Raw genomic sequence first — 227,448 nt, forward strand, 5'->3', positions numbered from 1 at the left:
ACTTGACGCGAGTGGCACAAGCAGGCGAGAGAGGAAGCGACCGTTCAGGTCGACGACGGCAAGCACCGCCTGCGTTGGTCGCACATCGGCCACCAGCATAAGCAAGTCATCATTCAACAGCAGTTGGGTAGGGCGGCGTCCACGCGCGGTTCGAACCGTTGCGCTTTCTCTTATCCATCGCTCCTCTTTCAACTGCTCGACGATCGAAGAGACCGTACTTGGCTGAAGGCCTGATCGCCTGGCCAAATCAACGCGAGAGATGGGTTGGGCAGCCCGTATCTGCTCGAGTATCAAATCGCGATTGATGTCTCGGGTCAGTTCGCTGGACGCTACCTCGACGTACGCCAGTTCTCTGATCGCGCGCATCGGCGCCCGCTGATTTTTTTCGGGTCGTTCAGTCGGCGCTTTTCGTTGTTCTTTCGCTTTCACTGGCACCTTGCGTGCATCTTCGGATCAAACTTCCGTGAGTTCAAAGATATCGCACTTCTTGTTGAAGGATTCAGAAGGCAGATAGATGTTGGTTTTGCTGGACATGCATTCTTTTCCCCGAACTTTTATTTGTTTCGCAGACCAAACTTTATGTCTGCCAAACGGCAAGGCATGAGTATCTGCAGGAGTTTGCAAAAGGAATGGATATCAGGCCGAAACTCTAGAGGGAAAGCTAAGTACATATAAAATGAATATGTTAACAGCCTCAATCAGATGGTTGAGGCACCGTCTTGAAGGAAAGAAAGACCGTTGCCAATGCTCCTCGAATATATTTTTCGCTCACAAGAATAAGTATTGACAACAACCCTTCGCCGTATGTAAATACTTGTCCCGGTTACCTTCCTTGTTTTTCGTCGTTCTCTAATGGACTTTGCCTTGAGCCCATTCTGATCCGGAAATCGAGCGTTCGAACCCAGCACGCGTTATCCCGGCGAAGTCCTGGAAACGCCTGCTGACTCAAAGAGCGAAGAAATGATTCAGGAGATGGCATGCACACGAATCGACTCGACATTGCAATTGGCCAAGTGTTCCGCAAGACTTTATATACGCACCGTCAACCAGGTTTTCTAAGAGGAAGACTTTTCCGCCTTCCGGTACCTTTCCTTGCGCTCCTCGCGATGATTTTCTGTGTGGCGAGTATGCACGGCCAGACCACGGCCCAACTGTCCGGCACGGTGACCGATCCTTCCGGCGCGTTCGTTCCGGGAGCCAAGGTGGTACTTGTCAACGAAGCTACGCAGGATACACGTGTCGTAACAACGAATAGCGCGGGAGTCTATGCGTTTCCTGCGCTTTTGCCTTCGACATACACGCTTCAGGTTTCTGCGAAGGGCTTCGATCCGAAAAACCTGACCGGCATCGAACTCCACGCCGGCGATCAGCGGACCGTAACCGCGTTTACTCTCACTCTCGGCACCGATACTCAGGTTGTATCGGTCGAAGCATCCAGTGAGATGATTCCCGTCGACAACGGCCAGCGTGAAGCTGTTCTCAGCGCCAAGGATATCGAGAATCTGGCGCTTCAAGGCCGCGATACGACGGAGCTGCTAAAGGTTCTTCCCGGCGCCACGACGACGTCTGGCGGCCTGACCCAGAACAGCCCGTCGTTCAGTGATCTTAATGTTTCAGCGAATGAGAGTTCAATCGGTGGCGGTCTCAACATCAACGGCGTTCCGAACCGCGGTGGCACAGCTCTACTCTCAGACGGCGTGAGCGTGCTTGACCCGGGCGACATGGCTGGCTCTCTTGGAATCATCAGCCCGGAGATGACGCAGGAGGTCAGCGTCCAAACCTCCAACTTCGGAGCGTATCAGCAGAACGGTCCAGTCGTTGTAAGCGCGATCAGTAAGTCTGGAACCTCTCATCTCCACGGGGAAGGTTACTTCGATGCACGTAACGATGCCCTGAATGCAAACAACTGGTACAACAATCACCAGGGTATTGCCAAAGCCGGAGCGCACTACTATTACCCTGGCGGCAACGTAGGTGGCCCCGTGCCTTTCACCCACAACAAACTGTTCCTTTGGGGTGGTTATGAACGCTTCCTGCAGAACACTGGTAGCGGGAGCATTCTGCAATCCTTCATTCCTTCTCCCGAGATGCTGAGCGGCGACTTTACAAGTGACAACGCAGACAACCGCGCTCTCTGCCCCGGCGGATTTACATCTACGGCAACGAACTGGTGCAACAACCTGAATGGGACAATTCTGCCCGATGGAACGACTGTCACGAATGGCATCATTCCTTCTCAGTATCTTGATCCCGGTGCCAAGGCCCTCGCCGCTTTCTGGCCGAAGGCGAATACGAATCCGGCGTCCAACGGAAGCGGATACAACTACGTCCAGCCAATCAATAACACCAATAATGGCTGGATCTATCGCGCTCGGATGGATTACAACCTGAGCGATAACGATAAGTTTTACGTTGCTTACCAGCAGGCGTACAGTCAGGAGCTCGCCCAGGGCAATGGAGCGCATATCTATTGGACACCTGGCAACTCGATTCCGGCCCCAGGCGGCGGACTTGTCGGCAAGGTGTATACCAAGCAGATCTCCGGACACTTTGTTCACACCTTCAATGCTTCTACGACCAACGAATTCATCGCTGCGTGGGGCTTCGGCAGCTTTCCCTTCGGCCCTCCGAACCAAGCAGCTGCGGATAAGAGCACTCTTGGTTACACCTATGGTTCTGTGTTCAATGCGTCGCAGTTGATTCCGTCTTACAGCTCGGCCGGAAACCAGACTTTCCCTGATTTTTCGCAGGGAGACTGGTTCGAGCCGAATGGTTATTACCTTGTTCGTAAAGAAGTTCCAAGCTTCACGGATAACTTTACTAAGGTGTTCAGATCCCACACGATCAAGATCGGCGCCTACACGCAAAATACGGGCAATCTCCAAGGCAACGATGGTGTAAGTCCGAATGGCAGCATTTCAAGCTTCAGCGGCCAGCAGCCAAATATCATCACGGGTCGACAGGTGGGTTCACCGCAGAACCCTGTCGCTAACTTTGTCATCGGCGATGTCACCGGCTACTCAGAGAGCAATTCTGCTCCGGTAAGCGATATGGCCTACCAGAACACGGCGGTCTATATCGATGACTCATGGAAGGCGAGCCGACGGCTCAGCATTGAAGTTGGTGCGCGCTTCGAACATGTCGGTCATTGGTACGATCGGCAGGGGACAGGTATGGCTGTCTTTATCCCGAGCCGCGTCTTTTCCGATTACACCTCCGGCAAGATCGACCCAGGCTTCTACTGGCACGGAATCGATCCGTCAATTCCTCTAGGTGGTCAGCCGAACCGCTTCGCGTTCGTGTCGCCTCGTCTCGGCATGTCCTACGATGTGTCCGGAAATGGCAACACGGTCATTCATGGAGGATGGGGTGTGTACCGCTTTGCCGGTCAGTACAACGACTATGCTTCTGCGCTCACGACAGCGCAGGCGGTGAAGACCTACAATCTACCCGGCCAGCGCAGCGTTCTGCTGTCGCAGATCTCTCAGTTGGCGGTACCAACCTGCACCAAGGCACCCTGCGGGATTACAGGCACGCAGACCGGCCTGGACGCTAATGATTATGGCGTGCCGATAACGTATGCCTATAACCTGACAATCGATCACCGGTTCAAATGGAACACGTTGCTCGACGTCGCCTATGTTGGCAATACAAGTAGCCAGATTCTTGATGCCGGTGAAACGATTGAAGGCAGCAACTTCAACGCTTTAGCCGATAAGAATAAGACGCCCGTTGGCGCGTACTTCAAGCCCGATCCCATCACGGGTGTCATCTCTCTGAACCCAGAGAACCTTGGGACCAATCCAGATGGAACGAAGACGGGCAACGCTGCAGCCGACTATCGTCCCTACGGATATGCGTATGGAACCAACAGCGTCTATCAGCCACAAAGCACAGACTACTCGAACTACAACGGCCTGCAAGTGGCTTACCTAAAGACTTCAGGTAAGTTGACGTTCGATTTCAACTTCACGTGGTCGAAGACGCTGGGCACAGCTCTGCAGGCAGATCCTTTCGTGCTGCGCCATAATTACGGCGTAGAGGCGATCGATCGTCCTTTTGTCTTCAACTCTTCCTATACGTATCAGGTTGGTAAGTTCAACCACGGGAACGAACTGGTACGTGGAGCTCTCAGTGGATGGACTATCTCTGGTATTTCGACATGGCAGGCGGGTGGTAGTTTGCTTGCACTGCTAGGTAATGGCGTGCCGAACTACGGCCTTACCGAAACCTATCAGAACATTCCTGCGGCAGCTGCCGCTAATGGAGTGACCTCTGGAATCGGAACGGCAACGTACTTCGGAACCGATGCTCCAATCGCCATCCAACCAGTTCTTACTTGTAACCCGAACAAAGGACTTGCTTACTACCAGAGGCTTCAGCTCAAGTGCTTCTCGGCTCCAGCCGTGGGCACCAATGGCGGACAAGCTTACCCCTATATGAGCATGGCCTCGTTTTTTGACAATGATCTGGCTATCTACAAGTCTTTCCATGTAGTGAAGGCACAGAGCGTACAGGTTCGCTTTTCTGCCTTCAACTGGCTCAATCATCCATTACCGCAGTTCAGCTCCGCTAACCAGGTCACGCTCAAATACAACGTTGACTACAACTCCAAAGCGATCACGCTCAACCAATGTCCTGTTGGCAGCCCGAACTGCGGTGGTACCAGCCCTACCTTCGGATTCCTCGATTCGAAGACTCAAGGTCCGTACGAGCGCATCATCGAGCTGAACATCAAATACCTTTTCTAACGTTAGACTCCTCCCAGCCGGAGTGCGCATTCAGCGCGCTCCGGCTGTCTTTTGCCTATCACCTTTGTCTATCGACATCTACCGCTACGAACCTCTATGCTGCAGACGGATTGAAACATGATGAAGACTGGATCTAGAACTCGGGCTCATCTCTTCTATCGGTGCCTGATCCTCATTTTTATGACTGATATAGCAGGCGCTCAGCACACCCCAACGCCGAGTTCGACTGGCGAATCAATTCTGCAAAAACGCTATAGTGGCGCGCAGCGTTTTCAGGCTTCTGGAGATCTTTCCCACGCAGCCGAGCAGTACCGTATCTTCCTAGCCGACGCTCTGGGTGAGATTGCTTCTGGATGGGCACAAGCCGGCCAATATGCCGCAGCAAAGGATGATTTCGACGAAGCTCTTCGCTTAGTGCCCGACTTTCCGGTACTGCAATTGGAATACGCCCATGCTGCTTTGAGATCAGGAGACACCGATCATGCTGAGATGCTGGCGAACGAACTACTACAGAAATATGCTGGCCAGGTGAAAGTCGAGACTGAGGCACATCGAATCCTTGGCGAAGCGTTTCTGGCTGGAGATAGGAACGCAGAGGCTAAAGTTCAGTTTGAAGCCGCCGTGCTTTTAGACGCGAGCTTCGCTAATGGTTATGAACTGGCAGTAGCCGAACTTAATCTTGGCGATCTGGAAGCTGCAAGGAAGGTTTTCGCAGAGATGCTCTCGTCTTTCGGCGATACGGCTGCGCTGCACATGTACTTTGGTCAGGCGTATGGAAACTCTGACTTTCAGTCTGAAGCGGTCGCCGAGTTCCAAAAAGCACTTGAGAAGGAACCGCATCTACGCGGCGTCCATTATTCGCTTGCTGTCGCATACCTCGCTGCAGAAGGCGACTCAAAGCTGGCAGCGGCGGAATCGCAGTTGCGGGAAGAAATATCAATTTCGCCAAGTGATGCCCTGGCGTATTCTGCGCTTGGACATCTGCTTGCAACACATGGCGAGGGTGCAGCGGATCGAGCTCAAGCCGAATTCAATCTGAAGAAATCGACAGAGCTCGATTCGATGAATCCGGACAGCTTTCTCTATCTGGGGCAGTTCTATGCCGATCAAAAGCGGTTGCCCGAAGCAGAAGGGGCTCTGCGCAGATCCATCGCGCTCACCCCCGATGTTTCGCGGAATGCGTTTCAGGTTCAGAAAGCCCATTATCTTCTTGCACGTCTGTTGATGCAAACAGGAGATAAAGTCGAAGCCGAAAAAGAATTCGCTGTATCGCAAGCACTGCTGAAACAGAATCTCTCACGAGACCAAGGACGGCTCTCGGAGTATCTCGGTGAGAAAGGGAGATCCGGAGTTGCGGCTGAATTCAAACAGTCGATGCAGGCTCCTGGTCAGATCTCTGCAAATCATCTTCAATCGACAGGCGCTGTGGACGCCTTCGAGACTCGTCTGAAGCCTGCCATCGCGGACAGCTACAACAATCTAGGCGCCGTCGCGGCCAGCACAGAGGATTATGGTGTAGCACTCACTTACTTTCAGCGTGCACGCGTGTGGGACCCGTCGACTCCTGGCCTCGATTTTAACTGGGGACGAGCTGCCTTTGCAGCCGCTAAATACGATCAGGCAGTAGCTCCGCTCCGTCGCTATCTTCTTGCTCATCCACATGAGGATGGTGCGCGACGCGTTCTCGGCTTGAGCGAATTTATGATCAAAGACTACGGAGGCGCACGCGAAACTCTTGCGTCACTTGCGTTGAATCGCGAAGAGTCACCGAAAATTCAGTTCGCCTACGCGGACTCCCTGCTCCGGACTGGCGATGCCTCTGCCGCTATTCCTCTCTTGGAGTCATTGCGAAAGAACAGCCCGGAGGTGCCGGAGGTTTCGTCCGCGTTGGTTGAGGCATACGCGGCAGCTGGAAGGAAATCGGAACGGCCCCTAGGGAAGTAAGAATTATCGATTTGGTTGACCTGGTTTGATTCTTTCTGGAGAAGTGACGCCGGTGCCCTCTAAGAGCGAATAGATCCGATCGGCCTGAAGATTCTTGACCAGATCCTTCTTGCCAGAAGGCCAGGTAATCTCAATCAAGTCGACCTTTTCGTGGCTGCCCAATCCGAAGTGCAGGCGAAGGTCATTCTGTGACAGGTAGCCTCCTCCGCTCAACACCTCACCTACCTGTATAAGGTCTCCAGCCAAAACGCGTACGCGTGCGTTGAGTGCGAGGCGGTTACTCTTCGTACCCGCCAGCTCAAAACCTATCCAGTGGTTGTGCTCGGTATTCTCAGACCTCAAAATCATCGGTCCGCCTTCAATGTTCTCTACGACTAATTCAAGGTGTCCATCGTTGAAGAGATCTCCGACCGCCAATCCTCGGCTCACTTGAGCTACTTGAAGAGCAGGTCCGGCGGCTTTGCTTGCATCGCGAAATGTTCCATCGTGGTTATTGAGGAAGAGCAACTTTGGCTCGCGGTACTTTGTGCCAACCTCCTTCGAATCGACCTGCGGATAGACATGGCCATTCACCTGGAGAAGATCGACCCAACCATCATTGTCGGCATCGAAAAATGCATCACCCCATCCCACGTACGGAGCGGTTGCTCGAACGAGTCCAGCCTCGGAAGATACGTCACTGAAGCTCAGATTGCCATCATTTCGAAAGAGCGTCGTATACTCCTCGCTGAAATGCGAAAGCGCAAGAGAGAAGCGCCCGGTATGCAGGTCATCGCCAACGGCTACGCCCATATTGGCTTGCTCATATCCATCCTTATTGACTGCTAGACCTGATGAATAGGCGACGTCCGTAAAGCGTCCCCCACCGTCGTTGCGATACAAGTAATTTGGCTCTCCATCGTTTGCAACAAATAGATCGAGCTTGCCGTCGCCGTTGAAATCAGACCAAACGGCGGACAATCCAAAATATCTCTGAGGGTCGTCAACTCCAGCTTCCTTCGATACCTCTGCGAAGGTGCCGTCTCCATTGTTGTGATACAGGGAATCGGGCGAGCCTCTCAATCCGCGAGGTCCGCACTGCACCGCAATATCGTGATAGGTGCAGGTCTTCTTCGAGCCTAAAGTGGGCAGATCATTCAGGTCGAGGTCGACATAGTGAGGCACGAACAAATCGACATTTCCGTCGCCATCGTAGTCGCCAAAGACTGCGCCGGTTGCCCAGCCCTGGTCTCTGCTCAGTCCCGAGACCTTCGTCACATCCGTAAACGTGCCATCACCATTGTTGCGATACAAAACGACGCCGCCGAAACATGAAACGAGGAGATCGGGCCAGCCATCATTGTTGTAGTCGCCGACGGCTGCACCCATTGCCCAGCATGGATATCCAACGCCTGCCTTGTCGGTCACGTCGGTAAAGGTTCCATCCCGATTACTGCGATAAAGTGCGCTCCTGGCTTTTGTCCCAGCTAGAGACATGGCGACATCCGGCGCGTTGGTGAAGAAAATATCAGGCCACCCATCCCGATCGAAGTCGATCAGGGCTACACCGCCGCTCATGGATTCAACGATGTAGCGTTTATCTATTGAGGATAGGTGTGCGAAATGAACGCCCGTGCCGGCCGTTATGTCGTCCAAGATAACTGCCGCCCTCTTGCCGGGAGGCGATCCTTTCACCGGAGGGTGGTCTGGCGAAGGAGTTGTTTGAGTTTGTGCAACAACAGCGGGCATCAGAAAAGAAAAAACGATGCACTTTGCAAGCGCTAGAGTGCATGCGTGACCTGCCAAGGTAAAGCGTCGCAACCAATCGACAGGCCCACACTTGGGCCGCCTGTCTTCTTTCGGAACCGCGGTAGGGAACTGCTGGGGTCTCATCGGATTGGTGTCCCCTTGCAAGGCCGAATGGATTGCAAGGTAGCAGATACGATTATCATATTTCGAATACTCAGTGCTTGGATGTTAGCTGATTAAGCATATATTGCAGCCAACGAAAGATATGCTCAGAATTCGAATTCACCACGCAACACAAGATTATCTTTTCAGCACGGAACTTAATCTACGCAGGCCCCTTGCGTAAAGTCGCCTTGCTTGAATATATTTGGGCGGTCAAAATTATGCGCCCAATGCTGAGTGCCGTTCTACATAAGCGAACTCCCTTTTTCAGAGGGCTACTTGTTCTCGGCTTCTCCTATTTAGCCGCTGGAGCCTTGTCTCAGACACCTGACATTACAGCGGCCATCGACATTTCGAAAACAGGCGCAACTATCTCCAAGAACATGTATGGGCAATTTTTAGAACATGGCGGAGATATCGTCAATGAGGGCCTCTGGTCGGAGATGCTTGTCGATCGGAAATTCTTCTACCCGATAGAGACGACCGCGCCGACACCACCCCCTGCGATTGGCAATGCTGCCGGAAATCCGCGTTTCGCGAATATCCCGAAGCGCTGGTGGAGCCCTGTGGGCGGAGACAGCGTCGTTACGATGGACAATAAAGCTCCCTACACTGGCGACCAATCGCCGAAGGTGCGCCTTGGCGGGGCTGAGCCGCATGGTATCAAACAGTCGGGGCTCGTCATCCGGGCTAGGAAAGCGTACACCGGCCGCATTATTCTCGCTGGCACTCCGGGCACGGTTGTCAGGATCGCTCTGATCTGGAACGACGGCGCTCATGGTCGCCAAACCATTACCGTCCACTCTCTGAGCCGGGGCTATCGTACCTATGCCTTGCGTTACATCGCCGACGCCGACAGCGACAACGCCGTGCTCGAGATTACAGGCACTGGTCGCGGCCAGTTCCACGTCGGCGCGGTCTCGTTGATGCCGGCGGACAACGTTAGCGGGTTTCGCCCGGAAATCATCGCCGTGCTCAGGCAACTGCGCTTCGGCGTTCTTCGCTTCCCCGGTGGCAACTTTGTTTCTTCCTACGAGTGGCGAGATGGGGTGGGGAGCATCGACACGCGGCCGCCCATCTTTGATCCTGTGTGGCACGCTTTGCAGCCGAATGACGTTGGCACGGATGAGTTCCTGACATTATGCAGACTGGTAGGCGTTGACCCATATATCACGGTTAACGCCGGCTTTGGTGATGCTTGGTCAGCGCGCGAGTTGGTGGAGTATACGAACGGCGCTGCCACCACGCCCATGGGCAGGTGGCGCACGCAGAACGGTCATCCGGCACCCTACAACGTCAAGCTGTGGGGCATCGGCAACGAGCCCTGGGGTGACTATCAGATGGGTGCGATGGCGCTGCCGCAGTACGAACTGAAGCACAGTCTTTTCGCTAAAGAGATGAAGAAGATCGATCCTACCATCACACTGATTGCCGGTGGCGCCATGCCGGACGTGATGGAAGGCGCCGATCAGGCCCGCCGCATCAACGGGCAGTATGTGCCGGATTATCTTTCCTCAGCCGACTGGACCGGTCAACTGCTTTTGCACTGTTTGCCGAACATCGACATGGTGAGTGAGCATTACTATGCCTCTGGCAGCGTGCACACCGACATGAGATTGGGCAAAAAGGTGCCTATTGAGCCTCCACTCTCCTCGATCGAGTTGCAGCGTGCCGCCGCGGTACAAGTGCGCGCCAAGTACGAGCACTACGAGAGGTACTTGGAACTGATTCCAGCGCTCAGGGCCAAGCCGGTGCCCATCGCTATCGACGAGTGGGCCTACTTCCTGCCTGGCAAGCGCGACTCCTATTCGACCGTTCCTGCCTACGCCTGGGCCTTCCACGAGATGTTCCGCCACTCCGAAATCTTCCAGATGGCGAACCTCACTTTTGCTACCTCGACTTTCAGTTCCAACGGCGCCGAGGCTGTGCTCAATCCGACGGGACTGCTGTTCAAGATGTACCGCGACCACTTTGGTGTCATTCCAGTGGAGGTTAGCGGCAATTCGCCGCAGCCGAAGCCCCGCTTCCCTGCGGGCGGAGATCAGCCTGCGATCAACCCCGGCAGCCCGACGTATCCGCTGGACGTAAGCGCCGCTCTCAGTGTGGACCGTAAGACCCTCGCTATTGCAGTGCTCAACCCGTCTGATGTCGAACAGAGTCTTCATCTGGACATCCACGGTGCAGCTCTAGCCTCCGCGGGCAAACTGTGGCGTATGGCGCCCAACTCCATCGATGCCACGGTCAAGGCTGGTTCGCCTGCGGAGGTGAAGGTCGAAGAACAGTCACTCGGCACACTGCCAGCCGTGGTCACACTTCGCCCCTACAGCGTCAACATCTACTCCTACCCCGTTCAATAGAGGCCCGTCCAAAGCCATGCTCCAAGCTCGCAAGCTCTTCCACCGCGTCACCATTTTCATCGCTCTGGCAAGCGGCGCATCGCTCGGAGCGCAGGTGCAAACCATCGTCCCGCCTTTGATACCAGGCGCGAAGCCAGCTACGGTGGAACACATCAAGGTGCATAGCGCGGCCATCGAGGGCAACCTTGAAGGCGAGCCAGCCGATCGCGATGTGATCGTCTTTCTGCCGCCCAGCTATAAGCACGACACCGGACGCCACTATCCGGTGTTGTACGCACTGCATGGGTACTTCATCGGTGCCCAACAATGGAGTGGTGAGATCCACGTGCCGCAGACGATCGAGGGTGCTTTTGCGCAGGGCGCAAGGGAGATGATCGTTGTCCTGCCCGACTCTAAGACCGTCTATCTGGGATCGTTCTATTCCAGTTCGGTAACCACTGGCGACTTCGAGCGTTTTATCTCCCATGACCTGGTGGACTATATCGACGCGCACTACCGTACCCTGCCGACGCGTGAAAGCCGTGGCTTAGTAGGCCATTCTATGGGTGGATACGGCGCTTCTCGTATTGGGATGAAGCATCCCGATGTGTTTGGCGCTCTGTACATCATGAGTCCCTGCTGTCTATCACCCCTGATGGACGGCGGCCCGGCGCCGGTCGGCGATGCGAAGCAACGCGCAATCGATAGCGAGAAGAGAGCCATCACCGCGAGGTCGCCAGCAGAACTCGCTGCCGCATCGCCCGGTTTCGCTGCCTCGCCCTACGCCACCGCAGCCGCGTGGGCACCCAACCCAAAGAATCCGCCTCTTTATTTTGACCTCCCCACCAAAGATGGTATTCCGCAACCGGAGATCATCGCCAAGCTTGCAGCCAATGCACCTCTGGCCTTTGTGGACCAGTACATCGGCAGTCTTAAGCAGTACCGCGCCATCGCGATGGACGTGGGCGACCAGGACGGGTTGCGCTTGGACGCGGCGAAACTTCACGCGGTGCTTGACCGCTACGGCATCGTCAACGCTTTTACGATTTATCCCGGGACGCACACCAGCGCTGTGGCGGACCGCTTCCAGAACTTTGTCATGCCGTTTTTCAGCAAAAACCTCTGCTTTACGGACCCCTGTCACTAAGATCCAGCAACACTTTGGAGAATGTCATGACCCATCATCTGAAATGGACTCTCGCTGTCGCCGCCTTGTGCACGGCGCCGCTTATGCCGTCTTTCGCGCAGCAGGAGACAGCGCACATGCCGTTCATGAATCCGCAACTCGCCCCGGAGGAGCGCGCCACGGACCTGGTGCATCGCATGACGTTGGCGGAAAAAGCATCGGAGATGCAGAACAACTCCGCCGCCGTGCCGCGCCTCAATATCCCCGCCTATCAGTGGTGGAGCGAGGCTCTTCACGGCGTGATCAATGATGGCGTCACCGAGTACCCAGAACCGGTGGGACTGGCGGCGACCTTTGACCCCGCAGGCATACACGCCATGGCAGGACAGATAGGGGTCGAAGGCCGCATCAAGCATGTGCAGAACCTTCGCGAAGGCCACGTCGGCATCATGGGAGGACTCGATTTTTGGTCGCCCAACCTGAACATCTTTCGCGATCCACGCTGGGGCCGTGGACAGGAGACGTACGGTGAAGATCCATTTCTGACGGGGCGCATGGGAGTAGCCTATGTAACGGGACTGCAAGGCGACAACCCAAAGTACTACCTGGGTATCGCTACCCCGAAGCATTTCGCCGTTCACAGTGGCCCTGAGCCGACCCGCCACTTCGCCGATGTCGACGTGAGCAAGCATGACGAGGTCGATACTTACGAGCCGGCCTTTCGCGCGGCCATCGTCGAGGGTAAGGCAGCCTCAGTGATGTGCGCATACAACGCCATAAACGGTGAGCCAGCCTGTGCCAACCAGTATCTCCTGCAGGATCAGCTGAGGGGGAAGTGGGGCTTTCAAGGTTACGTCGTCTCCGACTGTGACGCGGTGCGCGACGTCGCAGCGAATCATCGCTATCGGCCCACGCAAGCACAGGGTGCGGCCATCTCGGTTATCCGAGGCATGGATAACGAGTGCGTAACCTTCTCCACTCGCTTTGGCGAGCCTGTCGAGAAGGCTTACATCGATGCCGTGCAGCAGGGCTACCTGCCAGAAAGCACGCTCGATACCGCGCTGGTCCGTTTGTTCACCGCACGCATCAAGCTTGGTATATTTGACCCGCCTTCGATGGTGCCCTACACGAGCATCGAGGAGAAAGAACTGGATAGCGCTGAGCACCGCTCCCACGCGCGCAAGTTGGCGGAAGAGTCGATGGTGCTGCTCAAGAACGATGGCCTGCTGCCTCTCAACCCGGAGATCCACAAGATTGCCGTGGTGGGACCACTGGCGGAGCAGACTGAGCCGCTCATCGGCAATTATGCGGGGCACCCAACTCATATCGTCTCCATTCTTGAAGGGCTGCGCGCGCAGTTCCCAGGTGTCACAATTACCTACGTGCCCGGCACACAGTTTCTGCATTTCGACGGAACCCCCGTCCCCAACAGTCTGCTGACCACTAGTGACGGTAAGCCTGGTCTACATGCCGAATACAACGAAGGCCGTCGAGGCTTCGACGATGTGCCCAAGAAGCTGGTGGAGCGAACAGAGCCAAACATCAATCTTTCCAAATCGACCATGCCGAAACAGGTCGAGAACCGCAAGCGCTTCGGCGTAGAGTGGACCGGCTCTCTCACGCCCACCGATACAGGGGAGTATCTGCTCGGTGTGCGCAGCCAGGGTTCCGTTCGCGTGAGCGTCGACGGTAAACAGGTGGCTTCATCTTATGGCGGTGGTCATGACCCTGTGCCCGTCATGGGCCGCGTGAAGCTTGAGAAAGGGCGCAAGGTGGCGCTTGAAGTCTCCGGAGGCACACAGGACGGCAACGCCTATGCTGAGCTGATCTGGAGCAAATACGATCCTGCAGTCGCACCTGAAGCCATCGCCGCTGCGCGCAATGCGGATGCGGTGATTGCCGTCGTGGGCATCACCAGTCAGCTTGAAGGAGAAGAAATGCCCGTGACCGAACCAGGCTTTCTAGGTGGCGACCGCACCAGCATCGATCTGCCGCAGCCTGAAGAGAACTTGGTGGAGGCAGTCGCAGCGACAGGCAAGCCCCTTGCTGTGGTGCTCGTGAACGGCAGCGCATTAGCCGTGAACTGGATCAACGACCACGCAAACGCGATTCTTGAGGCCTGGTATCCCGGTGAAGAAGGTGGCGCGGCCGTGGCCGAAACATTGAGCGGGAAGAGCAACCCCGCCGGTCGGCTGCCGGTCACCTTCTACAAAGGCGTGGAAGGACTACCAAACTTTGAAGACTATGGCATGGCGAACCGCACGTATCGCTATTTCACGGGCAAGCCGCTCTACCCCTTCGGCTACGGCCTCAGCTACACCACCTTCGGCTACAGCAACCTCTCGCTTTCCCAATCAACCATTGCCGCCGGGCAACCCGTAGACGTCGATGTCCTCGTGACCAACTCAGGAAAACTTGCGGGGGATGAGGTCGTGCAGCTTTACCTGAAGTTTCCTGACGTCAAGGGAGCTCCGAAGGTCGCTCTTCGCAGCTTCGAGCGCATCCACCTTGATCCCGGTGCGAGCCAGAAAGTACACTTTCACCTCACTCCGCGCGATCTCGGCATGGTCACAGAACTCGGCTCGCCAATCGTCTCCGAGGGGGACTACAGCGTGAGCGTGGGAGGCGGGCAGCCTGGAACTGGGAGTCCTGGCGCATCCGGCAAGTTCAGCGTGACCGGCACATATGCACTGCCTGAGTAGCCTTCTCTCTAGGGAGGCCATCCCTCTTTCTTGCGCTCTACTTTAGAGCGTAGGGATCTGCTGGTGCGTTAGCGGCGACGTGTTCCTTTGGCGCTTCAAGCGCCACTGCCCCAGTAAGTCCGTGGCCGTGCGTGTTATTGGTGCTCAGGAGCGGGCCTGTGAAGCCCGTGGCGGTGACGATGACTTGCCATGATCTGTCTGACAGGTAGATAATTCGTCCGACTTCATCGACAGGTCTTCACTCTCTATGAAGTTGCACGCGATCTGCAGTCTCCGGGAGTAATCTTTGCGTCCTTCGCGCCTTCTCCGCATCCTGCTGCTTGCCTCGGCCTATTGCTTCACATTCAAGTTTGCTGCTCAGCAGCCGGGCGGAACACCAATTTCCTCACCGCCCACGCCAGAGCCTGGGCTGCTCTTCTATCTATCCGGGGATCATGGCTTCCAAGCCGACTTTGCCGCCAGCGGGCTCGCCGATCCCAACTTCCTCAAGGACGTCAAGATCCTCCCCAATGGCTCTAAGGGTAGCTACCTCCAATGCGGAGATACGCAGCTCCTTAGCTATTGGGCTCCCGGCAACATTTACGCGCAGCGCGGAACGTTGGCTTTCGATTGGCGCGCACGCAGCTCGGTAGACGATACCGCTTTTCCAATTTTTCGTGTCGGTTACGGCGACCACTCGTCGTGGGACATGGTCTGGCTTCGCATCGACTACAACGGCCACGGCTTTGATGCCTTCGTCACAGATGTTAACCTCGGCCGCACCCGCGTCAGCTATACGCTCCTCGCGCCACTTGATCCCATGTCCTGGCAGCACATCGCGATCACGTGGGATGAGACCACCGGTATTAGCCTCTACCTGAATGGCAGGCTCATCGGCTCCGCTGCCGCAACCGGCATGTTCGATGCAGCACTCGACCAGTTTGGCCCTCATTCGCGTGTCATCGCCCCCGATGGTGTGGAGTCCAGTTACAACTACGATCGCGGCGGCGACCTTGATGAACTCCGCATCTACGACCGCGCCCTATCGGACACCAACATCACTCAACTCTCCAAGCACGAAACTCCAACCGAGATTCCATCTCTATCGCGCGATCTAGCCCACCGTAACTGGCAGTCTGAATGGCTCTTCGACAATGGCTGGAATCGTCCGGACGATATCCCCGCGCCTCTTCCCACCGCCGAAACTACTGTGCGCAAGGTACAGATCAACGACGCTTACGACCTCAAGCGCTGGTGGTATAAGGGCATAGACGGCATTCGCGAAACCACCTGGCCGGGCGTCTACAACCGGTCTCGACTGCCTAACCGCTATGACTATTTCCAGCTACCCGACTGGGATTGCTACGCGCTTTCTGGCAAGTCCATCGTCTTCCACATGCCGGATGAGAAGTGGAACCATCTTGAGATCGAAGGTGGCGCATGGGGCAGGGCTGCTCTCTTGACGCCGAGCAACGACCCTGGGTCCGCAGTCAATCCTGATCAGTACGACACCGAGCCTCTGCTAGCCAAGACACTCTTTGATCGGCCTCGCGGCCAACAGCATACCTCACACGACTTCGCTATACCTTTGACCGGCCAGCTTGTTCGCTTCACCAACGAGCAGATCGAGTGGCCCATTCAGGAGTTGTCGGCCTACTATGTCCACCCAGGCAAAGCTCCCGAAGGCTTTGCCACGCTGCGCTATACGCTCACGGCCTCTGGTGCCGTCGACAACCCCGCACTTATCTCTCTTGAGCACTTCATCAAAGGCCGTTATCCCTCTGACGAACGCGCGACGATCGTTGCTAGCCCCGGTTCTACCCCTGCGAGAGTTCGAAATACTCCAACCACTTCGTCTGATTGTCATCCAAAGCCAAACGAGGGACTCGTGCCAGCCGAAACCTGCACGCTTCAGCTTCCGCTCGTCCACATTCTTATCCCCTCAGACTTCCGTGATCTTCAGGCCGATGAAGGACACGGCACGGGTTATAGCTGGCGAAACCTGCACGCAGGCCTCGACGGCATCTCCTTGGATATCCCCGCGCTCAATCTCAAGCCAACCAACGGCCCATACATCCCGATGAGCATCCGGGTGAAAGACCCTCTCTGGCCTATGCGAGACATGCTCGACTTCAGCTTTTCGGTAAAGCCCGGAGAGGCGCATACTCTCTGGCTTGATCTCCGCGACCGCATTCTGCCTCCCGACGCAAGTCTTTATCTCACCATAGCGTCCGCTTCGCCGGAGTTCTCTCCAGCCTCGCTCGAAGGCGCGCAGCTACGCCTTGTATTCAAGCCCTATGCAGAAGCCCTTACAGAACATGTTGCCGACCGCCTCAACCAGGTACGCGACAACTTCGCGAATATGACCGAAGAATCGGTAAACTCGCGCAAGCTTAACCTCTATAACCGCTTCGAAGCAGACATCACCGATCTGCTCCGCGTCGATCCGACGAATAAGCTTGGCCTGGCGTACTGGCATGAAAAAAGCCCAGAACAGCCTGCCAGTGTATACGCACCGCCACCTGCGCCTGCAGGCGTTCCTTCCTGGGCGTGGCTCCAGACCCGCGACCTTGAGGAATACAGCAGACTCATCAATTGGTGGGTCGACAATCGTCAGATCTCTGATGGCGAAATGGGTGGAGGTCTCTCCGACGATTCGGACTTTTTTGAGTGGTGGCCCGGCCTCGCGCTTATGGGCGCGAACCCGGACAAACTGCGAGTCTCGCTCAATCGGGGTCTTGAAGCTATCTACAACAATGGGATGTTCACCAACGGTCTCGCCACCGCGCAGTACGACGAACTCCATGCCTATGAAGACGGAATCAATATGGTCGGCGAAGCCATGATGATCGACTATGGCAACCCCAAGGAGATTGAGCGCGCCATGCTGACCGCCAAGCGCGAAGCCGAGTGGCTTACCGGATATAACTCCGCTGGCCAGCGTCAGATCAAGTCTTCGTACTATAGCGGCACCAAGATGGCCGAAGGTGGGGTATGGGGTTGGGGCAAGGCACAGAGTTACTTTGTCTATCACCCTGCACTTCTCCTTGTGGACTATAACGGCAACCCCGAGGCAAAAAGGATGATTACCGAAACCGCCGATGGTTTCCTGGCGCATCGTCGCCCCGATGCAAACGGTAAGATGCAGATGCATTTCACCGTCAATTTCCATACCAATGAAGACAAGGTCACGCCAGGACTCGCACCGTGGTTCGTCCTTTGGGGGGCCTATCGCTTTACCGGAGATAAGAAATATTTAGCTCCTTTCAACGATGACCCAGCGACTGCCCTCCGCGTTATCAATGCTGACACTCTTGATGTACTGAACGTTCGGAATACTTGGGGGAATAGTGTGCTCGCCGCTTCAAGGAAGGGGAATGACGCCTCACGCCGCACGGATAATGGCACACCTTCCGAGACCAACAATCACTTCGCTTGGCAGCTCACGGGTGATACCGCCTATCTCGATAAGGTCTATACCGCGCAGCTCCACACTGCCTCCGATCGACAGTTCATCAACCGTGAAGGCAGTCTTTGGATCGATCGCATTTACTTCAACAACGGTGAGCTGCAACGTGCTCGGCTTGGTGGCGTCGCTCTGATGCGCAATCAGGACTTTCCAGGAAACGTTATCAGTTGGAGCTTCGAACCCACTGCTGATAATCCGACTCCCGAAACCTCCGTCGGTATCCTGGTTCCCATCGCCACTGACGATCACATCAAGGTCGTTGCCTACAACCTCAGTGACACTCCCATCAAAGCGAAAATGATTGGTGCGGAAATCAGCCCCGGGAAGTGGGAGATGAAATACACCAACTCAGGTGATGATGTCGCCAGCTCCTCGGCACCGAAGACGGTCGAATTCGAGCGAAGCTCGGCGCTTCCCATTACCTTCCCACCCCACGCCTACACTGAAGTGGAACTCAACCTAAAAGAAAAGGGTACGCCCTACTGGGAGCGCCCCGACCTTGGCATCAGCTCCGACGACGTCAGCCTGGAAGGCCACACCATGAAAGTCACCATCCATTCGCTCGGCGCCGTCGACGCTCCGGATTCGAAGCTTACCCTCCGCGACGCCGCAGGTAGGATACTCACTACCGCCCCCATCCCAGCGCTAAAGGCGCCCCTTGATCTGATTCCGAAGATCGCGGTCGTAACCCTGCACGTTGCTGATATTGCCAGCGTGGCCACGGACACCCTCACAATCGACAGTCCTGCCCTCGAAATCACACTCGTCAACAATCAAATCACTGTGGGCTCAACCAACCGCACTCGAAGCGCAGCTCAGGAGTTACTGCACAGTCGCCGATAAGGATGCAGTTGCGCATGTACCCAGAGCTGGTCTTGCCAAAGTCTTTGCGGAAGTACTCCTTGCCATAGAGAATCTGGCGGATGATGGATTCAGCCGATGGATCATTCACGTCGTTGTCTTCCATCGACGAACCTGCCGGGAACCATCGACCTGCGGCCACATATTGCTTTACCTTTTCGTAATCAGCCGGATAATACTCCTTCATCATGCGGTAACGGTTAGCGCCGCTGAAGTTGAAAAGATAGTGCGGATACTTCTCAAACAATGAGAAGTTGTCTGAGGTCCATGTAGGTTCGGCCGATCGTGTCGCGAATGGCCGCTTCGACCTGCGGCTCCCGATCGAACTTCCCGCTAATTTGTGTGGCCGCACGGTTCAGCGCAGTATGCACCGTCATATCGGGATCATGTTCTAACCTGCGGTCAAAACATTCGGCTCTGATGCGCCTCTTGTTGTCGCCTTACGATGCACCTTGTATCACTTGTCCGCGCCGTCTAGATGAACTACAGACCCATCGTGTAGACTACGGCAAAGTTGCAACCCCAGGTCGACTGGTTGGCGAACCTCTCTCAGAGAGCCCAAGCGAGGCTCTACATCTCTCCCAATCTACGGGCACTCGTGTGTTACGCGTGACCACGGAGCCCGCATATGTATAAGTCACGTCGAAGCGGCTACGCTCACGGATCACTTTGGCTGAACTTTCCGTCGTTGCCTGTCTTGCGTTTTCCACTCCTTCTGGCGATGGTTTTTTCACTTGCATCCCTTTCAGGATGCGGAGCAGGAAGATTTCTGCAGTGTGGTGCTTCGAGCACTTGTCCTTCTGGCATTACGCCAGTCGCCACATCGCAGACGATCCAGATGCAGAGTGCAACTTACAGCGTTGCAGAATCAGCCAATAGTGTTGTTCTTACTGTCACGCGCGTTGGAGGATCGGTCGGCGCAACGTCTGTGGCATACTCCACAAGCAACAGCACCGCAGTCAGTGGAACCGCTTTTACCGGGACTACAGGTACGCTTAGCTGGGCGGACGGCGACGGCGCTGCCAAAACGATAACGATCGCGATCACAGACCAGCAGCTTACCCAGGGTAGCCAGGCGTTCACTGTCACATTGAACAGTCCTGTGGGCATCGCGACGCTTGGCACCGTAAGCAGCGCCATCGTCACGATTCTCGATAACGACGCTTCTTCGGGCAACAGTTCTGGAAACCCCGCCGGTTTTGTTCAGTTCGCGTCATCTTCGTACAGTGCGAGCGCAACCGCTGCCAGCGTGGCTCTCACCGTCACGAGAACGAACGGCACCAGTGGCGCTATCTCTGTTCAGTATCGAACCGTGGACGGAACCGCTGCTGCCGGAAGCGTATATAGAGCCACAACCGGCAACCTGAACTGGGCTGACGGCGACGGCGCCAGCAAGACCATCACTGTCCCGCTGCTCGCACAGACCCCGTTTACCGGCACCGAAAACTTTGCCGTGATTCTCGGCGACACGACAGGTGGTGGGTCTCTCGGCAACCCCTCCACGAGTGTCGTCACGCTATCGAGCACGAACGGGCCGGTTTCCCTGACGATAGACAATCAGAGAGGCATACGAATCCGTGTCACGAACTCGTCCAAGTTCAGTGCGACCATCACCGGGGCTCCAAGTTCGAGCATCAACTGGACACTCAACGGCGTCTTGAACGGTAACGCACAGCTGGGCACCATCACACCGAACAGCGATGGCAGCATCACTTACACCGCACCAGCGGTTGTGCCGACTCCTAATAATGTTCTTATACTCACAGCGACCAGTGCGACAAGTCCCGTGGCAACCGATAGTCGCGAGATCGTTGTGTTGAATCCGATCCCTACCTTGACTGGGATCACGCCACAAACGACGAATCCTGGCAGCGTCACGGTGAACCTCACCGGACTGAACTTTCTTCCGACTGCTCTGTTCTATGTGAACGGGACAGCTACGCCCGTCACCTGGGTAAGCCCCACACAGTTGACTGCCAGTCTGAGCTTGAACACTCCCGGCAACTACCTGCTGCAGGTAGCCAATCCTGATCCTGGGTATTCGGCGACCGGGGAGGTGGACCTGATGGTCAATGGCACGCCGCCAGCAACTCCGCTTACGCCGCAGGCCGCCTCGCGCTTCCTCGATCAGGCTACATTTGGAACGACCTCAGGTGATATCCAGCATCTTTCGAACATCGGTTATCAAGCGTGGCTCAACGAGCAGTTCGCGTTGCCCAACGTTTCGCATGTGCCTTACATCGATCAAGAGTTGCAAGTCGATGTGCCGCCCATCTGTGCCGCTAACGATGTGAAGTGCAACACCGCGCTGTATCAGACAACGAATGATAACGATGGCATCGCGCAAAGCTTCTTTATCCAGGCGGTCACGGGTCAGGATCAACTCCGTCAGCGCGTTGCCTATTCGCTCAGTCAGTTCCTTGTAATTTCAAATAACAACGGAAGCGCTACGATGCAGCAGCCCCGCGGTTTCGGGACTTATCTCGACGTTCTGGAAAATGACTCCTTCGGCAACTTCCGCAAGCTTCTGGAGGACGTCACCCTTAACGCGCAGATGGGACAGTTTCTCTCGACGCTGGGTAACGAAGGACAGAATGCGGCCGCGCACGCCGATGAAAATTACGCTCGCGAGGTGATGCAGCTTTTCACCATCGGGCTATATCAGCTCAACGCCGACGGCACCAACAAGCTGGATGGAAGCGGCAATCTAATTCCTACCTTTGGAAATGCCGACGTCGAAGGTCTCGCCAGTGTCTTTACCGGCTTCAGCTACAACGTGCCCGCGGGCGCGCCAGATAATTACACTCCAAACGATAGCGTTGACTGGAGCAACGGTTCGAGCAACGTAGGCTCTATGGTCGGCTTTGAGTTGTTACCCATGAAGAGTTATGCCAGCCACCATGCGACGTCAGCCAAGAGCTTCCTTGGAGTCACCATACCGGCGTCCTCTTCCAGCGATCCGAATGGCGATCTCAAAATCGCATTGGACACGCTCTTTAATCATCCCAATCTGCCACCCTTCGTCTGCAAGCAGCTCATCCAGCACATGGTCACCAGCAACCCAAGTCCTGCTTACGTTGCGCGTGTCACAAAGGTCTTTCAGGACGACGGTACCGGGGTGCGTGGAAATATGCAGGCAGTTATCTCTGCGATACTCCTCGATCCCGAAGCCACGAACGCTGCCGCGGCCTACAGCAATCCGCAAGCTGGCAAAGTGCGGGAGAGTCTCATCCGGTATCTTGAATGGGCCAGGGCTTTCAGCGCGCAGTCCTACACGGGCGGATTCGAAATCGGCTCGCCCGAAGGTAGGCAGTATGGGCTGGGAGAGATGGCTCTGCGTTCTCCTTCAGTCTTCAACTGGTTCCAGCCTGGTTACGTCCCACCGAACACCTCAATCTCAGCGGCGGGCCTTGTCTCGCCTGAGCTGCAGATGACCGATGTCGTCTCGGTCGTCGGCTACATCAATTACATGGAAGACGCTGTAGGCGCCGATAGCTCGTCCTTCAACAACTACGGCCTTGACGTCTTCTCTACCTACTCTGCGGAGTTGCCGCTGGCAAGCGATCCGCAAAAGCTCCTCGACCATATCAATCTTCTCCTGCTGGCTGGCTCCATGAGCGCTGACCTGCAGCAGAGGATACTTACGGCAATCAACAGCGTCGTCATACCGAACAATGGAGTTCAGAACGATCTGAACTACGCTCTTATCACCCGCGTCAGACTCGCTGTCTTCCTCACCGTAAGCTCTCCAGAATTTGCTGCACAGATATAACCGACGCCGTCTTCGCACCCGTCGAAGCGTTACACCCTCACCAGGAGCGGTAGCATGAACAAGTTTGATCGATCACGAAGGGCCTTTCTCCGGTCGTTCTCCTATACTTCCCTGGCTGGCATGTCGGCCAGCCCTTTCCTGCTGCGTATGCAGGCACTCGCTGCGCAGACTCCTCAGCCGGCTTCGGGGTATCGTGCTCTTGTCTGCATCTTTCAGGGAGGAGGAAACGATGGGCACAACCTGCTCGTGGCTACGGATCAGACCTCCTTCAACGCCTACACGCAGGCCCGTGCCGCAGCGCCCGGACTTGCATTCTCCTCGGGCCAATTGCTTTCCGTTTCGCCAAAGACACCGCAATTCGGCCACACCTTTGGCCTCAATCCGTATCTGTCTGGCCTGCAGAGTCTGTTTGAAAACGGTAAGCTCGCTTTTATCGCGAATGCCGGAACGTTGATCGCGCCGACAACGAAGACCCAGTACAACGCCAACTCAGTTCCCCTGCCTCTCTCACTCTTCTCCCACGCGAATCAGTCAAACGAGTGGCAGTCCATCGCCGCGAATGGCAATCTCACCGACTACCGTGGATGGGGCGGATCGTTTGCCGATCAGTTGCAGGGCCAGAACAGCACCCCCGTCCTTACCTGCATCTCCACCGGAGGCAATGCGCTCTTCCTCGCAGGTGAGTCGACCACGCAGGTCAGCGTATCGCAGAACGGCCTTACACCGATCAGCGGCCTCTACAACGACATCTATGGACAGACCGGGGCAAGCAGCTCGCTTGCATCGGTCCTGGAGACCAGCGAAGCGAATCTCTTCGCGAAGGAATATGAAGCGGTCCTGCAAAGATCGGTAAAGGTTCAGACGCAGCTGGCCAGCGCCATACTGCCGGCCGGGCCAGGCGGTGTCGCAAATCCTCCCGCCTCGCTCGATTCCGTGGCTCCATTCAAAGCGATTGACACTACGCTCGCCACAAGTCTGCAGACAGTTGCCCGCATCATCGGTGCCCGTACAAGCCTCGGCATGACGCGCCAGATCTTCTTCGTCTTTCACAATGGATACGATACGCATGATGGAGAGGTAACCACCCACCGCGCGCGCATGAACGAGCTGAACCTTGCTCTCACCTACTTCGACCAAGTGCTCACGACCATGGGTCTCGAGAACGATGTGACCACTTTCACCAGTTCCGATTTTGGTCGCACTCTCACCTCAAACAGCGACGGCACGGATCACGGCTGGGGCAATCACCACATCGTGATGGGCGGCGCCGTGAAAGGCGGCGACATCTATGGCCAGTGGCCGATCATTGGGTCAGACCAGCAGAACGACGTCGGCTACGGTCGGCTGATCCCCGGCATCTCCGTTGAGCAATATGCTGGCACGCTCGGAAAGTGGTTGGGCCTGAGTCAGACGCAACTTAATTCTGCATTTCCGAATCTGGCGAACTTCGGCAGCAACCCGCTTCTTGGGTTCATGGGGTAACACTTTCGACGAAGAGCCAAATAAATGAATGCTCGGTGCCAGAGCGCACCCTTCCAACGCGAGGCCCCATTGGCACTATGCTTGGCGGCAACAGTTTCTGGATCCGCCAACGTCAGAACCCACTGGTTTTGTGACGAATAGGGGCCTGTGGTCCATCCCACAGACGTTTCGGGGCGTGTAAACCATCCGAAGATAACCTTGAAAAAGAATCGAGCCTGGGGTGCCCTGAAAGCTGGACATCCCCAAGCCCAATTTTGAACCCGTTCCGATGACTACGGACTACGGGTTGCTTGATCAAGTGACGACCTACTGAACGGTCAGGTTGACTGTGGACGTGTGGCTCGTTGTTCCTGATGTTGCGGTGACTGTGATAGCTGAAGTCCCTGCTGGAGTCGTCGTATTGGTGTATGAGCCGCAACCAGCAAGGGTTGCAGCACCCACCGCAGCGCCGACCAGCACAAGTAGAACCCTGGGGTTGATTCCAAGTTTCTTGCGACCAGCGAAGAGCAAGATGCCGGCAAAGGGCATAAACGCGAGGACCGTGTAGGAGCCTCCGCCGCCGGAGTGATGGAACGGGGTAGTCTCGTTGCTCGCCTTATAGCCGCCTGTAGAGATGGTAAGAGTCTCCGTTGCGCTCGCGTTCGGCGTGACGGTCAGCGTTGGCGAACTGAAGGTGCAAGTTGAGTTCGCAGGCAGTCCACTGCAGGCGAAAGTGACAGGGCCGCTGAAGCCATTGATGGGAGCGACCGCGAGAGTAAGCGAGGCACCGGCATTATTCGCAACCGTTGCGACGGAGCTTGAGGTGCTGAAGCCGAAGTTGGTGGTGCCTCCTGTCGCCGCGTTCTGGCTGATCGCGCCGAAGACACCGTGTGTCTCTGCATCAAGGCCAGCCGCGAAGTACAACGTGTTCGGATCGCCGGCGTTCGTCGTGGAGGGAGTGCCATTTACAACGCCGTTGCCGAAGACGATCTCCCAAAGGCCAACGTAACTGCTGGCCACACCTGCGCCAGGATACTTGGAGAGAATGGGAGCGCCGGTAGCATCGGTGATCTGGCCCAGGTAGGCATAGCTGTTGGGATCATATACGTTGATGACGCCGTCGCCGAGGTTGCCGACGAGCAGGTTGCCGCCGTAGATGCCGAAGCCGGCAGGAGCCAGTGCCATGCCCCAGGGGGCGTTCAGGTTGCCGCCGGTGACGGCGCGCTTGAGGAAGTTGCCGTTGACGTCAAAGACGCTGATGAAGCCCGTATTGGGGCCAAGGGTCTCGCTGTAGGTGCTGGTGGAGCGCAACATATAAGTGACGTACACCTGGTTGGAGATCACGTGGATGGCATATGTCGCGTATCCGGCAGGGACGTTGGGATCGGTGAACGAACCGGCTAGCGTGGTGGGCTTGAAGGTCTGGTCATAAGCCTCGACCTTGGCACCGGCACCGAAGTTCGCAGCCAGCAGTACAGTACCGCCAGCGCTCGGGTCGAGTGCGATGGCAGTGTAAACAGCCTTCGCTGCAGAGTTGTCAATGGCCTTCAGCGAGATGCTGCCGGTGGTGCCGAGCTTGCCGTTCCAGCCCCAGATGGAGCCGTCCAGTGACGCGAACATAAAGCTGGCCTTTGATCCGTTGGAGAGCAGAAAGCCGGTGGTGCTGTTAAAGACTGTGCCGGTGGGCTGACCAGTGCCAGTGCCGCTGGCCGCGGGAATGGAGGTCTTGAACTGGATCGCCCCATTGGCGAAGTTGACGTAGGAGTAGCCGGTAATGGCGGTATCAATCCAGAAGTCGGACGGCCCGGAGATGCCCCACGGGTCGACGAAGCCGGGGTCGGTGACGGTTGCGGGAACGTAGCCATCGGAGATGATATTCGTGAGGCTATAGCTGCCGGCTGTCTGGGCCATGCCAACGGAAGTTGCCAGAGTGAGGGTAAGAGCGGCTGCGCCTTTGACAAGGAGCGTGGCAAGGCTGCGGGACCTTGCCGGCATGCTTGGTTGGTTGGTCATTGAGAGTCCTCCTGGAGCGATTTCGCCAGGCGGGGCTGCGCTGGCTTTTGGCTCGACTCTCAACGTAAAACTGCCGCTGCGGGGAGTTGTCAGGAAGATGTCTCTATGTTGTCATTTGTTCCGCATTAGTAAGGCGAGCCTTCCGGATGCTGCGAATAGGGCTTGCCGAACTTGTCGGTGTGCGGCTGTGGCGTCTGTAGCATGATGTCCATCGCGCCCGCATCGGTATTCTCTGCACCCACTTGGATGCGGCGCGTTGCCTTTTCAAGACTCGCTTCTGTCGCGTCCTCTGCCCACACCTTCAGCAGATACGTGCCCGGTGGAACCTGGTGCAGTTGAGCGGAGCTTTGCGTCGCCACCGCGAAATAAGGTGTAGCTACCGAGACGATGACCGCCCCCATGTCGGGATGAATGTTGCAGAAGATGTAGGAGACGCCTTCACGGTTGAACGGAACCGAGTGCGATGTTCCTGTCTCGTAGAGGCCAAGATCGAACCGCCGGCCGTTGAAAAGCGAGAACACGTTGTGGAAGAACGGGTCGCGGTTCGGGAAGGCAACCAGACTCCCTGTGGGGACCACAAGCAGATGCGGTTGGAACATCTTGTCCTTCTGCACCATCTGGAAGCTTTTGCCGGTACCCGGTTTAACGGTGAGATCGGTTTGGCCGTCAGCACCAATGGGAGAGAGCCAGACGACGACCGGAGCGTTGGCTGAAGGGACGCGCGACTTGCCGTCAGCGGCTTTCACTGTCAGGTGGACGCTAACATCTGCATCCGTCTGAGCGGACGCACGATGCACAAGGCCGCAGCCCATCACGAGCACTGCGAACAGTACCTGTCCGCTTTGGCGATAGATGTTCGCTGTTCTGCAAATGTGTTCCATGGTTGGTCTGATCCAAGACTAAAACTGGTACCCAAACGTAAGCGTATAGATGTTGGCCGTGTTGACGCTGCCGAGAATAGGCCAGCTCTGCAAACGACGGTACTCGGGCGAAAGGATGATGGACGACCACGGACGGAAGACCAGGTTGCCTACGCTGCTGCGGTTCCGGGCGTAGAAGAAGACGGGGCTGGCACCCGACAACGGTACCGAGTTGCGCAGCTCGTTGCCCGAGGCGGAATCCTGACCGATGGAAGCATTTGCGTCCAGTGTAGCGGAGAGCTTGTAGCCCCACTGCAGCCAGCCGCCTTCTGCGTCCAGCGCACGCAGATAGGTCGCCGTGCTGTTCGGGAAGTTGTAAGTCACGGTGTTGCGATAGGCCCCGCCGCCGAGATCGCCAAGGCCTCGACCTCGGTAAAGTTCTCCTGCGATACGTAGCCGTGTACCCAAGGGGACCATCCAGTCCGCTGTAGTCACCCAGGTATCTACCCGCTGGTCACCTTTGTATTCCTGCCTACCGTACAGGCCTCCGATGCCTAATTCAAAGCGATGCTGATCCTTGCCAGAGCTGTAGGCGACACGTGTTTCGTAGCTGGGCTGGCCGGATGCCTCGCCAGCTCCGATAGACCGCTGGGTCAGGTTGCTTGCAGCATTGAGCGTCTGCGTATCGAGCAAGCCTAGCTGAAACGACAGCGCCCGGTCGGGGTTTTGGAGGGTGAAGGAATGCGTCCAGATGAACTGAGGCGCCCATGTCCACAGATTGCCCGACCATGCCAGCGAAGGCTGCGCGACCGTAGCAAACGAGTCTGGTGAACGAGGAGAGATCAGCGGCGTGTCATAGTTGGCTTCGAGCGAGTCATGCGTCCACGCGGCTGTGATCGCTGCTGTGCGCAGGCGGACCGTCCCCGCTGGTCCGCTGGTCGCCGAGCCCGTAACTCCCCCAAAGAAGTCCATGCTGACGCGGGCGCTCGTCTGGGCTCCACCCAGTACGGGCCCGGTTCCTTCCAGCCCCAGGATCGTCTGCCGCAGGCTTGCGCCCGTACTCGCGTTGCTGCTGGTCGAGCTGGGAAGCAGCGCGCTGCTTGGCAGGTCGATCTGATCGACCGTTCCTTGGTTGACGAAGGAGTTGAACAGTACCAACCCGGTCAACCGCACCGGAAATCTCGACGAGCTTTCGACCTTGCTCTGTTGCTGCTGGGCCGATGCGGACTTGAGAATGTCGATATCTTCCGATTTGTCTGAGCTGCGCTCAGAGGGCTCGGTTGCCGCCGCCGACGCAGTCGGAGTTGCCGTAGTCGCACCCGATTTCGGTAGCGCATCCTTGGCAGCCAGCAGCAAGCGCAGACGGTCAATCTCCGCTTGCATCTGCTGCATCTGCTTCTGGGACCGCTCCACCTGTTGTTGCGTTGCGCGCAATGCAGCAGCCAGCTTTTCCAACTGCTGCGATACCGAGGTATCGGCACTCCCCTCCGTCTGTGCCTTGGCAGGGAGTGCGGCCACGATACAGAGCAATGAAGCCAGGACGATTGGCGACACTTGGCGGAAATAGCGCCTTCTTGGGATGCGGATCAAGGCGTTACCCTCAAAGAAGCTTCGCTCTCAACGGCAGCGGGCATGGAGGGGTCAGAGGGAATGAGCAGGAAAAACTCTGTCTGCCAGCCAGCAGCGTCGTTTTCGACCCGCCGCATTCCGGCACTTCCTCCATGGGCTTCGACGATGCGTTTCACCAGCGCCAGCCCAAGGCCAATGCCACTCTCCTTACCTGCGCTGACGAACGGCTCAAAAAGACGAAGAGCTATCTCCTCGCGGACACCTTCGCCATTGTCGCGGATGCGGATGGCCGCGACCGCGTTGCCGTTCAAGTCGGTCTCCTGTTGAAGCAGGATGCTGATCGCCGCCGGCGACGGCGAACGCCTTGCTGCCTGACACGCGTTGAGAAGCAGGTTATAGACCGCACGCTGAAGTCCCTTCCCGTCGATGCGCCCAACCAACTCGACGAAACCGCCCGTCTTAATCACCACTCCACGCGCGTCCGGGTGCGGTTGAATCATCGCCAGCGCACGCTGTACAGCGGCCGTAACCGAATCCGGCGCAAGCTGCACAGCGATGCCCGTCTTGCTGAAGGTGAGAATGGCATCGAGCAACTCCGTCATGCCCCGGGACGCCTCGGTAATCTCGTTGAGCAGCTCAGTCCGCTCCTCACTGGATAACGCACTGGAAGCGAGAAACTCCGCATTCGCATAGATGGGTGAGAGATAGTGGCGCAGGTCATGTGAGATGGAACTGGCCAGGCGGCCGATGGTGGCTTGACGTTCTCCTTCAACGAGTTTGGCTTGGCTGGACAACACCTCGGCATGCATCTTCTCAAACGCCTCACTTAGCTCGCGCAACTCCTGTAGGCCCGTCGCAGGCACCGGAGCGATGACTTCTCCGCGCTCCATCTGCCGGGTACTTTGCAGCAGGGCGTCCAGCGGTCGAGTGACAGTCCCAGCAAGTGCGAATGCAACGACGCCGCCTATCAGCAGAAGCAACACACCGATGCCCAAAATCCCGCCATTGAGTTCCCTTAGCAGGGCGGTTTTCTCTTTGTCCGATTGCAAAAGGACAAGGTAGATCGAAGGTGTTGTCCCCGTTGCGCCCTGAAGCAAAACGGAGGACGCCATATAGGTTTCGTCCCCGAGCTTCAAAGCACGCGCGAACTCCCTTCCAGGCATCCCCGCTGTGATTGCAGGTATTAGCTTTCGCCTCTGGCTGGCGTCGAGCGTGGATGCGATAACCCTTTCGTGGGTTGCGAAGACCACCTGTCCTGCGGGGGAACGCCCCACCATGCTCGCCATTTGATCGTTCAACTCATACCCTGTACTGATATACCCCAGCACCCGGCGCTGCTCTCCAGCGGCGAAGGAGATAGGCTCGGTTGCCACCTCAAAGAGACGTCCTGAGATGACCATAAGTGTGGTCCGGTAGGGTGTATCGCGAGAGCGGGCCAGCGCCAGTGCACAATCGTTGACAGCTACTGAACGACCGTTGGAGTAGACCGCCAGCAGAGTTCCGTCCGTGCGCATCAGCGCAAAAATGTCGCTGCCACTTGTCTGCCAGAACGTCTTACCTGCGTCCATGATGGTCGGCTGATGGTTGGTGGTCATCAACGCCTTCAGGCTGGGAAGCTCGGACAGTAGGGCTGTCTGACGAAGCAGCAGGTCTTGCCGTTGCTGTTCCATTGCCTGAAAGGTATTGCGCGAACGCAGCATCTCGGCCAAGGACGTACGGCTGACCTGCCGGTTGACCGTAAAGCCGGCCAACAATAGGAACAACGATGTCATGGAGATGACGATAGCCAGCAGGACGAAGAACAGACTTTGCCTAATCCCGAGTCTTCCGCGTCTCATCTCGCTCCTGTTCGCATCGCCAATGGATCCCTTGGTCTAACCTTCGGGAACAAACTTGTAGCCAGCACCGTGGACCGTTCTTAGATAACGAGGCTCTGTCGGGTTTGGTTCCAGCTTCTGCCGCAACTTCAAGATTTGATTATCCACAGTTCTTGTCGTCGGGTAGACCTCATACCCCCAAACTTCTGTCAAAAGCTGTTGCCGCGAAAGGACCCGCATGGGATTCTCGAAGAAGTATCGCAGCAGCTTGAACTCCTGCGCGGTAAGGCTCATTGGCACTCCCCCCCGCACTACTTCCATCTGATCCAGATCGATGATGACATCTCCAAAACCCTTCGGCACCTTTACCTTCGCCCCCATGCGGTTGCTCCGGCGAATCGCGGCCTGGACTCTCGCCAGCAGCTCGCGCGGGCTAAACGGCTTAGTCATGTAGTCATCCGCTCCAAGTTCCAGCAGCAGCACCTTGTCCGCTACCTCGCTTACCGCGCTTAAAATGACGACAGGTAGATTCGGTTGCTGCTCTTTGAGGTTGCGGCACACCTCACGCCCCGAGATCTTCGGCAGCATCAGGTCGAGCACCACGGCCTCTACCCCTAGCGCGCTCGCTGCCTTCTTTGCATTCACTCCGTCATGGAGAATTTGAACTTCGTAGTTCTCCCCTTCAAACAAACGGCGCAGCGTCTTTTGAATGCGAATGTCGTCTTCGATCACCAGAATGATGCCCATAAGCAACCATTATCAGGCAAATCAGAATGAATCTACACCAAGCAGCCGCGAAGCGCTGACAGAAGTATATTGTCGGCAATCTCGATTGAGACAGCGCCGACAATGGTACCTAGATACCTTAGACATTCCGGTGCTGCAATTGTGAACCAGGCTTTATGGAACTAACGCCGTCCCTTTACCTTACTGTCCCACAACCGCACCCAACCAAACAGCGCCGTTTGTTATCTCTGATCCTGTTTTCAGCGGGCTGCGGTAACCACGCTCGGTGCGCTTTTCGGACAGTCTTGCGGGAGGCCTGGAATGGATCTACAAGTAGCTCGGTGGGTGCATCGGCGATATCGCGTCAATCCAGTCGGCACCGACGAGGGCGACCTCGACCGCAACCACATCAATTGGGTGTCGCCTCTGGGTCGCGCGTCGATGCAATCCACCGAGGGAGACAGCGTCGTTCTGGAAGCACCGGGCGGCAATGAGCTCTGAAGGTGCTGGAAGTGTGTTACGAGCAGATTGCTGCAGAGCCCTTCCGTGAACCTATCGGCTCTACGCTGCATAAGAGTGAGCCGCACAGTTACACTAGGCGCATCACGATTTTCTGGAGTCGCCCGTGCGAAAGATCTACCTGATGTTGATGGTGTTGTTCCTCAGCGGCGTGGCCGTGGCCGATGCTGGCGCGCCCGTCTACAAGTTCAAACTGAGCACCATAGATGGTGACCCCACCACGCTCGGTGCTTACAAGGGCAAGGTGCTGCTGGTGGTCAACGTCGCCAGCGCCTGCGGTTTTACGCCGCAATATACCGCGCTCGAGGCCGTTTATGAGAGGTACAAGGACAAGGGCCTCGTCATCGTCGGCGTACCTGCGAACAACTTCGGCAATCAGGAATCCGGCACCAACAAAGAGATACGGGAGTTCTGCAGCGGCAAGTTCCATGTGAAGTTCCCGATGATGGCGAAAGTCTCGGTAAAGGGCGACGATAAGACGCCGCTCTACCAATACCTTACGTCGGCACCCAACGTTGGTGGCGAGATTAGGTGGAACTTCACCAAGTTCCTTATCGCACGCAACGGACAGCCGATCGCTCGCTTTGAGTCTGCCGTGACGCCGGATTCGCCAGAGGTGATCTCGGCGATCGAGTCTGCGCTGAAGCCATAGTCGCTACGATGCGTCAAAGCCCGCTCTCCAAGAGCGGGCTTTTCTAGTCTCAGAAAACGCTGTTACCCGAAGGTAGCCGACACGAATATGCCCGCGTACTGCACTGTGGGGAAAGGCTGCATATGACTTTCAGGTAGATGCGCCGCGCCGACTGGGATGATTGAGACCGTAAAAAAGCGAAAAGAGGTTGTTCGTTTTCCCATCTCGAACATCATTCGAGATGTCATCAACTTTTAATGGTCGACTAACGAGGATCCTACGTCCACTCATACGCGACAGCAGATCCCTTCTGTGAGCAGACCGTAATCGCCGCGACGGGCCAGTGCGGGCCGGTTGCACAGATCTTACTGGGATGAGGCTGTTCCCAATTGAGCCTGGAGCACAGGGCGCGCGATCTATCCGATACCAATGGAGTGACGCTTAATCGCTAATGCGCTCGACGAGCAACGCGCGGAGTGGAAACGTGCATTGGCCTGTTCTCGCCAATCCACATCCAGATCTGGGGAGAATAAGCCGCTCACTGAGAACGACGTCTGCGAGACCGTAACCGATTCCGTGCGGTGTTTATTTGACGGACTATTTAGCCAGTTTGAACTGACACTCGAACTCATCAGACCCTTCGAGCAGTAAGTGGCTCTCTAACGCAAGATGCCGGCAAGTTCGATTGACGTCCCGCGGGATCTCGTCTAGCTGTTCCGCAAGGTCGGTGAAGTGTTGCCACTTCTGAGGGTAGCGCGAGAGGACTCGTTTACGAAGCTGAGCTTCTTCTTTGACAAAGAGGGTCGCGATCGTCATCCGACTCCATCGATTTTTGTGGCTCGTGTCATCGCTTTTTTGCAGATGCCAGTCTGTCAACCGGCCAGGGCGCAGACACGGCAGTTGTCCGATTTCAGCCGTATCCATTGGAAGAGAGCATGTGCTGGCGCACCATGAAGGATGAACGCCTGACGTGTGTTGCGTGCCATAACCCGCATCAGCCGTTGAATCGTGATCTGGTCACTTATGACAAGAAATGCCTTAGTTGCCATAGTTCTGGTGATCTGTCGATGACTCACCCCGCGATGGCATGTTCGAAAGCCACATCTAAGTGTGTTTCGTGCCATATGCAGAAGGTCACCATAGCGACCATACATGGAGACTTTACAAATCACTTCATCCGGATCGCTCGGGAAGGGGAGCCTCTACCGGGCTAACCGGAGAGAGAGAGTCGCTGCGCAAGCTCCCTCTGCGTATTGCGGTGCAAGAGATCCACAATACGTGGCACTCTGGTCGGATCGTCTTTCGCATAGCCCACGGCAAGCTCAGCTATGAGATCAGCTTCCTTCACTATGCTTAGATGGAAGTAGGAATCACTCAGAATGCAGAGCAACGGAGGCGAGACATTTCTCGACTTCACAAACTGGCTCGCTGCATCCTCCCAGCGCTGTTCGCGGTAACGGACCTCCCTAACTAAGCTACCGCCAACTGAGAGTCGGGCTGCACCGCCAACTCCTGCGTGAAGTCATGCTCGGCATGATCGAGGTCGCCTTCTGTGTTTGAACTACAAATGGGCTCAGCGCCGTCCGAGACCTGCGGAGTGGCGATGCCGCCACCCTCGGTTCGGATGCGGGCTTCCGGCTCTGCGGAAAGGTGAATAAATACCCGGGGTTGGCGGTGCGTTTCTGGCATTGCTATGGCTCGAAGGAGGGCGGGGCATCCTTCGTATCCGTTCCCCACTTTTTGTCTGGCGTTGCGCTTAGCTCAAAGGTGATTGTGCCGCCGTGTTCTACAAAGCTTTCCGGCAGCCAGGTCTTGCTTTCAGTTTTCCGATTGACTTCTAGGCCATGCACGTAGGGGGCGTCCGTCGCAGCGCCGTGTGCCACTACTGTGATGTCTCCGGCTGCGCGATGAATTTTGATGAGAGGGAAGAGCGGGCTGCCCAGCACCAGCTCGGCGCGGCCTGGAATCTCGGGATACATGCCGAGGGCTGACCACACATACCACGATGACATTTCGCCGAGATCGTCATTGCCGGGCATACCTTTGGGGGAGTTCGTCCAGATGGTATTGAGCACCTTACGGACGGCCTCTTGCGTCTTCCACGGCTGCCCGAGGAAGTCGAACAGCCACGGTGTCTCGATAGAAGGCTCATTGTTCAATTCAGCGTGCAGGCCACCCGACTGCGTAACCGCGAGGCTGCCATCCGGGTTGTAAAAGAAAGCGTTCAGGCGTTGACTGGCCTTCTCGGCACCGCCCAGCATTGTGAACAGGCCTTTTACGTTGAACGGGACCATCCAGAGATATTGCGCGGCACTCCCTTCCACGAAGCCGTCGTCCGAGGCAGGATCGAACTTGGGCCATGAGCCATCGGCGTTGCGGTTCTGGATGTATCCAGCTTGCGGTGTAGCCTGAGGGTTGAAGATGTTCTTCCAGTACTGGGCTCTCTCGAGGAACTGACGGGTCGTTACCTTGTCTCCCATACGACGTGCCAGTTCGGCGATTGCGAAGTCCGCTGTCGAGTCCTCGAGCGTGTCCGCAGCAGGACCCCAGGCGGGTGAACCGACGGGGATGTAATGCAGCTTGAGCCACTGATCCAACGCCGGTCTCTGGCCGATACACGAAACCTCGCATCCTGCGTTGCTGAGATCATGCGCCGAGGGAACGGTGGCTGCTACACGCAGGGATCGATAGGCGGCTTTCAAATCAAAATTCCTGCCACCGAAGGCGAGTATGTCAGCGATGGCAGGCGCGGCCGGATCGCCGTTCATCACATGCGTGATGCCAGAGTTGTGCGTCCAGCGATCCCACTCGCCTCCGTTCTGATTTGCCTGATTCAGAAGAGACTGTGCGAGGTCACTTGCGACTTGAGGCTCCAGCAAGGCGAGCAACTGCAGCTGCGAACGGTAGACATCCCAACCGGAAAATGTACCGTACTGAGCCTTTTGAGGCGCAGCGACGGCATGCACCTTGCTGTCCATGCCTACGTAGCGGCCATCGACATCACTGGCAAGATTTTCCCCCATCAGCGAGTGATAGAGAGCGGTGTAGAAGACCACCTGTTCATCGTGCGTGCCGCCGCCGATCTCGACCTGACTCAGGGCACGATTCCATTCGGCGTGTGCTCTCTCGTACACGGTTTCAAACGGTGTACCTTTGGGGTCTTCGGCGCGCAGGTTGGCTTCTGCATTTTGTTCGCTTACGTAGGAGATGCCGACGCGTACACCCACTGTCTTCGACTTCGACGTATCAAGCTGTAACCAGGCACCCGAGCCTTTACCTTGCGGCACAAAGCCTTTAGATCCATATGTAGTTCCACCGCTTGCCTCTGTTGTGCCGGGACGCACGGCTGCATCCTGCCAAGTCCCCGTAGCTGTGATCGAGGCGTCAAAATGAGCTACGAAGTAGAGGGTGTAGTAGCTTCGGCGGTCCTCGGTGCCGATATAGCCGCAGAAGTTTCCACTGGTGACGGAGCCGGAGACGGTACGGTTCTCGGCGTCGATTTTCACGCTGGCGTCGGTGCTGCCGGTTTCGGAGTTCGCCGACCGAATAAGCATGACGGCAGGCTTGTCCTCAGGATAGGTGAACTGTGCTGAGCCGGCGCGCAGCGTGGATGTCAGCTCTGCGATGACGCCATTGTCGAGCCTGACCCGATAGAAGCCGGCCTTCGCTGTTTCGTTTGAGTGGGAGAACGTACTGCCATAGACTTCCGCGCTTTGATCCTCTGCAGGCGATGAGGTGATTTCGCCTGTGTAGGGCATGAAAGGGATATCGCCGCTGGCTCCCGCGCAACCTGTCCCCATGAGATGAGTCAGGGAGAAACCGCTGATGCGGTTGGAGGAGTATTCATAGCCACCGGGCGCTGCGGGGCGTCCAGGTTGATCGCGCTTCGATCCCGGGATGCCTTCGACAGGTTTGCGCGGAAGATTCCGTGGCTCCTCAGGGCTCCATGCCAGCATTCCCAGTGGCAGCGTCGCGCCGGGATAATCATTGCCACCGTTGGTGGTGCCGATTAGAGGATTTACAAGCGCAGCAGGGTCTTTTACGAACACGGCATTCTGCTGTGGCTGAGCATCTCCGTAGCTGAACGGCAGCACGGATAGACATACAGCAACCGCCACACACCATAGGCTCCACTTGCGTTCAAGCATGATCTCTCCTTGAGGCTCTGCGTCTTCCTCAGGGTTCTGCAGACAGCAAGCTGCTGATAGCCCTGGTCGCCATTGTAGACCGCTGCCCTCAGCGACCCGGCCGTATGCCCCGACCTACAAATTCGGCTTGTATAAACTCAACTTATTCGATGATGCTTGCAGCTTTTGCCTTTTCGTCTGCGCAGGGGAAGAGGCGCAAGGCGACGGCCTACGTGAATCTTTTGATCGGCAGCCAGCGGAGCGCGATCGGGTATGGCGGCCACAACGTACATAGCAATGAGCCGAACCACCATCATCCCTATCTCTACGATTTTGCCGGCGAACCTTGGAAGACGCAGGCGAATGTGCGATTTCGGCGAAGGAGTACGGTTTTGATGACGGTGGTCTTGATGGCGATGATGATTGTGGGCAGATGTCCGCCTGGCTGCTATTTACAGCCTCCGGCCTTTATCCGGTAAACCCAGCGAGCGGTAACTACATGATTGGCAGTCCGCTCTATGCAAGGATGTCACTTCGATTGGCGAATGGAAATACGTTCATCGTGGATGCCGAGAATAACTCAGCGAAGAATATGTATATCTAAAGTGCAACGATCAATGGAAAGCCGCTGACTATTCCTGTGATCACGTGGGAGCAGATTCAGAAAGGTGAACCTGTTCGCTTTGTGATGGGTGCAAATCCCTCGAAGTGGGCCATAGACTGGCGGCCCAAAGCTGTTGAGGCGGGTCTTTCGGACAGCGAGAAGTAGCAGCCACTTTCGGAAGGTCCGGCCATAGGACTCGCTTCCGCCTAATCCCGTTGAAGCGCGCGCCAGTGCGAAGGATTTTCTGTTGGAGTCTCTTCGCCGCTGGATTCACCCGAAATTTACTTGTGCCAGCTAAACGGCGCGAGTAGATTTCTCGTGGCCGCCACTAGGGACGTTTATCCCGTTTGCGACGGGACGAGATTCACTCAGTTCGTTGCGTTCTCACTTAGCTCCCTTGAGCTACTGCGGAGCGAAGCCTTTCTGCGCTAACGCGGACGCATGTGGGGTAAGCGACCAAACAAGTACGCTCTAAATAGAGGCAATTCATGTGATTTATCGGCTCCTCCTGTTGAAGTGGATTCGCTTAGCCAGCAGATTTCCGTTACCGCTAAAGTGCTTGACAGGAGATTTTCGCGGGGCGTATAAGCTCACCCGCTCTGACAACACAGTTTTTTCTGACTTGGAAACAGCTTCATCTATTTCTGACTCACTTTTCAGGAGAGCCTCATGAAGAACGTCATATCTTTGAAGAACCTGCGCCTCCGGGCGGTCGTTTTCGCGCTCTTTCTCGTATGCGCTACCGGGTATTCACAGTCGGACGTAGGCAGCATCAGCGGATTCGTAAGAGACAAGTCTGGAGCTGTTGTGCCCAACGCAAGTGTGACCGTTCGTAATGAAGGAACGGATGAATCGCACACCGTGACATCGGATCCGGGAGGACATTACTCGGTGCCAAATCTGGCCCCAGCAACGTACAGCATCTCTGCTGTAGCGAATGGATTCAGCAAATTTGTGAGTGTGCACAATCCCCTTGGCGCGAGCACGGCATTGGCTGTCGATGCGACACTGGCGACGGGTTCGGTGAGCGAAACTGTCGAGGTGACAGCGACTGCGGTGGTATTGCAAACAGAGTCTGGTTCGCTGCAAAGCGAGATCAGCGGTAGGACGATCACGGATCAACAGCTCAACGGGCGCAACCCACTTTACATCGGTGCTCTCATTCCCGGTATGCGCGGCGGCGGTACGCTGGGTGATTTCAACTTTGCGATCGGCGGGGGTGTGCCGTTCAACGTGAACGGCGCGCGCACGCAGGACACCATGGTGACCTTCGATGGCGCTCCCGGTGTGCGCACTCGAGGCTCGTCTCAAATTATCGGCGTAGCGAATCCGGATGCCATCGAGGAGATGCAGATCCTGACCTCGGATTACCAGGCGGAGTATGGAAGCTCCGCTGGCGGTCAGATGCGTATCGTATCGAAGAGTGGCACGAAGGACTTCCATGCGTCCGCCTATGAGTATCTCCGTAACTCGGCGATGAACGCGAACACCTGGCAGCGCAACCAGAGCGCGACGACGAAGTTTCCGTCGCCGTTCCGTTACAACAACTTTGGCTTCACGTTCGGCGGACCGGTTTACATCCCTGGCGTGCATTGGACCGAGAAGTACCGGCAAAAGCTATTCTTCTTCGTAAGTGAGGACTGGATCCGTTATCGCTTCACCGATACGCAGACTCAGGCCGTGCCCACGAATCTGATGCGGCAGGGCAACTTCAGTGAATTGCTTCAGACGAACCCCTGGTACACAGCGCCGACGCTCGTCTATAACCCAGCAACGTGCCCGGTAAATAAAGCATCGACCTGCGTTCAATACACCAACAATACGATTCCGCTGACTGCTCAAAGCGCGAACGGCATGGCGATCATCAATGCTTATCCTGCGCCTACACCGGGATACTTGAACGGCACCCAAAACTGGATAGCTGGCGCGGCTCATCCGATCAACCAACGCAAGCAGTCCATCAGTTTTGACATCGTACCGAACGATCACCATCACATCTCGTTCCGTCGTCAGAACGTGACCTACAACGAGTATCTTCCGTTCGATCAAGGATCGGGGCTTACGGGGCGCTACTTCAACCGGCCAAATCAGACGAATGGGCTGACGTGGACATGGATCATCAATCAGAGCACGATCAACGAAGCCCGCGTGACCTATAGCCTCGACCAGGTATATATCCCTGTGAATCTTGCGCTCGCCGGCTTCAACCGCGGTACGTTGGGCATCAACTTCCCGTACATCATTCCGGGGCAGAAGGCGGCGGAGAATAAGATTCCAACGGTTAGCGGCCTTGGGAATTTCTACGGTCTGGCTGGAGGACCGTATCCGTCGCACTCCGGCGGCCCTATCTACACGTTTTCAGATAGCTTTACGAAGGTATTGGGAAACCACACGATGAAAGTGGGCTTCCAGTTTCAAAATTCGGGCGAAAATGACAACGACCAAATCAATGTGTCGACCGTTCCGGGCGGAGCGAACAATCAGAACGGTAACTTTGTCTTCAGCGATACCAGAACTAATCTTGGCGGTACGACCGGTGTCGGGTTGGCGAATCTGGCTTCGGGCATTTCGGATAGTTACACCGAGATCGGGCCAAAATCGTACACGGTCTGGCGTGGCCAAGTGTTTGAGGGGTTCGCACAGGACTCGTGGAAAGTGAACGCAAAGCTGCACCTTGATTACGGTCTGCGCTATACCGCTCTTACGCCCTACAAGGCTGCGTGGGGGAATGCTGCGTTCTTCGACCCGGCATCGTACACGACATCTGCGGCACCGCCGGTCAGCACCACCACAGGCAATGTGACGCTGGGAGTGGGAAATCCTTACGACGGTATGGTGATCCCGGGTATCTCGAAGTTTCCGTCTTCGGCTGTGGCACACGGCGTTGTTGGAGCGACGGCTACAACGGCCAACACCGCTTGCGACGGCGGCCCCTGCTCGGCTCTGTTCGCGCCAAACTTGAAGAACGGATATGTCAACACCTCACAAGTCTGGCAGCCACGTGTCGGTATTGCCTACGAACTGACTCCGAAGACGGTCGTCCGTGGAGGATTTGGATCCTTTGCAACTCGAATGGGTTTGCTCGACAACATCTTCCCCGGCGGCAACCCGCCGTTCCAGCCGTTCGTCACGGTGAATGCGATTGCTGGCGATTTGACCGACAAGCAAGTCGACAACCCCGGGTACTCGCTTACCAGCACGACTGCGCCGGCACTGACCGTAACGACGCTGAACAAAAATCTGCAGGCACCCATACGGTACAACTGGAACGGCGCAATCCAGCGCGAACTGCCTTGGTCGTCGATGTTTACGGCAGCGTATGTTGGTGGTCGCGGATTACACAACTGGCGCGTGTATGACATCAATCAGCCGACTGTAGGAGCACAGCAGGTTTCTGCTGCGGCGCACGGAGGCACAAGCTATAACATCAATGCTCTGCGTCCGTACCAGGGGTATGCCGCAATTCAGCAGGAACAGAGCAATGGCCGCGGGCGGTATAACTCTCTGCAGTTATCGTTTCAGCACACAAACGCTCGGAATCTTACGCTGGGTGTGGCGTATACGCTCTCCAAGAGCACGGACGACAGTTCGAACTATCGCGATATCGTTCCTGATACGTACGACGTCAGTAATCTGTATGGGCCTTCGGAGTTCGATGCACGGCATATGCTCGTCGTGAACTATGTATACGCGCTGCCGTTCTTCCGTGAGCAGCACACGCTGACCAGCAAGTTGCTCGGCGGTTGGAGGATCGCGGGTGTGGCCCAGTTCCAAACCGGTGCGCCCTGTGGAGTCGGCGCAACAAACGACTATGCAGGCGTAGGCGAGGTAGGCAGTTTCGGATGCGGATCACAGGGCGAGTTCTGGACAATGAATGGCAAGCCGAAGATTCTTCACCAATTTGCCGGGTACGGCGGCACTGGAAAGTACTTTTCAACGACAAACAGCGATGGCACTCCGATTTTTACAGCTCCTGCGCTTGGAACCTTCAATCATCAACAGGGCGTAAGAAATTCGATCTATCAGCCTGGCTTCCAGGATTGGAACCTTTCATTGAAGAAGAAGTTTGGCATCACAGACACTGCCAATGCAGAGTTCACGGCTGACGCGTACAACTTCATCAACCATCCGAACTGGTCGGGACCGAACCTGAATCCGACGTCAGGTCAGTTTGGCGAGGTTACGGGTAAGTCAACCAGCAATCCTCGCACGCTGCAGGTCGGACTTCATATCGTTTACTAGCCCTGCCGACTATCAGCCCGGCACGGAAAAGCTTCCGGCCGGGCTGCTTTCGTTTTCGGAAGCAGGCGATAAAGTTGTTCTGGCGCGCGGGCTGGTAATTACTGCCCTTCGGAGCTTGAGATCACGATCGCAAGATTCGTCGCAACAACTATAGTCGCAATTATGCTTCGATGGATCATAGGCTTCTTTGTGCTCGCCGGCATGGCTCAGGGGCATCTGGCCATTGCAACTCCTATCTCTGCGTCCGCAGTGGCGGGCAACAGCCGCGTCCGGATAAATTTCAATGCGGACTGGCGATTCAAACTGGGCGACGTCCCTGGTGCTCAGAGTCCTGAGTTTGACGACACGAAGTGGAATGCGATCGGGTTGCCGCACAGCTTTAGCCTTCCGTATTTCCGGGCACCCTCGTTCTACGTTGGATATGGCTGGTATAGAAAGACTCTATCGCTCGCAGCGGTCCCAGCTGGGCGCCGCTTTTCACTGGAGTTTGAAGGCGCGTTTCAGGAAGCCGAAGTCTTTGTGAACGGCTCCGCTGCAGGACATCATAGAGGCGGCTATACCGGCTTTCCCGTGGACATCACCAGCCGTTTGCACCCGGGCAAGAATGTGATCGCGGTTCGCGTGAATAACAAATGGGACGCGACGTTGGCTCCGCGCGCGGGCGAGCACGTCTTCAGCGGCGGCTTGTATCGCGATGTCTGGCTGACGGTTACAAATGGCGTGCATGTGGCGTGGACGGGGACGCATATCACCACGCCCGACCTATCTAACGCGTCCGGGCGCGCGGCAGTGGAAACAGAGGTGCGCAACGATAGTGCCCACCCCGCGGACGTGGTAGTCCATACACAGATTCTCGACGATCGTGGAGCGGTTGTAAGCACGCTGCCCGATGAAAATGTGACAGTTGCCGCCGGGGAAGCAACCATCGGAAAGCAGAAATCGAATCCTATTCCCAAGCCGCGTCTCTGGAGTCCCGAGACTCCCGTCCTCTACCGGGCTGTCACGAGCGTGTTGGTATCAGGAAGATTGGTCGATCGATTCGAAACGGAGTTTGGGTTTCGCTGGATCTTATGGACGGCAGACAAAGGTTTCTTTCTTAACGGCAAGCATCGCTACTTTCTGGGGGCAAACGCTCATCAGGACCAGGCGGGTTGGGGCGATGCGGTGACCAACAGAGCTATCGATCGCGATGTTCAACTCATGAAAGATGCGGGGTTCGATTTCATCCGCGGCTCCCATTACCCTCATGACCCTCATTTTGCTGAAGCGACCGACAAGATCGGAGTCATGTTTCTTTCCGAGGTGCCATTTTGGGGAACGGCCGGCTTCAAAAGTCCATGGGCGGCTTCGGCGTATCCCACTGATCCAGCGCAGGAACCAGCGTTCGAAGCGAACGTGAAGCAACAGCTTGCGGAGATGATTCGCATCAATCGCAATCATCCTTCAATTGTTGCCTGGGGCATGGACAACGAGGTTTTCTTCTCCGCCAAAGACACTATGTCTCAAGTTCGGAAGCTGCTTGCGGACGAGGTGGCGCTGAGCCATGAACTGGACCCTACCCGGCCGGCCTCCATTGATGGCGCGCAACGGGGCAACATCGACCACATTGGCGATATCGTCGGCTACAACGGAGACGGTGCGTTTCTATTCGCAAAGCCAGGGATTCCGAGCTTCGTTGCGGAGTATGGATCCACCATGGCCGACCGACCGGGCCAGTACGATCCGGGGTGGGGCACAGACCTTGCGCGGACTCCCGGCGCGGACAAGAACACCGGCGAGACTTATGCGTGGCGTCTACCGTGGCGCTCGGGCGAGGCGATCTGGGCGGGCTTCGATCACGGTTCGATTGCGGGGCGCAAGTTTGGGGGAATGGGGATGGTCGATTATTTCCGTTTGCCAAAGCGTCAGTGGTTTTGGTATCGGAACGCTTACAGGGGAATCGCACCACCGGAGTGGGCGAAGCCGGGGATCGCGGCTGCTCTTCGATTGAGCTCGAGTTCTCCCGTGATTGAGCGGGCAGACGGAACGGATGACGTCCAGCTGGTTGTCACCGTCGTCGATGCGCAGGGACGCGCGATTAGCAACACGCCGCCAGTGCGACTCGCGATCGAGTCGGGTCCCGGAGAACTACCCACGGGTCGTGCAATTACGTTCGCTCCCGACAGCGATATCGAGATCCTCGACGGGCAGGCGGCTATCGCGATGCGGAGCTGGCAGTCTGGAGTTACCCGTTTGCGGGCTACGTCTCCCGGGCTAAGAGACGGGGAGCTGCAGATCCGCACTATCGAAGGACCGGCTTTTGTGGCCGGTGTCACCCCCGTTGTTCGCGACCGTCCTTATTTACCCGCAGCAGAATCTACAACGGAGAAGGCCACCGCAGAAGAAAGCTTCGGGACAAGCAATCCGACTGCTGCAAGTTCAAGCGCAGCCGGTCATTCGTCGCCGCTCGTCAACGACGGCGATTCATCCACCTACTGGAGTCCTCAGCCGGGAGATGCCGATCCATGGGTGTTGGTCGATCCGGAGCGAGTGATCGAGTACCGACGCTTGCTGCTTACGTTTCCGCAAGCCGCCGGCTATGGGTTTGTTGCGGAGATCGAAAAGGCGGATGGTGCCTGGGAGGAGATTGCCAGCGAGGCAGTCAGGACGAATTCCCAACGGGTGCGCGTGATCACCACCCGGCATCTGCAGGGGCGGCGCGTACGGATCAGATTCCGCGCAGCAGATGGATTAACGCCCGGACTATCGGAGATCGTCATCGTCGGTGTGATGAAGACCCAGTAGATATAAGAAGCTCTGTGATCGCTACAAACGTGAGGGCTTACCCGAACGGAAGAGTTCACAGGGACCTTACAGATCGATTCTCAAGCGCATTCGCAGCCAATTCGCGCAGATGCGAATTGCGGATTTTGTTGAGGACATTCAAGGTTTGGAGAATTGGCTGAACGGACTCCACACGCTCCCTACCAAAATCGTCCAGGTCGGCCGGTCTCTCGCAGAACAAAGGGACATTTCAAGATACTGTGCCACAGAATCATTGAGTGTGCGATGCGCTGGGGACTGTTGGACGTTCAGCGAAATCCAATCGCACTGAGCAAGATCATGGGCTCAAACAAGCGGGTTCGCAAGCTGATTCTTGTTCCGATAGATCGTTATCACGCTCTGTTGGACCAACTCAGGGATGCTTTACATGTCCGCATGATGGTGCAAGTGGCCATGTGCTTGGGGCTTCGCGCCCGTGAATTGCTGGCGCTGAAGTGGATGGAGATCGACCTCGAAGGTCTGAGCGTCAACCTCACCCGATCAGTGGTAGGGAAGTATCAGAAAGAGGAGACCAAGACGGACGCCTCGAATGAAATCCCCCGCTGCATCCCGATCTTGCTGCAGAGCTAGCGGCTTGGAAGAAAGCCGTGACTCCGGTCAATGGCTGGGCGTTCGGATCGCCTAGCACCGGCAGACCCTATCACCGCGATTCGTTGTTGGCCGACTACCTTGGGCCTGCGGCGCGCAGATGCAGCAGAAGGAGTCGAGGCCCGCCAATGCAACGGTCGTTGAGATGCTCCGGAGGTCAGCATGTGAGGGCAAGAAAAAGGCTTCGGCTGTCACCGAAGCTGTTTGTTCTCACGTGTTGATTCGTTCCGGACCGTGTGCCTCTAAATTGTTGACTCAAGGGGTTTTATGGTGCGCCCGGAAGGAGTCGAACCTCCGACCTTTTGGTTCGTAGCCAAACGCTCTATCCAGCTGAGCTACGGGCGCACATTGCAGAACTGCAACTAAGACAGAATACCGGAGATTCGCTATCGAAGCAACCGACCTGCTGCGGAAAACTCAGGCTGCGGGCGCGGCCACTTCAGACTTGGGCTGCGGCGGCAGCAGCGAGACCAGACCCTGCACGTCGAGGCCGGTGCCACGCAGCAGCTTGTGAACTACGGGCTCGGTCAGGCGGGTCGCGTCATACTCCACGCGCACGGTTTTTTCGGCTTCGCTGAAGGTTAGGCGGCGTACGCCGTACACCTCGCGAATACGCCCAAGGGCCATCATCGTCGCCTCGCTGGGAGCCGCGCCGTACCGATACATCACGTCAAGCTGTGTCATATGTCTCCTATTTTATCAGCGACTGTTTCCCCGGCGAGGCAGCTACTGCGAAAGCCGCTTGAGGGAATCGACGATCTCTTTGCTCATGAAGTCCTGCGGACCAATGTACTTGCGCCGAATCATGCCGTTTTTGTCGATGATGTAGGTCTCGGGATAGCGATACGTTCCATACAGTGGATTCGACGTCTGCGCTGCGTCCTGGACGGTCAGCAGGTTCACGTGATGCTGCAGGAGGAAGTTCTTATAGGCAGTGGTGTCTTCGTCGGTAGAAACCGCCAGGACCGTCACCTGTGGCAGCGTGCGTTGCAGTGCCTCAAGGCTCGGCAACTCTTCCAGGCACGGTGCGCACCAGCTAGCCCAGAAATTGAGCACCACGACTTTGCCGCGCAATTTTGAGAGATCAACGGTGCGGTCGGAGTCTTTGACGACGAACTGGTGCGCGACCTTGCCAATCTGCTCTGGATGGTCGCCACGGTCGCAGCCAACCGCAAACAGGCTTGCGAGCAGGCATGCGGCCAGCAGTCGTCCCCCACCCGATTTTGTCTTACTACGCATAGAGCTTCATCCGTTTCATCACAGGATCGTCCACTCCCTATAATAGTGGCCTGTGTCTGACACTCCCAACTCGCCGAAAAAGTTCAGCCCTGTCCTGGGGCTCCCCATGGATGATGCCCCGGTCACGCTTCCTGCCGAGTTCGCTCGCCCCAACGCCACGCTGCAGTTGACGGTCATCGTGCCGGCCCGCAACGAAGAGCTGAATCTGCCTGCGTGTCTTGCGTCCTTGCTGTCGCAGTCGGACGAGTTCTTTTTGCTGGGGCGCGACTGGGAAGTGATCGTGGTCGACGACAACTCCACGGACAGTACGCGTGCCATCGCGACGGATTTAGCTGCAAAGCACGAGGGGTTGCGAGTCATTCACGCGCCGGAGCTGGAACTGCGCGACACGCAGCGCGCCTTCACCGGTAAGACGCAGGCCTGCTGGCTCGGAGCGCAGGAGGCGCAGGGCGCTTGGCTTCTTTTTACCGATGCAGATACACAGCACGAGCCCGGCGATCTGACTCGCGCTATGCACGAGGCTGTAAAGCACAACGCTGCGCTGCTCTCGTACTCGCCTCGGCAGATCGTGCATGGCATTGTGCAACAGGCGCTGATGCCGTTGATCTTCTCTGAGTTGGCGACGGTCTACCCTCCAGCCCAGGTAAACGATCCGGGTCGTCGTACCGCCGCGGCGAATGGACAGTTTTTGATGGTCGATCGCGATGTCTACTTCGCGCTGGGAGGGCATCGCGCTGTAGGGCGTTCGGTGCTGGAAGACGTGGACCTGGCATGGAACGTAAAGCGTGCGGCGCCGCGGCACAACGGACGTGGACTACGCTTCCGTTACGCGCCCGATGCGCTCAGCACCACCATGTATCGCGGCGTCAGCGACATGATGGAGGGCTGGACGAAGAACCTTGTGCTGCTGTTTCCCCACGCGCTCACCCTCGCAGCGTGGCGGTTGCTCGACATCGTTCTGCTGCTGCTGCCGCTGGCCTACTTCCTGTTTCCGCACCTCACCCAGATGCAGTACGGTCTGCTCGCCCTGGTGTGGCTGCGCACTATCTGGCGCTTTTACAGCCGCGTCTCACGCTCGAACTTCAGCTTTGTCGACTGTGCGATCTCGCCGTTGGCTCTTCCTCTATTCATCTACCTTTTGGTGCGAAGCTGGATGAACCACAAACTCTTTCATCAGGTCGCATGGAAGGGCAGGGAGTACCGCCCGGGCCGCTGAGTGCTCGCATCGGGCTCTAGACTCAAAGCATCTCTTAGCATTGAACGCGCAAACTACTCTATGATCCTTCTCACTCGCAAAGCCGACTTCTCCTCCGCTCACTTCTACTACAACCCTTCGCTCTCTCAGGCGGAGAATGAGCGCATCTTCGGCAAGTGCGCCAATCGAAACGGGCATGGGCATAACTACACGTTGGAGGTCACGGTTGCGGGCGAGATAGACCCGGTCTCCGGCTTTGTTGTCGACCTGAAACAGCTGAAGGATATTCTCGAGCGCGAGGTCGTCTCTGTGTACGATCATCGCCACCTGAACCACGAAGTGCCTGAGTTCGCCAATACCATTCCGACTACCGAGAATATTGCAGTCGCGATCTGGAAGCGGCTGGACGGTAAGGTGCCGAATGCAAAGGTGCTCCGTGTACGCGTCTACGAGATGCCGGACCTTTTTGCGGATTACTACGGTGAAAGCGCATGAGCACCCCCGTCGTGCACTTCTCGCGCCGCTATCACTTCTCTGCCTCGCATCGTCTCCACGTCGATGCGCTGAGCCCTGACCAAAATCGCGACACCTTCGGCAAGTGCAACAACCCTTTTGGCCATGGTCACAACTATGTCGTGCAAGTGACATTGTCGGGTCCCGTTGATGCGGCAACGGGCATGGTGACGAACCTCGCCGACCTCGATTCATTCGCACAGCGCAAGATGCTCGATCTCTTCGACCACGCAAATCTCAATACGTTGGACCTCTTTCGCGATCAGGTGTCGACAACTGAGAATCTATGTGTAGAGGTTTGGCGAATGTTCTGCGAGTATCCTCATGCGATCCTTCGGCGCGTGCACATTGAGGAGACCGGCAACAATTCCTTCGATTACTACGGAGACGGCGCGCCAATTTCGCATCTGGATTGAGACGCAGGCATCAAATGATTGTGTAAGTTCACGAAAGGCTTCACGAGGTTATGTCGACAAAGCCCGCAATTGAAACCGTTTCTGCTTCCACTAGCCTCGCCGATGCGAGCCTGGAGCAGATCTATACCGAAATTCTAGGACGCATAGGCGAAGACCCAACGCGCGACGGCCTGCTTTCCACGCCGAAGCGTGTCGCAAAGTCCTTCGACTTCCTAACGCGGGGCTATCATCAATCCATCGAAGATGTGCTTCACGAAGCGCTCTTCGATGTGGACTACGACGAGATGGTGATCGTGAAGGACATCGAGTTCTTCTCGATGTGTGAGCACCACATGATCCCGTTCTTTGGCAAGGCCCATGTAGCGTATGTGCCGAACGGCAAAGTCGTCGGTCTGAGTAAGATTCCGCGCATTGTCGATGTCTTCGCTCGTCGTTTGCAGGTGCAGGAGCGCCTGACGCAAGAGGTTGCCGAGGCAATCAATGAAGCCGTGCATCCCCAGGGTGTAGGGGTCGTGATCGAGGCACAGCACCTTTGCATGATGATGCGCGGCGTGGAGAAACAAGGTTCCAGCACCGTGACGAGCTCCATGCTGGGGGTCTTCAAATCGCAACTGCAGACGCGGAACGAGTTTCTTTCGCTTGTTCGACGCAGCTAGTTAGCCTCTCTGGAAAACCAGTGACAAACACAGACCGTTCATGTGCGAGACAATGATCTCTGCATGAACGGTCTTCTTATTCTCGATAAACCCTCCGGTCTCACCTCTCATGATGTCGTCTCCATCGTTCGCCGCGCCACGGGCGAACGCTCGATCGGACATCTCGGCACGCTCGATCCTATGGCTACGGGCGTGCTGCCGTTGCTGCTCGGCAAACACACGCGGCTGGCGCAGTTCTTCGGCAAAGCCGAGAAACGCTACACCGGCAGCATTCGTTTCGGCTTCGCGACGGACACCTTCGATGCAGAGGGCGAACCTGCGTCAGCGCCTGCTGCGCTGACGCAGTCGCTTGAAGACCTGCGTGCTCTTGCGACACGCTTCAGTGGGCAGATCGACCAGGTGCCTCCCGTGTATTCAGCCAAAAAAATCAACGGCGTGCCCGCGCACAAGCTGGCGCGTGCAGGCAAAGATGTCCCCGTAAAGCCTGCAAGAATCACCATTCACAACTTTGAGCTGACCTCGCTCGACGGCGATCTCGCCGAATTTGTGATGCACGTTTCAGCGGGCGGCTATGTGCGCTCCGTCGCGCATGAGCTAGGCGAAGCGGCTGGTTGCGGAGCGCACCTGGCGTCGCTGCGTCGCACTCAGGCTGGGGATTTCGACCTGGGGCATTCCATTACCGTTAAGGAGTTGAAGGCATTGACACCGGCGGAGATCGAGCAGCGCCTGCCGCATCCTCGCACGTTGCTGCCAGAGATGCCTTCGGTCATCGTCGATGAGCAGACGGCTGGGCGTATTCGTAATGGAATGCAGGTCAACGTGGCAGAGTTCTCCGACGCGCCTCTGCTGAAGGTCTTTAGCAGCCCACGCGAGCTGCTCGCTATTGCGCAACGCGTGGCAGGCACCCTGGTGCAGCCCATCGTTGTGATGGGCTGAGGGCCTACTTCTTCAGCATCGGCTGAATTAGCTTTTCTACCGTAGCGGCTACGCCGATGTTGCCCTTTGCCGTTGCGTGATGCCCGTCATCCTGCATATCGCCTGCGATGCCGTACACATCCTTTAGCAGGAAGGGCAACAGGCGTACATGGTACTTCTTCGCCAGTGCGGGATAGATCGCATTGATCTTCGCGATGTAGTCGGGGCCGTACTCGGGTGGCAACGTGATGCCCGCCAGCGCGACCTCGGCACCGCTCTTCTGCAGCTGCTCGATCATGGAGGCGAGGTTGCTCTGCGTCTGTTCCAGCGGCAGCCCCCGCAGGCCGTCATTGCCGCCAAACTCCAGCACCACGATCTTCGCGTGGCGAGCCGCGATGCGGTCCACGCGCTCAAGGCCATCCTTGGTTGTCTCGCCGCTGATGCCCGCATTGATCACGCGATAGTGATAGCCCTGCCCGTCAAGCCGCTTCTGCAGTGCGTCAGGATAACTTTGGCCGGGGTCGGTACCGTAGCCTGCCGTCAGGCTGTCGCCGAAGCAAACAATCAGCGGGCGATCATCCTCTGGAGCCACTGCGTCGACCGGCGCGGGCGCAGCTGGCTGGGTCGTCACAGCGACGGGCGGGTTCGAAGTTTCAACCGGTGGCGCGTCCGACTTGCAGCCAATCACTCCGGAAGTGGCTGCAATCCATAGGCAGCCCCATACAAATGTTCGCTTCCGCGCTAGAATCACAATATTCACAGAGCCCTTCGCGTCTTTCTAAAGAACGATCACGCAATCGTCTCTCATCTTACTGTAGCCAAAGGCCTCGACTCTTTTGATCTCACCAACTCCTACCGACGGAAACGGCATGATTGTCGTCTCCGGTATCCGCAAATCTCTTCGCACCGGTTCGACCACGGTTGAGATTCTCAAGGGCATCGACTTCACGATCGCCCGCGGCGAGTTCGCGGCGATCATGGGAGCCTCCGGCTCAGGCAAATCGACGCTGCTGGGGCTTCTGGCAGGACTCGATAACCCAACCTCTGGCACCGTAACGCTGAACGGCACCGCAATCAGCAACCTGGCTGAAGACAAGCTGGCCCAGCTTCGCGGCCGCACCATCGGCTTCGTCTTCCAGAGCTATCAACTGATCCCTACGCTGACAGCACTAGAGAATGTGATGCTGCCGTATGAACTCAACGGCTCCCCCAACGTAGCGGGTGAAGCGAACGGTATGGCCCGCGCCCGGCAACTGCTTAGCGCTGTGGGTCTCGACTCGCGCGTGGACCACTATCCCGTGCAGCTCTCCGGCGGCGAGCAGCAGCGTGTGGCTCTGGCTCGGGCCTTCATTCTCCGACCGCCCATCGTCCTGGCCGATGAGCCCACCGGCAATCTCGACACCGCCAATGGCAGCCATGTGCTCGACCTCCTACTCCATCTCAATCGAGTCGAAGGTACGACACTCGTCCTGGTGACGCACGATCCCGTGCTGGCCACCTATGCAGGCCGCCGCATCACCCTGCGCGATGGCCTGGTGATCAGCGACGAGACGCAGGTTCCCGCGCAGCACACCCCGGCAGGAGCGTAGCCGTTGCCCTCCCTCTCCTACCCCACCGCAGCTCGTATTGCCAGCAGGGAACTGCATTCGTCACGCGGCAAGTTCACCTTTGTCATCCTTTCCGTTGCAATCGGCGTCGCTGCACTAACGGGCGTTCGCGGCTTCTCGTCTGCCTTCCGTGCGACGCTGCTGCTGCGAGCTCGCAGCATCATGGCAGCGGACCTGTCGGCCCGGACGAACGTCCCGCTGACGCCGTATCAGCAGAGTGCGCTGAGCGACCTCACCAGCAGTGGCGCCTCGGAGACGACAGTGACGGAGTCGCTGTCGATGGCCTCCAGCGCGACCTCGCTTGATCCGTTGCTCGTCTCGCTCAAGGCGATCGACCCCGCGAAATATCCCTTCTATGGCGATGTCGTGCTTGACCCTGCGATGCCGCTCACGCAGGCACTCTCGGATCACACGGTGGCAGTCGGTGAAGACCTTTTGCTGCGCCTGCACCTCAAGGTGGGTGATTCGATCAAGCTCGGTACGCAGATCTTCCGCATCGCTGCTGCTGTGGTGGACGAACCGGATCGTCTCTCCGGCTCGTTCGCAGCCGGTCCCCGGGTATTGCTGACACAGACCGCGCTGGATTCCACGGGCCTCGTTTCTCCGGCTGCGCGGGTCTCGCGCCGCTACCTCTTCAAGCTGCCGCCCGCAAAGCCTGGGCAGGCGCTATCAGATGATGCCGTGGCGGCACTCAAGGCAAAGGTTGATTCGCTGCTACCCGAAGCCCAAGTCTCAGACTATCGCGAAGCCAATCCCGCCCTTACCCGCGCTCTGGATGGCGCAACCGGTCTTCTCTCGCTGATGTCGCTGGTCGCCCTCGTGCTCGGCGCGGTCGGAGTAGCGATGGCCATGCGCGCGCACCTGCAGCAGAGGCTCGATTCGATTGCCATCATGAAGTCGCTCGGCGCAGGCTCGTCGCAGATCATGAAGATCTACCTGCTGCAGACGGTCCTGCTCGGACTGGCCGGTGGCGTTCTGGGCGTGTTGCTGGGGCTGGGCGTGCAGCTGGCGTTTCCGCTGTTTCTCGCGAAGTTGCTGCACCTAACGCCGAGCTTTCAGATCAACAGCCACGCCATAGCAATGGGTCTTACCGCTGGCCTGCTGACCACACTGCTGTTCACCGTGCCGACACTGCTTTCGGTGCGAAACATTCGCCCCATCCTGATCCTCCGCCGCGCTGTCGATTCAGGGGATGGCACGTTCTTCGAGCGCCTTAGCCGCAACCTCTCGTCCTATCTGCTGCAGTTGCTCGCAGGCGTCGTCATTGTGGGAGCGCTGGTGGCGCTCGCCGCGCGTGTCTCCGATTCCAGCACCGTCGGCCTCGTCTTTGGTGGCGGTCTAATTGCGGCTCTGGTCCTGCTATATCTCGTCGCGCGGTTGCTGATGTACGCGCTGCGACTCTTCCTCTCGGCAACGCGCCTTCATCTGCCGTCCTCGCTGCGGCACGGTCTTGCGAATCTCTATCGCCCTGGCAATCCTTCTGCTGCCTTGCTGGCCGCGTTGGGGCTGGGCGTCATGCAGATCGCGGCGGTCTACATCGTGCAGCGCTCGATCGTGAGCGAGATGCACGTCGCAGTGTCGGAGAACCTGCCCAATATCTTTCTCGTCGACATGACGACCGATGAGGTCGGCGGCGTGCGTACCCTGCTGGCACAGCAACCTACGGTTCGCGGCACGCCAGAGCTGTTGCCCGTCGTAGCCGCGCGACTGGTGGCCATCAATAGAATTCCTGCGGCCCAGCTGGAGAAGAAACGCGGCTTCGGCCGCTCCCTGCAAGGACTCAGTCTGACCTGGTCGCCGACTGCAGACGCGCCCCCGCCAGGTGACAAAGTGAGCTCCGGCCAGTGGTGGACGGCGAAGCAGGCAATGGACTCCAAGCTGCACCCGCTGGTCGCCATCGACAAGAACCGCGCAGCTCGGCTGAATGTTCGGCCTGGCGACACGCTGACCTTCAGCGCGCAGGACGAGGCTTTCACCGCTACGGTCTCCGCGCTGTTCGAGGCGGACAGTCGTCATGCCTACTCCCGCGCCGACTTTGTCTTTCCGCAACCGGTGCTCGCAGGTTTGCCCGCCGTCTGGTACGGTGGCGTTCATTGCGATCCAGCGTCCACAGCTCAGCTACGGCGCGCTCTTTACGAACGCTTTCCCACTGTCACCGTGATCGATGTGGCGGCCACGCTCGAGACCGTGCGGCAGGTGCTTCTGCAGATCACCTACGTCATCCAGTTCCTGGCAGCGTTCAGCATCTTCGCCGGCATCGTCATCCTCGCCAGCGCGATAGCCGGTACGCGCTATCGTCGTATCCGCGAAGTGGTGGTGCTCAAAACACTCGGCGCGACTCGTGCGCGCATCGCCACCATCTTCTCGGTGGAGTTCGCCGTGCTGGGCCTGATTGCGGGCATCACCGGACTCATCTTCGCGAACATCATGGGCCGACTCCTTCTGCTGCGCCAGTTCCACTTCGATTACCACTTTCAGCCGTGGCTAAATATTTCTGCAGCGCTTTGCGTGGCGGCGTTGACGGTAGCTGCAGGATGGCTCGCAAGTCATCGCGTGCTGGGTCAGAAACCCCTTGAGGTGCTTCGCGAAGAGTAGGAGGTGGGCAGTCTTTGCACAGGCAAAAGGTTGACCGCCAACGCTTTCCTTCGTACACTTGAGAAGTCAGCTGATTGTGGCACCTCACCGAGCCTGCGGTTGACGCTTACAACCTGTATTGCCCTCTCGTTCAATGGTAGGACTAGCGACTCTGACTCGCTCGATCGGGGTTCGAATCCCTGGGGGGCAACCATTTCTTGCAAAATCAAGCTTCTTTGCACGTCCCCATACATCCTCGCGCGCGAGGATGTTGTTGTCTTAGAACGATCTGCGAGGAAATGGCGTCTGACAACGTCCGAGACCGTTCGTACGCAGCCGGCTTCGGCTGGGGATTAGTTTGGGGTACGATGAGCCAAAGTTTGGGGAATGGACGTTTCCTCTTCCGTACCCACCTCGCTACTCACCATCACCGAAATCGAGAATGCGAAACCGAAAGCTGAGAAGTACGAGATGCTCGACGGAGGAGGCCTCAGTCTTCTCGTCCTGCCGACGGGTACGAAGCTCTGACTTTGGCGCTATCGGTTCGATGGCGGCGAACAGAACACGACCTTCGACGAGTACCCTCTCGTCAACCCAGGGATGCACGGGAACTTCATTTCGCTACGGAGAAACTGCTTGCCGACGGCATCAATCCAATGGGCGAACGCAATGCAGAGGCCGAAGCAAAGCGAGAGGAAACCAGGACGCTTCAGCGTGAAGCTGAGAACAGCTTACAAAACGTGGCCACGCTCTGGTGAGAGTGGTGGTCCATTGGCAAGTCTCCCAGACGCGCAGATACTGTCATGCTACGGCTCAAAGCTGCGTGCTTCTTCCTTCTCGACATAACGAGCTCCTTGAGACAAAGTCTCTCGCATAGAATCTGGTTCAGAAAAATGCCGGGGACTCTATCAGCATGGAGATATTTGTGAATATTTTTCACATTGATCAGTGTCATCACGTGATCGAGTCGGCTTGAAACACAACGCCTCGCGAGCGCCCATATACAAACGTATAATTGCGGCCCACTCCGCATCCTCCTACGATAATGCCTATCGGAATTGGTGCATTCGCAGATACGAGTTTCGAGGTTCGGTCGACTGGACCATCAAATCGCTGTCCACAAATTCGCAGGGAGCAGTGGCTTGACCGATCCAAGAATCTAGCAGTGACAGACGCATTTCGAAGCAACGGGTAAGTGTGTTGCAAAGATCCCCTTTGTGCCTGATGAGGGACATTCCAGAATGGAGGAGAAGACAGCAATGAGTGAGGAGAGGGCTATACAGCAGGTGCTGGCAAAATATGTGCGCGGAACGGACAAGCGGGATGGTGCAGCGGTCGCTGCGTTGTTTACAGAGACGGGTCGTGTTGAAATCTCTTATAACAAACTGGGCAAGTTGGAGCCTGTTGGCGAGTTGGTGGGGAAGGACGCTATCACTGCGGCGGTATCGCAGATGATGAAGCCGCACCCGGCATACGGCTGGAGTCATCACACAACTCACGACCACATCATTGAAGTGGACGGCGAAATCGCCACGCTTGATGCTCAGTTTGTGGTCTTCGAGGTGCGTGGGAAAGAGCGGCCAGTCACGGGATGGCCAGAGGGCGCATTCGGAGCTCAGGGGACGGTTACTCCCATCGAGGCAGGGTATTATCGGCCTACCTTACGCCGGGTCGACGGGGTGTGGAAGATCGATACGCTGCGGATTGTTATGAATCTACCTTTGGCATTCCCGGGGCAATAAGGAGCTATCCGTGAAAGCGATTATCTATCGGAGGTATGGTGGGCCTGAGGTTCTTGAGTTTGCGGAAGTCTCGGAGCCGAAGGTCGCCCAGAACAGTGTACTGATTCGGGTGAAGGCGGCAGCACTTAACCCAGCGGATCATGTTTTACAGGCGGGTCTTGGAGACTCGATCATGGATGCGTGGTTTCCGGTAATCCCGGGTTGGGATGTTGCGGGCATCGTCGAGCGAGTGGGTGCTGGCGTGACGGAGTTTGCTGTCGGAGACGAAGTGATCGGCTTTGTGCGTGAGGAGATTCTTCATCATGGCACTTATGCTGAGATGGTTTCCGTCCCCGCGTCCACCCTTGTTCGCAAGCCAAACAACGCGACATGGGCGCAAGCAGCCGGTCTGCCGCTGGCTGGACTAACGGCATATCAAGCAATTGTTCACTCGCTACACGTGACGAAGGGTGAGACTGTTCTCATTCACGGAGCTTCGGGTGGGGTGGGCTCTCTCGCCGCACAGATTGCGATTGCGCAGGGTGCGCGTGTCATCGGCTCGGGATCAGTGCTCACTCACAGCTATCTGCGTTCCATTGCCGTGGAGCCCGTCTTGTATGGAGAAGGTTTGGTCGGCGAGGTGCGCTCGTTGGTGCCTAACGGAGTGGACGCGATTCTTCACTGCGGTGGGCGCGGAGCTCTTGCGCTGAATGCGCGTCTGGGTAGTACCGGTGTACGTGTTTGCTCGGTCGCAGACAGCGCACCTGGGGTGACAACAGTGTTTGCGCGTATGGACCAAGCGGACTTGCTTCAACTTGTTGAACTTGTCGAAGCAGGATTACTAATCGTCCCAGTTGCCGCCGTATATCCGCTTGAAGCGGCCGCACAGGCGCAGTTGACATTGATAAACGGTGGCAAGGGACCGGGAAAAATCGTGTTGGAAATGGATTGAGTTATTCGCAACGCCAAATGTATTCGGTGGAGAGAGAATTCGCAAAACAGTAAACGATGTAGGAAGGAGCGTCGCATATGTCTAATAACGAAAAATCTGAGTCAAAGGTTTGGCTAATCACTGGAAGTACCCGAGGACTTGGGCGGGCACTTGCGGAAGCTGTCCTCGCTTCCGGGTACAGACTTGTAGCAACCGGACGCAATCCTGCACAACTCGAGGATTTGGTTGAACGCTACGGAGATCAAGTTCGTGCCATAGCTCTTGACGTAACAAGCGAGCAGGCGGCGATCACTGGAGTAGCCGAAGCAATCAAGGCCTTCGGACGATTGGATGTTGTTGCGAACAACGCCGGCTATGGCGACGTTTGCCCGGTTGAAGACATGAGCATGGCCGAATTTCGAGCCCAACTAGAAACAAACCTTTTCGGAGTCATTCACGTCACGAAGGCGGCTCTCCCATTCATGCGAGAGCAGGGGAGCGGTCACTTTCTTCAATTCTCGTCGGTCGCGGGTCGCATTGGTCCAATTGGACGTTCTGCCTATGCTGCTGCAAAATGGGGCGTCGAAGGTTTCTCGGAAGTTCTGTCAAAAGAGGTGGCTCCCCTCGGTCTAAAAGTAACGATCATTGAGCCCGGTGGATTTCGCACTGACTTTGCAGGTTCGTCCACCGCTATCCGCGAGGGGCGCCCCGAATACGACGAGACTGTTGGCAAGATTGCGCGCTTTCAACGTGAGTTCAACGGGAAGCAGCCAGGAGATCCCGAAAGAGCAGCAGCCGCTTTCATCCAGATAACGACGGTCGACAACCCGCCTCTCAGGCTTATTCTTGGTAGCGATGCGTACCGGGCTATAGAACAGAGTGATCTTGTGAAAGCAAAGTCCGACCGAGACTGGAAGGAACTGAGTGTCTCAACGGACTTTATGCCAAGCTAAATATCATTGCGATTCATCAGCGACGACTGAAAAGGTCGAACGGGGTTGCGTGTTGTTAAGGATACTTCAGTGTCGAGCTTCAATGAAGGAATGACAGAGGTCGGCGACATGTCGTCCCCTGTTTTTTGCAGTTAACAAAGTCAGCTCCGGCGCAAATTGCTGGGGATGGCGCGTCGAACGAGTACACGAGGGGTAGAACACCCGAGCCCTAAGGCTGTTGGGCGTGAGTCGCAGCTTCTTCGATGACATTGGCGACGTCTTTAGGGTGGGAAACGTAAACACAGTGGCTCGCACCTGCAATCTCTGTGGTGTGGCTCTTTGCCCGCGCTGCATACCATCTTTCAAGATCCGGATTGATAGTCCTATCTTTGGCTGAGACGATCATCCAGCTAGGTTTCGTGCGCCATGCAGCAGTGGTGATAACAGCCTTGAAGTTGTCAGCGAAGTTGAAGACCTGCGACCGCGCCATGAGGTCAGCTTGTTGACTGGATAAATCCGCAGCAAAGTATTCACGAAACTGTGCGGGGTCAAGATAGGTGAAGCCGTCCGGAGTTCTCTTGATCGCCGTTGACTTGCTCAAGTCACTTGGGAAGCGTTTGCCATCGTCGGCCTCATCTTCGCCGGCATCCGGCATGTGCGCAGCGACATATACCAAGCCCGCAACGGAGGGTTCTGTACCTGCCTCTGTGATGACAGCGCCGCCATAGCTGTGGCCGACGAGAATAGTCGGCCCGTCCTGGAGTGCAAGCATGCGTCTGGTCGCTGCCACGTCATCTTTGAAGGACGTTTCTGGTTCCTGAACAATGCTTACCTTGTACCCATCCTTGGTAAGTATGTCGTATACGCCCTTCCACCCAGAACCATCGGCCCATGCACCATGGACCAGGACGATATTGTGAACACGATGCTCCGCGACCTGAGAGTTCAAATGCGGCGGAGCGCTTACGAGGACGACCATGAATGTGGTCGCGGGCGCAATGAATCTAAAGAAGTTTTTCATTCTAAAGCCTCTCTAATTTCGGGATTATGATCCGTGTCCTAGTGGGAAGAAGGGAAAATTGTGCTGTGTATTTCCCTTTAGGCTCGGCCCCCTAATGTATCGAGAGCGAGCTAGGATCCGCAGCGGCCGATAACCGTTCTGACAGTTCTCGGGTCGGCCACTACGCATGAAGACCGGGGCCTGCGCACCCGGCTAGATGCGGTAGCAACGCCCCCACAAAGGAAGACTTCCGTGGTTATTCAGACTGGTAAAAACGCTTCAAAACATCTGCCAGGGCTATCTGCCAGCGAAAATGGCTGGGTGCTCTTCTGACCACTTCTTGAAATCTCTGAGCAGTGAGCAAGTACGACAATCTCAAATCCAATCCCTACGGCTTGAGTGAAGCGGCAGCCCCCTCTATAAACGTGGTGACGTCGGTGGGATGGCTGAGCATGGACAGATGACCTGACTGCAGGGTGAGAGTTGTAGCGTTCATTCGTTTTGCCATTGTCGCTTCGAGCGCGGGAGAGATTGCTCTATCGTTGCTCGCAACGATGTACCAGGAAGGAACGTTATTCCACGCAACCTGCGTTACGGGCGCGCTGAAGGCGTTTGCTGCGGAGATGGGTCCCTGCGTCGCCGCAATCGTCGTTTGTTCCGCGGCCGGCAGGTCTTGTGCAAAGTCTGCAACGACACCAGCATTTGTAAGCGTGAGGAACCCAGAAGCGTCCGCTTGAAGATCCCCATCGATGGGAGTGGGTGAAACGGTATTGTTCAAGGACAATGCTGATTCACCCACTGCAGGCGCGTATGCGGATACATAGACCAGGCCGGCGACTTTTGGGTCGATGCCTGCCTGAGTGATTACCATACCTCCATATGAGTGACCCACAAGGATGACTTTACCGTTTTCCCGGGCCAGAGCTCGCTGAACGACTGCCACATCGTCGGCTAGAGAGGTGAGCGGGAGTTGCACAGCGGTTACGTTATACCCGTCGGCGACGAGGTTGGTAATAACCTGGTTCCAACAGGATCCATCGGCCCATGCTCCATGCACGAGCAAGACATTTTGGACGCCGGTTGGGCCTGCAGCATGCACAGTCTGAACCCCTTGCTGGGACGTGCAGCCTGTAAGGGCAATGGTGAGCGAGCTAATGATGAAAAATGATTTCTTGAGCCAAGAGGAAGTGAACATGCGAGTGATCCTTTCAGTTGGTGTTCTTTCATGAACATTGGCGATTAGTGAGAGAGCACGGTGGTCTCTCTCGTGGGATGAAGTGACACGAGCGAGGAGTCTCCCTATCCGAGCGTGACAATGACAGCAACGGCCAGAACGATTGCTATAACGTCTTCGAGCAGAGCTGCGGGCAAGTCGCGACCGAAGAGTTTTGCAGCAAAAGCTCTCGCCTTGGATCCACCAAGCGTTCCAACTACGCTACCGATGATTCCGGATAGTGCCCCGATGACGAAGTGTTGTTGCGAAAGACCGATCGCGGAACCTGTGAGCGCACCCATCACGACACGACCGGCGAATTGAGGCGGAACGAGGCGGCTGGGAGTCTTTGGTAGCTTATCGTTTACGATTTCCCCGACTGCGAACAAGCTCGTTATATAGGGGGTGAAGCGAAATCCAAGGAAAGCGAGCCATGTTCCCTCAAGCGGAACTTGCTGCCCCCTAGCCGCCCAACTTGCGGCGGCAAGACCAACCATGGAACGAAGTCCACATACAACACCCAACACAAAAGCTGCAATCAAGACGGACATATAATTCTCCTTATATTGGCGACTCGGTGAATCGCCGGGTTGAGGGCACAAGGCCATTTAGAAGAGCTGCTTGGTGCTTACAACAGGTCCGCATCGGCTTCTTCGACGGCTACGAATACCTGGAGTGGAAGATGATGTATGCCCCGCTATTTCGAATTGACCTTGGATGCCGCTCCGATGATCACGTCCGCTACCTCTTTCGGCTTGGAAAGCATGATCACGTGGCTGGATGGAACGGTGATCGTTGTAGCGCCTATTTTCTTTGCCAACGAAGCTTCGAGGACGGGTGAAATCGCCCGATCATTTGCGCCCACGATGTACCACGACGGCTTCGATTTCCAGGCGGGATTCGTCACTTCACCCTTCATCGCAGCGATATTGGCGGGCACCTGGGTTGCGGTCAAAACCGCTATCTCTTTAGCGGAGAGATCCTGCGCAAAGTCCTCGGAGATACCCTTTGGCGTCAGTTTGAGGAAGCCACTCTTGTCAGGGCGCAGCTCCGCGCCGATGGGCGTTGGCACACTCATGATGAGGCCGAGAGTGGACTCCCCTTTATCCGGAGCAACAGCTGACACATAAACCAGTCCAGTGACCTTCGGATCATTCCCGGCTTCGGTGATCACGGCTCCGCCGTACGAGTGTCCAACCAGTAAGAGTGGTCCGTTCTCGAGATCGACAGCGCGCTGCGTTGCGGCTACATCGTCCGCGAAGGACGTCAGAGGAATCTGCACCGAAACAACATGCAGGCCCTTCGCCTCCAACAATGGAATCACCTTCGCCCAGCTCGAGCCGTCAGCCCACGCACCATGAACGAGGAGCACTGTCTTGACCCCTGATGGAGACGGGGCTTGTGCCGTTGCCTTCACGGCACCGATAGTGACTGCGAGCAGGGCGGCACATGCCACAAAAGCCCTGCGAACGTACTTGAATGCCTGCATTGTCTTTCTCCTTGATGACGTGAAGATGTGCACAGGACGATGATGAATCGACCATGATCGGCCAGTGCTCTCTTGCTAACGAGAACCATAGAGATCGCTAAACGCGGGCGCAATTATCACTTTGTATAGATCATCGCGGACACTCGTTCTCATGGAGGGAGCTAGCTGTCGCCGGCGAAGGCTGTGTCCTCCGCGCCAACGAGCGCTGTCTCAAGAGCGGCTGCACCTCTAGGATTCTCTGTCACATCGACGAAACCGTTGAGGTCCCGGTCTTCGAAGCATCGAAGGCATTGAACCTCATCAGTGATTGCAATGAAGTCTCTGATACGCTCCACGATCTGCGTGGCCAACTCGAAGCACATAGCCAGCCGTCCGGCACGGATGTGGAACAGCACATCGCCTGGAGTCGCGACTGCATGGCGGTTGCCTGAATGGACTCCCGGAAGCGGTGCAGCTCGGCTGGTCGATTACTCCCGAAAAGTGGATTCCATGCATCCGAACCGAATTCTGCGACACAGATCAGCCCAGCATCCCTATCTCGGGCCTCTACCGCACCAATCAAACCGGCGAGGTCACCACAGAACGAACGCACAGTCTCATAGCTGTTGGTATTGGAATTGATCGTGACGAGGAGGAAAATGCAGCTCGTGCGAGCGGTTTTAGCACCGGCTATGGAATTGGTGGTTGGTCTAGCTCGTTCGTCATTGCAATCCGTCTAACCTGTTCTGGCTTTTAATACTCCACACACTCAAAGCATAGGTTCCATTGAGAAATGAACTCCTGGAACTCTTGACAAGCGACACGAATGCTTTAGCCACGTTGTCACAAACCCAAGTCGGTCAATCCTGGGTATTCATCGGGACGTCGTCCGAGCGGCCAATGAAGCTTTCGTTCAACCTCGGTAATCCGGAGCTCGTTGATGCTTGCGTGCCTTGTATGCATCAGCCCTTCCGCGTCAAACTCCCAATTCTCGTTGCCGTATGCGCGGAACCAATTGCCCGAGTCATCGTGATACTCGTAGGAAAATCGGACGGCAATCCTGTTGTCTAGAAACGCCCAGATCTCCTTCACGAGTCGGTAGTCCAATTCACGGTTCCACTTCCGCGTAAGCAACGCGACGATCTCTTGACGTCCATTCGCGAACTCGGCCCGATTGCGCCAACGTGAATTTACCGAGTAAGCAAGGGAGACCTTTTCCGGATCACGGCTATTCCAGCCGTCTTCTGCTAAGCGAACTTTCTCGACAGCGGTAGCGAGCGTGAAGGGTGGAAGAGGGGGACGATTGGCCATGACACTATCCTTTCGCGGTGAAGCGTAGAACCTGATTTGAAAACACATGGCCACGTCACTCTGAGAGGGGGAGGTGACGCCTGCTGCGGCAAAGGCTTGTTTGGAGTCTAGCCGGCAGATGTGCGGCCAAAAACCTCAGAAACTACAGAGAAAAACCTGCTGTTATCTATAGGTCTTCAGGTCACTTGCGGGTGTAAAGTGTGTATCCATACGGTCTGAATGTGCGGTGCACTTGCTTTGCGAAAGATGAAGGCCGAGTCCTTGGCTGACCTCGTTCGGATGTCAATGAAGCTTCGCTTGCCGTACTGGCGTGGTGGGCACTTCAGGGCAGCATAGGGCCATTTATACAAAGAGATAATTGTCTGCTCCCGATCCTCACGCTACCATCAGAGTCGTTCTCAGTGCCGCCTGCGCCAAGCGATGCAGGTCCGTGGAGTTGTGATCAAGATGCTATCTACACGCAAAGAAATGGTTCATATGCGTTTGTGCCATTCAACTGGTGCGAAGAACACGATAAAGATGTACCCCTCCAGAAATGTCCTGCAAATATCGGTAATTGTTGTGTTTGCTCTAGGGCTCGGTATCGCAAATTCATCGGCTCAAGTGGTTATGCCCCAAATGAGCAACCCCTTGCCCGAAGTGCCTACTGTGCGGATACCATTCGTATTGAGCGCCGTGAATGATGAAGTTTCAGGGCGCGGGGCCTTCTCCTTTGAAGGCCGTGAAGTCCCTCCAGTTATTCGCGTATCACCGGGTCAAAAACTTCAGATCACGTACCTGAACCGGATGAAGGTCTCATCAAGCGAAGTTTGCGTGGACGGTCCGTGCATGAACATGACCAATCTTCATTTTCATGGATTGCATGTATCTCCCGATTCTCCGCAAGATGACGTCATATCGATGATGGCGATGCCTGGCGAATCACTTCGTTATACAGTCGATATACCCCTGAATCAACCGTCTGGACTCTACTGGTATCACACTCACCCTCACGGCGAGAGCTACCAACAGGATCTAGATGGCATGTCAGGTGCCATCGTCGTCGAGGGGATAGAGCGTTATGTGCCCGAACTTCGCGGACTCACCGAACGCATCTTGGTCCTACGCGACGCGGAGGTCGACCAGGATGATGAGGCTTCGAGGCTCCTCAAAACGGCCGTAGCGATCTCGAAGTCTCCCTGTGGAGAAGCAGTCGGACGGGTGGGCAGAATATTCACTGTCAATGGAGTAGTGCGACCAAGGATCTCGATTGCGCCCAGGGAGAAGCAGTTTTGGCGCATCGTCAACGCATCTCCCGATCTATATGCGGATCTGACGATCGACTCAGAGAAAATGATCATGGTAGCGCTGGACGGAATGCCTCTTGCTTACCACAATCCGGGTCACGCCACTGAGTCTGTTCAGCATGTTCTGCTGGCGCCGGGAGGGCGATTGGAGGCGATCGTGATGGGTCCTGAGTTAGGCACACAGTCATCTCTACGTAGCCTTTGCGTCGATACTGGTGCAGACGGTGATCCAAACCCGGCGATGGTGATCGCGGACCTTGATCCCACTAGGCACCAGGAGATTCGGACGCGCAGACAGACGAGCGTTGCCGATTTTCAAGAAGCTATTTTTGAGCCTCTGCCTTCTCGCACAATTCAGAAATTGAAGAAGCGTGATGCGGCCTTTGTCGTCAACTTCACCGAGGATAAGAAGGGGTTTTACATCAATGGCAAGAAGTACAAGCCCACAGATGATCCGATGGTGACCGTGAAAACGGGTAGTTATGTACGCTGGCAGGTGGTGAACCGAACCCACGAAATTCACCCTTTCCACATCCACCAGGTGCACTTTCTTGTCTACGGAAAGGGTGGTGTTTCCATCCGTGACCCGAAGTGGATGGACACGGTTAATTTAGAACCGGGTCAGTCTCTAGACCTCATCATGGACTTTACTGACCCAATCATCCGCGGAATCTCGGTATTCCATTGCCACCTCCTTAAACATGAAGATAAGGGCATGATGGCGAAGATTCGATTCGAGTAAAGTGTGATGGTCCTCGGCACATCACATGTCTATAAATTGCTATTGAATACCGAGCTTCGTGGCCATCTTTACGAGATCGGCAAGAGATTCGGCGGCCATTTTCTTCATGATCTGGCCTCGCTGCACGCGAATGGTGATCTCACTCTTCCCGAGTTCGCCGGCCGTCTGCTTATTCAATAGCCCGGACACCACAAAAGGAAGAACTTCGCGTTCGCGAGGGGATAGAAGTTCATAACGCTTCTTCAACTCTTCCAGTTCGATGCGCTTGGCTCGGTCTGCACTATCAAACTTGAGAGCAGCTTCAACAGCTCGTAAGAGTTCAGCTTCATCGAACGGCTTTAGCAAAAACTCTGAAGCCCCAGCTTTCATAGCCTTTACTGACGATGGTACGTCTCCATGCCCGGTAAGAAAGATGATGGGCGGCGAGTTCGTGCCGGAGATCTCGCGCTGTAGTTCCAAGCCTGTCATCCCAGGCATGTCCATATCAAGGATGAGACAAGACATCACATTTGCCTTCTCATGGGCGAGGTATTTCTGGGCGCTTTCAAAGGTAACCGTCGTGTAACCGCTTGCGTGGAGCAGGTCTGAAAGAGCTTCACGAATTCGGTAGTCATCATCGAGGATGTAGACCGTTGGTCGAAGAGCTTGCATCGAAGATCACCTTTCCTCAACTTGCGCGAGCTAAGAGCCAGAACTATCAAATGTGCGAGAAACGGAACCATTCACTTCCCGAGAAGTTCGTCCGTCAACTTTGGCATATGGGCCATACAAATGCCAACTGGCATATCGAAGTGTCTCCCACTGTTTGCCGTAGGCACATCTCAGAATCGAATCGCAGCTATCCCCGGCCTCTAGGCGATTTCAATCTATACAATCCGATAATTGGCAACGGCTCCTGACCGGGCTACGATCATCTTGTGCGTGGGAGGAATCGTAGTGGTTAATCAAGCCGAGCCGTGTGTCATAGCAGTCGTTGATGATGATGCCAGAATCCGTGAATCGGTCAGTGATTTGCTCGCATCAGCAGGGTTCGAGACAAAGCTCTTCTGTTCAGCAGAAGATTTCATGAATACGAGCGGTCTCGAAGTGTCCTGTTGTCTGATCACTGACGTACGGATGCCCGGTATGGATGGGTGGGAGCTGCAAAGCCTCGCGTGTGAGAAAGTTCCGAGACTGCCAGTTGTCTTTATTACAGCGCACAAAGATGATGAAGCCCGCAGACGCGCTATGGAATTGGGTGCCGTCGCACTCTTATACAAGCCGTTCGATGGAGAAGAACTTCTTGAGATCGTTGATGCTGCCGTACAGAAATACTGTGCACATCATTGAAGAACTCTCGAGGTTGGACTGCGCGAACAACGGAGGCGGGGATGTTACTGTTCGGGGTTTTCAGTTGCCGTTGTTTCAGTCGGAATTGTAAACGAGAAGACAGTTCCGAATGGATGCGCCGGGTACGCCCATAGACGGCCTCCATGCGCCGTGACGATGGTCTTGCAGACGGAAAGGCCCATTCCCATCCCGCTCTCTTTCGTTGTGAAGAAGGCTTCAAAGATCTTCTCGTGGTCAAGGACTCCAGTCCCGGAGTCTTCGATCTCTGTTAGAACAGAGTTGTCGGGGAGTTGATAAGCGCGCATCACGAGGATCTTCGGTCGCCCTGTAATTAGGCGCATCGCATCCATCGCATTCGACACGAGGTTTAGCAGGACTTGCTGCAGTTGGATTGGATCACCAGATAACGGCGGGAGGTCAGATGCGATGTGCAGCTCTATGTGGACACCTTCCCTTTGCGTTCTGGGCTGGAGAAGCATGAAAACCTCGTCTACGATCGCCCGAAGTTTGACCGATGATTTCTGTGTTTCGGCCCGCTTAAAGAGATTTCGAAGTCCCTTGATGATTTCGCTCGCGTCCCTACCGTCTCGGACGATCCTCGCAACGGCCGCTTTCGCATTGTCATGGTTGGGTGGGTCAGTCCCTAGCCAGCGGAGGCAGGACTGGCCGTTTGCAACCATGGCCGCGATTGGTTGACTGATCTCATGGACGATCGAAGCTGTCAATTCGGAGGCCACCGCAATTCGGGAGGCTACTGTTAATTTGGTCTGCGTCTCGCGCAGGGACTGTTCCACTTTCTTCCGATCATCGATGTCCGTTATGAGTCCATACCAACGGATGACCTGTCCGTCTGGACCGATGAGAGGTTCCACCGCAGAATGAATCCATCCATAGGTGCCGTCGTCCAACCGGTGTCGGCATTCAAATGAGTATGGCTTGCCAAGGGCTGAGCCCAACGTCATCTTCTCGAGTACCGATTCTCTTTCGTCGGGGTGAAGGCCGTCCCTCCATACACCGTTTCGAACACCCTCTAGCGTATAACCAAAAAATCCCATTAAATGGCGATTCGCGTAGTCGAGTTCTCCGTCTGGTGGGCGACTGTAAACAAGGCCTGGAATCGTGTCGAGCGTAAGGCGCAAGTTGGCCGCACTTGCTTCCAGTTGTGCTTGGGTGCGTTTACGGTCACTGATATCTCGCAGGGAGACAGTAGTCTTATCAGAAAACCGACCGCAACTGGACTCGACGTAGATTGGCTGTCCTCTCTTATGGATGCCCAGGAGTTCACCGGACAGCAGTTGACCGGAGGAGGCCTCAGGAAGGAGAAGCGATGCAGGCTTGCCGATGACCTCCTCTATCGAGTAGCCAAATAGTCTTGCGACAGCTGGATTTGAGAACCGGATGATTTGCTGTGCATCCAGGATGAGGATGCAATCAGGGCATGTAGCTACCAAGGCCTGAAACTCGACCTCAGACTGCATCTTGGAACGTTCTGAACGTCTCCTGGCGTGGATCAGCTCGGTAAAGCAGATCATAGCTCCTATAAAGAAAGCAGGTCTGCCAACTGCAATCGCCGTTATAGCGGGTCCTTTTCCTGGCTCTAAAAAGAGAAGGTAGAACGCTAGGGCCGATAGAGCAATGACGAACAACCCGGCTTTTCTACCAGCAAAGTAGCTTGTGATCATCGAGGCAACAAGGAGGGAAGAAAACGGAGCGTGAAAGTACACAGCACCGAAAACCGCAAATGCGGAAATGAGTCCTGTCAAAGCACAAGCTCGGAGTGGATTCACGGGTTTCTGATCCTTCCCAATGGCAGACGCGATGTCAGCTACATAAGGATAGTATCCAATCCTTAATCGGGGAGCACTTTGGCGATATGAGGCGTAGGGTCAGGGTTCAGCCCATCGCGTCCCTCACGCTCTACCGTTTTCTTGCCGGTAACTTAATCCTCTACGACCTACACCAAGCCATAATTCGCGGTGATTTGAGCTTGGCTGTCTCTTTAGCAGGAAAGAGAACTCACGAATCTCGATACCGGTGTCGTACGAGAGATGACACGTTGGAGTAGGGTAACGGAGCATCGTTATCGATGTCCTCGTTTGTCTGAGCCAGGGACGGGTGGCCCCGTTCAACGAGCAAACGTGCAGGAACCACGCGGTCATCGACACGCAGCCTGCCGTTTTAGACCGCATCTCGAATCAGCTGCTTAAACTTCGAATCCGACGCTGCGTCACCCGCTTGAACTGGGATGTCGCTCGACGTGTTGGCATCGAGCCTCATCCCTCCAGCGCCCGCAGTATTATGCCTTCATGAGCAAAAAGCTTCGTTGGGGAGTTCTCAGTACGGCTGCCATCGGGATCAAGAAGGTGATTCCCGCCATGCAGCTATGTCAGTTCTGTTCCGTGACTGCCATCGGCTCGCGCGACTTCGGCAGAGCTCGGGAAGCCGCTGATTCTCTAAGTATTCGTAGCGCTTACGGATCGTATGAGGAGCTGATCGCCGACCCAGAGATCGATGTCATTTACAACCCTCTTCCTAACCAACTTCATATGCCGTGGACCATCAGGGCGGCGGAGGCCGGGAAGCATGTTCTTTGCGAAAAGCCACTAAGCCTCAGCGTCGCGGAAGCACGATCGCTATTGGAAGTGCAAGATCGCACCGGCGTAAAGATCGGCGAGGCTTTCATGATCCGGAGCCACCCACAATGGCTTCGGGTGAGGGAACTTCTGGCGCAAGGCCGCATTGGGGAGCTTCGCAGCATCATGGGATTCTTCAGCTACTTCAATATCGATCCTGCTAACATTCGCAATCAGTTGGACTGCGGAGGTGGCGGCCTCATGGATATCGGCTGCTATCTGATCCACGCTTCTCGTTACGCCTTCGAACAGGAACCGACCCGTGTCGTTGCATGTATGGAGCGTGATCGACAGATGCATACGGATCGACTCACATCGTCCATTCTGGAATTTCCCGGCGGACAGTCTATCTTCACCTGTAGCACCCAAGTGGTGCCTTATCAGCGGGTGCAGTTCTTTGGCACGAAGGGACGTATTGAAATTGAGATACCCTTCAACGCACCACCTGATCGGCCAACACGAATCTTTGTCGACGACGGGAGGGATATCTTCTGTACGGGCGCAGCGACAGAGACCTTTCCCCTCTGCGATCAGTACACGTTGCAAGGCGATGCATTTTCGCGATCGATCATTGAAAACACCGAGGTGCCTGTCACATTGGAAGACGGAATTCGGAATATGGCTGTCATCGAAGCCATCTTCGCTTCAGCAGCAACGGGTAGGTGGGAGACGCCTTTGAAGGGCTGAAATGGAGTACCTGCGCAACTGCCCCTCGAGTCCCGCGTCCACCATTCTGAGTTGTTGACGAGTGTAGCGATGAAGACGGTCGCCGTGCATCCGGCTTACGATGCCCTATTTTATGTTTGCGCCTAAGGTCGTGCAGGGAACTCCAGTGGCACGCCAGGCATGGCATTAGAGCAGCTTGGGTTTGCGGCGAAGGAGTCCAAAAACCTCAGACTAAAGGTGCATGCCAAGTTTTTCTGGCGCACTGGCGTGGCCTTACATGTATCCCCGGCCGCAACGTCCTGCCGGGCTCGTGGAGACTGCGTTTGCTGAGCTGGCGAAGCGCTGGCGGCCCATCCTCGACGTCTTTGATCGGAATGATGTTGATCTCTGCTACGAAGTTCATCCAGGCGAAGACCTGCACGAAGGCGCCACTTTTGAGTGGTTTTTGGCTGGTCGATGAACACCCGCGATGCAATTTGCTCTACGATCCGAGCCACTTTATTTTGCAGCAGCTCAACTACCGGAACCTCTTGCTTTCCTCTTCAACCTTTGCCGCCTGACAACCCACGGAAGCCGAGGTCCTTGTGCCAACACAGGAAAGCTTGTGTGATGAAGTCGTGGAGCTTTACCTGAAAGTTTCCTGACGTCAAGGGAGCGCCGACGTTTGCTCTTCGAGGCGTAGAGTGCATCCACCTCAACCCGTGCGATCTCGGCATATTCACAGGCCTCGGCTCACCAATCATCGCCGAGGTGGGACCGCGTAAGCGTGAGCGGGGGCAGCCTGGAACCGGGAGCCCATGCGTAGATGGCAAGTTTCATAAGACCGACATGTACACACTGACTGAGTAATTGAGAATCTAAGAAAGGACACTCCCTATGTCCCGCGCGTGTCGACCGTGGGAAGCGTCGAGCGAGTTGATCTCACTGGCGTTTGGTACTGGTCGACTCCGCATCTGTAGCTCTCATCCACCTGCACATTGCGCGTCCAGTCTTATCGGCAGAACGGTCCCAATTCATCGCGCGCGCCTTCGTATTCCGGTAGACAAGTTCAAAGAGCCTTCTCGTGAGAGAGCAATACGACACAGCCTCATCTTTCACTCTCGCCCATACTCGCTGAAGGCGTCCTTACCACGTAGCTCTTAGTTAGCGTTCTAAAGGCGCTGACTGGCCGAATGTGTTGGTCTGTATAGCTCTTGAGGAGAATAGATGCGGCGTCCGCTTCTGGTGCTTGTGCTGTGCACATCGCTTTGCTGTTTGGGTTGGCCGGGAATGGCGACTGCCGCGCCCCAGGCTTCGGCAGGTGTGAGCCAGCCTGCTGCGACCGAAACCTCCTCAGCGTTTGCCGGCTCCGAGACTTGTGCTTTGTGCCATGCGGACATCGCCAAAAAATTCTCTTCGAATCCGCATTCTGAATTGGCGCTAATGCATGGCGGCAAAGGCGTCACCTGCGAGAGTTGCCACGGGCCTGGGCAAGCCCACGTTGCATCCGGTGGAGATCCAACCAAGATTCTGCAGCTAAGCAAGATGTCGGCAAACCAGATCGACAAGACTTGTCTCGGTTGCCATGCAGGTGCTCATCCGAACTTTCTACGTTCGGACCATGGCAAGGCCGGTGTTGGGTGTACTAGTTGCCATAGCATTCACGGCGTGGCCGCTGCGGCGATTCCGTCGGCTATCGTTCTATCTGCTGCCGCGCCTGACAAGAAGTCACGGTTGGCCAGCCGCTTGTTCAGCGTGATGAAGCCGGATGCAACCACTGGGGACCCGTTGCATTGGGCCGCAGCTTCAGCCGAAATGCCCGGGCAGAATCCAAACCTGCTCAAGGCCCCGCAGCCACAGCTCTGTTTCAGCTGCCACAGTGATATCAAGCCTGCTTTCAGTCAGCCGTTCCATCACAAAGTCAACGAGGGGCTGGTGAAGTGTTCCGACTGTCACGATCCTCACGGGACATTTGGCAACAATCAACTGCGCTCGACTGCTGACCAGAACATGATCTGCACAAAGTGCCATACGGAGACGCGTGGACCCTTTGTCTTCGAACATGCAGCGGTGAAGTCTGAAGGCTGTGTCGGCTGCCATTCACCGCATGGTTCGCAGAACGCGCGATTGCTGAACGTTCCGAATATCAACCAGCTTTGTAACCAGTGCCATAGCCCGGTTGCGATGGGCACTGTTCACGGGATGGGTGCCGGGTCAGCGGAAGTCCAGCAGTGCATCAGCTGCCACACAATGATTCACGGCTCAAACGTCAATCCTGCATTCATCCGATGACGGTCGAATCGTACGACCGGGTCGCTCCGAGGAACAGCTTGGTGCGCAGAATAGACATTGCTTCATGGCAGACGAGGCTTGAGATGACGACGTTCAGCTGCATCACCCGGTGGCACAACAACCAGACTTTCCTCTCCGAAGCCAGCAGGATTGTGCGCGTCATTCTGATTGGAGCACTGCTGCTGACTGCAGGAAGGATCGTCGCGCAGGGGACTGCCATCACTGTAACTTCCGCTGTGCCTGATGCACCTGCATCGTCTGCTCTGCCAGAGGCACCCGTAGCCGAACCGCCAGCGACTTCAGGGCAGGAACAGATGAGCCGCTATGTAATTCGGCAGACGGCCGATATAGGTGGTCGTATCGTTGGAGTTTCCGGTAGCGGCGCGATGTATGACACTCTGGTCAATCTGCATTCGGGTCCTCGCGTCCTGGGCCAAACGTATACGATGCACGCGCTCCCAGACGCGAAACCTCTCCTCCTGGATTCTCTGTCGGCCTTTGGTAACGGCTTTGGTGGGGACCCCATCAATTTTGCGAGACTCTCTTTCTTTAAGGGTAAGCTTTACGAGTTCACAGGAACCTTCCGTCGCGACCGGCAGTACTTTGACTACGACCTTTTAGGCAATCCCAGTATCCCGCTGGGTATCTCTACCCCGTACGGCATGGTTGCAGGCCAGCCGACAGCAGCGTCGCTGTCTCATCAACAGCTCACGCAATCGCCTGTGATGTTCAACACCGTGCGTAGGATGACAGACACTTCGCTGACTCTCCTGCCGCTCTCCAATATCTCTTTCCGCGCGGGCTACTCGCAGAACATCTTTCAGGGGCCCAGTTTGAGTCCTGGTTATTTGATAGGTGCCTCCGATCAGCTGCTTCGTGAGTATCAACGTAACAGCAGCGACGATTTCTTAGCCTCGATGACGTGGAAGCCGCTGGCCCTGACCAGCATCACGTTCGAAGAACAGATAGACCACTACAAGGCAGATTCCTATTTCACGCTTGCACCGGGCCAATTGAATGTTCAGGAGGCAGATGGTACGCCCGCCGCGACGGGCAACTGGGATGCGACGGCTGCACCGTATTCCATCGCTTCATGCAACACTTCGAGCATGGGCAGCGCGTATACCAACGCTACCAATTACACAATTTTTTCTGCTCCCCAGACCGCTGGTGGCCGACCGATCGTCAATCCCGCCTGCAACGTCACTACAAATTACCTGCGCGCGCAACCAACCCGGGCTATTTATCCCACAGAGATGCTGCGCTTTCAAAGTTCTAGAATGAGAGGTCTGGCTGTCAATGGCGACCTGCGATACACAAGGGCAAACAGCAGCCTCGCCAATTACTATGAGGCCTTCCAGGGGCTCGATGGAGCCATCCGGAATTACAGCCTGACCGGAAACGCGAAGGTGCAGCGGCGCGTAGTGAGCTCTGATCTGGGTGTTACGTGGCAGAGCTCGAAAACGATTTCAGTTTCGGACCAGCTCGATTTCTCCAACGTTCGTCAGCCCGGCAGCGCAAATATTACAACGGGAGTGACTCACAATGCTCCTACCACTCCCGGCAACGAAACAATTAGCTATGTGGGCCCACTCGCGGCGGGAACGGCCTACAGCATCGAAGGCAATCCTGCTGGCGTGCCACTCTATGGTTACTTTGGCCAGAGGTTTCTAACCAACAATGCAACCGTAACCTGGGACGCATCGCCGAAGACATCGTTGACCTTCACGTATCGTTACAGGACGCACAGCATCGTGCAAACCGCAGGAACAGGCGCTTCCAGTGTCCTTGTCACGATTCATGAAAATGGGGGAATCTTCAATGTGGCACTTCATCCGACCACTCAATGGAGGATCAATGGCACAGCGGAGATGCTCTACGACGATAACGCTCTGACGCCTATCGGCCCAAGGCAGACGAAACACTACAGAATTCATACACTCTACAAACTTAGGCCATGGGCGACGTTATCGGGCGCACTCAACGATCTCGAACGCCATAACAATACCTTCAATACCGGCGTAACCCCGATCGACGGGCCGCTGCAGCATGTTGACCATACTCGTAATGTCGGCGTCGGTGTAATCGTGGCACCGAACGAGCACTACGGGTTCGATGTGAACTACGACTACTCGGACATTTATATATCGACGAACGTCTGCTACCTGAACGGCGCTACCTCTACGCTTCCCGGAACTGCGTCAACGACCAGCAGCGGATCTCCCAATCTCTGTCCGGGTGTCTTTTCACGGGGATCGACTACGGTGCTGTCAGACTGGGGACCAACCCGAGACTTCATGGATGCGCCTACGCAGTATGCCTCGGTGGGCTTCGATTTTTCACCGAACAAGAAAATTCGGACGTCCGCGGGATATCGTATCAGCGCGGTGAGCGGGAATCAGTTTTTTGCCAACGCGCAGCAGGTCAACGGTTCTCTGCAGTCGGCATATCAATCTCCTTATTTCAACGTGGCGTGGACGTTACACCCTGGCCTTATATGGAAGGCAAACTACGACTACTTTGGCTATGGCGAAGGTGGCCCTTCGGGAGCTCCTTTCTGCAGCAGCTCAACTTCTTTGACTTCAGTTGTCCTACCTTGCGGATCTTCAGTGCTGCTGGGGCCGACGGGATTGAAAGAGCCGTCCTCAGGCTTGACCGCGCCCAGAAATATGCACGCGAACGTATTGACACTGACGATCCACTACGAGTTCTAACCTAGGCTTCAGCAGATTCTCGGAAGCTGCTCTCCAGACATCATATCGAGTACTCGATTGCCTCCGATGCGACTGCGTACCGTGACGATTCCAGACCGGTGCTCGTGGACAGCCCCAACGTTTACCGCCCCGTTCGATACACTTTGACCACGTAAAACGGTGATTGCCCGTTCGGCATCCGCTTCTGCGACGAAGATTGCAAAGCGGCCCTCGTTCGCAACATATAGCGGATCCAAACCCAGAAGTTCGCAGGCTCCGCGGACGATATCTGAAACAGGGATGAGAGCTTCCTCGACCGTGATTCGGAGGCCCGCTACGGTGGCGATCTCGTTCAAAGCAGAAGATAGGCCACCTCGCGTTAGATCGCGCATGCAGTGAATCTCAATCCCGGCTTCCAGTAGAGCTTCTACAGATGGCCAGAGGGAAGCAGTGTCGCTGCTCACGGGACCCTCGAACTCCAGCCCTGCACGCACGGACAGGATCGCGATTCCGTGATCCCCGAGATTGCCACTGATTATGACCACATCGCCCGCACGGACAGACTCCGGACCGATTACGTTCGGAGCAATCACCCTGCCTATGCCCGTTGTGTTGATAAAGATTCCGTCGCCCTTTCCATTGTCCACGACTTTGGTATCGCCAGTCACGATAGGGACATGGGCAACCAAGGCTGCGTCTCGCATGGAGTTAACCACGCAAACAAGCGTCTCCATTGGAAGTCCTTCTTCCAGGACAAAGCCAGCACTAAGGGCAATCGGCTGCGCACCACACATCGCGAGATCGTTGACCGTGCCGTTGACCGCTAGGTCTCCGATCGTCCCGCCCGGAAAGATGAGCGGATGGACGACGTAAGTGTCAGTCGTCATGGCAAGGCGGCCACCTCCGACATTGAGTAGCGCTCCATCATGATGCGCATGTCGCGCGGTGCTCGCAAATGCGGGAAGGAAAATATCTTCGATCAACTGATTGGTAAGCCTGCCGCCTCCACCGTGGCCCAGCAGGATCCGTTCACTGGTTCTTTGAGGCAAGGGACACGAGAGAATGGACATCTTCTTTCCTTCTTCCAAAGTGAAAATAGGCAGCGCATGCACCTTCTGACGAAACCATAGGTGCTCCAAGGGGGCGGTCTGGCGTACAGCTTGAGGCGAACGCAGGACAGTCATAAGGTTTGCGCAGTCCCTGCAGCACGAGGCCAGCTATGCACTCCGTCGACTCTTTAGCGTCTGCCAGCTGAATGCCGAATTTAAATTCAGCATCCATGCTGCGGTATTGGTCCCGTAGTCGCAAACCACTGTCAGGAATCTCCCCGATGCCACGCCAGGCACGATGTGTTATTTCAAATACCTCCGAGACACGCGCCTGGGCCTGAAGATTGCCAACTTTTTGAACAGCACGCGTGTACTGGTTCTCAACAATCGTAAGACCTTCCTCGAGCTGCGAGATCAGCATCAGTACTCCTTCGAGAAGATCGAGCGGCTCGAACCCCGTTACAACGATGGGTATTCGATATCTCTGAGCGATGTCGACATATTCTTCGTACCCCGTCACCATGCAGGCGTGGCCGGCCGCCAGGAACGCTTGCACCTGGCAGTCTGGTGACGCAAGGACCGCCTTCATTGCCGGCGGCACGAGCACATGCGACACAAGCATGGAGAAATTCGCGAGGTTCTCTTTGGCAGCCTGCCAGACGGCCATGGCATTGGCTGGCGCTGTCGTCTCAAAGCCCACGGCGAAGAACACAGTCTCTCGAGTAGGATTGGCACGAGCTATTTGCAATGCATCCAGAGGGGAATACACAATACGCACGTCAGCGCCCAAGGATTTTGCGTCCAACAAACTTTGTGTGGAACCGGGTACGCGAAGCATGTCGCCGAAGGAACATAGAATGACTAGGGGCAATAGTGCCGTTGCGACAGCTCGATCGATCATTGCAATCGGTGTCACACAGACAGGACAGCCGGGTCCGTGGACTAGAGAGACGAGTGGCGGGAGGAGTTCTTGCAGGCCGCTCTTCACGATGGTGTATGTTTGGCCACCACACACCTCCATGATCGTCCAGGGCCGCGTAGTTTTGCGGCGGATCTCCAGAGCCATGCGCTGGACGGAGTCGTACTGCCTATATTCATCGAGGAATTTCATTGAGTTTGTCCGACCTCTGCTTCTAGGTCCTCGAGCATGTCGAGATCTCGCAAAGCGTCGAAGACACGTTGAGCCTCTTCTTCATTCACTATGGACAACGCAAACCCGACGTGGACCATCACGTACTCGCCGACGCGTGCATCTGGAGTGTAGTCAAGACAAATCTCCTTGCGAATACCTCCGAAATCGACCTTCCCTCGACGCAGTCCCAAGTGCTTGTCGACGACAATCGTGATGATTTTTCCAGGCACAGCTAAGCACATGAGTTCCTCCTTAGTGGATCTTGCCCGCGAGAACAGCTTGGCCGAGCGCTAAACCGCCATCGTTTGTGGGGGCCTGCCGGTGAGAAAAGACTTCGAATCCACGATCCTCAAGCAGTCGCCGGGACCTACGCAAAAGATAAGCATTCTGAAAGACGCCTCCACTGAGCACGACATTGCGAATCTTCGTAGTGCTTGCGACAGCAACAATCCAATTGGCAAGAGCATTGTGAAATTTTGCAGAGATGACACCAGGATGTACACCTGAACCAGTGTCCTTCTGGATGTCTTTCACCAGTGACATCCACTCACCGATACCGCCTCCTTCGGCGATTACATAGGCATCGTCCGTTTGTATCTGACCTATGGAGCTCTCAAGACGCATAGCGGCCAGCCCTTCGAAGAAGTTCTGTCGCCCAACCCCGGTTAGATAAGCCACCCCATCGAAGAGTCTGCCAACGCTTGAAGTCTGGGGAGCATTGATTTCATGTTCTAGCATCGCTGCGAACTCTGGCTTGATTTGCTTCCGAGCGTTCCCCGCGCCGTACGTCGTCCAGAGAAGCCCCGCAGCCGACCGTGAACAATCGTGCATGGCGGCCTCCCCTCCGGGCAATGCGAAAGGCTGAAGTGAGGCGATCCTCACCAGGCAGCCTTGATCTGCAATCAGAAACTCGCCCCCCCAGATCGTTCCATCAAGTCCCAGGCCTGCGCCATCCCATGCCACTCCAAGGTAGGGCTCGGTTACACCGTTCTCAGCAGCGCACGAAGTGACGTGAGCGTGATGATGCTGAACCTTCACTAGAGAAACACTATTGACTGCTGCATACGTTTGAGCCCAAAGGGTAGAAGCATAGTCCGGGTGCAGATCACTGACAATTACTTCAGGCTTAAAGCGATAGAGCTTGCACATATCCTCGATCGTCTTCTCAAAGGCGTCCCTCGTCTCCGGTGAATCAAGATCGCCTATATGTTGACTGAGCCAGACCTGGCGTCCGAATCCGATGGCTATAGTGTTTTTCAGGTGACCGCCGACAGCTAAGACGGGACGCAACTCGTGCGACACCTGGATAGGCAGGGGGGCGTAACCGCGGGCTCGTCGAAGGATCTGTGGTCCGCTCACTAGCCGGACCACAGAGTCGTCGCAGGGGCGTGCAATCGGTCGATCGTGAAGAACGAAGACGTCAGCAATATTTTTCAGACGTTCGAGTGCTTCATCATTCTCGATAGCGATCGGTTCACCCGTGAGGTTTCCACTTGTGGCGACAAGAGGAAAGGGGTGGGCCGCCATCATAAGGTGGTGAAGGGGCGAACTCGGCAGCATCACACCGAGACTCGAAGAGAAAGGAGCGATTCCAGGCGCAAGCCCAGCTGCGGTTGTCGGCTGAAGAAGAACGATAGGGGCAGCTGAGGATCGAAGGACGCTCTCTTCTTCGTCGCTCGCCTCGCAGTAACGGCGAACACATTCCATTGTGGGCATCAGCAAAGCAAACGATTTATGCTCTCTCTGCTTGCGAGCGCGCAGACGGCTAACCGCTGACGGACTGAGCGCGTCCACCAACAACTGAAAACCTCCGATACCCTTAATTGCAACAATGCATCCTCGCTGGAGCGCGTTGGCGACCTCTGCGAGTATGTTGGCAGGTTTAGATCCGGGAGGGCACAACCAGAGCTGTGGTCCGCAATTGCCACAAGCATTTGGTTGCGCGTGAAATCGGCGGTCGTTTATCGAATCATATTCGCGCTGACACGACTGACACATAGCAAAGTTCTGCATCGTGGTGTTTGGACGGTCATAGGGTATGTCTAGGGCAATTGTGTAGCGCGGACCGCATTGCGTGCAGTTCGTGAAGGGGTAAGCAAACCGGCGATTTTGTTGGTCGAAGATTTCGTTCAGACACGACGAGCAGGTTGCAAGATCTGGGAGGATCGCAGCGACTTTGGGCCTTCCTGAGGTTGTCTGCTCGGTACTCGGAAGAATCTCGAAGCCAACACTTCCGGTGGGCGCAACCCGGAACACCTCTTGCATCGTGATCATCACTGCTGTCGGCGCAGAAGTTTCCAGTTGGAGAAGAAATTCCGTGAGCCGTTCTCCGTCACCTTCGATTTCGATCTCCAGGCCGGCATTCGTATTTCTAACCCATCCCGTTAGCCGCATCTTTTCAGCAAGACGATAAACAGTCGGACGAAAACCTGCGCCTTGGACTGCGCCATGAAGAGCGATCCGAAGGCGCTCACTTTTCTGCGCCGGAGAGGTGATCACTTAGAGGCTCACGTTCAGCATGCGGCTGGATGACGCGTGGCTATCAACCGCATACTGAAGCCAATTGATCCAGGGGGGCATACCCTCGCCCGTTCTCGCGGATAAGGCCAGGATGGTGGCATTGGGACTGACCTCCGCGACATTGTTCATAAGCTCCTGCAGGTCAGCGCCGGATGGCTCGGCGAGGTCAACCTTATTAATAAGCACTAGATCTGCTTTATTGAACATTACTGGATATTTCTTCGGTTTCTCCGGACCTTCGGCCACACTACAGACTACGACGCGCAGGCTTTCACCCAAATCGAAGGAGCTTGGGCAGATAAGATTGCCGACATTCTCGATGACTAAGAGGTCAAGGTCACTGATCGGGAAAGACTCGAGCGCACGAGAGATCATGCGGGCGTCAAGATGGCACACAGTCCCAGTTGTGATCTGAAAGGCCCGAACGCCTAAAGCTTCGATTCGTTGAGCGTCCAGATCGGTTTGTAAATCACCTTCAATAACGGCTACTCGAAGCTTCCCTTGCAGCGCACAGATCGTCGCTTCAAGCAATGTTGTTTTACCCGCACCGGGCGCCGACATCAAATTCATCACGAGCAGACCCTCTTTGTGGAAGAGCTCACGATTTGCGAGGGCAGTCTGTTGATTAGCGTTCAGAACATTTGTTTTGACTGAGATCCGCTCGATGACTGGCTCCATGGTTGTCCCTCTTTCTTTAGTCCACTTCGATGTAGTCGATCTGTAACTCTTCGCCTGAAACAATCTGTAGAGGAAAGCCACACTGCCCGCAGATCAGGCAGATACCACGGACAGGCTCGCTAGACTCTTCACAGACAACGCAACGGACAATCATTGGCACTATCTCAATCTCGAGCTGAGCCTCGCTGCATGACGTTCCCTGTTGTGCAATCTCAAACGCGAACTGGAGTGCTTCTGCAACAATCGTCGTGAATGTCCCAAGGCGAAGTTTGACCACTCGAACGGATCGCGCATTCTGACTACGCGCCTTCTCTTCAGCGATTTGTACGATGCTCTCAGCAATGGCGATCTCATGCACCTTGGATCATCTCTTTACATTGCGGTCGCACGTTCAAGACAGCCCATGCGAAACCACCACAAGTCTGGCTCGGTTGGAGAATCCCGCGGAGGACAAGGAATCCCATGTCCCGCCAGCGAAGTCGCAATCATCTCAGCGGCGCGAGAAGCGGTATCTTGAATCAAGAAACTCACCTGTTCACCAAACTCACACGTAATCGGGTTTACTCCGACGATGATCAATTCTTCGGGTGCATGACCTGCCAGTCGAAGGTGCGCTAGAGAGTCCCAAAGCCCTGGATCGTGGCCCGTGATGCGAAGCTTCGCCTTGAGGGAGAGGAAGTCTTCCTCGTGAAAGATGGAGAGGGTTCCGGGCGAAGCATCAGAATGTACAGCATCGACCACGATGACGATTTTCTTATCGTAGAGGTAGGGCGCAAGGTCGAGACCAGGCGTTCCAAGGTCGAGAACCTCAACGCTCGCTGGGTATTCATACTCGCAACGAAACGTCTCAATGGCGAGAGGTCCGAAGCCATCATCGCCAAGAAAAACATTGCCTAGGCCAATCACGCAGAGAGGACTCATTGAACTTTCACCTCGGCGATTTCCTTTCCGCTGGTGTCCAGGGTGTGACAGGAGCAGGCCATACACGGATCAAAGGAATGAACAGTACGAAGCACTTCGAGGGGCTTTTCCGCATCGACTACGGGGCTTCCGATGAGAGATGTCTCATAGGGACCGGGCACGCCCTTCTCGTCCCGCGGACTCGCGTTCCAGGTAGTTGGTACGACAGCTTGATAGTTCGTAAAAACACCTTTGTCGATGACAACCCAGTGCGAGAGTGCGCCCCGCGGTGCTTCGTGCATACCCATTCCCATGATCTCGCCAGAAGGGAAGTTAGGGGCGTTATAAGTGGTGTCGTCGCCGTCAAGGATGTTTGTGGTCAAGAGCTCCAGATGTTTCAACGCCAAGTCTGAGAGCATCGCGGACCGGATCGAACGTGCAAGATAACGACCCATCGTCGACTGCAGATCGTTCGGCGTCACTTTCAATCCGTTGACTGCGGCGATGCGTTGGAAGGCGGTGTCGGTCCACCTACGTGTGAGTGCATGACCTGAGGCATATCCAACCAATACGTTTGCAAGCGGGCCCGCCTGCATGGGGCTACCGTTGTAGCGCGGCGCCTTAACCCAGGTGTATTTCGCTTCTTCTTTGAAATCAGTGTAGTCAGGAGTCTGCTCACCCTTATACGGTTGCAGTGGACCACCACCCTGATACCAGGCATGGGTGGAGTCTTCGGTCACAGCCTTGCGAAACTCTGCGTCCTGCCAGTTGACGATCGGTCTCACACGGCTTAGATCGCCGCCCATGATCACGCCGCCTGGCAGATCAAACTTGGTTGCCTTGGCATCGAGCGGCAGATCGGGCACGGCAAGATAATTCGCCACTCCACGCCCGAGGTGCAGATACTCCGGGTAGTAGGCTGCGAGAAGGCATGTGTCGGCTAGAAAGACCTGTTGGACGAAGGGAATCAGGTCCTCGAGAATGGACTTCAACATGCCCAGCCGATCCATATTCATAGTGGCAAGGCTGTTCAAGTTGATTGCGTTCATAACGCCACCAACAGCAAGATTTTGAATGTGCGGTGTTTTCCCTCCAAGGATTGCGACCACTTGGCAGGACTTGCGCTGAAAGTCCAGAGCCTGTAGATAATGTGAAAACAGAATTAGATTTACTTCAGGGCTCAATTTCATCGCTGGGTGTCCCCAATAGCCATGCGAGAAAATACCTAACTGCCCACTTGCGATCAATCCCTTAACCTTTGATTGCACAGCTGCAAGTTCCTGTCGCGAATTGCCCGTCCATGAACTTGAACCTTCTGCTATCGAGGCCGCTTTGGCAGGGTCAGCCTTGGGTATCTGAAGGATGTCGACAAAGTCGAGTGCAGATAGATGGTAGAAGTGGACAATATGATCATGCAGCGCATGGCCTATCAGGATCAGGTTGCGAATATATTGAGCGTTCGTTGGAATTTCGAGTGAAAGAGCATCCTCCACCGCCCGCACCGAGGCGACCGCATGAACCGTCGTACAGACACCACAAAATCGCTGTGCAAAGACCCAGCCTTCCCTTGCATCACGTCCTCGCAAGATAGTTTCGAGGCCGCGCCACATGGTGCAGCTTGCCCATGCTTTATTTACTATGCCGCCTTCCACCTCGACATCGACGCGCAGATGTCCTTCGATGCGGGTAACGGGGTCGATCGTAATACGGGCCATCAAGCTCCTCTTTCTAACGGTTTGCTCAGGGATGTTGTCGGAGCTGCAGTGGCGGTGTGCCAGCCGAAGGGTCGGAAGCTGTGGTCCCAGGTGCTGGACTCCCCAGGCAGCACCGCGAAGTAGTTGATCGCGAAGACAAAGGCCACAATCCCTAGCGAGATGTATCCGCCTGCCATGAGCAACTCAGGAACGGAAGGGAAGTAACTGGTACTGCGCATAGGTGCATAGGCGATGGACGTGGGAATAAAGCGATACAGCATCCCCCCGAGGCAAGCGAGAGCTGACATATTCAGCAGAACTCGCGGTGTCCGGCGAGCTCGCCTGAAACGGAATACAACTGCAGGCACCAGGATGAGTGAAGTCTCGAGCAGAAAGAGAATGCTCATCTTGTTGAAGGCAAAAGCCGCATGAAGCTGGCCTCGCAAGGTGAGGTCAACCGCACGCACCAACAAAAAGAAAAAGCACATCCCAGATAGGAGATTCGCGAGCTCTGACAGCACATCCCCGTCCAACTTGCGCGAGTACCGCAGGCAAACAATGAGCAGCAAGAAGAGGGTGAAAGCAAAGCCGCAAAGAGCAGCGGCTATCAGGTACAGCCACGGCATGGCGGGTGACTGCCAGAGTGGGTCGATCTTATCCCCAGCTAGGAGCAAAAGACCTCCAAGCGAAGACTGATGCATAAGAGGGATGACATACGCTCCAATAATCACAAAGGGATAAGCCTTGCGTATGCGCGGCGAAATGTGGCGCAGGAACGCCCGGGCCTTTTCGTTTCCCGTGTAATAGAGCCGTTCGAGGAAAAGCGGCAAAATCTCGAACGAGAGAAAGAGAGCACAATAGAGCGGCATGCAGATGGATATTTCGAGCATGGCCGACTCGCTGTTCCACCGCCAGGGCATCAGCGCACTATAGAAGTTCCAGGGGCGGCCTACATCGAAACCCAGAGCGATGAGACCCGTTGCATAGAAGAGGAAGCCAGAAACGAGCGCCGTGCGCATGACGACATGCAGTTTCTGTCGGTTGAAAACCCACGCTGCCATTCCGAGTGCCAGAGGCCCAGAGCCAAGCGCGGTGAGCGTCATCACATTAAATGTCTTCCAAATCCCCCAGGCATAGACAGAGTTCATCGCGGAGAAAGGTCCAAGCGGTGACACCAGCCGCATACCGGCAAGCACTAGACCGAGCGAAGCCAGCATCATCAAGAGCACCAGAAGAGGTGTCAGCACTGGTCCAACTGTGACAGGTACACCGGATTGCCAGTGGTTGATGAGCGTGGCTCCTCGCTCATCCGAACTTGCGGGAGTCGTAGTCTCGACTGGGTTTGGAATCGAAGGGAAGCTCATAGCTGATCCGGAAATCCTGTCTTCTTCTCGTGATCCAGGCGTTCCAACTCGTGCCGCCGCCAATTGCGTCGGATCGCAAAGCCAAGGACCCCAGCCATCAGGATCGGCCCTCCGAGCCACTTGTAGATGACTGACGTTACCTTGGTTGCGTAATGTCCTAAGGACGCATTGCCAAGTTTCGGCAAGCCTATCTTCTGGAACGACACACTTGAGAGATAAAGCACCTGGGTGCCACCGGCCTCGTGCTCACCGTAAACACGATTTTCGTAATATTTGTCAGGCGTTGCAGCTATGCGGTCCTTCGCCTGAACCAGCAGGACGTCGCGCTTGCCGAAGATGACTGCGCCGGTTGGACAAGCAGCGGTGCAGGCTGGTTGCAGATCTTCCTTAAGGCGCTGGTCATAGCAGAACTCGCATTTCACGATCTTCGGGTTTAACGCTTTCCACTCGAATTGAGGTACTTCGAACGGACACGCAACCTCACAGTAGCGGCAACCGATGCAGAGAGAGCTGTTCCAGGTGACTGCGCCGAAGTCAACCTTCTTGAGCGAACCAAAAGGGCAGCCCGTCACACAGGCCGGATCAAGGCAATGCATGCATTGCTTCTTGACGAACGCAAATTCATCCGACTTCGGATCCTGGTAGAGCTCGATGATGTTCTTAGTCTGCGCATTGAGACCTGTCGGCATGTCCCAGATTCCGCCAGAGAGCTGCGTATCCGCTGGCAAATTGTTTGCTTCATTACATGCCGGCATACAGGCCTTGCAGCCGGTACAGATTGTACTGTCATAGAGCATGGCGACGGCATCCGGGGAGGCAACAGGAAATTCAGGATGCTCTTCAACGGAAGCCTCTGCAGACATCGGCAAGACCGCACTTGCGACACTTCCGCCAATCCCGAGCATGGCCTTGAATGCTTGGCGTCGCGTAATGGGAACTGTGAGAATATTCACGCGCCCAGGTCCTTGTCGGTATGTCGTCCCGGCGCGTTGTCATCGTCTTGTCTCTTCGAAAACTGCCGTGAGGCAACGTACCCGCCTGTGACGAGGGCACCGACGCCAAGGCCAACCAGGCCAGTTGCGAGCGGGCTTACCGTTCCTCGAGTTGTCGTGATCGGAGCGAAGCTAGTCGGCGGAGCCGCAATGGTGTGAAGTTGCACCACCTGAAACATCGGAACCTTGAACGCAATCGCCTTCTCCGTGCATCCGATGCAGGGAGCCCCAATCCCAATCGGCCAAACATCCGGGATCTCATTGAAGTGGCGAGTTGAGCAGCCTGCGTGTGTGTCGGGTCCCTTGCAGCCCATCTCATAAAGACACCAGCCTTCGCGATGCCCATCGTCTCCATAGACCTTCACAAAATTGCCGGCGTCGAAGTGAGCTCGGCGAGGACAGTGCTCGTGTATGTCGCGATCGAATGCGAACTTCGGTCGTCGCTGCTCGTCCGTCTCAGGGAACGTCCCATCTGCAGCGTATTGCAGGATCACGCCCAGCATGGTGTAAGGATTTGGCGGGCATCCGGGAATATTGATGATTGAGTGATCCGGCAATAGATCGGCAACCCCGACCGCGCCGGTAGGATCCGGATCTGCGGAAGGTATACCACCCCAGGATGCACAGGAGCCGATTGCGATGATGGCTGCGGCTTTGGACCCGACATCGGCAAGCACCTCCATCGCAGTACGTCCGCCGGTCTTCATGTATGTTCCATGAGCGCCCGTCGGAATCGAACCTTCGACCACAACGATGTATTTGCCCGCGTACTTTTGCATGGCCTCGTCGAGTGCTTGCTTAGCCTGCAGACCTGAGCCCGCCATCAGTGTTTCGTGGTATTCGAGTGAGATGACGTTGAGGATCAAATCGGCGAAGCCCGGATGTGACGTCTGCAATAGAGACTCCGTGCAGCCCGTGCAGTCTTGGAAATGTAGCCAGATGACGGGTGGTCGAACAACCTTCCCTAATACTGCAGCGACAGCCTCGGGGCTCGCTTTGTCGGTTAGCGCCAGGCCGTAGGGCGCGGCGACCATCAGACTCGTACAAAAGACAAGAAACGACCTGCGGCTGATACGGCACTGCTTCAGACGTTCATCTATCGTCTCAAGCTTTGCCGCAGATTGCACCAGAGCACCGAGCATTTCGCCGCCTTTTCTCGTGCATGAGGCTCTAGGCTACCCCGACGCTCTACAACTCAACTGTGTCCTATTGCTCACTCTCCGGATCTCTCGCAACACGGTAGACAGTGTGCAATATTACACAGTCTGGTAAACCGAGCTCGACCATACTCCGAAAGGGATGAGTTCTAACCAGCAGTCATATCTGCCATGCAAACTCTCTCGAAGGAGCTTCCCGTGATTCGTCAATTCGCAATAGCAGTGATGCTCAGCGCATTCGCTTTTATCGCAACGCCCGCACACTCTCAGGCCGGAGCCGCCACCTACAAGGCAAAATGCATGATGTGTCATGCCGCCGATGGCTCAGGTAACACCCCGGCGGGCAAGTCGATGGCGGCTATCCCCTTTAGCTCCCCCGCAATCCTTCGGGCATCCGACGCAGATCTCATCGCAGCTACCACCAACGGCAAAGGCAAGATGCCGGCTTATAAGAGTCAGCTGACCGCACCCCAGATCGCCGGGGCTATCGCATACATACATACACTGCAAAAATAGGTGAGGTTCGATGCCGAGTGCAGGATCGTTCCGCGAGAGCTGGCTCCGTCCCTTCTTCTTCTACGGAAACAACTGGCTGAGCCTGATCGGTGGGGGTATTACAACCGCCTCCGCAATGGTGCTGGTCGGCTTCTGGGTGGTGGCTGTCTTTGGCCATGGCGGATCATCGAATCCATACCTGGGAATACTCTTCGATCTTCTCCTCCCAGGAGTATTCATTCTGGGCCTGATCCTGATTCTTGTTGGGATTCTTCTAAGGCGGAGTTTCCTTCTTTCTACAGATCAGGTTCCTTCATTTTTCCCCGAAGTCAGCATTCATGATCCTGTCTTCAGGCACGGACTCGACATCGCCGTAGCCGCGACCTTTATCAACTTCATCATCGTCGGTATCTGTTGCTATCGTGGCGTCGCCTACATGGACACGGTGTCGTTCTGCGGGAACACCTGCCACGTCATGGCACCAGAAAATGCCGCGTACCACGTCTCATCGCATGCAGGTGTCGCCTGCACTGAGTGTCATGTTGCGCCAGGAACCGCTGGCTATATTCACGCCAAGGTCAACGGCACCAAGCAGCTTTTCATGGTCCTGGTGGATCACTACCCCAGGCCGATCATGGCGAACCACAAAGTGCCTGTGGCGAGCTCAACATGTCTCAACTGCCACAATGCGAATGCAGAGTTGGGAGACAAACTTGTTGTGACCCAGTCTTTTGCCGATGACGCGGTAAATACTCAGACCTCCAGCGTGACCGTCCTCCACGTTGGTGGAAAAGATGCGCTGGGTCATCTCAGCGGCATCCACGGCGCCCATCTGGGCAAGATCGAATACGTCTCCACGGATAATGAAGATCAGAATATCCCGTGGGTCCGCAAGACCAATTCTGACGGGTCCACGACGGAATTTGTCGTTGCTGGCGCACCAACACCTAACACCGCGAGCCCGCGGCTCATGGATTGCATTGGCTGTCACAATCGCGCGGCCCACTCCTTCGATACAGCTGAAGGCGCTCTCAACAAGATGATGGCGCAGGGAAGTCCAAGCTCATCTTTGCCATTCCTTCACAAAGAAGGGCTACTCCTCTTGAATGGAAAATATGTATCCCAAAGCGAAGCGAAGGCGCGTATCGCCTCCAGCCTCGTCACTTTCTATCGCTCACAGTATCCGTCCGTTTGGAATCAGCAGCGACCGGCCGTTCAAACTTCGGCCGATACTCTCGTCAAGATCTATATGAGCAATGTGTTCCCCGCGATGAATGTTCGCTGGGGTACGCATCCCAATAACATTGGTCACACCGATTCGCTCGGCTGTTTTCGTTGTCATGACGGAAACCACACGAGTACGGCTGGGAAGACGATCACGAACGACTGCTCCATTTGCCACAACCTGGTGGTATCAAACGAAGCGCACCCCAAAGTGCTGACCGATCTCGGTATGAATTAGTCGAAGGTAAGCACAACCCGCGCAGCTACATCCCCATGCTCGAGACGCTTGAAGATATTGTTGATCTCGGACAGCGGTTGGAGTTCAATATCCGCTTTGACCTTGCCTTTCGCGGCAAAGTCTAGCGCTTCAGCCATGTCCGCGCGAGTCCCAACAAAAGATCCGCGAATCGTGATGCAGTTCGCGACGACATCGAATAGCGGCACGGGGAAGTCTCCTGGCGGCAGCCCCACGAGCGCACAAGTGCCGCGTCTGCGCGTCATCCCAATCCCTTGCTTAAATGCGATTAGCGAAGGTGCAGTAATTAACACGCCATGCGCTCCGCCGCCAGTCTCCCTCTTTAATTCGATAGCCGGATCGCTTTCCTTCGCATTGAAAACCAGGTCTGCACCAAGTGTTTTTGCTAGTGCCAGTTTTTGATCATCGATGTCCACCGCACACACCAGCAAACCCATCGCCTTCGCATATTGGATGGCAAGGTGACCGAGACCGCCACAACCGGATATTGCGATCCACTGCCCGGGCTTCGCTTGTGTCTCCTTTATGCCCTTGTAGGTGGTGATGCCGGCACAGATGAGCGGTGCAACTTGCGTTGGCGAGAGCCCTTTGGGAATGTGGGCGACATAGTTCGGGTCGGCAAGGATGTATTCTGCGAAACCACCGTTGACGGAGTATCCCCCGAAGCGTGCTTCTGGGCAGACAGTCTCCCATGCGCTGAGGCAGTACTCACAGTGCCCGCAAGCCGAATAGAGCCAGGGAACGCCTACGCGATCGCCTTCCTTGACGAGTGTGACTCCAGGACCGACCTCGCAAATAATACCGACCGCCTCATGACCCGGAATGAACGGAGGCCTAGGTTTCAATGGCCAGTCACCATTCGCGGCGTGAAGGTCTGTATGGCAGACTCCGCAGGCTTCCGTCTTGACGACAATCTGCCCAGCCCCAGCTGTAGGTATTTCCCACTCCCGCAAGACAAGTGGCTTTCCAAATGCCTCAACGACCGCTGCGTTCATCTGCTTCCTCTTAGGCTTTGACACCAAAAGCGCATTTGCGCTCATTCGAAGCGCTGAAGCTTTTTCAGAGAAGGGTTCACTCATCTGCAGTTCCTCATTTCGAAATCATAACGACTTGGGTAGAGCGTCTCTGTCCCAGCCGTCTTCACTTTGGCCGTGCGTTCAATATCATTCTGGATAGATTGTGGGCACGCTTCCGATATCAAGCTGAGTTGTCTTGCTCTATCGTGCTCGCACCTGGATCCAGCAACCTTCATTTCGATAGTTACTCCACCGTCAGTGATTTGGCTTGACGTCTATCTTTAGGAACTTCCTCTAACTCGCCAATCCAACCCAGATCTTTTCCACCGAACATGTTGTGATGAACGAAATCTCTCAGATCCCGTCTGACGCGAACACCTTCGACTGCAGGCTCTACGGGGTAGCCCAGGCCGCAGGCAAACGCAATCTTCATCGGCGGCGCAATCTTCAGGATTCGTGCCACCTCAACCTCTACGCGGCTATCGCTAAATACGGTCAATACATGCATACCGAGAGCAAGTGACTCCGCCATCAGCCACATATTCTCCATCACGCATCCGAGCCCCATGAGACCGAGGGTGTCGCCCTCCGAACCAGGTGCGCGTGTTCCGGCATCGTATAGCACAATGAGCAAGAGACTAGGTTGCAGGAATGATTTGCCTAAATAAGTCAGCTGCGACCGATACTCAGACTCAGGATTCCAGGCCTCCGGATCAACCCAGGCGCGAGGATAAAGGGAGGCCATGGTTCCGATCTTTCTCTCGCGCAACTCCGCTTCGCTCGTCGATAGCAGGGCATAGTTTTCTTTGAGATAAGCCTCAGACATTTCAGCTGGGAGCTGCTCGATCGAGGCCAGCGTTATTGCGTCGTCAACGACAATAATCTCGAAGTTCTGCATGTTATTAGGTGTTGGAGCCCATCGAGCAGCTTCAAGTACCTTTGCCAGGTTCGCGCCCGAAATTCTTCGCTCAGGATTGAACATGCCTCTACTTGAATGTCGTCTCCGGATCAAAGCTAGTAGTGGACCACTCTCTGTGCTCAGTACTTGATCATTCACCGTCTTCTTCGCTTCTGTTTTCACGCTGGGCCTCGCGATGATCGTCCGTGCATATTTAGACCTTTTCATGAATGGCTGCCAATCAGCAGGTCACTATGGCTCATCGTCTTTTTGGGGCCTCTTGTTTGCATACTCCCGCTGCGCAGGCGATGGATGATTTGGCAATGGCGCCAATTCTTCCTGAAAGCCAGGATGTTACCGACCACCCGAATGGGCAACTGAAGGCTGCCCGTGACGTTGCGCGTATCTCGTAATACGCCACGTCATGATGGCTCAAGTGACCTTCGTGACCTGACAACTATGAGGTGCCGCAGTCGCATTTTTTGCAGACTGGAATACGCTCTCCCTAACCGACCAACGGCCGCGGGCTAGTGTTTTGAGTGCTCCGCGGGAAATGCACCGTGAGGGAAGTGCCTCGTGCCACTGCGCTCCTGACAGAGATTTGAGCTTCGTGTGCGTTCGCGATCCACTTGGCAATTGCCAGACCGAGTCCGCTTCCCTCCACAACGCAACGTGACGGATCTGCCCGATAAAAACGATTGAAGATAAAGGGAACTTCTGCTTCGGATATGCCAATCCCGTCATCGCAGACCGCCAGGGCCAGCTGACCATCCACGAGGTGCAGGGTTATGTCGATCATGCCTTTTGGCTTGGAGTATTTGATCGCGTTATCTATCAGGATCCATAGGAGGCGTTTCAGGTAGGCGGCGTCTCCCAGGACGATGTCTTCTAGCTGCTGAGCGTGATTGAATAGCGTGAGACCGCTCTCAGCTACGAGTGGGCGTGCCATGTCGCAAACCTCTTCGGCGAGGGCGGTAAGGCTCACGGGCACGCGAGTCAGAGTCTGTGGCAGGGAGTCCGCGCGCGCGAGTGAGAGCATGTCTTCGAGCAGCACTGTCGCCTTGGCCACCTCTTCGACTATATCCTCCAGAGCCTGACGGCTCTCTGGATCGGTTCTGGGATTGCGAAGTGCGATTTCGGCCACGGTGCGCGTGAAGGAGAGAGGGCCGCGGAGTTCATGCGATGCATCCGCGGTGAAGCGTTTGATTTGATTTACTGAAGATTCGAGCCGGTCCAGCATGGCATTGCATGTCTCGGCGAGGCGCTGAAGTTCATCGCCTGTGGGGGAGACAGGAATGCGCTCAGAGATGTTGCCGATGCTGATAGAGCGCGCGGTCTCAGCAATGGCCCCGACGGGCTTGAGAGCGCGACGGCTCACCCAATAGCCGCTTCCTGATGAAATCAGCAGCAGCAGAGGGCATGCGGCGAGTAAGCCCCAAAGGAAGCTGTTCATGACGAGCACGTTGCCGGCATCCGGTGCGGCCGCCATCAGTATGTAGTGTTGGTCATTCAAGTCAAATGGCTTTGCTAAGACCCAGAAGCTTTGCCCTGCTGATGAAACAGACACAAACGAGGCCAAAGAATCTTGCGTGACTCGAGGCCAACAAAAACTCTGCGCTGCTGCCGAGGGGGAAGAGAACGCTTGTGTTCCGTCCCTGTGGAAGGCTTCCATCAGACCGTTGCCTGTCGCGTGTGCGAAGTCCGCAAAATCCTGGTCGCGGTCAGAGGGGGCAGCTGCCTGGTCGCGCGTGAGTACCTCTTCGAGTCGGTCTAAGCGTCGGACTAATGTCTGACGGCGTTCACTCGTCAACGTGGAGCGCAGGTTTGCCCACATGCTGATGCCGAAGAGGATAAAACCCGCAAAAAATACGCTGCCGAACCATAGCGTAAGGCGAAGCGAGATGGACGCACGATTCTGTAGCATAAGCATCTTCAGGGTTGCTCGCTGCGCAGCGTATATCCCACGCCTCGGACGGTATGTAGCAGGGAACCCTCCGAGGGAATGCTGATCTTGGCCCGCAGCGCACGGATGAACACGTAGAGGCTGTCGAAACTCACATCTGCGCCCGGCCCCCAACCCTCGTCGATCAGGACATCGTGGGGCACGATCGTTCCGGCGCGTCGAATCAGCACATCGAGCAGAGCACATTCCGTGCGGGTGAGCGCTTCGATCCGCTCGCCCCGCTGCAGCTCGCACAGATGCGTCCGCAGTGTCAGATCCTCGAACTGCACGGTCTGAGGCTCGACGTGAGGGATTCGCCGCTCCGTTGCCCGTACCTTGGCGAGCAGCACATCCAGCACGAATGGCTTTGTGAGGTAGTCGTCCGCACCCGCGTCGAGTCCGTAGATGATGTCTTCCATGGAGTCCCGTGCAGAGACGAGGATCGTCTGAGTGCGCAGCCGCTCTTCGCGAAGAGAGCGGATCACCGTGAAGCCGTCCATCTTCGGGAGCATCACGTCCAGCAGCATCAAATCGTAGACGGCTGTTCGACCGAGTCGCAATGCCTGATCGCCATCATAGGCAACCGACACTGTATGCCCTTCGTTTTCGAGCGCGCGCCCCATGTGGTTTGCTAGGCTGCGCTTGTCTTCTGCGATCAAAATGCGCATTTGATCTCTAAGCCTATGTAGGCAAGATCAATATTCGATGAAATGGGTTTGAGCTTAGTCACTTCCTTAGGTTGTGCTTAGATTCAGCTGCCACACTCCATCTTGTCCCGCGCCTTACCCTTGCCATTGTTGCTCTGCAGGAGCGCGCCGGACGCAGGAGAGTATTGTGTTCATCCATCTTCGCCATTGGACTCGCCGGCATATTGCCCTGACTTTCTTTGTTGGCTTCCTTGCATTGGTTACAACATCACGTGTTCTCGCGCAGGCAGCCGACGCGAGGGCCACCATCCAGGGCAACGTCCTGGATGCTGGCGGCGCTGCTGTACCCGGCGCACAGCTAAAGCTCGCCCCCGTGCCTCTTACTGTGGTTTCGGACGATCATGGCATGTACCGCATGACGAACGTTCCGGCTGGTATGTACACGCTTACCGTCTCTTACGTGGGTTTCGCACCGCTGACCTCGGACGTCACGGTCCTCTCGGGACAGACGGTGAATCTGGATTTGACCTTAAAGGTCGCGAACGCCAGCCAGGAGATTCTCGTCACCGCCTCGCGCGCTCATGGCGAAGCCGAGTCTATTAACGAAACGCGCACGGCCGACAACATCATGCAAGTCATGCCGTCCGAGGTCATCACGAGTCTGCCGAATGCCAACGTCGCCGATGCTATCGGCCGCTTCCCGTCGGTCACACTCTATCGCATCGAAGGTGAGGGTGTGTACATTCAGGTGCGCGGAACCGAACCGCGCCTGACGAACGTGACAGTCGACGGCATCACGATCCCAGCGCCTGAGCCTACCGTTCGCCAGGTCCGCCTAGATATCATCCCTTCCGGCATGGTCGACTCGATTCAGATGAACAAGACGCTGCTCGCGAACATGGACGGAAACGGCATCGGTGCAAGTGTCAACCTCAAGAGCAAGGAAGCCAGCGACCGCCCAACGCTCGACCTCTACGGCGACGGCGGGCATACCAATATTATGAATGGCCGCGGCTCATATGACTTCGGCGGCACCAGCGGCAAGCGCTTCGGTGCAAGCAAACGCTTTGGCTTGCTCGGCAACGCGGTGTTCGACTACAACGGCCGCGGTATCGATAACATTCAGCCCGCGCTCGATCCGCTGTCAACGTATGCGACTCCGTTCTACGACAACAACACCATCCGCGAGTATCGCTACTACCGTACACGCTATGGATTCGATGGAAGCGCTGACTATCGCCTAAGCGACAGCACTGGATTTTATGCGCACGGCTTCTACTCGGATCTGAAGGACTATGGCGACAAGTGGTACTACGAACCGGTCTCTGCAGCGCTTACCGGCACAGCTTCGAATACGGTCTACCCCACTGCCACTTCGAAGGGTTCCGCGCCAAAGTTCTACACCTCGAGCAAGCGCCCGAATGCTTCGGTGGGCACGATCATCCTCGGCGGTCGCACTGTACATAAGGACTCTCTCTTCACATACCAAGTCTCAGCTTCGCGCTCTTATGAAAAGGACTCGGCTGGCAATCCCAAGGCTGACTTTTCCTGGGTGGGCGCCACGAATTATTGCAACTATATTCCTGCACAACAGACCGACCTGTATCACCCACACTTTGGGAATTGCGATAACAGCAACACGTCTCCGTTGCTGAATGCATCCAACTGGCAGTTCAAGGACATTACGATCTCGACGGGACAGAATGCGCAACTCAATCTCACAGCGCAGACCTCCTACGCCAAGAACTACAGCTGGTGGGGTCACTTCGGCACCTTCGAGGCTGGACTCAAGTTCTCAAACGCGCACCAAAGCCAGGATTCGACTGAGACCGTCTATGACGGCTTCCCAACGGCCTCGGCCCCTTTGATGAGTGCGTTGCTGGATACGTTCAACAATACGGATTACTTCAATGGCACGTACTTCGGCGGCCAGTACGGCAAGGTGTCGAATTTTAGCTCCGCGCAGGCCTATACGTTGAACAACTACACAGGTTACGTCGATGCGCAGAAGACCGTCGCCGATCGTTACCCGAATCTCTTTCATACGGTAGAGCAGATCACTGCGGGCTATCTTATGAACACCGTTGACCTCGGCAAGCTCCATATCAATACAGGCATCCGCATCGAGAGCACTCGCACGATGACCTTCGGTTATAACCTCACGTTCTACGGAACGAGCGGCAAGGCCGGAGCGCCGTGTGCTTCCTCTCCCAATGCTCCAGCCGTGGGAACGAGCTGCTACACCGCAGTTGGTACGAACAACAACCCGTCTTACGTCGATGTGCTGCCAAGCGTTGAAGCGCGCTACTCCCTCACCACGAACTCGGCTTTGCGCGGCGTCGTCTCACGCGGTGTTGCTCGGCCTGATCCGTATCAGCTTGTACCCTATGTCACGGAAGACTCGACTGCGAGCCCCATCGCTGTGAGCATCGGTAATCCGAGCCTTCGTCCCGAACATGCCAACAACTACGACGTGTTGTACGAGGACTACCTGCAACCTCTCGGTCTGGTGCAGGCGGGCTTCTTCTTCAAACAACTCCAGGCGCCGCAGGTGGTGACGACTTTGCCAAGCGGCCTGAACCTCGCAAACTTTCCAGCAAACTACTTTCCGACCTCGGTGCAGTCGGTACTCGCGCAGTATCCGGGCGATGCGATCACCCAGTACACAAATGGTCAGAATGCGTATATCTATGGTCTGGAGCTCAGCTTCCAACAACACTTCAACTACCTGCCGGGTATCCTCAAGGGTCTTGGCCTGCAAGCAAACTACAGCTACACGGCGTCGCGCGAAAAGGGTCTGCCGTTGCGTAACGACCACCCCACAACGATCGACCAGTCGCCGAATACCTGGAAGATCAATCCAACCTATGACACCAAGCGCTTCTCGGCGCGCGTAGGTTTGGCATACGACCAGGCGAGTCTTTTTACCTACAACTATGTCTCACCCAGCTACGTAAGCGGAGCAGACCCCAGCGGACTCGGTACGAAGGGGCCGTCGGGCGATGTGTTCACACTCACGCACTTCCAAGTGGATGCGCAGGCGAGCTATCGCTTCTATAAAGGGTTCACCGCGGTGGTCTCTGGTCTCAACCTCAATAATGAGGTCTTCGGCTATTACCAGGGCAACGCCAACTTTGTGAATCAGCGTGAGTACTACAAGCCGACCTACACCGGCGGAGTGCGGTACACGCTCGGCACGCACTAAGGTTTACCGCGTTTCAATACCGCGCAGACTGGAGTCAACCTTTGGTCTGCGCTCTCCCAACCTCAACATCCGAGATACTCATGACACTCAGGTTCTTATCGCTTGCTTGCCTGCTGCCTTTTTCGCTGCTTGCCTCTGCACAAGCAGCAACAACAGACCGGCACGTGAAGGCTCAACAGGATTCGGAACTTCGTTATGTGCTGGTGCTCAGCCGCCACGGAGTCCGTTCGCCCACCGGGAAAGCTCCGCAGTATGATCGCTACTCGACTGGTGAGTGGCCTAAGTGGCCGGTGGAGCCGGGCTATCTCACCCCGCACGGCTTCCAGCTCATGCAGATCTTCGGGGCATTCGACCGCGCACAATTTGCCTCGCAAGGGATCTTGAAAGCTGAAGGTTGCAGCGATGCAGGAAACATCACCATCTATGCGGACTCGGATCAGCGCACTCGTGAAACAGGCAAAGCGCTGGCTGAAGGTCTGATGCCGGGCTGTGGCGTGCAAGTGATGGCTCTGCCGGAGGGCACCAACGATCCAGTCTTTCATACGCATCCCGAAGGATCGGCGAACTCTGAAGCCTCGCTTGCTGTAGCAGCCATCGCCGGTCGTATTGGCAATGATCCCGCCAACATTACCGAAGCGTATCGGCAGCAGATCGGCTATCTCGACCACATTCTCGAAACCTGCGGCACTGCATCGCCTGGGAAACCATCTCGTACTTCGCTGTTCGATATTCCTGCAACCTTGACGACGGGCTCTGGCGATCATCTTGCTGACTTGAGGGGACCGCTGTACACATCATCGACGCTCTCCGAAAACCTGCTGCTCGAATATACAGAAGGAATGAATGATTCGGACGTAGGCTGGGGATGCGTTCACAAACCCGAACTCGAATCGCTTTTGCAGATCCATGCAGCAGCCGTCGACTTTACACAGCGCACTGCCGTGACAGCCCATGCGCAAGCATCGAACCTGCTTGATTTGATTGGTCTATCCCTGGAGCAAGCGGCCAGTGGCAGGGCGATCCGGGGTGCCAAAGGTAAGCCAACCGACCACGCTTTATTTCTTGTCGGTCATGATACGAACATCGAAAACATAGCGGGCACCCTCAATCTCACATGGATCATCGACGGTCGACGCGACGACACCCCGCCTGGAGGAGCTCTCGTCTTCGAGCTTTGGCAGGCACGCGCTACGCATCGGAGCTACGTGCGACTCTTCTATACAGCACAAACGCTCGACCAGATGCGGAACGGGGAGAGACTGTCGCTGAATAATCCGCCGCAGCGAGTTCCCGTCTTTATCCCGGGGTGCAGCACGGAGGATATGTCCTGTCCGCTGAGTGGGCTGAAGAAGCTTCTTCTTACTCCGCGAACGTCAAGATTGCGATAGCGCGGAAAGTCTGGGGCATGCGCGGAGCGCAGATACCTGAAGACATCTCAACATCAGCTGAAGCGCCGCCGCTAAGTGAGCAAACCGATACAGTTTTGTCGATTCGTAGATGACATCCTCAAAGGATGAGTACACATGTTCGCCATGATCTGGACCTGCTCCATGCAAGCCTGCTCAAGGGAAAGCTGCCCCGCAACCTCAGTTGGTCTGACACCCTTGATCTCATCGGTAGGCTCGGCCAAGTGGAGCCGCACGGTAGTGATGAGTTCGTATTTACCGTGGGAACGCAGCGAGCTTTCTTCAAGCACCCGCATACCCACGACCTTGGCGTGGAAGAAGTCGCCCGCCTGAGAAAGTTTCTTCGCGAGGCTGGACCGGAGGTGGCTGCGGAGACGGCGTCGCAGCCCTGCCGCATGATCGTTGTCATTGATCATCACGTCGCTCGCGTCTACCAGGACCTCAACGAAAAGGTTCCGGAATCAGAACACTCCGTGCATCCCTACGACCCATTCGGCTTTCACCATCACCTCATCCATAAAAAAGAAGCTCACTATCAGGGTGAGCGTGTGCCGGAAGAGAAGTCGTTTTACGAAGAGGTTGCACAGGATCTGCTTCCGGCAGACGAGATCGTTCTCATAGGACATGGCACTGGCAAGAGCAATGCGGCTGACCACCTGTTTGAGTATTTGAAAAAGAGCCACCACGATATTTCGAGCCACGTCATCGCGACGGAAAATGCAGATCTCTCCGCATTGACCGAACCGGAGATTGAAGCGATTGCTAAGCGGCACAGGTCTGCCGTTGTTTAACTAGGTCGATATGCTTGCTCGGGCGGCAGAAAGAGAGTCGGCAGGCCACCGAATTCGCCTTGCCGCCCCGCTGACATCGGACAGGTTGTGTTTCCAAGGAAACTAGGGCACGATCACGATCGACCCGGATTTGTCCTCGTTCTTTACTGCGAGGAGCGCGTCATGCGCATTGTCCAGAGAGAAGATCGTGACCTCCGGACGGAACTGCAATTGCCGAGCAAGCTCTAGAAAGTCTCGAGCATCGTCTCGCGTCATATTCGCCACGCTTCGAATTTGCCGCTCTCCCCAAAGTAATTTGTCATAGTCGAATGACGGCATCTGGTCCAGGTGAATCGCGTTGACAGCCACAACTCCGCCCTTACGCAAAGAGCTCAGTGCGTTCACCACCACCTTGCCGCTCGGGGCAAAGGTGATCGCCCTGTCCAGGGCAACGGGAGGAATAGCATCCTCGTCACCAACCCAGCTTGCACCGAGCGATGTAGCCATCTCTCGATGGGCCTGTCCTCGAGTCACTACATACACCTGACACCTCCAAAACTGGAGGATGCGAATAGCTAGAGCGGCTGAACTCCCGAAGCCGAACAGTCCCACCTTCTCTCCTGGAAGAACGCCAGCAACACGGAGGCTCCGGAAACCGATAATGCCAGCACATAGCAGAGGAGCGACTTGGGCGTCGTCTAAGTTGCCGGGCAGTGGATACACAAAGTCTTCACGAGCAAGTACGTACTCTGCATATCCACCATTCAAGGAGTAGCCCGTGAAGACAGGATGATTGCAGAGATTTTCCATCTTCGCCTGGCAATACCAGCAGTCGCCGTCGGTCCCTCCCATCCAGGAAACACCAACACGGGTACCCATCGGTATGCGAGCACTCGCTCCTTCAATGACCTCTCCGACGATTTGATGCCCCGGAATTACGCTCGGCAAAAGCGGCGGCAGATCGCCCTCTGTAATATGCAGGTCTGTCCGACAAACCCCACAAGCCATCACCCGTAGAAGTACATGCCCCGGCACCAACTGCGGTCGCGGAACCTCGATGACCTCGACCAGCCGGAAAGGGCTGGAGCGTTTCGGATCGTAGACGGCAGCTTTCAAGATTGCTCCAATCCCAACTTTGCTGATTCCATTCTTCGACTCGCTCGACGGGATTACTGTCTCGCTTTGCTCGGTCGCGCGGGTGCGGCCATGATTCTTCTGCAACAAACTGAGCGTCGATAGGCTGGATCGCATCCGGCTCGGAGATGAGAAAGAGCAAAAGAGAACCCGGTACCCTGTGATGACTATCCCACTGTCTTCACCCAAAAGGCAGCGGGGGCTCTAGCGAATCCCAATCAGCTTATGCGTCTGGAGACTTAGCCGCCAGCGCGGATTATCGCCACAAAACTGAATCGCCGCCTGCAGCGAGTTTTTCGCATCGGGCCCGTCTTTCGGCTGGATAAAGAAGTTCGCAAACTCCAGCTCCGTGTACACAAGCGGATCGGTCTCCTGCGGATACACGACCTTCAGCTCGTTGCCCTTGGTCACCACCAGCGGAGCGCCTGCCTTGGGACTGACGCAGACCCAATCCACGCCCTCCGGCACCGGGAGCGTGCCATTCGTCTCAATCGCAATCTGAAATCCCAGTTTGTGCAACGCCTGGATCAGTGCCGCGTCAAGTTGAAGCAGCGGCTCACCCCCGGTGCACACCACAAACCGATTTTCGGAATCGCTCTGCGGCCACTTGGCTGCAATGGCCTCCGCCAATAGCTCTGCATCCGCAAATTTACCGCCGCCATCGCCATCCGTACCTATAAAATCGGTATCGCAGAACTGGCAGACAGCCTCGGCCCGGTCCGCCTCACGGCCACTCCAAAGATTGCAGCCAGCGAACCGGCAGAACACCGCAGCTCGGCCGGCGTGTACGCCTTCGCCCTGAAGCGTGTAGAAGATCTCTTTCACTGCGTACGGCATCCGTTGCCTCTCTTACCGACGATACTTCGTCGGATCGCTTACACCCGCCTCGGCAAAACCCTTCAAACGCAGATGGCAGGCATCGCATGCACCACACGCCTCGCCCGTCGCGGAAGGGTCATAGCAGGTAATCGTCATCCCATAATCCAGGCCAAGCTTCATCCCGGTCTCGACGATCTCTTTCTTGTTCATCGTCATCAGCGGCGTGTGAATCCTAATTCTGTCGCTACCCTCGATGCCGATTTTGGTGCCCAGGTTCGCCATCGTCTCGAAAGCCTCAATGAACTCCGGCCTGCAATCCGGATACCCGCTATAGTCGAGCGCGTTCACGCCAATAAAGATGTCGGTCGCCCCCAGCGTCTCCGCCCAGGCAAGAGCCAGCGAAAGAAACACCGTATTGCGCGCCGGAACATAGGTCGATGGAATCCCGTGACCTATCGCCTCATCCGTCCGGTTCTTCGGCACTGGCTCATCCGTCGTCAACGCTGAGCCGCCAAACGATCGCAGGTCCACCTTCGCGATCACATGCTGCTTCGCTCCCAGCTGCTTCGCCACGCGGCTCGCTGCCTCCAGCTCCACTTTGTGATTCTGTCCATAGTCGAAGCTCAGCGCATAGGCCGCGTAGCCCTGCGTTCCGGCAATCGCCAGCACCGTCGTCGAATCCAGCCCGCCGCTCAGCAACACTACGGCTTTTCTTTCCATCACTTCGTCCTAACCTCAACCTCAAGTTTAGCGTAACGGGCACGCTATCCCCTGCCGCACGATCCGCCTGCATCGCCGTCACCAAAAGCCGGTAAACTAGAAGGTGATGGAAATCTTCAAAGAATTCACATTCGAGGCCGCTCATCGGCTCCCCCACGTGCCGGAAGGGCACAAGTGCGCTCGCCTGCACGGGCACTCCTTCCGGGCCGAAATCCACGTCGCTGGTCACGTCGATCCGCACACCGGCTGGGTCATGGACTTCGCCGAAATCAAGGCCGCCTTCAAGCCTCTCTACGACGTTCTCGACCACAACTACCTCAACGACATCACCGGTCTCGAAAACCCCACCAGCGAAGAAATCGCCCGCTGGATCTGGAATCGTCTGCAGCCCTCGCTGCCCGGCCTTAGTCAAGTCGTCATTCGCGAAACCTGCACCGCAGGGTCCATCTATCGCGGGCCCGGCGCGCCAGTCTAATCTCCTTCGTCGCAGTAGTCTGTGTGCTTCGTAACATCTTCACTCCAACTTCTTTTTTCGCCATAATAGGGATGCTATGTCTAAGCAACAATTTCAAACTGAAGTCAGCCAGCTCCTCCAGCTCATCGTCCATTCGCTCTACTCACATCCGGAGATCTTCCTCCGCGAACTGGTTTCGAACTCCTCCGACGCGCTCGATAAGCTGCGTCATCTCTCACTCACCGATGAGCATCTCAAGTCGCTCGTCGGCAGCAGCATCGCTCCGCCGCGGATCGACCTCGTGCTCGATGAAGCCGCCAAGATACTCACCCTCTCCGACACCGGTATCGGCATGAACGAAGAAGACCTCATCGCTCATCTCGGCACCATCGCTCGCTCGGGAACGAAGAACTTCCTCTCGCAACTTTCAGGCGATGCCAAGAAGGACTCCAACCTCATCGGTCAGTTCGGTGTCGGCTTCTACTCCGTCTTCATGGTCTCGGATAAGGTCGAAGTCTTTTCGCGCAAGGCCGGGGAAGAGAAGACCTTCAAGTGGACCTCCGATGGCAAGACCGGCTTCGAAATCGCTGAAGTCACTGGCGACGAAGCCCGCGCCACCGCAGGCACGACCGTCCTCATTCACCTGAACGAAGAGGGCGCGCAGTATGCCAACAGCTGGCGTCTGCAGGAGATCGTCAAGAAGTATTCCGACCACATCGCTTTCCCCATCTTCCTCACCTACGACAAGAGCGAGTGGAACGCGGAGAAGAAGGAGTCCGACAAGACTCGCGTCACCGAGCAGGTAAACGCCGCCTCCGCCATGTGGCAGCGTTCCAAGTCCGAGCTCTCCGATGAGGACTACAAGGAGTTCTACAAGTCCATCACCGGTGACTACGAAGACCCGCTCTTCTGGTTCCATACCCGCGCGGAAGGCACCCTCGAATACACCACCCTCTTCTACATTCCGGCTAAGGCACCCCTTGATCTTTACCAGGCCGAGTACAAGGGTGGCATCAAGCTCTACGTCAAGCGCGTCTTCATCATGGACGATTCGCGCGAGCTGCTGCCGCAGTATCTCCGCTTCGTTCGCGGCATCATCGACTCCGAAGACCTGCCCCTCAACGTCTCGCGCGAGATCCTCCAGCAGAACAAGGTGCTCAACAGCATCAAGACCGCCAGCGTCAAGAAGATCCTCTCCGAGCTGAAGCACATCGCAGCCAACGACAAGGACAAGTACGCGCTGTTCATCGCCGAGTACAACCGTCCGCTCAAGGAAGGTGTTTACGGGGACTTTGCGAACCGCGATACGCTGCTCGAACTTGTGCGCTTCAAGTCGACGAAGGTCGATGGCCTCACCTCGCTCGCCGAAGCGAAGGAGCGGATGCAGTCCGACCAGAAGGCGCTCTACTACATCACCGGCGGTGCTGAGTCCATGCTCCGCAACTCGCCGCTGCTCGAGATCTATAAGAAGAAGGGCATCGAAGTCCTCATCCTTGACGACGATATCGACGAGATCGTCTTCTCCTCCGTTCCCAAGTACGGAGAAGTCGACCTCAAGGCCGTCAACAAATCCAACGCCAGCGACGACCTCAAGGACGAGTCCACGCCCGAGCAGGCCGAAGAGCTGAAGCCGCTTCTCGAAAAGATCAAGGCAGCGCTTGGTGATGCTGTTAAAGACGTTCGCGCCTCTACGCGTCTCGCCGATAGCCCCTCCGTCATCGTCTCCGACGAAGACGAACCCAGCGCCCGCATGCGGCAAATGATGCAGGCGATGGGTCAAAAGGGCATGCCCGAACTGCAGCCCACGCTCGAGATCAATCCCGATCACGAGATCGTCAAGAAGCTCCTCGCCCACTCGGACGACGCCAAGGTGGCCGATGCCGCGTGGCTGCTGTTCGATCAGGCGTTGCTCCTCGAAGGTGTGCCGCTGAAAGATCCAGCTACCTTCGTGCAGCGCCTCAACCGTGTTCTCAATCAGTCCATCTGATTCTTGCCACCAACTCCGCTAGCGAAAAGCGCCTCCTGCAAGGGGGCGCTTTTATTTCACATTGCGATGACTCGCAACAGCCTCCACTCTCCGCGGGCACTACCTCAACGTGTCCGTCGCGCTATAGGATGGGAGCGTTCTTGAGTGCACTGTTGACTTGTCGATCGGTGCTCAAGCCCCAGGGGGATTTTCTTGAACTCGATCACTCGAAGCGCATGTTTGCTATTGAATATCGTGCTGCTCTCAGCCTCTGCCCATGCTGCCCAAAAAAACGCAGTCAGCTACGTGAACCCGCTCATCGGCTCGCAGCGAAGCGCGATCGGCTACGGTGGCACCATGCCGTTTGTGACCACACCCTTCGGCATGACCGACTGGACACCGCAGACCCGCCAGAACAAGATCAGCGTCACGTCCTATAACTACGACGACACCACCATCTCCGGCTTCATCGGCACTCACCAGCCTGCTATCTGGATGGGCGACTACGGCTACGTCACCTTGATGCCGCAGGTCGGTGCTCTCAGAACCTCTCCAGAAGATCGCCGTCTGCCCTTCAGCCACGCCAAAGAGTCAGCGTCCCCCGATCTCTACCGGGTCTCGCTCGACGCAGGCGAGCACGGCACCATTGGCGTCGAACTCACTGCCAGCGAGCGTTGCGCCATGATGCAGTTTCACTTTCCCAAGTCCGGCACGGCGCGCGTCTTGATGGAGGCCTCGCGACCGGGCATCGCTGGCTTCGCTGCCGTGGATAGCCACACCGGCGAGATCTCCGGCTACAACCCCGACCGCATGGACGCTCATCTGGGCCCGCTGAAGCTCCCTCATTTCAAGGGCTACTTCGTCGTCCAGTTTCAGCACCTCCCGCAGCGCCTCGCTACCTACGGCATGACCGATGCAACCGCGAAGTCCAGCCGAGGCGCCTACGCCGAATTCACACCAGGCGACACCGTCCTCGTTCGTGTTGGCACCTCATTCCTCAGCATCGACCAGGCGCGCGAAAATCTCAAGCACGAGATGCCTCTCTGGAACTTCGAGGTTGCGCGCCAGCATCTGCATCGCACCTGGAGCGACAAGCTCGACAGATTGCAGATCGCGGGAGCCACCGATCCCGAAAAGACTCGCCTCTACACCGCGCTGTATCACGCGCTGCTCTATCCACGCATCTTCTCGGAGTACGGCCACTACTACAGCGCGTTCGACGATCAGGTCCACGCAGGCGAGAGCTATACGGCCTACTCCATCTGGGACACCTTCCGCGCAGAAAACAGCCTGCTGACCCTCTTCGCACCCGAACGCGTCGACGGCATGATCACGGCCCTCTTACAGAACTACAAAGAAGGCGGCTGGATGCCGAAGTGGCCCAACCCCAGCTACACCAACATCATGATCGCCACCCACGCCGACTCACTGGTAGCTGAGGCTGTGCGCAAAGGCTTTCACGGCTTCGACCGCCAGCTCGCATGGCAGGCTATCTACAAAGACGCGATGGTGCCGCCTGACGAAGATACAACGCACCGCTGGCTAGACCGTGAAGAGCACACACCCTACGAGGCACGTGAAGGCCTCACGTACTACAAGCAACTCGGCTATGTCCCGACCGACAAGACCGACGAAGCCGCTTCTAACACTCTTGAGGACAGCTATGACGATTGGTGTGTCGCTCAGGTGGCGAAGGCGCTCGGACGTCAGCAGGACTACGAGTTCTTCCATACGCGCTCGCTCAACGATCGCAAGCTCTATAACCCCGCGCTCGGCCTCATGAACGGCAGAACCTCCGATGGCAAATGGGCCCCGATCGGAGGCAGTCGTGACAACCCCGGCAACCGCTCCATCTCCGGCTGGACCGAAGGCGATGCCTGGGTCTACACCTGGTCGCCCTTTCACGATCAGGCAGGTCTCCTACAGCTGATGGGCGGCGCCCAGGCCTACGACGCGAAGCTCGACCTCCACTTCAGCGGCAGACACAACGTGCACAGCAACGAACCCAGCCATCACTATGGCTACCTATACGACTTCGGCGGGCAGCCGTGGAAGACACAGGCAAAGGTCCGTGAGATCGCCGCAGCGGAGTACGGCTACGATCAGGGTGGTCTCGATGGCGACGACGACTGTGGTCAGATGTCCGCATGGTTGCTCTTCACCGCCATGGGTTTCTACCCCGTCAATCCCGCCAGTGGCGATTACATGATCGGTAGCCCACTCTACAGCCGCATGTCCATCAAACTCGCGAACGGCAAGACCTTCAGCGTCCTCGCCGACCACAACTCTTCCAGCAACATCTACATCCAGTCGGCCACACTCGATACCAAGCCTCTCAATGTCCCCGTCATCACGTGGGAACAGATTCAGTCCGGCGCGACGCTGCACTTCGTCATGGGTCCGAAGCCCTCGAAGTGGGCCAGCGGATGGCGCCCTTCCGCTCCTTAGCCTCAAGAACCCTTGCCATCGCCATCCCACGCCGGAAGGCATGAGACTAAACTGATCTCGACCCATCGCTCAGGAGGCTCCATGCGTCTCTCGCTCCATCGCCATCTTCTCGTCACCGCCGCTCTCGCCCTCGCCCCGCTTGCGCTCCAGGCGCAGCACTCCGATAGCAGCACCGACGACAAATACATCTGGCTCGAAGACGTCTCCAGCGCAAAGTCCATGGACTGGGTCAAAGCCGAAAACGCCCGCACCGCCAAGGTCCTTGAAGCTGATCCACGCTTCGCCACCTATCAGGCGGACGCCCTCAAGATCCTCGAAGACCCCAACCGTCTTGCTTACCCCGGCCTTCGCGGAGACGATGTCTACAACTTCTGGCGCGATGCCGCGCATCCGCACGGCATTTATCGCAAGACCACGCTCGCCAGCTATCGCACTGCCTCGCCTGAGTGGCAGACTGTGCTCGATTTCGACGCCCTCGGCAAAGCCGAAAAGGTCAGCTGGGTCAACCACGGCCTCAACTGCCTGTATCCCGGCGATCAATACTGCATGGTCGCTCTCTCTGCTGGCGGTGAAGACGCCACGACCGAGCGCGAGTTTGACCTCAAGACCAACAAGTTCGTCGACGGCGGTTTTACTCTGCCGCATAGCAAGCAGAATATCGGCTGGCTCGATAAGGACACCCTGCTCGTTGCGCGCAACTGGGGCCCGGACAGCATGACAGAATCTGGCTATCCCTACATCGTCAAACTCTGGAAGCGCGGCACACCGCTCGACTCCGCCACCGAAGTCTTCCGTGGCCGCCCCACCGACATCAGCGTCTCTGCTTACACCCTCGACGACGCGCAGGGCCACAAGGTCACCCTCATCCATCGCGGCGTCACCTTCTTCGAAAGCGAAGACTACATCTACGCCGATGGCAATATCCAACCCCTCGCCATCCCGAAGAAGGCAGATATCAGCGGCATGATCGACGGCCGCGTGTTGCTGCAGACCCGCGAAGACTGGACACCCGCGGGCAGTAAGTCTGCTTTCCCGCAAGGCTCGCTCCTGCAGATGGACCTCAAGGATATCGTCGCCGACCCCGCACACCTCAAGCCCATGGCGGTCTTCACGCCCACCACGCAGGAGTTCCTCGAAGGCGCATCGACCACGAAGAACCGCCTCATCGTCACCACTCTCAACCACGTTCGCGGCCGCGCCTACATCTACTCACCCACCAGCAAGGGCTGGTCGAAGAAGCCGCTCTCGCTGCCTGAAAACATCAGCGTCGGCATCGTCACCACCAATGACAACAACGACAACTACTTCCTCTCCGTCACCGGCTTCCTCACGCCCTCCTCGCTCTGGTTCGGAGACGCAGTGACCTCTGCCCTGAAGCTTGAGAAGACCGCGCCCGCACAGTTCGACGCCTCCAAAGACGTCGTCGAGCAGCTGGAGTCCACCTCAAAGGACGGCACCAAGGTCCCGTACTTTGTCGTCCACCGCAAGGACGTCGTCTACAACGGCACCAACCCCACGCTGCTAAACGCCTACGGTGGCTTCGAAGTCTCCGAGACCCCCAGCTACTCTGGCCTCATCGGCAAACTCTGGCTTGAGCACGGCGGCGTCTACGTCCTCGCCAACATTCGGGGCGGTGGAGAGTTTGGTCCCGCCTGGCACGAGGCTGGCCTGAAGACCCACCGCCAACGCATCTACGACGACTTCGCTTCCGTCGGCGAAGACCTCATCGCTCGTAAGATCACCTCGCCCCAGCACCTCGGCATCATCGGCGGCTCCAATGGAGGTCTCCTCATGGGCGTCGAAATGACCCAGCGCCCCGACCTCTGGAACGCCGTCGTCATCCAGGTGCCGCTGCTCGACATGCTGCGCTTCGAGCACATCGCCGCCGGTGCCAGCTGGGTCGGCGAGTACGGCTCCGTTAGTGTTCCCGCCGAGCGCGAATTCCTCGCCGGCATCTCGCCCTATAACCAGCTCAAGCCCAACGTGAAGTACCCCGAGCCCTTCATCTTCACCACCACCAAGGACGATCGCGTAGGCCCGCAGCACGCCCGCAAATTCGCCGCGAAGATGGAAGAGTTCCATCTGCCCTTTCTCTACGACGAACTCATCGAAGGCGGCCACGGCGCCGGTGCCGATCTCAAAGAAGAAGCCCGTACCTGGTCCGAAACCTACATCTACCTCACACGCAAACTCATGGACGTGCCAACAGGGAACTAACGACACAATGGGGCCCCACGTCTCGCTTCTGAGACGTGGGGTCGCAGGATTTCCAATCCACCATCACCATAACTTCCTCACCGTTGTCATCCTGAGGAGCATGGCGACGAAGGACCTGCTTCTCGAACTAACCCCCAACTCTGTCATCTCGACCGACGCGGAGAGATCCCTGCATTTTGACGCTGCGATGGTCTAACACCGAAGGTGCGGCCCGACAAAAGCTCAGGCCAACGGCCGGGGCTAGCCCTACCGCAGCTCCGCAGTCCGCAGAAAATCAAAGCTCCCACCCGCATTCAGCACCACACCATGCAGCCGCGCGGAATGCACCACCACATTGTCCGGATACCACAGCGGAATCACTGGCAACGCATCCGCCAACCTTTGCTGAACCTGCACATACAGCGCGCGCCGCTCACCCTCATCCGTCGCCACGCTCGCCTGCGTCAGCAACGAATCCATCGCCGCATCGCTGAACCGTCCACGGTTCGCGCCCTTCGGTGGAAAGCTCGCGGTCGCCAGCGTATACCGAAAGATGTCCGGGTCCTCATTCGATCCGATCCATCGCAGCATGTACATCTGGAACGCGCCCTTCGTAATATCCGAGTAGAACGTCCCAAACTCCGCAGGCCGCAACGACAGCGCAATCCCTGCCTCGCGCAGCTGCGCCTGGATCGCCTGCGCCTCCAGCCGTGTCGTCTCATCGGTCGAAGTCTTCAGCGTGAACCGCAGCCGCACGCCCTCCTTGTCCGGCTTCAACCCCGCTTCGTCCAGCAATCGCTTCGCACGTTCCAGATCATGCGGATACTGCGGCAGATCACCCTCACTCGCCGCGGCCCAATGCCCACGCGGCAACAGCGTCTGCGCCTTTTCCGCATGGCCGCGCCACAACGCCGCAATCAACGCATCCTTATCGATCGCGCACGCAATCGCCTGTCGCACCCGCTTGTCGCGCAGCGCAGGATCATTCACGTTGAAGTTCGCATAGTCCACCCGCGCGCCCGGCCCGGTCTCGGTCACCAGCCCCGGCACATCGCGTAACGCATGAACCATGTCCTGCGTCAGGACGTTGCTCTCCACGTCAGCCGAACCCTTCTTCATCTCCAGCGCAACTGTAATGTTGTCCGGCACCACCTCGAACCGAACGCGCTCGATCTTCGGCATACCCGCCCAGTACGCAGCGTTCCGCTCCACCACCACTTCCTTGTCCTGCACCTGCGATACAAACTTGAACGGCCCTGTTCCCACCGGATGCTGCCCTTCATCCCGCCCCGCCCCGCGCTCCACCACGCCGAACAAACCGTCGCTCAGATTGAACAGCAAACTCTCATCCGGCTTCTTCGTCTTCACCACCAGCGTCAGCGGATCACGCACCTCCACCGCCGCCACATTTGCAAACGCCCCACCCTTCGCCGTGACCAGCGCCCCATTCGTCATGCTCTGCAACGACCACGCAACATCGTCCGCACTAAGCGTCTTGCCATCATGAAACTTCACGCCGTCGCGCAGATGAAACACCCAGGTCAATGCATCAGGCCGCTCCCAACTCGTAGCCAGCCACGGTTGCAGATTGAAGTGGTCATCCTTCCGCACCAGCGGGTCGTAGATCAGCCCACCTACCCGCTCACTCTGCGAATCCGTCCCTTGCCGCAGATCCAGATTGTTCGGCGAGCTCTCAATCAAAAACTTCAATGTGTGCATGTCGTTAGAAGGAGGAGAGCAAGCACTTAAGCAAACCAAGGTACAGCAAAAAACCACCGCCACGAACCGTTTGACTTTGTCATCCTGAGCGCAGCGAAGGACCTGCTTCTTGCCAGCATGGGCGACAAATCTCAACGCATCATCGCTACCCGCCATACGAAACCTTCCCCAGCACCACAGCCCGCTTCGCACCCGTAGCACTCGGGACATTGCCCGGCAGTCCATGCCACGTCAGCCACCCGAGCAGCGCAAACGCTGCGGCCTCCTTGGCCTCGACAGCCAGCCCCGCGCTCTCCGTCGTCCCCACCTTCACACCCAGAGCTGCAAACTTTTCCGTCAATCCACGCATTAGCGTCTTGTTCTTCGCGCCACCTCCCGCGATCAGCATCTCCGTCGCCTTCGCCCCCGGAGCAATCTGCCCCAGGTGCGGCCAGCAGAACTTGCCGTACGCCTCAACGATCGTCGACACCGTCAGCCCCGTCGCCGTCGCCACAATATCTTCCTTCGTCGCTCCCGCCTTCTCGCACAACGCGATCAGCTTATCGACAAACTCCTTGCCAAACTCCTCGCGCCCGCAAGACTTCGGCGGCTTTGCCTGCAGATACTTCATCGCCGACATCTTCTTCACCACCTCGGTCAGTGCCATACCCTTCGCCGCCGTGCGTCCGCTGCTGTCATACTCCTTACCAAACAGCCGCTGCATCACTGCATCGATCACCATGTTCGCCGGGCCTGTGTCGAACGCCATCGCATCCTTCACATCGCAGTCGGCAGGCAGCGCCGTCACGTTCGCAATGCCGCCCAGATTCAGCAGCAACCGGTTCTTCGTTGCATGGCAGAACAGGTGCCAGTCCAGCATCGGCACCAGCGGAGCCCCCTGTCCGCCCGCAGCCATATCCGCCGGTCGAAAGTCACTCACCACCGGCAGCTGCAGCCGCTCGGCAATCACCGCGGACTCACCGATCTGCCACGTCATCCCCTCATCCGCATCATGAAAGATCGTCTGCCCATGCACCGCCACCAGCTGCGGGCTTAGCTTGAACTGCTTCGCCGTCTTCTCCACGCACGCCGCATACTCTTCGCCCAGCTTCCAGCTCAACGTCGCCAGCTTCGCCGCCGTCATCTTCTGTCCACTCGCAGCCGCCAGCACCATCGCGCGCAGCTTCTTGCCATATGCAAATTTGCTATGCCCCAGCACCTTCACCGGAGCCACACCACTACGCCCCAGCGACACGCGACAGATCGCCACATCCACACCGTCCGCCGACGTTCCACTCATTACACCGGCGACCACCATCGCCTTTGTTGCTGCACCTGCCGCTTTGCTTGTCATTCCCGCAGGGAATCTGCTGTTGTCTATCATGCTGCACCGCCCTTCAACTCTCGCTGCAACTCGGCCAGCAACTGCAAAGCCTCTCGCGGAGTCAGTCCATCCACATCCACTTCTTCAATCCGGTCCACAATCCGCTGCGACAGCGGCGTAAACATCGTCATCTGCAAACTCGACTTCTCCGGCACCGCCTCGCGCACCTGCTGCGTCTCCGCCTTCTCATGCACCTTCAGCACTGCGCGCGCCCGCTCGATCACCGCCTGCGGCAATCCCGCCAGACGCGCTACCTCGATACCGTAGCTCTTGTTCGCCGCGCCCGCCTCCACCGTATGCAGAAACACAATCCCGGCCGCGCCTTCCTTCACCGTCACGCGCACATTCTTCAACCGCATCAGCCGATCCGCCAGCAACGTCAGCTCGTGATAATGCGTCGCAAACAGCGTCCGCGCCCCTACCGCATCGTGCAGATGTTCGACCGTCGCCCACGCCAGACTAAGCCCGTCATACGTAGCTGTGCCGCGCCCCATCTCATCCAGCAGCACCAGCGACCGCGCCGTGGCTGTATTCAAAATCGCCGCCGTCTCCGTCATCTCCACCATGAACGTCGACCGCCCGCGTGCCACATTGTCACTCGCTCCGATGCGCGTGTAAATCCTATCTACCAGCCCCAGCCGCATCCGCTCCGCTGGCACAAAACATCCACACTGGGCCATCACGGTCAGCAGCGCAGCCTGTCGCAGATACGTACTCTTACCACCCATGTTCGGCCCTGTAATCAGCAGCAGGGAAGGCGTCTTTACACATTCGGGTGCCCCATTCATGGCGACAGTTTCATCGTCGACATGGGTGGGGTGCGAGTTCTCTCCACTGCACAGACTCAGCGAGTTCGGCACAAACCTTCCGCCGCCTTGCTCTTCCAATCGTCTCTCCACCACCGGATGTCGCGCTGCTACAAACTCCAGCACGCCACTCGCATCCACCGTCGGTCGCGTCCATCCTCGCATCGCCGCCATATGCGCAAAGTTCGCCAGCAGATCGATCTCCGCCACCTGCCGCGAGCTCTCCCGTACGCGCCCTGCCTGGCTCAGCAACTGTCGCCGCAACTCGAGAAAGATCTTGCGCTCGATCTCACCGCTGCGCTCCTGCGCCGTCAGGATCTTGGTCTCCAGCTCCTTCAACTCTGGCGTCGTAAATCGTTCCGCATTCACCAGCGTCTGCTTGCGCTCGTAGTCCGCCGGCACGCTCTTCGCATTCGCCTTCGTCACCTCGAGGTAGTAGCCAAAGACGTTATTGAACCGCACCTTCAACGACGAGATCCCCGTCCGCTCCCGCTCGCGTTCTTCAATCGCCGCAATGCGCTGCCGCCCGCTCTGCGATAGGTCGCGCAGTTCATCCAGCTCTGCATCGACGCCCGCACGCACCGACCCGCCATCGCTCAACGACACCGGCGGTTCCTCCACCAGCGTTCGCGCAATCATCTCCTGCAGGTCGTTCAGTGTGTTGAAGCCCGTCGCAATCTCCGCCCACCTGCCACCCTCAGCGGCAAACTCCGTCAAAGCTTTGCGTAACCTCGGCAACCGCGCCAGCGTCGCTCCCAGCGAAACCACCTCACGCGGCCCCGCCGTCTCCATCGCCACGCGCCCCAGCAGCCGCTCCAGGTCCAGCACCCCATCCATCCCGCGCCTTACACCCTCGCGCCGACGAATATCCGCAGCCGCCAGCCCCACCGCCTTCAGCCGCGCGTTGATCGCATCCAGCGACTGCATCGGCCGCAACAGTTGCGCTCGCAGCGCCCGCTTACCCATCGGCGTGCAGCACGCATCGAGCGTCCAGAACAGCGTCGTCTGCGGCCCCTCTGCGTTGAATAGAGGCTCCACCAGCTCCAGGTTGCGAACACTCACCGCATCCAGCTCAAGACAATCGCGCCGCTCGTAGTACCGCAGCCCATCCAGATGCTCCAGCGCCCCCTGCTTGGTCGCGCGCAGATAATGCACAATCGCGCCCGCCGCCACCGCCGCCGCCGCATGTCCCGCCAATCCCATGCCATCCAGAGAATGTACCTTCAGCTGTTGCCGCAGCAACGGCAGTGCATAGTCCTCGGTAAATGCCCACTCCTCCACCTCGGTCCGCGCCCCGCTGATCTCCGCCTGCGAAGCCTCTTCGCGATCAACCTGCTTTTCTTCGCCGGCAGGCAGAACACCCTGCCGAACACTCTGGCTCGTCCCACCAAACCCCGTGCCCTTTGAAAAGATCACCTCAGCCGGTCGCAGCCGCGCCAGCTCATCCAGCGCAAGCGCCCACGCCGCAGCGCCGCTAAACTCCGTCGCACGAAACTCGCCTGTAGACAGATCAATCGCCGCGACTCCCACCGTCGCCGCTCCCACCGCCGCCACGCTCGATAGCCACTGGCTCTCGCTCGCATCGAGCGTCGAATCTACCGAGGTTCCCGGTGTCAGTACCCGCGTAACCTCACGCTTCACCACGCCCTTCGCGAGCTTGGGGTCTTCCATCTGCTCGCAGATCGCGACGCGAAACCCCTTGCGCAGCAGCCGCTGCAGATACGTCCCCGCCGCGTGGTACGGCACCCCGCACATCGGCACGCTACGGGCCTTATCGCGGGCCGTCAGCGTCAACTGCAGCTCCCGCGCAGCGATTACCGCATCGTCATAAAACAACTCATAGAAGTCGCCCATGCGGAAGAAGAGCAGGGCATCGGGGTGCGCATCCTTGGCGGCACGGTACTGCCGCATCGCCGGTGTCAGCCCGTCTTCACTCCCTGCATCCTTGATTCCGGTCGCCATCGCCCTCGCACTTCGTCACCAACGGCCAGAATACCGCCCCAACCTGATGAAATCAGGGCTGAAACCATTCTGAACCACTTCTGTTGCTTGTCATCCTGAGCGTAGCGAAGGACCTACTTTTTTGCCGCAACGCTGTTCGATGCAACCAGAACCCACGCCACCCACAAACCGCGCTACACTGTCCCTCGATGATCCAGATACCGATGTCCGAAGCCCAGTTCGTCTCCGCCACCACCCGTCTCCGCAGCAACGGCATCGAACTCCCCGGCCGCTCCGGCACCCTCACTAAAGACGGCGTCACCGCGAACTACAACTACGCCGACGAAAGGCTCACCATCGAGATCACCGACCGACCCTCCTACTACCCGCTCGCCCTCGTCGAAGCCAAGCTTCAGTCCTATCTCGAGCAATCCGTCGCCTACGACGCCTCCCGTGAAATCAGTTAGAACTCGCCACAGTGTGACCAAAGTTCTGACTTTTTGGGAAATAGGCATTACGGAAGATCAAACTAAATGTGCAGTTTGTTCATTTGCGCCTTTATCCTCTAAATCAACCCCGGGGACTGTGGACCTGCCTCTTTCATCGTAGCGAGGCGGCTTCTCGTGTCCCGAGATCATGCACGGGGCTATTCAGAGAGGTCGCATGAATCACTTCGCAGAGACTTCCCGCTCTCCCGGCGCGTATAGCGCTGCGGGCTTGCATGCCAGCCCTACGCTCGCGCCCAGCGTGGAAAGACCTCCTGCCTCCAGCCTTCCCTTAAGACTATTCTTCTTTCTCTGCGCCGGCCTCGTCGCCTCCCACCTGCTCGTGGTCTCCTTCGCTCCACCTGTCGCCGACGCCCTGATCTATGGTCTGTGGGCGATCGCCATCTTCACCTATGCCGGAGTTGTCTTCGTACAGGTCCGCTCTGCCTCTGGAATGTTGGCCCTCCGCTGGCTGCTCTTCGCCCTTTCGCTGCTCTTCTATGGCGCGAACGACGTACGAGCCATGGTTAGTCAGCTCACCAGTATCCAAGCCCCCGGATTCGACTCTTTGTTAATAGCGATCGCCGCAACGCTGGTGCTGCTCGCCCTCACCCTGCCTTCCGGTGAACGCGTCGCCAGATTGCATCTTCTCGACGCTACGGTCGCGATCGTCTTCTGCGCGCTTCGCTTCCTTCATCTGGTCATGCTTTCTTCCCCGGCAATGCCCATCTCCTCAGTTCTCGGCCACTACACCTTCGATCCCTTGATCCGGGTGGCGCTTGCCCTGATCGCGCTCTCTGTCAGTCCATGGGCCAAGAAAAAGTTCTACAGAAACATCGCGTTCTACCTCGCCGCCGACCTCTTCGCTAGTTTTTGCGTCAATCAGGTCGGCTATCTCTGGCTGCAGCAGCACACTGCAAGTCCATGGACTCTCACGGGGACCCTGATCCCGCTGGCTGGAGGCGTCTTTCTCCTCGGCACGCTCACCAGCACACAATCGCAGTCGCGCATTCAGGTCACGGAATCCCAGAAACCTCTCTTGCGCAGCCTGCTGCCCTTTGCGATGACCCTGCTCATCGTCATTCTCTCCGCCACCCTTGTGCAGGCACATCCCTACATCGCCAAACTGGGCATGGTCTTCGCCGCAGCCGCGTTCTTCGTCAGAGTAGCTCTGCTGGCTCGTCACCAGGACCTCACCGAACGGTCGCTGCGCAACGCCCTTCGCAATCAGAACTGGCAGCAGGGTCCCGATCCACTCGACAAGGTAGAGCCCGAAGCCAGCTTCGGCCCCTCCGTCTGGCTCGCACGCGCCCATGTCAGCCGCGACACTCCACTCTCGCTACTGCTCCTCAAAGTCGAAGAGGTCGCCGACGGACTCGTACTCGTCGAAGCCGACTTCGAAACCCAGAACCTCATCCACATCGCTCGACACCTCTCGCAGTGGCGGCCAGCTCACTCCAGCATCTACTACTTCGGCGACTCCGCCTTCGCCATGCTGCTCCCGTCTGCCAGTCATCGCAGCACAAAGCAGCTGGCTGAACAGATCCGCACCAGTATCGAAGCGCTCGGCATGATAGGCGAAAACGGATTCATTCAGCTGGCGATCGGCACCGCCACCGCGGTGACTCCCGCTGAAGCCGATCGACTCATCGTCACTGCCAGCGACGATCTTCCGCAATCGCGCCTCCGCCGTCGCAGCCGTACCTCCTGGTTCCGCCTGGCGAACCGCTAACCGTCCAGCCTCAACATTCCTGCAGGCATAGACGATATACTGTCCATTCGCGCACTTTCATCGCGTGAACCGGTATCTATGTCTCTGCTTTGGCTCCGAGTCGCGGTCTTCCTCTACGGCATCGCCGCACTTGCGGTGTTACCCGCTGCGTTGTTCGACCGTCCCCGCTGGCGACATCTCGCCATCCCGGCTGCCCTCGCCGGTGCCTTCTTCCACTTCGTCTCACTCGCCGAAACCCTCGCCGCTGCCCATCGCGCCCTTCCAGTCGACACCCACGAAACCCTCTCGCTGCTCGGCCTTCTGTTGGCCGCCTCCTTCGTCCTGCTCGCACTGCGTTATAAGACCGTCGCCTTCGGCATCTTCCTTCTGCCCATCGCCGTCCTGCTCACCATCGTGCCTGCTTTCCGCCCCGGGCACGAGACCATCGCCTACCCGTTCATCCGAACCGGTTGGCTGATGCTCCACATCGCGCTGCTCCTCATGGCCTACGCCGCGCTCTTCCTCTCGCTCGTCGCCAGCGTGCTCTACCTCATCCAGGAGCGCCGCCTCAAGCAGAAGAAATCCCCGCGTTTCACCTGGCTGCCGCCCCTCGCCACCACCGACCAGATCGCCCTCAACGCCCTCCGCTTCGGCCTGCCCTGCATGACCGCCGGCCTGCTCATCGGCTCGGTACTTGCGCTCCAGACCACCGGCCCCCGCTTCTTCGCCGACCCCAAGGTGCTGCTCTCCATCGCCATGTGGGTCGCCTACGTGCTCATGATCTTCATCCGTCGCCACAGCGGTCTTCGCGGACGCCGTGCCGTCTACCTCTCCAGCTTCGTCTTCCTCGTTGTCCTCGCCGTCTGGGCAGCGAACTCACTCTCCACCGTCCACAGCTTCAAGGTGCCTTGACCGCAACTCTCAACCTTATTCATTCAGCCTCTTAAAATTGTCATCCTGACCGCAGCGAAGAACCCGCTTCTCACTTCTCACTACTCACTGTCTTTTCCATGTCCGAGACCAGGCCCAACCCGACACAGATGCCAGCCCACTCCAGGCTGCTGCTCCTTGGTGTGAATCACACCACCGCGCCAATCTCGGTGCGTGAGCGTCTCGCCATCCCCGTCGCCCGTCTCGCCGACGCCACACGCACGCTCGCGCACCAGCCCGGCATCCGCGAGGCCCTCATCGTCTCCACCTGCAACCGCGTCGAACTCCTTACCGTCGCCGATTCTGCAGGCGATACCACCCCCAGCGCCATCGAGTTTCTGCACAACTACCTCAACATCCCCGTCACCGACGTGCAGCCGCACCTCTACGAGTTCCGCGAACGCGAGGCCATTCGCCATCTCTTCCGCGTCGCCAGCTCGCTCGACTCCATGGTCGTCGGCGAAGCCCAGATCCTCGGCCAGGTCAAACAGTCCTGGACGATCGCCCGCGAAGTCGGCGCAATCCGCTCAACCGAATCCAACGGCTCCACACTCGACCCGCTTCTGCAACGCGCCTTCTCCGTCGCCAAGCGCGTCCGCACCGAGACCCGCATCGGCAGCTCCTCCGTCTCCATCGCCTCCGTCGCCGCCGAACTCGCGCGCAAGATCTTCGGAGCCCTCGACGGCAAGACCGTCCTGCTCGTCGGTGCAGGGAAGATGTCCGACCTCACCGCACGCCATCTCATCCAGCAGGGCTGCACCACGCTGCTCGTCTCCAACCGCACCGAGGCCCGCGCCGAAGCCATCGCCGATTCGCTGCGCACCCCCACCATCACCACCGGCGTCATCCCTTTTACGCAACTGCATGAACAGTCCCATCGTGCCGATATCATTATCACCAGCACAGGTGCCGCCTCTATGGGACAAGCGCATGTCTTTCAACCCGCCCAGGCACGCGCTCTTCTGCAGCGCCGCAAGAACCAGCCCGTCTTCTTCATCGACATCGCCGTTCCCCGCGACGTCGCGCCCGAGGTCAACGATCTCGAAGGCTGCTTCGTCTATGACATCGACGACCTCCAGCAGACCGCCGTTCAGAATCAGGCCGTTCGCAGCAAAGAGGCCGAGTCTGCCGAATCCATCGTCACCGAAGAGGTCGCCCGCTACAACGCTCGCCTCTCGCAGGCACCCACAACTGAGGCCATCAAGCAGCTCCTCGCCGACGCTGAGACCATCCGTCAGCACGAGGTCGCCCGCGTTCGCCAGCAGCTCGCCGTCTCGGAGAATACCCCCGAGCCGCTGACCTCCGCCCAGCTCGCCGCCATCGACCGCCTCACCAAATCCATCACCGCCAAGCTGCTCCACTCACAGATCGCCGCCCTCCGTGCCGCCTCAGCCCCCGACGAAGACTAGCCGTCACCACGCCACCCCTGCCGAGATAGATTTGTCATCTCGAACCGAAGCAGGACGGCTTCATCGTTCTGCGGAGTGGAGAGACCTGCAGTCTTCCTGCACATCCTCAATTCCAAGTCAGCTTCTGCCCACGCCGCTACGCCACCCCCGCAGCCTCTTGAATATCCACCACCTCCATCACATGCTTGGCATACCCATGCTCTGCCACCGAGAGCATCGCCTTGCCGACCTCTTCCGTCGTCAGCACATACCGTCTCGGAATCAACGGCCGCAGCCATCCCAGCACCGTGTAAAGCAAGTTGTACCAGCCCGTCCTCGATCGAATCCCATGCAGCGGCTGAATGAATCCCGGCCTGAAGAGAAACGTCTCCTCAAATCCCATCTGCAGCAGCGCATTCTCCGTCTCGCCCTTCACCCGAGCCCACATCGCGCTGCCACTCGCGTTCGTCCCTGCACCGGAGACATACACAAACGTCTTCACTCCCGCCTCCTGCAAAGCCTCACCTGCAGCCACCGTCAGCTCATACGTCCCGTGCCGATACGCAGCTTCGCTCATCCCCAGCGCCGACATCCCCAGGCAGAAGAAGCACGCATCGTAGCCAGCGAACATCGCCTCACTTCCAGCCCACTCGTAGAAGTCCTCCCGCACTACCTGCTTCACCTTTGCTGATTCCACCGCAACGTTCTTGCGCACCACCATCAGCACCTCTTCCACGCGAGCATCCAGCACGCACTCGTGCAGCACCCCTTGTCCCACCATGCCACTGCCACCAAACAGAATCACCTTCATCGTCATTACACCTCGGGTCTCTCGAATCCGTCTTTCCTTTGAACAAAATCGTGCCGCATCGCAATCCGTGCCCTCGGTCATACGCGACGCAGAACTGCCTTGTGTTGCGTCAAGACTACAGAACGCCTCTCGTCTCCCAACCGAAATCCGACCCAGCCAAAACGTCTCACCCTCGCCTGCAAGCAGCCTTCTCGTCGCGCAACGATCATCTGCAAGCCAAGACAGTCTTGTTTATCGCTCCCAAGCTGAATCCTTATGCACCCCTCCCTCGTCAGTCCTATCAGCGGCCAAAAAGCAGGTTGACTAAGTCGCGCTTAGATATAAGTTTAAGGGGAGACCTATCCGTATGGGCTTCAAAGAATCGCTGCGACACTCGGCTTTGAATCGCCGCACCTTGGCGTATATCCTTGCCCTCCTGTTGCCCATGCTCGGCACTATCCTTGCTGGTAAGGTCTCGATCTTCCGTCCCTTTCCCTTTGCTCCTTACTTCATCTCCATGGGACTCATCGCCACCATCGGCGGTCTCTGGCCCACACTTGTCGGTCTGGTCATCACCGTACTCTTTTACAGCGGCATCGTAGGCCAGGGCGTCGAACCCTCGGAGATCGCCAACCCCGATCGCTATCGCTACGTATTCCTCACCCTCACCAGCCTCATCGTCGGCATCATCAGCCAGCGCCGCCTCACCTCGGAAAACAAGCTCGCCATCGCCCTCGCCGAGTTGCACGAGCGCACCGACGCCCTCGTCGATTCGCTCCACACCAGCAAGTGCGCCAGCTGGACCCTCGACTACGCAACTGACCCGTCCGTCCGCTGGTACAGCGGCAGCTTCCCCATCTTCGGCCGCCACTACTCCGAGGTTCAGGAGCTCTCCTCGCTCATCCCCTTCAGCCACCCCGACGACCAGCCTCGCTTCGAGGCCCTCGAGCGCGACCTCCACCTCACCTCCGACCCCATCGTCTTCGAGTTCCGCTGTATCTGGCCGAACGGCGAACTGCACTGGCTCGAGATGCGCGCCACCCGGCTCCCCGGTCGCGCCCCCCGCTGGCGCGGCGTCACCCTCGATGTCACCGAGCGCCACGGCGCCGAGCTGCTCCTCCAGCGCTCTGAAAAAGTCGTCGTCATGAACCTCCCCACCGCAGCGCACGAGCAACAGCCCTCCCGCGCCACCGCTTTCAACTAACTAAGTTCTGCACACGCCCGCTTTGAAGGATACGGGCTTCAGCCCGTGCATAGAATGCTCCATACCATCAATGGCTTTAGCCCCGGAGGCGGCGGATGTTTCGTGCCTGAATAGGTATGATCCGAACTTCCCGAAGTTCGCTTACGCCGTCGTACCCTTCGGCTTCCGCGTCAGCAGCACCAGCATCCCGATCACCACCAGCACGCTCACCATCCCCGCAAGTCCCAGTATCCGCATCACCGACACCGAGTACTTGCCCGCCGCCGGACTGTAGTTGCAACAGTAGAGAATCAGCAGGTCCACCGGATTGCTGATCTTCTTCTCGCTCGCGTCCAGCAGCGCCATCCGCAGGTCCCGCGGTGCATACTCCACCCCCGCCAGGTACTTCGACATCCTCCCATCCGGCGTCGCAAACATCACCACGCTCGAATGTGCGAATTGGTCCATCTTCCCGTCCGGCCCCGGCACCATCACAAACTGAAACCCCGTCGCGTCACTCACCGCCTTGATCGACGCCTCATTGCTCGTCAGAAAATGCACGGCATCGGCAGGGAACTGGTCTCCCACATCCTTCAGAAACATCTGCTTCTGCATCACCGCATCCGCGGGCTTATCCGTCGGATCGATGCTGAACACCAGCACCTCGTAGTCCTTGCCCGCCTTCAGCGTCGTGTCCTTCAACCCCTGCGCCAGCCCGCGCAGCACCTGCGGACACAGCATCGCGCACTTGTAATACACCTCAGCCATCACCCAGGGTCTGCCGTCGAACCAGCTCTGCAGCGGCCCCGTCTTTCCACTCTCATCGGTCATCTGCGCCTGCATCGGCAGCGACTCCCCCAGCCGCTGCACAATCCCCGCATGTTCCAGATAAGCCGGCCGCTGCTGAGCCGTCGCCCCCAGTGGCTTGTCCGCCGAATACCCCTGCGCCCCCGCCACCTGCACCGCCATCGCAAACCCCAGCAAGCACCAACGAAATCTCATATTCAAATCCTACGCTCGCATCACGACAGACACGCACCCCGAAGTCCGCTCATCGCCCACCCCCACCACAACTCCCCGTCATTCTGAGCGAAGGCCGCAGGCCGCAGCCGAAGAACCCCGAAGCTCTCCATTCCACCCAAACCATCCGCACCTTTCCAACCATCAACACCCTCACCTCCTCCCGCCACCGCACTCCTCAATTTCCACCCCGTCTCCCATCGCCAGGCCGTATCCTAAGCACTGTGAGCACTCAAACCATTCGTATCGGCTCGCGCGGCTCTCAGCTCGCGCTCTGGCAGGCCAACCACATCGCCGCGGACCTCCGCGCACTCGGCCACACCGTTGAAATCGAGATCATCCGCACCGTCGGCGACCGCATGCAGGACCCCAACTTCGTCGTCCCGGCCACCTTCCCCGATGGCTCGCCTCTTGACGCCAAAGGCATCTTCATCAAGGAGATCGAAGACGCCCTCCTCGCCGGTCGCATCGACCTCGCCGTGCACTCCCTCAAAGACCTGCCCACGCAACTGGACCCGCGCTTCACCCTCGCCGCCATCCCACCGCGCGCCGACGCCCGCGACGCCTTCGTCTGCGAAGACCACTGGGGCCTGCACATGCTGCCCTCCGGCTCGCGCGTTGCCACCACCAGCCCACGGCGTCAGGCCATGATCTCCGCCCTCCGCCCCGATCTGCAGTTTGTAGAGATGCGCGGCAACATCGACACCCGCCTTCGCAAGTGGGAAGAAGGCCAATGCGACGCTCTCATCCTCGCGTCCGCCGGTCTCGACCGCCTCGGCCGCACCGAGCACGTCCATCAGCGCTTCTCCATCGACGAACTCACCCCGGCCCCCGGCCAGGGAGCCCTCGGCCTCGAGGTCCGATGTCCAGACCCCTCCACAAATGTCCGTCATTCTGAGCAAGCTAAAAATTGTCATCCTGAGCGGAGCGCAGCGGAGTCGAAGGACCTGCTTCTTGATGGTGCGGGCAATCCTTTGAAGGGGACGGGCTTCAGCCCGTCCGTTGCATCGCCCCGCAAAGAAGGGGCTTCAGCCCCTGAGGGAAACCACGCCCGCGACCGCGCCATCTACGACGCCATCCGCGCCCTCAACTGCGCCACCACGGAATACGCCGTCACCGCCGAACGCACCGTCCTCAACTCCCTCGGCGGAGGCTGCTCACTCCCTCTCGGAGCCTACTGCCACAACACTGGCGAAGAGTGGCACCTCCACGCGATGGTCGTCTCCCCCGACGGTGAACAGGTAGCCCACCTCATCCAGAAAGCCCCCTGCGGCATCGCCGCGACCGACCTCGGCGAATCCGTGGCCGAAGCCCTCAAAGCCCGCGGCGCCATGGAACTTCTGCAGCAAACCGCGTAGCTCCGCAGAAATTGTTTTTTTTGCTTGCCATTCCCGAAGGGAATTAATTCTGCATTTGCCTCGTGCCTTTTGTTTGTCATTCCCGAAGGGAATCTGCTTCTCTGGGTGCCCGACTTTGCACACAGCTTGATCTCCATAAGAACTCTCATTTCGATCGGAGCATCATCGCCTCAACCCATAAATTCATCCTCTCTTCAACACCCTAGTCTTGACTCCCTCTCACCTTAGACATAATCTAATCTTCGATGGACGTGCAGGAGATTCGCCAGAAACTCGAAGATAGCGGCCTGCGTTGCACCACGCAGCGCTACGCCGTCATGTCCTTCCTCATGGACCACCACGAGCACCCCACCGCAGCTGAAATCTACGAAGCCGTCAACCGAGTCGACCCTCGCTCCTCCCGCGCTACCACCTACAACAATCTCAACGACCTCGTCGAAGCTGGTCTCGTTCGCCAGGTCGCCTCCGAAGGCCGTGCCGCCCGCTACGACGCCAGAGGCGAGCAGCACCACCACTTCATCTGCGATCGCTGCGGTAACGTCGAAGACCTCGACTGGTACGAACTCCCGCAGCCGGCATTGGCCTCCCTCGGCCGCCGCGTCGTTCGCGACACCGAACTCATCGTCCGTGGCCTATGCACGCAATGCGCTCCGCGCAGACGTTCTCAAGCTCAAAATTCCTGACCACTTCTCACTTCCCACTAACCGCTATCTTTAGGAGCAAACGATGTCCGAAATGAAATGCCCCGTCCCTCACGGTCAGCCCTCCGCAGAAACCACTGCCACCGAAACCTCCTCGCCCATGCACGGTGCCGTCACCACCAACTCGCGCAACATCCAGCGCAATGAGCACTGGTGGCCCGATCGCCTCGACCTCGCCGTTCTCCACCAGAACAACAAGCTCGCCGACCCCGATCCCTCCTTCGACTACGCCGCAGAGTTCAAGTCCCTCGACCTCCAGGCCGTCATCGCCGATCTCCGCGCGCTCATGACGGACTCGCAGCCCTGGTGGCCCGCCGACTTCGGCCACTACGGCCCCTTCTTCATCCGCATGGCCTGGCACTCCGCCGGTACCTACCGCACTTACGACGGTCGCGGCGGCGCAGGCATGGGCACGCAGCGCTTCGCTCCCCTCAACAGCTGGCCCGACAACGTCTCGCTTGATAAGGCGCGTCGCCTCCTCTGGCCCATCAAGCAGAAGTACGGCAAGAAGATCTCCTGGGCCGACCTCATGATCCTCGCCGGAACCACCGCCATCGACGACATGGGCCTCAAGATGTTCGGCTACGCCGGTGGCCGCGCCGACGTCTGGGTCCCGCAGGAAGACATCTTCTGGGGCTCTGAAAACACCTGGCTCGGCTCCGACAAGCGCTACCAGGGTGACCGCGAACTCGACGGCCCCCTCGCCGCCGTGCAGATGGGCCTCATCTATGTCAACCCCGAAGGCCCCGACGGCAAGCCCGACCCCGTCGGCTCCGCGCGCGACATCCGCGAAACCTTCGGTCGCATGGCCATGAACGACGAAGAGACCTTTGCGCTCGTCGCTGGCGGTCACACCTTCGGCAAGGCGCACGGCGCCCACGACCCCAGTAAGTTCGTTGGTCCCGAGCCCGAAGGCGCTCCCATCGAGCAGCAGGGCTTCGGCTGGAAGAACTCCGCCGGCAAGGGCAACGCCGAGGACACCATCTCCTCCGGCCTCGAAGGCGCCTGGACCACCAACCCCATCAAGTGGGACAACGAGTACCTCGACAACCTCTACAACTTCGACTGGTCGCTCCGCAAGGGACCCGGTGGTGGCTGGCAGTGGTACGCCACCGCCGAGGCTGAGTCCATTCCCGACGCCCACATCAAGGACAAGAAGCACCTGCCCATGATGTTCACCTCCGATCTCGCCCTCAAGTTCGATCCCATTTACGAGCAGATCGGCAAGCGCTTCCAGAAGGATCCCGCAGCCTTCGCCGACGCCTTCAACCGCGCCTGGTTCAAGCTCACCCACCGCGACATGGGGCCCATCCAGCGCTACCTCGGTCCTCTGGTTCCGCAGGAAGAGCTCCTCTGGCAGGACCGCGTGCCCGCCGCCAACGGCTACACGCTCTCCGACGCCGACATCGCCGAGCTGAAGTCCACCATCCTCGGCTCCGGCCTCACCACCGCGCAGCTCGTCTACACCGCATGGTCGGCAGCAGCCTCCTTCCGTGGTTCGGACAAGCGCGGCGGCGCCAACGGCGCTCGCATCGCCCTCGAGCCCCAGAAGAACTGGGAAGTCAATCAGCCGCAGCAGCTCGCCAGGGTCCTCTCCGCGCTCGAAGGCATCAAGCAGTCCTTCGGCAAGCCCGTCTCCCTCGCTGACCTCATCGTCCTCGCCGGCACCGCTGCCGTCGAAGACGCTGCCAAGAAGGCTGGCTTCGATCTCACCGTGCCCTTCACGCCCGGCCGTACCGACGCCACCCAGGCCCAGACCGACACCGTCTCCTTCGCTCCCCTCGAGCAGACCGCAGACGGCTTCCGCAACTACCTCCGCCTCGGCCACAAGCTCCGCGCAGAAGAGCTCCTCATCGACCGCGCCCAGCTCCTCACCCTCACCGCACCTGAGATGACCGTCCTCATCGGCGGACTCCGCGTCCTCGGTGCCAACTTCCAGGGCAGCAAACACGGCGTCTTCACCGACACCCCCGGAACCCTCACCAACGACTTCTTCGTAAACCTGCTCGACATGGCCACCGAATGGAAGGCATCCTCCACCACCGAAGGTCTCTTCGACGGCATCTCGCGCTCCACCGGCGACGTCAAGTACACCGCCACCCGCATCGACCTCATCTTCGGTGCCAACTCCCAACTCCGTGCCCTCTCCGAGGTCTACGCCGCCTCCGACGCCAAGGAAAAATTCGTCAAGGACTTCGTAGCCGCCTGGACCAAGGTCATGAACCTCGACCGCTTCGACATCCAGAAGTAGTCACTCACCCAACCCGCACCAACCCTCAAGGGCTGCCGAAAGGCAGCCCTTCTTATGGTTCCAGACCCACTTCAAAACCCGTCATTCTGAGCGAAGGCCCAAAGGGCCGCAGCCGAAGAACCCCGAAAGTCCTTACCCCACCCAAGCCGCCAACCTCTTTCCAACGCAAGCAGCTCAAGCCGTCTTCCAGCTCCCCTGCCGAGGTTTACGCCGCCTCCGACGCCCCGGGAAAATTCGTCAAGGACTCGTGGCCGCCTGGAAATTGGCCCCCGTCACCCGTCGTACCTCTCTCGCGCCTCCACAAACCGCTTCACATTCGCGCTCGCCCACACCCACAGCGGATGCACCTGGGCCAGCATCTCCATCCCCAGCTCCGTGATCGCGTACTCCACCCGCGGAGGCACCTCCGCAAACGCCTCCCGCGTCACCAGCCCATCGCGCTCCAGCTGCCGCAGCGTCTTGGTCAGCGACTTCTGACTCACGCCCTCCACCTGCTCCAGCACCCGCGAAAACCGCATTGGCCCGCCCGCCTCAGCGAGCACCGCCATCGTCCACAGCGTCCACTTCTCCGCCATCTGCGTCACGATCGTCCGCGCCAGCGAGTCCTCCTCCGGACTCATCGCATCGCACGTCGCATTTACTTCTCCCCAGTCGATCCCTGTTTTCTTCATTTGTTACCTCGAGGTACCTACAGCACGAAAAGGTGCCTTATTGCCATTGGATACTAATGGAAGCATACTCCAGGAATGACGAACACAAACACGCACTTCACCGCTAGCAACATCCCCTCGCAGCAGGGCCGCCGCGTTCTCATCACGGGCGCAAACTCCGGCATCGGTTTCGAAACCGCACTCGAACTCGCTCGCCGCGGAGCCGAGGTCATTCTTCCCGCGCGTTCGCTCGACAAAGCCAACGACGCCATCACCCGCATCCTCCGCGAAGTCCCTCACGCGAAGCTCACTCCAGCCATGCTCGACCTCGCCTCGCTCGCCAGCATCCACGCCTTCGCCGACTTCATCGACGCCACCTTCCCCGGCCAGTCGCTCGACCTCCTCATCAACAACGCCGGAGTCATGGCCGTACCTCAGCGCGAACTCACCGTCGACGGCTACGAGCGCCAGTTCGCCACCAACTACCTCGGCCCCTTCGCGCTTACCGCTCTGCTCTATCCCCATCTCAAACAGCAGCAGGGAACTCGCATCGTCACCGTTTCCAGCGGTGTCAGCAATCAAAGCAAGATCGAGTTCGACAACCTGCAGAGTGAGAAGAAGTACAACCCCATGTTTGGCGCCTACTCACAATCCAAACTTGCCGACCTCATCTTCCAGCAGGAGCTCCAACGCCGCCTCACCTCTACAGGCTCACCCATCCTCAGCACAGGCGCTCATCCTGGGTACGCGATCACCAACCTGCAGATCAGCGGTCCACAGGGCAAGATGCCGTTCCCGATGCGTCTTGCAACCGCGATCCTCAAACCTCTGGCTTCGCAGGACGCCCACCACGGCGCTCTGCCCACCCTCTTCGCCGCCACCTCACCCGACGCCACGCCTGGCGGCTACTACGGCCCCAGCGGATTTCAGGAAATCAAAGGGCATCCCGTTCCCGCAAAGATCGCTCCTTCTGCCAAAGACGAAGCTCTCGCAAAGCGTCTCTGGTCAGAGACAGAAACGCTCACAGGCGTCACCTTCCACCTCCGCTCACGCTAGCTACGCGTCTCCCATCTCCGTCCGCGATATGCCGGAGGACGAGATGGGAGCGACCTGTCGTACTCTGGAAGCGTTCCTCCGGAGTCTCCATGCAACGTCGCGCCTTCGTAAAATCCGCTCTCGCCACCGCTTCAGCCACAGCCTTCTCCGCAGAATCACAATCCCCATCGCAGCCCGCTCGCGAGTTCTACCAGCTGCGCAAGTACACCCTCCGTAACGGCCCGCAGCTCCCCCTCACGCAGAACTACTTCGAGCACGCGCTCATCCCCGCGCTCAACCGCCTGCAGATGTCTCCCATCGGAGCCTTCAAGCTCGACATCGGCCCCGAAACCCCCACCTACTACGTCCTCATCCCCTCGAACTCAGCCGAGTCGCTTGTCAACCTCGACACCCTCCTCGCCAGCGACGCCGCTTACCTCAAAGCCGCCGCTGGCTTTCGCGACGCTCCAGCTTCCGCCCCAGCCTACGAACGCTCCGAGCGTTCCATCCTCGCCGCCTTCTCCGGTTGGCCGAAGCTCACCGCGCCCAAACCCGGCAAACGCATCTTCCAGCTCCGCACCTACGAAAGCCCCAGCCAGGCCGCGCACCAGCGCAAGATGCAGATGTTCAACGATGCCGAGATCAAAATCTTCACCCGCAGCGGCCTCACCCCGGTCTTTTTCGCCGACACCCTCATCGGCACCCGCATGCCCGCCCTCACTTATATGCTCACCTTCCCCAGCCTCGCCGACCTCACCGAGCACTGGGCAAAGTTTTCCGCCGACCCCGAGTGGAAGGAACTCTCCCACCAGCCCGGCAACACCGACGCCGACATCGTTAGCAACATCTCCAACCTCTACCTCAGCCCGCTGGCTTGCTCTCAGATCTGATCGCGCCCCGACACAGTCAAACATTACAAAACCCTTACAATCCACACCCCTCCAAGTCGGCATCCCAAACGTCATGTCTAATAAGGGAGCTGTAAACCATGGACCATGACGCCTTAAACCGCAAACTCACCAATCTCGAAGAGGAAATCTCTCTCGCGCAGGCAGCCTCGCTTCACGGCTCCGCCATGCTGGCGAAGGCGTCCCTCACGCTGGACGATGCCATCCGCGTCGCCGCCAACATCCGCAACCGGCTCTCAGGCGCGCTCCGCGCCGCAGGTAAGCAGACCAGCAGCTCCTTCTCCACCGAATAGCTGCAAATTGCTGTCAACCCCTCCTGACAGAACTTTTCCGGTAACTCTCTGCATCGAAACACGATAGCGGCGAAAAGTTTTTGCATGTTTACCCTACGCCGTTTGTTAAACTGGATATAGAAGAGAAAAGCAGAAGGCTCGGATACCCTCCGGGCCTTCTGCATCTTGCAAACATATTTGGTCCAGACTTAAGTCTCATTCGTTCAAAACTTTAGCCCCAAAGTATGGGGGAGGGGGAGGGGATCTACTTCACCACCCGAAAATCCTCCGCCTGCTCCGGAACCGGAACATCCCAGCCTCCGGGCGGAACAACATCACCTTCCGGCCCCCAGGTATTTGGCTCATAAACCGTCACCGGCGTCTGCGCCTTCAGCACCGGATCGACAATTCTCCAGGCCTCTTCCACATAATCCTGCCGAGCAAAGTTTGTCGGATCGCCGGCCATCGCATCGGTCAGCACGCGCTCATAAGCTTCCATCTCCTCCGGCCGCGCATTCCGAGTCGCCACCAGCTCAACCTCTTGCCTCGGTCCAGCTTCGCCAAACGCCGCCACAGAAACTGCAATGGCAATCGTCATCTCCGGCGAAATCCGGAACCGCACATAGTTCTGCGGACTGCCAGCTGGAAGAAAGTTCGTCACCGGCGCAGGTTTCAGCCGAGCAATCACTTCCGTGCAGGTCACCGGCAGATTCTTGCCCGCACGAATGTAGAACGGAACTCCATCCCATCGCCACGAGTTCACCTGCAGCTTCAGCGCCGCATACGTCTCAGTCGTCGAGTTCGGAGCAACGCCCTTCTCATCCAGATAACCCTTGAATTGTCCGCGCACCAGGTCCTTCGCCTCGATCGGAGGGATCGCCCGCAGCACCTTCACCTTCTCGTCACGCACAGATTCGCTCTTGTTATCCGCAGGACATTCCATCGCCAGATTACACATCAGCTGGAAGATATGGTTCTGCACCACGTCGCGAATCGCGCCAGTCGGATCATAAAACGAGCCGCGCCCTTGGATGCCGAAGTTCTCCGCCATCGTAATCTGCACGCTCTCAATGTGATTGCGATTCCAGATCGGCTCCAGCAGCGAGTTCGCGAACCGGAACGACACCATGTTGTGAACAGGCCCCTTCGCAAGGTAATGATCGATACGGAAGATCTGCGTCTCAGGAAACGCCGCAAGTAGAATCCGATCCAACTCCTGCGCCGAAGCCAGGTCGTGTCCGAACGGCTTCTCCACAATCATCCGCGCGTCCTTCGCGCAGCCAGAAGCGACTAGTTGCTCTACAACCTTCTCAAACATCACCGGCGGAATCGCCAGGTAATGCGCGGGCCGCTTACAATCGCCCAACTCCTTCTTCACGGCCTCGAACGTAGCAATGTCCGCGTAATCGCCATCAACGTAGCGCAGCAGGGAACTCAGCTTTGTCCACGCAGCTTCGTCCACGCCACCATGCTTCTCCAGGCTGTCATGCGCCCGCTCTTTCAGCTGGTCAAGATTCCATCCAGCCTTTGCCACACCGATCACTGGCACGTTCAGGTTGCCGCGCTTCACCATCGCCTGCAGCGAAGGAAAGATCTTCTTGTAGGCCAAATCGCCAGTTGCACCAAAGAAAACCAGAGCGTCTGAGGGTTGCTGATCCATCCGAGTCCCCAATCATGCGCGCAATTGTGCGCCGTTAAAGATCATAGCCTCTCCATCCGATACTTCCCGCAAACGAAAGAGCGAGACTCGTAAGCCTCGCTCTTTGTTGTCTAGTCAGTCGTTGCGTCATTCGCCGTAAGGCACCCAGATGTTCTTCACCTGCGTCGCATGGCGCAGAAAGTATCTACCTTCAGCCTGTGCTGGATCGAACCAGTCAAACTGACGACCATCGTTCGAGAACACCTGCTTCAGGTTGCCGATCGAAGCCGCCTTCACCATCGTCGACGCAGCCTCATCGCGGAAGCTCCAGATCGCATCGACATCGTCGTGCTCCGCGAGCGTCTTGCCCAGCTCTATCGCTTTGCCTGTCACGATGTTCACTACGCCTCCGGGCAGATCGCTCGTATCGAGCACTTGGTATATCTCGCCCATCAACGTAGCGCTACGCTCGCTCGGCACGGCGATCACCGCGTTGCCCATCGCAATGGCAGGCAGCACCAGCGACACGAAACCCAGCAGCGGAGCATCGTCAGGACACAGCACGCCGATCGTCCCAACGGCTTCGTGCATGGCAAGCGCAACCATCTTCATCGGAGGATTATGAACACTGCCATCGTACTTATCGCACCACGCCGCGTACGCAAAGATGCGCTCCACGCTGGCATCGAACTCCACCGCAGCCTGATCTGGCCCTACAAACTCGCCCAGCTTCGCGATCAACTCAGTCCGGCGCTGCGACAGGTTCTCTGCCATGAAGTACAGCACCTGCGCGCGACCATGCGCCGCCGTCTTCGCCCACTTCGCACTCACATTTCGAGCTGCCTCAACCGCATTGCGAATATCCTTGCGGCTGCCTGAAGGAGCCTCGCCAATGAACTTGCCGTTCGCTCCATACACGGAATAGCTGTAGCCCGAATCCGGCCGAGCCTGCTTGCCACCGATGTACATCTTCACCGTGCGATCGATGCCGAATGCATCTGCACTCTCACCCTTGTCATCCTGAGCGGAGCGAAGGACCTGCTTCTCTGGAACCACCGCAGGAGCATCCTTCACCCACGTCGGCTCAAGGTACTCGTACATCCCTTCTTTGCCGCCCTCGCGTCCGTAGCCACTCTCGCGATATCCGCCAAATCCACACGCGGCATCGAACAGATTCGTTGCATTCACCCACACAACGCCAGCCTTTACCTGCGCAGCCACATCGAGCGCAACATTGATGTTCTCGCTCCAGATGCTCGCGGCCAAACCATAGGTCGTGTTATTTGCCAACTCCACAGCCTCTGCCGGAGTGCGGAAGGTCATCGCTACCAGCACCGGCCCGAAGATCTCCTCCTGCGCCACCGTCGCAGCCGGAGATATGCCCGTCAACAGCGTCGGTTTATAGAACAGTCCCTTCTCTGGCATGGTCAGATCAGGCTGATAGCACGTCGCGCCCTCGGCAATGCCTTGCTTGACCAACCCAGCGATGCGCTCATACTGCACCTTGTCGACGATTGCCCCGATATCGACAGCCTTATCCAGCGGCGACCCAACCCGCAGCGTGCTCATGCGCGCGCGAATCTTGTCGTACAGCCGCTCGGCCACGCGCTCCTGCACCAGCAGTCGCGAACCCGCGCAACACACCTGCCCCTGGTTGAACCAGATGCCATCGACCAGCCCCTCGACAGCCGAGTCCAGATCGGCATCATCGAAGACGATGAACGGCGACTTGCCGCCAAGCTCCAGCGACAGCTTCTTCGTCGTCCCCGCCGTGGCCTTGCGAATGATGCGTCCCACCTCGGTCGAACCCGTAAACGCGATCTTGTCGATCCCCGGATGCGCCGTAATCGCAGCGCCCGTCTCACCCGCGCCGTTCACCACGTTCAACACACCCGCAGGCAGACCGATCTCATGCGCAATCTCCGCGAACGCCAGCGCACTCAGCGGCGCGTACTCGGCAGGCTTGATCACGACGGTGTTCCCAGCAGCCAGCGCAGGCGCAACCTTCCACGCAAACATCAGCAGCGGAAAGTTCCACGGAATAATCTGCCCCACTACGCCCATCGGCGCATAGCACGGAAACTCTTCATCGCGCAGTTGAGCCCAGCCCGCATGGTGATAAAAGTGCCGCGCCACCAGCGGAATATCGATGTCCCGCGACTCGCGGATCGACTTGCCGTTATCGAGCGTTTCTAACACCGCCAGCCGCCGTGCATGCTTCTGCACCTGCCGCGCCAGCGCATATAGATACTTCGCCCGCGCATGACCACTCAATGCCTGCCACGCAGGCAGCGCCGCCCGCGCAGCCTTCACCGCCGCATCAACATCCTCCGCACTGGCCGTCGCAACCCGAGCTAACACCTCACCCGTAGCCGGATTCTTCGTCTCAAAACTCTCCGCCCCCACCGCGGTCCACTTGCCGTCGACATAGTGCCCAAACGCACGACGATGCGCGTCGAGCCACTTCGTAACCTCGCTCGCATCCTCCGGCGCCGGTCCATACTCCATCGAATAAAACTTCTCCACTACGCTGCTTGCCATTGTTTGCTCCAGCGGCAGTCTTCACCGCGCTCAATATTTCAGTAAAACTCGTTCGCAGGTACATTGATCTTCGCTAGATCAATCGCCAGCATTTTGCCTAAGTCGTAGATAGGGCCTTTGGTTGGCGTCCAGCGATCAACGATGTGATATCTGCCGCCGTCAGCAGCCTCGATCACCCATTGGGCACCATCGTCTCCATAAGATTTCTCAGATGTCGGCAGTGACCAGAACTTCGTTCGCTGGATATTATCGAGAACAGTATCGACATCATCTTTGCTCAAATTGATCGTCTTGTCGGTAATAAGCTTTCCCGGCGCATAGCCACCTGCCCCGTCAGTGATTTTCGTTGTCAACGCTCCGGCACCGTTAGGACGGATATCGAGTCGAACAGCAATCGGATGATGGAACGTTCGCAACCACAGAAAGCGGTAGGTGCGCACATTGGATGAGACATGCCATAGAGGTGCTTCTTTCAGAGCGGCTAACTGGCGGGAATATGAGGAGATCACTAGCTGATCGAGCTGACGGTTTTCGGAAAAAGTCTTCGGCGGAAAGTATGTTGTCTGCGCGTGACTATCCACCGTCCACATGACTCCACAAAATATGAAGGCAAACCAGTAGTTCCGCAGGCTGACCGAGTTCAAGCGTTTCCGGACCATTCTCGACCTCATGCGATCGGATGCCTCGATACCGCGCTATACCTACCCGTAACAAAGTGCTCCAACTGCCGCTCGATATCCGCCAGCATCGAACTCGCCCCAAACCGAAACAGACTCGGCTCCAGCCAGGGCCGCCCCAACTCATCCTTCATCAACGCCAGCCAATCCAGACTCTGCTTCGCCGTCTTGATCCCGCCAGCAGGCTTATACCCGACATACATCCCCGTCCGCTCCGCGTAATCACGAATCGCCCGCACCATCACCAGCGAAACCGGCAGCGTAGCATTCACCGCTTCCTTGCCCGTCGACGTCTTGATGAAGTCACTCCCCGCCATCATCGCCACCCAACTCGCCCGCGCCACATTCCGCAGAGTCAGCAGATCGCCCGTCCCAAGAATCGCTTTCATGTGCGCCGCTCCACACGCATCTTTGAAGGCTGCAACCTCGTCGTACAAAGCGCCCCACTCGCCATTGAAAACATGCGCCCGCGTAATCACGATATCGATCTCGCTCGCCCCCGCCTCAACGCTCCGCCGAATCTCATTCACACGCTCCGCCAGCGGACTCAAACCAGCAGGGAAGCCGGTCGACACCGCGGCCACCGGAATCCCAGAGCCTTCGAGCGCCTTCACCGCCGTCTCCACAAACGCGTGGTAGACGCACACCGCGCCGGTCGTCAGATGAAGCTCCTCGATACCTAGAGCCTTCACCAGGTGGTCCTGCAGCGGTCGCCGTGCCTTCGCGCACAGCCGCTTCACACGCTCGGCCGAGTCATCGCCCGAGAGCGTCGTCAGGTCCATGCACGCGATCGCGCGCAGCAGCCACGCCGCTTGCCATTCCTTCTTCACCGTGCGCCGCGTACCGATCGTCGCAGCGCGGCGCTCCACCGCGCTCGTATTCACCTGGATCTCATCCACCCAGTCCAGATTCAGATCGATGCGCCGGTTCGGCGTCAGCTCGCGACCATACAGCGTCACCGGCGCGGCCTGCTTTATTTCTTCATGTTCACTCTGTTTTACATTCATCGTCACACCTAAATCCGTTGGCGGCGTCCATCAGATGCCAAAGCAAAAGTGTATACCCGCAGCCCTGTTGCCTGTACGCTTACTAGCGTTGATGTTCAGCACGAGGAGTTCCGCAATGTCCACGCTCACGCCACCCTTATCGTCCAAAGAACGCGCCGCCCTCGGCCGTGCCGCCCGCAAGCAACTCAGCCGCGGAGCCCACGCCAGCCTGTCGCTCAAGGCCGTTGCGGACGATCCCATCGCGCTGCTGCGGGCCGCTGAAAAAGACCGCATCAAATCGCTCGTTGTCATCAAGCACGAGCGTATGGCCGCTTCGGCGTTTGGCTTCTTTCGCGGCGCGGTTCCGATCATGGCGGCAGACCTCGCCGCGCAGCCAAACACCGGTCTCATCACGCAGCTCTGCGGAGACGCGCACATCTCCAACCTCGGTGCCTACGCCTCTCCCGATGGCAACCTTATGTTCGACATCAACGACTTCGATGAGACCATCCGCGGGCCCTTCGAGTTCGACATCAAGCGCCTCGCTACCAGCCTCATCCTCGGCGGTCGCGAAGCAGGCGTGAAGCTCGCAGCCCGTCACGAGGCCGTCGCGCACTTCACCGCGCAATACCGCAAGCTGATGCGTGCGTTTGCCGCCCTACCTATCCTCGAGCTTGCTCGCTACCAGATCCACCGCCTCGCTCACATCGAACCGATGCCCTCCATCTTCGCGCAGGCGGAACGCTCTACCGCAGCGAAGACGCTGAAATCGCTCACCACCAAAGGCGAAAGCAATCGCGTCTTCAAATCGGAGCCGCCCTTGCTCCGGCGCATTGGTGGCAAAGAGCACGACCTCGTACTCGCCGCGCTGGGACCCTACTCGCGCACGCTACAGCCGGAGCGTCGCCACTTCCTCGATCAGTACAGCCCCGTCGATGTCGGCTTCAAAGTGGTCGGCACCGGCTCCGTCGGTCTACGCGATTACGTGGTCTATCTCGAAGGCACACATGCCTGCAAGTCCGATCCTCTCTTTCTGCAGATCAAGGAAGAGCCTGCCTCGGCCTACGCGCCCTATCTGCCGGAGGGCTCGCAGCACTCGCACCAGGGCCATCGCGTGATGGACGGCCAGCGCGCCATGCAGCTTACCAGCGATCCCTTCCTGGGCTACACCGCCATCGAGGGCCGTGACTACCTCGTGCGCCAGCTCAACGATCACAAGGCCACGCTCGATCTCACCACCCTCACCGCAGACTCACTGCTGGGCTACGCCGATCTCTGCGGGGAGCTCTTAGCCCGGAGCCACGCGCGCGCTGGAGACCCTGTCGCCATCGCCGCCTACCTCGGCGACTCCTGCCGGTTCGACGACGCCATCCTCAGCTTCGCGCACAACTACTCCGACCAGACCGAACGCTACTGGGCCACCTTCAAGAAGTCATTGAAGAAGCCCAAATAGCGCTCGGTCTGGTCGCACTTATTCTTGTCATTCCCGCAGGGAATCTGCTTTCTTTCTTACCGGCTTAGCTTCAGCGCAAACTGCACAACGCGCTGCTCCGTTGAAGTCGCCGTGATGCTTCCAAACGCGGCTGCCCCAAAGCTACCATTGGGCTGCGCAAACGCCGGTGTATTCGTTACATTGAACACCTCGGCGCGGAACTCTGCGTCGGTCTTTTCGCCAAGCTGCGTATGCTTTACCAGCGCAGCGTCGAGATCGCGATACGCAGGCCCGCGCACGGGGTTACGAGACGCGTTGCCGAAGGTGAACTGTGGCGCTGTCGCGAAAGCTGCAGTGTTGAAGAACCTCGCAGGCGTACGCAACTCCGGGCTCAGCGAAGGATTGGCCACGATGTTCGGCCTTTGCAACGCAATGCCCGCGAAGGCATTGTTGTTGGTCGCTTGAGTCACGGTTACCGGCATACCCGACTGCAGCGTCATGATCGTGTTTAACGCCCAGCCTCCAAGGAGTGCGTTGAGAACACCGTGCGAAGCAAAGTTGTGGCCGCGTCCCGCAGGCAGATCGTAGGTCGCAGCGAGTGTCGTCACATTCGGCATATCGCCGTTCGAGGAGTCGCGCTCAAGATACGGCCGGAAGGTGTCCGCTGCAATCAGGCTGCTCGAGTTCGGCGAGGAAAGCACCGTCGACGAGAACACAGACGACGCATCGTCAATCAGCTTCGAATGCGTATATGCGAGCAGGAAGAAGAGTCCACGCGTCACGCGCTGCTCCACCTTCGCCTCGATCGCGTTGTAGTTGGTCTCGCCGCTATTGTTGCGGTATGTCGCCACATTCTGGAACCGTGGGTACGGCTTCAGCAGCTGCGCTGCTGATATCGTTTTGCCACCAATGCTGCTCGACGTCGGAATCTGCCCGTAGTACGGATTCGCCACCGCCCCTGTCAGCGAAGTCGGGTTCGTCAGCCCCTGCGCAAGCTGCGCCGCCGTCAACTGGTTCAGGTTCGAATCTGGAATGCCCACATGCACTATGTGCGTGCCCACGTACGCAACATCGACCGATAGGCCGTTCGTGATCGCCCGTTGAAACGCCAGGTTCCACTGCTCTGAGTAACCCGAACCAGCGGTGCGATTCGCGGTGTACACGCTCTGCCCCAGGCCCGCATCGGGCGTCAGGGCAATGGGAGCGACTGTCGGTCCATTCGACAGTTTGAACGCAGAGTTAATGCTGTCCTGCGTCTTCTGCTGCACGTTCTGGATGAACGGAAACTGCGGCAGCGTGAACGGCGTCGTGATACCCGACTGGTCGATAAACACGATACCGAAGCCAGAACGAACTACCGTCTTCGGTGTCAGCTGATAGGTGAAGCCAACCCGCGGCGCGACGTTGTCATAGTGCAGCTCGCGCGCGCTCTTCGGGTTTCCATTCACTCCCGCATAGGCAAGCTGCTGCGTCGTCAGGTTGAACACAGCACCCTGATTGTTCTTCTCCGTCGAAGGCGAATGCAGCGACCAGCGGGCACCAATGTTGAGTGTCAATTTGTCGGTAGCGCGCCAATCGTCCTGCACGAAATACTCCTGGATGTGATCGCGCGGTCGCAACTTCGAGGTCTGCAGGTCGATCGAGAACGTATCGACCTGCCCAAGGAGAAAGCTCGCCAGCGCATTGCCCCCCGTAGTCGTTGTCGCAGCGGTCGTCTGCGTATCGGTGCCGGTCGTCGTAAACGCAAACGAGCCCGTCGGATTCGGTGGAGACACCGCGTTCAGCTGGTACCAGCGAACGTCCGCACCCATTTTGAACGAGTGCCGTCCACGCACATAGGCCAGCGTCTCCTCCATCTGCCACACCGCAGTCTGATACTGAGAGAATGTGCTCGCTGCAGGTCCTAGCTGCTGGAAGCCGGTGAATGTAAACAGCGGCAGCGCGTTATTGAACGCTGCATTCGTCGGGATCCCTGGGATTCCGAGCGCATTCGAACCCGTGTTGTTTAGCGTGGGCCCCGTGATCGTGTTGCCGCGCCGCGTGTATCCCACATGGACATCATTCAGAAGTCTCGCCGTAAACGTATGGGTCTCATCGAACACCGCCTGCTGCCCAAGCACATGGGACAGTCCCGCCACGTTGCCCGTACCGATCACTGCCCCTGCCGTCGGTCCACTGCCATCCGGCAGCGCCGTGATCGGCTGCTCCACATCGCTGAAGTACGAATAACGTGCAAACGCTCGGTCCCTGTTGCGCAGCGCACCATCCATGCGGAAGTCGAACTGGTTCTGATGGTCGGCATCGTTTGCTGTGCGCGTGTAGTTATTTGCGGCCGCCGTCAGGTTCGTCGGGGTAGGGAAGCGTGCCAGCAGTGCAACGGCCGAAGGATCGAACGGCGTCACTGCCGGATCGATGACATCGTTCGGAAACTCCGATCGAATGTACCTGCCACCCACCAGCGTCGTCGTCGCAGGGTTATAAATCTTCGACACACCCGTAAAGATGCCCTGCCGCTCCGCCAGCGTCGGGATCGTCGAGATGATCGGCTTGCCAATCAGCGCTTTGATTCCCTGGTAGTCGCCGAAGAAGAACAATTTGTCCTTCAGCACTGGCCCTCCCAGCGTGCCTCCGTACACATTGCGCCGATACTCCGGCTTCTTACCCACCGCCGCAAAGTAGTTGCAAGCGTTCAGGTCTTCGTTGCGAAAGAACTCATACAGGCTGCCGTGGAATGCGTTCGAGCCCGAGCGCGTTGCCACGTTCACCACGCCACCATTGAAGCGCCCGAACTCAGCAGGCACATTGTCCGCCTCGACGGTGAACTCCTGGATGTCATCCACGATAGGGAAGAACGCCACCTGTCCCGGCTCTGGCTGCAGCGCAGAGATGCCGTCATACAGATACTCGTTGGTGCGCGGACGTCCACCATTGATGCGCGGCAACAGCGTTCCGGGCGGCAGAGCCACGCCGGGTGCAAGCTGCGTCAGGTTGATGAAGTTGCGGCTGTTCAGCGGGATACCCACCACCACCGCACCCGACAAATGCGTCTCGATATCTGCCACACTTGCCTGCAGCAGCGGAGCCGCAGCATCCACACTCACCGTCTGCGCATCCGAGCCCACCGTCAGCGTCAGGTCGACGTTCACCGTATCTCCCACCAACGCTGTAAGGCCCGTGCGGCTCAGCCTCTCAAACCCCGGTGCGACGACCTCCACACGATAAATCCCTGGCACAAGCTGGCCGAAATGGTAGTTGCCTGAGCTCGTGCTCACCGTCTCGCGATGAATATTCTTGGTTGTCTCCGTCAGTTCAATGCGCGCATTCGGTATGCCTGCACCAGACGAATCGATGACTCGTCCCTGCATCTCCGACGCGATCTGCGCATAGGTTGTGGAAACTCCGAGCAGTGAAAACAGGCAGGCGGTCAGTCGCCAGTTCAGTCTCATGGTGTAACTCCTCCAGGCGCGACTTTGCGCGGCGCCGGTCAATGCCTGGGCACAGTTCGCTTAGAAAGATGTATTGAGCTGCTTCAATACGCAGAAAGTCCAGCCGTGATGATCTTCACGACTTTATACGTATCGAATCGAATGGGTCAATGTGTCGCAGAGACGCCACTGCGATGGAGTAAATGTCTTATTCCGCCCTAACTTATGTCGTCCAAACGCTCTACCATCACATCCGTCGACTTGATCAGTGCAGCCACTGCGTCGCCTTTCTTCAACTGCAACTCCTTCGCAGCAGACGCCGTAATGATCGCCGTAATCTGCGACGACTCACAGGCCATCACCACCTCGGCCATCAGCCCTTCGATGCGGATGCTGATCACTTTGCCCGCGATCTGGTTACGACCACTCACCTTGCGGAACCGTGCTCGCGAACTCGCCGCAGGTTTTGTGTTGTCCTTCGCTAGGAACGGCTTCAGCGAAGCCTCGGAGATGCGATGATGCCCGCCCGGCGTCTGCGCAGTCTTTAGCTTGCCGGAAAGAATCCACTGCTTGATCGATGGATAGCTAATGCCAAGCATCCGTGCGGCTTCTCGTGGGGTAAGCATCGTTCTCATTCCTCCTGCGCCCTTCATTAGGTGTAGCACCTTCGGTCCTGCCCGTATCGGAAAATCTCGACATATCCACAACCTGTGGCCTTGTATCGGCCACCACCACAATCTATAGTCAGGTCATTCCACGGTCTCTCCGTAAGGAGAGTGAAAAGGGAATCCGGTGAAATCCCGGAACTGTCCCGCAGCGGTAAGCAGGTACGAACGTCGACGATGACACTGGAGCGTTGCTCTGGGAAGTCCAGACTAATAGGTACGAGCCTGCAGAGTCCGAAGACCTGCCATGGAAATATTCGCACGCGCCTCCGAGGAGAGGCGAGGTGGCAACGTCTCGTCCCCTCGCGCTCAGCGACGACCTGCCGTTGTTTCTTCGCAAAACCCCAGGGGCCAAGGAGATCCATCCATGGCCGACTCGATCCAAACTCAGACCACTCTTGCCGACATCGCGCCCGGTTTCCCTATGCGCGAAGAGACCCCCGTTATGCACGTCCGCAAGCGCAATGGAGCGCTTGAGCCCGTCGACGTCAACAAGATCGTCCGAGCTGTGCAGCGCTCAGCACACGGGCTCTCGCACGTCGATGCCATCCGCGTCGCTTCGAAGACCATCGGTGGCCTCTACGACGGCGCCACCACGCGCGAACTCGATACCATCTCCATCGACACCGCCGCCTCGCTCATTGCAGAGGAGCCGCAATACTCCAAGCTCGCGGCCCGCTTGTTGCTGGCCACCATCATCAAGGAAGTTTCCGCACTCAACCTGCACAGCTTCTCGCAATCCATCGCCTACGGTCACGCCGAAGGCGTCGTCGGTAAGGCTACGGCCGAGTTCGTCGCCACGCACGCGCGCAAGCTCAACCACGCCATCGACGACGAGTTCTCCGACCGCTTCGAATACTTCGGCCTGCGCACCGTCTACGACCGCTACCTGCTGCGCGACCCCATCTCCCGCGCCGTCATCGAAACTCCGCAGCACTTCTTCCTGCGAGTCGCCTGCGGACTCGCCGTCGCTCCGCATGAGGCCATCAACTTCTACCGTCTCATCGCCTCGCTCGACTACATGCCCTCCTCGCCAACACTCTTCAACGCCGGCACCAAGCACCCGCAGATGTCCTCGTGCTATCTGCACGACAGTCCCGGCGACTCGCTCGACAGCATCTACGACACCTACAAGAACGTCGCGCTGCTTTCGAAGTTCTCTGGCGGCATCGGCCTAGCCTTTCATCGCGTCCGCAGCGAAGGCTCGCTCATCCGCGCAACGAACGGGCTGAGCAACGGCATCATCCCGTGGCTGCGCACGCTCGATAGCTCCGTTGCAGCCGTGAACCAGGGTGGCAAGCGCAAAGGTGCGTGCTGCGTTTATCTCGAGCCTTGGCATGCGGATATCGAAGCCTTTCTCGAGCTGCGCGAAAACACCGGCGACGGAGCGCGCCGAACCTACAACCTCAACCTCGCCAACTGGATTCCCGACCTCTTCATGCAGCGCGTCGAAGCGGACGGCCTGTGGTCGCTCTTCGATCCCAAGGACGTGCCGCAGCTACCCGACTTATACGGCCCGGAGTTTACCGCTGCCTACGAAGAGGCCGAGGCCGCGAAGAAGTATCACCGCCAGATCAAGGCGCGCGAGCTCTACCTGCGCATGATGCGCTCGCTCGCCGAGACCGGCAACGGCTGGATGACCTTCAAAGACGCCACCAACCTCAAGTGCAACCAGACCGGCGCTCCCGGCAACGTGGTGCATCTCTCCAACCTCTGCACTGAAATCACCGAGGTCACCAGCAAGGACCAGACCGCCGTCTGCAACCTCGGCTCCATCAACCTCGCGCGCCACATCACCACCGACGCAAACGGCACCGCAGCCTTCGACTTCGAGAAGCTGGCCGCCACCGTGCGCACCGCGATCCCGATGCTCGACCGCGTGATCGACATCAACTTCTACCCCATCAACCAGGCAGCCACCAGCAACGCCGCATGGCGACCCGTAGGCCTTGGCCTTATGGGTTTGCAGGATGTTTTCTTCCAGCTCCACTTTCCCTTCGACAGCGTCGAAGCCCATGCTCTTTCCACCAAGATTCAGGAAGAGATCTACTACTACGCACTCGTTGCCTCCTGCGAACTAGCCGAGGCCAACGGACCGCATGCCACCTTCGCGGACACGCGCCTCGCCAAGGGGCACTTCCAGTTCGATCTCTGGAACATCACGCCCTCCGACACCACCCGCTGGGACATCCTGCGTGAGCGCATCCTCAAGTCGGGTGTCCGCAACTCGCTCGTCATCGCCATCGCACCGACGGCCACCATCGCCAGCATCGTTGGCTGCTATGAGTGCATCGAGCCGCAGATCTCCAACCTCTTCAAACGCGAAACACTCTCCGGCGAGTTTCTGCAGGTCAACCGCTATCTCATTGAAGAGCTGCAGACCCGCGGCCTCTGGCATGAAGAGATGCGCATGCGCCTCAAGATGTCCGAAGGCTCCGTGCAGAACATCGACGGCCTGCCAGACGATCTCAAACTCCTCTACCGCACCGTATGGGAGATCCCGATGCGGAGCCTCATCGACATGGCCGCCGCTCGCAACGCCTACATCGACCAGTCGCAGTCGCTGAACCTCTTCGCCGAGTCGCCCAACATCGGCAAGCTCTCCAGCATGTATATGTACGCGTGGAAGCAGGGCCTCAAGACCACCTACTACCTGCGCTCTCGCCCGGCCACCAAGATCGCGAAGACCACGGTCGCCAACGCCAGCACCCGCGTCGGCGCGGCGGCCTCCAACGCCCTCACCACGCCGAAGCCCGACGACACCGCAGCTCTGGCCTGCAGCCTCGAAAATCCCGAATCCTGCGAAGCCTGCCAGTAGTTTCTTGTTTGTCATTCCCGCAGGGAATCTACTTCTCGACTCACTACAACCCGCATGCCCATCTTGGCTACAGCATCATCGTCGCTAAGGTGGGCACCGAGCGAAGCTCTACAGCTTTCCTTCCAGCCCCCTCTTAAATCTGTCATCTCGACCGAAGCGCAGCGTAGTGGAGAGACTTCTGTAGTTGTCTTCGCTCGTAGCCCCACCGTTCTCCCGAAAGGACCACCCTATGTCCACCACTGAAACCCAGTCCTCCGTCGCCGCCCCCGAGCACATCCTCGACCCCGGCCTCTGCCTCACGCTCCGTCCCATGAAGTTCCCCGTCTTCTACGACATGTTCCGCGACGGCATTAAGAACACCTGGACCGTTGAAGAGATCGACTTCCAGACCGACCTCACCGACCTCAAGGGCAAGCTCTCATCGGCCGAAATTCACGTCGTTCAGCGCCTCGTCGCCTTCTTCGCCACTGGCGACAGCATCGTCTCCAACAACCTCGTGCTGAATCTCTACAAGCACATCAACTCCCCTGAGGCACGCCTCTATCTCTCGCGCCAGTTGTTTGAAGAAGCAGTGCATGTGCAGTTCTATCTGACGTTGCTCGACAACTACGTGCCCGACCCCGAAGAGCGCAACGCCGCCTTCGCCGCAGTCGAAAACATCCCCTCCATCAGCAAGAAGGCTGACTTCTGCATGAAGTGGATGGACTCCATCCAGCAGCTGGAGCAACTGGAGACCAAAGAGCATCGCCGCCAGTTTCTGCTCAACCTCATCTGCTTCGCCGCCTGCATCGAAGGCCTCTTCTTCTTCGCCGCCTTCGCCTATGTCTATTTCTTCCGCTCGAAGGGCCTGTTGCATGGCCTCGCTGCGGGCACGAACTGGGTCTTCCGCGATGAGTCCTGCCACCTCGAGTTCGCCTTCGAGGTCGTCAACGTCGTTCGCGCGCAGGAGCCCGATCTCTGGGACGAGCAGCTTGAGAAGGACATTGTCACCATGCTGCACGAGGCCGTCGACGCCGAAGCGCAGTTCTCTGAAGACCTTCTCGCCGGTGGAGTCGCCGGCCTCAGCATCCGCGACATGCGCGCCTACCTCGGCTACGTTGCTGACTCCCGCCTGCAGCGTCTCGGCATCGCTCCCGCCTTCAACACCAAAAACCCTTTCGCCTTCATGGACCTTCAGGACGTTCAGGAACTCACCAACTTCTTTGAACGCCGCGTCTCCGCTTACCAGAGCGCGGTACAGGGCGAGGTCGAGTTCACCGAAGACTTCTAACGATCACGGTCGCTGCGTTCGGAAAGATGGCTGCCAGCCGGTGGCCATCCTCCGGGCCGCTGCGTCCACAGAATCGCCGCGAAGGCTAAAGCTGCGATCGGTAAGGCGTACACGCTGCCCTCCGGTCCGGTCGGTCCGCCGGAAAGCAGCAGGCTCCCCTGCGGATGCGAATGCAGCAGGTTGAACGCCACCACGTGCCCACTGTCGGCCACGCCGAACACAAACGACTGCGCCCAGTCCCACGCTGCATGCATCCCAATGGCCCACCATAAAGATCCCGTGCGCCAAAGCGAGAGCGTATACGCAAAGCCCATCAGGCCGGCCAGAAAGAGTCCCACCGGACTTTCGCCGTTGTTTCCGAGATGCCCCAACCCAAACAGAATAGACGTCAGTACAGCCGTTCCCCAGAAGCCGATAGCCCGAGCGTGCGGTGCAGCGCGCGTATGTAAGAGCGGTCCGGCAATGCCACGCGACAGCGTGAACTGCAGATAGCCACGCGAGACCGCCTCTTCCAGCAATCCCACGCACAGAAAACCAAGCGCCCACTCCACGGAGTAACGCAACACATCCAGCCCAGCCATCTGCAGTCCGTCGAATACCAGCAGATGCAGTCGCCACAGGATCAGCACCAGCAGACTCAGCAGTCCGGCGCCCCAAACCAGTCCTTCAACGAACTGTCGCAGTGACCCCGGCGTCGCGCCGATACCATAGGACGAAATCGAGCGGCGCTCCACGCGAGACATCAGCCACAACGCCAGCATCACCACCAGAAACGGGATGCCATCGCTGACGATGACCTCAATCGGATACTTCCTCACATGAATTAGTTGGTCGGGATCGAGCTGATGCAGGGCCTTGAAGAGCGCTTTCACCACGAACCGTAAGGCCGCGATACATACATAGAAGAGGATCAGGCTCCATCCAGCGCGTAGTCCGTCTGCCCCCACAAAGATGCGCCTCCAGCCGCCGCTGGAGGCTGTTTCATGTCCTGAAACAGGTGTCGGCGCTCCGCCGCTCGCAAGTGTGGGATCACTCATAGAGTTCGTCTCTCGTGAAATGAAAATGGCCGACCGTCAAGATTGGTAAGAGAGTATCAGCAAGCGTCTTCGGGACGTTCAATAACTCACCAACTTCTTCGAGCATCGCGTCTCGGCCTCTTAGTGTGCGCCGTAACGGAGAGTCTCTGCTGCGCTATCATGGCGCTGTTGACGAAACGAGGAAGCCGATGCGGTTGGTTCTGAGAGTTTTAGGTGTAGTGATGATGGGTATGGGGACCGTCTGGATCCTTCAGGGTATCAACGTCCTTCCCGGCAGCTTCATGACCGGGCAGATGGTCTGGGCCTACCGCGGCGCAGCGACAGCTCTGGTCGGCCTGGTCATCCTCATCTTTGCCCTCCGTCGCGGAAGCAGCCGCTAGATCATTCTTGGGCCAAATCTTGGGCATCAGGGCAAATCTGGACGTTGAATGGATGAGCATTTCATCTCAATTCGTTCCAGCCGTGCCTCAAGTTTGGTAACCTTTCCACCATGCGTATTCGTAGCCTTTCGCTCGCTCTGCTCCTCAGCTCCTCGCTCGCCTTCGCTCAGTCTTTCGCTCCGGTCCGCGAGCTGAAGAACCTCTCCCCCGCAGCGATCGAAAAGCTGCACACACTCGAAACTCTGAACACCCTCCCCGGCGGCACCTGGCGCTTCCATGCCGGAGACATCCCGCACGGCGAGTCCGTCACCCTCGACGACTCCAGCTGGCAATCCATCCCCACGCCCCCTGAGCGCAAGTCCGTAAAGGCTCCAAAGGAAGCTGTCTGGTATCGCCAGACCATCGAAGTCCCCAAGACCCTCCACGGCTACGATCTCTCCGGCACCCGCATCTGGTTCCAGTTCCGCGCCGACGCCAACGGCCCCATGCCGCAGATCATCTACTTCAACGGCCGCCGCGTCGCCCTCGGTGACGATCTCGAACCCATCATCCTCTTCGAGCCCGCCCACCCCGGCGAAAAGATTCTCGTCGCCGTGAAGCTCCTTGCCACCGTGGACGACAAGAGCTTCCGCGGCGTCAACATGAAGATTGAGCCAATCGACTCAGCTTCGAAGCAGGGCCGCCCGAATCCCGACGACATCCGCGTCGAGTGCATCACCGCCGCCAACCTTCTACCCGCGCTGCCCACCCCGCGCAAAGACCTTCTTCCCACGGTAGAAAAAGCCGTTGCCGCCATCGACACCAAGGCACTCGAAGCAGGGAACCAGAAGGCCTTCGACGCCTCTCTCGTCAAAGCGCAGTCCATCCTTGCCCCGCTCCACTCTGCCCTCGCCACCGCCAAGATCGACCTCACCGGCAACGCCCACATCGACGCCGCCTGGCTCTGGCCGCGTTCCGAAACCATCGACGTCGTCAAGCGCACCTTCACCACTGCGCTGCAGCTCATGAACGAGTACCCCGACTACACCTACTCGCAGTCCGCCTCGCAGTACTCGCAGTGGATGGCCGACAAATACCCCGAGCTCAACAAGCAGATCGCACAGCGCGTAAAGGAAGGCCGCTGGGAGATCGTCGGCGGCATGTGGGTCGAGCCTGACCTGAACCTCCCCGGTGGCGAATCGCTCGTGCGCCAGCTCCTCGTCGGCCAGCGCGCCTTCAAGAGCCTCTACGGCGTTACCGCCCGCATCGGCTGGAACCCTGACAGCTTCGGCTACAACTGGCAGCTTCCGCAGATCTATAAGCGCAGCGGCATGGACTACTTTGTCACCCAGAAGATGCACTGGAACGACACCAACCAGTTGCCCTTCCGCCTCTTCTGGTGGGAGTCCCCCGACGGCTCCAAGGTCCTCACGTACTTCCCGACCGACTACACGCACGACAACGTAAACCCCACACGCATCTCGGCTGACTTCGCCGAGTCTGCCGAGCGCAACCCCGGCACCTTCGAGCACATGGACCTCTACGGTCTCGGCGACCACGGCGGCGGCCCCACGCGCGACATGCTTGACCAGGCCGACCATTGGATCGCCGCCAGCAAAGACCCGCAGCAGGCCGTGCCCAGCATTCACTACAGCACCGCCCAGCACTTCTTCGACGACGTGCAGACCCACATCAACCCAACCTCGCCCACCTGGGACTACGACAAGATCGCCAAGGGCTGGACCGCTCCCGCAGCGGGCGCAGACGGCAGCGTCGGCATCCCTACCTGGGATAGCGAACTCTACTTCGAATACCACCGCGGCATCATGACGACGCAGGCCAAGCATAAAGAAGGCATGCGCCGCAGCGAAACCGCAACCCTCGACTCCGAAGAGCTGGCTTCGCTCGCATGGCTCAACGGCGAGAAGTACCCCAACGACCTCTTCACCGATAACTGGAAAAAGATCACCTTCAACCAGTTCCACGATCTCGCCGCAGGCTCAGGCATCGCCGTCATCTACCGCGACGCAGCCGATGACTACGCGCAGGTCTTCAACAACGATCACAACATCGACGAAGCCTCGCTCAAGACTATCGGCTCGCAGATCGACACCCGCGTCAACAAGAGCGACCTCCGATACAACAATACCCCTATCGTGGTCTTCAACTCGATGGCATGGCCCCGCACGGAAGCCATCCGACTCTCGGTGCAGCTTCCTGAAGGCACCTCCACCATCCGGCTTGAAGATTCGAAAGACCATGAACTAAACACGCAAGTTATTTCGCACAACTTGGCCGATAATACGTTCGAGGTCCTAGCCCAGGTTAGGAATGTCCCCGCGCTTGGGTACGAGGTGATCCATGCAATCGGAGCGATTGGTGGGGGCTATATTGAACACGATGATGAGCCCAACCTAGCCAATGAGTCCGAAAGCTATATTCTTTCGAACTCGAAGCTGAAGTTCACAATCAATAAGCAAAACGGCTGCATCACCAGCCTTAAGCTCACCGGCAGTGACGAGTACATCGCTCCCAACGCCTGCGGCAACCAGCTACAGACCTACGTCGACAAGCCCAAGCAGTACGACGCCTGGAACGTCGACCCCGGCACCTTCGATGTCCCCTACACGCCCATCGACAAGGTCGACTCCATCAAGGTCCTCGAAGATGGTCCGCTCCGTAAGACCATCCGCATAGAGCGCACCTGGAGCAAGTCGCACTTCATTCAGGACATCTCTCTCGACGCCGGGGCCGATGCTGTCCGCGTGTCGAACGATGTCGAATGGCACGAAGAGCACATCCTGCTGAAGGCAGCCTTCTCGCTCGCAGCGTCTTCGCAGAAGGCCACCTACGAGATCCCCTACGGAGCCATCGAGCGCCCCACCACCCGCAACAACACTTGGGAGAAGGCGCAGTTCGAGGTCCCCGCCCAACGCTGGGCCGATCTTGGAGACGCCAAGCAGGGTGTCTCCATCCTTAATGACAGCAAATACGGCTACGACGCCGTCGGCAACATGCTGCGCCTCACCCTGCTGCGTTCGGCCACTTGGCCCGACGACAAGGCCGACCAGGGTCACCAGCACTTCGTCTACGAGATCTACCCGCACACCGGTTCGTGGCAGTATGCGCAGACGGTCCACCGCGGCTACGAACTCAATACGCCTCTCATGGCGCAGCAGACCTTCGCCCACACCGGTTCTCTCCCGGCCACTCACTCTTTCATCGCTGTCGATGAGCCGAATGTGATTCTCTCCGCCGTCAAGAAGGCCGAGGACTCGAACTCCCTCATCTTCCGCGTGTACGAGGCCACAGGCAAGGGAACTGACCTCCACCTCCACATCCCCGCAGGCGCAACCTCAGCCACCGAGGTCAATCTGATGGAGGCACCCATCGCAGGAGCTTCCGCCACTCACCTCAGTGGCGAAACCATCACCCTCCCCATCAAGCCATGGGAGATCCGCACGATCGAGGTCTCGTACCCCGCAAAGTAACAGACAGCAAAAAAGGGGCCGCTGGCTTTTACCCAGCGGCCCCTTTGTGTCTACCTAACCGCCCTTTCGGGCATCGCACCCCTTCGATCACCCCGTTCAACATCTCCTGAGCATCTTTCAACGGCCGCGACGTCCGCCGCAACCGGCTCATCATCTGCGCGCCTTCCAGCGTCGCGATAATCGTATTCGCCAGCGCACGCGGCTTCACGCCACTCCGAATCTCCCCAGCACGCATTCCCGCCAGCACTACCTTCGTCAGCCGCGTCTGCCATCCGTGCATGGCCTCTTCTGCAATCTTCCGCAACCGCTCGTTGCCATCGTCGGAATCGATCGCCGCATTCATCAGCGCGCATCCCCCGGGAATAATCGAAGGCGTCTCCACAAAGATCGCCACCGCCTTCAGCAACTTATCTACCGCATTCGGAATGTTCTCCAGATGCTCAGTCCGCGTTTTCACGCTCTTCGATAGCGCAAACTTCAACGCCTCCGCAGCGAGCTCTTCTTTATTCGTAAAGTGCCGGTAGATCCCGCCCTTTTCCAGTCCGGTCGCGTCCATCAGCTCCTGAATCGAGCACGCCGCATACCCTCGCCGATTGAAGATCGGCGCAGCGTGCTCCAGAATCATCAGCTTCGTTGCCTCACCCTTCGTCATCGCCGCTAACCCTCGCATCCACAGCCTACCGAAAAAAAGACGCATCGGTCTCTTTTCTACTTCATCTGATCCAAAAAGAGACCGAATGGTTTCTTTTTACTCCACCCCCAGAGGACGACACCCATGGCGACCGCCGTAGCCCCCATGCCCGCACAGACCAACGCGCGTCCGCGCCCCATCATCAATCCTTGGGTCGTCGCCCTCACCGTCACGCTGGCCACCTTCATGGAGCTCCTCGATACCTCCATCGCCAACGTCTCTCTGCCGTATATCGCCGGAGGTCTTGGTCGCTCCTACGACGAGGTCACCTGGATTCTAACCACCTACCTCGTCGCCAACGCCGTCGTTCTGCCCATGTCAGCGTGGCTCTCCCGCGTCTTTGGCCGCAAGAACTACTACATGGCCTGCGTCGCTCTCTTCACCATCACCTCGCTGATGTGCGGCATCGCTCCTACGCTCGGCATCATGCTCATCGCCCGCGTCCTGCAGGGCATCGGAGGCGGAGGTCTCGCCCCGGTCGAACAGGCCATCCTCGTCGATACCTTCGAACCCGCCAAGCGTGCCTCGGCCTTTGCGCTCTACACCGTCGCCATCGTCACCGCCCCCGCCATCGGCCCCGTCCTCGGCGGCTGGATCACCGACAACTACAACTGGCGTTGGGTCTTCCTCATCAACATCCCGATCGGGTTCATTTCGCTCTACTTCACCAACAAGTACGTACACGATCCAGACTCCTTCGCCGAAGAGCGCAAGACCGTCCGCAACGCCGCAGGCAAGCTCAACGTCGACGCCCTCGGCATCGCCCTCATCGCCGTCGGCTCCGGCGCCCTCGAGATCGTCCTCGATCGCGGCCAGATCGACGATTGGTTCGGCTCGCCCACCATCTGCTGGCTCTTCGTCATCGCCGTCGGCGCTCTCACCGCCGCCGTCTTCTGGGAGCTTCACGTCAAAGACCCCGTCATCGACTTCCGCCTGCTTAAGATCCGCAACTTCGCCATTGCCAATGTCTTCTACTTCGTCTTCGGCTTCGGTCTCTTCGGCACCACCACCATGATCCCCCAGCTGCTGCAGTCGCTCTACGGCTACCGCGCCATCGACGCCGGCCTCGTCCTCGGACCCGGAGCCTTCGTCATCACCCTGCTCGCCCCCGTCGGAGCGCAACTCGTGCAGCGCGGCATCGTGCACCCACGTGTACTCCTCTTCGGAGCCGTCATCATCGTCGGCATCTCCATGATCCACTACAGCCATTTCAATCTGCAGACCGACTACAACCACTACGCCCTCGCCCGCGCCCTGCAGGGACTCGGCTACGCCTTCTTCTTCGTGCCGCTCTCGGTCATCACTTACTCGCAGCTCAAGCCAGATCAGAACAACAAGGCATCCTCGCTCACCAACTTCTTCCGTAACTGGGGAGGCAGCTTCGGCATCGCCTTCATCACCACCATGTCCGAACGCCGCCAGGACTTCCATCAGGAGCGCGTCGGCAGCCACCTCAGCCACACCTCGCTCGGCCTCCAGACGCAGATTCAGCAGACCGCCACCTACCTCACGCAGCACGGCTACTCCGCGGCAGACTCCGTCGCCGCCGCCACAGCCCGCTACTACGAGCAGCTCCACGCTCAGACGCAGCTCCTCGCTTTCATGGACTGCTTCCACATCATCGGCGTCGTCACCCTCGTAGCCGCACCTCTGGTTCTTCTCACCAAGCCGTTCAAAGTCGGCGGCAAGGTCCCCGAAGGCCACTGATGTTTACAGGCAATATAAAGTAGTGATGTGCAGGTCAAAGCCTCTCAAGGCTTTGTTAAACGGGAAGCCGGTGTAACTCCGGCGCTGTCCCGCAGCGGTGATGGGAACGAAAGATTGCGCGGCGCAAGCCAACGCACTGTCTCACAGAGACGGGAAGCGGCAATCCGGTAGGTCGCCCAGAGTCCGAAGACCGGCCTGCCGCCACCGCCATGGAAGCGCCCTTTGCGCCGACCGTGGGTGCGCTTGAAGTCGCCGCTCTCGTGGATTGGAACGGTCACTACTGCATGTCTCCGTGCGCCTGCACGCGTCGCATGCCTGCGCATGGGTGGTTCTTTCGTACCAAGGAGAGAACCGTGTCTAAAGTTTCATCGCCCCTCGCTTCATCGTCTTCCTCTACCCCTGCACAACTCATCACTGCAAACCTCGGATTCCCGCGTATGGGCCGCCAGCGCGAGCTCAAGTTCGCCCTCGAAGCCTTCTGGTCCGGCAAGGCCACCGAGGAGGATCTTCTGACCGTCGCCCGCACGCTTCGCCAGCAGCACTGGCAGCTCCAGCACAACGCCGGCATCGACATCGTTCCCTGCAACGACTTCTCCCTCTACGATCAGGTCCTCGACACCCTCGTCCTCGTCGGCGCCACGCCCGAACGATTCGGCTCAGGCCCCGTCACCCTCGCGCGCTACTTCGCCATGGCCCGCAACAGCGGTGAGCAAACCGCCATGGAGATGACCAAGTGGTTCGACACCAACTACCACTACCTCGTCCCCGAATGGTCCGCCGGTCTCGCCTTCGCACCGGACACCTCGAAGCTCCTCGCCGAACTTCGCGAAGCCCGTGCCCTCGGCTTCGAGCCGCGCCCCGTCCTAATCGGTCCGCTCACGCTGCTTCTCCTCGGCAAAGGCGTCGACGACTTCGACCCCTTCACACTCCTGCCGAAACTCACCGCGGCCTATGTGAAGGTTCTCGAAGCGCTTGCAGCCGAAGGCGTCATCTCCGTCCAGATAGACGAACCCCTGCTCGTCACGCGGATCACCTCAGAAACCGCCGCCGCCTACCGCAACGTTTACGCCGAGCTGGTAAAAATTCCCGTCAACCTCATGCTCGCCACCTATTTCGGCGCTCTCGGAGAAAACCTCCCCCTCGCCATCGAGCTCAATACTGCAGGCCTGCACATCGACCTCGTCCGCGCTCCCGAGCAGCTAACGCACGTACTTGCCGACCTACAGCCAGGCCAGACCCTTAGCCTCGGCGTCGTCGAAGGTCGCAACATCTGGCTCACCGACTTCGCAGAGACGCAAAAACTCATTGACCAGGCCACCTTCTGCCTCGGTCCCCGCCGCGTCCTCATCGCCCCCTCTTGCTCGCTGCTCCACGTCCCGCACGATCTCCGCAGCGAAACCAAACTCCCCGCCCGCCTCAAATCCTGGCTGCGCTTCGCGGAAGAGAAGCTCGCCGAGATCGTCGCTCTCGCTCATCACGACCCAGCCGCCGCCCTCGCCAATGCCTCCACCCTCGCCGACCGCAAGGCGGCTGACTCCTCCACCAACCCTTTCGTCCGTTCCCAACTCAATGCGCTGGAGCCGAAACACTTCGCCCGCCAGTCCAGCTTCCCCGCGCGCGTCAAGATCCAGAGCAGGGAACTGAATCTGCCGCCGCTGCCGACCACCACTATCGGCTCGTTCCCCCAGACCGCAGAAGTCCGCCAGCAGCGCGCCGCCCACAAGCACGGCCACTCCACCGACGCGCAGTATGATGCCTTCCTCCGTGACGCCATCACCGATTGCATCCGTGAGCAGGAGCGCATCGGCCTCGATGTCCTCGTCCACGGCGAGTTCGAGCGCAACGACATGGTCGAGTACTTCGCCGACTTCCTCGAAGGCTTCGCCTTCACCGAAAACGGCTGGGTCCAGAGCTACGGCTCCCGATGCGTCAAACCGCCCGTCATCTTCGGCGACGTCTCCCGTCCCGAACCGATGACTCTCAAGTGGACTAGCTTCGCCCGCTCCCTCACGGCTCGTCCGATGAAGGGCATGCTCACCGGCCCAATCACTATGCTCCAGTGGTCCTTCGTCCGCAATGACATCCCTCGGCAGCTCACCGCCTGGCAGATCGCCCTTGCCCTCCGCGAAGAGGTTGCCGACCTAGAACGCTCTGGCATCCGCATCATCCAGGTCGACGAACCCGCCCTGCGCGAAGGCTTGCCGCTCCATCCTGCCGACCGCCCCGCCTACCTCGATTGGGCCGTCAACGCCTTCAAACTCGCCACCAGCTCCGTCGCCGACGGCACCCAAATCCATACCCACATGTGCTACTGCGAGTTCGACGACATCCTCCCCTCCATCGCCGCCCTCGACGCCGACGTAATCTCCATGGAGACCGCCCGCTCCCGCATGGAACTCCTCCACGCCTTCCGCACCTTCGGCTACCCCAACCAGATCGGCCCCGGCGTCTACGACATCCACTCGCCGCGCGTCCCCTCGGTTTCCGAGATGGGCGAACTCCTTACCCTCGCTCTCCAGGTCCTCAAACCCGAACAGCTCTGGGTCAATCCCGACTGCGGCCTCAAAACCCGCCGCTGGACCGAAACCGTCGCCGCCCTCGAAAACATGTGTGCCGCCACGCAAACCCTCCGCCAAACTCTCATCTGATTCTCGAAGCCCCAAGTCTGAAGTCTTCAGCGGAGAAAGTCACGTACCCCGACGCTTCAGCGTTGGGTCTCATAACCTTCCCTCAAAGGATGGGCGGGGCTTTCAGCCCCGCCCGCTACAATCAATCCGTGGCCGCCCCCCGTATCCTCGTCACTCGTTCGCCCCATCAGGCCTCTCCGCTGGCTGACGCCCTCCGTGCCCTCGGCCTCGAACCCATCCTCATCCCCACCATCGAACTCGCCCCACCGACCACCTTCGCCCCCCTCGACGAAGCCATCGCCACCCTCGACACCTTCCATTGGCTCCTCTTCACCAGCGCCAACGCCGTCGAAGCTTTCGCCGAGCGCTATATTCACCTCACCGCTGTCATCCTGAGCGGAGGGAGAAGCCCGCAGCCGAGGGACCTCGAAGCCGCCGCCCCTACCACAACCGCTGAAACCTTTCTCCCCCTAAACCTCCGTGTCGCCGCTATCGGCCCCGCCACCGCCCGCGCTCTCGAACCCCTCGGTCTGAACCCCGACCTCATCCCCGAAAAGGCCATCGCCGAATCCCTCGCCGAATCCCTCCTCCCCCACGCGCTCCAGCCCGACGGCACCCCCACTCGCTTCCTCCTCATCCGCGCGGAGTCCGCCCGCGATCACCTCCCCGACACCCTCCGCGCCGCCGGAGCCGTCGTCACCATCGCCCCGGCCTACCGCACCATCACCCCTGCCGACTCGATCGCCGCCATCCAACACCTTTTCTCCGATCCCAGCTCCTATCCAGACGCCATCACATTTACCAGCAGCTCTACAGTGACAAACCTTCTAGCCTTACTTGAAGTATCTAGCCTTAGTCTGCCATTTGGCATACCACGCATCTCTATCGGCCCCATTACCTCTAAAACTCTCACCGACCTGAACCTCTCGCCACACACCGAGGCCAGCGAACCCACCATCCCCGCCCTGGCGGACGCTGTTCGCCGAGCCGTCTCTACTATCGGCTCTTAAGCGCAGACCCTTGATCTCTGTCATTTCGACCGGAGTATCGCAGCTTCATCGCAGGACGTAGTGGAGAAACCCCTGTATCTGCAGTAGCAACCTGCGCAGTTCGAGCATAGCCATTCAAAAATGCTCGAAAAGCACAATCCATTAGATGCAGAAGATCCCGTAATCAATTGAATACAAGCCGACAAGCCCGAATTCTAATGCGAGCTCCATGTCTTGTCTTTCGCATTGCAAAGCGTCTCCAGCCCGCAATCCGCACACCGCGGCTTCCGTGCAATACACACTTGCCGCCCGTGATGAATCAGTTCATGGCTGAACTGGATCCACCGGTCGCGCGGAATCACCTTCTGCAGGTCTAGCTCCACCTTCACCGGCTCCGTATGCTTCGTCAGCTCCAGCCGCAAGCTCAGCCGCAGCACATGCGTATCCACCACCACCCCGGACGCAATCCCGTACCAGCTCCCCAGCACCACATTCGCTGTCTTCCGAGCCACCCCCGGCAGCTCGATCATCTCTTCCACTGTCTCAGGCACTTTGCCCCTAAAACGTTCAACCAACACTTTAGCTGCCGCGATAGTGTTCTTAGCCTTCGCCCGGTAAAATCCCGTGCCGTGGATGATCCGCTCCACCTCCAGCACCGGCGCGTCAGCTAGGCGCCTCGGCGTCGGAAACATCTTGAATAACTCCGGCGTGCACTTATTCACGCCCACGTCGGTCGTCTGCGCCGACAGGATTGTAGCAATCGTCAGCTCAAACGCATTCTTATGCGTCAGCGCGCAGACAACGCCCGGGTACAGTCGACGTAACGCATCCAGAATCCCCTGGATACGTTCAGGAGAAAGGGGCTTAGCCGTGCGCCCCCGACGCATTTTGGCAGAAACTGGTTCACTCGCAGCGATCTTCTTCGCTCGAGCTGAAGGTACGCCCTCGATAGCAAGCTTGCGCTTGGCAGGAGTCAGTTTCTGCGGAGGGGTGAGAGCTTTGGCTGGCTGTTTGGAGATCGGCATAGCGTGAGCTTGAGGATACCCGATCAAGCTGAGAATGCGTCCGCCTGCCCGGATGGATATCGGCGGCGAGGAGCCCGGTCGAACCGGTCCCTCGCCGCTAACCTCATCTAGCTTCTACTTCTCTCGCACCAGCTCCGCAACCACCGCAGCCACCTTGTCGAGGATCTGGTTCCAGCCCTCGACCTGGCCGCTCTCCTTCGCGCTCTCCATCGGTTCATTGCCAATCTGGGTGAGCCTCGTCTTGCCGTTGCCCAGGTCCTCAAAGAGCGTCACGTCGTACGCGCCCTCGATGGACTCATGCTCGATGCCCAGGTCCTCCGGCTCAATCTTGTTCCCCTGCGCGTCCGCAAAGTACATCAACGACACGATCTTCTCCAACGGAACGATCTCGATGTACTCCACCGCGTTCCAGAACTCCTGCCCCTCCGGCGACTTCATGCAGAGCAGCGACTTCCCGCCAACGCGAAAATCCATCTTGCATACCGGAGCCGAAAAGCCAGTCGGCCCCCACCACTGCATCACGTACTTCGGCTCCGTCCACGCCTTCCAAACCAGCTCGCGTGGAGCATCGAACACTCTTGTCACGGTCATCCGTTCCACTTCATTCGCTATCTTTTCCGTCATCACCTGCCTCCTCTTTCTTCATTTGATTTAGAACCACATCCAGCTTGTCGAAATGCTCTTCCCAGAACCGGCGATACCGGGTCGCCCAGTCGCTGACCGTCTTGATCGCCTCCGGCCGAAGCGTACACACGCTCTCCCGCCCACGCTTCGTCTTCACCACAAGGCGCGCCCGCACCAGGTAGGCAATATGTTTTGAAATCATCTGCTGCGACAGCGCAAACGGCTCCGTCAATCCACTTACGGACGCCGGCCCCAGGGAGAGCCGCTCGATCATCGCCCGCCGTGTCGGATCGGACAGTGCCGAGAAGGTTGTATTCAATCTATCCACAACCAAATGGTAGTGGATTTCCGCCAGAAGTCAACCGCTAATTGCCAATTCCTGATAATTGTTCGCGGATTCTGTGAACCTGATATCCACGGCGACGAATGCCGGGTCACGTCACTGATCGAACGAAAACAGAGACTTCGTAGTTTCTGAAACGCCGTTTTCGGGAGTGACTGATACTAACGATATGCCGACATATCAGTAGTAACCGTTCTCGATAACCCACATGGTGGCTTCAGACCATTTTCTAAGGATGGCGCTCTGGACCAACTCGAGGCTGATTGATTTGAGGTCATCGACCAACGCCTAGAAGCGGTAGTTGTTCGGTCGTAGGTTCGGCTCTTGGTTGGATGCCCTGCACCGTCGGCTCGCGAGGGGATTAGACCCGACGGTATTTTGTGTCTGGTTGCATTTGTTCCATGTGTTAGCGTCTTGCTGAATGGAAAATTGGAAGAGAATTGTTTTGAAGGCTGCCGGGTTCGGTGGAGGATTGGCCCTAGTCGGGGCAATCATCCTTGGCGTGTGTGTCTGGTGGTCATCACGACCGCCAAAGCCAAAGCCTTGGAATACCGGTGCAATCACTGCTCAGTATGAGGATGTGCGAACTCAAGGGGATAACAATACACTGGCGTTCGACTACACCCTCGTCAACAACACGGACCATGACTATCACCTGACCGATGCGACCGGGGTTCATATAGCTGCACATCTACGTCGTTCGAATGCTCTGAGCTTCGATGATTCAGGTCGGCTGAAGACCGATTATCCGATTTACGTTCCGGCGCATAGTCGCGTCCGGTTCCCGATCCTCTTGGAGTATCCAATACCAGTGAAGGACGATTCGGACGCTCCGGTAGATGTGAGACATGACAACGAAACCAAGCTTGCAAAATACATCGTTGAGAACCTTTCGAACATTGACGGGCTGGTGCTGATGGATGACAACGCTCGTTATCAAATTAACTTCCCTGACGGCTGGACGCAACGCGCTAAGGAACCGCTCCGGGTGAAGAGTCCTGATACTTCGAAATGATGACCTCAAGGTTGGGCGCTCGCAGTTTCTCCAAAATCCATGAAAATACTCTCCGCTTTTTCCCCTTGCAGGCGGTCTTCGTTTGGGTTACCCCCAACCGGACTACAATTGGCGCGTGAATCAAAAGTTCGTGAACGAGTGGGTGAAACCGGGGGTTCTCGGCACCATTATCATGCTTGCCGGTATACCCATTACGGCGTGGGCGCTGAATCAGCCCATGCGGTCAGTCCTGACGTTCGCTGGCCTTAAGAACCTGTGGTTCGCCCCGGTCAGCGCTTGGACGGTGTTGTTTGCGATTCTGGCTGTCGGGTTCGTAGCCTTCCTCTATCGAAATGCACTCGCCAGAGCTGAAGAAGAGAAGGCGCATGTTGCACTGCTTCGAGACGATGCAGGAATCTTTCAGGACCAAATCAAGCGCATACGACGTGACCATCAGACCGAGCTCGCTGCACTGAAAAGTAAAGAACCTAAACTTCACGGCGTCTGGATTCCGACACAAACTTATTGGGCATTGGGTGGGCATGGGAATCAACCCGCAACTCAGGTTGTCGGCTGGATGGACTTGACCAGCTCGAATACCAAAGAGAACATCATCCTGCTCGCTGGATACATAAACGGGAGACGCGCGCAAATTTTCAGTAACCTCACCATCAAACCTGGTTTCGTCAATAAGTCCCAAGTGTTCCTGTTTTTCTGGCCGCCTCTTGAGGTGAAAAATGGTGAACCACTTGAGACGACAATCGTCGTCGAGGACCAGTTCAATCGCAAGTACGAACTCCCTCATCAGGCTTTTCATTCAACTGCTGGACAGCAACAATTTCCTGTGCCGACTGACGAACCGAAGCTGCATCTCGCTTGGCGTTTCGTCGGCTGGTGCTGGACTGACGTGGATGAAGTCATGATTACGGGTGACGGTACACTCGTCCTCGACAACGTCAAAGAGGACATAATGTTCACCGGAGTGAAGGTAGAAGGCGCTGAGGTATCGGATGTTTTCGACGGGTTCACATTGAAGCCAAGCGAACCGTATTTCACCGGCATCAGCGTGAAGTTCAAGGGAATGAAGCCCAAAGACGACGTGCCGTTGAAAGCAAAACTCACCTTTGTCGATTTGCGCGGAAACAAATACCCGGTGGATGAGTACGAGTTCAGGCTGCTCGAGCACCCTGAGAATTTCGGCGGCATACCGTTCTAGTTGACAGGCTTCTCGGCCTGCTGTGCTGTGGGTGCTAGGGCACCCCAGTGGCTGCGTAGCAGTCTAAAATTAGGCCGACGGCGAGTTACTTTTTTGCGCCGGAAATGAATAAGAGCTATAGGTCCTCATAAACGCTCTTCACGTCACCTACGCAAGGACATTCCCTAAAGTCGGGTTTTCGGCAACTTCGCTTGGACATCAGCAAACGCCGTCCTTGTTGCGATGGCTGTCAGCGTATTCTCTCTTTGCTGCTTGAACTCAATGCGTGGTGATACGACATGGTCTTCTTAGAAACCTTCTTCGTCTTGATGTCCGTGGGCGTGGTGCTTGTGGCGATTGGCACCATTCGTCGGAACCGCTGGGGAATCAACTTCAACCCGCCAAGATCTTGCCCGCACTGCGGCGCCCCACTACCGCTAGTACGAAAACCAGCGTCGTCCACGCAGGCAATGTGGGGTGGATGGACTTGCCAGCAATGTGGAACTGAAATCGACAAATGGGGCACCCCTATTCTGATCGGCAAGCTCCCGTGAAGTCGGTGTTATCGGCAACCACGATCAGACTCGAGCGATACTCGCCCTCGCACTGCTTCTCCAAGCGCCAACCGATCCGCCACAGGGTTGATAATGGTTCCTGAACGGAGATACAGCCTTGCCAGAACTGCCACAAGTCCCCATCACCCTCGAAGGTTCCAGCGTCCTGCACCAGATGTTCCGCTTCGACTGGACCGCCTGGAACAAGCTTCCTGCCACCGACCGCGCCGCGCTCGCGAACGCTTTCACCGAGATGCTGGCCCGCTGGGAGCGTGGCTCAAGTGAGGGGCATCCGAACCAGTCCGCGCTCTTTTCGCAGATCGGCCACAAGGGCGATCTCACGCTGATCCACTTCCGCGACTCCATGGAAGACCTGAACCGCGTCGAACTCGAACTGGCTCAGACCGGCATCTATCCCTACCTGCAACTTGTCCACTCCTACCTCTCGGTCGTCGAGCTGGGACTCTACGAGTCCTCCGAAAAGCTTTACACCCAGCTCGCCGAGAAGGGTCTCGAACCCGGCACCCCGGAGTGGAACGCAGGGCTCACAGAAGGCACGGCCCGCACCGCCGGTTCGCTGGCCTCGCGCCTCTACCCGACCATCCCTCCGGCAAAGTACCTCTGCTTCTATCCCATGGACCGCAAGCGCGGAGAGACCGTCAACTGGTACGCCGAAACCATGGCCGACCGCCGCGCCATGATGCACGAGCACATGCTTATCGGTCGCCGCTACGCCGACTCCGTCCGCCAGATCATCACCGGCTCCATCGGCCTCGATGACTGGGAATGGGGAGTCGACCTCTTTGCAGATGAGCCGGTTATTTTCAAGAAGCTCATCTACGAGATGCGCTTCGACAAGGTCAGCGCCGTCTACGCCACCTTCGGACAGTTCTTCCTGTCCGTCCGCGTCCCTGCAGCCAACGCGGCGCAGTGGTTTGAAGGCACGTTAGCGTAGCGCCCATATACTGGAACCCGATGATCACCAAGCTAACCGTCTTCCTCCTCGGCCTATCCACCGGAGCGGCCTACACTGTCACCTTTCTGCTGATGATGCTGCAGTCGGCCTGTATCCCCATCCCATCTGAGGTCATCATGCCCTTCGCGGGCTACCGCCTCGGCCACTCGCTCACCGACATCGTCATCCTCGCGACCGTCGCCTCGCTCGCCTCGAACCTCGGCTCCATCCCTGCCTACTGGCTCGGTTCCGTCGGCGGTCGTCCCATGATCGAACGCTACGGCCGCTACATCCTCCTCAACCGCCACGACCTCGACCTCGCCGACCGCTTCTTTGCTCGCTTCGGTTCGCTCGCTGTCCTCATCGGCCGCATGCTTCCCATCGTCCGAACCTTCATCGCCTTCCCGGCGGGCATCGCCAAGATGAACCAGCTCCGCTTCCATCTCTACACCTTCATCGGCTCCTGGCCCTGGTGCTTCGCTCTCGCTTACGTAGGCATGAAGCTCGGCGCAAAATGGGACTCCGATCCCCGCTTCAAAGCCATCTTTCACCGCTTCCAGCTTGGGGTTGAGCTCATTATCGTGATCGCCGCCGTCTGGTTTCTCTGGACGCACTGGAAGAACCGCGCAGGCTCCCCCGAAGAAGTACAGTAACTCCATAACTCACTGCAAACAAAGGCCTCTACCTGCGTCAGGTAGAGGCCTTTCTGCGAGTATCCCGCTAAGTTAGCGGTATCTTCAAAACCTGCCATTTCTGCGTACTATTTGCCCTAACGGCGAGCGACCATTTCACCCGCCCCGTGAATCCAGATTCAGAAGGGTACGTCCAGAACATGTCCACACCCGACGCCGTGCTGCCCACCGCAGCCGACATCACCCCGCACAAAGGCAAGCTCGGCATCATGATCCCCGGCATGGGAGCCGTCGCCACCACCCTCATTGCCGGCGTCGAAGCCGTCCGCCGTGGCTTCGCCCAGCCCATCGGCTCCATGACCCAGATGGGCACCATCCGCCTCGGCAAACGCACCGACGACCGCACCCCGCTCATCAAGGACTTCGCCCCGCTCGCCCCCCTCGATGACCTCGTCTTCACCGGTTGGGACATCTTCGGCGGCAATCTTTACGACGCCGCCAAGACCGCCGCCGTCCTCGACCGCGACCAGCTCGAGTCCATGAAGCCCTTCCTCGAATCCATCGAGCCCATGCCCGCCGCCTTCGAAGAGCGCTACGTCAAGCGCCTCAACGCCAAGGATAAGAAGGTCGGCAAGAACAAGTGCGACCTTGCCAACCAGATCCGCAACGACATCGCCGAGTTCAAAACCAAAACAGATCGTCAGGTCATGATCTGGTGCGGCTCGACGGAGATCTACCACGAACCCAAAGCCGTCCATCAGACCCTCGAAGCCTTCGAGCGCGGCCTCGTCGAAGACGATCCCGACATCGCTCCCTCCATGCTCTACGCTTGGGCCGCCCTCAAAGAAGGCATCCCCTTCGCGAACGGCGCTCCCAATCTCACCGTCGACATCCCCGCCCTGCAGGAGCTGTCGAAGAAGATGAACGCCCCCATCTGCGGCAAGGACTTCAAGACCGGCCAGACCTTCATCAAGACCGTCCTCGCCCCCGGCTTCAAGGCCCGCCAGCTCGGCGTCTCCGGCTGGTACTCCACCAACATCCTCGGCAACCGCGACGGCGAAGTCCTCGACGATCCCGACAACTTCAAGACCAAGGAAGTCTCCAAGCTCGGCGTCCTCGAGCACATCTTCCAGCCCGAAAAGAACAAGGCCCTCTACGGCGACATCTTCCACAAGGTCCGCATCAACTACTACCCCCCGCGCGGCGATAACAAGGAAGGCTGGGACAACATCGACATCTTCGGCTGGCTCGGCTACCCGATGCAGATCAAGGTCGACTTCCTCTGCCGCGACTCCATCCTCGCCGCCCCGCTCGCCCTCGACCTCTGCCTCTTCATGGATCTCGCCGCCCGCACACCCGCTCTCCGCGGCCTCGGCATCCAGGAGTGGCTCAGCTTCTACTTCAAAGACCCCGATACCGCACCCGGCATCTACCCCGAGCATGACCTCTTCATCCAGTCCATGAAACTAAAAAACACCCTCCGCCACATCATGGGCGAACCCCTCATCACCCACCTCGGTCTGGACTACTACGGCGAATAGGCCACTCCAGCGAGCCCCACTTCTCCCGGGGAAAAGGAAGGCCCTGCGATCTTTACGGATCGCAGGGCCTACTATTTGTCCTCCCGCAGCGCAGGGGATGATCCTGCATCTCCTTTTGTCATTCCGCAATACAGGGCGCAACCTACATCTTTTTTGTCATTCCGCAGCGGAGCGGAGGAATCTGCATCTCGGCCCTGCCCCACCTGTCATCTCGACCGGAGTCGAGAGACCCCTGTATTTGCCTCTGTCTTTCTTCTTGCCGTTGCCTCTGGAGAGATCCGGGCTTTAGCCCGGACACTACGACACAACCCCCAGAAAACCGGGGCTTCAGCCCCCTGCCCTAACTCGCCGAAGCCTTATTGAAATCCGGCAGCGCAGGCGAGCATGAGGCCTCCAGCCAGCGGCTCACATACACCCCCGCATGGGCCTCACCGCAGTAATGCCGAGCCCCCTTCGCATTCGCCGCCTCGTCATCCCACTTCTTCACTTTCAGCTCATCCGAGTTGCACTCGATCAGAAACCAGTGAATCGGGTTGGAACTCTCCGTGCCGCAAATCTCGCATCGATATAGGGTCACTGCTGACATTCACTCTCTCCTTGGCCCATAGTCGCAACCCGTTAAGCATAACTGAATCGCAGGATCGCTCTGGAGACTCCCGCTCAGATTGCAAAGAAAGTCTCGTTATGTGATGGCCGTCACATACAACATACGCCTCGGGTCTTTACCTTCCTCGCAGAACCGGGCCCGAAGACAAATGCGGAGCCCGCCAGTACGGGAGGATCCATGTCTGCATCTTCTGAATCAATCAACTCTGTCTGCCATATGGCGTTGATCGCCGAACTGCTCAACCGTTCGTCCGAACGCCTTCAATCCTTGCGGGACCCGCAAGCCGCCGAATACAGCAGAACCCTTGCTGAAGTGGAAGCTATCGTGGCGCGACTCAAAGATCTCGTCAGTTGCCTGCTCGATTGAGAGCGCTCTGTTTGATGACCCTTTCGTCATTCGCGCCACGAAACAGATTTGTCGCCTCATTCGTCAACTTCAGTGCGAATCTCAATCATCTTGACCCCCAGTCAAGCGGCGAGTGCCTATAGCGATGCAAATATATGTGTCGATAAGTCGCAAGCGGTCGCCAGACCAGGCGGAAACATTCGTGTGGCCCAGCGAAGTTCCCCTCGTCGTCCCTCGCGAGGGGGAACTCGCTGTCTTTTCAGGTCAGGAGCCACGCCTCGTCCGGCGCGTCACCTACATCTACGAAGGCAAACCCCAACTCAATCCTGAACAAGTAAAGCTGACCGTCCATATCCAGACCGCATAGTCTCGTGTCAACGTGTCGGTGGAAGTCGCATCGGTTGACGCTGCCAGTAGGTCAGCGACCTCCAGCACCACTCCAAAGGTCCAAAGCGGAATTTGCGCAGCCAGAGCGTGGAGAAGATCATGTTCACGATCCATTCCGCGCCGACTGCAAAGTACAGCTTGTAGTAGTCCACGTAGCCATACCAGTGCAGGGAACTCCACACAAACACCGTCTTCATCACCAGACTATTGAGGATGTAGTTGGAAAATGCCATTTGCCCGACCGCAGCGAAGCGAGCAAGCAACCAGCGAAGACTTCCAGAGCGCACGAGGAGCAGCAGAACAGCCGCATAGCCTAGCGCTCCTGTAACCCGTGTCAGGTCGGCAGGATAGAGCAGGGAATGCGCGGTCACGAACATATCGAAGCCGCTGTGCCACGCTCGCAGGCATCCCCACAGCGTTAGTGGCAGGGAGATCCCGAGTCCCACAACGGCCGTCACCGCATAGCTGCGGGAGGTCCATTTCAGAGAAAAGAAACCGAGTTTGAAGAGCGCCATGCCGATGAGCATAGTGCTGATCCAGTCGCCGAAGGTGTGTGCGCTCCTCACCTCGCTCAGGATCGCGTCGTGAGCGTCCGCCCGCTGCGCTGCTATGTAGCCATGCTGATGTGCGGCGATGTCCGCCTGGAGCTTCGCGTCACTGGGACGCCAGCGGGCCTGCTCCGCATCCCAGTCTTCGAGAGCCGTAATCTGCGCTTCCGTCAGTACCTGACCGTGTGCAAGAACAAGACTAGCCTGCGTGGCTTCGCGTTGATACCGTTCCGCGCGGATCGTCTGCTTCACCGGCACGATGAGCGTGTTCGCCATCAGCACAGCAATGCCAAGGGGAATCAGCGTCTTCGGTTTCAAATTGCGGAACAGGAAAAGAAACAGCCACGCGGAGACCCCGTAGAAGAACAGGATGTCGCCGCTCCAGATAAACAGGCAATGCAGAAAGCCAAAGACCGCGAGCCAGATGTTGCGTCGCAGGTAGATGTCAGCCGCATAAATCCCGGCGCCTCGTTCCTCCGCTCGCCGCGTCAGCAGGATGATGCCCGCTCCGAAGAGCATCGAAAACAACGAGCGCATCTTGCCCTCGGCGAAGATCCACCGCAGGAACCAGCACAAGGTATTGATCTTCCAGTGAGGCCCGTTGAAGACAGGCTTGATAGTCTCGAGCGGAAAGACATAATTCCAGCCCGGGAGCGCAAAGTCCGTAATGTTGGCAAGCAGAATGCCCATCAGGCAGAAGCCGCGCAGCACGTCCACCGAGGAGATGCGCTCTGACGGCAGAACTGGGCTGAGGCCCACGCGAGGGGGGCCAGCGAGCTCTTCGTCGACCCCCGCAGGCAGAAGCGCAGGTGGAATCAGGGCAGAAGATACGGCAACTGTGTTGCTCATGCGGGAAGCTCCAATGCGTGCAGGGGCCATCTATCGTAGTGCGACGCGGACTAAGAATCTCCCCCTTCGCTAGGGAAGAAAGCGGCTCCAGCCTACAAACGCCTGTCGCAAAGCCTCTATGACGGAAAGTTCATCGACGCCTGCCGTTAAAAGCCCCACCTGTGGACAGTTTTGATCTGAGATGCTGTCAAGCCCCTCGACGCTCGAGAGTGAAGCTATCTGTATGTAATAAATAGGTTTACGCCCGCGAATAAAAATGCATGTTCGCAGGTACAGCTAGCTATAATTAAAGAAGAGAAGGAAAACAACGGCAGCTGAGCCGATTGACCTCGCGGCTCGCGGCGTACCAGTCCGAATCTAAACCCAATCCGGTCAAGACTTTAGATCAAAAGTACAGGGGGGAGGGGGGCTACTGAACGAGACTGACGATCTCCGCCCAGAGAGCCTTCATTCCATCTTCCGTCTTCGATGAAACGGGAATAATCCGATCTTCGCCATGCGCTTTCTTTAGTGCAGCAATCGACTTCGTCAGCTGATTTCCACCCAAACGATCAGCCTTCGTTCCAACCACAACATGAGGTCGCTGCATCTGTCGCAGCGCCGTAATCAGCTGCGTGTCATTTGCCTGCGGCGGAATGTTCGTATCCACCAGACAAACGCAAAGCGCCAGTTGATCGCGCTCATTCAGATAAGGCTCAATAAACGTCGGCCATTCCGCTGAGATCGACTTCGAAATCTTCGCATAACCATAACCTGGAAGATCGGCGAAGATCAGCGAAGGCCGCTGTGAAAACTTCTGCGTCGTTCCCTCATGCAGCGCGAAGAAGTTGATCGCCCGCGTTCTTCCCGGCGTCGAAGAGACCTTCGCCTCCTTCGAACCAAGCAACGCATTGATCAGCGACGACTTGCCAACGTTCGATCTTCCCAGAAAAGCAACTTCAGGAGCATCATAGGTCTTCGCCGTACCCGGAAAGTGAGCAGGCGCCATCGCAGAAAGCAGGAACTTGGGAACGAATCGCATCACCTTTGAGCTTACCGCGTATCGCCGCTGAGGGCGCGCTATCATAAGGACGAATCCGCACAGTGCAATCGGGCCCGCACACACAGAGGAGGATTCGTTTGTCGTTCGTCAGACTCACGGCGATGCTGTTCTTCTCCATCGCATCGCTGCCTGCACAGATCGCCGCCAACTCGATCCAGCTGCCTGTCGCGCTCGCATACGATGCGGCTGGCAACCTCTACTTCGCCGACGCGAACCGCCATCAGATCTTCGAAGCCACGCTCGGCGGCCAGCTTCTGGTCCTGGCAGGTAGCGGAACGCAAGGTTTCGCCGGCGATGGAGCCGCAGCAACCGCAGCCCGGCTGAACGCACCGCAAGCGCTCGCTATCGGCGCAGACGGCACGATCTACCTCGCAGATACAGGCAACAACGTCATCCGCGCCGTCTCAAACGGCGTCATCACCACGATCGCTGGAACCGGCAAAGCGGCCTTCTCGGGTGATGGCGGTCCAGCGATCGCAGCCTCTCTCGCTGAGCCGAACGCGCTCGCGCTCGACAGCTCCGGCGCTCTGTTGATCGCCGACAGCGGTAACCATTGCATCCGTCGCGTCTCGAACGGCATCATCACCACGATCGCAGGCAACGGCACGCAAGGATTCTCCGGCGACGGATTCATCGCAAAGGCAGCCCAGCTCGATACGCCTTCAGGGATCACCATTGGTGCCAGTGGAAGCCTCTTCATCTCAGACACGCATAACCATCGCATCCGTGTCGTCGACAGCACCGGCATCATGAATACCTTCGCAGGAACCGGAAAGCCGGGATTCTCCGGTGATAACGGGCCTTCTGCCGCAGCGCAGCTCGACTCCCCAAAGGGACTCGCGATCGCGAACGCAGGCGTGCTCCTCATCGCTGACGCGAACAACCAGCGCATCCGGAGCATCAACTCTCAATCCGTCATCAGCACACTCGCTGGCAACGCAACGCAGGGCTCAGCTGCCGATGGAACCATCGCGCTGGCCGCCGCTCTCAACACCCCGCGATCGCTGGCCATCAACAGTTTTGGCTACCTCGCCATCGCCGACGCTCCCAATCACGTCGTTCGCGTTCTGGCTGCAGACGGCAAGTTGTATCTTCCAGATGCTTTCACCAATCGAATCTCGACCGTCGCGCTCACAGCAGCATCGAACGCGACCATCGCCGTCGCAGGACAAGCTGCAATCCCACAAGGAGTTGTACAACTCCTCGCTGACGGTGCGACCTTCGCGACCGTCACGCTCACCTCAGGTACCGCGACCGTCCCGCTGACGGCGCTCACTCCTGGCAGCCACACAATTACCGCCTTTTACGCAGGTGACGGCCTCAACCCCGCAGCCAGCAGCACGGCACTCACGCTTTCCACGGCAAAAGCTACGACAGCGGTAGTGACAGCGCCGCCTTCGTCGAACGACTTTGCCGGGATGCCTTTGCTGCTGAACGCCAATGTCACATCCGTCACAAAAGGCACTCCTACAGGTACCGTCAACTTCATCGAAGCGGGCACGACTGTTGCGGCAGCGCAGCTCGCCGCAGGCATCGCCTCAGGGGTCTATCTCGCTCCCGCGGCGGGGACACATACGATCATCGCGAGCTATCTTGGCGACAACAACTTTTCGCCAAGCGCGGCGCCTGCGGTCATCGCTACTGTCAAGCCCATGCCAGACTTTACTCTTGCCACCACCGGAAGCACTTCCCAGACGATCGCCGCAGGCTCCATCGCAATCTACACGCTAAGCGTCACTCCGCAAAGCGGCGCTTTCACGGGCGCCGTCTCACTCAGCGCCAGTGGACTTCCCTTCGGAGCGACCGTTAGTTTCTCACCGCCGCAGCTCGTTCCGGGTGCGTCCTCCGCGACTTCTACAATGTCCATCCAGACACTGACTTCTATAGTTCAGCTGAGGAGCACTCCGGGCAGTCTTTACGCTCTGCTGTGTCTCCCACTACTTCTGCTGCGCCGGCGTTCACGGCGTCTCCTGCCGATCTGTGGACTCATCGTGATTGCTGGCTGCGGCACCCGCATTAATCAGCCGCCAACACCCGCTGCAGCCAGCTACCCGATCATCGTAAGCGCTACAGGCACAAATCTGGCAGGGGCGGTCGTTGTCCACACCACCACGGTGACGCTGACTATCGAGTAGCCAGTCCCTCGTAGCGCGCAATCTGTTCCAGGGTCAACGGTTGCAAATCGGCGCCTGACTGCCATGCCTTGTACCATTCCACGAGCCACTCCAACGCCTTTTCGAGCGATAGCTTCGGCTGCCAGCCAAGCTCCGTCCGTGCCTTGCTGGCATCGAGCTTCAGATACCTCGCTTCATGCACACCTTCATCCGCATCGAGCTCCCACTGCGCATCTTCACCCCACAGCGAGACCATGCGCTCGACGATCCACTGAACTGGCTGAGCATCTTCTTCTGCGGGGCCGAAGTTGAATGCCGAAGCATACTTCTCATCTTTGCTCAGCAGCTTCTCGGCAAGCTGCAGATAGCCCATCACTGGTTCCAACACGTGCTGCCATGGGCGAATCGCGCGCGGCCTCCGAATCTTCACCGTCTTATGAGCAAGGAAACCTTGGATGAGGTCAGGAATCAACCTATCCTCGGACCAATCGCCTCCACCGATCACGTTGCCTGCACGAGCTGTCGCCAGCGCAATGCCGCGCTCCGCCAGATAGCTCTGCCGATACGCAGCACTCACAATCTCCGCGCATGCCTTCGAGCTGGAGTAGGGATCATAGCCACCCAGAGCGTCGGTCTCTTTGTAGCCGCGCAGCGTCTCATGGTTCTCGTAGCACTTGTCCGTCGTCACGCTAACAACGGCTCGGACGCTCTCCGTCTTGCGAACTGCTTCCAGCACGCGTGCGGTACCTATCACGTTGGTCTCATAGGTGCCGATCGGATCGACGTAGCTGTACCGGACCAGCGGCTGCGCGGCCATGTGCAGAACAATCTCAGGAGCGAAGCTGGTCATTGCCTCATTAAGCCTTGCGCTGTCGCGGATGTCGCCACGAATGTCTTCGACTATGCTGCCGACCTTTGCCTCGATAAACAGGCTTGGCTGCGTTGCCGGATCAAGAGCGTAGCCACGGACGACCGCTCCCTTCTGCGCGAGCCATAGTGCGGTCCAGCCGCCCTTGAAGCCGGTGTGGCCAGTAAGAAAGACGCGCCTGCCGCTCCAGAAATCTGTACTCATTACGGCCTCACCATGTTTTCCAGGGAGCCTTCCCAGCACTCCACATCGCTTCAAGCTGCTGCTTATCGCGCAGCGTATCCATAGCCTGCCAGAAGCCATGGTGAAAGAACGCATGGACCTGTCCCTGCGTCACGAGCGTCTCGATGGGCTCGCGCTCGAACATTTGCGCATCATCGGTCACCGAGTCAATGGCCTTAGGACTCAGCACGAAAAAGCCGCCATTGATCCAGCCGCCTTCATCCTGTGGCTTTTCCTGGAAGGAATAGATCTGCGTGTCTTTTAGCCCCAGCGCGCCGAAGCGTGCCGGTGGCTGTACGCTTGTCAGCGTCACAAGCTTGCCGTGCTCTTTGTGGAAGGCAATCGACGCGGTGATATCGACATCGGCAAGGCCGTCGCCATAGGTCATGCAGAAGGCCTCTTCGCCTTCGAGATATGGCTTTACGCGGCGCAGACGGCCTCCCGTGCCGGAACTTTCGCCGGTGTCCACCAGTGTGACGCGCCAGGGCTCGGCGACACTGTTGTGCACGATCATCTTGTTTTCCTTCATGTCGAAGGTGACGTCGGACGTGTGCAGGAAGTAGTTCGCGAAGAACTCCTTGATGACATAGCCTTTGTAGCCGCAGCAGATCACAAAGTCGTTTATGCCATGCTGCGAGTAGAGCTTGAGGATGTGCCACAGGATCGGCCGGCCGCCGATCTCTACCATCGGCTTGGGTCGCAGCGAGGTTTCCTCAGATATGCGCGTTCCTAAACCGCCTGCAAGAATGATTGCCTTCATTGCTTCACGTCCTCAAATCGTTGTGCAGTCGCACTCGCTCATCATATCGCGGTCATAACTTAGCCCGCGCAGCGCTTTGTTATCCTTGATTCATCTATGAGTGAACGGTCCGAACAGCTTCGGCAACAGATCCTCCAACTAACCGCTGAATATCATGCCGAAGCCTTTGCGCCCCGTGAGTTTACGCCGGGCAGCTCCGCCGTGCCCGTCTCGGGCAAAGTGATCGACGCTGCGGATATGGCCGCGGTGGTTGACTCTGCGCTCGACGGATGGTTTACCACGGGTCGCTGGGCCAAGGATTTCGAGCGCAAGCTGGCCCGCTTTGTGGGACTTCGTTCGGCTTCGCTGGTGAACTCAGGATCATCTGCGAACCTCGTGGCGCTCTCGGCGCTTACCAGTCCGAAACTCGGAGACCGCGCTCTCAAGGCTGGTGACGAGGTCATCACTGTTGCCGCTGGTTTTCCGACGACGGTGAATCCGATCTTTCAGAACCGCCTCGTGCCGGTTTTTCTCGACGTGACACTGCCGACGTACGAGATTGATGTGACCCAGTTGGAAGCTGCACGTACCGAGAAGACGAAGGCGGTGATGATCGCACACACGCTTGGGAACGTGTTCGATCTTGACGCAATCTCAGCGTTCTGCAAGCAGCACAACTTATGGTTGATTGAGGACTGTTGCGACGCTCTCGGCTCGACCTACAAGGGCCGCCATGTGGGCACATTCGGCGATATTGCGACGATCAGCTTCTATCCCGCGCACCACATCACGATGGGCGAGGGCGGAGCGGTGTTGACGGATAAGCCGCAGCTGCAGTTACTGATCGACAGCTTCCGCGACTGGGGCCGCGACTGCTGGTGTGAACCGGGTGTGGACAATACCTGCGGTAAGCGTTTCGACTGGCAGCTGGGTACGTTGCCTTGCGGATACGACCACAAATATACGTATTCGCACGTTGGCTACAACCTGAAGGCGACGGACATGCAAGCAGCTCTTGGCTGCTCACAGATAGACAAGCTGCCGCACTTCATCGCTCGGCGCAAAGAGAACTTCGCATACCTCAAGGCTGCGCTGCAGCCGCTGGAGAATGTGTTAAAGCTGCCTGTAGCATCCGAGAACTCCGATCCAAGCTGGTTCGGTTTTCCAATCGGCATCAAGGCGGGAGCGCCATTTACACGCGATCAGCTAACGGCCGCGCTCGAAGCGCAGAAGATCGGCACACGCCTTCTCTTCGCAGGAAACTTACTGCGTCAGCCTGCATACGAGGGCTGGGAGTATCGCCAGATCGGCGAGCTGCCGAATACGGACTATGTGATGAACCACGTCTTTTGGATCGGCGTATATCCAGGCTTGAGTACGGAGATGCTCGATCACATCGTCGCAACGATGTTGAGCTTTGTAGCGCATGCGAAGGCAGGACTGAAGATCGTCTAACCGCGATACCACGCAGCGGTCTTTGTAATGGCCTCTCTCAGCTCGACGGTGACATGCAAACCTAGCTCAGAGCGTGCGCGTTCGATGGAAGGGACGTACGTTGCGGATCGTGTGTCAGATAGAGCGATGCCGTCGATCTGTATTTCAAGGCTAGGTCGCAGCGTCTCTGCCGTCAGTTTTGCCAGCGCTGCGATCGAAATGGCTGCATCCGAGCCGACGTTGTAGGCGCGGTCTGGCTGGCCTTTGGCGAGCAGCGTCCATAGCCATGCGGCGAGGTCGCTCATATAGAGATAAGACCGCAGTGGTGTGCCGTCACCCTTTATGTGGATGCGGCGCCCGGCCATCGCATCGCCGATGAAGTTGCCGAGAGCGAAGTGTGCATCGAGCGGCAGACGTGGGCCAACGAAGGCAAAACAGCGCGCAAGAACGCTGTCGATCCCGCTTTGCAGGCACAGATCTTCCGCAGCCTTCTTGGCAGTGTCATAGGCGCTGCTGGTGGGGTCTGGAGAGCCTGGATATGTCTCGGCTATTTGTGTGATGTCGGTGATGCCGCGGCCATAGACAGCGCCGCTCGAGACATAAAGCAGACGTCGCGCTTCTGTCTGCTTTGCAAAGTGAAGCACATGCCGCGTGCCTTCGATGATCTCGTCGGCCAGCGAATGTTCATCCTGTTGACCGCCGGAATCTGTCGCGGCATGGAGTATATGCGAGTGGCTGGTGGCAGGGAGGTCGAAGTTGCGGACATCGCCTTCAAGGAGCGTAACGGCTGGAGCTTCGGCGATCCATGGTGAGGCTGTGCGAAAGCGAGCAGCGTTGCGTGTGAGGACTGTGACTTGCAGGTCTATGTTCGTTGCGCGGTTGGCGTGGAGCAGCGACTCCAGCAGCCAATGCCCGAAGAAGCCTGTGCCGCCGGTGAGAAAGATGCGCGCACCACGCAGGGCCACGAAGCTCTCGCCCGCAAGCGTCAGTACTCGCTCAAGGTCTTCGGAGGGCAGCGGCTTTGAGAGCATTGTTGTTAGCTCGCGATCTATCCGTTGAGCAGCGAGACGAATTCTGTGAAGCCGCGCCTGGTGGCGATGCTCTCGGCGGTGTCACCCTTGGCGTTCGTGGCGGCCTTATTAGCGCTCGCTTCGAGAAGCGCCTGTCCGACGGAGATACTTCCCTCGACTGCTGCAAGCATCAGCAGCGTCCAACCATTCTCGTTGGTGAGATTGGCGTTCAGACCCTCAGCGAGCGCCTTGCGCAGCGCCGCTTCGTCTCCACGCTTGATGATTGTCTGTGCTGCACGATAAGAAATTGCCATTACTCCGCCAGTTCCTGGGGCTTCGTCCCAAAGTCAATTCCAAAGATATACCGTTCGACCACCATGCAATAGATGTGCTCCAGCGCGAGATGCGATTCCTGGATGTTCATCGTGGTGTCTGACGGGATGATGATGTTGATCTCGGCGAGCGCGGCCATTGATCCTCCGTTGTTGCCGGTGAATGCAATCGTGTGGACATTCAGCTTTTGCGCCTGCGCGAGAGCCTTCACACAGTTCTTTGAGTTACCGCTGGTGGAGATAGCCAGCAGCACGTCGCCCGGCATCGCCAGCGCCTCGATCTGACGCTCGAAGACGTTGTCGTAGCTGTAGTCATTCCCGATGGCGGTGAGAATGCTGGTGTCGGTGGTCAAAGCAATGGCGCGCAGCGCAGGCCTGTCGACAGTGAGCCGTGAGACGAACTCTGCAACGAGGTGCTGTGCGTCGGCAGCGGAACCGCCATTGCCGCAGACCATGAGCTTGCGGCCGTTTCTCATTGCATCAGCCGTAATGCGGCCCGCTTCTACGACTGCTGCATGGATCTGGTCGTCTTCCAGCACGCGGGTCATCGTCGCAATGGATTGTACGAGCTGCGTCTTTACTAACTGTTTCATTCTGTCTGTCATGGCAGCGTCACCGGCTCCTGCCGAGGACTTGCTGCAGGAGTGTCAAAGTTGAGGCGCTCGAGCTCAACCGCATATGGGCGATGCTGAAGCTGCGTGTAAATTGCGCCGACATATTCGCCCATGATGCCGAGGAATACCAGCATGATGGATTGCAGGAAGAACAGGCCGATAATCATCGGAGCCACGCCGACCGAGAACGTGTACCAGAAGATGAGCTTGGCCAACAGATATCCGAACGCTGCCATCAACGACAGGGCTGCTCCCGCGAAACCCGCGAAGGTCGCGAGCCGCAACGGCACCTTCGAATGGTTGATGATGCCCAACATGCCGATGTCGTACAGCGTGTACCAGTTGTTCTTGGTGACACCGAACTTCCGTGCAGGCTGGTCGTATTCAAGCTTGACGGTTGGAAGGCCGATCTCGGCAATCATGCCGCGGAAGTAAGGATAGGGATCGTCGAAGCTCTTCACCAGATCGACGACCTTGCGATCATAGAGGCCGAAACCGGTGTAGTTCTGGATTGTCTCCAAGGAACTGAGCCGCTCGGCCACCTTGTAATACTGCTTGCGCAGCCAAAACATTACCGAACTTTCTTCGCTGGTTCTCTTGATGCCGAGCACGCAGTAGGCGCCTTTTTCCCATTCGGCGATCAGATCGACGATCATCGGCGGTGGGTCCTGCAGGTCGGCAACGATGCCGATCATTGCGTCGCCGCGGGCCTGAAAGAGCGCATGGATAGGTGAGCGGATGTGTCCGAAGTTGCGCGCGTTCACGATGATCTTTACGTTCGGATCTTCGGCAGCGATCATCTTGAGAATCGCAACGGTGTTGTCCCTGGAGGCGTTGTCGATGAAGATGTGCTCGTACTGGTAGCGGCCGATCTGCGCCATCACGGCGCGCACCTGGTTATAGAGATTCAGTACATTCGCCTCTTCGTTGTAGCAGGGCGTAATGATCGAGATGGTCTTTGCGCTCAAAGGTTGGTGCTCTCCTGAAGCTCTCCAGCTAAGTAAGTCTATCTGAAGGATTGTTATGCCTTTGCCTTGAAGGTGACGTGTTTGTGGCCCATGAAGCTGTAGATGGTCGTGAAAAGGATCATCAGCGCACCGGCGATGTAGCCAGCCATGGCTTTGCCTGTTGCGATATGCGTCACCCAGCGCAGAGGCGCTCCGCTCAGGTGCTGCTCAAACGTATGTAGCATCGCGTGCAGAGGTACGCTGTCGCGATGGAATGTGGCCTGTAGCAGCTTTGTCAGGGCGGAGAGCGCAATGAGGCCTGGGATCATGCCGGTCCCGTAGACGGCGAAACACTTCAGCCACTCACGCACGAAGTTACCTTTTGTGCGGAAGACGAAGAACTTGTAGCCGAGGAAGGCGACGGTAATGTTGAGCGGGGTCACGATAACCGACGACAGCACAACCGTCAGATAGAGAAAACGCTGTGGCAACGCGTCGTTCAGCAGGGTCAGTGCGACGGCGAAGGTGACATACGCAAAAGCTGTGTTGAAGATGCCCACGCAGAGATAGCGGACGATCTGACCGGCAGGGAAGAGTGCTGCGACTCGCTCAAGCCGGGACTTCTTCATGACGGTTTCTTCGCGCAGGGTGTCATTCATGCGCGGCTACTCCGGGGCCTTCATCAGGAACACGTCGCGTCCGCTTTGATCGCGAGCTGCGAGCACCGCATCGGCAAACGTCCGCACCGCGCCGATGCCGCCATTCTCAGTCGAGACAAAGCCGCTGCCGGTCTTTGCGCGGTCGCTTACATAGCGGACCACCTCGTCGGCGGCGTTTGCGGGGCATGCAGACATCCCCGCAATTTCCATCGCGAAAAGGTCGTTCACGTCGTCGCCGAAGAAACAGATTTGATCGAGCTGGAGACCGAACTTCTCTGCGAACTCGCGCAGAGCGGTGGCCTTATCGCGGGTGCCTTTGGCTACAAAGGGAATATGCATCTTCTTTGCGAATAGGTCCACCTGCGGTGTGGCCTCGCCAGAGATCAGCGCCATCTTCAGCCCAAGTCGACGCAGCAAGCTGATGCCCATGATGTCGGTGAAGGAAAAGGTCTTAAGCTCCTCGCCGGACGGCGACCACGTGAGTCGGCCGTCGGTGAGGACTCCGTCGACATCAAACGCAATGGCCTGCAAGGTGCGCAGGCCATTCGTCAGCGATTCGGTCGTAGCCATTAGACTGCGGCACCCACGCGGCGCAGCTTCTTCATGACGGGGATCTCTTCTTCGTAGACGCGCTTGATGCCATCGCCCATCGACTGCTCGCAGAGACGAATGTCGCGCACGAGGCGGGAGATGCCGTTCGGTTCAAGTGAGGCTGCCTGGTCTGAGCCCCACATGGCGCGATCCATTGTGATGTGTCGCTCGACACAGCAGGCGCCGAGGACGCGGGCGGCAACCGAGGTCGGAATGCCTGTCTCATGGCCGGAGTAGCCAACCGGAATGCCATAACGCTCGATCATGCTGGGGATGGCCTTCAAGTTAAGCTGTTCGTACTTGGCCGGATAGGTAGATGTCGTGTGCATCAGGATGAGGTTTTCTTTGCCCAGCACCTCAACCGCATGGTCGATCTCGGCATAGGTGCTCATACCGGTGGATGCGATGATCGGCTTTCCGGTCTTGCGCACATGGCGAAGAAGCGCGTCATCGGTCAGCGACGCGGAGGCGATCTTGTATACCGGGGTATCGAACTTCTCGATGAAGTCGACACTGGCCTCGTCCCAGGGAGAGACGAACCAGTCGATCTTGACCTGTTTACAGAAGTTGTCGATCTCGGCATAATCCTCAGCGTCGAACTCGAGACCGTGTTTCAGGTCACCGTTGGTGTCGCCGAAGGGATTGGGTCGCGGCGTCGCGAGTTCGGCGGCGGTGTAGACCACGTCGATGGTGCGCTTTTGGAACTTCACGGCGTCGCAGCCTGCGGCCACGGCTACCGAGATCAGGCGCTTGGCCAGGTCGACATCGCCGTTGTGATTAATGCCGATCTCCGCGATGACATAACAGGGGTGCTCTGCGCCGAGCTGCTTCTTGCCAAGGGTAACGCTGCTGCTCATGAAGGTCTCCATCCCTGGCTCTAGCCGTCCAGGTTGTTGCATTCTGTTGACTGTATTTGGCTACTGCTGTGGTCCCGCCAATCAAAAAGCGAAAGTGTCTTCGACCACGGCTTACCGACTCTCGGATTCTTACAGGGAATCTCTCGGGGTGTCTACCAAAGCGAGGTGAATCAATCAGTTATCCGTGCCATTTGACGCGGATTCCAGACCTGACGTTTCGGTTGCGTTGAGGATATTGGCGCAGAGCGTTGCAACGTCAGCGCAGGTAGCTGTCGTCGCGAGTGATCCAGTCCTGCCGCGGAGGAGCAAATACGTCGAAGTCGACTGTATCTTCCATCGCTTCGGCAGAGTGGGGAAGGTGGCCGGGGATGACGAGTACCTCGCCGGCTCGAACTGTCTTCTCTACGGGCGCGTGCTCATCGCCCAGCAGAAATCGCAGGGCTCCACTCTCGATAAACGAAATCTGCTCGTTTGGGTGGCTATGCCTCGGCACCACGCAGCCCTTCTTCAGCACAATCCGTGCCAGCATCGACTGCTCGCCGGCCACAAACTGCCGGGTCAGCAGGTCATTCATCGGTTCTTCGGGAATCTCGCTCCAGCTTGTGTGTTGCAGATCGTTTGTCATCGACTCAGCTTACAGGCTGTCTAGTCGACAAGCTTCCGTTTTTCAGGGAACACCCTGCGATCGGGATGAAGGGCTCGTGAGAACGTGTTGTAAAGTAGTCATAACAACTTTAAAAGCTGCTGCCCTCGACGCCCGGCGTTCGCCCTTTTGATCCTGTGGGAGAGGTGTAAGGCACTCGCGAAAGGCGCTATTTTGATGGTTTGGTTTCACCAGCTCCCCGCCGCTGAACAGAGTGGTTCGGCGAAGTTCTTTCGCCGCCTCTGTCGAATCATGCCCTTTGCTGTAGTTCCGTTTCTGGGTACAGCGGGAACGCTGTTTGCACAGACCCCTGTCGTTACGGTGGATCGCCTGGCCGCCTTGGAGAAGGCTACCGCTGCAGCGCAGTCCAATGCCGACAATGCCTGGATGCTGGTGAGCGCGGCGCTGGTGCTGATGATGAGCGGTCCCGGCCTGGCGCTGTTCTATGGCGGCCTAGTGCGCAAGAAGAACATCCTCGGCACCATGATGCAGACCTTTGCCATGATGGCGATCGTCACGGTTCTCTGGGCGTTTCTCACCTATTCGCTGGCGTTCGCTCCGGGCAATGCCTTCATCGGCGGCTTCAGCCATGTCTTTCTTCACGGCGTCGGTCTCGCTCCCAACGCTGGCTATGCGCCGACGATTCCTGAGCAGACCTTCATGATCTACCAGTTAATGTTTGCGATCATCACGCCCGCTCTCATCACTGGCGCATTTGCCGAGCGCATGAAGTTTTCTGCGATGCTGGCCTTTCTTACGCTCTGGGCCATCTTCGTTTACAGCCCCATGGCGCATATGGTCTGGGGCATTGGCGGTTTCCTGAACGTCACTGGCGGCAAATTTCCCTGCCTCGACTTCGCTGGCGGCACGGTAGTCCACGTCACTTCCGGTGTCTCCGCGCTCGTAACGGCTCTCTATCTGGGGAAGCGTCTCGGATATCCCCAGAAGGCGATGCCGCCGCACTCGGTGGTTCTCAGCTTTATCGGTGCCTGCCTTCTCTGGGTAGGCTGGTTCGGGTTCAACGCCGGTTCGGCGCTTGGTTCCGGCTCGCTGGCGACTTCGGCCTTTGTTGCGACGCACTTTGGCGCCGCCGCTGCGGCTATCGGCTGGCTGGCTGCGGAGTGGGTTCGCAACGGTAAGCCCTCCGCGCTGGGTGGTATCTCAGGCGCCGTGGCTGGGCTCGTCGGAATCACCCCGGCTGCCGGTTTTGTTACCCCGATGGGAGCGCTCTGGATCGGCCTCATCGTCGGCGTCTTCTGCTTCTTCATGGTCGTCAAGGTCAAGAATATTTTTGGCTACGACGATTCGCTCGATGCCTTTGGCGTCCACGGCGCAGGCGGAACGCTCGGTGCGATCCTCACCGGACTGTTCGCTCGTGCCTTCATCAATCCGGGGGTGAACATTAATGGCCTGTTCGCCGGAAACGCCAGGCAGCTGCTGAACCAGTTTGTAGGTGTCGGCCTCGCGTGGACTATCTCCATCATCGGAACCCTGATAATTCTGTTCATTGTTGATAAGCTCATTGGGCTGCGCCTTAGCGAGGATGACGAGCGCGAAGGTCTGGATATCACCCAGCATGGCGAAGAGGGCTATGACTGGGAGCATGCCTAAAGAAATCCAACAACCACCGGAAACGGAAGAGTGAGTCGAATGCAAAAGATTGAAGCAGTCATCCAACCCTCCAAGCTGGACGCCGTCAAGGACGCTCTGGTCGAAGCGGGCATCTCGGGAATCACCATCTTTGAGGCCCGCGGCCACGGCCGCCAGAAGGGCCACACGGAGTTTTACCGAGGCCGCGAGTACGCCGTCGATCTCCTGCCTAAGATCAAGCTGGAGCTTGTTGTTACGGACGACCTCGCAGAAAAGGCCATTCAGGCCATCATCACCTCAGCCCGCACCGGACGTATCGGTGACGGCAAAATCTTCGTTTCGAAGATCGACGAGGCCATTCGGATTCGCAACGACGAGCGCGGGGAGATTGCGCTGTAAGGGGGAGCAGCGATCAGCGACCAGAGCCATAGTGGTGCAGGACTTCGTGGAGAGTACGAGCGGCAGCTCGCCGAGATTCGTCGCGGTTTTGAGCTGACCGGGGATGGTTTGCGTGCTGCCGCCGCGCGCGCTGCCTTCGTTAATCAGATCATCCTGCGGCTTTGGGCAACCGAGACCGCGGCTCAGCCCCGGCTTCTAAAAGGCGTTGCTATCGCCGCTGTCGGCGGCTTCGGTCGGGGTCTGCTATTCCCCTACTCTGACGTAGACATTTTGTTTTGTGTCGAAAAATCGGTAGGCGCGCTCGCCAAACAACCGATTCGCCAGCTCTCCCAGCAGCTGTGGGACTGCGGTCTGCAGGTCTCCATGAGCACGAGGATGACATCCGACTGCGAACGCTTTGAGCCGGGCAATCCTGAGTTCGCGATCTCCCTGCTCGACCTTCGCTCCATTGGTGGCGATGTCGAATTGTTCGCGCGGCTGCAGGATAAGACCGTTGCCAAGCTGCGCACCAAGGACGCCAAATCGATCGCCGCGGAGCTCGCGCGACTAACGCTGGAGCGCCACGGCAAATACGGCAACACTCTTTTCCATCTGGAACCCAATATCAAGGAGTGCCCCGGAGGCTTGCGCGATGTGAACGTCTGCGAATGGCTGCGTTCGCTGCGCAAGGACGCTTTGGAAGACTCGGAAAGCGAATTCCATAGCGCGCTTGCCTTCCTGGCTTCGGTGCGATGCTTCCTGCACTACCGTCATCAGCGCGACGACAATACGCTCGATTGGCTGGCACAAGATGCCGCAGCCGAGCAGGGCATTGGGCTCGGCCGGTCCGCTGTCGGAGCGCACCGTGTCGACGCTGCTTACTGGATGCGCGCGTACTTTCGCCACGCCCGCATTATCGAGCGCAGCCTTATCCGCGAGGCCGAAACCTCGGAGGTCCGCCTCGAGAGCGGACCCTCCTCGCGCCGCCTCAAGCTGCCACCGACGCCCGGCTTCAGGCTGGAGGGCGGCCGTATTGAACTGGCACCGCGCAGCGCTGGCGGCTTCGATCCAGCACGCGATCCAGAGATTGTGCTGGCGGCCTTTGCCGCGATGGCCCGCACTGCCGCTCGCTTCAGCCCGGAGAGCGAGGAGCGTATCGGCGATGCCATCCCGCTGCTCTCAGCGAACCTCGAAGAAGGTCCCGGCCTGTGGCAGCAGCTTTCGGCCATCCTCACCGGCGAACGAGCCGGTGTGGCCCTTCGCACGATGCACGCGCTTGGCATGTTGGAGTTGATCCTGCCTGAATTCCATGGCATCGATGCGCTTGTGATCCGCGACGCCTACCACCGCTACACGGTCGATGAGCACACCTTCGTGCTGATTGACACGCTCCACGACCTTGAGACTGAGCCGCCCACGGGAGCGCCCGACTGGCGTGTTAAGTTCGGCTCCATGGTGCGCGAACTTCAAAACCCTGCGCTGCTCTATCTTGCCGCGCTTCTTCACGACACCGGCAAGGGCCACTCCGGAGACAGCCACGCGAGTGAGAGTGCCCGCATGGCACGCGATGTGCTGACGCGGCTGGAGATGGACTCCTATGATGCAGCACTGGTTCTACATCTGATCGAAAGCCATCTCGATATGTCTGCCGCGCTGCGCCGGGATATCTTCGACACCGAAACCGTTCGCAACTTCGCAGCCAAAGTGCAAACGCATGAGGCCCTGCGCATGTTGACGCTCTTTACCTATGCAGATATTGCGGCGGTGCATCCGGATGCGCTAACCCCCTGGAAGGCCGAAAATCTGTGGCGACTTTCCATGGCCGCGGCGAATCATCTCGACCGCAACGTCGACGAGGACCGTTTTCACGCTACGGGTGCTGCGGAAGACGCGGCTCCGGTGAGCACAGAGACACGCGACAAACTGACCCGCGTCCTCTCGCTCAACCGCGGGCATGAGTCTGCAGTGCGTGAGTTCCTTGAAGGCTTCCCGGAGCGCTACGTCAACACGCGTTCGCCTGAGGTCATCGCGCAGCACTTCCAGATGACCCATAACTTCGCCGTGGAGCCCTTTCAGATCGCCTTTCAGCATGGAGCGGTGAGTGAGATCACGCTGGTTACACAGGACCGCCCCCGCCTCTTCGCTGGGATGGCAGCGGCGCTGGCTGCCTGGGGAATGAATGTGGTGACGGCTGACGCCTTTGCGAACTCTGCCGGCGTCATCGTCGATACCTTCCGCTTCACCGATACCTTCCTCACGCTTGAGCTAAACCAATCAGAGCGAGAGAGGTTTGTCTCGAGCGTTCGCGAGCTGGTTTCCGGTAAAGCCTCTGTGGAAAAGCTCCTCAGTAGTCGGCGCCGCGTCCGCCGCAAGGCTCCCCGCGTCGTGGCCGAGACGCGCGTTGAGATCGACAACACTGCCTCCTCGCACAGCACTCTGGTGCAGATCATCGCGCAGGATGTTCCAGGGCTGCTGCGTGCCGTCAGTGCCACCTTTGGAACGCTGGGCCACAACCTGGAAGTGGCTTTAATCGACACCGAAGGCGAAACCGCGATCGACGTCTTCTACATCACCTCCGACGGGGATAAGCTCGACGGTTTACAGGAAGCCGAGCTCCGGACGGCGCTGTTGAAGGCCATCGCAGAGAACGCCGAAGCTACTTAGTTAGCTGCACTGACCAATACCTGTGGCTGGTGACGCTTCCAGCCAACTAGCTTCGCTTGAAGCGCATCACACCGTATACTAAGACTTATGATTCAAGATACCGACTCCACCACCACTTCCAAGGCGCAAATACCGCAGCGAAACGACCGATACATCTTCGGCACGCTCGACAGCTTCGGCAAAAACCGCGACAAGCTGGATGAGGTGAACTGGGGTGATGAACAACCCGAAGGCGTCGTGCTCGCCTCGTTAGACGCAGCCATTAACTGGGTTCGCAAAAACTCCGTCTGGCCTATGACCTTCGGTTTGGCCTGCTGCGCAATTGAGATGATGTCCATGGGCGGTTCGCGTTACGATATCGCCCGCTTCGGAGCTGAGGTGTTTCGACCCTCGCCACGCCAGAGCGACCTGATGATCATTGCTGGTCGCGTGTCACAGAAGATGGCTCCGGTCATCCGACGTCTATACGAGCAGATGCCGGAGCCGAAGTGGGTTATTTCGATGGGCGCTTGTGCGACCTCAGGCGGAGTCTTTAACAACTACGCCCTGCTGCAGGGAGTGAATCAGGTCATTCCAGTGGACGTTTATGTCCCGGGCTGCCCACCGCGACCCGAGCAACTGCTCTACGCGATCACCCTGTTGCAGGAGAAGATTCAGGCTAGCAAGGGCTCTATTAAGGAGACCCTCAACCTGGGTTAGGACCCAACCCCTGTCACTTGCTCGACGTTTGACGCTTCTTTCGTCATACATCGGCCGGTGAGCAGGTAGCTATTGCGAAACTCGTCACCTGCGGATTTTCTTCTGGACACAGAAGTCAACTGCTGTAAACTTTGTGGGAAACCTCTTGGACCGGACTGCCATCTCACAAAAAGTCAACTCTTTGTCCGGCCTTTGTAACTTTAGTACTAATTTCGTGGAGGATTGTCGAATGTCTTATCGCCCGTTACGCAATATCAGTCGGTTTGTTCTGGCTGCTTGTGCGGTTACCCTAGGTGCCACCAGCCTCACTGCGCAAACCGCGCCCAGCACTGCCATGACTGGCCCCAATCCTTCGCGTGTAGACATCTTTATGGGCTACTCGTACTTCGGCGCGCACGGTCAGGTCAAGCCTTTTGGCCTGCCTTACTCCTCGGTCGATGAGGGTGCAATCGGCAGCGGTGCTTACTACTTTAACAAGTACGTCGGCGGCGAAGTTGCCTTCATCGCGAACCCGAACGGCAACAACGACGGCCTGTATGGCGCTTATGCCGGTCCCATCTTCCGCGCTCCGATGCAGAACTTCACGCTCTTCGCGCACGGCCTCGCTGGCGGCGTAAAGATCGCCGGACCGAACAACAGCACCAGTGCTGCTCTGTTTGAGCACGAGCCCTACACCTGGGGCCCTGGACTGCTGGTGGGCGGCGGTATGGACTATGACCTGCCCTTCTTTCATCACCGCCTCGGTCTGCGCCTGTTTGAGGCTGACTACCGCTACATCCACGCTGACTTCGGTCCTGCAGGCACGATCCCGACCGGCGGCGTTCTTGGCGGCCGTGCAAACATCGGCGCAGCTGAGTTGAGCTCCGGTCTTCTCTTGCACTTCGGTAGCATCCTTCCTCCGCCGCAGGTCACCTACACCTGCGCTGTGACGGCTCCGACCGGTGCTATCTACCCGGGTGACCCTGTCACGGTAACGGGAACGGCTGCGAACCTGGATCCCAAGAAGCCTGCCACCTACGCATGGACGGCTGATGGCGGTGCTAAGGTCTCTGGCACCTCCAGTGTGGCTGCTGTCGATACCGCTGGCCTCGCGCCGGGTACCTACGCAGTCAAGGGTCACGTGGAATATGGCAAGAAGCCGTACGCAATGGCTGACTGCTCGGTTCCTGTAACCATCAGCGCTCCGCTGCCTCCGACGGTCTCCTGCTCGGCTAATCCGTCGACCGTGAAGCCTGGCGATTCGTCCACTATCACGGCAAGCGGCAGCAGCCCCGAAGGCTACCCGCTGACCTACAGCTATTCGTCGACTGCCGGCACCATCAACGGCAACACGTCGTCGGCTACGCTCTCTACCTCTGGCGCAGCGCCGGGTACCATCACGGTCACCTGCAACGTCGTAGACAGCAAGGGTATGACCGCTTCGCAGCAGACTACGGTAACGGTTGAGGCTCCTCCGGCTCCCCCGGCACCGCAGGCAACAGCTTTGTGCAGCATCAACTTCGACCGCGACAAGCGCCGCCCGACGCGCGTTGACAACGAGGCTAAGGCTTGCCTCGATGACATCGCTCTCACGGCTCAGCGTCAGGCAGATGCCAAGCTCGCCATTACCGGTAACTCCGAGCCCGTAAAGATCATGGGCAAGAGCACCCCGCGTAAGGAAGAGATGGCAACGAAGGAAGCGACCAAGAAGGCTGCTGAGCGCGCTGTCAATGAGAAGGCTTACCTGGTTGGCGAGAAGGGCATCGATGCTTCGCGCATCTCTGTCTACACCGGCACCGCAGGCACCAACTCTGCTTCGACCATGCTGATCCCGGCTGGCGCAACGCTTGACATGACGGGCATCACGCCGGTCGATGAGAGCGCTGTCAAGGCCATCCCCCGCTCGGGTATGGGCATGAAGCACAAGAAGTAAACGAAGCTGCAACCGAAGGCCGGCTGGGACTCTCCCAGCCGGCCTTCTTCTTTTGTGGATGGCCTCGCTCGCCGATGTACCGGAATCTGTACAACTCCGCACCTCTGGAGGGCTGGCTTGCGATAGCCTGTTTGTTGGGAGAATCTTGTTGAACGTGCGCGCTTTTCGTCTATCGGCTGTTGCCTCACTGTTTTTATCTGTCTCGGCGTCGCTTTATGCTGAGGTCAGTTGGTTTCCCCTCGGGCCGTTCGGCGGCGATGCCCGCGCGTTCGCGGCGGATCCCCGCGACGCAAAGCATATCTATCTCGGCACAGCGACGGGCTGGGTTTATGACTCGCATGATGGGGGAATTACCTGGAAGCGCGTGGCCCAGATCGCCCATCGCAACGACCTTGTGATCGACCACATCCTCGCCGACACAAAGGATCCGCTTCGCCTGATCGTTGGCGGATTCACGCCGGAACATCCTGATGGAGGTCTCTGGATCAGCGAAGATGGTGGCCAGAACTGGTACGCGCAGGCGGAGATGCACGGCCAGGCCGTCCTGTCCCTCGCACGCTCGGCGAGCGATCCCCAGATCTTGATTGCAGGTACGCTTCGTGGCGTCTTCCGCTCAAAGGACAATGGCACACACTGGAGCCAAATCAGCCCTCCGGCCAGCACCGAAATTCATGAGGTGGAGTCGATCGCCATTGATCCGACTAATCCCGAGGTGATCTATGCGGGGACCTGGCATCTGCCTTGGAAGACCATAGATGGCGGAGCGCATTGGGAAAACATCAAGAATGGCATCATCGACGATTCGGATGTGTTCTCGATCATCATCGACCCGACGCAGCCTAAGGTCGTCTACGCAAGCGCATGTTCAGGCATCTACAAGAGTCTGAACGCTGCGGGCGAATTTAAGAAGGTTCAAGGGATTCCATCGACGGCGCGCCGCACGCGCAAGCTGGCGCAGGACCCCAAGCATCTGAACACGGTCTACGCTGGCACCACGGAAGGCCTGTATCGCACGCTCGACGGTGGAGAGCACTGGAGCCGTCTCACCGGCCCGGAGCTTATCGTCAACGACGTGTATATCGATCCCGAAAACCCTGACCACGTACTGCTCGCGACCGATCGTGGCGGCGTTCTCGCGAGCGAAAACGCTGGCGAGAGCTTTCATAGTTCAAATGGCGGGTTCTCCGCGCGACAGATCATTGCGTATGCCTCCGATCCGCACAATCCTGCGCGTCTCTATGTGGGAGTTGTGAACGATAAGGAGGTTGGCGGTGTCTTCACCAGCTCCAACGCGGGCCTTAGCTGGCAGCAGAAGAGCTCCGGCCTCGGCGGTCGCGATGTTTTCAGCCTTGCCGCGACGCAGGATGGCGTGATCCTCGCTGGAACGAACCGAGGCATCTTTCGCCTGCAGGACGACAACTGGCTGGACACAGGCGTTCTCCATGCGAGTAGCGAGAAACCCCCGGTCGTCGTCGTGGGAGCGAAGGGCGTAGCTGTTCGGCCGCGGGGCGAAAAATCCGCAGGCGCGAAGAAAGCGGCTGCGGCGGAACATCTTGATGACCTGATCTATACCATCACGCCCGAGGTGAATGCGATCTATGCAGGCACATCGAACGGTTTGCTGCGCGGCGACGCGTTCGGCAATGGATGGACGCGTGTCTCGTCACTAAAGATGGACGAGGTCCGATATGTAGCGATCGACGGCCACACGCTGCTGGCTGCGGGGCTAAAGCAGATGCAGGTCTCCAGCAACGCAGGGCAGAGCTGGAAGCCGGTGGAGCTTCCTGCTGGCTTGACGCAGGTTTCGGCGCTGGCGATCGACGATACGAAGACAATCTGGGTAGGTGGACGCGAAGGGCTCTTCCGGTCGTCGAACCAGGGTGAGTCGTGGCAGCCGACGACTGGACTGGCGTTGAACGATGTGGATTCCATCTACTTCGACGCTCCAAATCAGCGACTGCTAGTAACGACGGCGCAGTCGAGCTTCGTGTTTGCAGTGCATGTTCCGGACTACAAGGTGAACTACTGGAATAGTGGCTGGAAGCTGCGGTTTGCCCGTCCGGTTGGCGATCATCTCGTGGCAGCGACGTTGTTCGATGGCGTTGTCGTGCAGCCGCGGATGGTCGATTCTGCAGTGGCACCGCTGAATCCTGGAACATCTCCCGCTTCGGCTGTTGCTGCGACTGCAATTTCTGCACAGCCGTAGCATTGCGCGGTAACAGGTGCGCGTCGGTTGCGATGCGCACCTGTCGCGGCGGTAGAATAGAGGCATGGCCGCAACGTCCGTAATAACCAGCCCTCGCCACAGCTTCCAGACCGATGATCCCGCGCTTGAGCCGATTGCTCGCAAGGTGGAGAACGGTGAACGCCTGACCTTCGACGACGGCCTTGCGCTGTATCGAACGGGCGACATTCTTGCGGTTGGCTGGATGGCGAACCTGGTGCGCGAGCGCTTGCATGGCGACATGACGTACTTCAACGTCAACCGCCACATCAATCCCACGAACATCTGTGTTGCGAGCTGCCGTCTCTGCGCCTTTGGCCGCAAGAAGGGCGAAGCGGACACGTACACGATGGCGCTCGAAGAGGCCTGGGAGACTGCTGGTAAAGGACTGACCGAAGCGGTGACCGAGTTCCATATTGTGGGCGGTCTTCATCCTGATCTTCCGTACGAATACTACCTCGATCTCGTGAAGGGTTTGAAGCAGCGCTATCCGCAGGTGCATGTGAAGGCGTTCACGATGGTGGAGATCGCGTTCTATGCGAAGAAGGCGAAGGTGTCGATTGCCGAGGCTATCGACATGATGGTTGCGGCAGGCGTCGATTCCTGTCCGGGTGGCGGAGCTGAGATCTTTGCTGACCGCGTTCGGCACATCATCTGTGACCACAAGATCGACGGCTCGGAGTGGATCGATACGGCTCGGCTGGTGCACAAAGCTGGGCTGCGGTCGAATGCGACAATGCTTTACGGACACATCGAAAACGACGAAGACCGCGTAGACCACATGATGAAGCTGCGTGACTTGCAGGACGAGACTGGCGGTTTTCAGACGTTCATTCCGCTGAGCTTTCATCCGGATCACACGGCGCTGAGTCATCTGCCGAAGTCGACTGGGATGACAGACATTCGGCAGATTGCTGTGAGCCGTTTGCTGCTGGATAACTTCTCGCACATCAAGAGCTACTGGCAGATGGTGACGCCGAAGATGGCGCAGATCTCGCTGCGATTTGGAGCGGACGATATCGACGGAACCGTGGTGGAAGAGAAGATATATCACGATGCCGGAGCGAAGACGCCGCAAGGACTGCGAAGGCAGGATCTGGTGCGACTGATCACCGAAGCTGGCCGCGTGCCGTTCGAGCGCGATACGCTGTATCGCGAGGTGACGCGCAGCGAGGACAGCTTTACGGTTGCAGTTTAGCTGGCGTTCGTAGTTGGTCCCAAAAGCAGGTGCTTCGCTGCGCTCAGGATGACAATTCATTGAAGTTGAGAGCTTATCTTCCGAGCGACCTGGATGCGATGGTTGCTCTCGATGACGTGTGCTTCGAGGCGGAGTTTCGATTCTCGCGGTCGTCGATGCGGCGATTTGCCGAGGTGCAGAAGGCTCGCGTTGTCATTGCTGAGGAAGACGGCGAGATTGCTGGCTTCTGCATCGTTCATGTGGAGCGAGGCGTTCCTCGCGTCGGTTATGTGGTGACGCTCGATGTGGCTTTGGCGTTTCGTCGTCGCGGTCTGGCTAGCTTGATGATGGCTGAAGTCGAGCGACTTGCGGGGGAAGCTGGATGCGAGTTGCTGGGACTTCACGTTTGGACCGACAATGCGGCTGCTGTTCGGTTTTATGAGCGAATCGGGTTTGCGTATTCACGGACCGAAGCTGCATTCTATGGCGAAGGTCGTGATGCGCTGGTGCTGGTGAAGATGCTGGGGTAGCTACCCCTCCCCCCATACTTTTGGGGTCAAAGTTTTCATTGCAGGGTGGTTAGGTCTGGCTTTCGGTGGCCTAAGGGTGCATCGAGATTGGCGAGTCCAAAGGCGGCGTTGCGCCCTTTTTCTCAAGCTCTAATTTAAGTATAGCTCGCTGAGCCAGCGAATATGCATTTGTTTTTAGGGGTGTAAGTGGTCTAAAGTCAATGGTTTGAGGTGTGGTGGCGGAGGTTGGGGGCTTGACAGCAATTTGGGCGGCGGGCGTCGCGACTGGCAGCGAACTCATGCCCCTGAAGCCAGCGGTCGAGGGAGCGCATCGGGTTTAGTTTAGCTGGCGGTGAGGGTGGTGGCAGTGTCGAGGAAGGCAAGTCAGTCGTTTCGCTTCGCTACACTCCGGCCTGCGGCAGCAAGGAAACACGCGTTGGGTGGGGCGTTGATGGCACGGCTGAAGCCGTGCCCCTTCGATGGTGGCGGTGTGGGTGGCATCCTGCGGACCCACATCTCGCAAGGGAAACGTAGACGCAGATTCCCTTCGGGAATGACAAGGAAAAATGAGGCTAACGACAGTGACTCGAGGTCAGTGGATGAGGCGGGCTTCGTAGCTTCGGTTGAAGCGGAGGACGGCGGCCCATTCGCCGTGCTGGTCGAAGTTGGCTACGACGGTGCCGCCGAGGAGGGTGGCGATCTCCTGCGGGGTGAGGTCGTGGCTGGTGGCGAAGGCTCGGCCTCGGGGGGTGTTGGGGTGGGCGATGAGGTAGCGGCGGAGGTTGGGGTCGACGAAGTGGGTGGTGAAGACGATGGCGGTATCGTAGCTGGCGATGCCGGTGTTGGCTGTCTCGGCGACGAAGGGCTGCAGCGAGGGGCGGGTGAAGTCTTCGAGGGCGACGGCCTTGATGGGGTGCTGGACGTAGCCGAGTTCGGGTTTGAAGAGGTCGGTGGTGACGGGCCAGGCGGTGAGGACGGTCGCGGTGGGGTAGTGCTGAGCGACGTAGTCGATGGCCTGCTGGTGGGCGACGATCATGTCGCGGTAGGTGAGGCTGTCTTCGGGGGCGAAGGCGGTGGGCGGGTTGATCCACCAGGCGGAGATGAAGGCCAGAGCTGTGACGGCGGTGAAGGCTGCGGCGTAGTGCGTGCGCTGCTGCCAGAGGTAGACGCAGAGGAGCAGGATCAGCGGGTAGATGGGGAGGAGATAGCGCGTGAGGAGGGCTCCGCCGAGGATGGAAAAGGCGAGCCAGTTGGAGAGGATGAGGAGGCAGGGAACGGGGAATAGGGAGTAGGGAGAAGGGAGTGCGCTCGCGCCTTCGGCGCTCGCTCTTGCAAGTGCGGGGGGCCCTCCACTATGGCCTGCGGCCTCCGGTTGAGATGACAGCTTATTTCCACTGGAGCGGGTGGGGCGTTTTGGGAGGAAGAGGCAGGCGAGGGCGAGGAGGATGGGGAGCCAGATGTTGCGCTGCCAGAAGAGGTGGACGAAGCGGTAGCGGATGGCCTGGAAGATGTGGGCGGCGGTGAAGTTGGCGGTGGCGTTGTAGCGGAGATATTCGGGATTGCCGAAGGTGAAGCCGGTCATGTGGTGGTGGAAGGCGTACCAGAGAACCAGCGGGAGCAGCGGGAAGCTGAGGGCGGCGAGCCAGCGGAGGTGTGTCCGGCGCTGGGAGGGGTTGCGGAAGAGGAGATAGAGCTCGAGCGCGGCCAGGGTGGCTGGCTCGAGGATGGCGGTTTCTTTGGAGAGGGCGGCGAGGGCGAAGAGGAGGGCGACAGGGAGAAGGGAGTAGGGAGTAGGGAGTACGCTTCCGCTTGCGGCGCTTGCTGCTGCAACTGCAGGTCTCTCCACTTTCCCTTCGGCGCGCTTCGCTTGCTCAGGGTCCGGTCGAGATGACCTATCTGTGGGGATTGCTGGAGCAGGTCCTTCGACTTCGCGCTGCGCGCTGCGCTCAGGATGACAAGGTTCGAGAGGGGAGGTGAACCACACAGCTTGCGGAAGGTAGAGGGCGAAGGCCCAGAGGGTGAAGGCTGCGGCGAAGATGTCGGCGTGGGCGAGGGTGGATTGGGTGTACCAGATGGGGTAGACGGCGGTGAGGAGGGTGACGGTGCAGGCGGCGGTGGGGCCGAGAAGACTCTGGGTGAGGCGAAGTACGGCGAGGAGGGCGGCGGCGGCGAAGGCGCAGACGATGAGGCGCGTCGCGAGGATGTGGAAGCCGGTGAGGTGCCAGAGGGTGCCGAGGACGACGTTCGGCAGCGGCGGGTGGGCGTTGGTGAAGTGCGGGACGAGCCAGCCGTGGTGGTAGAAGTCGAGGGCGGCTGGGATGTAGTAGCCACCTTCGTCCCAGAAGTAGGGGAGGCGGAGGAGGGTGAGGTGGGTGAGCGCGACCGCAATGAAGAACAGGGGGAAGAGGAACGAAGAGCGAACTGAGACAAGGCGGGTTGCGGCGCGGTGGAGCACGTGGGGCTGACCTCGAGGGAAAGCTCCATTTTAGTGGAGGGTAAGAAGAGTGAGGGTTTGTGGAGGTGTGGACGGTGTTCATCCCACCCATCCGCGAGGAAGCTGCGTATGGATGGGGCACCCGGCACCCGGGCGTTAAGGCGGGACCGGGTTTTGTTCAGCGTAAAGCTAAGAGTGTGTGAGCGAGGAGTGGACGTCGGTTGTGAGAACGAGAAAGCCCGACCTTGTTCGGTCGGGCTGTGTGAGCGCGGTGGATGAAGAGAGTTAGTGGATGGGGCCGCCGGGGATGATCTGGAGGGGGGCATTCGGCTGCGGGGTGTCGAGCGAGATGGGGCCGAAGGTTTCCTCGTACTGGGCCAGGTTGTGGGAGAGGATGTTGTGCAAGGCCTTGGCCTGCTGCGGGCTGAGATAGATGCCCTGAAAATTTTCGACAGAAACCTCTTCAGGAGATTGACTGCTGAGCGTTCCGAAGACGAGCATGAAGTCCCAGACGGAGAGGCGGACCTGGACGCTGTTGGCGTAGGAGTCGCGGTAGTCGGGAGTTTTGGAAAGAGTGATGCGCGGTTCGGGACGTGCCTGGCTCATGAGCTTGGGTTTCCTGGGCTTTAAGAGGTTGGTGCGGGAGGGGGGACTCGAACCCCCACGCCGGAGCACAGGCTTCTAAGACCTGCGTGTCTGCCATTTCACCACTCCCGCAATGGGTCTAGGCTATCAACAAAGCAGGGTGTAGGGAATAGGGCGCTGGGAATAGGCGTGGAAAGGTGGGAGCAGCATCCTATTTGGAGGGCGCGGATGGCCGATGAAGTGGGGATGGACTGAGGGTGAGTTTGCGACGGATGCGGGTTGTAGTGCATCCTATACAAGAAAGTTGATAAAGGGACACTCAACATGCCAAATGAATTTGTAAGCGTCATCAAGCCGAGCACCGATAAACCGGGCGAGAGCGAAGGTCGTGCGCGGTCGTATCCTGTTTTGCCCGTGAGGGATACGGTACTTTTTCCGCACGCGGTGCTGCCGCTGACGGTGGGACGAGAGAGTTCCATCCAGCTGATTCAGTCGCTGGGTGAAGAGAAGACCATCCTTGTGGTGGCGCAGCGGGATGCCCGCCAGGATGCTCCGGATGGAGGCGACCTGTATGAGGTGGGAACGCTCGCTACCGTACATAAGGTTGTTAAGATGCCGAACCAGAGCCTCTTTGTGTTTACGGAGGGTACGGAGCGGGTGAAGCTGGGGGCATTCACACAGACGCAGCCGTTCTTGGCGGCGGAATATGAGCCGCTGGGCGAGACGCTGGCGGCGGAGTCGTCTGAGCTGGAGGCGTTGCAGCGCAGTGTGCTTGAGCAGTTTCAGGAGATTGTAAGCGCGTCTTCGACGCTGTCGGATGATCTGCAAACGATTGCGCTGAACATCGATGAGCCGTCGCGGCTGGCGGATTTTATTGCGGCGAGTCTGCCGTTTCTGACGACGATCGAGAAGCAGGATCTGCTGGAGAAGACGGATGTCCGGTCGCGGCTAGAGATGATCAATGGGCAGCTGGCGAAGGAGCTTGAGGTGCAGCAGTTGCGCAACAAGATCCAGAGCGAGGTACAGGACTCGGTACAGCAGAGCCAGCGCGATTTTTATCTGCGTGAGCAGATGAAGGCGATTCAAAAGGAGCTGGGCGATCTCGACGAAGGTCAGAAGGATGTGGCTGACCTGAAGGAGAAGATCGAGGCGGCCGGGATGCCGGAGGATGTGAAGAAGGACGCGCTGAAGGAGCTGAGCCGGTTGAGCCGGATGAATCCTGCGGCGGCGGATTACTCGCTGACTCGGAATTATGTGGAGTGGCTGGCGGTGCTGCCGTGGTCGAAGGGCTCGGCTGGCGAGGTGGACATCAAGAAGGCGAAGGAGTTTCTGGATGAGGACCACTACGGCCTGAAGAAGGTGAAGGACCGCATTCTGGACTACTTGAGTGTCCGGCGGTTGAAGCCGGATATGAAAGGGCCGATTCTTTGCTTTGTCGGGCCTCCGGGCGTGGGTAAGACCTCGCTGGGACGGTCGATCGCCCGGGCGCTGGACCGTAAGTTCAGCCGCATCTCGCTGGGCGGTATGCATGATGAGGCGGAGATCCGCGGACATCGCCGGACGTATATCGGCGCGCTGCCGGGACAGATCATTCAGCACCTGAAGAGGGTCGGCGTGAACGATCCGGTGTTCATGCTGGATGAGATTGACAAGCTTGGTCGCGACTTCCGTGGCGATCCGGCGAGCGCTCTGCTGGAGACGCTTGATCCGGAGCAGAACAACACGTTCCGCGACAACTATCTGGATCAGCCGTTCGATTTGAGTAAGGTGCTGTTTATCTGCACGGCGAACCAGTTGGACACGATTCCGGCGCCCCTGCTGGACCGCATGGAGATCATCGAGCTCACGGGTTACACCGAAGAGGAGAAGGTCAACATTGCGGAGCGATACCTGGTGCCTCGGCAGATCAAGGAGAACGGGATTACGGAGGAGACGATCGAGTTTCCGACGGAGTCTGTTGGCCTGGTGGCTCGGCATTACACGCGCGAGGCTGGCGTGAGAAAGCTGGAGCAGCAGATTGGAACGATCTGCCGGAAGACGGCGCGCAAGGTGGCGGAGTATGTGCCGATTGAGGCAGAGGTGCTTCCAAATGCAGATTCCTCCGCTTCGCTGCGGAATGACAAAGAATTGCCTGAAAATGACAACGCCAGGATGCCGAAGCTGGTGATTACGCCTGAGGTGGTGCACGAGTTCCTTGGCGGCATCAAGGTGCGCGTGGATACGGAGATTGCCGAGCGCACGAAGCGGCCGGGCGTTGCGGTCGGACTAGCGTGGACTCCTGCTGGCGGCGATGTGTTGTTCATCGAGGCCAACAAGATGAAGGGCAAGGGCGGCTTCACGATGACCGGGCAGATCGGCGACGTGATGAAGGAGTCTATGCAGGCTGCGCTGACGTGGGTGCGGTCGAATGCTTCGGCCCTGGGACTGGATGAGGATGTGCTGAAGGATATCGATCTGCACATCCACGTGCCGGCGGGAGCGATCCCGAAGGACGGTCCAAGTGCTGGCGTGACGATGGCGACGGCACTGGTGTCATTGCTGACTGACAGGCCGGTGCATCCGCTGCTGGCGATGACGGGTGAGATCACGCTGAGCGGCAATGTACTGCCGGTGGGTGGCATCAAGGAGAAGTTCCTTGCGGCCAAGCGCGCCGGGGTGCTGGATGTGATCCTGCCGATCGATGTGAAGACGAATGTGGAGGAAGACTTGACGGCCGAGCAGATAGCCGGGGTACGAATTCACTATGCAACTCGCATCGAAGATGTACTGGCGGTAGCTCTGCCGAAGGGTGCAGTCGAGGCCCATCAAGACGAGGCTGTGCGGGAAGAGATTCTCGTTGCTGCCGAGTAGTGGTTGTGAGGAAAGTACGCAGGCCCCGGAGAGATCCGGGGCCTTTGCTTTTGGAGTGACGCTGACAGCTGTGCCCAGATTTGGGAGGTGCAACGTATTTATAGGGTTGGGCCGAGGGCTATTTTTCTTGTGGAATCGAAAGCGGCCTATGCGGGTTTGGGGCAATTGCTGGAGGGCAAGAGGTTCCGGGGTCGCAAAGTTTTTATACCCCTTGTGTGGTATCAAGTAGCGCGGTTTACGAAGTCCGAAATGGGAATTGGACCGTACTATTAGTAAAGCCCCTAGACAGGCCCCTAAGATTTGTAGTTTTCTGGAGAATTTCGTTGTTAAACGTGCGTTCGCTTTCCCTTTCCCTCTCTCTCTCTGTCCTTCTTGCGACCGGTCTGACCGGTTGCTCCGGCGGCAGCTTCAGCTTCCCTGATGCTTCGGTAAATCCGACGGCCACGCAAGTTGGCTCCATCACTGGAAGCAACTATGGTGGTCACGCTCCGCTCGTAGGTGCCCATGTGTACCTCGTGGAGCCTGGCACCTCCGGCTATGGATCGGTGGTCAAGGGTCTGCTGAACACCACCGGCGCCACGACGAAGAACGGTTCGTGGACGAACTCCGGTAATCCCAGCGATGAGTTTGTGCCTGCGACCGATGCGGCAGGCAAGCCTTTTTACGGCGTACAGACGGATTTGACGGGAGCTTTCAACATCTCCGGTGACTATACCTGCGATGCGGGCGTTCCGGTGTATCTGATCGCGTACGGCGGCGATCCGAGCTTTCCTTCGGCGGCAAACTATACGTATGCCATCTCCAAGGTGGTGGTGACGGGGTCGGGTAGCAATTACACGTATACGTTCACGGTGAGTGTTCCCCCGGAGCTGGCGTATATCGGTGAGGGAGTGACGATTTCAGGTGCGTTTAGCGGAACGACGTTCACGCCGACGGGTACAGGCGTGATCGCGGGTTCGGGAGCGACAGCGCTTTCGACGACGCAGTTTTCGCTGTCTTCGACGACGGGAACAGCCGGGACCTATACGCCAGCCGGTATGACGGCGGCGCTCCTGCCGACGTTCAATCCGAGCGCGGTGAACATGGCGATGCTGGGCATCTGCCCGAGTTCAGGCACATTCCAGGGTGTGATCAACTATGTGTACATGAACGAGGTTTCGACGGTGGCTACGGCGTATGCGCTGGCGGGCTTCGTGAACTCGTCGGCTACCTCGCAGGCGGGCAACGACGAGTTCCACATCGGATCGTCGGGAACGACGCAGGCGCTGCAGGGTATTGCGAATGCGGCGTTGACGGCGGCGAACCTGTACAACATCCAAGGTGGACCGGTGTCGACTACGTTTGCCGGTGAAGGCCATTTGGCGAATACGGTAACGGCGGGTGGTAATGGCGTTGTGCCGCAGACGACGCTCGACAGCCTGGGTAACATTCTGGCGGCGTGCGTGGATTCGCAGAACACGTACCGCATTACGTCGGCTACGGGCGTGACGCCAGTGACGTTCAGCGGAACTCTTTCGACGACCTGCCAGAATCTATTCCAGTACGCATCGGACAACGGCGTGTATGACACGACGACGTATAACTCGTCGCTCAAGACAGGGCACCAGGCGTTCAATATTGCGCAGGCGGCGTTCAACATCGCGAGCTTTGGGCAGGGTGAAGGTACGGGTACGACGAACAGCTCGGGTGTGCAGACGGTAACGCCGTTGTCGGCGACGAGCGCGAGCAACTTCTCTTCAGCGCTGTATAACCTGCCGACGGGGAACGTACCGTTCAGCCCCAGCCTTACGGCGGCGCCGAACAGCTGGGTTGTGCCGATTGTGTACTCGAACAATGCTGGTTCGACCCTTCTGAACCCGCTTTGGTTGCCGTACCGCGCGGCGATCGACAGTCAGGGAAACATCTGGGTGGCGAACACGACGAACGCGACGAAGTTCAACAATCTCGGCGTGATTCAATATGCTCCGACGGGCGTTGCCGGAGGCACCTCGCTGGCGATCGATCTGAACGACAACGTGTGGGTGACGAGTCAGACGACCAGCACGCTGCAGGAGTTCAACTCGGCTGGCGGGACGGTGCAGGCTGGCATCACGGCGACGGGCTTCAACGGACCGTACTCGGTTGCAGTCGATGGCAACAACGATGTGTGGGTCGGCAGCGTGAACGGTACCAGCCTGGTGAAGCTGAACAATGCAGGCACAGTAATGAGCACCAATACGAACGCCGCCTTCCAGTCGATTGAGGGTTCAGCGATCGATAGCAAGGGGTCGTTCTGGGCGGCTGACTTCTCTTCGAGCAACGTGCAGAAGGTGCCGACCGCGAACAACACGGTGACGTACAACCTGACCGGGAACGGGCTGAACGCTTCAACCCGCGTGGCGGTGGACGGCAGCGACAATGCGTGGTTTGTGAGCTCGGCGAACAATAACCTGGTGGAGATCAGCAGCACGGGTAACTTTCTTTCGGGTACGGCCGGCTTCACGGTGCCGGGCGGCAATGGCACGAACCCGGAAGGCATTGGCGTGGATGGAGCCGGGAATATCTGGGTCGGCTTCTCAGGTACGTCTGCGGCGACGAGTTCGTTGGCGGAGTTCAACAACAATGGCGTGTACATCGGCAACTTCGCGTTCCCTGGGCAGAATGGAACGCGTGGCGCGCAGGTCGACAGCTCAGGCAATGTCTGGGTTGTGGAGTACAGTGCCGGTTCGCTGATCGAGGTTGTCGGCGCGGCGACGCCGGTGGTGACGCCGTACTCGCTCGGCATCAAGAACGCCAAGCTGGGTGCCAAGCCGTAAAGGGGTTGGTGCTGAGCTGTGAAAAGCCACGACCGGGATGCCGGTCGTGGCTTTTTACTTTGGCATATCAGAGCCGCTGTGGCTACTTCTTGGCCAGCAGGTAGGCGTGGTAGCCGGCGAACTCGTACTCGAGGGAAAGGTAGCCCTTTTCGTTGCCGAGGCCGTTGCCGTTGAGCGAGATGCTGGTGATCTGGTTGCCGAAGTCTTTCTTGGTCCAGTAGACGGCGAGGGTGCGCTCGGTATCGGTGAGGGAGAGCATGAACTGGCCGGGTGCGCGGTGCTTGGCTTTGACGTCCAGGAAGTCGAAGTTGTCGGAGGGCTCGCCGTAGCCTGCGCCCAGGCTCGTCTTGAGGGCGGTGAACTGCTCCTTCATGGCGTGACCTGCGGGGTCGCCGTCGATGTCCTTGCCGGTGGCGATGAGCTTTACGAGTCCCTGTTGCGGGCCGACGATGAGGAGGAAGGTTTCGAAGTTGGGGTCGGGCTTGGGGGAGGCGGCGACTTCGAGGATGTCCCCGGACTGCTTGAGGACGTTATCTTTGCCGATGGCGGCGATGATCTGTTCGCGGGTTTCTCCTGCGTAGAAGCCGAAGGTGCCAGCGCCTTTGTTGAGGGCGTCGGCGTCGGCCTGCGGTGTGGCTGCAGGAGCGATGGGGGAGACATCCTGTGGGACTGGCTGTGCGGCTGATTGCTGGGTAGCAGCAGGAGAGGCTGGTACGGGCGCAGGTGTTGCTGGAATAACGACAACGGGCTTTGTGGCGACTACAGGAGCTGATGTGGATGCGGGCTTTGCTGCGGCAGGAGCGGGCTTTTTGACTGCTGGCTTTTTGGCGACGGTCTTGAGTGCTGGTGTGGGGTCATCCGGTGGTGGAGGGAGGATGATGGCGTGCGGCTTGGGGGCAGCGGGCGGCATGGCCAGCGGCGTGGTGGGACGCGTGCTGGTGGGGGGCAGGACGACGGAGTTTGGGGTCGTGGTGTCCGGCGAAGGGGTGGTGCTGGTGTCCTGAGCGCGCGTTGGCAGCGTGGAACCACAAAGGCAGAGAGTCAGTGCGACGAGGCCAAGAGTGAGAGGTTTGCTGCAGCTGCAAAGGGAGGACATAGACCAGACTTTATCTGTAAATGGAGGTGCAGGCAACCGGATTTGGGTGTGTGTAAGGGGTACGAGAGGCGGTGTTCCTATGGGTGCAGACGGTATGCTGGAGAGCGTGAATGATGCGATGAAGAAGGAAGTTCGAATGCTGGTGATGGACACGTGCGGCGAGTGTGCGGGCGTGGCTGTGAGTGCGGATGGATTGGTCATGGCGAGTGAGGAGCTGTCGCGGGGTGGTGGGTCGGCGGAGATTGTCGAGGCGGTGCAGCGGGTGCTGTCGCGGGCTGGGTGCTCGTTGCAGGAGATGACGGCGATTGGGGTGGTGAGTGGGCCGGGATCGTTTACGGGCGTGCGCGTGGGGATGGCCGCGGGGAAGGGGCTGAGCGAGGCGGCGCAGGTGAGGATGTTGACGGTGTCTCGGCTGGCGGTGTTGTGGGAGGCTGCGGCTGCGGAGGGGGTCGTAGCGCTCGATGCAGGGCGTGGCGAGTGCTATCTGCGCGATGCCGATGGGCGTGAGTGGCTGGCGACGACTGAGGAGTTGCGGGCGGTGGCTGGAGGTCGCGAGGTGGTAGTCGCAGAAGAGCGAGTGGCAGAGCGACTGCGGGAGGAAGGGGTTGCGGTGCGGGTTCGGGGGCTTTCGGTGGGAGATGCGGTTGCGCCGCTGCTGCGGATGGCGGCGGATGGCGGCTCGATGACGCTGGGCGATGCGAACTATGTTCGGCGCGAGAGCGATATTTATAAAGGCAAGGGAACAGGGAGTAGGGAATAGGGAGTAGGGATTGGACGATGTGGCTGCGAAGGGCTGCTGCTCAGATAAGAGACAAGAGATTTTGAGAGAACAGAGCTTTGATGATTCGGGTTGGTGAGGCTGAGGATGTTGCGGGGATTCTGCGGGTGGAGCGGGGGTGTGAGGAGGCTCCGCAGTGGGGGGAGCGTGTGTGGTCGGGGCTGCTTACCGAAGGAGGGGAGTTGCGGTGCGTGATGGTGGCTAAGAGCGAGCTTGGTGTCGTGGGGTTCGTGGTGATTGGCGGGGTGGCGGGGGTTGCCGAGATTGAGAGTGTTGCGGTCGAAGTGGAGGCCCGCGGGCAGGGGATTGGCAAGTCGTTGTGTCTTGCGGCCATGCGGTGGGCCGAGGAGCGTGGGGCTGTGGCGATGGAGCTTGAGGTGAGGGCTTCGAATGTTATGGCTCGACGGATGTACGCGGGGCTGGGGTTCGTGGAGCAGGGGATGCGCAAAGGGTATTATGCGGGGCCGGTTGAGGATGCGGTGCTGATGGCAGCTGTGTTGACTCCACGATAGATCGGGCTGCGAGTAGTGGACGGATCTTGCAGGTGCGAAAGGTATAATCGCCGGTATGGTTCGGGACGGATATTTTTATGGGCTGGCATTGCTGGCCGTAGCTGCGATCGTTTGGTTTACCACGCACATCAGCGTGTTGACGGCTGTGCCGGTGCTGCTGGCGGTGTTTTTTCTGTGGTTCTTTCGCAATCCTTCGCGCAAGATTCCGGTGGGTGAGGGATTGATTGTCTCTCCGGGTGACGGCAAGGTCGAAGAGGCCGACTGGATCGAGACGACGAGCGGTACGCGGCTGCGTGTGACGATTTTTCTGAGCGTGTTCGATGTGCATGTGAACCGCGTCCCCGTCGGTGGGACGGTGACGCTGGTAGAGCATCGCGAGGGTCTGTTCCTGAATGCGATGCGGCCGGACTCTGCGGTGCATAACGAGCAGACGCTGATTACGATTGATGCGGGTAGCTACTCGGTGAGCTTCAAACAGATTGCCGGACTGCTGGCACGACGGATTGTATGCAACCTGAAGACTGGCGATCACGTGGAGCGCGGGCAGCTGATGGGATTGATCAAGTTTGGATCACGTGTGGATGTGCTGATGCCGGCAGAGGTCGAGTTGCGGGTGAAGGTGGGCCAGCGTGTGAAGGGCGGCAGCAGCGTTCTGGCTGCGATGCCGACAGGGAAGAAGTAACCTATGGCCGAATCGGCGATGGAAGAGCATAAGATACAGCGCCCGCCTGCGAAGCGGGGCATGTATGTGCTGCCGTCGCTGTTCACGGCGGGCAACATCGCGATCGGCTATTACATCATCATGCAGGCGATCCGCGGCTCGGGGCTTGCGGACCCGCTGAACCAGCCATACTTCGATCGCGCAGCGCTGGGTATTGCTTTTGCGATCATCTTCGATGGTTTGGATGGGCGCATTGCGAGGATGACGAACACGGCGAGCGAGTTTGGGCGTGAACTGGACTCGCTGGCGGATGTGATCACGTTCGGTGTGGCACCAAGCTTGCTGGCGTACCTGTGGGGCGTACGGCAGGTGCAGATGGGCACGTATCCTGGGGTGCAGGAACGGGTGCTGCATTTTGGCCTGGTGATCTGCTTCCTGTTCCTGATCTGCGGAGCGTGCCGACTGGCGCGTTTCAATATCTCGGTGAATCCGAAGCCGAAGAACCCGGGCAGGCCAGGACGGAAGTATTTTGTGGGCATGCCGATTCCGGCCGGCGCAGGCGTGATCGGTGCGGTGATCCACTTTGAAGGTGGATCGCCGGTAGGCAGCTTGTGGATGTCGACGCTGTGGCTCGGACTGGTGGCCTTTACAGGCTTTCTGATGGTGAGCAGCTGGCGTTTCTGGAGCGGCAAAGAGATCGACATGAGTGCACGCAAGCCGGTGCGGTTGCTGGTGCTGCTGGCGGTAGTGATCGCGGTGATGTTCGAGTGGCACCGCTACGCGCTGATGGTGATGGCGCTTGGCTACCTGATGAGCGGCGTGCTGGCGCGGCTGGCGTACTCCTGGCAACGGCGGTTTGCGCGCGCGTAACGCTGTAGTTGCTGTGTGCATCCAAAGGCTGTTGACCCAATTTGTGGACGAGGCGTGATGCAACAGACATTCGATGCAGTGATTATAGGAACAGGGCAGGCGGGACCTCCGCTTGCGGGACGACTCACGAAGGCCGGCTGGAAGGTCGCGATTGTCGAGCGTGATCTTGTCGGTGGCACGTGCGTGAATCGCGGCTGCACACCTACGAAGGCGATGGTGGCAAGTGCGAAGGTTGCGTTCCAGGCGCGACGAGCGAATGAGTTCGGTGTGAATGCAGGTGAGGTCTCTGTCGATATGCGCGCCGTGAAGGCTCGCAAGGACAAGATTGTGGCGGCTTCGCATGACGGCCTGGAGAAGTGGCTTGGTGGCATGGAAGGTTGCACCTTGTTTCGCGGGACTGGAGTCTTTGAAGCTGCGAACCGTGTGCGTGTGGGCGATGATCTGCTTGAGGCGAAGCATATCTTCGTGAACGTGGGCGAGCGCCCTCGGGCGCCGAAGGAGATGGTGCCGGAGGGTGTGCCGTATCTGACGAGTTCGTCGATCCTGGAGCTGGATGAACTTCCGGAGCACCTCGTAGTGGTGGGTGGTAGTTATGTAGGGCTGGAGTTTGCGCAGATGTTTCGGCGATTTGGCTCTCGCGTGACGGTGGTAGAGCGTGCGGCAAATCTGCTGGGACATGAGGATGAAGACATTTGCGCGGCCGTGCAGGAGACGCTGGAGGCCGAGGGAATTGCGTTCCGTATGAACGCTGAATGCATCCACCTGGAGAAGCGAGCAGAGGGTGTGGCGGTTCATCTGACGTGTGCCGTGGATAGTCCTGAGGTGGTGGGATCGCATGTGCTGCTGGCCGTGGGGCGGCAGCCGAATACGGATGATCTCGGCTTGCAGGCGGCTGGGATTGCTGCCGATGAGAAGGGCTACATCGGCGTGAATGATGAGTTGCAGACGAATGTTGCCGGTGTGTGGGCGATGGGCGATTGCAACGGCAAGGGTGGGTTCACGCATACTTCTTACAACGACTACGAGATTGTGGCGGCGAACCTGCTGGATAAGGATCCGCGGAAGGTGTCGGATCGGATCTCGTGCCATGCGACGTACATCGATCCTCCGCTGGCGCAGATTGGCATGAATGAGAAGGCCGTGCGAAAGAGCGGGCGCCAAGCGAAGATCGGCGTGAGGCCGATGACGAGGGTGGCACGCGCGCTGGAGAAGGGCGAATCGCGCGGGCTGATGAAGGTGCTGGTGGATGCCGAGACGGATGAGATCCTGGGCGCGACGATCTTCGGCGTCGGCGGCGATGAGGCGATCCACTGCCTGCTGACGGCGATGTACGCGAAGAAGCCGGCGGAGCTGTTGCGGCGGTCGGTGCATATTCATCCCACGGTGGCCGAGCTGATACCGACGATGCTGGAGGATCTGAAGCCGCTGGAGTAAAGCTGGCGAGCATGCGATACTGGAGGTGTCAGCATGACCACTGGCCGGGATGGTGGAACTGGTAGACGCAGCGGACTCAAAATCCGCCGGAGGCAACTCCATGGGGGTTCGATTCCCCCTCCCGGCACCAATAGAATCAGTGGTTTGAAGGAAGAAACCCATCTTCGGATTCGTTTTTCTATGCCCAAACTATGGCCAAAGAAATGCACGAGGCGACTTAGCCTCCACCAAACCAACGTAAAGAATTTTTGCGGAGGCGTCCTGGAGTTCGTTTATCGAGCGTAATCGATCTTTTGGAATCCCTATACGCAGTTCCTTGCCGGCAAACCACGACTCCATCAAGTCGATGGCTTACGATGCTGACTAATCTGCTTTCGCCATTGAAGTCGCAATAGAATACGATTGAAAAGGCGTACTACGAGGGTATCTATGAGCGAGAGTTTGCGTCGCGACGACGAGCATGAAGAGACGGAAAACGAGCGATATCTCAAAGAAGAATTGAATGAGGAGCACCGCGAGGAAGAGCGGCTTGAAGAAGCCCTTGAAGAGCTCCATAAGCGCGAAGAGCGAACTGAAAAAGAGCTCGAACGTGAGCGTGAGCATCATCGCAAACATGAGTTCTTCTTGGTTTTTATCATCAACGGTGAAGACTTCCGGGTAGCTTGTTCACCAAAGGAATTGCTCCGTGTGGCCGTAGAAAAAGCCTTGCACGAGAGTGGGAATACAGGTCGCAGAGATGTTGCAGAGTGGGAAGTGAGAAATGAAGATGGAGTTCTGCTTGAAATGGGGCGTGAAATCGAGAAACTTGAGTTACAAGATAACGCTCGCTTGTTCCTCAGTCTAAAGGTTGGTGCGGGCGGAACGCATGCGCGTTGATCCGGAGCTAAGCCGAAGAAAATTTGCTCTTGAGCATAATAAGCTTACCGAACAGCGTGGCCTCCTTGAGAAGCGTGGCATCTTCGTTCTTGCTGCTTCCACCTTTCCCTACGTGGAGGTTTTCTACGCTCCTCGCGGCCCTTTACGTGTACTTCTGCCGCCGCCTCCAGGTATGCCGACACCTCCCGGTGCGATGGCCATGTTTGAGGTACCCAGTCTGGCTGCCGCCGGCTTCAAAGCAAGATTTGATCTGACTGACTATGATCTCGTTGCACCTTCACTTGAATTTTTAGATCCGGTAACAAATCAGGCACTCAAATACGAAACAATGTTTCGCGCATTTGAGTTCGAGAAGCAACGTGGAGCTCATGAAGTTCTCTTGCCTTCTCATCCGAATACGAACCGGCCTTTTCTTTGTCTTAGAGGTATACGCGAATACCATGAACATCCTCAGCATGTCGGGGACGACTGGCTACTTTATCGCGAACAGATGAGTCTATTTACTCTCATAATTGCTGTATGGCGCGTCACCGTTGATTTGGTACGCAGTCAAATCTCGCCAATTCAAACATCTGGTCAACTCGCTATACATATCGGATGGGTAGTGCCGGAGGCAAAACAATAGATGGCACTTGCACCCTTTTTCGGTCGTATTTACAGTGCAGTTGGGAAGCACGTCTCGGCTACACGTGATGGCCTTTCGAAGGCATTATCGGCCACGCGCGTTGGCCTAATCTGTGGCGATCATCTGTCCCGGAACTCGCAGATGATCGCGGAGATGTCGATAAATCTGGCTGCTCGGTTATATCCAATCATTGCCATCACTGCGAGTGAACCCCAGCGAGTACGACTGCAAGAGATTGCTCGGGCAATCAATCCCAAAATCGAGTTTTGCGATGAATCTCCTGGGGAACTCACTGTCGCAGTTGGGATCAGTGGGCCGCCTCGCTCAATCAACGTTTCTGCTTCAGGTTGGGTCGCGGAATTGCGAAGTGTCTTCCAAGCTGAGGAAGGACCTGTAAATCCTTACGCGGCGACCGCAGCAGCAGCCTTGGCGTGGTCGGAAGTCTTTCGACGCGTCTTTCTCCAGCGTTCAGCTGATCGCGACGTGAGCCTTTCTTTGCTGGATTTCACCGAGAGTTCTGGCAAGAATCTTCCATTGTCAGCTGCATCAATTGGAGAAGTTCTGTTTGTTGGAGTCGGTGCAGTTGGGAACGCTGCCATTTGGGCAATGTCGCGGGATGAAGTGACCTCAGGATCCTTGACTCTGGTTGATCACGAGACAGTTTCGCTTTCCAATCTCCAGCGCTATACATTAGCTGAGACTTCGGACGTAGACGAACCGAAAGTGGTTTTGGCAGAACGGATTCTGAGAAGTTCCCATTTCAGTGTCAAATCGATCCAAAGTACGCTGCAAGGATACGTTGCGAATGGCCATCAGTTACCTACGACATGCATCTCGCTGGATAATGTGGACGGTCGGAGAACAGGCCAAGCGCTTCTGCCACGTCTTTTGGTGAACGGATGGACCGGCGACGGCTCGCTCGGTGCTTCGTGGCATGCTTTCGACAATGGACAGGCCTGCTTAGCGTGCTTATATCATCCGCACGGGCAGGGTCTCTCTGCAGTTCAGCAAGCTGCCATGGCTTTTGGTCTCAAGGAGGAGAGAGCAGTTCAACTCTGGCTGACACGCAGCCCATTGAGTGGTGAGGAACGAAGGCATGCGGCAAAAAAGCTGGGAGTCCCACCAAACGCTCTCGTTGCTTGGAAAGATAGACCGCTTGCTGAGCTCTATACCGACGTTGTATGCGGCGCTGTGCCCATCGATCTTCCAGGAGTGAAAAACGTAGAGGTTGTGCCTCTAGCCCATCAATCTGTACTCGCAGGTGCCCTAATGGCAGCAGAGCTCTTAAAGCGCACCCAGCCCGCATTGTCTGATCTAGCGCAAAAGGAACCACTGATCAGTTGGGATGATGTTCTGCAAGCTCCCCCAAAAAGCTGGCTGAGGCCGAGACCTCGAGAGCTGGGTTGCATCTGTGGCGATCCGGTCTATCAAGAGGTTTACCGTGAGCGGTGGAGAAACGTCTAATTAGACCGCCTGCCTTCGTGGTTAATTTTGATGTGTGGATCGTCACCAAATTGAACATCCCAGTGACGTTCGGTGCGATCCCACTGCCAAACTCGACCGTCGCAATCTTTCGGTCCGGATCTGTTGTGGTCAGTGACACCGTTCGGGAAAGCACGTCCATTACGCCATTGCGTGCTCGATATAGTCAGGGGATCCCAATCATTTGGAGGAATGTAGTAGCAGCATTCTCCGGTCATGCTTGAGGAGCAGGCTTTCAGTTTTTCAGTGAGATCAATGACCTCGACTGCGATGCATTCAGGAGGTTTGGGTAATATGCATGGCTGGTTTTGGTGGCTTGCTGCTTCCTGTTGGGGCGGGTGATGGGCTCGTAGATCCCATGGATCCCGGTCTGACCTTGCATATGGATGCTCCGCATATTCATCTATATGTATCAGTGGAACGTCACGCTGGGCGATCGCAACGAGGTCAGAGCAGGCCTCCGCTAGAAGTCCCACCGTGTGGGACATGGGCCAAGACGATCTACGCTCATTAACGACAAGAATTTGCGGGCTTCTCCAATCGTCGGTACCAGATAGCGACTCTCTGAGGCATTGCATCCAAAGAGGGCCCAAATCGCGCGGTCCGTCAACGATTTTGGCCTCGCATAGGGAAGATGGGATTTCCCAACACACGAGTTGACTCAATGTCCGTTCAATAAGCTGTCGTTTGGGGCCTCTCATTTCGGGTGCTTCACGAGCGGCGAAAAAGTTGGCCTGCTCAATGCAGGGAACTGGCTCTAGCAGCTCACGGCGGGTGACATCGCTTAAAGCCTTCAGCGAATTCGAGATCTTATCCCAGTCAGGTCGAACACCGTCGGTGAGACCCATGTCTACCAATACATTCACGCTTGAGCCCGCCTAGCAATGCGGATGTTGCTGATCTTTGATTCGATATCCCAGGCCTCTTCTAAAAACCCCTGAGGCCATCTAATCTGATCTTTCTCCCCGAGACCAATCGGACGCGGCTGGTTGCAGTGTCCGTCAGAAGGTTCGTCTAAAAAATATATGGCGATCATCTCCGAGAGTTCCGGGTCCATCTCGGCGCGCAGGCGCAACTGGTTCACAAACATTTCAGAGTGAGTTTCGACTATACAGCGCTTTCCACCAAGCGCCATCCCACAAAAGAAATCGGCTACCGCAGCTTGCGGACGAGGATGTAGATGCGCCTCGGGAAGATCGACGATAAAGGGAGCATTGGACGATTGTAAGAGACCAGAAATGACTATCGGCAAGATCTGGCTCAACCCAAAACCCACTTCTGAGATGTCATGTGGGCTTCCGCTGCCTATCTTAATCCGTATTTGCAACAGAGAGGGTTGAGCCGGATTTTGGCGGGCTTCAACCTCCGTCGCGAGACCCATGTGCCGCAGCCAAGAATTCACAGCCTCGAGAAGGGTATCGCTTGAGGCTGTCCATTTACTTCGCAAAAACTGATGCGGTCCTTTGGACATCTGCTCTTCTATGGGAGGTTCGACGAACTTGATAATTTCACCGGCTCGGTCGTGCAAAACATCTGCGAAACCTTCGCCTCCATAGCCGATGGGCAGCTGCGCATTAGAAACTCGCCTTTGGTAGTTCCGACTAGGACGTACACGTATCGCGCGGAGATAGGTGAGACCTTCAAAGATGGACTTCACTTCTCTCGTTATCAAATTGTTCAGCTGCACATGCGTCCCACGCTCATGGGTGACGCTGTTAACCGTGAGACCCCTCAGGTCGACAAACGATTCAGTCTCGTCTGGAGCTTCTTGCCATTGACGCAAACTAACCTTCCGAAATGATTGAGTTTGCATGTTCCGATCAGGCGTGTTCATTCCTGTGAAGTTGGCTCCGCTTACAGCGATGGGGCTGAACTGAGAAGGTAGGGCGATAGTCCCTTCGTGACTTCCCATGCCGACTCCGACAGGCTGCTCAACGAGACTAATTTCCAGAGAACGTTCACGTTCATCTTTTATGCTCAAGCCAAAGCCCCACCGGATAGTCCCTTCGTCCGTCCGTATCGAGATGCATACAGACCCGTCCGAGCCTGCTTTCCGCAAATCGGCGAGATCGCCAAGATCTGCGGGCCAATCTTCCAGATTGGACACTGGAGTGAGCGTGAGAGTGGGTGAATTGGAATACAGTCGTTGAGCATGCGCCATTGCAGAAAGTGCATGGCTGAAAGAAGATTTTCCTGAGCTGTTCGCGCCCACGAGTACTGTGAGTGGTTTCGTGTCAATGGACGCATCGCTAAAGCCACGAAAATTCTCAAGACGCACCGATAAAAGACTCATGATGAAATGCCAACCCGGATTAGATTCTGGGCCTGCGAATGTTCCATGTGTTTCCACTGACCACCCGAAAGTCTGTAGACCGCCCAAGCACAAGGTTCGAAAGGAGCTTTGCCGAAATTTGGAACGACCAGTGAAAGGCCACCCTCCGCTGTCACGATTGCATATCGGTCATCGGCTTCGGAGTGATATGCATTTGTCGGGTGACTGTGGACCTGCGCCAGCAGACGGAGCCCCGACGAAGCGAGAACACGGTTCAAGCGAAAGAGCGTTTCTCCGTCAACGAAATAGCCTACCCCATCTTCGCTCTTGGTCGGTTCCTGATCAGGGACCAACGCTCGTGTAACAAAGGCTGTGCGGCCCGAAACTTCGCCAAGCCACAGCACGAGACCTTCAAAGCCGTGTTTGCCATACGCCTGGAGAGTTTCCAGGGTTGCAGCGACTACGTCTCGGGCTACCGTCACTTCTTCGATGTCAGCTAAGCGAAATCCCGCCATAGTTGCAGGGTAACAGAAGCGTCTTCTTCGCGACTGCATTACTGCTTAAGGGCGATCAGCATGTCTCGGATCGGGTCAACAGGGCGGAGGAAATATAAATTAACGGCGTGAACGTCCTGCGGCCATTCGCATGCTTTCTGAATGGTCTCCGTTAAAAATTTCGGGTAGAAGGACATATCGCCAGCTGCGAAAAATGGAATCGTGACCATGCACGCTAGGGGACCATCGATGCACGATCATCCGCTAAACAGTGGGCAGGCCTACTTGCCGGTGGCGAATCAGCAGGCATCTAGACCTCTAGTTAGTCGCCTCCAACTTCTTCAAAGCCTCTGCTATATCTGTCTGCGAAACAATCGCGTAACGCTCAAAGACGCTCCTGGTTCGCCAGCCGCCAATTTTCATGATGACACCCTCCGCGATGCCGGCGCGCCGCAAATTGCGAGCTGCTGTGCGGCGAAGATCGTGGAAGAGCAGGCCGGGTACTCCGGCGCATTGGCAGGCGTTAGCCCACGTCTCACGGAAGTCTCTGACAGGCTTTCCGTCGGGGCGAGTGAGAACGGAATCGGCTGAGGACTTGCCCGCTACACACTGTGTGAGCAGGTTGTGGATGGTGGTCGTCATCGTGACCTCTCTTCCGTCTTTGTTCTTCGTCGTTCCTGGTTCCAATCGAATCGTTCTAGCTTCCACGTCAACCTGACCAACCTTGAGATTAATGAGTTCGCTGATGCGCCAGCCGTAGGTCCGGCCCATCTCTACGACTGCTTGGAACCAAAGATCGGGACAGTACGCGATGAGCTTCCTATATTGAGCGTCTTCGAGGAAGCCAGTGCGGATGTTGTCCTCCATTAGCTTGGGGAATTTTGGCAGTCGGAAGACCTTTGGTGGGGTGGCGTACATGCCGATACGGAACATCCGCTTGAGCGCGGCCATTTCGCGGTTAATCGTCGCGTTTGACGCACTCTCTGTCTGACGGTGATCGATGTACTTCGCTACGAGATCGCTTGTCACATCGGAGACACGCTTGGGTCCAAAGAAGGGTTCAATATGCAGCCGCCAACGGGTCTGCACATCGTCGGTCGTCTTGCGCCCGTTGATGCGGTAGTCGCGAAATAGATCTTCTGCTAATTCAGCTACGGTAATGCGCTCATGTACGGGTCCGACAAAGGTGCTCGTGGTGATCTCTGCCAGGCGCTTTCCGAGGATGCGATTGGCTACACGTTTGTCCGTCGTCCGGGTGGATTCACGAAACGATCTTCCGTTGCGATGGTATTTGATCCACCAGACCGCGCTGTCTTTCTGCAGATACAGGCTTCCTGTTCCCCGAGGACGCGGCATAGTCGTCTCCCTTCAGTTTCGATGAGGTTGAGGGTTCATGAACTGGCAGCGGGCGAAAGATCGGATCGTCGGTGCCGTGGTGTTTGTGCTTTTCGACGTACGCGTCCAGATCTCGGATGTCGAGAAGGAAGGGAGAGCCCTCGCCGTCGTGCAGGTGGGGGAGCAGTCCGTCTTGGATGAGCCGGCGTAGTTTCCACTCGCTCATACAGAGATACTCAGCGGCTTGCCGAGTGCGGATTAGTCGTTGCTGGATGGATGGCCCAAGACGCATTTTCTACCCCTAGAGGTCGAACATCACTTGACAATAATGAATCAAATACCTATTGTCAAGTTGTAACGATACATATTTTTCGTATCTGCGAGGTGTCGTCATGGCAGAAAAACCAAATCTACAACAGCCGGTTATCTCAGTGCGCGTTTCTGAGGCTCTGCGTGGTCGACTTGAGCGCCTGAAGGAAATCATCTACTCCAAGAGCGGTAATACCGTCTCGACATCAGAGGTTGCGAAGCAGCTTCTTGAGTCTGCCAGGGAAGATCGTCTTGAGCTTGTAGAGCTGCTCGGTGATCCGACAGAGTCTCTCCTGCGAATCCGTCATAAGGCGGAGGGAAGACACCTGCTATCACAGGCGGAGTGGACCCTCGTGGCGTACTACTGCCACCAAGGGGCAGAGGCATTTGCGAACACGACCCCGAACAAGATCTCCTACGCTTCCCTTGCAGGAATCCTTGAAGCGTTTGGTGCCCTATACGACATGCAAACGGCGTCCCCGAGCTCGCGAGATCAGTATTACCTCAGCAATCTTCCGGTCCGTGAAGTGGGTATCGAAAAGGAATTGCGAGAGGCAGATTCGGCGTTGCTTCGACGCGCCATTAAGGCCACCATTTTGACTCTGAAGAATCCCCGAAAGAACCAGTGGAAGCCGACGCTCCTGGCGCGAAATCTCTACGTGATTTTGGAAGAAGAGAAGTTTCCCAACATCGAGCAGTTGAATGACATGTTGTGGCCGCATTGGGATGTGCTCTGGAGGGTGTGCGCGCGCGGTCATTACTTCCATGCGAAGGAGCCATTGCGAGACCGGCTTTCCTCTGACGAAGACTTGGGTAATGTCGTGCAACTTCCATTGCCGTGGATCGAATATGACGGCTATATCTTGACGTTCGTGAGAGTGGACGGAGGGGAGTTCTCTTTCTGTTTGAACTTCCCCGGCGACTTGGCTCCGCTCTATCCATTGAGTCGGTATCCGAGGATATCTGAGTTTCGTTCGATGTTGAACGAGTTCGATGTCTCCAAGAAGGCTTCCTATTGGACTGGCTATTACTTCGCCGGGTACACGAGCGAACAGGAAGACGGTTCCATTACGGCAGCGTTCCGCGCCAACGATAACGGCATTACGTTCAGTTTCACGCAAGCCCAGTGGAAATCGGTCAAGGAGCTGTTTCGCCTCGCCTGGGAATCACCCGAAGTCAGCCGCTTATGGGATGGCCTTGTGCTTCAGTATGGCGAGCTGTAAGGCAAACGGTGCTTCGCACCGGCAGTAGATGACACGTCACCCCAGAATGGTTGCTGCGTAGCAACCTGGGTTTCTCCGGAGTAACGAGTTCATAGACAAGGACTTGGCGATTTGAGGTTTCTGCGAGGAACCTTTGGTTTTTTCGCTCAAAATCCTCATTCGCAGCACGTTTGTGTAGCACGTCATCCCTCAGCTACGGGAGGCCATGTGAAGCGACAGGCCATTCTCACAAAGTCGGTTGGCACCAAAGTCAGCGAGGCTGAACTCGCTCTTTTGGAGGCGCGCGCCAAGAACACCGGGCTCACACTTTCTACGTGGGTGAGAAGATCCCTTCTTGCCACGCCGGTTGAAGCAACGTCGAATGTCGGCGAAGTCGCGTTGGCCGAGGTGTTGGCCCTTCGAACAATTCTTATCAACCTGATCTTCTCCGTCTCCCAGGGAAAGCCGGTTACGGCGGAGTCGACACAGGCACTTATCGATCGCACGGACGCCGACAAGATGATGCGCGCAATGGAGCGTTTGGCGGGTGCGCGTTTAGCAGATTTGGATATGAAATGACACGGTAACGGCGGCGCAAACGAGGAGGTTGAGATGCCAGAATGGGGACGAAAAACCTACGCGAAGTGGCCGAGTAGGAAGCCACTATGGACATGGACAGCGGTCTTCGCTGCACTTTTCTTCTTCGCAGGAACAATGGTGACCGAATACGCCAACAGTTGGGGTTTCGCGCAGAAAATCTATCTCGGCAGCTATCTTAAAAGTGGGGTGCGTGGTGCGGCATCTGCAACAGCACGGGGGCGGTATGAGCTGCTTGAAGGAGTGACCGCAAAAGGACAACTGAGATTCATTCTGGGCGATGAGGCCGAGAAGGAAGTCCAAGCCGACGGGCGCATTCTGTATCGGCTGACTCGTGAAGGAACTGACCACGGACTGGTCGGGCTTCGTTGGTACACGGGGACTTTCAACGACCACTTAATTCACGAGTTCATGAGTCATTGGATCTACCAAGATCAGGGTTTCTGGGATCATGCACAAAGACCGCTTTACCTTTCAATCTTCGTTTTCGCACTGGGGCTTTGCTTCGCAATTCCCAAGGATCGCGCACGACAGTTGCTCTATAAACATGGGCGGAGACTGCGTGGGCCAGAATTGGTCACGACGGCAGAGTTCAACGAGAAGTTGGGCGTATCGAGTGTCTTCTCATTGCGATTGCCTGACGGTGTTTCATTCATCAACGAAGAACGAACTTTGGCCGATAGGCTTTTCAGGAAGAAGGCCAGCCAATGGGCGCGTGTTCCACGTGATCGGGAGGCGATGCACTTCCTGATCGTCGGTGATTCAGGGACCGGCAAGTCGGCAGCGATCCGGCAGATACTCGCCCAGGTTTGGGAACGTGGGGAAGCTGCCATCGTATATGACCCAGCGCTGGAGTATCTGCCGCAGTTTTACAGCGAAGCGCGCGGTGATGTGATCCTGAATCCGCTCGACGGCAGATGTCCGTACTGGAGCCCTGGCGACGAGGTCCCGCACGAAGCCGAGGCGCTCACGCTTTCCGCTTCGCTCTTTCCAGATCAGGGCCGCGAAAACCGTTTCTTCGTTGAAGCGCCGAGGAAAATCTTCGCCCATCTGCTCAACTTGAAGCCCACGCCAGAAGAGCTTACTTACTGGATGTGCCATGCAGAAGAGATCGACAAACGCGTCGAGGGTACAGAGATGGAGGCTATGATCGACCGCTCCGCAGCAGCCCAAAGGTCGGGTGTTTTGGGCTCGCTAAATATGGTGGCGGACGCCTTCAAATTGCTGCCAGAGGAGATCGAGACACAGCGCCGGTGGAACACTGTGGAATGGTCAAAGCAACGCAAGGGTTGGATCTTCCTCACGTCCAAACCCACGATGCGCGAGCGAATGCGTCCTCTGATGAGTCTGTGGTTGGATTTGCTTGTTCTACGGATGATGAATGATGAATCAGAGGTGAAGCGGAAGACCTGGTTCGTATTGGATGAGCTTGCGAGTTTGCAGCGGCTTCCGCAGCTTACGACGGCGGTCACGGAGAATCGAAAGTCCAACAACCCCATGGTCCTCGGCTTCCAAGGGAAGGCCCAAGTTGAGGCGCTCTACGGGCATGTCTCCGAGGCCATGCTGTCGCAGCCCGCCACGAAGATCTTTCTCAAGACGAGTGAACCCGGAGCTTCGGAGTGGATTTCAAAGGCCATTGGAGAGATCGAGATCGAACGTTTCCGGGAGTCGAGAACGCACGGAAAGTTTCCTCAGAACTCAGAAAGTGAACAACGAGACATCACGAGGGAGCCCCTCGTCATGGCGTCTGAAGTTGGTGGCTTGGACCCTTTGCATGGGTACATGAAGCATGGAAATTTGGTTCTTCCGATGCGCTTTCCTTATTTGAGTCTGCAGAGCAACGTGGCGAAATTCGTTGAACGAAAGCTTAGCCCGCCGATGCCGTCAACGACCTCTCCGAAACCAGAAGTAGTCGGTTCTGAGGAACAGGAGGAGGCGATGAAGGTGGAAGTCTCAAAGAAACCGCCAACCTCTGTGAAAGTCTCTGAGAAACGCCGTGAGGTTGTGAACGAACAAGGCCCACACTTCGAGTGATTGCGATATGGTGACGATCTCCAAACCGGTCAGCGCGGGACAGGCGCAGTTGTACCACCGCGAGGAATTCGCGAACGCTCGTGAGAACTATTACACCGAGGGCGAAAGAGTGCTTGGAGAGTGGCAAGGGCAGCTTGCTGAACGTTGGGGCTTATCTGGAGACGTTCAGGAGCGGCAATTCATAAGGCTCTCAGAAGGACAGCATCCCGAGAGCGGTGAGCAGCTCGTCAGGCATCAGGTAGCCAGGGAATACACCGACAGCCGGGGCGGAAAGGTGCATTCGATGGAGCATCGCGCCGGGTGGGATGCGACGTTCAGTGCCCCAAAATCGGTTTCGCTAACCGCTTTGGTCGGGGGCGATGAGCGTGTTCGTGAAGCCCATCGCCAGAGCGTGCGTACGGCACTTGATGAAATGGAGCGGTACGTTCAGGCCCGGATTGGAGGTAACTATCCCGCCCAGACGACAGGCGCGTGGGCGGTCGCCAAATTCGAACACGATAGCAGCCGCCCAGTGAATGGCTATGCTGCACCGCAGCTCCATACACATGCAGTCGTCTTCAACGTAACGGAAACTGTGGATGGCACCACGCGGGCCCTTCAGCCTCAGGAGCTTTATAAAACGCAGCAGTATGCGACGGCGGTCTATCGTTCAGAGCTTGCTCTAAAGTTGCAGCGGTTCGGTTATGAAATCGAACGGGGAGAGCATGGGCAGCCGGAGATAAAGGGCTATTCGAAAGAGTATCTGGAAGCATCAAGCCCCAGACGGCAACAGATCAAAGAACACCTGGAGGCGCAGGGTCGGGAGGGCGCGGGGGCGGCGCAGATCGCCGCCCACCAGACCCGCGATGCGAAGCAGGCGCTATCGCGTGAAGAGGTGCTAGTCCGCCACCAAACGATGGCTGTCGAGCACGGTAATCAGCCGCAGCGTGTCCTTGCTGAAGCATCCCAACGCCCAGGAACAGAATTGAAGCCGGACGGCTCGCAGGTCGCTGCGCAGAGTGGAATCAACTACGCGAGAGAGCGTGGCATGGAGCGCGAGGCTGTCTCTGACGAGCGTTCGATTTTACGAGATGCGTTGAAGCACACCATGGGCGAATCTCGATTGCCAGAGATCAGGGCTGAGTTCTCGAAGAGGGTTGAATCACGTGAGTTGATCGAAGTTCCGCATCGAGTGGGTTATGCGGGGCGGGCTTTTACGACAGTAGAGATGCAAGGGTATGAACGAGAAGTGATCGACCGAATGAAGCGGGGCCAGGGAAATCGTGAAGTGTTTGTGGATGGCACCGTGCGGCAGCAAACGATGGAACATCATTCTCATTTGAGCGTGAGCCAGCGCAGCGCAGTCGAGACGATATTGACCAATCGCGACCAGATGATGGCACTGGAGGGAGTCGCCGGGGCGGGGAAAACAACATCTCTGGCGGCTGTTCGTGAGGCCGCCGAAGCGGCTGGATACCGGGTGGAGGGACTTGCGCCGACATCTCGTGCGGCTCAGAAGTTGGGCGAAGCAGGTATGGAGACCCAGACTTTGCAGCGCCACCTTGCCAGAGGTGAACAGCCGGAGGATGGACAAAAGCGAGTTTACGTAATTGACGAATCGAGTATGGCCAGTACGAAGCAGTTGCATACGTTTGTCGAGCGCTTGAATGACCATGACCGGGTACTCTTTGTTGGGGACTCGCGCCAGCATGAAGCTGTCGAAGCGGGAAGGCCCTATGCCCAGTTGCAGGATGCCGGTTTGAGGACGGCGCAGCTTGACGAAATCATTAGGCAAAAAGATCCCGCGCTTAGAGAGGTAGTGGAGAAGCTTGCACGAGGCGATGTTCGAGAGGCTATCGGAAATCTCAATAGCCAAGGGCGGGTCCATGAGATCGGTGATCGAGCTGAGCGAATTCGGGAAATCTCCCGAGAGTATGTACGTTCCCCAGATAGAACGCTTGTGGTGTCACCAGACAATGAATCGCGCCGCGAGATCAATCAGAATATCCATCGTTCCATGCAAGACAAGGGGCAGGTCCGCCGAGAGGAACACGGGTTGCGCCTGCTCTTCACCCGTCAGGACCTGACCGGTGCGGATAGGCAGCACGCTCAGAATTACCAAGTTGGTGACGTGATCCGATATTCCAAAGGCAGTAAATCGCTCGGCATCGAAGCAGGACAGTACACAAAGGTCGTCCGGATCGAACCCAAAGAGAACGCACTAACCGTCGAACGGAAGAATGGCGAACAGGTCGTCTACGATCCACGTCGCTTGCAAGGTGTCACGGTATACCAAGAGGGTTGGCGCACCTTTGCAGAGGGCGAGCGTGTACAGATGACGGCTCCGTACCACGAACAAAAGCTCGCAAACCGAGAGCTCGGCAAGGTCGAGAGTATAGACGGTGGAGGCAATCTTAAGCTTCGGATGGACTCAGGCCGAGAGGTCGAATTCAATGCGCTACAGCATCCTCATCTGGACTACGGATACGCCGTCACTAGCCATAGCAGTCAAGGGCAGACAGCGGATCGGGTGCTGATCCATGTGGACTCTGCCCAGGCACATTCAGAGCTGCTTAACAGCCGTATGACGTATGTATCTGTCTCACGGGCTCAGTATGACGTTCAGATGTATACGAACGATGCCAAGACGCTTGGACAGGAGCTGAGTCGAGATGTTTCCAAATCGATGGCGCTGCAGCCGGAAGCGATGGCAGAAAAAATAGATCCTCAGCCTGTCCGCTCCCATGCAATTGGGCTGGAACTGAGATTGAACGGCTGAATTTGAAAGTTGTGCCTTGAACGGTACCGGTTGGCCGATATATTGGCGGCTAATGCTCCCCGCATGGCTGACACGGTAAGATTCGGTATGAATCTTTCCTCTTTCATCTGGTCAGTGGCGGACTTGCTGCGTGGCAAGTACAAGCCCCATGAATATGGCCAAGTGATTCTGCCGTTTACAGTTTTGCGTCGGATGGACTGTGTCCTAGAGCCAACGAAGCAAGCTGTTCTGAAGGAGACTGCCAAGCGTGATGTCTCTGGGGACGGCGTCAATCATTATCTGACTCGGGCGTCCGGCAACACCTTTTACAACACTTCGCCGATGGACTTGAAGGCCATCGTTGGCGATCAGGATAACGTCGCGATGAACCTTGCGGCTTACCTCCATGGCTTTTCGCCGAACGTCAAAGACATCTTCTCCCGCTTCAAGCTGGAGGCGCAGATCGACCGGCTTGCCAACGCCGACCTGCTCTACCTCGTCACAGAAAAGTTCAGCAAGATCGACCTGCACCCGGACAAGGTGAGCAATGCGGACATGGGCACCATCTTCGAGGAGTTGATTCGCAAGTTTGCCGAACTCTCTAATGAGACGGCTGGTGAGCACTTCACTCCCCGCGAGGTCATTCGCCTCATGGTCAACCTCATCTTTGCCGAGGATGACGATGTTCTTTCCAAACCCGGCGTCGTCAGGACGATCTACGACCCGACAGCCGGCACCGGTGGAATGCTCTCTGTGGCAGGCGAATGGGTGCATGAGCACAACCCGAAGGCGCGGCTGACTGTATCCGGTCAAGAGTTGAATGATGAGTCCTACGCCATCTGTAAAGCCGACATGCTCATCAAAGGGCAGGATGTGGCGAATATTAAGCCGGGTGACACGCTCGCCAATGACGGCCACGCGCATCAGGTGTTCGACTATATGCTTTCCAATCCACCGTTCGGTGTTGAGTGGAAGCAGTCCGAGAAGGCCGTCCGCAAAGAGTACGAGGAGCAAGGCTTCAATGGGCGATTTGGGCCGGGACTTCCTCGCATCTCGGATGGCTCGCTTTTGTTCATGCTTCATCTGGTAAAGAAGATGCGCCCGCTTGCCGATGGCGGGGCGCGGTTCTGCATTGTTCAGAACGGTTCGCCGCTGTTTACGGGTGGGGCCGGTTCAGGTGAGAGCAATATCAGGCAATATCTCTTGGAGAGTGACCTTGTTGAGGCCATCGTCGCGTTGCCTACGGAGATGTTCTATAACACCGGCATCTCGACCTACCTGTGGGTTGTGACGAACCACAAGCTGCCGCACCGCAAGGGCAAGCTGCAGTTGATCGACGCCTCCAGCTTTTGGCAGCGGATGCGGAAGAGCCTGGGCGACAAGCGTAAAGAGCTTAGCCCGGACCACATCGACGAAATCACGCGCATCTTCTGCGAGTTCAAGGAAGTTCGGCGCGACGGTGTGCCGATCTCGCTTATCTTCCCGAACGAGAGCTTTGGCTATCGGACGATCACGGTTGAGCGACCTTTGCGCGACGCTGAGGGCAAGGTTGTCCTCGGCACGAAGGGCAAGATGAAGGGAAAGCCGATGCCCGATGCCGACCTCCGCGACACCGAGAATGTTCCGCTCAGTGAGGATGTGGAGGTTTACTTCGAGCGGGAGGTGTTGCCTCATGCGCCGGACGCTTGGATCGACCATGAAAAGACGAAGGTAGGGTATGAGATCCCGTTCAACCGGCACTTCTATGTCTTCAAGCCACCACGGGAGCTTGCGGAGATCGACGCCGACCTCAAGGTCGTCACCGACCGTATCCTGACGATGATTGCGGGGTTGAGCGCATGACGACAAAGCCGAAACGACAGAAGTCCGCGATGGCGGTGCCGCAGCCCGATCCCGACGGGTTTACCGAGATCGTTGCATTGATCGCAACGTCTCAGCAAAACGCCTACCGCGCCGTAAACACTGCGCTCATCGACCTCTACTGGCAGGTAGGCGAGTACATTAGCCGCAAGATTGAAGCTGCCCAATGGGGCTCTGGGACGGTCGAGAACCTGGCTCGGTTCATCGCCCATTCGCATCCAGGACTACGCGGCTTCTCCCGTCCCAACCTATTCAGAATGAAGCAGTTTTACGAGGCATATAGGGATGAAGCAATTGTCTCGGCACTGCTGAGACAATTACCCTGGACCCATCACCTCATCATCCTTGGCCAGAGCAAGCGGCCCGAAGAGCGCGAGTTCTACGTCCGCATGGCAGCGAAGGAACGCTGGTCAAGCCGCCAGTTGGAACGCCAGTTCAACGCAGCTCTGTTTGAGCGCGTTGTGCTGTCGCCGCCAAAAGTCTCGGCAGTGGTGAGACAAATGCACCCAGAGGCAGTAGATGTTTTCAGGGACGCCTATAACGTCGAGTTCCTCGGCTTGCCGCGCGAACACACTGAGAATGACCTTCACCGCGCATTGCTTAACCGGATGAAGGATTTTCTGCTGGAGCTTGGCCGGGATTTCTGCTTCATCGGCTCGGAGTTTCCCGTGCAGGTGGGGACAAGGGACTTTGCGCTCGACCTGCTCTTCTTTCATCGTGGCCTCAACTGCCTGGTTGCGTTTGAACTCAAGGTGCAGCGGTTCGAGCCTGAACATCTCGGCAAGCTGACTTTCTATTTGGAGGCGCTGGACCGCGACGTGCGTAAGCCGCACGAACAGCCCTCCATCGGTGTCCTGCTCTGCGCCAGCAAGGAAGATAAGGTGGTGGAATACGCATTGAGCCGCACTCTGTCACCTGCACTCATCGCCGAGTATCAGACGGCGCTTCCCGACAGAAAGCTGCTCCAGGCCAAGCTTCATGAGTTTTACATGCAAGACTCGCGGGAAGGTGACGCTGAATGAGTTTCCCGCGCTATGAGCGATACAAGGACAGCGGGCCTACATGGTTCGGCAAAGTGCCATCGCATTGGGACGTTCTCGATGGAAGACGGGTATTTGCCCAGAAGCGGACTGCCTCCCTGCCCGATGATCCTCAATTGTCGGCAACGCAAAAATATGGGGTAATACCGCAGACACTGTTCATGGAACTTGAGCAACAAAAAGTTGTTCTCGCTTTGAAAGGAACAGACGCATTCAAACACGTTGAGATCGACGACTTCATCATCAGTTTGAGGAGCTTTCAGGGAGGGATCGAGAAGAGCCATTATCGAGGATGTGTCAGTACCGCATACACTGTGCTAAGAAACACCAAGAATATCGATGCCAAGTATTGGGAATACTTGTTAAAAAGTCCACCCTATATTGATGCGTTATCGTCCGTTACGGATGGAATTCGTGAAGGGCGCAGCATCAGCTATGCGCAATTCGGAGGACTGCCCCTCCCGTTCCCTAGCGTGTGTGAACAAACCGCGATTGCCAGGTTCCTCGATTACGAGACAGCGAAGATCGATGCGCTGAAGGAGGAACAGCTGCGACTGATCGAGTTGCTAAAGAATAAGCGTCAGGCTGTCATCTCGCACGCTGTCACAAAGGGCCTCAACCCCGATGTCCAGATGAAGGATTCAAGGATTGACTGGGTTGGTGATGTCCCGCATCATTGGACCGTTGTACCTGTCGCGTATCGGTATGACGTACAACTGGGAAAGATGTTGGATACCTTGAAGATCACCGGGGAAAATCTAAGGCCATATCTTCGGGTAGTCGACGTTCAGTGGGATAGCATCAATGTCGATGACCTCCCACTGATGGACTTTGATGAGGACGCACGTTGCAAGTTTCGTCTTCGTGCGGGTGACTTGCTCATCAACGAAGGCGGAAGCTATCCAGGACGAACGGCAATTTGGTCGTCTGATCTTGAGTGCTACTACCAGAAGGCACTGCATCGCCTCAGGCCGCGAGCCGCAGACACAGATCACCCGCGATATTTCTTCTACCTAATGTTCTGGGCCTTGCATACCGGAGTCTTTACCGCAGGAGGTAACGAGGCGACCATCGAGCATTTGCCCGCCGAAAAATTACGTCGTTACCGATTCGCGTTTCCGCAATATGAAGAGCAATCAGGCATCGCGGAGTTCTTAGACGAACAGACAAGCCGGTTCAATTCCCTTATCAGTGCGGCGCAACGTGCTATCGATCTTTTTCAAGAACGTCGGAGCGCCCTCATCTCCGCTGCCGTCACCGGCAAGATCGATGTCCGCAAGTACACCCCGAAAGAGGCCGCATGAGCCTACACAAAGAGATTCACTTCGAGGTAGAGATCGCCGAGTATCTGGGGCAGCATGGCTGGCTTTATGAAGAGGGCGTCTCCGCTCAGTACGACCGGACGAGGGCGCTATTCCCAGAGGACGTGATTGCGTGGGTGCAGGAGTCGCAGCCGGAGGCATGGCAAGCACTGGCGAAGGGACACGGACTTGGAGCCGACACCCGGCTACTCGAACAGCTCCGGCAGAATTTAGATACGCGCGGAACACTCGACGTTCTGCGGAACGGCATTGAGCTATTCCCGGTGAAGAGCAAGATTGCCCTGGCGCAGTTTCGCCCTGCCTCCGGCATCAATATCGCGATCACCACCCTATACGCGGCCAACCGTCTGCGCGTGGTCCGTCAGGTGCGCTACTCCGAAGGCAATGAGAACTGCCTTGACCTCGTCTTCTTTCTGAATGGCCTTCCCGTCGCCACGGTGGAGTTGAAGTCGGACTTTACCCAGAGCGTGAAGGACGCGGTAGACCAGTACCGCTTCGACCGGCATCCGCAGCAGAAGGGCCAAAAGGCCGAGCCGCTGTTGAGCTTTCCCGGTGGCGCGCTGGTTCACTTCGCCGTCAGCAACTCCGAGGCCCAGATGACGACCCGACTGGCAGGGCCAGCGACTCGCTTCTTGCCATTCAACAAGGGGGACAACGGCGGGGCCGGCAATCCGCCATCGCCGTCAGGCCATCGAACGAGCTATCTGTGGGAAGAGGTCTGGGAGCGCGAGAGCTTTCTCGACATCCTTGGTCGATACCTCGTCACCGAAAAAGACGACAAGAAAAAGCTGACACGCTATCTGTTCCCGCGCTACCACCAGCTTGACGCTACGCGGAAGCTATTGAATGCCGTTAAGGCGGAGGGTGCGGGCGGCAAGTATTTGATTCAGCATTCAGCAGGTTCGGGCAAGACGAACTCGATTGCATGGACGGCGCATTTCTTCGCAGACCTGCATGATGCCGACCACAAGAAGGTCTTCGACTCAGTAATCGTGGTGAGCGACCGTAATGTAATCGACCAGCAGTTGCAGGATGCCATCTTCGACTTTCAGCGCACGACGGGTGTCGTGACCAGTATCAAGGGTGTCAGTGGTAGCAAGAGCAAGGAACTTGCAGAGGCGCTCTCCGGTGATAAGAAGATCGTCGTTTGCACCATTCAGACTTTCCCATTCGCCTTGGAGAAGGTTCGTGAGCTTGCAGCGTCGGAAGGCAAACGCTTCGCTGTGATCGCCGACGAGGCGCATAGTTCGCAGACAGGCGAGGCAGCCGCGAAGCTGAAACAGGTGCTCAGCGCGGAAGAGTGGCAGGAGATTGAGGACGGCGGCGAAGTTGGCTTCGATGACGTGCTACGGGCGCAGATGACGGCTCGCACCGCCGATACGGGCATCACCTACGTTGCGTTCACGGCGACACCGAAGGCAAAGACTTTGGAGTTGTTTGGCCGCAAGCCAGAGCCAGATCAGCCAGCAGGACCGACGAACGTGCCCGAGGCATTCCATGTTTACAGCATGAGGCAAGCTATCGAGGAGGGTTTCATCCTCGATGTGTTGGAAAACTACACGACCTACAAGCTCGCCTTCAGGCTCGCCCATGACGGCAAGGAGTACGACGAGACAGAGGTCGAACGTGCCACTGCGATGAAGGGCATTATGCGTTGGGTGCGACTGCACCCGTACAACATCTCGCAGAAGGTGCAAGTGGTGGTGGAACACTACCTTGAGAATGTCCAACCGCTGCTTGAAGGTCACGCAAAGGCGATGGTCGTTGTCGGTAGTCGGCTAGAGGCAGTGCGCTGGCAGCTAGCCATGCAGAAGTACATTCAGTCGCGTGGCTATCGTTTGAGCGCGTTAGTCGCGTTCTCCGGTGAGGTAAACGATAAGGCGTCAGGCGAAGACCCATTCACCGAGAACAGTCAGGTGCTGAATCCGAATCTGCGCGGGCGAGACATCCGCGAAGCCTTCAAGACGGACGAATACCAAATCCTACTGGTAGCGAACAAGTTCCAGACTGGCTTCGACCAGCCGCTGCTATGCGGGATGTATGTAGATAAACGGCTCGGCGGTATTCAAGCAGTACAGACGCTATCGCGCTTGAACCGCTCCTACTCCGGCGCGTTTGGTATCAAGGACACGACATTTGTCCTGGACTTTGTAAATGAAGCCGAAGAAGTCTTGGAAGCCTTCCGTACTTACTACACCACCGCCACGCTTGAGGACGTGACCGATCCAAACCTCGTCTACAACCTGCGTGCAAAGCTGGACGCAGCCGGACACTATGACGAGTTCGAGGTAGAGCGGGTGGCGACGGTTGAGTTGAACCCACAATCGAAGCAAGGCGATCTAGTGCGCGCTCTGGAGCCGGTGGCGGATAGGCTGGTGCGCCAGTTCAAAGCAGCTCATGAACGTTGGAAGGTCGCGAAGGCTGAATCTGATGAAAGTGCGGTCGAAGACGCTCACGCTGAGATGGAAACGCTGATGCTCTTCAAGCGTGACATGGGCAGCTTCGGTCATGCCTATACGTTCCTGTCGCAGATCTTCGACTACGGCAATACAGGGCTGGAGAAGCGAGCCATCTTTTACAAGCGGCTTACGCCACTGTTGGAGTTTGGCCGCGAGCGGGACGGAGTTGATCTATCGCAGGTCGTGCTCACGCACCACATACTGCGTGATCGCGGAAACCGCGCTTTGCCTCTTGGCGAAGGGGATTCGCCGACGTTGAAGCCACTAACCGACGCAGGCTCCGGCGCGGTGCAGGAGAAGGAAAAGGCGCGTCTCGGTGAGATTATCGCGAAGGTCAATGACCTCTTCGGAGCCGATACCACCGAAGGCGACAAGCTCGTCTATGTGAACGATGTGCTCAAGGGCAAGTTGATGGAGTCGGATACATTGAGGCAACAAGCGGTGAGCAACAGCAAGGAGCAGTTCGCCAGTTCACCCGATCTGAATCACGAACTTATCAACGCCATCATGGATGCTTCTTCGGCACTGTCGTCTCTCAGCAAGCAGGCGCTTGAGTCTGAGCATATCCGAAGTGGGCTTAAGGAAGTCCTTCTAGGCCCGGCACAGCTCTACGAGGCGTTGAGGGCTCGGGACCTCGCAGGACATCCAGGCGAGTAGTTTTGTAGCCCTTGCTTTTGCTCTACTCGCAGTTCCGGTTTGCGCGCTGCTGAAGTACCAACCGCTCGGACAGGTGTAGTGCCCCCTGTAAAATGCCGTTCAACTACGAACATGCGGATATTCGTCGGCGTTACTGATAAAGAATGGTTCGACCTCCACGCCTCACGCGTCAACGTGGACGAGGTGAACTTTTGGCGGCCATCGCCTACGGCCACTTTCAAAGCCCTTGAGCCTGGCGAACTGCTCTTGTTCAAACTGCACGCACCCGACAATTTCATAGTCGGCGGTGGTTTCTTTACCAAGTTCCAGCAGTTGCCGGTCAATCTGGCTTGGGACGCTTTTCGTGAAGGTAATGGCGTTTCCTCTTTGACTGAGATGCGACGCCGTATCGGTAAATACCGCCGTGCGGTCATTCAACCCGCCGATAACCCCACTATCGGCTGTGTGCTACTTGCTGAGCCTTTTTTCTGGCCAAAGGAACAGTGGATACCTTCTCCTCCGGATTTCAAATCGCAGACGGTGCAGGGCAAAGGCTATGACGGCGAGATCGGGACTGGTCGTGATCTCTGGAATGAGGTTGAACAGAGGCTGCGGCTACAGCCCACAGAAATGTTGCAAGAAGAAACGGCCACGCTGGCCGCAATCAAATCACACGGAGTCGGCAAGCCGCAGATCCTTTTACCAAGGCTTGGGCAAGGTTCGTTCCGGATCGTCATTACGGATGCTTATGAGCGACGCTGTGCATTGTCCGGCGAACGGACATTACCTGTCCTCGACGCCGCCCACATCAAACCTTATGCTGTTCTGCAGCGCCATGAAGTCTCGAATGGCATTCTTATGCGCAGCGATCTACATCGACTGTTTGACGACGGGTACATCACCATCGATCCTATGGATAGGCGAATTCAGGTCAGCAGACGAATACGCGACGAGTTCGACAACGGCAAGGAGTATTACAAGTTACACGGTGAGCGCATACGCGAGCCCGCACAGTCGAGTTACAGGCCTCACTCGGACAACCTTGATTTTCATGCATACAGCGTGTTTCGTTAGCCAATATAAGTCTCAGTTCTTAACCAACTTGAAACTGATTTGATAGCGGTAGAAGTCAATGCTCGGAACCATCGATAGCGCCCGTCGTATCCTCTGGTCATCTTCGAGAGCAATGATGATCCCTTTCACTACTTGATCCTTTTCGGCCAACACCTCCTGAACGAAACTCATATACCGTAGCGTTTGTCCAACGACAGCGTCGCTAGCCCGGCCCTTCTTCAGTTCCACCACCAAGAGTCGCGTCTTGTCTTTGCTGATTGCCAAAATGTCGAGAGGACCGGTATCGGTCTGATACTGTTGTGCTGGCTCTCCATCTTCTTCGTAAATGTCATACTCTTTGCCCAAATCTGTCTGTGCCCAATTCTTTACTAAGAACTCTTCAAGGTGAGCTTCGAGCGCGAAGGCCGAAGCATCCTCGACTGTGGCATCCGTCGAGATCAGCTTCGGAGCCGAGACGTCGCCAATGAGCTTCTCAATCTCTTCGGCGTATCGAGAGATATTGCTTACGGTACCGATCGATCCGGCAGAATTTTTCAAAGCCTCACTCAATGCGGCTCGATCAATGCTTACACTCAACCATTGAACAGGGCGGCGATGAGGGAGGATTTCCCCCGGCTGGTAGTAGTAATCTCCACTCACCTCGCCAACACGATACTGGCCGGAACCGTCGGGACAAAGGACGATGTCGCCTTTTTGAATTCCCTTGGCGACCGTCCATAAAGCACCGCAAGCGAGCCCCGCACCGATCTTGGATTTATCAGGGTGATTTGCTAGATAGATCGGAATAAATTCCTGATTGAACATTCGCCATTCGTCGGGGAGCTTGCTCGTCAGGTCTTGGTTGATATCAAATCCGGCTCCGATAAACTTTCCGGCCAAAGATTCCGGAGCGTAAATGCTTTTGCGTCCAAGCATGACGCGGTAGTAGCTCTTCATAGGAGTCGATTCCTTCCATCGAGCGCCAGCGGGCTTAGCCCAATGTACTAGCTATGGCCTCGAATCGGTACTTCTGCCAGGACGCCAAGCAACAGCGTAGAGGGCCAATCAGGCGCGCTTTGCGCGCAAATAAGGAAACCAAACCTCGCTGAGGTGAGCGAAGCGGGACACTGTTTACGTTTTAGACCGGGGAGATGGTTTACAAGCCCCTTGCGGAGGAAGTGGCTCTAGTTCTGGGTTATGGCTGGCTAGGCCCGGTCTTAATAAGATATCTGGTCGCCGTCGAAGCGTTGGGAATGTGGGAATCCCGAAGGGATTTCCAAGAGGAGTGGGAAGGGTGGAAAACCGGCTTTATGGTTTTCCATGCTTTCCACTCCTCGGCATTTCCAACGCTTGCTTTTCACGTGCGAAGACCTGGAATGAATCGCATGTCGTTGACATCGAACGTACCGACTTCCAAAGAACAGAAGTGGACTCGGTAGAGGTTCTCTTCGATCTTCTCTAGCGCAATATCCTCACCTCGAAATACCTGGCTTATGAAGACTCTGTTCTTATGCCAACTGATGTCGCCAGCATCGTTTACGCGCCGCGTTTGGAAAGAGTCTGGGTACCGATGGGCTTTTGTATATCGTGGCAGAAGTCTCGTACTGGGGACATAGACGCTGCCTGGTGTTTCGTTCCGCAGCGCTTCATGAGGACGCTCATGGTTATAGACGCGAACGAACTCATCGAACCGCTTCTGCTGTGCAGGGAGTGTCTTCGCTGACGGGTTGGTCGTGTCCTGCTTGAGTGTTCGATGCATGCGCTCATGGCGGCCGTTCTGCTGTGGTTTCCCTGGCTGAATGCGCTCATGGACGATGCCGAGCCGCACCCAGTTGAGCGACAACCGGGAAAGCCCCAACACGCCAGTTCCAGAAAAGGGGTTTCCGTTGTCTGTACGAATCCGGTCGGGAACACCGTACTCGCGCATGGCATCCTCGCAGATCGCGAGGACCTGCGCAGTATCCATGCGGGTCACAGCCTGACAACGGATCAGATAGCGACTATACGCATCAGTGATCGTGAAGGGATCGCATCGGTGACCGTTTCCAGTGCGGAACCACCCCTTGAAGTCCATGCACCAGAGCTGGTTCGGTGCGGTGACTTCGGCAAAGGGCTCTGAGTATGGGGTTGTCCTGCGTCTCTTGCGAACAGGGTTGGTGAGGCCTGCGCGGCGGAGGATCTGACCAATAGTGCTTGCCGCTGGCCACGCGACGTTCGGGTTCTTCTTCTCCAGACGAGCCTTTAGCTTCCGTGCTCCCCAGGACGGGAAGCGCTTACGCAATGCAAGAATCTCGTTCTCCAACTTCAACGAGGTTGCATGCGAACAACCGTGCGGTCTGCGCGAAATATCCAACAAGCCTTCCGGCCCGACTTCGTTATAGCGCTTGATCCACTTATATGCGGTTGGGCGAGAGATGCCGTACTCATGACACAAGTCCGTCAAGGACATCTCTTCCTTCTGATAACTCGATAAGAACTGCAGGCGTTGATCCACGGCACGTATCTCTTTCCAAGGCATGAACGTATCTTCTTGCGTTCAACCAATGCTCAGAGAGCCATCTGACCTCCGTATCTGTAAACGATGTTTCCGGTCTTTCGTGTAAACCATGTCCTCGGTACCTACTAAGGGCGCTGCCCTCGCGCGGCGCAAGGGCTTCCCCAATCTTCCGCGCTTCGCTTGTGCAGACCTCCGCCGCGCTCCGCCCTTTCCGTTCCGCCTTCGGCTCCCTCTCCAAGGGTGGGGAGACCCCTCCCTTGCACCTTGCTACCCCGCCTTCGCCAGGAGGCGTTCGGCATGTAGGTACATGCCACGCATGGCATGAAAAGCAACGGCAACAGCCCAAGGAGAGAATACCCATGACCACCGCCACCATCGCAGCCCCGTCAAACATTACCCCATTAGCCCAAAATCTCAAGACGCAGCAGCCAAAGCAACAGACAGCGAAAGAGGCTATCGCCGCCAACGTCCAAGCGCTCATCGAGCAGTTGGAGCAGGGACACTCAGAAGGACTCACCGCATACCTCACGGCAATGGGACGTTTTCACAATTACAGTTTCGGCAATATCATTGAGATTGCACGGCAGAAAGCAGTGACATAGTGCTATACCTCGCTGGCGTCAATAAACATAGGGGTTTGGGCGTTGCTGGTGACGCGCGATGGAGAACGGCGGCCAGTATGGATGAGGCGGACGGCTCTATGGACGGCTG

At 57.6% G+C, this 227,448-nt stretch carries 174 protein-coding genes, 4 tRNA genes, 4 pseudogenes and 2 riboswitches (1 of these 184 only partly in view); of the genes and pseudogenes, 100 read left to right on the forward strand and 82 right to left on the reverse strand.

The window, feature by feature from the left end; translation table 11 throughout:
* Nucleotides 1-117: the start of an ROK family protein gene (locus OHL14_RS10985; protein ID WP_263379392.1), read on the reverse strand. It extends 831 nt beyond the left edge of the window; the window shows 117 of its 948 coding nt (coding positions 1-117); its start codon is at nucleotides 115-117; its stop codon lies beyond the left edge, outside the window.
* A gap of 63 nt (nucleotides 118-180) precedes the next feature.
* A pseudogene (locus OHL14_RS20230) lies at nucleotides 181-366 on the reverse strand (winged helix-turn-helix domain-containing protein); the annotation flags it as partial.
* Nucleotides 367-1,127: 761 nt separating this feature from the next.
* Between OHL14_RS20230 and OHL14_RS10990 the strand changes: the two are divergent.
* A complete protein-coding gene (locus OHL14_RS10990) occupies nucleotides 1,128-4,751 on the forward strand; it encodes a Plug and carboxypeptidase regulatory-like domain-containing protein (RefSeq protein ID WP_263379570.1) in 3,624 nt (1,207 codons plus the stop codon).
* Nucleotides 4,752-4,931: 180 nt separating this feature from the next.
* Nucleotides 4,932-6,695 (forward strand): tetratricopeptide repeat protein, encoded by a 1,764-nt coding sequence (locus tag OHL14_RS10995; protein WP_263379393.1) that lies wholly within the window; start codon nucleotides 4,932-4,934, stop codon nucleotides 6,693-6,695.
* 3 nt (nucleotides 6,696-6,698) lie between these two features.
* Here the strand turns inward: OHL14_RS10995 and OHL14_RS11000 are convergent, their stop codons facing one another.
* Complete coding sequence (locus OHL14_RS11000; RefSeq protein ID WP_263379394.1) at nucleotides 6,699-8,423, reverse strand: CRTAC1 family protein; 1,725 nt, start codon at nucleotides 8,421-8,423, stop codon at nucleotides 6,699-6,701.
* 476 nt (nucleotides 8,424-8,899) lie between these two features.
* Between OHL14_RS11000 and OHL14_RS11005 the strand changes: the two genes are divergently transcribed.
* The 4 genes from OHL14_RS11005 to OHL14_RS11020 all read left to right on the forward strand — a co-directional run bounded on the left by OHL14_RS11005 (nucleotide 8,900) and on the right by OHL14_RS11020 (nucleotide 19,040).
* Nucleotides 8,900-10,942: an alpha-N-arabinofuranosidase gene (locus OHL14_RS11005; protein WP_263379395.1), complete on the forward strand. Its 2,043-nt coding sequence runs from the start codon at nucleotides 8,900-8,902 to the stop codon at nucleotides 10,940-10,942.
* A 16-nt stretch (nucleotides 10,943-10,958) separates the two neighbouring features.
* The gene (locus tag OHL14_RS11010) at nucleotides 10,959-12,068 is read left to right on the forward strand and encodes an alpha/beta hydrolase (RefSeq protein ID WP_263379396.1); all 1,110 of its coding nucleotides are present in this window, start codon (nucleotides 10,959-10,961) and stop codon (nucleotides 12,066-12,068) included.
* A 26-nt stretch (nucleotides 12,069-12,094) separates the two neighbouring features.
* A complete protein-coding gene (locus tag OHL14_RS11015; protein ID WP_263379397.1) occupies nucleotides 12,095-14,749 on the forward strand; it encodes a glycoside hydrolase family 3 C-terminal domain-containing protein in 2,655 nt (884 codons plus the stop codon).
* Between the two features lie 286 nt (nucleotides 14,750-15,035).
* The gene (locus tag OHL14_RS11020) at nucleotides 15,036-19,040 is read left to right on the forward strand and encodes a LamG domain-containing protein (RefSeq protein ID WP_263379398.1); all 4,005 of its coding nucleotides are present in this window, start codon (nucleotides 15,036-15,038) and stop codon (nucleotides 19,038-19,040) included.
* On the opposite strand, the gene OHL14_RS11025 is transcribed toward OHL14_RS11020, so the two are convergent.
* A complete protein-coding gene (locus OHL14_RS11025; RefSeq protein ID WP_317890412.1) occupies nucleotides 18,976-19,305 on the reverse strand; it encodes a glycoside hydrolase family 38 N-terminal domain-containing protein in 330 nt (109 codons plus the stop codon). The two genes, OHL14_RS11020 and OHL14_RS11025, sit on opposite strands and share 65 nt — an antisense overlap.
* Before the next feature lie 591 nt (nucleotides 19,306-19,896).
* Here OHL14_RS11025 and OHL14_RS11030 point away from each other — a divergent pair.
* Complete coding sequence (locus tag OHL14_RS11030; protein ID WP_263379399.1) at nucleotides 19,897-22,830, forward strand: DUF1800 family protein; 2,934 nt, start codon at nucleotides 19,897-19,899, stop codon at nucleotides 22,828-22,830.
* Nucleotides 22,831-22,950: 120 nt separating this feature from the next.
* On the forward strand, nucleotides 22,951-24,312 hold the full coding sequence (locus OHL14_RS11035) for a DUF1501 domain-containing protein (RefSeq protein WP_263379400.1): 1,362 nt from the start codon (nucleotides 22,951-22,953) through the stop codon (nucleotides 24,310-24,312).
* Between the two features lie 306 nt (nucleotides 24,313-24,618).
* Here OHL14_RS11035 and OHL14_RS11040 read toward each other — a convergent pair whose 3' ends face one another.
* The 5 genes from OHL14_RS11040 to OHL14_RS11060 form a co-directional block, all read right to left on the reverse strand.
* Nucleotides 24,619-26,304 carry a TIGR03118 family protein gene (locus OHL14_RS11040; RefSeq protein WP_263379401.1) on the reverse strand — a complete coding sequence of 562 codons (1,686 nt, stop codon included), beginning with the start codon at nucleotides 26,302-26,304 and terminating at the stop codon, nucleotides 24,619-24,621.
* Nucleotides 26,305-26,429: 125 nt separating this feature from the next.
* A complete protein-coding gene (locus OHL14_RS11045; protein WP_263379402.1) occupies nucleotides 26,430-27,185 on the reverse strand; it encodes a cupredoxin domain-containing protein in 756 nt (251 codons plus the stop codon).
* Between the two features lie 18 nt (nucleotides 27,186-27,203).
* The gene (locus tag OHL14_RS11050; RefSeq protein WP_263379403.1) at nucleotides 27,204-28,682 is read right to left on the reverse strand and encodes a prefoldin domain-containing protein; all 1,479 of its coding nucleotides are present in this window, start codon (nucleotides 28,680-28,682) and stop codon (nucleotides 27,204-27,206) included.
* Nucleotides 28,683-28,750: 68 nt separating this feature from the next.
* On the reverse strand, nucleotides 28,751-30,571 hold the full coding sequence (locus OHL14_RS11055; protein WP_263379404.1) for a sensor histidine kinase: 1,821 nt from the start codon (nucleotides 30,569-30,571) through the stop codon (nucleotides 28,751-28,753).
* A gap of 36 nt (nucleotides 30,572-30,607) precedes the next feature.
* Nucleotides 30,608-31,297, reverse strand: coding sequence for a response regulator transcription factor (locus OHL14_RS11060; RefSeq protein WP_263379405.1), 690 nt, complete (start codon nucleotides 31,295-31,297; stop codon nucleotides 30,608-30,610).
* 300 nt (nucleotides 31,298-31,597) lie between these two features.
* On the opposite strand from OHL14_RS11060, the gene OHL14_RS11065 reads away from it, so the two are divergent.
* Complete coding sequence (locus OHL14_RS11065; protein ID WP_263379406.1) at nucleotides 31,598-31,777, forward strand: GreA/GreB family elongation factor; 180 nt, start codon at nucleotides 31,598-31,600, stop codon at nucleotides 31,775-31,777.
* A 124-nt stretch (nucleotides 31,778-31,901) separates the two neighbouring features.
* Nucleotides 31,902-32,447, forward strand: coding sequence for a glutathione peroxidase (locus tag OHL14_RS11070; RefSeq protein WP_263379407.1), 546 nt, complete (start codon nucleotides 31,902-31,904; stop codon nucleotides 32,445-32,447).
* 576 nt (nucleotides 32,448-33,023) lie between these two features.
* Here the strand turns inward: OHL14_RS11070 and OHL14_RS11075 are convergent.
* A complete protein-coding gene (locus OHL14_RS11075; protein WP_263379408.1) occupies nucleotides 33,024-33,242 on the reverse strand; it encodes a hypothetical protein in 219 nt (72 codons plus the stop codon).
* 134 nt (nucleotides 33,243-33,376) lie between these two features.
* Between OHL14_RS11075 and OHL14_RS11080 the strand changes: the two genes are divergently transcribed.
* Entirely contained in the window at nucleotides 33,377-33,640 is a 264-nt protein-coding gene (locus OHL14_RS11080; protein ID WP_263379571.1) for a cytochrome c3 family protein, read from the forward strand.
* A 256-nt stretch (nucleotides 33,641-33,896) separates the two neighbouring features.
* Here OHL14_RS11080 and OHL14_RS11085 read toward each other — a convergent pair whose 3' ends face one another.
* Together OHL14_RS11085 and OHL14_RS11090 are read right to left on the reverse strand one after the other, a co-directional pair.
* Entirely contained in the window at nucleotides 33,897-34,115 is a 219-nt protein-coding gene (locus tag OHL14_RS11085) for a hypothetical protein (RefSeq protein WP_263379409.1), read from the reverse strand.
* A gap of 2 nt (nucleotides 34,116-34,117) precedes the next feature.
* Complete coding sequence (locus OHL14_RS11090) at nucleotides 34,118-36,574, reverse strand: GH92 family glycosyl hydrolase (protein ID WP_263379410.1); 2,457 nt, start codon at nucleotides 36,572-36,574, stop codon at nucleotides 34,118-34,120.
* Between the two features lie 152 nt (nucleotides 36,575-36,726).
* On the opposite strand from OHL14_RS11090, the pseudogene OHL14_RS11095 reads away from it, so the two are divergent.
* The 4 genes and pseudogenes from OHL14_RS11095 to OHL14_RS11110 all read left to right on the forward strand — a co-directional run bounded on the left by OHL14_RS11095 (nucleotide 36,727) and on the right by OHL14_RS11110 (nucleotide 44,792).
* Nucleotides 36,727-37,157 (forward strand): annotated as a pseudogene (locus OHL14_RS11095) (glycoside hydrolase domain-containing protein).
* 669 nt (nucleotides 37,158-37,826) lie between these two features.
* On the forward strand, nucleotides 37,827-41,399 hold the full coding sequence (locus OHL14_RS11100; protein ID WP_263379411.1) for a TonB-dependent receptor: 3,573 nt from the start codon (nucleotides 37,827-37,829) through the stop codon (nucleotides 41,397-41,399).
* 162 nt (nucleotides 41,400-41,561) lie between these two features.
* Entirely contained in the window at nucleotides 41,562-44,183 is a 2,622-nt protein-coding gene (locus OHL14_RS11105; RefSeq protein ID WP_263379412.1) for a glycoside hydrolase family 2 protein, read from the forward strand.
* Nucleotides 44,184-44,447: 264 nt separating this feature from the next.
* Entirely contained in the window at nucleotides 44,448-44,792 is a 345-nt protein-coding gene (locus tag OHL14_RS11110) for a site-specific integrase (RefSeq protein WP_263379413.1), read from the forward strand.
* Nucleotides 44,793-45,078: 286 nt separating this feature from the next.
* Here OHL14_RS11110 and OHL14_RS11115 read toward each other — a convergent pair.
* From OHL14_RS11115 to OHL14_RS11125, 3 genes are all read right to left on the reverse strand, one after another.
* A tRNA-Arg gene (locus OHL14_RS11115) sits at nucleotides 45,079-45,155 on the reverse strand.
* 72 nt (nucleotides 45,156-45,227) lie between these two features.
* Nucleotides 45,228-45,494: a hypothetical protein gene (locus OHL14_RS11120; RefSeq protein WP_263379414.1), complete on the reverse strand. Its 267-nt coding sequence runs from the start codon at nucleotides 45,492-45,494 to the stop codon at nucleotides 45,228-45,230.
* A gap of 42 nt (nucleotides 45,495-45,536) precedes the next feature.
* On the reverse strand, nucleotides 45,537-46,049 hold the full coding sequence (locus OHL14_RS11125; protein WP_263379415.1) for a TlpA family protein disulfide reductase: 513 nt from the start codon (nucleotides 46,047-46,049) through the stop codon (nucleotides 45,537-45,539).
* A 52-nt stretch (nucleotides 46,050-46,101) separates the two neighbouring features.
* Between OHL14_RS11125 and OHL14_RS11130 the strand changes: the two genes are divergently transcribed.
* The 5 genes from OHL14_RS11130 to truB all read left to right on the forward strand — a co-directional run bounded on the left by OHL14_RS11130 (nucleotide 46,102) and on the right by truB (nucleotide 49,765).
* On the forward strand, nucleotides 46,102-47,265 hold the full coding sequence (locus tag OHL14_RS11130) for a glycosyltransferase (protein ID WP_263379416.1): 1,164 nt from the start codon (nucleotides 46,102-46,104) through the stop codon (nucleotides 47,263-47,265).
* A gap of 60 nt (nucleotides 47,266-47,325) precedes the next feature.
* The gene (locus OHL14_RS11135; RefSeq protein ID WP_263379417.1) at nucleotides 47,326-47,739 is read left to right on the forward strand and encodes a 6-pyruvoyl trahydropterin synthase family protein; all 414 of its coding nucleotides are present in this window, start codon (nucleotides 47,326-47,328) and stop codon (nucleotides 47,737-47,739) included.
* Nucleotides 47,736-48,173 (forward strand): 6-carboxytetrahydropterin synthase, encoded by a 438-nt coding sequence (locus tag OHL14_RS11140; protein WP_263379418.1) that lies wholly within the window; start codon nucleotides 47,736-47,738, stop codon nucleotides 48,171-48,173. Before OHL14_RS11135 ends, OHL14_RS11140 begins: the two co-directional genes overlap by 4 nt.
* 50 nt (nucleotides 48,174-48,223) lie before the next feature.
* The gene (gene folE, locus OHL14_RS11145) at nucleotides 48,224-48,829 is read left to right on the forward strand and encodes a GTP cyclohydrolase I FolE (RefSeq protein ID WP_263379419.1); all 606 of its coding nucleotides are present in this window, start codon (nucleotides 48,224-48,226) and stop codon (nucleotides 48,827-48,829) included.
* Between the two features lie 63 nt (nucleotides 48,830-48,892).
* Nucleotides 48,893-49,765 carry a tRNA pseudouridine(55) synthase TruB gene (truB, locus tag OHL14_RS11150; RefSeq protein WP_263379420.1) on the forward strand — a complete coding sequence of 291 codons (873 nt, stop codon included), beginning with the start codon at nucleotides 48,893-48,895 and terminating at the stop codon, nucleotides 49,763-49,765.
* A gap of 4 nt (nucleotides 49,766-49,769) precedes the next feature.
* Here truB and OHL14_RS11155 read toward each other — a convergent pair whose 3' ends face one another.
* Nucleotides 49,770-50,504 (reverse strand): arylesterase, encoded by a 735-nt coding sequence (locus tag OHL14_RS11155; RefSeq protein WP_263379421.1) that lies wholly within the window; start codon nucleotides 50,502-50,504, stop codon nucleotides 49,770-49,772.
* A 109-nt stretch (nucleotides 50,505-50,613) separates the two neighbouring features.
* Between OHL14_RS11155 and OHL14_RS11160 the strand changes: the two genes are divergently transcribed.
* The 7 genes from OHL14_RS11160 (at nucleotide 50,614) to OHL14_RS11190 (ending at nucleotide 57,530) form a co-directional block, all read left to right on the forward strand.
* The gene (locus OHL14_RS11160) at nucleotides 50,614-51,333 is read left to right on the forward strand and encodes an ABC transporter ATP-binding protein (protein WP_263379422.1); all 720 of its coding nucleotides are present in this window, start codon (nucleotides 50,614-50,616) and stop codon (nucleotides 51,331-51,333) included.
* 3 nt (nucleotides 51,334-51,336) lie between these two features.
* On the forward strand, nucleotides 51,337-53,946 hold the full coding sequence (locus OHL14_RS11165) for an ABC transporter permease (RefSeq protein WP_263379423.1): 2,610 nt from the start codon (nucleotides 51,337-51,339) through the stop codon (nucleotides 53,944-53,946).
* A 119-nt stretch (nucleotides 53,947-54,065) separates the two neighbouring features.
* Nucleotides 54,066-54,139 (forward strand) — tRNA-Gln (locus tag OHL14_RS11170).
* A 173-nt stretch (nucleotides 54,140-54,312) separates the two neighbouring features.
* Nucleotides 54,313-54,453 carry an Arm DNA-binding domain-containing protein gene (locus tag OHL14_RS11175; RefSeq protein ID WP_263379424.1) on the forward strand — a complete coding sequence of 47 codons (141 nt, stop codon included), beginning with the start codon at nucleotides 54,313-54,315 and terminating at the stop codon, nucleotides 54,451-54,453.
* Nucleotides 54,454-55,184: 731 nt separating this feature from the next.
* Nucleotides 55,185-55,667, forward strand: a complete 483-nt coding sequence (locus tag OHL14_RS11180) for a nuclear transport factor 2 family protein (protein WP_263379425.1) — start codon at nucleotides 55,185-55,187, stop codon at nucleotides 55,665-55,667.
* A 10-nt stretch (nucleotides 55,668-55,677) separates the two neighbouring features.
* The gene (locus OHL14_RS11185) at nucleotides 55,678-56,598 is read left to right on the forward strand and encodes an NADP-dependent oxidoreductase (protein WP_263379426.1); all 921 of its coding nucleotides are present in this window, start codon (nucleotides 55,678-55,680) and stop codon (nucleotides 56,596-56,598) included.
* Nucleotides 56,599-56,675: 77 nt separating this feature from the next.
* Nucleotides 56,676-57,530, forward strand: a complete 855-nt coding sequence (locus OHL14_RS11190; RefSeq protein ID WP_263379427.1) for an oxidoreductase — start codon at nucleotides 56,676-56,678, stop codon at nucleotides 57,528-57,530.
* A 208-nt stretch (nucleotides 57,531-57,738) separates the two neighbouring features.
* On the opposite strand, the gene OHL14_RS11195 is transcribed toward OHL14_RS11190, so the two are convergent.
* The 6 genes and pseudogenes from OHL14_RS11195 to OHL14_RS11220 all read right to left on the reverse strand — a co-directional run bounded on the left by OHL14_RS11195 (nucleotide 57,739) and on the right by OHL14_RS11220 (nucleotide 62,501).
* Nucleotides 57,739-58,530, reverse strand: coding sequence for an alpha/beta fold hydrolase (locus tag OHL14_RS11195; protein WP_263379428.1), 792 nt, complete (start codon nucleotides 58,528-58,530; stop codon nucleotides 57,739-57,741).
* 367 nt (nucleotides 58,531-58,897) lie between these two features.
* Nucleotides 58,898-59,704 (reverse strand): alpha/beta fold hydrolase, encoded by an 807-nt coding sequence (locus tag OHL14_RS11200; RefSeq protein ID WP_263379429.1) that lies wholly within the window; start codon nucleotides 59,702-59,704, stop codon nucleotides 58,898-58,900.
* 104 nt (nucleotides 59,705-59,808) lie between these two features.
* Nucleotides 59,809-60,273, reverse strand: a complete 465-nt coding sequence (locus tag OHL14_RS11205; RefSeq protein ID WP_263379430.1) for a DUF4126 domain-containing protein — start codon at nucleotides 60,271-60,273, stop codon at nucleotides 59,809-59,811.
* A 146-nt stretch (nucleotides 60,274-60,419) separates the two neighbouring features.
* Nucleotides 60,420-61,211 carry an alpha/beta fold hydrolase gene (locus OHL14_RS11210; protein WP_263379431.1) on the reverse strand — a complete coding sequence of 264 codons (792 nt, stop codon included), beginning with the start codon at nucleotides 61,209-61,211 and terminating at the stop codon, nucleotides 60,420-60,422.
* A 161-nt stretch (nucleotides 61,212-61,372) separates the two neighbouring features.
* Nucleotides 61,373-61,803: pseudogene (locus OHL14_RS20235) on the reverse strand (Dyp-type peroxidase domain-containing protein).
* Between the two features lie 230 nt (nucleotides 61,804-62,033).
* Nucleotides 62,034-62,501 carry a nuclear transport factor 2 family protein gene (locus OHL14_RS11220; RefSeq protein WP_263379433.1) on the reverse strand — a complete coding sequence of 156 codons (468 nt, stop codon included), beginning with the start codon at nucleotides 62,499-62,501 and terminating at the stop codon, nucleotides 62,034-62,036.
* Between the two features lie 675 nt (nucleotides 62,502-63,176).
* Between OHL14_RS11220 and OHL14_RS11225 the strand changes: the two genes are divergently transcribed.
* Entirely contained in the window at nucleotides 63,177-64,529 is a 1,353-nt protein-coding gene (locus OHL14_RS11225; protein WP_263379572.1) for a multicopper oxidase family protein, read from the forward strand.
* A gap of 39 nt (nucleotides 64,530-64,568) precedes the next feature.
* Here the strand turns inward: OHL14_RS11225 and OHL14_RS11230 are convergent, their stop codons facing one another.
* Complete coding sequence (locus tag OHL14_RS11230) at nucleotides 64,569-65,180, reverse strand: response regulator transcription factor (RefSeq protein WP_263379434.1); 612 nt, start codon at nucleotides 65,178-65,180, stop codon at nucleotides 64,569-64,571.
* A 231-nt stretch (nucleotides 65,181-65,411) separates the two neighbouring features.
* Here OHL14_RS11230 and OHL14_RS11235 point away from each other — a divergent pair, with 231 nt between their 5' ends.
* Entirely contained in the window at nucleotides 65,412-65,858 is a 447-nt protein-coding gene (locus tag OHL14_RS11235; RefSeq protein ID WP_263379435.1) for a response regulator transcription factor, read from the forward strand.
* Nucleotides 65,859-65,902: 44 nt separating this feature from the next.
* On the opposite strand, the gene OHL14_RS11240 is transcribed toward OHL14_RS11235, so the two are convergent.
* Complete coding sequence (locus OHL14_RS11240; protein WP_263379436.1) at nucleotides 65,903-67,645, reverse strand: PAS domain S-box protein; 1,743 nt, start codon at nucleotides 67,643-67,645, stop codon at nucleotides 65,903-65,905.
* A 519-nt stretch (nucleotides 67,646-68,164) separates the two neighbouring features.
* Between OHL14_RS11240 and OHL14_RS11245 the strand changes: the two genes are divergently transcribed.
* The 4 genes from OHL14_RS11245 (at nucleotide 68,165) to OHL14_RS11260 (ending at nucleotide 74,142) form a co-directional block, all read left to right on the forward strand.
* A complete protein-coding gene (locus OHL14_RS11245) occupies nucleotides 68,165-69,178 on the forward strand; it encodes a Gfo/Idh/MocA family protein (RefSeq protein WP_263379437.1) in 1,014 nt (337 codons plus the stop codon).
* Nucleotides 69,179-69,398: 220 nt separating this feature from the next.
* The gene (locus OHL14_RS11250; protein ID WP_263379438.1) at nucleotides 69,399-69,617 is read left to right on the forward strand and encodes a sugar phosphate isomerase/epimerase; all 219 of its coding nucleotides are present in this window, start codon (nucleotides 69,399-69,401) and stop codon (nucleotides 69,615-69,617) included.
* Between the two features lie 746 nt (nucleotides 69,618-70,363).
* On the forward strand, nucleotides 70,364-71,428 hold the full coding sequence (locus OHL14_RS11255; RefSeq protein WP_263379439.1) for a DmsE family decaheme c-type cytochrome: 1,065 nt from the start codon (nucleotides 70,364-70,366) through the stop codon (nucleotides 71,426-71,428).
* Between the two features lie 41 nt (nucleotides 71,429-71,469).
* Nucleotides 71,470-74,142, forward strand: a complete 2,673-nt coding sequence (locus tag OHL14_RS11260) for a hypothetical protein (RefSeq protein ID WP_263379440.1) — start codon at nucleotides 71,470-71,472, stop codon at nucleotides 74,140-74,142.
* A gap of 8 nt (nucleotides 74,143-74,150) precedes the next feature.
* Here the strand turns inward: OHL14_RS11260 and hypE are convergent, their stop codons facing one another.
* The 11 genes from hypE to OHL14_RS11315 are packed head-to-tail and all read right to left on the reverse strand — an operon-like array spanning nucleotide 74,151 to nucleotide 85,592.
* Entirely contained in the window at nucleotides 74,151-75,191 is a 1,041-nt protein-coding gene (gene hypE / locus OHL14_RS11265; RefSeq protein ID WP_263379441.1) for a hydrogenase expression/formation protein HypE, read from the reverse strand.
* Nucleotides 75,151-76,281, reverse strand: coding sequence for a hydrogenase formation protein HypD (gene hypD / locus OHL14_RS11270; protein ID WP_263379442.1), 1,131 nt, complete (start codon nucleotides 76,279-76,281; stop codon nucleotides 75,151-75,153). The genes hypE and hypD overlap by 41 nt, the downstream gene beginning before the upstream one ends.
* Nucleotides 76,278-76,544, reverse strand: coding sequence for a HypC/HybG/HupF family hydrogenase formation chaperone (locus OHL14_RS11275; RefSeq protein ID WP_263379443.1), 267 nt, complete (start codon nucleotides 76,542-76,544; stop codon nucleotides 76,278-76,280). Before OHL14_RS11275 ends, hypD begins: the two co-directional genes overlap by 4 nt.
* A gap of 10 nt (nucleotides 76,545-76,554) precedes the next feature.
* The gene (gene hypF, locus OHL14_RS11280; RefSeq protein WP_263379444.1) at nucleotides 76,555-78,801 is read right to left on the reverse strand and encodes a carbamoyltransferase HypF; all 2,247 of its coding nucleotides are present in this window, start codon (nucleotides 78,799-78,801) and stop codon (nucleotides 76,555-76,557) included.
* On the reverse strand, nucleotides 78,802-79,500 hold the full coding sequence (gene hypB / locus OHL14_RS11285) for a hydrogenase nickel incorporation protein HypB (protein WP_263379445.1): 699 nt from the start codon (nucleotides 79,498-79,500) through the stop codon (nucleotides 78,802-78,804).
* Between the two features lie 16 nt (nucleotides 79,501-79,516).
* On the reverse strand, nucleotides 79,517-79,858 hold the full coding sequence (locus OHL14_RS11290) for a hydrogenase maturation nickel metallochaperone HypA/HybF (protein WP_263379446.1): 342 nt from the start codon (nucleotides 79,856-79,858) through the stop codon (nucleotides 79,517-79,519).
* 14 nt (nucleotides 79,859-79,872) lie between these two features.
* The gene (locus OHL14_RS11295; RefSeq protein ID WP_263379447.1) at nucleotides 79,873-80,421 is read right to left on the reverse strand and encodes a hydrogenase maturation protease; all 549 of its coding nucleotides are present in this window, start codon (nucleotides 80,419-80,421) and stop codon (nucleotides 79,873-79,875) included.
* A complete protein-coding gene (locus OHL14_RS11300) occupies nucleotides 80,418-82,115 on the reverse strand; it encodes a nickel-dependent hydrogenase large subunit (RefSeq protein WP_263379448.1) in 1,698 nt (565 codons plus the stop codon). The genes OHL14_RS11295 and OHL14_RS11300 overlap by 4 nt, the downstream gene beginning before the upstream one ends.
* Nucleotides 82,115-83,458, reverse strand: coding sequence for an NrfD/PsrC family molybdoenzyme membrane anchor subunit (nrfD, locus tag OHL14_RS11305; protein WP_263379449.1), 1,344 nt, complete (start codon nucleotides 83,456-83,458; stop codon nucleotides 82,115-82,117). The genes OHL14_RS11300 and nrfD overlap by 1 nt, the downstream gene beginning before the upstream one ends.
* Complete coding sequence (hybA, locus tag OHL14_RS11310) at nucleotides 83,455-84,411, reverse strand: hydrogenase 2 operon protein HybA (protein WP_263379450.1); 957 nt, start codon at nucleotides 84,409-84,411, stop codon at nucleotides 83,455-83,457. Before hybA ends, nrfD begins: the two co-directional genes overlap by 4 nt.
* Nucleotides 84,408-85,592 carry a hydrogenase small subunit gene (locus OHL14_RS11315; protein ID WP_263379451.1) on the reverse strand — a complete coding sequence of 395 codons (1,185 nt, stop codon included), beginning with the start codon at nucleotides 85,590-85,592 and terminating at the stop codon, nucleotides 84,408-84,410. Before OHL14_RS11315 ends, hybA begins: the two co-directional genes overlap by 4 nt.
* A gap of 213 nt (nucleotides 85,593-85,805) precedes the next feature.
* Between OHL14_RS11315 and OHL14_RS11320 the strand changes: the two genes are divergently transcribed.
* A complete protein-coding gene (locus OHL14_RS11320; protein ID WP_263379452.1) occupies nucleotides 85,806-86,123 on the forward strand; it encodes a c-type cytochrome in 318 nt (105 codons plus the stop codon).
* 115 nt (nucleotides 86,124-86,238) lie between these two features.
* Nucleotides 86,239-87,564, forward strand: coding sequence for a NapC/NirT family cytochrome c (locus tag OHL14_RS11325; protein WP_263379453.1), 1,326 nt, complete (start codon nucleotides 86,239-86,241; stop codon nucleotides 87,562-87,564).
* Here the strand turns inward: OHL14_RS11325 and adhP are convergent.
* The 4 genes from adhP to OHL14_RS11345 form a co-directional block, all read right to left on the reverse strand.
* Complete coding sequence (gene adhP, locus OHL14_RS11330) at nucleotides 87,561-88,661, reverse strand: alcohol dehydrogenase AdhP (protein WP_263379454.1); 1,101 nt, start codon at nucleotides 88,659-88,661, stop codon at nucleotides 87,561-87,563. The genes OHL14_RS11325 and adhP overlap by 4 nt on opposite strands.
* 181 nt (nucleotides 88,662-88,842) lie before the next feature.
* Nucleotides 88,843-89,724, reverse strand: coding sequence for a nitroreductase family protein (locus OHL14_RS11335; RefSeq protein ID WP_263379455.1), 882 nt, complete (start codon nucleotides 89,722-89,724; stop codon nucleotides 88,843-88,845).
* A 277-nt stretch (nucleotides 89,725-90,001) separates the two neighbouring features.
* Nucleotides 90,002-91,330, reverse strand: coding sequence for a sensor histidine kinase (locus OHL14_RS11340; protein WP_263379456.1), 1,329 nt, complete (start codon nucleotides 91,328-91,330; stop codon nucleotides 90,002-90,004).
* Nucleotides 91,331-91,428: 98 nt separating this feature from the next.
* Entirely contained in the window at nucleotides 91,429-92,106 is a 678-nt protein-coding gene (locus tag OHL14_RS11345) for a response regulator transcription factor (protein WP_263379457.1), read from the reverse strand.
* A 166-nt stretch (nucleotides 92,107-92,272) separates the two neighbouring features.
* Between OHL14_RS11345 and OHL14_RS11350 the strand changes: the two genes are divergently transcribed.
* The 3 genes from OHL14_RS11350 (at nucleotide 92,273) to OHL14_RS11360 (ending at nucleotide 97,487) form a co-directional block, all read left to right on the forward strand.
* Nucleotides 92,273-95,290: a TonB-dependent receptor gene (locus OHL14_RS11350; protein ID WP_263379458.1), complete on the forward strand. Its 3,018-nt coding sequence runs from the start codon at nucleotides 92,273-92,275 to the stop codon at nucleotides 95,288-95,290.
* Nucleotides 95,291-95,454: 164 nt separating this feature from the next.
* Complete coding sequence (locus tag OHL14_RS11355; protein WP_263379459.1) at nucleotides 95,455-96,678, forward strand: histidine-type phosphatase; 1,224 nt, start codon at nucleotides 95,455-95,457, stop codon at nucleotides 96,676-96,678.
* A 125-nt stretch (nucleotides 96,679-96,803) separates the two neighbouring features.
* Complete coding sequence (locus OHL14_RS11360) at nucleotides 96,804-97,487, forward strand: hypothetical protein (RefSeq protein WP_263379460.1); 684 nt, start codon at nucleotides 96,804-96,806, stop codon at nucleotides 97,485-97,487.
* 102 nt (nucleotides 97,488-97,589) lie between these two features.
* On the opposite strand, the gene OHL14_RS11365 is transcribed toward OHL14_RS11360, so the two are convergent.
* From OHL14_RS11365 to queC, 3 genes are all read right to left on the reverse strand, one after another.
* Nucleotides 97,590-98,582, reverse strand: coding sequence for a zinc-dependent alcohol dehydrogenase family protein (locus OHL14_RS11365; protein WP_263379461.1), 993 nt, complete (start codon nucleotides 98,580-98,582; stop codon nucleotides 97,590-97,592).
* A 222-nt stretch (nucleotides 98,583-98,804) separates the two neighbouring features.
* Nucleotides 98,805-99,437 carry a 7-carboxy-7-deazaguanine synthase gene (gene queE / locus OHL14_RS11370; protein WP_263379462.1) on the reverse strand — a complete coding sequence of 211 codons (633 nt, stop codon included), beginning with the start codon at nucleotides 99,435-99,437 and terminating at the stop codon, nucleotides 98,805-98,807.
* A gap of 12 nt (nucleotides 99,438-99,449) precedes the next feature.
* Nucleotides 99,450-100,139, reverse strand: coding sequence for a 7-cyano-7-deazaguanine synthase QueC (gene queC, locus OHL14_RS11375; RefSeq protein WP_263379463.1), 690 nt, complete (start codon nucleotides 100,137-100,139; stop codon nucleotides 99,450-99,452).
* 106 nt (nucleotides 100,140-100,245) lie between these two features.
* On the opposite strand from queC, the gene queD reads away from it, so the two are divergent.
* The 4 genes from queD (at nucleotide 100,246) to OHL14_RS11395 (ending at nucleotide 107,224) form a co-directional block, all read left to right on the forward strand.
* Nucleotides 100,246-100,614 (forward strand): 6-carboxytetrahydropterin synthase QueD, encoded by a 369-nt coding sequence (gene queD / locus OHL14_RS11380; protein ID WP_263379464.1) that lies wholly within the window; start codon nucleotides 100,246-100,248, stop codon nucleotides 100,612-100,614.
* Nucleotides 100,615-100,690: 76 nt separating this feature from the next.
* On the forward strand, nucleotides 100,691-102,580 hold the full coding sequence (gene htpG, locus OHL14_RS11385; RefSeq protein ID WP_263379465.1) for a molecular chaperone HtpG: 1,890 nt from the start codon (nucleotides 100,691-100,693) through the stop codon (nucleotides 102,578-102,580).
* 192 nt (nucleotides 102,581-102,772) lie between these two features.
* Complete coding sequence (locus OHL14_RS11390) at nucleotides 102,773-105,007, forward strand: GH92 family glycosyl hydrolase (RefSeq protein WP_263379466.1); 2,235 nt, start codon at nucleotides 102,773-102,775, stop codon at nucleotides 105,005-105,007.
* Between the two features lie 81 nt (nucleotides 105,008-105,088).
* Nucleotides 105,089-107,224, forward strand: a complete 2,136-nt coding sequence (locus OHL14_RS11395) for a prolyl oligopeptidase family serine peptidase (RefSeq protein WP_263379467.1) — start codon at nucleotides 105,089-105,091, stop codon at nucleotides 107,222-107,224.
* 246 nt (nucleotides 107,225-107,470) lie between these two features.
* On the opposite strand, the gene OHL14_RS11400 is transcribed toward OHL14_RS11395, so the two are convergent.
* From OHL14_RS11400 to mutS, 3 genes are all read right to left on the reverse strand, one after another.
* Nucleotides 107,471-108,922, reverse strand: a complete 1,452-nt coding sequence (locus tag OHL14_RS11400; protein ID WP_263379468.1) for an ABC transporter substrate-binding protein — start codon at nucleotides 108,920-108,922, stop codon at nucleotides 107,471-107,473.
* 145 nt (nucleotides 108,923-109,067) lie between these two features.
* The gene (locus OHL14_RS11405; protein ID WP_263379469.1) at nucleotides 109,068-110,255 is read right to left on the reverse strand and encodes an anhydro-N-acetylmuramic acid kinase; all 1,188 of its coding nucleotides are present in this window, start codon (nucleotides 110,253-110,255) and stop codon (nucleotides 109,068-109,070) included.
* A 26-nt stretch (nucleotides 110,256-110,281) separates the two neighbouring features.
* Nucleotides 110,282-113,053, reverse strand: a complete 2,772-nt coding sequence (mutS, locus tag OHL14_RS11410; protein WP_263379470.1) for a DNA mismatch repair protein MutS — start codon at nucleotides 113,051-113,053, stop codon at nucleotides 110,282-110,284.
* 188 nt (nucleotides 113,054-113,241) lie between these two features.
* Between mutS and OHL14_RS11415 the strand changes: the two genes are divergently transcribed.
* From OHL14_RS11415 to hemA, 4 genes are all read left to right on the forward strand, one after another.
* Complete coding sequence (locus OHL14_RS11415) at nucleotides 113,242-113,499, forward strand: hypothetical protein (protein WP_263379471.1); 258 nt, start codon at nucleotides 113,242-113,244, stop codon at nucleotides 113,497-113,499.
* A 196-nt stretch (nucleotides 113,500-113,695) separates the two neighbouring features.
* On the forward strand, nucleotides 113,696-115,249 hold the full coding sequence (locus tag OHL14_RS11420; protein ID WP_263379472.1) for a nucleotidyl cyclase domain-containing protein: 1,554 nt from the start codon (nucleotides 113,696-113,698) through the stop codon (nucleotides 115,247-115,249).
* 78 nt (nucleotides 115,250-115,327) lie between these two features.
* On the forward strand, nucleotides 115,328-116,140 hold the full coding sequence (locus OHL14_RS11425) for a cytochrome C assembly family protein (RefSeq protein WP_263379473.1): 813 nt from the start codon (nucleotides 115,328-115,330) through the stop codon (nucleotides 116,138-116,140).
* A 98-nt stretch (nucleotides 116,141-116,238) separates the two neighbouring features.
* Entirely contained in the window at nucleotides 116,239-117,567 is a 1,329-nt protein-coding gene (gene hemA / locus OHL14_RS11430; RefSeq protein ID WP_263379474.1) for a glutamyl-tRNA reductase, read from the forward strand.
* 136 nt (nucleotides 117,568-117,703) lie between these two features.
* On the opposite strand, the gene OHL14_RS11435 is transcribed toward hemA, so the two are convergent.
* Nucleotides 117,704-118,357, reverse strand: a complete 654-nt coding sequence (locus tag OHL14_RS11435; protein WP_263379475.1) for an NAD(P)H-binding protein — start codon at nucleotides 118,355-118,357, stop codon at nucleotides 117,704-117,706.
* 346 nt (nucleotides 118,358-118,703) lie between these two features.
* Here OHL14_RS11435 and OHL14_RS11440 point away from each other — a divergent pair, with 346 nt between their 5' ends.
* Nucleotides 118,704-119,540, forward strand: coding sequence for a PAS domain-containing protein (locus OHL14_RS11440; protein WP_263379476.1), 837 nt, complete (start codon nucleotides 118,704-118,706; stop codon nucleotides 119,538-119,540).
* Nucleotides 119,541-119,681: 141 nt separating this feature from the next.
* Here OHL14_RS11440 and OHL14_RS11445 read toward each other — a convergent pair whose 3' ends face one another.
* Nucleotides 119,682-120,521, reverse strand: a complete 840-nt coding sequence (locus OHL14_RS11445) for an SCO family protein (protein WP_263379477.1) — start codon at nucleotides 120,519-120,521, stop codon at nucleotides 119,682-119,684.
* Between the two features lie 242 nt (nucleotides 120,522-120,763).
* Between OHL14_RS11445 and hemC the strand changes: the two genes are divergently transcribed.
* The 3 genes from hemC to katG all read left to right on the forward strand — a co-directional run bounded on the left by hemC (nucleotide 120,764) and on the right by katG (nucleotide 124,849).
* The gene (hemC, locus tag OHL14_RS11450) at nucleotides 120,764-121,897 is read left to right on the forward strand and encodes a hydroxymethylbilane synthase (RefSeq protein WP_263379478.1); all 1,134 of its coding nucleotides are present in this window, start codon (nucleotides 120,764-120,766) and stop codon (nucleotides 121,895-121,897) included.
* 245 nt (nucleotides 121,898-122,142) lie between these two features.
* Nucleotides 122,143-122,580: a Fur family transcriptional regulator gene (locus tag OHL14_RS11455; protein WP_263379479.1), complete on the forward strand. Its 438-nt coding sequence runs from the start codon at nucleotides 122,143-122,145 to the stop codon at nucleotides 122,578-122,580.
* A gap of 43 nt (nucleotides 122,581-122,623) precedes the next feature.
* On the forward strand, nucleotides 122,624-124,849 hold the full coding sequence (katG, locus tag OHL14_RS11460) for a catalase/peroxidase HPI (protein ID WP_263379480.1): 2,226 nt from the start codon (nucleotides 122,624-122,626) through the stop codon (nucleotides 124,847-124,849).
* A 272-nt stretch (nucleotides 124,850-125,121) separates the two neighbouring features.
* Here katG and OHL14_RS11465 read toward each other — a convergent pair whose 3' ends face one another.
* Entirely contained in the window at nucleotides 125,122-125,520 is a 399-nt protein-coding gene (locus tag OHL14_RS11465; protein WP_263379481.1) for a winged helix-turn-helix transcriptional regulator, read from the reverse strand.
* Between the two features lie 75 nt (nucleotides 125,521-125,595).
* Here OHL14_RS11465 and OHL14_RS11470 point away from each other — a divergent pair, with 75 nt between their 5' ends.
* From OHL14_RS11470 to OHL14_RS11480, 3 genes are all read left to right on the forward strand, one after another.
* Nucleotides 125,596-126,555, forward strand: coding sequence for an oxidoreductase (locus tag OHL14_RS11470; protein WP_263379482.1), 960 nt, complete (start codon nucleotides 125,596-125,598; stop codon nucleotides 126,553-126,555).
* A gap of 89 nt (nucleotides 126,556-126,644) precedes the next feature.
* Nucleotides 126,645-127,424: an NIPSNAP family protein gene (locus tag OHL14_RS11475; RefSeq protein WP_263379483.1), complete on the forward strand. Its 780-nt coding sequence runs from the start codon at nucleotides 126,645-126,647 to the stop codon at nucleotides 127,422-127,424.
* A gap of 98 nt (nucleotides 127,425-127,522) precedes the next feature.
* Nucleotides 127,523-127,735: a hypothetical protein gene (locus OHL14_RS11480; protein ID WP_263379484.1), complete on the forward strand. Its 213-nt coding sequence runs from the start codon at nucleotides 127,523-127,525 to the stop codon at nucleotides 127,733-127,735.
* 244 nt (nucleotides 127,736-127,979) lie between these two features.
* Here OHL14_RS11480 and zwf read toward each other — a convergent pair whose 3' ends face one another.
* From zwf to deoC, 4 genes are all read right to left on the reverse strand, one after another.
* Nucleotides 127,980-129,374 carry a glucose-6-phosphate dehydrogenase gene (gene zwf / locus OHL14_RS11485; RefSeq protein WP_263379485.1) on the reverse strand — a complete coding sequence of 465 codons (1,395 nt, stop codon included), beginning with the start codon at nucleotides 129,372-129,374 and terminating at the stop codon, nucleotides 127,980-127,982.
* A gap of 126 nt (nucleotides 129,375-129,500) precedes the next feature.
* On the reverse strand, nucleotides 129,501-131,894 hold the full coding sequence (locus tag OHL14_RS11490) for an aldehyde dehydrogenase family protein (protein WP_263379486.1): 2,394 nt from the start codon (nucleotides 131,892-131,894) through the stop codon (nucleotides 129,501-129,503).
* Between the two features lie 38 nt (nucleotides 131,895-131,932).
* Entirely contained in the window at nucleotides 131,933-132,538 is a 606-nt protein-coding gene (locus tag OHL14_RS11495; protein WP_263379487.1) for a hypothetical protein, read from the reverse strand.
* 23 nt (nucleotides 132,539-132,561) lie between these two features.
* On the reverse strand, nucleotides 132,562-133,578 hold the full coding sequence (deoC, locus tag OHL14_RS11500; protein ID WP_263379488.1) for a deoxyribose-phosphate aldolase: 1,017 nt from the start codon (nucleotides 133,576-133,578) through the stop codon (nucleotides 132,562-132,564).
* Between the two features lie 115 nt (nucleotides 133,579-133,693).
* Here deoC and OHL14_RS11505 point away from each other — a divergent pair, with 115 nt between their 5' ends.
* Nucleotides 133,694-135,010, forward strand: coding sequence for a DUF2252 domain-containing protein (locus OHL14_RS11505; RefSeq protein ID WP_263379489.1), 1,317 nt, complete (start codon nucleotides 133,694-133,696; stop codon nucleotides 135,008-135,010).
* Nucleotides 135,011-135,066: 56 nt separating this feature from the next.
* Here OHL14_RS11505 and OHL14_RS11510 read toward each other — a convergent pair whose 3' ends face one another.
* Together OHL14_RS11510 and OHL14_RS11515 are read right to left on the reverse strand one after the other, a co-directional pair.
* A complete protein-coding gene (locus OHL14_RS11510; protein ID WP_263379490.1) occupies nucleotides 135,067-138,435 on the reverse strand; it encodes a TonB-dependent receptor in 3,369 nt (1,122 codons plus the stop codon).
* Nucleotides 138,436-138,632: 197 nt separating this feature from the next.
* Complete coding sequence (locus tag OHL14_RS11515) at nucleotides 138,633-139,040, reverse strand: helix-turn-helix transcriptional regulator (protein WP_263379491.1); 408 nt, start codon at nucleotides 139,038-139,040, stop codon at nucleotides 138,633-138,635.
* Between the two features lie 114 nt (nucleotides 139,041-139,154).
* A riboswitch (cobalamin riboswitch) is annotated at nucleotides 139,155-139,343 on the forward strand.
* A gap of 103 nt (nucleotides 139,344-139,446) precedes the next feature.
* Here OHL14_RS11515 and OHL14_RS11520 point away from each other — a divergent pair.
* Together OHL14_RS11520 and OHL14_RS11525 are read left to right on the forward strand one after the other, a co-directional pair.
* Complete coding sequence (locus OHL14_RS11520) at nucleotides 139,447-141,897, forward strand: ribonucleoside-diphosphate reductase subunit alpha (protein WP_263379492.1); 2,451 nt, start codon at nucleotides 139,447-139,449, stop codon at nucleotides 141,895-141,897.
* 229 nt (nucleotides 141,898-142,126) lie between these two features.
* Nucleotides 142,127-143,167, forward strand: a complete 1,041-nt coding sequence (locus OHL14_RS11525; protein WP_263379493.1) for a ribonucleotide-diphosphate reductase subunit beta — start codon at nucleotides 142,127-142,129, stop codon at nucleotides 143,165-143,167.
* On the opposite strand, the gene OHL14_RS11530 is transcribed toward OHL14_RS11525, so the two are convergent.
* Nucleotides 143,164-144,204 carry a CPBP family intramembrane glutamic endopeptidase gene (locus OHL14_RS11530; protein WP_263379494.1) on the reverse strand — a complete coding sequence of 347 codons (1,041 nt, stop codon included), beginning with the start codon at nucleotides 144,202-144,204 and terminating at the stop codon, nucleotides 143,164-143,166. The genes OHL14_RS11525 and OHL14_RS11530 overlap by 4 nt on opposite strands.
* A 188-nt stretch (nucleotides 144,205-144,392) precedes the next feature.
* On the opposite strand from OHL14_RS11530, the gene OHL14_RS11535 reads away from it, so the two are divergent.
* Both OHL14_RS11535 and OHL14_RS11540 read left to right on the forward strand, forming a co-directional pair.
* Complete coding sequence (locus OHL14_RS11535; protein WP_263379495.1) at nucleotides 144,393-144,584, forward strand: hypothetical protein; 192 nt, start codon at nucleotides 144,393-144,395, stop codon at nucleotides 144,582-144,584.
* 110 nt (nucleotides 144,585-144,694) lie between these two features.
* On the forward strand, nucleotides 144,695-148,054 hold the full coding sequence (locus OHL14_RS11540) for an alpha-mannosidase (RefSeq protein ID WP_263379496.1): 3,360 nt from the start codon (nucleotides 144,695-144,697) through the stop codon (nucleotides 148,052-148,054).
* A gap of 28 nt (nucleotides 148,055-148,082) precedes the next feature.
* Here the strand turns inward: OHL14_RS11540 and OHL14_RS11545 are convergent, their stop codons facing one another.
* The gene (locus OHL14_RS11545; RefSeq protein WP_263379497.1) at nucleotides 148,083-148,751 is read right to left on the reverse strand and encodes a TetR/AcrR family transcriptional regulator; all 669 of its coding nucleotides are present in this window, start codon (nucleotides 148,749-148,751) and stop codon (nucleotides 148,083-148,085) included.
* Between the two features lie 78 nt (nucleotides 148,752-148,829).
* Here OHL14_RS11545 and OHL14_RS11550 point away from each other — a divergent pair, with 78 nt between their 5' ends.
* The 3 genes from OHL14_RS11550 (at nucleotide 148,830) to OHL14_RS11560 (ending at nucleotide 154,089) form a co-directional block, all read left to right on the forward strand.
* A complete protein-coding gene (locus OHL14_RS11550) occupies nucleotides 148,830-150,452 on the forward strand; it encodes a DHA2 family efflux MFS transporter permease subunit (protein ID WP_263379498.1) in 1,623 nt (540 codons plus the stop codon).
* Nucleotides 150,453-150,466: 14 nt separating this feature from the next.
* A riboswitch (cobalamin riboswitch) is annotated at nucleotides 150,467-150,665 on the forward strand.
* 140 nt (nucleotides 150,666-150,805) lie between these two features.
* A complete protein-coding gene (gene metE / locus OHL14_RS11555) occupies nucleotides 150,806-153,100 on the forward strand; it encodes a 5-methyltetrahydropteroyltriglutamate--homocysteine S-methyltransferase (RefSeq protein WP_263379499.1) in 2,295 nt (764 codons plus the stop codon).
* Between the two features lie 128 nt (nucleotides 153,101-153,228).
* A complete protein-coding gene (locus tag OHL14_RS11560; RefSeq protein WP_263379500.1) occupies nucleotides 153,229-154,089 on the forward strand; it encodes a uroporphyrinogen-III synthase in 861 nt (286 codons plus the stop codon).
* 194 nt (nucleotides 154,090-154,283) lie between these two features.
* Here the strand turns inward: OHL14_RS11560 and nth are convergent, their stop codons facing one another.
* From nth to OHL14_RS11575, 3 genes are all read right to left on the reverse strand, one after another.
* Nucleotides 154,284-155,093: an endonuclease III gene (gene nth / locus OHL14_RS11565; RefSeq protein WP_263379501.1), complete on the reverse strand. Its 810-nt coding sequence runs from the start codon at nucleotides 155,091-155,093 to the stop codon at nucleotides 154,284-154,286.
* Between the two features lie 114 nt (nucleotides 155,094-155,207).
* Nucleotides 155,208-155,717, reverse strand: a complete 510-nt coding sequence (locus OHL14_RS11570; RefSeq protein ID WP_263379502.1) for an SRPBCC family protein — start codon at nucleotides 155,715-155,717, stop codon at nucleotides 155,208-155,210.
* Nucleotides 155,695-156,045 carry an ArsR/SmtB family transcription factor gene (locus tag OHL14_RS11575; protein WP_263379503.1) on the reverse strand — a complete coding sequence of 117 codons (351 nt, stop codon included), beginning with the start codon at nucleotides 156,043-156,045 and terminating at the stop codon, nucleotides 155,695-155,697. The genes OHL14_RS11570 and OHL14_RS11575 overlap by 23 nt, the downstream gene beginning before the upstream one ends.
* 436 nt (nucleotides 156,046-156,481) lie before the next feature.
* Between OHL14_RS11575 and OHL14_RS11580 the strand changes: the two genes are divergently transcribed.
* The 5 genes from OHL14_RS11580 to OHL14_RS11600 all read left to right on the forward strand — a co-directional run bounded on the left by OHL14_RS11580 (nucleotide 156,482) and on the right by OHL14_RS11600 (nucleotide 161,931).
* Nucleotides 156,482-157,075 carry a hypothetical protein gene (locus OHL14_RS11580; protein WP_263379504.1) on the forward strand — a complete coding sequence of 198 codons (594 nt, stop codon included), beginning with the start codon at nucleotides 156,482-156,484 and terminating at the stop codon, nucleotides 157,073-157,075.
* 115 nt (nucleotides 157,076-157,190) lie between these two features.
* Nucleotides 157,191-158,270 (forward strand): hypothetical protein, encoded by a 1,080-nt coding sequence (locus OHL14_RS11585; RefSeq protein ID WP_263379505.1) that lies wholly within the window; start codon nucleotides 157,191-157,193, stop codon nucleotides 158,268-158,270.
* Nucleotides 158,271-158,921: 651 nt separating this feature from the next.
* A complete protein-coding gene (gene hemQ, locus OHL14_RS11590) occupies nucleotides 158,922-159,758 on the forward strand; it encodes a hydrogen peroxide-dependent heme synthase (protein WP_263379506.1) in 837 nt (278 codons plus the stop codon).
* A gap of 20 nt (nucleotides 159,759-159,778) precedes the next feature.
* Nucleotides 159,779-160,411, forward strand: coding sequence for a DedA family protein (locus OHL14_RS11595; protein WP_263379507.1), 633 nt, complete (start codon nucleotides 159,779-159,781; stop codon nucleotides 160,409-160,411).
* A gap of 179 nt (nucleotides 160,412-160,590) precedes the next feature.
* The gene (locus OHL14_RS11600; protein ID WP_263379508.1) at nucleotides 160,591-161,931 is read left to right on the forward strand and encodes an inositol-3-phosphate synthase; all 1,341 of its coding nucleotides are present in this window, start codon (nucleotides 160,591-160,593) and stop codon (nucleotides 161,929-161,931) included.
* A 340-nt stretch (nucleotides 161,932-162,271) separates the two neighbouring features.
* On the opposite strand, the gene OHL14_RS11605 is transcribed toward OHL14_RS11600, so the two are convergent.
* Nucleotides 162,272-162,517, reverse strand: coding sequence for a hypothetical protein (locus OHL14_RS11605; protein WP_263379509.1), 246 nt, complete (start codon nucleotides 162,515-162,517; stop codon nucleotides 162,272-162,274).
* Nucleotides 162,518-162,715: 198 nt separating this feature from the next.
* On the opposite strand from OHL14_RS11605, the gene OHL14_RS11610 reads away from it, so the two are divergent.
* On the forward strand, nucleotides 162,716-162,904 hold the full coding sequence (locus OHL14_RS11610) for a hypothetical protein (protein ID WP_263379510.1): 189 nt from the start codon (nucleotides 162,716-162,718) through the stop codon (nucleotides 162,902-162,904).
* Between the two features lie 181 nt (nucleotides 162,905-163,085).
* Nucleotides 163,086-163,250 (forward strand): hypothetical protein, encoded by a 165-nt coding sequence (locus tag OHL14_RS11615; protein ID WP_263379511.1) that lies wholly within the window; start codon nucleotides 163,086-163,088, stop codon nucleotides 163,248-163,250.
* Nucleotides 163,251-163,257: 7 nt separating this feature from the next.
* Here OHL14_RS11615 and OHL14_RS11620 read toward each other — a convergent pair whose 3' ends face one another.
* Together OHL14_RS11620 and yihA are read right to left on the reverse strand one after the other, a co-directional pair.
* Entirely contained in the window at nucleotides 163,258-164,667 is a 1,410-nt protein-coding gene (locus OHL14_RS11620) for a DUF418 domain-containing protein (protein ID WP_263379512.1), read from the reverse strand.
* 409 nt (nucleotides 164,668-165,076) lie between these two features.
* Nucleotides 165,077-165,688 (reverse strand): ribosome biogenesis GTP-binding protein YihA/YsxC, encoded by a 612-nt coding sequence (yihA, locus tag OHL14_RS11625; protein ID WP_263379513.1) that lies wholly within the window; start codon nucleotides 165,686-165,688, stop codon nucleotides 165,077-165,079.
* A 98-nt stretch (nucleotides 165,689-165,786) separates the two neighbouring features.
* Between yihA and OHL14_RS11630 the strand changes: the two genes are divergently transcribed.
* Nucleotides 165,787-167,844 carry an NHL domain-containing protein gene (locus OHL14_RS11630; RefSeq protein ID WP_263379514.1) on the forward strand — a complete coding sequence of 686 codons (2,058 nt, stop codon included), beginning with the start codon at nucleotides 165,787-165,789 and terminating at the stop codon, nucleotides 167,842-167,844.
* On the opposite strand, the gene rfbG is transcribed toward OHL14_RS11630, so the two are convergent.
* Together rfbG and rfbF are read right to left on the reverse strand one after the other, a co-directional pair.
* On the reverse strand, nucleotides 167,834-168,895 hold the full coding sequence (rfbG, locus tag OHL14_RS11635; protein ID WP_263379515.1) for a CDP-glucose 4,6-dehydratase: 1,062 nt from the start codon (nucleotides 168,893-168,895) through the stop codon (nucleotides 167,834-167,836). The two genes, OHL14_RS11630 and rfbG, sit on opposite strands and share 11 nt — an antisense overlap.
* A gap of 7 nt (nucleotides 168,896-168,902) precedes the next feature.
* A complete protein-coding gene (gene rfbF, locus OHL14_RS11640) occupies nucleotides 168,903-169,673 on the reverse strand; it encodes a glucose-1-phosphate cytidylyltransferase (RefSeq protein WP_263379516.1) in 771 nt (256 codons plus the stop codon).
* A gap of 96 nt (nucleotides 169,674-169,769) precedes the next feature.
* Here rfbF and rfbH point away from each other — a divergent pair, with 96 nt between their 5' ends.
* Nucleotides 169,770-171,107: a lipopolysaccharide biosynthesis protein RfbH gene (rfbH, locus tag OHL14_RS11645; protein ID WP_263379517.1), complete on the forward strand. Its 1,338-nt coding sequence runs from the start codon at nucleotides 169,770-169,772 to the stop codon at nucleotides 171,105-171,107.
* Here rfbH and OHL14_RS11650 read toward each other — a convergent pair.
* From OHL14_RS11650 to OHL14_RS11685, 8 genes are all read right to left on the reverse strand, one after another.
* Nucleotides 171,104-172,117, reverse strand: a complete 1,014-nt coding sequence (locus OHL14_RS11650) for an NAD-dependent epimerase/dehydratase family protein (RefSeq protein ID WP_263379518.1) — start codon at nucleotides 172,115-172,117, stop codon at nucleotides 171,104-171,106. The genes rfbH and OHL14_RS11650 overlap by 4 nt on opposite strands.
* A 17-nt stretch (nucleotides 172,118-172,134) precedes the next feature.
* Nucleotides 172,135-172,410, reverse strand: a complete 276-nt coding sequence (locus OHL14_RS11655; RefSeq protein ID WP_263379519.1) for an ankyrin repeat domain-containing protein — start codon at nucleotides 172,408-172,410, stop codon at nucleotides 172,135-172,137.
* A complete protein-coding gene (locus tag OHL14_RS11660) occupies nucleotides 172,410-173,021 on the reverse strand; it encodes a D-sedoheptulose 7-phosphate isomerase (RefSeq protein ID WP_263379520.1) in 612 nt (203 codons plus the stop codon). Before OHL14_RS11660 ends, OHL14_RS11655 begins: the two co-directional genes overlap by 1 nt.
* An 8-nt stretch (nucleotides 173,022-173,029) precedes the next feature.
* Nucleotides 173,030-174,010 carry a glycosyltransferase family 2 protein gene (locus OHL14_RS11665; RefSeq protein WP_263379521.1) on the reverse strand — a complete coding sequence of 327 codons (981 nt, stop codon included), beginning with the start codon at nucleotides 174,008-174,010 and terminating at the stop codon, nucleotides 173,030-173,032.
* Between the two features lie 53 nt (nucleotides 174,011-174,063).
* Nucleotides 174,064-174,648 (reverse strand): GtrA family protein, encoded by a 585-nt coding sequence (locus OHL14_RS11670; RefSeq protein WP_263379522.1) that lies wholly within the window; start codon nucleotides 174,646-174,648, stop codon nucleotides 174,064-174,066.
* A gap of 6 nt (nucleotides 174,649-174,654) precedes the next feature.
* Nucleotides 174,655-175,218, reverse strand: a complete 564-nt coding sequence (locus OHL14_RS11675; RefSeq protein WP_263379523.1) for a KdsC family phosphatase — start codon at nucleotides 175,216-175,218, stop codon at nucleotides 174,655-174,657.
* The gene (locus tag OHL14_RS11680) at nucleotides 175,218-176,096 is read right to left on the reverse strand and encodes an N-acetylneuraminate synthase family protein (RefSeq protein ID WP_263379524.1); all 879 of its coding nucleotides are present in this window, start codon (nucleotides 176,094-176,096) and stop codon (nucleotides 175,218-175,220) included. The genes OHL14_RS11675 and OHL14_RS11680 overlap by 1 nt, the downstream gene beginning before the upstream one ends.
* A 256-nt stretch (nucleotides 176,097-176,352) precedes the next feature.
* On the reverse strand, nucleotides 176,353-176,721 hold the full coding sequence (locus OHL14_RS11685) for a cupin domain-containing protein (protein ID WP_263379525.1): 369 nt from the start codon (nucleotides 176,719-176,721) through the stop codon (nucleotides 176,353-176,355).
* A 270-nt stretch (nucleotides 176,722-176,991) separates the two neighbouring features.
* Here OHL14_RS11685 and OHL14_RS11690 point away from each other — a divergent pair, with 270 nt between their 5' ends.
* The 8 genes from OHL14_RS11690 to OHL14_RS11725 all read left to right on the forward strand — a co-directional run bounded on the left by OHL14_RS11690 (nucleotide 176,992) and on the right by OHL14_RS11725 (nucleotide 187,913).
* Entirely contained in the window at nucleotides 176,992-178,350 is a 1,359-nt protein-coding gene (locus tag OHL14_RS11690) for an ammonium transporter (RefSeq protein WP_396271314.1), read from the forward strand.
* Between the two features lie 39 nt (nucleotides 178,351-178,389).
* On the forward strand, nucleotides 178,390-178,728 hold the full coding sequence (locus OHL14_RS11695; protein ID WP_263379527.1) for a P-II family nitrogen regulator: 339 nt from the start codon (nucleotides 178,390-178,392) through the stop codon (nucleotides 178,726-178,728).
* Between the two features lie 108 nt (nucleotides 178,729-178,836).
* On the forward strand, nucleotides 178,837-181,371 hold the full coding sequence (locus tag OHL14_RS11700) for a [protein-PII] uridylyltransferase family protein (RefSeq protein WP_263379528.1): 2,535 nt from the start codon (nucleotides 178,837-178,839) through the stop codon (nucleotides 181,369-181,371).
* An 87-nt stretch (nucleotides 181,372-181,458) separates the two neighbouring features.
* Nucleotides 181,459-182,070, forward strand: coding sequence for an NADH-quinone oxidoreductase subunit B family protein (locus tag OHL14_RS11705; RefSeq protein ID WP_317890413.1), 612 nt, complete (start codon nucleotides 181,459-181,461; stop codon nucleotides 182,068-182,070).
* Nucleotides 182,071-182,299: 229 nt separating this feature from the next.
* Nucleotides 182,300-183,982, forward strand: coding sequence for a hypothetical protein (locus OHL14_RS11710; RefSeq protein WP_263379529.1), 1,683 nt, complete (start codon nucleotides 182,300-182,302; stop codon nucleotides 183,980-183,982).
* Nucleotides 183,983-184,136: 154 nt separating this feature from the next.
* Nucleotides 184,137-186,188 (forward strand): WD40/YVTN/BNR-like repeat-containing protein, encoded by a 2,052-nt coding sequence (locus OHL14_RS11715; protein WP_263379530.1) that lies wholly within the window; start codon nucleotides 184,137-184,139, stop codon nucleotides 186,186-186,188.
* 64 nt (nucleotides 186,189-186,252) lie between these two features.
* Nucleotides 186,253-187,404: an aminofutalosine synthase MqnE gene (mqnE, locus tag OHL14_RS11720; RefSeq protein ID WP_263379531.1), complete on the forward strand. Its 1,152-nt coding sequence runs from the start codon at nucleotides 186,253-186,255 to the stop codon at nucleotides 187,402-187,404.
* Between the two features lie 65 nt (nucleotides 187,405-187,469).
* Nucleotides 187,470-187,913, forward strand: a complete 444-nt coding sequence (locus tag OHL14_RS11725; RefSeq protein ID WP_263379532.1) for a GNAT family N-acetyltransferase — start codon at nucleotides 187,470-187,472, stop codon at nucleotides 187,911-187,913.
* 571 nt (nucleotides 187,914-188,484) lie between these two features.
* On the opposite strand, the gene OHL14_RS11730 is transcribed toward OHL14_RS11725, so the two are convergent.
* The 3 genes from OHL14_RS11730 to OHL14_RS11740 all read right to left on the reverse strand — a co-directional run bounded on the left by OHL14_RS11730 (nucleotide 188,485) and on the right by OHL14_RS11740 (nucleotide 191,043).
* Nucleotides 188,485-190,347, reverse strand: a complete 1,863-nt coding sequence (locus tag OHL14_RS11730) for a glycosyltransferase (protein WP_263379533.1) — start codon at nucleotides 190,345-190,347, stop codon at nucleotides 188,485-188,487.
* A 264-nt stretch (nucleotides 190,348-190,611) separates the two neighbouring features.
* On the reverse strand, nucleotides 190,612-190,932 hold the full coding sequence (locus OHL14_RS11735) for a DUF3467 domain-containing protein (protein ID WP_263379534.1): 321 nt from the start codon (nucleotides 190,930-190,932) through the stop codon (nucleotides 190,612-190,614).
* A 29-nt stretch (nucleotides 190,933-190,961) separates the two neighbouring features.
* Nucleotides 190,962-191,043 (reverse strand) — tRNA-Leu (locus OHL14_RS11740).
* 192 nt (nucleotides 191,044-191,235) lie between these two features.
* Here OHL14_RS11740 and lon point away from each other — a divergent pair.
* Both lon and OHL14_RS11750 read left to right on the forward strand, forming a co-directional pair.
* Entirely contained in the window at nucleotides 191,236-193,761 is a 2,526-nt protein-coding gene (lon, locus tag OHL14_RS11745) for an endopeptidase La (protein WP_263379535.1), read from the forward strand.
* Nucleotides 193,762-194,093: 332 nt separating this feature from the next.
* Complete coding sequence (locus OHL14_RS11750) at nucleotides 194,094-196,556, forward strand: NHL repeat-containing protein (RefSeq protein ID WP_263379536.1); 2,463 nt, start codon at nucleotides 194,094-194,096, stop codon at nucleotides 196,554-196,556.
* Between the two features lie 82 nt (nucleotides 196,557-196,638).
* Here OHL14_RS11750 and OHL14_RS11755 read toward each other — a convergent pair whose 3' ends face one another.
* Nucleotides 196,639-197,652: a hypothetical protein gene (locus OHL14_RS11755; protein ID WP_263379537.1), complete on the reverse strand. Its 1,014-nt coding sequence runs from the start codon at nucleotides 197,650-197,652 to the stop codon at nucleotides 196,639-196,641.
* A gap of 79 nt (nucleotides 197,653-197,731) precedes the next feature.
* Between OHL14_RS11755 and tsaB the strand changes: the two genes are divergently transcribed.
* The 9 genes from tsaB (at nucleotide 197,732) to OHL14_RS11800 (ending at nucleotide 204,872) form a co-directional block, all read left to right on the forward strand.
* Nucleotides 197,732-198,412: a tRNA (adenosine(37)-N6)-threonylcarbamoyltransferase complex dimerization subunit type 1 TsaB gene (gene tsaB / locus OHL14_RS11760; protein ID WP_263379538.1), complete on the forward strand. Its 681-nt coding sequence runs from the start codon at nucleotides 197,732-197,734 to the stop codon at nucleotides 198,410-198,412.
* An 80-nt stretch (nucleotides 198,413-198,492) separates the two neighbouring features.
* The gene (locus tag OHL14_RS11765) at nucleotides 198,493-198,942 is read left to right on the forward strand and encodes a GNAT family N-acetyltransferase (RefSeq protein WP_263379539.1); all 450 of its coding nucleotides are present in this window, start codon (nucleotides 198,493-198,495) and stop codon (nucleotides 198,940-198,942) included.
* Between the two features lie 55 nt (nucleotides 198,943-198,997).
* Entirely contained in the window at nucleotides 198,998-199,624 is a 627-nt protein-coding gene (locus tag OHL14_RS11770; RefSeq protein WP_263379540.1) for a phosphatidylserine decarboxylase, read from the forward strand.
* A 3-nt stretch (nucleotides 199,625-199,627) separates the two neighbouring features.
* Nucleotides 199,628-200,473 (forward strand): CDP-diacylglycerol--serine O-phosphatidyltransferase, encoded by an 846-nt coding sequence (pssA, locus tag OHL14_RS11775; protein WP_263379541.1) that lies wholly within the window; start codon nucleotides 199,628-199,630, stop codon nucleotides 200,471-200,473.
* A 57-nt stretch (nucleotides 200,474-200,530) separates the two neighbouring features.
* Nucleotides 200,531-201,907, forward strand: coding sequence for an FAD-containing oxidoreductase (locus tag OHL14_RS11780; protein WP_263379542.1), 1,377 nt, complete (start codon nucleotides 200,531-200,533; stop codon nucleotides 201,905-201,907).
* A 43-nt stretch (nucleotides 201,908-201,950) separates the two neighbouring features.
* Nucleotides 201,951-202,037 (forward strand) — tRNA-Leu (locus OHL14_RS11785).
* A 299-nt stretch (nucleotides 202,038-202,336) separates the two neighbouring features.
* Nucleotides 202,337-202,783: a DUF2604 domain-containing protein gene (locus OHL14_RS11790; protein ID WP_263379543.1), complete on the forward strand. Its 447-nt coding sequence runs from the start codon at nucleotides 202,337-202,339 to the stop codon at nucleotides 202,781-202,783.
* Nucleotides 202,773-203,408, forward strand: coding sequence for a putative metal-binding protein (locus tag OHL14_RS11795; protein WP_263379544.1), 636 nt, complete (start codon nucleotides 202,773-202,775; stop codon nucleotides 203,406-203,408). Before OHL14_RS11790 ends, OHL14_RS11795 begins: the two co-directional genes overlap by 11 nt.
* Nucleotides 203,409-204,872, forward strand: a complete 1,464-nt coding sequence (locus OHL14_RS11800) for a HesA/MoeB/ThiF family protein (RefSeq protein ID WP_263379545.1) — start codon at nucleotides 203,409-203,411, stop codon at nucleotides 204,870-204,872. It abuts the gene before it with no gap.
* A gap of 880 nt (nucleotides 204,873-205,752) precedes the next feature.
* Here OHL14_RS11800 and OHL14_RS11805 read toward each other — a convergent pair.
* The 4 genes from OHL14_RS11805 to OHL14_RS11820 all read right to left on the reverse strand — a co-directional run bounded on the left by OHL14_RS11805 (nucleotide 205,753) and on the right by OHL14_RS11820 (nucleotide 209,012).
* Complete coding sequence (locus OHL14_RS11805; protein ID WP_263379546.1) at nucleotides 205,753-207,183, reverse strand: AAA family ATPase; 1,431 nt, start codon at nucleotides 207,181-207,183, stop codon at nucleotides 205,753-205,755.
* Nucleotides 207,180-207,677 (reverse strand): Mov34/MPN/PAD-1 family protein, encoded by a 498-nt coding sequence (locus OHL14_RS11810; protein WP_263379547.1) that lies wholly within the window; start codon nucleotides 207,675-207,677, stop codon nucleotides 207,180-207,182. The genes OHL14_RS11805 and OHL14_RS11810 overlap by 4 nt, the downstream gene beginning before the upstream one ends.
* A gap of 38 nt (nucleotides 207,678-207,715) precedes the next feature.
* Complete coding sequence (locus OHL14_RS11815) at nucleotides 207,716-207,886, reverse strand: hypothetical protein (protein WP_263379548.1); 171 nt, start codon at nucleotides 207,884-207,886, stop codon at nucleotides 207,716-207,718.
* Nucleotides 207,887-207,974: 88 nt separating this feature from the next.
* The gene (locus OHL14_RS11820; RefSeq protein ID WP_263379549.1) at nucleotides 207,975-209,012 is read right to left on the reverse strand and encodes a tyrosine-type recombinase/integrase; all 1,038 of its coding nucleotides are present in this window, start codon (nucleotides 209,010-209,012) and stop codon (nucleotides 207,975-207,977) included.
* A gap of 37 nt (nucleotides 209,013-209,049) precedes the next feature.
* On the opposite strand from OHL14_RS11820, the gene OHL14_RS11825 reads away from it, so the two are divergent.
* The 10 genes from OHL14_RS11825 to OHL14_RS11870 all read left to right on the forward strand — a co-directional run bounded on the left by OHL14_RS11825 (nucleotide 209,050) and on the right by OHL14_RS11870 (nucleotide 224,261).
* Nucleotides 209,050-209,202, forward strand: coding sequence for a hypothetical protein (locus OHL14_RS11825; protein ID WP_263379550.1), 153 nt, complete (start codon nucleotides 209,050-209,052; stop codon nucleotides 209,200-209,202).
* A gap of 181 nt (nucleotides 209,203-209,383) precedes the next feature.
* A complete protein-coding gene (locus OHL14_RS11830) occupies nucleotides 209,384-210,523 on the forward strand; it encodes a hypothetical protein (protein WP_263379551.1) in 1,140 nt (379 codons plus the stop codon).
* Between the two features lie 207 nt (nucleotides 210,524-210,730).
* A complete protein-coding gene (locus tag OHL14_RS11835; RefSeq protein ID WP_263379552.1) occupies nucleotides 210,731-211,081 on the forward strand; it encodes a plasmid mobilization protein in 351 nt (116 codons plus the stop codon).
* Nucleotides 211,082-211,114: 33 nt separating this feature from the next.
* Complete coding sequence (locus tag OHL14_RS11840; RefSeq protein WP_263379553.1) at nucleotides 211,115-213,133, forward strand: type IV secretion system DNA-binding domain-containing protein; 2,019 nt, start codon at nucleotides 211,115-211,117, stop codon at nucleotides 213,131-213,133.
* A gap of 7 nt (nucleotides 213,134-213,140) precedes the next feature.
* Nucleotides 213,141-215,891: a MobF family relaxase gene (gene mobF, locus OHL14_RS11845; protein WP_263379554.1), complete on the forward strand. Its 2,751-nt coding sequence runs from the start codon at nucleotides 213,141-213,143 to the stop codon at nucleotides 215,889-215,891.
* An 87-nt stretch (nucleotides 215,892-215,978) separates the two neighbouring features.
* A complete protein-coding gene (locus tag OHL14_RS11850; RefSeq protein WP_263379555.1) occupies nucleotides 215,979-217,712 on the forward strand; it encodes a type I restriction-modification system subunit M in 1,734 nt (577 codons plus the stop codon).
* Nucleotides 217,709-218,752 carry a PDDEXK nuclease domain-containing protein gene (locus OHL14_RS11855; RefSeq protein WP_263379556.1) on the forward strand — a complete coding sequence of 348 codons (1,044 nt, stop codon included), beginning with the start codon at nucleotides 217,709-217,711 and terminating at the stop codon, nucleotides 218,750-218,752. Before OHL14_RS11850 ends, OHL14_RS11855 begins: the two co-directional genes overlap by 4 nt.
* Nucleotides 218,749-220,074: a restriction endonuclease subunit S domain-containing protein gene (locus OHL14_RS11860; RefSeq protein ID WP_263379557.1), complete on the forward strand. Its 1,326-nt coding sequence runs from the start codon at nucleotides 218,749-218,751 to the stop codon at nucleotides 220,072-220,074. The genes OHL14_RS11855 and OHL14_RS11860 overlap by 4 nt, the downstream gene beginning before the upstream one ends.
* On the forward strand, nucleotides 220,071-223,208 hold the full coding sequence (locus OHL14_RS11865) for a type I restriction endonuclease subunit R (RefSeq protein WP_263379558.1): 3,138 nt from the start codon (nucleotides 220,071-220,073) through the stop codon (nucleotides 223,206-223,208). Before OHL14_RS11860 ends, OHL14_RS11865 begins: the two co-directional genes overlap by 4 nt.
* Nucleotides 223,209-223,319: 111 nt before the next feature.
* Nucleotides 223,320-224,261: an HNH endonuclease gene (locus OHL14_RS11870; protein WP_263379559.1), complete on the forward strand. Its 942-nt coding sequence runs from the start codon at nucleotides 223,320-223,322 to the stop codon at nucleotides 224,259-224,261.
* A 12-nt stretch (nucleotides 224,262-224,273) separates the two neighbouring features.
* Here the strand turns inward: OHL14_RS11870 and OHL14_RS11875 are convergent, their stop codons facing one another.
* Together OHL14_RS11875 and OHL14_RS11880 are read right to left on the reverse strand one after the other, a co-directional pair.
* Nucleotides 224,274-225,197 (reverse strand): endonuclease NucS domain-containing protein, encoded by a 924-nt coding sequence (locus tag OHL14_RS11875; protein ID WP_263379560.1) that lies wholly within the window; start codon nucleotides 225,195-225,197, stop codon nucleotides 224,274-224,276.
* Nucleotides 225,198-225,597: 400 nt separating this feature from the next.
* Complete coding sequence (locus OHL14_RS11880; RefSeq protein WP_263379561.1) at nucleotides 225,598-226,758, reverse strand: IS481 family transposase; 1,161 nt, start codon at nucleotides 226,756-226,758, stop codon at nucleotides 225,598-225,600.
* 338 nt (nucleotides 226,759-227,096) lie between these two features.
* Between OHL14_RS11880 and OHL14_RS11885 the strand changes: the two are divergent.
* Nucleotides 227,097-227,327: pseudogene (locus OHL14_RS11885) on the forward strand (DUF1738 domain-containing protein); the annotation flags it as partial.
* Between the last annotated feature and the right edge of the window lie 121 nt (nucleotides 227,328-227,448).

The organism is Granulicella paludicola (assembly GCF_025685545.1).
GTDB classification, from domain to species: domain Bacteria; phylum Acidobacteriota; class Terriglobia; order Terriglobales; family Acidobacteriaceae; genus Granulicella; species Granulicella paludicola.

Coding starts and splice junctions, on each gene's coding strand:
- OHL14_RS11455 (WP_263379479.1), top strand. CDS start 122,143: ATGGACGTGCAGGAGATTCGCCAGAAACTCGAAGATAGCGGCCTGCGT.
- OHL14_RS11140 (WP_263379418.1), top strand. CDS start 47,736: ATGAGCACCCCCGTCGTGCACTTCTCGCGCCGCTATCACTTCTCTGCC.
- hypB (WP_263379445.1), bottom strand. CDS start 79,500: ATGGAGCCAGTCATCGAGCGGATCTCAGTCAAAACAAATGTTCTGAAC.
- OHL14_RS11345 (WP_263379457.1), bottom strand. CDS start 92,106: ATGCGCATTTTGATCGCAGAAGACAAGCGCAGCCTAGCAAACCACATG.
- OHL14_RS11875 (WP_263379560.1), bottom strand. CDS start 225,197: ATGAAGAGCTACTACCGCGTCATGCTTGGACGCAAAAGCATTTACGCT.
- OHL14_RS11295 (WP_263379447.1), bottom strand. CDS start 80,421: ATGAGTCCTCTCTGCGTGATTGGCCTAGGCAATGTTTTTCTTGGCGAT.
- lon (WP_263379535.1), top strand. CDS start 191,236: ATGCCAAATGAATTTGTAAGCGTCATCAAGCCGAGCACCGATAAACCG.
- OHL14_RS11220 (WP_263379433.1), bottom strand. CDS start 62,501: ATGGCCAATCGTCCCCCTCTTCCACCCTTCACGCTCGCTACCGCTGTC.
- OHL14_RS11510 (WP_263379490.1), bottom strand. CDS start 138,435: ATGAGACTGAACTGGCGACTGACCGCCTGCCTGTTTTCACTGCTCGGA.
- rfbG (WP_263379515.1), bottom strand. CDS start 168,895: ATGAGTACAGATTTCTGGAGCGGCAGGCGCGTCTTTCTTACTGGCCAC.
- pssA (WP_263379541.1), top strand. CDS start 199,628: ATGGCCGAATCGGCGATGGAAGAGCATAAGATACAGCGCCCGCCTGCG.
- OHL14_RS11415 (WP_263379471.1), top strand. CDS start 113,242: ATGATCCAGATACCGATGTCCGAAGCCCAGTTCGTCTCCGCCACCACC.
- OHL14_RS11490 (WP_263379486.1), bottom strand. CDS start 131,894: ATGGCAAGCAGCGTAGTGGAGAAGTTTTATTCGATGGAGTATGGACCG.
- OHL14_RS11090 (WP_263379410.1), bottom strand. CDS start 36,574: ATGCTTGAACGCAAGTGGAGCCTATGGTGTGTGGCGGTTGCTGTATGT.
- OHL14_RS11540 (WP_263379496.1), top strand. CDS start 144,695: ATGCGTATTCGTAGCCTTTCGCTCGCTCTGCTCCTCAGCTCCTCGCTC.
- OHL14_RS11515 (WP_263379491.1), bottom strand. CDS start 139,040: ATGCTTACCCCACGAGAAGCCGCACGGATGCTTGGCATTAGCTATCCA.
- OHL14_RS11255 (WP_263379439.1), top strand. CDS start 70,364: ATGCGGCGTCCGCTTCTGGTGCTTGTGCTGTGCACATCGCTTTGCTGT.
- OHL14_RS11705 (WP_317890413.1), top strand. CDS start 181,459: ATGATTCAAGATACCGACTCCACCACCACTTCCAAGGCGCAAATACCG.
- queC (WP_263379463.1), bottom strand. CDS start 100,139: ATGGAAAGAAAAGCCGTAGTGTTGCTGAGCGGCGGGCTGGATTCGACG.
- hemA (WP_263379474.1), top strand. CDS start 116,239: ATGTCCGAGACCAGGCCCAACCCGACACAGATGCCAGCCCACTCCAGG.
- OHL14_RS11820 (WP_263379549.1), bottom strand. CDS start 209,012: ATGCCGCGTCCTCGGGGAACAGGAAGCCTGTATCTGCAGAAAGACAGC.
- OHL14_RS11200 (WP_263379429.1), bottom strand. CDS start 59,704: ATGTTCACTTCCTCTTGGCTCAAGAAATCATTTTTCATCATTAGCTCG.
- OHL14_RS11780 (WP_263379542.1), top strand. CDS start 200,531: ATGCAACAGACATTCGATGCAGTGATTATAGGAACAGGGCAGGCGGGA.
- OHL14_RS11830 (WP_263379551.1), top strand. CDS start 209,384: ATGGCAGAAAAACCAAATCTACAACAGCCGGTTATCTCAGTGCGCGTT.
- OHL14_RS11315 (WP_263379451.1), bottom strand. CDS start 85,592: ATGCTCGGTGCTCTGGTGCAATCTGCGGCAAAGCTTGAGACGATAGAT.
- OHL14_RS11190 (WP_263379427.1), top strand. CDS start 56,676: ATGTCTAATAACGAAAAATCTGAGTCAAAGGTTTGGCTAATCACTGGA.
- queD (WP_263379464.1), top strand. CDS start 100,246: ATGGAAATCTTCAAAGAATTCACATTCGAGGCCGCTCATCGGCTCCCC.
- OHL14_RS10995 (WP_263379393.1), top strand. CDS start 4,932: ATGACTGATATAGCAGGCGCTCAGCACACCCCAACGCCGAGTTCGACT.
- OHL14_RS11405 (WP_263379469.1), bottom strand. CDS start 110,255: ATGACAAGCAAAGCGGCAGGTGCAGCAACAAAGGCGATGGTGGTCGCC.
- OHL14_RS11230 (WP_263379434.1), bottom strand. CDS start 65,180: ATGCAAGCTCTTCGACCAACGGTCTACATCCTCGATGATGACTACCGA.
- OHL14_RS11010 (WP_263379396.1), top strand. CDS start 10,959: ATGCTCCAAGCTCGCAAGCTCTTCCACCGCGTCACCATTTTCATCGCT.
- OHL14_RS11530 (WP_263379494.1), bottom strand. CDS start 144,204: ATGAGTGATCCCACACTTGCGAGCGGCGGAGCGCCGACACCTGTTTCA.
- OHL14_RS11055 (WP_263379404.1), bottom strand. CDS start 30,571: ATGAGACGCGGAAGACTCGGGATTAGGCAAAGTCTGTTCTTCGTCCTG.
- OHL14_RS11580 (WP_263379504.1), top strand. CDS start 156,482: ATGGAAAATTGGAAGAGAATTGTTTTGAAGGCTGCCGGGTTCGGTGGA.
- mutS (WP_263379470.1), bottom strand. CDS start 113,053: ATGGCGACCGGAATCAAGGATGCAGGGAGTGAAGACGGGCTGACACCG.
- OHL14_RS11445 (WP_263379477.1), bottom strand. CDS start 120,521: ATGAGATTTCGTTGGTGCTTGCTGGGGTTTGCGATGGCGGTGCAGGTG.
- hypE (WP_263379441.1), bottom strand. CDS start 75,191: ATGTCCATTCTCTCGTGTCCCTTGCCTCAAAGAACCAGTGAACGGATC.
- OHL14_RS11680 (WP_263379524.1), bottom strand. CDS start 176,096: ATGAGCAGCAGCGTTACCCTTGGCAAGAAGCAGCTCGGCGCAGAGCAC.
- OHL14_RS11035 (WP_263379400.1), top strand. CDS start 22,951: ATGTCGGCCAGCCCTTTCCTGCTGCGTATGCAGGCACTCGCTGCGCAG.
- OHL14_RS11135 (WP_263379417.1), top strand. CDS start 47,326: ATGATCCTTCTCACTCGCAAAGCCGACTTCTCCTCCGCTCACTTCTAC.
- OHL14_RS11030 (WP_263379399.1), top strand. CDS start 19,897: ATGCAGAGTGCAACTTACAGCGTTGCAGAATCAGCCAATAGTGTTGTT.
- OHL14_RS11810 (WP_263379547.1), bottom strand. CDS start 207,677: ATGGCGGGATTTCGCTTAGCTGACATCGAAGAAGTGACGGTAGCCCGA.
- OHL14_RS11825 (WP_263379550.1), top strand. CDS start 209,050: ATGAACTGGCAGCGGGCGAAAGATCGGATCGTCGGTGCCGTGGTGTTT.
- OHL14_RS10990 (WP_263379570.1), top strand. CDS start 1,128: ATGCACGGCCAGACCACGGCCCAACTGTCCGGCACGGTGACCGATCCT.
- OHL14_RS11735 (WP_263379534.1), bottom strand. CDS start 190,932: ATGAGCCAGGCACGTCCCGAACCGCGCATCACTCTTTCCAAAACTCCC.
- OHL14_RS11525 (WP_263379493.1), top strand. CDS start 142,127: ATGTCCACCACTGAAACCCAGTCCTCCGTCGCCGCCCCCGAGCACATC.
- OHL14_RS11755 (WP_263379537.1), bottom strand. CDS start 197,652: ATGTCCTCCCTTTGCAGCTGCAGCAAACCTCTCACTCTTGGCCTCGTC.
- OHL14_RS11065 (WP_263379406.1), top strand. CDS start 31,598: ATGGATCTACAAGTAGCTCGGTGGGTGCATCGGCGATATCGCGTCAAT.
- OHL14_RS11695 (WP_263379527.1), top strand. CDS start 178,390: ATGCAAAAGATTGAAGCAGTCATCCAACCCTCCAAGCTGGACGCCGTC.
- OHL14_RS11800 (WP_263379545.1), top strand. CDS start 203,409: ATGGCACTTGCACCCTTTTTCGGTCGTATTTACAGTGCAGTTGGGAAG.
- yihA (WP_263379513.1), bottom strand. CDS start 165,688: ATGCGATTCGTTCCCAAGTTCCTGCTTTCTGCGATGGCGCCTGCTCAC.
- OHL14_RS11125 (WP_263379415.1), bottom strand. CDS start 46,049: ATGCGTAGTAAGACAAAATCGGGTGGGGGACGACTGCTGGCCGCATGC.
- OHL14_RS11180 (WP_263379425.1), top strand. CDS start 55,185: ATGAGTGAGGAGAGGGCTATACAGCAGGTGCTGGCAAAATATGTGCGC.
- OHL14_RS11690 (WP_396271314.1), top strand. CDS start 176,992: ATGCCCTTTGCTGTAGTTCCGTTTCTGGGTACAGCGGGAACGCTGTTT.
- OHL14_RS11425 (WP_263379473.1), top strand. CDS start 115,328: ATGTCTCTGCTTTGGCTCCGAGTCGCGGTCTTCCTCTACGGCATCGCC.
- nrfD (WP_263379449.1), bottom strand. CDS start 83,458: ATGAGCTTCCCTTCGATTCCAAACCCAGTCGAGACTACGACTCCCGCA.
- OHL14_RS11770 (WP_263379540.1), top strand. CDS start 198,998: ATGGTTCGGGACGGATATTTTTATGGGCTGGCATTGCTGGCCGTAGCT.
- OHL14_RS11075 (WP_263379408.1), bottom strand. CDS start 33,242: ATGACGATCGCGACCCTCTTTGTCAAAGAAGAAGCTCAGCTTCGTAAA.
- zwf (WP_263379485.1), bottom strand. CDS start 129,374: ATGGATCAGCAACCCTCAGACGCTCTGGTTTTCTTTGGTGCAACTGGC.
- mobF (WP_263379554.1), top strand. CDS start 213,141: ATGGTGACGATCTCCAAACCGGTCAGCGCGGGACAGGCGCAGTTGTAC.
- katG (WP_263379480.1), top strand. CDS start 122,624: ATGTCCGAAATGAAATGCCCCGTCCCTCACGGTCAGCCCTCCGCAGAA.
- OHL14_RS11605 (WP_263379509.1), bottom strand. CDS start 162,517: ATGTCAGCAGTGACCCTATATCGATGCGAGATTTGCGGCACGGAGAGT.
- OHL14_RS11160 (WP_263379422.1), top strand. CDS start 50,614: ATGATTGTCGTCTCCGGTATCCGCAAATCTCTTCGCACCGGTTCGACC.
- OHL14_RS11175 (WP_263379424.1), top strand. CDS start 54,313: ATGGACGTTTCCTCTTCCGTACCCACCTCGCTACTCACCATCACCGAA.
- OHL14_RS11610 (WP_263379510.1), top strand. CDS start 162,716: ATGTCTGCATCTTCTGAATCAATCAACTCTGTCTGCCATATGGCGTTG.
- OHL14_RS11655 (WP_263379519.1), bottom strand. CDS start 172,410: ATGGCAATTTCTTATCGTGCAGCACAGACAATCATCAAGCGTGGAGAC.
- hypD (WP_263379442.1), bottom strand. CDS start 76,281: ATGAAATTCCTCGATGAATATAGGCAGTACGACTCCGTCCAGCGCATG.
- adhP (WP_263379454.1), bottom strand. CDS start 88,661: ATGAGTGAACCCTTCTCTGAAAAAGCTTCAGCGCTTCGAATGAGCGCA.
- OHL14_RS11210 (WP_263379431.1), bottom strand. CDS start 61,211: ATGCAGGCATTCAAGTACGTTCGCAGGGCTTTTGTGGCATGTGCCGCC.
- OHL14_RS11300 (WP_263379448.1), bottom strand. CDS start 82,115: ATGGCCCGTATTACGATCGACCCCGTTACCCGCATCGAAGGACATCTG.
- OHL14_RS11105 (WP_263379412.1), top strand. CDS start 41,562: ATGCTTCGATGGATCATAGGCTTCTTTGTGCTCGCCGGCATGGCTCAG.
- OHL14_RS11475 (WP_263379483.1), top strand. CDS start 126,645: ATGCAACGTCGCGCCTTCGTAAAATCCGCTCTCGCCACCGCTTCAGCC.
- OHL14_RS11245 (WP_263379437.1), top strand. CDS start 68,165: ATGAGCAAAAAGCTTCGTTGGGGAGTTCTCAGTACGGCTGCCATCGGG.
- OHL14_RS11100 (WP_263379411.1), top strand. CDS start 37,827: ATGAAGAACGTCATATCTTTGAAGAACCTGCGCCTCCGGGCGGTCGTT.
- OHL14_RS11570 (WP_263379502.1), bottom strand. CDS start 155,717: ATGACGGAAAAGATAGCGAATGAAGTGGAACGGATGACCGTGACAAGA.
- OHL14_RS11860 (WP_263379557.1), top strand. CDS start 218,749: ATGAGTTTCCCGCGCTATGAGCGATACAAGGACAGCGGGCCTACATGG.
- OHL14_RS11435 (WP_263379475.1), bottom strand. CDS start 118,357: ATGAAGGTGATTCTGTTTGGTGGCAGTGGCATGGTGGGACAAGGGGTG.
- OHL14_RS11395 (WP_263379467.1), top strand. CDS start 105,089: ATGCGTCTCTCGCTCCATCGCCATCTTCTCGTCACCGCCGCTCTCGCC.
- OHL14_RS11600 (WP_263379508.1), top strand. CDS start 160,591: ATGTCCACACCCGACGCCGTGCTGCCCACCGCAGCCGACATCACCCCG.
- OHL14_RS11850 (WP_263379555.1), top strand. CDS start 215,979: ATGAATCTTTCCTCTTTCATCTGGTCAGTGGCGGACTTGCTGCGTGGC.
- queE (WP_263379462.1), bottom strand. CDS start 99,437: ATGCCGTACGCAGTGAAAGAGATCTTCTACACGCTTCAGGGCGAAGGC.
- OHL14_RS11685 (WP_263379525.1), bottom strand. CDS start 176,721: ATGACAAACGATCTGCAACACACAAGCTGGAGCGAGATTCCCGAAGAA.
- htpG (WP_263379465.1), top strand. CDS start 100,691: ATGTCTAAGCAACAATTTCAAACTGAAGTCAGCCAGCTCCTCCAGCTC.
- OHL14_RS11855 (WP_263379556.1), top strand. CDS start 217,709: ATGACGACAAAGCCGAAACGACAGAAGTCCGCGATGGCGGTGCCGCAG.
- OHL14_RS11620 (WP_263379512.1), bottom strand. CDS start 164,667: ATGAGCAACACAGTTGCCGTATCTTCTGCCCTGATTCCACCTGCGCTT.
- OHL14_RS11085 (WP_263379409.1), bottom strand. CDS start 34,115: ATGCCAGAAACGCACCGCCAACCCCGGGTATTTATTCACCTTTCCGCA.
- OHL14_RS11815 (WP_263379548.1), bottom strand. CDS start 207,886: ATGGTCACGATTCCATTTTTCGCAGCTGGCGATATGTCCTTCTACCCG.
- OHL14_RS11765 (WP_263379539.1), top strand. CDS start 198,493: ATGATTCGGGTTGGTGAGGCTGAGGATGTTGCGGGGATTCTGCGGGTG.
- OHL14_RS11205 (WP_263379430.1), bottom strand. CDS start 60,273: ATGTCCGTCTTGATTGCAGCTTTTGTGTTGGGTGTTGTATGTGGACTT.
- tsaB (WP_263379538.1), top strand. CDS start 197,732: ATGGGTGCAGACGGTATGCTGGAGAGCGTGAATGATGCGATGAAGAAG.
- OHL14_RS11880 (WP_263379561.1), bottom strand. CDS start 226,758: ATGCCTTGGAAAGAGATACGTGCCGTGGATCAACGCCTGCAGTTCTTA.
- OHL14_RS11505 (WP_263379489.1), top strand. CDS start 133,694: ATGTCCACGCTCACGCCACCCTTATCGTCCAAAGAACGCGCCGCCCTC.
- OHL14_RS11275 (WP_263379443.1), bottom strand. CDS start 76,544: ATGTGCTTAGCTGTGCCTGGAAAAATCATCACGATTGTCGTCGACAAG.
- OHL14_RS11080 (WP_263379571.1), top strand. CDS start 33,377: ATGAAGGATGAACGCCTGACGTGTGTTGCGTGCCATAACCCGCATCAG.
- OHL14_RS11840 (WP_263379553.1), top strand. CDS start 211,115: ATGCCAGAATGGGGACGAAAAACCTACGCGAAGTGGCCGAGTAGGAAG.
- OHL14_RS11480 (WP_263379484.1), top strand. CDS start 127,523: ATGGACCATGACGCCTTAAACCGCAAACTCACCAATCTCGAAGAGGAA.
- OHL14_RS11335 (WP_263379455.1), bottom strand. CDS start 89,724: ATGAAAAGGTCTAAATATGCACGGACGATCATCGCGAGGCCCAGCGTG.
- OHL14_RS11805 (WP_263379546.1), bottom strand. CDS start 207,183: ATGAGTCTTTTATCGGTGCGTCTTGAGAATTTTCGTGGCTTTAGCGAT.
- OHL14_RS11550 (WP_263379498.1), top strand. CDS start 148,830: ATGGCGACCGCCGTAGCCCCCATGCCCGCACAGACCAACGCGCGTCCG.
- OHL14_RS11520 (WP_263379492.1), top strand. CDS start 139,447: ATGGCCGACTCGATCCAAACTCAGACCACTCTTGCCGACATCGCGCCC.
- rfbF (WP_263379516.1), bottom strand. CDS start 169,673: ATGAAGGCAATCATTCTTGCAGGCGGTTTAGGAACGCGCATATCTGAG.
- OHL14_RS11790 (WP_263379543.1), top strand. CDS start 202,337: ATGAGCGAGAGTTTGCGTCGCGACGACGAGCATGAAGAGACGGAAAAC.
- OHL14_RS11110 (WP_263379413.1), top strand. CDS start 44,448: ATGCGCTGGGGACTGTTGGACGTTCAGCGAAATCCAATCGCACTGAGC.
- OHL14_RS11870 (WP_263379559.1), top strand. CDS start 223,320: ATGCGGATATTCGTCGGCGTTACTGATAAAGAATGGTTCGACCTCCAC.
- OHL14_RS11470 (WP_263379482.1), top strand. CDS start 125,596: ATGACGAACACAAACACGCACTTCACCGCTAGCAACATCCCCTCGCAG.
- OHL14_RS11195 (WP_263379428.1), bottom strand. CDS start 58,530: ATGAAAAACTTCTTTAGATTCATTGCGCCCGCGACCACATTCATGGTC.
- deoC (WP_263379488.1), bottom strand. CDS start 133,578: ATGAATGTAAAACAGAGTGAACATGAAGAAATAAAGCAGGCCGCGCCG.
- OHL14_RS11440 (WP_263379476.1), top strand. CDS start 118,704: ATGGGCTTCAAAGAATCGCTGCGACACTCGGCTTTGAATCGCCGCACC.
- OHL14_RS11325 (WP_263379453.1), top strand. CDS start 86,239: ATGGTGCTGGTCGGCTTCTGGGTGGTGGCTGTCTTTGGCCATGGCGGA.
- OHL14_RS11865 (WP_263379558.1), top strand. CDS start 220,071: ATGAGCCTACACAAAGAGATTCACTTCGAGGTAGAGATCGCCGAGTAT.
- truB (WP_263379420.1), top strand. CDS start 48,893: ATGAACGGTCTTCTTATTCTCGATAAACCCTCCGGTCTCACCTCTCAT.
- OHL14_RS11420 (WP_263379472.1), top strand. CDS start 113,696: ATGAATCACTTCGCAGAGACTTCCCGCTCTCCCGGCGCGTATAGCGCT.
- OHL14_RS11120 (WP_263379414.1), bottom strand. CDS start 45,494: ATGACACAGCTTGACGTGATGTATCGGTACGGCGCGGCTCCCAGCGAG.
- OHL14_RS11675 (WP_263379523.1), bottom strand. CDS start 175,218: ATGGCTACGACCGAATCGCTGACGAATGGCCTGCGCACCTTGCAGGCC.
- mqnE (WP_263379531.1), top strand. CDS start 186,253: ATGGCCGCAACGTCCGTAATAACCAGCCCTCGCCACAGCTTCCAGACC.
- OHL14_RS11015 (WP_263379397.1), top strand. CDS start 12,095: ATGACCCATCATCTGAAATGGACTCTCGCTGTCGCCGCCTTGTGCACG.
- OHL14_RS11360 (WP_263379460.1), top strand. CDS start 96,804: ATGAGTACACATGTTCGCCATGATCTGGACCTGCTCCATGCAAGCCTG.
- OHL14_RS11340 (WP_263379456.1), bottom strand. CDS start 91,330: ATGTGGGCAAACCTGCGCTCCACGTTGACGAGTGAACGCCGTCAGACA.
- OHL14_RS11795 (WP_263379544.1), top strand. CDS start 202,773: ATGCGCGTTGATCCGGAGCTAAGCCGAAGAAAATTTGCTCTTGAGCAT.
- OHL14_RS11650 (WP_263379518.1), bottom strand. CDS start 172,117: ATGCTCTCAAAGCCGCTGCCCTCCGAAGACCTTGAGCGAGTACTGACG.
- OHL14_RS11060 (WP_263379405.1), bottom strand. CDS start 31,297: ATGGGCATCATTCTGGTGATCGAAGACGACATTCGCATTCAAAAGACG.
- nth (WP_263379501.1), bottom strand. CDS start 155,093: ATGCCGATCTCCAAACAGCCAGCCAAAGCTCTCACCCCTCCGCAGAAA.
- OHL14_RS11670 (WP_263379522.1), bottom strand. CDS start 174,648: ATGAATGACACCCTGCGCGAAGAAACCGTCATGAAGAAGTCCCGGCTT.
- OHL14_RS11545 (WP_263379497.1), bottom strand. CDS start 148,751: ATGCGTCTTTTTTTCGGTAGGCTGTGGATGCGAGGGTTAGCGGCGATG.
- OHL14_RS11045 (WP_263379402.1), bottom strand. CDS start 27,185: ATGGAACACATTTGCAGAACAGCGAACATCTATCGCCAAAGCGGACAG.
- OHL14_RS11040 (WP_263379401.1), bottom strand. CDS start 26,304: ATGACCAACCAACCAAGCATGCCGGCAAGGTCCCGCAGCCTTGCCACG.
- OHL14_RS11400 (WP_263379468.1), bottom strand. CDS start 108,922: ATGCACACATTGAAGTTTTTGATTGAGAGCTCGCCGAACAATCTGGAT.
- OHL14_RS11250 (WP_263379438.1), top strand. CDS start 69,399: ATGCCAAGTTTTTCTGGCGCACTGGCGTGGCCTTACATGTATCCCCGG.
- rfbH (WP_263379517.1), top strand. CDS start 169,770: ATGAGTGAACGGTCCGAACAGCTTCGGCAACAGATCCTCCAACTAACC.
- OHL14_RS11660 (WP_263379520.1), bottom strand. CDS start 173,021: ATGAAACAGTTAGTAAAGACGCAGCTCGTACAATCCATTGCGACGATG.
- OHL14_RS11465 (WP_263379481.1), bottom strand. CDS start 125,520: ATGAAGAAAACAGGGATCGACTGGGGAGAAGTAAATGCGACGTGCGAT.
- folE (WP_263379419.1), top strand. CDS start 48,224: ATGTCGACAAAGCCCGCAATTGAAACCGTTTCTGCTTCCACTAGCCTC.
- OHL14_RS11000 (WP_263379394.1), bottom strand. CDS start 8,423: ATGCCCGCTGTTGTTGCACAAACTCAAACAACTCCTTCGCCAGACCAC.
- OHL14_RS11710 (WP_263379529.1), top strand. CDS start 182,300: ATGTCTTATCGCCCGTTACGCAATATCAGTCGGTTTGTTCTGGCTGCT.
- OHL14_RS11535 (WP_263379495.1), top strand. CDS start 144,393: ATGCGGTTGGTTCTGAGAGTTTTAGGTGTAGTGATGATGGGTATGGGG.
- OHL14_RS11595 (WP_263379507.1), top strand. CDS start 159,779: ATGATCACCAAGCTAACCGTCTTCCTCCTCGGCCTATCCACCGGAGCG.